Below are 178,548 nucleotides of genomic sequence, written 5' to 3' on the forward strand. Positions count from 1 at the left end.
GGTATCCCAAGATAATAGCAATAATGGAAGAAATAGCTGCTTTTTTCATTTATTCGTACTCCTTTGTTAACTTCCGATTTTGAGATTATTTCTTAAATAGCTCAGAATGTGAACCAAGGCGATAAAGCATCAAAACAAGAACACCTCCATTCAAGTATAGTATACTCAAATGCACGTCTAATGTCAACACACTGTCATTATATAAGATACATACCTAAAATGAAAAAGATGCAATTTCTGATTTTTATGGTATATTGGAAATAAAATGATGTGATCGTTTATGCATACACAAAACAGAAAGGAGTCCGCCATGGATATAACAGGAGTAGGAAACCTATCATGTTTATATAATTATGGAATTTCGGACAGCGATACCAGACATGTCACAGGAAAAGAAAACGGCATCGGAAGCGTAGATGAAAATGGAAAACAGAAGGAATGCCAGACCTGTAAAAACCGCAAATATGTCGACGGATCAGATGAAGCAAATGTATCGTTTAAGAGTGCCGCGCATGTTTCCTAAAAAGATTTAAAGGTAACCGATGGGATAAAGGCGCGGGAGGATCATGTGGATATGCAGGTGTAGGTGATGTATGTAGTTTACACTGACTAACGGGTATAACAGCTGTTGCCCTGTATGCACCAGTCAAAGTTGAAAATTGCATAAATGGCAGAAATATGTTACCATAAACATAGACTATTGACAGAAGGTATATGGAGTGGAAGCGATGGAAAAACAGGAATTTTGCATGGAAAAATCTCAGATATTTCAGGAGATGATCAGTCGTATTTCAAAATTATCTCAGGACAGTTATTTAATGGTTACTGATATGCAGCATAATTTAACATTTGTTCCAGAAAGTACTGCAGAATTTCTGGGGATTCCATCGGGATGGTGTGAAGACGGATATAAAATAGTGCTGGAAAAGAGCGTACACCCATATGACTGCCCGGAATATACGGAAGAGATGAAAAAACGTCTGCGGGGGATCAATCTGGAGAACGATCTGTACATCCGTATGGGAAAAGACAAAAAGTATGTGATGACGCAGATTATAACGGATATGATTTTAGAGCAGGGCAAGAACAGATATTTTATTGTTCTGCTTCGGAATCAGAATGTGATTCCGGAAATTGATCCGTTGACGGATCTTTATGGTCAGGTCAAATTTGAAAAAGATATTGTGGATTATATTCAGCAGGGACGAAAAGTAGCTGTTTTGGAAATTGAAATTGATCATATGAATGATATCAATATATTGTACGGAACAAATTACAGCGACCGGATTCAAAAGGTTCTTGCATACCGGTTTATTTACATGATGGATGCAGATAAAGCAGTTTATCGTATGGGAAATTCCAATTACGCATTTATTTTGAGGGATGCCAGCCGTGAAGAGGCTGCGGCATTTCTGGAGAAGATTCGTGCGCGGCTGGAGGAAAGTGTCGTCTTGGAAAACAACCATTTTGATTTGAAGATATATGCCAGCGGGATAATTCTTGATCATTATGAGGGAGAAATTTCCACGGTACAGAGTAAGCTGGAATATGTTTTAGGAAAAATGCGTACCAGACGGGATCACAAGTTAATGTTCTTTAATGATCTGGTACAGATCAATGGGGACGTGGATCTGGATCTGATGAAGATAATTCATCAGTCTGTGCTGAACCAATGTGATGGATTTTATGTGGAGTATCAGCCTGTCGTACATGCACAGACAGGAGAGATTGCCGGAGCGGAAGCACTGGTCCGCTGGAAAAAAGAGCCATATGGTATTGTGCCACCGGGAATGTTTATTGACTGGCTGGAAAGTAATCCATGTATGTATGATCTGGGAAATTTTGTTTTGAAACAGGCATTGACGGATGCTGTGGAGTTTCGAAAATCAAATCCGGATTTTTTTATTAATGTCAATATGTCCGCAAAACAGCTGGAAAGGAAAACGTTCTGTGGTGTTGTCATGGCATTGTTGAAAGAAACCGGTTTTCCGGCGGGGCAGTTGTGTCTGGAACTGACAGAGCGGTGTAGAAGCATGCCGGTCAGCGTTATGGAAGAAAAACTGTTGTACCTCAAACAACATGGAGTGAGACTTGCAATGGATGATTACGGTACGGGAAGTGCATCTTCAAGTATCCTGCTGCAGACCCCGATGGATGAGATAAAGATTGACATGAGTTTTATCCGTGGAATTACGGATAATCAGACCAAACAGGCACTGGTGCGCAGCATGGTTGATTTTGCAAATAAAGCGGATTTAAAGAGCTGCCTGGAAGGGGTAGAGGATGAAAAGCTGCAGAATTATCTGCGTTCCTTTGGAGCCACATGGTTTCAGGGGTATTATTATTCCAGACCGGTTCAGGCAGCTGCAATGCAAAAATTGTTAAACATGGAAAATTGATAATTAGTCGGTGATGAGCAGATCAACGCCGGCTTTTTCATAGATTTCTTTTGTATTTTCGGATAATCCGGAGTCGGTGATTACCAGATTCAGATCATCAATAGAGGCATAGCTGGAGATGGATGAGGTGTCAAATTTGGTGTGGTCAATCAATGCAATTGTTTTAGCAGAAGCCTTGATACACATGCGTTTTAAATCTGCTTCGTAGATACTGAAATCGGTAAGTCCGTTTTCAACGGAGAAGCCGCGTGCAGAGACAAATGCAATGTCCGTATGAATTTTCTGTAGCAGATCCACACCGAGGAGACCTTCAATGGAAGAAGAGGCAGAGGTAACGATTCCACCGGTCAGGATAACGGTGATCCCGGGGATATCCTTCAGAGCCAGTGCAAGGTCAATGCCGTTTGTGATAACGGTAAGTTCTGTAAAGCCGGTCAGTTTCATGCCAAGTGTATAGGCAGTGGAGCTGGCATCTAAAAAGATGCACATGTGATCTTTTACCATGTGGATGGCATTTGCAGCAATTGCCTCTTTTTCTTTTTTATTTTCCAGTGCACGTTCATGAAAGAAATAGGCTTTTCCGGTAAGTTCTTTATTGTCTGCGGAGTTATCGTGGTAGAGTGCGCCTCCATGTGTTTTGGTCAGAAGTTTTTCTTTATCCATCTGGTTTAAATCGGTACGGATGGTTGTGGTGGAAACTCCAAGCATTTCACTGAGTTCATTTGTGGTTGCTTTTCGGTTTTGTTTCAAATATTCCAATATAAGTTTCTGACGTTCTAATTGCAGCATGATGATTTTTTATACTCCTTTATATTTACGAAAACACAGATTTCGAAAGTTTATATATAGGATACTATACATCGGAATTGCATTTTTTGCCAGTGAAAAGTGAAAACAAAAAAATTGGCAAAGAAGTGGATGAAAATCAGCAGCTGTGGTATGATAAGAAAAAAGCATAAGGAGGGGTTTTTATGCTAAAAGAGTGGGAAAAATCCGAAAAACCATCGGAGGAGGAAATTAAGGCACGGCTGGAAGCGGTAAAAGAGAAACTGGCACGGCAGCAGCTTTTGATCAAAGAGAAGAAAGTACCGGTTCTTGTTGTGCTTGAAGGCTGGGGAACGGCCGGAAAAGGTTATGCAATCGGCCAGATCATCCAGAATATTGATCCGCGTTTCTTTAAGGTGGTATCGATGCAGAAAAAGACGGAGGATGACAAGAGAAAACCGTTTTTGTACCGGCATTTTGTCAAAATTCCGGAAGCCGGACAGTTTGTATTTCTGGATACGGCATGGATGGATGAGATTACGGAGGAGCGTCTGCACGGAACCATTTCCGAGGATGTATATGCCAACCGGATTGAAAGTGTCCGCCGGTTTGAACGGCAGCTTACAGACAATGGCTATCTGGTCATGAAATTCTTTCTGCATATTTCAAAAAAGGAACAGTCACGGCGTATTGCACAGCTGGAGCATCAGAAGGACACAACATGGCGTGTCAGCAAAAAAGATCTGTGGCAGAATGAACATTATGAGAAATGTATGGATGTATTTTCCGGATATCTGAAAAATACAAATATGCCATCCGCACCCTGGTATATCATTGATGCAAAGTCCAGAAAATGGACAGAAGTACAGATTCTTGAGACGCTTACCCAGGGGATTGAGATTGCTCTGAGCAATCACCAGATGGTGGTTCCGCTTCTGCAGAATGTATTTCCGTTGAAAAAAATGCCGCTTCTTTGTGACATTCCGTTGGACAAGTGTATGGAGGAGGATGTCTATAAAAAGGAATTAAAGCAGCTTCAGCAGAGACTTGGAGAACTGCACAATCGTCTGTATCGTAAGAAAGTGCCGGTCATCATTGCCTATGAAGGGTGGGATGCAGCCGGAAAAGGCGGAAATATCAAGCGGATTACGGGAGCACTTGATCCGCGTGGATATGAGGTTCATCCGATTGCAAGTCCCGAGCCGCATGAGAAAGCAAGACATTATCTGTGGCGTTTCTGGACAAGGCTTCCGCGTACCGGGCATATTGCAATCTTTGACCGAACGTGGTATGGGCGTGTGATGGTCGAACGTCTGGAAGGGTTTTGCAGCGAGAATGACTGGATGCGTGCGTACAATGAAATTAATGAGTTTGAGAAGGAACTGCACGACTGGGGAGCCGTGATCATCAAATTCTGGGTGCAGATCGACAAAGATACGCAGCTTGCCCGTTTTACCGATCGGCAGAATACGCCCGAAAAGCAATGGAAGATTACAGAGGAAGACTGGCGCAACCGTGATAAGTGGGATGCGTATGAGGGGGCAGTCAATGAGATGATTCAAAAGACGAGCACTACCTATGCACCGTGGCATATCTTAGAATCCGTAGATAAAAAATATGCACGGATCAAAGCATTAAGGATCGTGATTGCTGAACTGGAAAAAGTGTTAGACTGACTGGAAAAATAAAAAAGGAATACCCCGGCAAACGGAATTTCCGTTGCCGGGGTATTTTTGCGACTTATGATGAAACATCGCAGAATTATGAATTTGTTTTTTTCAGGTTTTTCTGTGCTGTAGAAAGCATCAGCTTGATACGGTTGAGCTGGTTAACTTCCGATGCACCCGGATCATAATCGATTGCAACGATATTTGCGCCCGGATATTCGTGACGAATTTCCTTAATGACACCTTTACCGACGATATGGTTTGGCAGGCAGGCAAATGGCTGCGCACAGACGATGTTGGTTGCTCCCTGTGCAATCAGTTCAAGCATTTCTCCAGTTAAGAACCAGCCTTCGCCGGTCTGGTTACCGCAGGAGACGATATGCTCTGCCTGTTTTGCCAGATCCTGAATATATGCAGTTGGCTCAAAATGTTTACTCTTTGCAAGTTCATCCCTTGCATCCTTGCGCAGCCACTCAAAGAAGCGGATGAGCATATTGTTGATGCGCTTGGATTTTGCGGTAGCTCCAAGATAATCCGCCTTGAAATTCTGATTGTAGCAGCAGTACAGTAAGAAATCGGTCAGATCCGGTACGACTGCCTCAGCGCCTTCGGATTCGAGCAGATCCACAATATAGTTGTTGGCAGCCGGAAGGAACTTGACAAGGATCTCTCCAACCACACCGACACGCGGCTTTTTCTCATCCGTCATTGGCAGATTGTCAAAGTCGCGGATGATCTGACGGCACATTTTGCGATATTTACGGTGGGACAGAATCTTGGTGTTGCCAACAAAGTCAATGACACGTTTTTTCCATTTTTCGTGTAATGCGTTGGCAGATCCCGGTACCTTTTCGTATGGGCGCACACGGTAGAGACAGCGCATGAAGATGTCTCCGAATTCCAGAGCGTACAGACCATGCTGGATCAGGCTTGGTGTGAGTTTAAATCCCGGATTTTTCTCCAGACCGACCATGTTGATGGAGATGACCGGAATATCCGGGTGGCCGGCTTTGGTCAGTGCGCGGCGGATAAATCCAATGTAGTTGGTCGCACGACAGCCACCACCGGTCTGTGAGATCAGGATTGCTGTTTTGCTCAGGTCATATTTGCCGGACATTACCGCACTCATAATCTGTCCGATGACAATCAGGGACGGATAACATGCATCGTTATTTACATACTTTAAACCGACATCGACACATTCTCTGGCCGGAATATCTGGGATGACCAGATTGTAGCCTGCGGCACGGAATGCCGGAACGAGAAGTTCAAAATGGATCGGTGACATCTGTGGACAGATGATGGTGTAATCTTTACGCATTTCCTCGGTAAAGATAACGCGCTCGTAATTTGCCGGCTTGATTTCGCGTTTTTCATGTTTTTTCTCTTTGACACGAATTGCAGCCAGAAGCGAACGGATACGGATACGGGCAGCACCGAGGTTGTTGACTTCATCAATCTTTAAGCATGTATAAATTTTTCCAGAATTGGTCAGAATATCGCTGACACAGTCGGTTGTTACGGCATCCAGTCCGCAGCCGAAGGAGTTCAGCTGGATGAGGTCCAGATCATCCCTGGTCTTAACGTAGTTTGCGGCGGAGTACAGCCGGCTGTGGTACATCCACTGATCCATGACAATAAGCGGGCGTTCCAGATTCCCCAGATGGGAAATGGAATCTTCTGTCAGTACACACATACCGTAGGAAGTAATCATTTCTGGAATACCGTGATTGATTTCCGGATCAACATGGTATGGACGACCGGCCAGCACGATACCGCGGCGATGGTGTTCTTCCATATATTTCAATACTTCTTCGCCCTTCTTCTGCATCTCCAGACGGGTCATGGCAAGTTCTTTCCAGCCTTCGGATACGGCATCACGTACTTCGGCTTCCGGAATATGGAATTCTTTCTTAAAACAGTCTACGAGCTGTTTGGAAAGGACTTCTTCGTTTGTAAACGCCATGAACGGGTTTAAGAACCGCATCTGTCCACTTGTAATTTCTTCAACATTGTTTTTAATGTTTTCGGAATAAGAAGTTACGATCGGGCAGTTGTAGTGGTTGTTTGCATCCGGAAACTCGTTGCGCTCGTAAGGAATCGCCGGATAGAAAATAAAATCTACATTCTGGTGGATCAGCCAGGAAATATGACCGTGCGCCAGTTTCGCCGGGTAGCATTCGGATTCGCTTGGAATAGAATCAATGCCGAGTTCGTAGATTTTTCGTGTGGACTGCGGAGAGAGAACCACACGGAAACCGAGCTTCTTAAAGAACGTTGCCCAGAACGGATAGTTTTCATACATGTTCAGTACACGCGGAAGTCCGACGGTCCCGCGGGTTGCTTCGGCTTCTGACAGAGGTTCATAAGCAAAAATACGTTTGTTCTTATATTCGAAGAGGTTTGGAATATTCTCTTTGTTTTTTTCTTTTCCAAGTCCGCGCTCACAGCGGTTTCCGGTAATATACTGACGGTTGTCTGAAAACTTATTGATCGTCAGCAGACAGTGGTTTGTACATCCCTGGCAGCGTGCAAGCTTGGTAGTGTAGGACAGTTTATTGATCTGTTCAATGGACAGCATCGTCGTCTGATAGCCGGCTTCGTGACGTTCGCGGGCAATCAGTGCGGCACCGAAAGCACCCATGATTCCGGCAATGTCCGGACGGGTTGCGTGGACACCGGCAATTTTTTCAAAACTGCGCAGAACGGCGTCATTGTAGAAAGTACCACCCTGAACAACAATATTTTCTCCCAGATCTTTGGCATCGGACAGTTTGATCACCTTAAATAATGCGTTTTTGATTACAGAGTAGGCAAGTCCGGCAGAGATATCGGCAACGGAGGCGCCTTCCTTTTGTGCCTGTTTTACCTTTGAGTTCATAAATACGGTACAGCGGGTACCAAGATCAATCGGATGCTTGGCAAACAGTGCTTCTTTGGCGAAATCCTGCACCGTGAAGTTTAAGGATTTTGCAAAAGTTTCAATGAAAGAACCGCAGCCGGAAGAACATGCTTCGTTTAACTGAACCGAATCTACGGTCTGGTTCTTGATCTTGATGCATTTCATGTCCTGACCGCCGATGTCTAAAATACAGTCAACTTTTGGATCAAAGAAAGCGGCGGCATAGTAATGGGCGACGGTTTCTACCTCGCCGTCATCAAGCATCAATGCAGCTTTCAAAAGAGCTTCCCCGTATCCGGTGGAGCAGGAGTGTACAATGTGCGCACTCTCCGGAAGCAGACGGTAAATTTCCTGAATGGAACGGATGGCAGTTGCAAGCGGGCTTCCGTTATTGTTGTCATAGAATGAATACAGAAGTTTTCCGTCCTCGCTGACAAGTGCGATCTTTGTTGTCGTGGAACCTGCGTCAATACCGAGATAGCAGTTTCCGGAATAGTTTTTCAGGTCACCGGTTTCTACATGATTGTTTCCGTGCCGGCTGGTAAAAGCATCGTAATCTTCCTGGCTGGCAAACAGCGGGTCCAGACGGGCAACTTCAAACTCCAGCTTAATGCCGGTGGAAAGACGCTGCTGCAGAGATCCTAAAGTGGTCTCTACGTCTTCTTTATAATTTAATGCGGAACCGATCGCTGCAAACAGATGCGAATTTTCCGGTGTAATTGCGTGCTCATCATCGAGATTTAACGTGCGGATAAACGCTGCTTTCAGTTCGGATAAAAAGTGCAGAGGACCACCGAGAAATGCCACATGTCCGCGGATCGGTTTACCACAGGCAAGTCCACTGATCGTCTGATTGACAACCGCCTGGAAAATAGAGGCAGACAGATCTTCGCGAGTTGCACCCTCATTGATGAGCGGCTGGATATCTGTCTTGGCAAATACACCACAGCGCGCTGCAATCGGATAGATTGCTTTATAATTTTTGGCATATTCATTTAATCCGGAAGCATCGGTCTGGATCAGGGATGCCATCTGATCAATGAATGAACCTGTACCGCCGGCACAGATACCGTTCATACGCTGTTCGACATTACCGCCTTCAAAATAGATGATCTTGGCATCTTCTCCGCCGAGCTCGATTGCAACATCGGTCTGTGGCGCATAATGAGTGAGAGCAGTGGATACTGCAATAACCTCCTGCGTAAACGGAACCTCCAGATGCTTTGCAAGGGTCAGTCCGCCTGATCCGGTAATAACAGGAGAAACAGAAAGATCCCCCAGTTCGTTGGATGCTTTGGCAATTAAGGACGCCAGTGTCTCCTGAATATTTGCAAAATGACGCTCGTAATCGGAAAACAGGATGTTGTCCTGTGAGTCGAGGATTGCAATTTTGACGGTGGTGGAACCGATATCAATTCCAAGTTTATGTAACTGCTTGTCACTCATAAATGTAACCTCCATGTGTAAGTAACTAAACTTATTATAAATAAGTATGATTTCAAAACAAAACCTAAAACATTATACGACAAGAATTGACAAAAGACAACGACTGAAAACATAAAGATTTTATAAAATGTTGGAAAGAACGTGCCGCTGCGTTGACAAGAGGGATTTGAAAACCGTATAATTGGTTGACAGAAAGGTCAGAAGTGACCGTAACCATACATACACTATTCTATGTAGACAGGAGACAGATTTATGAACTGGATGGATAAACTGGAACGCAAATGGGGACGACATGCGGTCGCCAATCTGAGCAGATATTTTGTACTTGCGCAGGTGATTGGATACGTGGTACAGCTGACGGCACCCGGACTCATGAGTTATATGAATTTTGATATGGGCAGTATTCTGCACGGACAGATCTGGAGAATTGTGACATGGATTTTTACACCGACGGCATCGCTGGATGTTTTTGGAATCTTATTTCTGTTCTGTGTGCTTATGTGGGGCAGTTCGCTGGAATCCATGCTTGGAACATTCCGCATGAATGTATTTTTGTGGGGAAGTGTGATTTTGTGTGACATTGTGGGCGCGATCGTATATGTTGTTACGCGGATTCTGCTGGGATATGGTTTTTCTCCGTATCTGTCCACGTATTATATTCTGATGTCCATGCTGCTGGCGCTGGCTATGTGCATGCCGGAGGGAGAGGTACGCCTGTATTTTGTCCTTCCGATCAGGATGAAATGGATGTTAATTTTTGAACTGGTATATCTGGGATATCAGGTGGTTCGTATATTCTCGATCGGAATTGCAAGTTATGGAACCGGAATGGGAATTCTCGTGGGGGTTTTAAACTGCGTACAGATTGTGGTTCCGGTACTCAATATGTTCTGGTTTTTCCATGCAATGAAGACCCGTTTGTCCGGAAAACAAAAGAAACGCCAGAAAGAATTCCGGGCACAGTTCAGTCAGCCTCGTCCGGGGTCCGGCATTGCACGTCACAAATGTGCCATCTGTGGTAGAACCGAGCTGACAAATCCGGAATTACAGTTCCGTTATTGCAGCAAATGCGTGGGAAATCGTGAATACTGTCAGGATCATCTGTTTACCCACCAGCATGTAAAATAAAATTTAGTGAGTGGAAAAGAAAAAAATCATGAAGAAAAAGTTTTTAAGTGTTTTGCTTATCGTTGCGGTTCTGATAGGAATGGCAGGTGTCAGCGGAACACAGACAGAATCAGGAGAACAGAAAGCAGACAAAGAACAAAAGCAGCAGGAAAACGAACAGACTGCGGAAACGAAAGTGGAAATTCCACTGGAAAATGAGGAAGAACAAAAGGGATGGATCGGTGTTATCTTAAACGGAGATGAGACAGAAGCCTATACACTGGCACATATTGACGGAATCCGGGCAGCAGCAGAAAATGTCAGTCTTCCGGAGCAGGATATCATCTGGAAAGAGCGTGTCGGTGCGAATGATGGCTGCAAAAGTGCAGTAAAGGATCTTATAAGACAGGGATGTGAGATTATTATTGCAAACAGCGCCATCTATGAAGAAGCAATAAAAAGTGAAGCAGAAAAGAATCCGGAAGTTGATTTTGTAGTTATCAACGATTCAAAGACACAGAGTACGGTAACGGAAGACGGAACAGAACTCACAAATCTTTACAATGTACATATGGATACCTACGAAGCTTCTTATGTGGCAGGAGTCACGGCCGGAATGAAAGTAGCAAAGCTGAAGGAAAAGAAAAAGATTCCCGCAAAGAGTTTTGACGAAAAGAAAAATGTAAAACTGGGATATGTGGCGGCAGAGGCAAACGATGATGCACATGCAGATATTAATGCCTATTACCTGGGAGTAAAGGCCGTCTGTAAAAAGGTTGTTTTACAGGTAGAATACATAGATGCCTGGAATAACAGTGATGCGGAGGCAACCGCAGCCGGAGATCTGATCCGGAGCGGGTGTGTGGTTCTTGCATCCAATACCGATCTGGATGCTGTTATGCAGATGGCTGAAAATGCAAAAGAAAGCGGAAAATGCGTATACGCGGTTGGAAGAAACTCTGATATGCGTCAGATGGCAGGAAAGGCCGCGCTGACTTCGGTTGTCAGTGTGTGGTCGGTTTATTATACAGAGCTGTTTGATGCAAAGCTGAATGGCCGCTATATGGAACAGAACTGGAATGGCGGATATGCACAGAGAGCGGTTACAATTTCTACACTGGGAAAAAGTGCATCATCCGGAACCGGTGACAGAGTGAAAAAAACGGAAGAAAAAATAAAAAACGGGAAGAAACAGATTGCATATTTTTCAACACGTGCGCTGGACGGAATTCTGGAATCCGAAAAAGGACAGGAGCAATAGCGTACACAGGTGCGTTTTGGTTGACAAATATCGGGAATATCCCTATAATTATTCTTATTTGAGGAGTGCTGGAGGAATAGATATATGGAAAATGAAGCGGTTTCCAAGAATTTTATTGAACAGATTATTGAAAAGGACCTGGCAGAGGGACATTGTGAAACGGTAAAAACCCGTTTTCCACCGGAGCCAAACGGATATCTGCATATCGGACATGCAAAGTCCATTCTTTTAAATTCAGGGTTAGCAAAAAAGTACGGAGGAGAATTCAATCTCCGCTTTGATGATACAAATCCGACAAAAGAGAAACTTGAGTTTGTAGAGTCTATTAAGGAAGACGTAAAATGGCTTGGAGCAGATTGGGGAGATCGTCTCTTCTTTGCATCAAATTACTTCGATCAGATGTATGAAGCAGCGATTAAACTGATTAAAAAGGGAAAAGCATATGTATCCGATCTGTCTGCAGACGAAATCCGTGAGTATCGCGGTACTCTGACAGAGCCGGGAAAAGAAGACCCATATGCCAAAAGAAGCGTAGAGGAAAATCTTGCGCTGTTTGAAGAAATGAAGGAAGGAAAATGTGAGGATGGAAGTCGTGTACTTCGTGCACGGATTGATATGACTTCTTCCAATATCAATATGAGAGATCCGATCCTTTATCGTGTGGCACATATGACACATCACAATACCGGGGACAAGTGGTGTATTTATCCGATGTACGATTTTGCACATCCGATTGAGGATGCAATCGAGGGAATAACCCATTCCATCTGTACTCTGGAGTTCGAGGATCACAGACCGTTGTATGACTGGGTTGTGACAGAACTTGGATATAAGACTAGTCCGGAAGGGACTCCGAAGCAGATCGAGTTTGCAAAACTGTATCTGACAAATGTTGTAACCGGAAAACGTTATATCAAGCGTCTGGTTGAGGAGAAGATTGTAGATGGATGGGATGATCCACGTCTGGTTTCCATTGCAGCGCTGCGCCGCAGAGGATATACACCGGAATCCATTCAGAAATTTATCGAACTTGGAGGTATTTCCAAGGCAAACAGTTCTACGGATTATGCAATGCTTGAGTACTGCATCCGTGAGGATCTGAAGATGAAACGTCCACGTATGATGGCAGTTTTAGATCCGGTAAAGGTTGTCATTGACAATTATCCGCAGGGCCAGACGGAGGAACTTCCGGTGGACAATAATCTGGAAAATCCGGAACTCGGAAAGAGAACCGTTCCGTTTACCAGGGAAATTTATATTGAACGGGATGATTTTATGGAAGAACCGCCGAAGAAATATTTCCGTATGTTCCCGGGAAATGAAGTACGTCTCATGAATGCATATTTCGTGAAATGTGTCGGATTTGAAAAGGATGAGAGCGGGAAAGTTACGGTTATCCACTGCACATATGACCCGGCATCAAAAGGCGGAAACAGCCCGGATGGAAGAAAAGTAAAGGGAACCATTCACTGGGTATCGGCAGAACACGGAAAGAAAGTAACGGTTCGCTTATATGAGAACCTCATTAATGAAGAACTTGGCGTATATAATGAAGACGGAAGTCTGAATCTGAATCCGAATTCCCTGACTGTCCTGACAGAGAGCATTGTAGAGCCGGCATTGTTAGAGGCAAAACCATATGAGAGTTTTCAGTTTGTAAGAGAAGGATTTTTCTGCGCAGATTATAAGGATTCAAAGCCGGGAGCGCCTGTATTTAACAGAATTGTTTCTTTGAAGAGTTCTTTTAAGCTGCCGAAAAAATAAAGAATAGACAAAAAGAGGCGTAGAATGAATTTATTATCGGGATTGGAAAAATTTGGTTTGGATCAGATGGATACAGACCACCTCTTTGAAGAGGAAAAAAGTGATACACCTGCACGGAAAGCACCGGAACCGGTGCCAAAAAAAGAACCGGTTCACAGCGAAACTGAGTTCTTACTGGATAAATCCATCCGTTGTCCGGTATGTGATAATGTTTTCCGTACAAGAATGGTAAAAACTGGACGGGTAAAGCGCATGGAACCGGATTTTGATCTGCGTCCGCGTTTTCAGTACATTGATACAAATAAATACGATGTATCGTCCTGCCCACAGTGCGGATATACGGCGATGAACCGCTATTTTACCCATTTGTCTACCGGTCAGGTCAAGATGATTGAAGAAGGGGTATGCCATAAGTTCAAAGGGCAGAAGCAGCCAAAAGAAGAACCGATGGAGCCGTATTCTTACGAAAAAGCCATTGAGCGGTATAAACTGGCTTTATATAATACACTGGTGAAAAAGGGAAAGAACAGTGAAAAGGCATATGAGTGCCTAAAGATATCCTGGCTGTACCGCGGCTGGATTGAGGAGCTTTCCAAGGCAAAAAAGAAAGATGAAAAAACACTTGCCGAATGCCGGAAAGAAGAAGCCACGTATTATGAACAGGCATATGAGGGATTTTTAAAAGCGATTGCATCCGAAAATTTCCCAATGTGCGGAATGGAAGAAAGTACCGTAAACCTGTTGATGGCGAATATAGCTTATAAACTTGGAAAGGTGGACATTGCATCCAGATTCATTTCCATGATTCTGACTTCACAGGCAGCTTCCCGAGTGGCAAAAGACCGAGCGATGCTTTTAAAAGAAGAGATTATTGCAAAACTGCACGGCAAAGGATAATCTATGGCTGGAAAATTTTATGCGGTAAAAAAGGGAAAAGTTCCGGGAATTTATACCTCATGGGATGCATGTAAAAGTATGGTGCATGGATTTCCGGGAGCTGTCTATAAAGGGTTTGCGACACGCGCAGAAGCGGAACAGTTTCTGGAAGGAAAAAAAGAGGAACAAAAGGAACCGGAAAATTATGCGTTTGTCGACGGTTCGTTTAACAGTGCTACTTCCGTCTATGGATATGGCGGATTTCTCGTGACAAAGGGAGAACGTCACGTGATCAGCGGAAGCGGCAATGATCCCCAGATGGCATCGATGCGCAATGTGGCAGGAGAGGTGTTAGGCAGCATGGCTGCAGTAAAAGAAGCTGTTGCCATGGGACTTACCGACTTAACCATTTATTATGACTATATGGGAATAGAGATGTGGGCAACCGGAGCCTGGAAGCGGAACAAACAGGGAACGATTGCCTATTATGATTTTATACAGTCCGTGAATGATAAAATTTCCCTTCATTTTGTGAAAGTGAAAGGACATTCCGGGGTAGAAGGAAATGAAGAGGCGGACCGGTTGGCAAGACTTGCTGCCGGGGTAGATTAGACAGACAGGGGTGACAAAGTGAGCGTATTTAATGTAGAACTGAAAAAAGTGGTGGATGACAGTTACGATATTGAGATGGGGTATCGTCTGGAGGATCAACTGGTAGAGGATTTAGAGACCGGTCTTCTGGGAAAAATCAGGAAGTTTGCCGTGATCACGGATTCCAATGTACTGGATCTGTATGCAAAACCAATCAGTGAAAAGCTGAGCAAGGCTGGATTTAAAGTGGAACTGTTCGTATTTCCCGCAGGAGAAAAAAGTAAGACCAGACAGACGAAGGCGAAGATTGAAGATGCCATGCTGGAAAAAGGGTTCCGCAGAGATTGTGCTGTGATTGCAATCGGCGGAGGTGTTGTTACGGATCTGGCAGGATTTCTGGCAGGAACATATGGCAGAGGCGTACCGTTTATCAATTATGCGACCACACTTCTGGCTGCTGCAGATGCATCCGTGGGCGGAAAGACTGCCGTTGATACACCGCTTGCAACGAATCTGATTGGACTTTTCAATCAGCCGCGCAAGGTCTACATTGATATTGCCGCATGGAAAACCCTTCCGAAACGTCAGATGGCAAGCGGCATGGCAGAGACCATCAAGCATGCATGTCTGGCGAGCCGTGAAATGTTTGAGTTTATCGAGGAAAACTTGGATGATATTATGAGTTTCCAGAAGTTTGCCTGCGAATATATCGCAGAGAACAACTGTAAGATCAAGTATGATGTTGTTATGAAAGACGAGAGAGAAAGCGGACTGCGCGAAGTCCTGAATTTAGGACACACGGTGGGACGCGCCATTGAAACTGTCAGTGACTACCGGCTTCTGCACGGCGAGGCACTTTCCATCGGAATGGCGGCTATGGTACTGCTTTCGGCACGCCTTGGCTATATGTCAGAGGAAGAGGCAGAGCGTGTGACTAAGCTGTATGCGCGTGTGGGACTTCCGACAAGAATTCCGGATTATATTGATCGTGAGGCTCTGGTTAAGAAGCTTTATACCGACAAAAAGGTGCGTGACGGAAAGTTACGCTTTGTGATCGAAAAAGGCATTGGAGATGTAGTGGAGTTTGCACCGAATGTGTATGCCAAGCCGATCGAGGAGAGTCTGGCAAGAGAGATTATTATGGAACTGTAAAGGTTATACGAGGACGATGGGCTGTCGGTATTCGTTTGGTAATTCGGTCTGTATCTGCATGGAAGATGTAGTGCGGTACAGATCAGCACAGGCTACATCGTGTAAAAAACGTTTGTATGCAATTCCATGAAGGATAGAAGAAGCATCTGCAACTTTGGTAATCAAAGGAACGGATGCTTCTTTTTTGATGGAGGAAAGAAGCACAGAGGAATCCCTGCGAAAACCAAGTACCCGCAGATACGGAATGCCATCCGGCTGCCAGAGCGCAGCATAATCGTCCTGCCGGATGTTAAGCAGGATGTGGAGCAGAGCGCGGCAGATGCGTGTGTATGTTGTATTTTTGCTTTTTAAGAGATCGGCAAACTGCGAAAAACTTAAAAAATGCTCTAGCTGCTGGACGATTCGATGGGACAGATCCTTGCCACAGTCTGCAAAGTCAGCATAGCCTCCATCGTACAGTGCCCATAACCGGGTGTAGAGAGCCTGAGAAAAAGCATCCGTGTCCAGAAGAAGGTTCTGCTGTGCCAAAGTGGCAAGGAGGGAGGCGGAAGTATCGGGAAGCATCTGCGAAAGTTCGAAATCAAAGCTGCCTGTACTTATGAACATGGAATGGTTGTGGTTACCATCATTTTCAGATGGCACAAGCAGTGCGTTTCTTATGGCAGTTGCAGAGGCGTAGGTTACGCCTGTTTTTGTGCTGTGATAGCCTTCCCCGATACGTTGGACCGGCATACTGGAAAAAGTTCTGTCATGTACGCTGTTTATGGAATTCCAGCGGGCGATTGCTTTTTCGTATTCTAAGGCCAGAATATTGTTCGGAGATGCCAGAAAAGAAGAAACCGCATCAGAAGAAAAGGAAGGCAGCAGGGAACACAGTGCGTGGCTTCGTGCGACAGGAAACGGATTTCCCTGCTTCATGTTATAAGAAACCAGCATCTGATAGTCCGAAGCATTTTTGGAAAGAACTTCGACAATTGCCTGCATAAGTTCTTTTTCCGGAGTTTCACAGCCATAGCAGAGCGTGTCAACGACGCCTGTTTTTCCGAGAAGCTGTACGCCTCCGGCAGCAAAATATTCCGCGGAAGCGGTCGCCCATACAGCCGGAAGTTCGAGTACCAGATCGGCACCGCCGAGAAGTGCCATGCGGGTGCGCGTGTATTTGTCGGCAATGGCAGGAACACCGCGCTGTAAGAAATCTCCGCTCATGGCAACGATCACAAAATCTGCTCCTGTAAGGTGGCGTACGGTTTCAATCTGATATTGGTGTCCGTTGTGAAACGGATTGTATTCGGCGATAATTCCTGCTGTTTTCACGTTTGCCTCCTGTTCGGTCGTTTCTTCTGTCTGTTTTTCTGTTAAAATATTAACACAGCTTTTCGAGGATTTCCACTTGTATAAGAAGGAAAATGTGTTTATAATGGAAAAAGATTGTGGATTTCCACAAAATGAATAAGGACAAGGGAGAATTCAAATGAACGTATTAGTAATCAACTGCGGAAGCTCTTCCCTGAAGTACCAGCTGATCAACTCTGATTCAGAAGAGGTACTTGCCAAGGGCTTATGCGAAAGAATCGGAATTGACGGAAGACTGGTATACCAGAAAGAGGGAATGGATAAGGAGATCACGGAAGCTCCGATGCCAACCCACAAAGAGGCCATTCAGATGGTTCTTGATGCACTGCATAATCCAAAGAGTGGAGCAGTAAAGGATCTGAGCGAAATCGACGCAGTTGGACATCGTGTTGTACACGGTGGAGAGAAGTTTGCAAAGTCGGTGGTACTGACAGAAGAAGTGCTTGCAAAGGTAGAAGAGTGTAATGAACTTGCACCGTTACATAACCCGGCAAACCTGATCGGTATCCGTGCGTGTCAGGATCTTATGCCAAATGTACCGATGGTTGGTGTATTTGATACGGCGTTCCATCAGACAATGCCAAGAAAGGCATTCCTGTACGGACTTCCATATGAATATTATGAGAAATATAAAGTAAGAAGATACGGATTCCACGGAACCAGCCACAGTTTTGTATCCAAAGCATGTGCAGAGTATCTGAAACTGGATCTGAAAAACAGCAAGATTATTGTAGCGCATCTTGGAAACGGAGCATCTGTCAGTGCTGTATTAAATGGAGAATGTGTGGATACTTCCATGGGTCTGACTCCACTGGAGGGACTGGTTATGGGAACCCGTTCCGGAGATATTGATCCGGCAATCATGGAATTTATCGCAAAGAAAGAGAACCTCGACATCGATGGTGTCATGAATGTGTTAAATAAAAAATCCGGTGTTGAAGGATTATCCGGTGTATCCAGTGATTTCCGTGATCTGGAAGCTGCTTATAATGAAGGAAATCCACGCGCCATTGATGCCTGTGAGGTATTTGCTTACCGTGTGGCAAAATACATCGGTGCATATGTTGCAGCAATGAATGGTGTGGATGCGATCGCATTTACTGCAGGTATCGGAGAGAATACTTCTTTCATTCGTGAAAAGATCGTTTCTTATCTGGGATATCTGGGAATCAAGCTTGATAAGAAGACAAACGATGTGCGTGGCGTGGAGGAAATTATTTCCACACCGGATTCAAAAGTTACCGTATGTGTCATTCCGACCAACGAGGAGCTTGCAATCTGTCGTGAGACCGTAGCACTGGTAAAATAAATGTTGATAAATTTGTTGATAATTTGTAAAAATTAGTTGACAAAGCAGGACACCCTATGTATAATTGTTTAGGTGTGAATAGGAGAATACTGTGAAAATTGATCTTTCAATCATTACAAAATCCATAAACAAGGAATTGACACAGGAGGCGGACATCTCGCTCACTTCCTTTCGTTCCCGCTTGGGAGATTTTCCTATTGTTCGCAAAGCGCCGGTGACATTGCAGATCCGTAATGAGGAGAATGCAGCGGTATTCGTTAAGGGTACGGTTGATATTGATGTGATGATTCCGTGTGCGCGGTGTCTTGAAGAAGTTCGGACGCCGATCCGTTTTGACATAGATAAGAAACTCACTGTTCGGGAAGAGGGACTTGTCGATGAAGAGATGGAGGAACCGGATTACCTGATTGGGTTTGAACTGGATGTAGATAAACTTGTCTACGCCGAGATTTTGGTGAACTGGCCAATGAGAGTTCTGTGCAAGGACGATTGCAAAGGAATTTGTAAAGTCTGCGGGATGAACTTGAATAAGGGAGCCTGCAGTTGCCAGAGAACAGAGCTTGATCCAAGAATGGCAGCAATCCAAGATATATTTAACAGGTTTAAGGAGGTGTAAACAAATGTCAATTTGTCCAAAGAATAAATCTTCTAAGGGAAGAAGAGATAAGAGAAGAGCAAACTGGAAAATGTCTGCTCCGACCTTAGTAAAGTGCAGCAAGTGCGGCGAATTAATGATGCCACACCGTGTATGCAAGAACTGCGGATCTTATAACAAAAAAGAGATTATCGCGCAGGACTAATAAGGATAGGTCTTTAAAAATCAAGAGTTGGCGGTTTTGCTGACTCTTGATTTTTTTGTGTCTGAAAGAGCCAATTTATCGTTGATTTATGGAATGATATATAGTATATTTTCTAGTAGATGCATAAGGAGGAACAGACCATGCAGACAATCACGAAAGTAGCTCTTGATGCAATGGGCGGTGATAATGCACCGGCAGAAATTGTCAAGGGAGCAGTTGATGCGGTCTCTTCCCGTGAAGATATCAAAGTTTTTCTGGTTGGACAGGAGGACGTGGTAAGGGAAGAATTGCAGAAGTATCCATATCCGCAGGAGCGTATTGAGGTTGTGGATGCGCCTGAAGTAATTGAGATGGCAGAGCCACCCGTTCAGGCAATTCGAAAGAAAAAACAGTCATCCCTCGTTGTAGGTATGAATATGGTAAAACAAAGAGAAGCGGATGCATTTGTTTCCGCAGGAAGTTCCGGAGCGGTTCTGGTTGGCGGACAGACGATTGTCGGACGCATCCGTGGAATCAAACGCCCACCGCTGGCACCGATCATTCCGACGGAGACCGGAATTTCACTGTTGATCGACTGTGGCGCAAATGTAGACGCACGGCCGGAACATTTATTACAGTTTGCAAAGATGGGTTCCGTTTATATGGAAAACGTTGTGGGGATTAAGAATCCGAGAGTGGCGATTGTAAATATTGGTGCGGAAGAGGAAAAGGGAAATGCTCTGGTAAAAGAAACATTTCCATTGTTAAAAGAATGTGAGGATATCAATTTTGTCGGAAGTATTGAGGCAAGAGAGATTCCACACGGTGGAGCAGATGTCATTGTGTGCGAGGCATTTGTCGGAAATGTCATTTTAAAATTATATGAAGGTCTCAGTTCAACATTGATCGGTGTGATCAAGGCGGGACTGATGAGCAATTTAAAGAGCAAGATCGGTGCGGCACTGGCATTGCCGTCACTGAAAAAAACACTGAAAGCATTTGATGCGAGCCAGTATGGCGGAGCACCGCTTCTGGGACTGAATGGCCTTGTGGTAAAGACCCATGGAAGTTCCAGGGCAAAGGAAATTACCAATTCCATTTACCAGTGTGTGACATTCCGTGAAGAGAATATTAACGAAATTATCAAAGAAAGAGTTGCAGATTCCAAAAATAATGAAGAAGAATAAGAAAGGAAATGAAGTATTATGGAGTTCGAAAAATTAAAGAAGATTATTGTGGACGTATTAAACGTGGACGAAAATGAGATTACGATGGATACCACATTCATCGATGATCTGGGAGCGGATTCCCTGGATGTATTCCAGATCATTATGGGACTTGAGGAAGAATTTGATATTGAGATTCCAAACGAGCAGGCAGAAAAGATTGTTACAGTAGGGGATGCGGTAGAACAGATCAAAGCTGCAATGAATGAAAACTAAACACAGATACGAAAGGAGTCCGGTGGCGGACTCCTTTATTTCAGAAAGGGGAAAGAAGTGACAGATATTAAAAAATTTCAGGAAGTGATCGGATATCACTTTCATGATGAAAAACTGCTTCGTCAGGCACTGACGCATAGTTCATTTGCCAATGAGAAGCACTTAAAGAAACATTCGGACAATGAGAGACTGGAGTTTTTGGGCGATGCTGTGCTTGAGATTATCTCCAGTGAATTTTTGTACAAAGAGTATCCGGACAAGCCGGAAGGAGAACTGACAAAACTGCGTGCAAGCATTGTCTGTGAACCGACACTGGCACTCTGTACCAAGGATATTGCTTTAGGAGAGTATCTTTTACTCGGAAAAGGAGAGGACCAGACCGGAGGAAGAGGCCGCAAATCTATTTTGTCTGATGCGCTTGAAGCTGTGATCGGGGCAATTTATTTGGATGGTGGTTTTGCTAATGCAAAAGAGTTTATTCATAAATATATTCTGACAGATATTGAACACAAACAGCTCTTTTATGATAGCAAGACTATCCTGCAGGAGGTTGTGCAGGGAGAACATGAGCAGCTTACTTATGTACTGACCGATGAGTCCGGTCCGGATCATAATAAGAGTTTTACTGTCCGTGCATGTATTGGAGAGCGTGTCATTGGCAGCGGAACCGGACATACAAAAAAAGCGGCGGAACAGGAGGCTGCATATCAGGCACTTCTGATGCTTAAAAATCAGCAAAGGGGATAATACATGTATTTAAAAAGTATTGAGGTGCAGGGATTTAAATCATTTGCAAACAAAATTGTATTTGAATTCCACCAGGGAATCACGGGCATTGTAGGACCGAACGGAAGTGGAAAAAGTAACGTTGCGGATGCGGTGCGCTGGGTACTTGGAGAGCAGTCGGTCAAGCAGCTGCGTGGGTCTTCCATGCAGGATGTTATTTTTGCGGGTACGGAGAACCGGAAACCGCTCAGCTATGCGTATGTAGCGATTACACTGGATAATTCCGACCATAAACTGGCAATCGACTATGAGGAAGTCACCGTTGCCAGACGTCTGTATCGTTCCGGAGAGAGTGAATATCTGATCAATGGCAGTCCGTGCCGACTGAAAGAAGTTTCAGAATTGTTTTATGATACCGGTATCGGAAAAGAAGGATATTCGATCATTGGACAGGGACAGATTGACCGGATCTTAAGCGGCAAACCGGAAGAACGGCGCGAACTTTTTGATGAGGCGGCAGGAATAGTAAAATTCAAAAAACGAAAAGCGACTGCACAAAAAAAGTTAGAGAATGAGAGAGACAATCTGGTCCGTGTAAACGATATTTTGTCGGAACTGGAACGCCAGGTGGAACCGTTACAGCTGCAGTCGGAAAAGGCAAAAACCTATTTAAAAAAGAAGAATGAGCTGAAAGATTATGATGTCAACATGTTTCTCATGGAAACAGAGAGAATCGCATCCGAGCAGCGTGAAGTAGAGGAAAAATTCAAAATTGCAGATGAACAGCTGAAAGAAAGCGCGGATGCAAGGGAAAAGATCCGCCAGGAATATGACCGTTTGGGCGAAAGCATCACGGAAATGGACGAAAAGATCAATGCAATCCGGGAAAATATCAGCAATACGTCTGTGATGAAGGAAAAACTCGAAAGCCAGATCCAGATACTGGCAGAGCAGATCCATACGGCAGAGATGACAGATGAACATCTGCAGAGCCGTCTGGATGCCATTGCGCGGGAACAGAAGGAAAAGGAGGAGGCAAAAGCTTCCTACGAGAAAGAAAAACATTCCGGTGATGAACAGCTTGCACAGGTACGGAAACGACAGGAAGAAGCAGCACAGACACTGGCAGAGATACAGAAACAGATTGCATCCTGTAATGAGGGAATGGAACAGGGGCAGAAAGAATTGTTTGCGCTGTTAAACCGCAGAGCAGATATTCAGGCCAAACAGCAGCGTTCCGATACCATGGTGGAGCAGATCAATATACGAAAAGCAGAGCTTGGAAAGCGTCTGCTGGACAGAAAAACGCAGGAAACGGATCTGGATTCGGTTCTTGCAGACTGCAAAAAAGATCTCGAAGAGGTCAGTGCGCATATCCGAAAACTTTCGGAGCAGGAAAAAGAATTAAGTGCAAAGGAAAAAGAATGGAGAACTAAGGCAAAGGAAAATGACCGTGCACTGGAAGAAAAGCAAAACGAATTTCACAGGCAGCAGTCTCGTCTGGAGTCGCTTAAAAATATTGCGGAGCGCTATGACGGATACGGAAACAGTATCCGCAAAGTGATGGAACAGAAAGAACATAATCCGGGATTACTCGGGGTTGTGTCAGATCTGATTCAGGTGGATAAGAAATATGAGATTGCGATTGAGACCGCTCTGGGTGGAAACATTCAGAATATTGTGACGGAAGATGAAGCAACGGCAAAGAAAATGATTGCATTTCTGAAGCAGAACCGTTTCGGACGTGCAACATTTCTTCCGCTGACCAGTGTAAGAGCAAGAAAAAATCCGAAGAATGAAGCGGCACTGAAGGAGCCCGGAGTCATTGGAATTGCCAGTCAGCTGGTAAAGTGTGAGCAAAAGTATGAGGAAGTGGCGGCGTATCTGCTGGGGCGTGTGCTTGTGGCAGATTCGATTGATCATGCGATTGCACTTGCAAAGAAGAATCATTACAGTTTACATATTGTAACTCTCGAGGGAGAATATTTAAGCCCCGGTGGTTCCATGACGGGTGGAGCATTTAAAAATTCATCCAATCTGCTGGCAAGACGCCGCGAAGTGGAGGAACTGGAAACGAAAACGAATCGTCTGCTTCAGGAGATTGCGCAGATAAAAAACCGCAGGGAGGATCTTCTTACGGCCATTGAGCTGAATGAGGAAGAGCTGGAACAGGTGAAAGAAACCCTGCAGAAAGAATTTATTCGTCAGAATACTGCAAAGATCAATGTGGATCGCGCAATGCAGCAGAAAAATGAGAGTGAAGAAGTATTTTCAAGTCTCATGAAGGAACGGCAGCAGATGGATCGGCAGGTAGAAGAAATCCGTGCAGATCAGACAGGCATTAAGGAGGAACTGGAACATTCCAGACAACGGGAAACGGAAATCCAGCATGCGAATGAAGCGTTTCAGAAGATGCTTGAAGAACAGAAAGAACTGGAAAATAAAGCGGAATCGGAACTTTCCGGAATTCAGCTTGAGGAAGCGAATATCCGGCAGAAAGTAGAATTTGCCCAGACAAACGTGGAACGTATCAATGGAGATCTGGAAAAATTTGAGACGGAAAAGACCGGGCTTCTGGAGAATGCGAAAAATTTCAAAGAAGATGTGGAAAAGAAACAGCACGATATTGCAGAAATCCAAAAGACGATCCTTGCTTCTTCGGATTCCCATGGGCAACTGGAACAGAAACTTCGTGAAAGCGTAGAACAAAAAGAACAGATGTCTGCGGAATACCGGGGATTTTTCCGGAAACAGGAGGAAATTTCCGAGCGGTGTAACGGATTGGATAAAGAAGTGTTCCGTCTGAACAACCAGCGGGAAAAGCTGAATGAATCTGCAGAACAACAGACAAATTATCTGTGGGAAGAATATGAACTGACACCGCATGCGGCAGCAGAATTAAGAAACAGTGAATACGAAGATCCGCTTGCTTTAAAGAAACTGATCGCAGCAGTAAAGGATGAGATCCGGAAGCTGGGAACAGTCAACGTCAATGCCATTGAAGAATACAAAGAAGTTTCGGAACGTTATACGTTCCTGAAAGGGCAGCATGATGATCTGGTTGAGGCAGAGCAGACGCTGCTCGGCATCATAGAAGATCTCGACAGCGGCATGAGAAAACAGTTTCTGGAAAAGTTTGCGGAAATCCAGAAAGAATTCAATGCATCATTCAAGCACCTGTTCGGTGGCGGACATGGAGCTTTGGAACTGGTGGAGGATGAGGATATTCTCGAATGTGGCATCCGCATCATCGCGCAGCCGCCGGGAAAGAAGCTGCAGAATATGATGCAGATGTCCGGTGGTGAGAAAGCACTGACGGCGATTGCACTGCTGTTTGCGATTCAGGCACTGAAACCTTCACCGTTTTGTCTTCTGGATGAGATTGAAGCAGCACTTGATGATTCTAACGTCTCAAGGTTTGCAAGTTACTTAAATAAGCTGACAAAAAACACACAGTTTATTGTAATTACGCACAGACGTGGTACAATGACAGCAGCGGACCGGTTGTATGGAATTACCATGCAGGAAAAAGGTGTATCGACACTTGTGTCGGTAGATCTGATTGAACATGATTTGAACTGATTGATTATGTAAAAAGAAAGAAGCGATAAGAAAGGAAACTGATATGGGAGAAAAGAAAGGTTTTTTCAGCCGGCTTGTCGAAGGATTGACCAAGACAAGAGATAATATTGTATCCGGAATTGATTCGGTATTTCACGGTTTTTCTAAAATTGATGATGAATTTTACGAGGAACTGGAAGAAATTCTGATTATGGGTGATCTGGGCGTTAAGGCTACCGAGTCGATTCTGGATGATCTGCGTGAAAAAGTAAAGGCAAACCATGTGAAAGAGCCTGCAGAATGCAAACAGCTTCTGATCGACAGCATCAAACAGCAGATGCAGGTCGGTGAGACGGCATACCGCTTTGAAGAAGAGACATCCGTTGTCCTTGTGATCGGAGTCAATGGTGTGGGAAAGACCACAACCGTCGGAAAACTTGCAGGTAAACTGAAGGAGCAGGGAAAAAAGGTTGTGATTGCCGGTGCGGATACTTTCCGTGCAGCAGCAGGAGATCAGCTCAAAGAGTGGGCGGACCGTTCGGGAGTTGACATGATTGGCGGAACGGAAGGCGCAGATCCGGGATCTGTGGTTTATGATGCAACGGCTGCAGCAAAGGCCAGAAATGCAGATGTGCTTCTGGTCGATACGGCAGGACGTCTGCACAACAAGAAAAATCTGATGAATGAGCTTGGAAAAATTAACAAGATTCTCGAAAAAGAGTATCCACAGGCGTATCGGGAGACGCTGGTTGTGCTGGATGCGACAACCGGACAGAATGCGCTGGTTCAGGCAAAGGAATTTTCCGATGTGGCAAAGATTTCCGGAATTGTGCTGACAAAGATGGATGGAACAGCCAAGGGAGGAATTGCGGTGGCAATTCAGGCGGAACTTGGAGTGCCGGTCAAATATATCGGCGTGGGAGAGACCATTGATGACCTCCAGAAATTTGACCCGGATGAATTTGTGAATGCATTGTTTGACGTAAAAAATAAGGAGGACAACGATGAAGATGCTGACGCTAGATAAATTTGAAGAAGCAAGTGAAAAAGTAAAAGAGGTTACTCTGGAGACAAAACTTGTATACAGTGATTACTTAAGTGACCAGACAGGCAATAAAGTATATTTAAAGCCGGAGAATATGCAGTTTACCGGGGCATACAAAGTAAGAGGTGCTTATTATAAAATCAGCACGCTCTCAAAGGAAGAACGTCAGAGAGGACTGATTACAGCATCTGCCGGAAACCATGCGCAGGGAGTGGCATATGCCGCAAAGTGCTACGGCTGTAAGGCGGTAATTGTAATGCCAACCACCACGCCGCTGATCAAGGTGAATCGTACCAAGAGTTACGGTGCGGAAGTTGTGTTGTACGGAGATGTATATGATGAGGCATGTGCACATGCACTGGAGCTGGCAGAAAAAAATGGATATACCTTTATTCATCCGTTCGATGATCTGGCAGTGGCAACCGGTCAGGGAACCATTGCAATGGAGATCTTTAAGGAACTTCCGCTGGTAGAGTACATTCTTGTTCCGATTGGGGGAGGCGGACTGGCAACCGGCGTATCCACACTTGCAAAGCTGCTTAATCCAAAGATTAAGGTGATCGGTGTGGAGCCGGCTGGTGCAAACTGTATGCAGGCTTCATTTGCAGCCGGAAAAGTGACAACGCTTCCGACAGTAAATACAATCGCCGACGGTACTGCCGTAAAGACACCGGGAAGCAAAATTTTCCCATATATCCAGAAAAATCTGGATGACATCATCACGGTAACGGATGATGAACTGATCGTAAGCTTTCTGGATATGGTGGAAAACCACAAGATGATTGTAGAAAATTCCGGACTGCTTACGGTAGCGGCATTAAAGCATTTGGATGTTAAGGACAAGCGGGTGGTATCCATCTTAAGCGGTGGAAACATGGATGTAATCACAATGTCTTCCGTGGTACAGCAGGGACTGATTTTCCGTGACCGTATCTTTACCGTTTCGGTATTGCTTCCGGATAAGCCGGGAGAACTGGCGAAAGTTTCCGAGACACTGGCAAAAGAGCAGGGAAATGTCATCAAACTCGAACACAATCAGTTTGTTTCCACGAACCGGAATGCCGCAGTTGAACTTCGGATTACATTGGAGTGTTTTGGTACCGATCACAAGAAGCAGATTATCAAGGCGCTGGAAAAGGCCGGATATAAGCCAAAGATCGTAAGAACCATGATTTAAAAATAAATTACAAGGTGTCAAGAAAAAATACTTGACACCTTGTTTTCTTTATGGTAAAGTATCCAAGGTGATTGATGTGGAAGAAAAGTTACAACAGGCTTATTTATATGATTTTTATGGCGAGTTACTGAATGAACATCAGCGCCGGATCTATGAGGACTTCGTGTTCAATGATCTTTCTCTCGGTGAGATTGCCGGGGAGGAGGGGATTACCAGACAGGGCGTGGCAGATATGATCAAACGCTGTGGAAAGAAGCTTTCGGATTATGAAAAGAAACTTCATCTGGTAGAGAAGTTCTTATCTGTGAAGCAGGATGTGGAGGAAATTCACAGACTGGCAGAACAGTTTCATCAAACAAAAGATGAACAGATCGTAGAACAGATCGCAACGATTTCAAATCAGATTTTGGAGGAGCTGTAGTATGGCATTTGACAGTCTTTCTGAAAAATTGCAGAATGTATTTAAGAATCTTCGCAGCAAGGGCAGACTGACAGAGGACGATGTCAAGACAGCACTGAAAGAAGTCAAGATGGCACTGCTTGAGGCAGATGTAAATTTCCGTGTGGTCAAGAAGTTTGTAAAAGATGTGCAGGAACGGGCAATCGGACAGGATGTGATGAGCGGTCTCAATCCGGGACAGATGGTCATCAAGATCGTAAACGAAGAGATGGTTAAGCTCATGGGCTCCGAGACAACCGAGATTGCGTTCCGGCCGGGAAAAGAACTGACCGTCATTATGATGGTAGGTCTGCAGGGTGCCGGTAAAACAACTACCACGGCAAAGATCGCAGGCAAATTAAAGACCAAAGGGAAAAAGACACTGCTGGCAGCCTGTGATGTGTATCGCCCGGCTGCAATCGAACAGTTGCAGATCAATGGAGAAAAGCAGGGCGTGGAAGTATTTGCCATGGGAAATAAAAACAAACCTGCGGATATCGCCAAAGCAGCCGTGGAACATGCAAAGAAAGAAGACTGCAATGTTCTGATCATTGATACGGCAGGTCGTCTGCATGTCGATGAAGAGATGATGGATGAGCTTGTGGAGATCAAAGAAGCGGTGGATGTATTCCAGACCATTCTCGTTGTTGATGCAATGACCGGTCAGGATGCGGTAAATGTTGCTTCGACATTTAATGACAAGATAGGAATCGATGGTGTTGTTCTGACAAAGCTCGATGGAGATACCCGGGGCGGTGCAGCTCTTTCCATCCGCGCAGTGACAGGAAAACCGATTCTGTACGCAGGTATGGGGGAGAAACTTTCGGATCTGGAACAGTTTTATCCGGATCGTATGGCATCCCGAATCCTTGGTATGGGCGATGTGCTTACCATGATTGAGAAAGCACAGGAGAATCTCGACGAGGAAAAAGCCAAAGAACTTGAGCAGAAGATGCGCAAGAATGAATTTGACTTTGAAATGTATTTAGAGTCCATGAGTCAGATGAAAAAGATGGGCGGTTTGTCCAGTCTGATGGGCATGATGCCGGGACTTGGACTCGGCGGTGGAAAGATGCCGGAGATTGATACGGACGAAGCGGAGAAAAACATGCGGAGAATAGAGGCAATTATTCATTCCATGACACCGCAGGAACGTAAAAATCCGAATCTGCTCAATCCAAGCAGAAAGAACCGCATTGCAAGAGGTGCGGGTGTACAGGTGGCAGAAGTCAACCGTCTGGTCAAGCAGTTTGAGCAGACAAAGAAAATGATGAAACAGATGCCCGGCATGATGGGCGGCAAACGTGGTAAAAGAGGAATGTTCAAAGGACTTCCCTTTTAAATAAAAACAAAACCTATGAGGAGGTGAAATCATGGCAGTAAAGATCAGATTAAGAAGAATGGGACAGAAGAAGGCTCCTTTCTATAGAATCGTAGTTGCAGATTCCCGCTCACCAAGAGACGGAAGATGCATCGAAGAGATCGGAACATATGATCCAACAAAGGATCCTAGCGAGTATCACGTAGATGCTGAGCTGGCTAAGAAGTGGTTATCTACAGGCGCACAGCCAACAGAGACCGTTAACAGAATCTTCAAGGCAGCTGGTATCGAGAAATAATTCCGAAGGGTGGATGTAATTAATGAAAGAATTAGTTGAAGTAATTGCAAAGTCACTCGTTGATTTCCCGGATGAAGTTGTTGTGACGGAGTCTGAGAATGAAAAAGGAACTCTGCTGGAACTTAGGGTTGCACAGTCCGATATGGGCAAAGTAATCGGAAAGCAGGGACGCATTGCGAAAGCAATCCGTGCGGTTGTGAAAGCAGCGGCATCCAAAGAAGACAAAAAAGTTATTGTGGAAATCATGCAATAACATAACGGTAGGATATACCGTAAATGAAAGCGGTACATCTCTGATGTACCACAGGCGATACATCGAAGATGTACCACAGGCGATACATCAGAGATGTACCGCATTAAGCACCCCGCAGCTGCGAGGTGCTTGTTTTTCTATGAAACAAATTCGTGAGAGAATCTGCACAATAGGAGATTTTATGGAAGATTTATTTCAGGTGGGAGTGATTACGGCTCCTCACGGGGTACGTGGAGAGGTGAAAGTGTTTCCTACCACGGATGATAATGCCCGGTTTAAAAATTTGAAAACAGTCCTCCTTGATCAGGGTCGGGGAACCAGAGAACTTGAAATCGAAGGTGTTAAGTTCTTTAAAAATATGGTGATCCTGAAATTCAAGGGGATAGATGATAGAAATGACGTGGAGAGAATGCGGCAGGCAAAGCTGCTTGTTACCAGGGAAAATGCAGTGGAATTAGGAAAAGACGAGTATTTTATTGCAGATCTGATCGGAATACAGGTAGTTTCGGATGAAGGAGAAGAACTTGGAACAATCTCCGATGTATTGCAGACCGGTGCCAATGATGTCTATGTTGTGAGTAAAGACGGCGCAAAAGATCTGCTCATTCCGGCAATCCATGCGTGTATCCAGAACGTGGATGTGGCTGCGGGACAGATGGAAGTACATCTGCTGCCGGGACTGCGTTAAACGGAGGGTGGACAATGAAGTTTCATGTTTTGACACTTTTTCCGGATATGGTGATGCAGGGGCTTATGACAAGCATCACAGGGAGAGCCGTACAACAGAAAAAAATAGATATTGATGCGGTGAATATTCGTGATTATACGCAGGATAAGCATGGCAGGGTGGATGATTATCCTTACGGCGGCGGTGCAGGGATGCTCATGCAGGCACAGCCGGTATATGATGCATGTCAGAGTGTTATGGAAAAGATACCGCAGAATAAGAAAAAGCGGGTGATTTATGTAACCCCGCAGGGAATTCCTTTTACACAGGCAAAAGCACGGGAACTGGCGGCACAGGATGAGCTGCTTTTGTTATGCGGGCATTACGAGGGCATTGATGAGCGCGTGCTTGAGGAAGTGGTCACAGATTACATTTCCATCGGTGATTATGTACTGACGGGCGGCGAGCTGGCAGCCATGGTGATTGTCGATGCAGTGGCACGCCTGGTTCCGGGAGTGCTTGGAAATGAACAGTCGGCTCTGACCGAATCTTTCCACGGAGAGCTTTTGGAACATCCGCAATATTCCAGACCGGATGTGTGGCACGGGAAAAAGGTGCCGGAGGTGCTGCTTTCCGGAAACCAGAAACACATAGATGCATGGAAAAAGGAACAGTCCATCCTGCGTACAAAGGAACGCAGACCGGATCTGTATGCCCGCTATGTGCGGCTGCAGGAATGCAGACAACTGCTTATGAAACAGAAACTGTTGCACATCGATATGATTGAACTGATCAATCGTGGACGCGCACAACTGTTGTATTTCGGGCAGGGACAGATATTGCTCAAAGATATGGAATACGAGATCTATTTTCATGCATGTGTGGATCCGTCAAGACTTCCGGATATCCGTACATGGACGCTTCCGGTTGAAAAAATACCGCTGGCGGTTTTGCATCAGGAGGAAATGATTCCTTATTTTCAAAAGAGATACGGACTTAATCAGGAGTGCGAATGTTATCAGGCTGTGTACACCAGACATGAAAAGCTTCCGGTGCGCGGTTTATACCGGCCGGATCTGACGCGTGAGGATGGATTGTCGATGCGCAGATTACAACGAGAAGATTTTCCACAGGTGATTTCCTTTTATCACGGCTGCTGTGATGAGGACTACCTGCGGTCGAGGATACAGGATGGTATGCTTGTGGGGGCTTTTTATGACGAAAAGCTTGCCGGATTTATCGGGCAGCATTGTGAGGGAAGTATCGGAATGCTTATGGTAGCACCAAAATTCCAGCGCAGACACATTGCCATGACGCTCGAAACGTATGCAGCAAACTGTATGCTCGAACAGGGAAAAATTCCGTTTGCACAGATTATCACGGACAACGAAAAATCCAAGAGATTGCAGGAAAAAGAGGGATTTTGCCTGTCGCGTGACAAAATTTTCTGGATGTGCGAAAAATGATGAAAAAGGACTTGATTTTTCGGAATGAGTATGCTAAAGTTTATAATTGTTGCGGTGTAATTATTCGGTAATATTACGGAACGGATAGTTACAAATGTGAATAGAAGTGACGGTCCTCTGGCACCGATAGATGGAGTTTAAGAACGTCAAAATAATCAGGAGGTCACAAAATGAACGCGAGTGAAATTATCAAGAACATTGAGGCAGAGCAGTTAAAGGCTGAAGCACCACAGTTTTCCGTAGGTGATACTGTAAAGGTATACGGAAAGATCAAAGAGGGAAACCGTGAGCGTATTCAGGTATTCGAAGGAACTGTTATTAAGAAGCAGGGTGGAAGCAACCGTACCACTTTCACTGTAAGAAAGATTTCAAACGGTGTAGGTGTTGAGAAGACATGGCCTTTACATTCTCCAAACGTTGAGAAGGTAGAGATCGTTCGTAAAGGTAAAGTACGTCGTGCAAAACTTTACTACTTAAGAGACCGTGTCGGCAAAGCTGCAAAGGTAAAAGAGTTAGTAAAATAATTTGCTTCATGGAAGGGATGCCACAGAATGCGGCATCCCTTTTTTCTAACTTGAATTAAAGAGGTGGAAAAGTGAAAAGAAGAAGCGGACTGAATTTCAGCAGAAGAAGAAAAAAGTTTAATGTGCCCCTGTTTAAAGAAATTATGACCTGGGTATTAGAATGTGCCATTGTAATTGCCATTGCATATGCACTGGTCAGTTCTTTTGGTTTTCGGACGACAGTTGTGGGAAATGCCATGCAGGATACCTTACAGAGCGAGGAACAGATTTTTGTCAATCGCTTTGTCTATATGGTACGCGCGCCAAAGCAGGGCGATGTCGTCGTTTTTTTGCCGAATGGAAATGAAAAATCCCATTATTATGTCCGGAGGGTCATTGCCTGTCCGGGGGATACGGTACAGATCAAAAATGGGAAAGTATATATTAATGGAGAACTTTACAAGGAAGATATTGTTTCTGCTTCCATCGAAGATCCCGGTGTGGCAGCAGATGAAGTGAAACTTGGGGATGACGAATATTTTGTTCTCGGGGATAATCGAAACAGCAGTGAGGACAGCCGTATGGCAAATATCGGAAATGTGAAAAAAGATTATATAATTGGAAAAGCGTGGTTCCATTTTAAGGGATTTGGAAAGATGGGACTGATCGATTAAGCGGGCTGATTTAGGAAATGAGGAAAAAGAGATGAATTTTCAATGGTATCCCGGTCATATGACCAAAGCAAAACGACAGATGCAGGAAGACATCAAACTGATAGATCTGGTGATCGAACTGGTAGATGCCCGGATCCCGCTCAGCAGCAGAAATCCGGATATTGATGAACTTGGGAAAAACAAATATCGTCTGATTTTAATGAATAAAGCGGACCTGGCGGACCGCAAGGCAACCGAGCAGTGGTCTGCTTTTTTCAAAAAGAAAGGATATTATGTGGTAAGCCTTGACGCGCGAAGCAAAAACGGAATGAAATCCATTGCCGATATTATTATGGAAGCCTGTAAGGAAAAAATGGAGAGGGACCGTAAGCGCGGAATCAAAAACCGGCCGGTCCGTGCCATGGTTGTTGGAATTCCAAATGTCGGAAAATCCACATTTATCAATTCGTATGCGGGAAAAGCGTGTGCAAAGACCGGAAACAAGCCGGGTGTAACGAAGGGAAAACAGTGGATACGTCTGAGCAAAAGTGTAGAGCTTTTGGATACTCCGGGAATTCTCTGGCCGAAATTTGAGGATCAGAAAGTTGGACTTCGTCTGGCGCTGATCGGTTCCATCCGGGATGAGATCTTAAATACGGATGAACTTGCGGTAGAGCTGATCCGTTTCCTGAAAACACAGTATCCGGGAATCCTGACAGAACGTTATGAAGTCGAAGAAACACAAAAGGAGACCGAACTTTTATGCGGGATTGCAGAAAACAGGAAATGTATCACGAAAGGCGGGGAACTCGATTACAGCAAAGCGGCAGCACTTCTGATTGATGAATTCCGGAGCGGAAAACTCGGAAAAGTTACGCTGGAGTGGCCAAAGGAGCAGGAAAATGGCTGAAAAAATTGATGCGATTAAAGAGGAACTGACAGCAACACCGACGGAAGCACTGGAGGCGTTTGTGGAAAAATATGCGTCGGATTCCCGCACCGGTGTGCAGAAACTGGTGGATACCGCAAAAAAACGCATGGATAAGCTACAGAAGGAAATGATCCGCACGGAAAATTTAAAGAAATATGAAAAAGAGTACGATACATATACATATATCTGTGGGATCGATGAGGTAGGACGGGGACCGCTTGCGGGACCGGTCGTGGCAGGAGCTGTGATTCTGCCGAAGGATTGTGATATATTATATATTAATGATTCCAAAAAACTTTCAGCGGCAAAAAGAGAAGAACTGTATGATATCATCATGGAGCAGGCAGTGGCAACCGGACTTGGCACGATCGGTCCGGACAGGATTGATGAGATCAATATTCTGCAGGCAACGTATGAGGCAATGCGGCAGGCGATTGCACAGTTATCTCCGCAGCCGGATCTGCTGCTTAATGATGCAGTGACGATTCCGAAAGTGACAATGCCGCAGGTACCGATTATCAAGGGAGATGCAAAGAGCATTTCCATCGGTGCGGCATCGATCATTGCCAAGGTGACCAGGGACCGGATGATGGTATACTATGATTCGATTTATCCGGAGTATGGTTTTGCTTCCAATAAAGGATATGGAAGCGCGGAACATATTGCAGCACTCAAAAAGTATGGACCGACACCGATTCACAGAAGAACCTTTATTAAGAATTTTGTATCATAAGATAATTATTCAAAAATCACAAAGGGGGCTGTTCGGATGCAGATTTCAGATTTGGTAAAACAGTATCATCAGGCGATCTCATCAGGTGCGGAGACGCTGACCGGGACGAAAGGTGTGGAAAATCTTGTGGCCTCTCTGCGGTCTCTGACAAAAGGAAATATTTTTGAGGGGACGGTCACTTCCGTTAAAAATGGCCGCGTGACGCTTTCTCTTTCCGGAGGGCAGCAGGTGATGGCACGGCTGGACGGAAAGATTTCCCTTATGGAAGGGGAATCCATGTTTTTCCAGGTAAAGTCCAACGATGGCACGCAGATTGCCATCCGGCCGTTTGCAATTGACGGGGCAGGCGCAAATTATACGCTGATGCAGGCGCTTTCCGCAGCGGGACTTTCCGCACAGCCGGAGTATTTGTCCATGGTTGACCGGATGATGGAAGAACAGATGCCGATTGACCGGGAGAGTCTGCAGCAGATGGCACGGCTGGTCAATGCAAATCCGCGGATTGATGTACAGACGCTGGTACAGATGCAAAAGCTTGGAATACCGATTACTGTAGAAAATGCCTCCCAGTTTGAAAATTATACGAATGACAGTCAGGCGATTACACGGGAACTGGATGCACTGATTGAGCAGTTTCCGCAGAGTCTGACCGGAACAGAAGGCACACCAGTAAAGACAGAGACCATGCGTCAGCTTGGAAATGAGTTGTTGCAGATTCTGACAGACGGGCTGGAAGAAGTACCGCAGCAGATACAAAGTCCGGAACCGGATATGGCATACAACCTGGATGGTCTGAATTATGAAAGCGTGCAGACAGATACCGCAGAAACGCAGATGCAGACGGAAGCTGCACCGGAGACTGCCACGGAAACCGTGCAGGAACATCCGGAAATTTTGTCGCAGCAGGAAGGTCAGGCTGCAGCGGAGGAGAAAGGCGTGGCCGGACAGCAGGAAGCCGAAACGATGGAAACTGTTTCCGGAAAAACAACTTATACCGGGCAGATGTCGCAGACTCCACATACACTGGGAGCTGTACTTTCACAGGAACAGCTGCAGCATTTAAACCGGATGATCGGAGATATTCTCGGAAAGCCGCAGAGTGCATATAACGCAAATAGCGGTACAGTAGAAGTGTTAAAGGATCTGCAGCAGCTGTGCAAAGATCCGTTGCCGTTGGAACGGGAACATCTCGGAAAGCTGTTTTCTTCCAGGGAATTCCAGGCACTTGTCCGGGATACGGCAGAACAGCAGTGGATGGCGAAACCAGGGGATCTCAAAGAGGGCGATTATGTCGGCAGACTGTATGAACGTCTGAACAGTCAGATGGAAAAAATTGAGTCAGCACTCAAAAATGCGGGACAGGAGCATACCGCTTTCTCACAGATGGCGGGAGAGATCCACAGCAATGTAGAATTTATGAATCAGGTGAACCAGATGTACACATACGCACAGATTCCACTCAAAATGTCGGGGCAGCATGCAAGCGGCGAACTGTTTGTGTATACCAACAAAAAGGCACTGGCGCAGGGAGAAAAGGATCTGACTGCTTTTTTGCATCTGGATCTGGATCATCTGGGAAGTACGGATGTTTCGGTCCGGATGAGAGGACGTGAAGTAAGTACACGTTTTTATCTGGACAATGACACTGCATATGCATTGCTGGAAAAAAATTATCCGGTGCTGGAAGCGAGGCTGGAAAAAAAGGGATATCACTGTAAGATCGACGTGGTAAATGAAGAAAAACATGTAAATTTTGTGGACGATTTTCTGAAGATGGATCAGCCGGCGGCGACACAGCTGCACCGGTATTCCTTTGATATGAGGGCATAAAATGGAAAATAATAATTTTAAACCCTTTCCTTTTGAGCAGTTAAAACAAAAGAAAGAACCGGAGAAAACGGCAGTGGCGATTGCCTATGAGCCGGGCGAAAAAGCACCAAAGATACTGGCAACCGGAAAGGGGCAGGTAGCCGAAAAAATTATTGAAAAAGCAAAAGAGAGTCAGGTTCCGACTTACAAAGACAATAAACTTGCGTCTACTCTTTCCAAATTGCAGATCGGGGACATGATTCCGCCGGAGCTGTATGAGGTGGTTGCGGAGATTCTTGTTTTTGTGGATGATATGGATCGTATGAAGGCAAAGATTGATCAGGCAGGGGTTAAATAAAATTTGAATAAACGTACAATTGGAACAGAATATGAGACCATGGCAGCCCGGTATTTGTGCACACATGATTACACAATTCTTGCACGCAATTACCGGACACCATTTGGAGAGGTGGATCTTATTGCACAAAAGGACGGGGTACTTGTATACGTTGAAGTAAAATACCGGAGCAGCAATGATTACGGAGATCCGTTAGAGGCGGTAGACCGGAGAAAGCAGCGCCAGATCTGTAAGGTTGCAAATTATCATTATGCAGGATATGCAGCAGGGCAGGAGATGGACTGCCGTTTTGATGTGATTGGAATTTATGGGGACGGAAGTATCCGGCACATCCCAAATGCATTTTATTTTCAGAGGTGACAGACATGGACAGAGAAGATTTTCAGTGGAAAAATAAAGAGCATATACTGGAACTGGAACAGTTTCAGGGCAAAAAGGGACAGGGGCTTCCGCTTTTGTATTTTCCCCTTCTTTTGGCACATACGGGCGTAAAGAACTGTTTTACCACCAGAGAGGGTGGATGCAGCACCGGAATGTTTCAGAGTCTGAATCTGAGTTTTACACGTGGAGATGATCCACAGGCAGTGACGGAAAACTACCGCAGAGTGGCAGAGGCAATGGGAGGAACGCTTTCGGATATTGTCTGTTCGGATCAGACCCATACGACAAATGTCCGGCGGGTGGATAGAAGCTGCGGGGGCTATGGTGTGACAAAGGAGCGGTCTTACACGGATGTGGACGGGCTGGTGACGGATGAACCGGGACTGATTCTGGCAACTTTTTACGCTGACTGTGTACCGCTTTATTTTGTAGATCCCATACACCATGCGATCGGACTTTCCCATTCCGGGTGGAGAGGAACGGTCGGACGCATGGGGCAGCATACCATCGAGGTGATGCGCAGGGAATTTCATAGTGACCCCGGAGAAATTCTTGCCGCCGTTGGACCGTCCATCTGTCAGGACTGTTATGAAGTAAGTGAAGATGTGGCATCTGCCTTTGCAAAAGAGTTTTCCGGTCATGAGTGTGAGATCCTGATCGAAAAGGGCGGTGGAAAATATCAGCTGGATCTGTGGAAGAGTAATGAGATTGTGCTGCGGGATGCAGGAATCCTTCCGGAACATCTGGCGGTAACGAATCTTTGTACCTGCTGTAATCCGAATCTGTTGTTTTCCCATAGGGCAAGCCATGGAAAACGCGGAAATCTGGGAGCATTTTTAAAACTTGTGTAACAAATTAAGAAATCCTTAAGAATGTATTTCAAAGATGTTAAATTACTCGGGGAAGATTTATGGTACACTGACTGTATTGAGGAAAGATAGGAGGATGCTCTTTGATGCAGCCAGATTGCAGAGATATCAAACCGGTCTATGAGCAGATCACGGACGGGATTCGAAAAATGATCATAACGCATGCGATACCGGAGGGAGAAAAACTTCCGTCAGTGAGGGAACTGGCTTCAAAATTTGCCATAAATCCCAATGCTGTAAGGAAAGCTTATCAGGAGCTGGAAGAGGAAGGGTATGTCTGTGACAGGGAAGGCGAACGGATGGCGGCATCGGAAAAGCAGATTGCGGAACTGATCCGCAAAGAGCTGCTGCAGGAGTTCGACACGGTGGTAATCAGACTGCAGAATATGTCGGTAGGGACAGAGGAATTGACAGGACGTATGTGGGAACTGGCAGGAGGAAGCAAAGACTTTGATTGAAGTAAATAATCTGATAAAGAAATTTGGGGATTTCCGTGCGCTCGACGGGGTAAATATGCATGTGGCGTCTGGAAACATATATGGGCTTGTGGGACCAAACGGTGCCGGGAAATCAACCCTGATCCGTCATCTGACAGGTGTATACCGGCAGGATGCCGGAGAAATTTTTATTGACGGGGCTCCGGTATATGAAAATAAACAGGTAAAGGCTCAAATGGCTTATATACCGGATGAGCCGTTTTATTTTTTACAGGCGGATACACTGGAAATGATGCGTTATTTCCGGGGAATGTACGAGTCCTTTGACGAAAAGATGTTTTATCGCCTGCAGGAGTTTTTCCCGGGAATTGATATGAAACGCAATATCCGCAGACTGTCCAAGGGAATGCAAAAACAGGTTGCATTCTGGCTGGCACTCTGCTGCAGACCGAAACTTCTGATTCTGGATGAACCGCTGGATGGCCTTGATCCGGTTATGCGGAAACAGATCTGGACGATCCTGATGTCCGAGGTTGCAGAGCGCAGGACGACCGTACTGGTTTCTTCCCATAATCTGCGCGAACTGGAGGATGTCTGTGATCATGTGGGCATTATGAATCACGGAAAGATTATAATTGAGCGTTCCCTGTTTGATTTACATGGAAACATCAGTAAAATCCAGGTGGCATGCCAGACCGGTATGCCGAAACTCCCAAAAGAATTTGAGGTATTGCATATGTCAAATTCCGGGCGTGTATATACAATGATTGTCAAGGGAAATCCCAGGGAGGTTGCGGCAGCCATCCAGACAGAGGGAGACCATCTGGCTATTGTGGACATTCTGCCGCTTACACTGGAAGAAATTTTTATTTATGAAATGGGAGGTTTGGGCTATGAAGTCAAAGACATCCTTTTTTAACCGTACGGTTTTTAAAAAAAATATGACCCTGTACTGGCCGATCTGGGTATGCTATCTGTTATATGGGATGGTAAAAGTGCCGGGGCAGCTGTGGTCGCGTCTGCAGCAACAGACGGACATGACTGCTTATGCCAGGGATTATGCATTGTACAACAGTCTGCGTCTGGAAGTGGATGTGGCCGCAATTGCAATTATGGCAGTCGTCTGTGGGATGGCGTTGTTTGGCTATCTGTTTACCCAGAAGAATGCGTATATGATCCATGCACTGCCGGTTACAAGGGGGGAACTGTATGTGACGAATATGATCAGTGGCCTTTGTTTTCTATTGATTCCGCAGGCACTGGTTTTTCTGGTAACGGTGGTTCTTTGTCTTTTGCAAGGCATTGCGAGTGTGCAGTTTCTGGGATTGTGGTTTTTAAGTGTTATGGGAATTGCTTTTTTCCTTTATGCAACGGTGTGTTTTTGTGTCATGTTTACCGGACAGCTGTTTGCACTTCCGGTGTACTTTCTGGCAGTTAATTATGTGGCATTTGCATTTTCCAGCGGTGCACGTTATGTCATCGGATATCTGGGATATGGACTTGGCATGAATACTGTGCCGGAATTTTTAATTTTGCGGATTCTCTCCCCGATGAATTATCTGTACAACAATGTGCGTTTTGTATTCCGGCAGTCCTATAACCAGGAAACAGACCTGATGTCGGGAGTGTTGTCCTACCGGGGACTGCGGGTACTTGCGGCCTATGTGGCTGCAGCAGTTGTCATTTATCTGATTGCTTATTACTGTTATAAAAAACGCAGGATTGAAAGTGCAGGGGATCTGATTTCTTTTAACTGGGTCAAACCATTGTTCCGCTGGGGCGTGGGAACCGGAGTCGGTTATTTTGCAGGCGTCTTTGCGGCAGAATTTTTAGATTCCGTGCATCTGCATGTAAAAAAACCAATGTTGCTTGTTCTTGTGGTGGCATTTGGTTTTGTCAGTTTTTTTATTGCACAGATGTTTGTGGAAAAAGGATTTCGCGTATTTTGCCGCAGGAGATTCTGTGAGAGCGGGTTATTTGTGCTGTTTGTGCTGGGCAGTTTCTGGGGATGCTCAAAAAATGCCACCTATCTGGAACAGTATGTCCCGGATGCAGATCAGGTAAGCCGGGTGGAAGTTTCTCTTGATTATCCGGTAGAATATAAAGGGGACAGCGTTCGTGTGGCACGTCAGGCACAGAAAGAAATTTTAAGTCATGCGGAAATTTACAGGGAAAATAAAACGGATGACAGTACACAGATCATTTTTTATTACTACCTGAAAAATGGAAAAACGCTCTCGCGTACATATGAGATTACAGAGGAAAATGAAAAGCTTTCAGAAGTATTATTTGGAGAAGAAAATAAAGCAGATCATTTTATGGAATATCTCTTTGGAACGGATTCTGACAAAATTTCAAAGTTTAATAACGGAACCCTGACATTAGACGAATCATCGGAAAATTATAAGGATTGTGACTTTGATGCGGATACTGCAAAAAAACTGTATCAGGCGATTTGTGAAGACGCCGCAGATCAGAAGCTGCAAAAGTACAATCTGACGAATGCACTGAAAGATCCGGAAGAAACAGGGGAGTACTCTTCTGCCAGTCTCAGCATGGATTTTTATCACGTATCTGCAGACTGGAAAAATGTATATGACCGGCTCGATGATTACTACACGAATATGGGCGAATCTGTGGAAACATCCAGACCATATGGCGGATCAGCATATGTCAGCTTCGGGAAAGACTGTACCAATATCATAAATACCCTGATAGAATGTGGGGTCATTGACGATGTTTCGGAAATTCATTTTTTAAGTTCCGGAGAGAAAACATCACAGAGATGAAATCAGCAGGACTTTACAACTTCCGCGGCTTATTGTAAAATAAAGATGGCGTTTTCGGACGCCATCCATTTTTTTGTTGGAGGTAAAAAATGAGCAGACCAGTCGTAGCCATTGTCGGGCGTCCGAATGTCGGAAAATCTACGCTTTTTAATACATTGGCAGGAGAGAGAATCTCCATTGTAAAAGACACTCCGGGTGTCACAAGAGACCGCATTTATGCGGATGTCACATGGCTGAACTATAATTTTACATTGATTGATACCGGTGGAATCGAACCGGACAGCGGGGATGTGATCCTTTCCCAGATGCGTGAACAGGCAGAGATTGCGATTGCCACGGCAGATGTGATCATGTTTATCACGGATGTGCGTCAGGGACTGCAGGATGCGGATGCAAAAGTAGCGGACATGCTGCGCAGATCCAAAAAGCCGGTGGTTCTGGTGGTAAATAAAGTGGACAGTTTTGAAAAATTTATGCCGGATGTGTATGAATTTTACAATCTCGGAATCGGAGAACCGTATCCGGTTTCCGCTTCTTCCATGCTCGGACTTGGAGATATGCTGGATGAAGTGGTGAAATATTTCCCGGAAGGATCGGAAAATCAGCCGGAGGATGAAAGACCGAAGGTAGCCATTATCGGAAAGCCGAATGTCGGGAAATCATCCCTGATCAACAAGCTGGCACAGGAAGACCGTGTAATCGTATCGGATATCGCGGGAACTACCAGAGATGCCATCGATACAGACATTAAATACAACGGAAAAGAATATGTATTTATTGATACGGCGGGGCTTCGCCGCAAAAACAAGATCAAAGAGGAGATTGAGCGCTACAGTATTATCCGTGCAGTTACCGCTGTGGAACGCGCGGATGTGGTGATCATCGTTATTGATGCCACCGAAGGAGTAACCGAGCAGGATGCCAAGATTGCCGGAATTGCACATGACAGGGGAAAAGGTATCATTATTGCGGTTAACAAATGGGATGCCATCGAAAAGGATAACAACACGGTGAAGAAACATACCGAGAAAATCCGTCAGATCTTAAGCTTTATGCCGTATGCAGAGATTTTGTTTATTTCTGCAAAGTCCGGTCAGCGTCTGAATAAGATTTTTGAAATGATCGATGTTGTCATTGAGAACAACAGTATGCGTGTTGCAACGGGTGTCTTAAACGAAATCGTGACGGAAGCAGTTGCCATGCAGCAGCCACCGACCGATAAAGGAAAAAGACTCAAGATTTATTATGTAACACAGGTTGCGGTCAAACCGCCGACATTTGTCGTATTTGTCAATGACAAAAATCTGATGCATTTTTCGTACACCAGATATCTGGAGAACCGTATTCGCGATACATTTGGATTCCGTGGCACGGCTCTTAAATTCATCACGAGGGAGCGAAAGGAAGACTAGTTATGATCGTCGCAAGAATCATTGCATTACTGATTGGATATGGATTCGGTCTGTTTCAGACGGGATATCTGTATGGGAAAAGCAAAGGGATTGATATCCGCAAGCAGGGAAGCGGAAATGCAGGTACGACAAATTCTCTGCGGGTACTTGGATGGAAAGCCGGTATTATTACATTTGCCGGAGATCTGCTCAAGGCCGTATTTGCCGTACTTCTTGTAAAACTGATTTTTCATGGAACTTATGGTGCGGATACCAAAGTGCTGGAACTGTATGCCGGTTTTGGAACGGTCTTAGGACATAATTTTCCGTGCTATCTACAGTTTCGCGGAGGGAAGGGGATTGCCTGCACGACAGGCGTCATCCTTGCCGTCTGCCCCCCGGCAGTGATCTGTTGTGCGGTAGGTTTTTTGATCATTGTGGGGATCACCCGGTATGTTTCGGTGGGATCGATATTTCTCGTATCGGCCTATCTGGTACAGGCGATTATTTTCGGACAGCTTGGCTGGTTAAAGATCAGCGGAGCCAGCCGGATCGAGTTTTACATATTGAGTGCATGTTTCACCGGCATGGCAATTTGGAGACACCGTGCGAATATTGTCCGTCTGATGAATGGAACAGAGAACAAATTCGGAACGAAAAAAGGAGATAAATGATATGGCAAAGGTAGGAGTGATCGGAGCTGGCAGCTGGGGCATTGCGCTGGCAAAGCTTCTTCGTACCAATGGAAATGAAGTAACGGTATGGTCGATCGTGGAAGAGGAAGTTGCCATGCTCCGCAGAGAGCATGAGCATATCGATAAACTTCCGGGAGTGAAGCTTCCGGAGGATGTCCTGTTTACAACAGATTTAAAAGAAGCAGTAACCGGAAAGGAATTTCTCGTTCTTGCGGTACCATCCGTGTTTACCAGAAGCACGGCCAAAAGCATGGCTGCGTATGTGACAGAGGGACAGATTATCGTCTGCGTGGCAAAGGGAATTGAGGAGGATACTCTGATGACGATTTCCGATGTGGTAGAACAGGAAATTCCTTGTGCAGATGTTGCAGTTATGTGTGGACCATCACATGCGGAGGAAGTTGGGGTCGGGCTTCCGACAACCGTTGTGGCAGGAGCAAAAACAGAAAGCACAGCAGAAAAAATCCAGGATTTGTTTATGAATGAAGTGTTCCGTGTCTATACAAGTCCGGACATGCTTGGCATGGAACTGGGCGGATCATTAAAAAATGTGATTGCACTTGCTGCAGGAATGGCGGACGGACTCGGATACGGGGATAACACCAAAGCGGCCCTGATTACCCGCGGCATTGCAGAGATTGCGGGACTTGCTGTAAAGATGGGGGCAAAAGTGGAGACACTCTGCGGACTGACCGGTATTGGAGACCTGATTGTCACCTGTGAGAGCCGTCACAGCAGAAACCGCAAGGCGGGTATGCTGATCGGACAGGGGTATACCATGAAGCAGGCTACCGACGAAGTGAAAATGGTCGTAGAGGGAATTTATTCGGCCAAGGCAGCACTTGCTCTGGCAAAAAAGTATGATGTGGAGCTTCCGATTATAGAAGAAGTGAATAAAGTACTGTTCGATGACAAACCGGCAAAGGAAGGTGTAAAGGATCTGATGGTCCGCGAAAAACGTGTGGAGCATCTGAATCTGAAGTGGGAAAACTGATATGCAGAAAATCAAGATTAAATATTTTACAGACAAAATCGAACCGCTGGATTACATTGAAGGAAAATCCGATTGGATTGATATGCGGGCTTCGGAAGAAGTAACTTTAAAAGCGGGAGAGTTTGCACTGATCCCGCTTGGCGTGGCAATGGAACTTCCAAAGGGATATGAGGCACATCTTGTGCCGCGCAGTTCCACATTTAAAAACTGGGGAATTATCCAGACAAACAGTGTCGGGATTGTAGATGGTTCCTATTGCGGGGACAACGATATGTGGCGGATGCCGGTTTATGCAACCAGGGATACCGTGATCCACGTAAATGACCGCATTGCACAGTTTCGAATCGTGGAAAATCAGCCGGAGATTGTATTCGAAAAGGTGGAACATCTGACGGGGAAAGATCGCGGTGGCTTTGGCAGTACCGGATTATCATAACAATAACAGCAACAGGAGAAGGAGGATTATACTATGGAAGATCGTATGATGAAATTTTATTCAAAAGAAAGCAACATGCTGGCGCTGCATGCCATGCACGGACATTTTGCAACGAGTCATTCCCACATTAATTATTATGTGGATGTGACAAGTATCAAGACACGTGTGGCGGAAGCAAAACAGGCGGCACATGTACTGTATTCGAGAATTCCAAAGACAAAATACGTGGATACGATTGTATGTATGGATGGAACAGAAGTTGTTGGTACGTTTTTGACAGAAGAAATCCAAAACGGTGGAATTATGGGAACGACCAACCAGCATGAGACGGTGTATGTAATTTCTCCGGAGATCAACAGCAACAACCAGATGCTGTTCCGTGACAATAACAAGGGTGCGATCAAAGGAAAGCATGTGGTGCTTCTTCTGGCAACTACGACAACCGGCGAGACCATCCGCAGAGCACTCGAGTGTATCCAGTATTACGGAGGAGAGATTGAGTGGGTCGCTTCGCTGTTTGGAACAATCAATTCAGTAGACGGCGTAGAGGTCGAGACACTTTTTGATGAAAGTGATGTCACTGGATATGCGGCATATCCGGTTGCAGACTGTCCGCTCTGCCGGCAGGGACAAAAGATTGAGGCGATGGTTAACGGTTTTGGATATTCAAAACTGTAATTTTTGGGGGCATTGTTTACAACAATGTCCCCTTTCGTTATTTCGCCAAGAAACCATGTAAATATTTGGACGGATTGACGGTGGTAATTTCGGGCAGATTCCGTTATCATACACTTGTCAGGAAGTTCAAAGAAACTTCACCAAAGAAAAATAACGAAAAGCAAAAATCAGGAGGTTTTTCAAATGGCAAGTTTATCATTAAAGAACGTTTGCAAAGTATATCCAAACGGATTTGAGGCAGTAAAAGATTTCAATCTGGATGTTGCAGATAAAGAGTTTATCATCTTCGTAGGACCATCTGGATGTGGTAAATCTACAACACTTCGTATGATCGCAGGTCTTGAGGAGATTTCTTCCGGTGATCTGATCATCGACGGAAAGGTAATGAACGATGTAGAGCCAAAGGATCGTGATATCGCAATGGTATTCCAGAACTATGCTCTGTATCCACATATGACAGTATTTGATAACATGGCATTCGGTCTTAAGTTAAGAAAAGTTCCGAAGGATGAGATCAAAGCAAAGGTTGAGGAAGCAGCAAGAATCCTTGATCTGGAGAAGTTACTGGATCGTAAGCCGAAGGCTCTTTCCGGTGGACAGAGACAGCGTGTTGCCATGGGTCGTGCAATCGTTCGTAATCCTAAGGTATTCCTTATGGATGAGCCTTTATCCAACCTGGATGCAAAACTTCGTGTACAGATGAGATCTGAGATCGCTTCTTTACATAACAGATTAGGTGCTACGATCATCTATGTAACACATGATCAGACAGAGGCTATGACACTTGGAACCAGAATCGTTGTATTAAAAGATGGTGTAATCATGCAGGTTGATTCTCCACAGAAATTATACAATGAGCCAAACAACTTATTCGTAGCCGGATTCATCGGATCTCCACAGATGAACTTCATCGATGCTAAGTGCACCATTCAGGGAGATAAAGCTACATTAACATTCGGTGATTACTCTGTAGTTCTTCCGGATTACAAGGCAAAGAAGCTCGAAGAGGGCGGATACAACGGAAAGACAGTTGTATTAGGTATCAGACCAGAGGATATTTCTGATGATCCTGAAATGATCCAGAAGAATGGTGACTGTGTCATCGAGTCTGATGTAACAGGATACGAGTTACTTGGTGCAGAAGTATTACTGTACTACTCCGTAGCCGGTGCAAACATGACAGCAAGAGTTGATTCTGATACACCTGCCCGTTATGGCGATCATATCAAGCTTGCATTTGATCCGCATAAGATTCATGTATTCGATAAGGAAACAGAATTGACAATTACCAACTAGTCCGTTAAAATTATATAGTTGTAAATCTTGAACCCGGGTGTTAGTATTTACACCCGGGTTCTTTCGAACGTAAATAATAGGAGAGTATATGCTTTCAAATCAGAAATTACAGAATTCATTAAACGAAATTAAAGAGATCAGCCACATGGATACGGCATTGTTTACTGCAAAGGGGAAGCTGGTAGCACATACGGAGGAGATGCCGTTGCCGGAGGCATTAGAACAGCAGGTGGTCGTTGATTTCGCAGAATCGCTTGCTGAAAAACAGACGTATCAGGATTATCATCTGTATAAAGTGATGGTAGAAGGTGAAACGGAATATATTTTAGTCTGTCTGGTGAAAGAAGAGTCATTTCTTGTATGCGCACAGATGGCAGTCTGCCAGATCCGGAATCTGGTTATGAGTTTTGCAGAGCAGTTCGACCGCAATAATTTTATGCAGAATATCATTCTTGGTAATATGCTGATTGTGGATATTTACGGAAAAGCAAAAAAGCACCACATTCAGGAAGTACCGCGGGTAGTTTTTGTGATTGATACCGGAAGTAAAAATAACGATATGGCGATGGAACTGGTAAAAAATCTTGCAGATATCCGTTCGAAGGACTTTGTGACCTGCGTGGATCAGCACAGTATCGTTCTGATCAAAGATGTTTCCCATATAAAAGAAGAGGAGATGGAGGAACGTCTGTCAAAAATTGCGGGAAGCCTTGCGGATAATTTACATATGGAGGCAATGATCCGTGTGCGTGTCGGCTATGGAAACGTTGTGACACAGCTTCCGGAAATTGCGGAATCTTACCAGGAAGCGCGCATGGCACTGGAAGTTGGACGTGTGTTTTATGCTAAATATGACACAATTTCTTACGGAAAACTTGGCATCGGGCGTCTGATTTACCAGCTTCCGATGAGTTTATGTAATATGTTTATCAAAGAGGTATTCGGTGAGAAAATTCCGGACATCTTAGATGATGAGGAAGCAATGTCTACTATCAATAAATTTTTTGAGAATAATCTGAATATATCAGAGACGGCAAGACAGCTGTATGTGCACCGCAATACTCTGGTATATCGTCTGGAACGTATCGAGAAAGCAATCGGACTGGATATCCGTACGTTTGACGATGCGATGACTTTTCGGATTGCAGTGATGGTGATTGCTCACATGAAAGATCAAATGTAATTTAGCAGGATAGTAAGGAGATAGAGGAACATGTCAGGATATGATGCAAGCAGTATATCGGTACTGGAGGGGCTTGAAGCGGTTCGGAAACGTCCGGGAATGTATATCGGAAGTACAACGACCAAAGGACTCAACCACCTGATTTATGAGATTGTCGACAATTCCGTGGATGAGCATCTGGCAGGTGCCTGTGATAAAATATGGGTGACCCTTGAGGCAGATGGCTCCTGTACGGTGGAAGATAACGGACGTGGTATTCCGGTCGGCATGCATGCAAAGGGAGTATCGGCTGCCCGCGTTGTATTTTCTACACTGCACGCAGGAGGAAAATTTGACAACAATGCGTACAAGACGAGTGGAGGACTGCATGGTGTCGGATCTTCGGTAGTCAATGCACTTTCCACCTATATGGATGTGGAAATCAGCCAGGGCGGATATGTGTATCATGACCGCTATGCACAGGGACATCCGGTGGTAGAACTTGAAGACGGACTTCTTCCAAAGATCGGGAAGACAAAGAAGACTGGAACGAAGATCAATTTTCTTCCAGATCCAGAAATTTTTGAGAAGACCAGATTCCGGGAAGATGATGTTAAGAGCCGGATGCATGAGACCGCTTATTTGAACCCGAAACTGACGATCATATATGAGGACCGGAGAAAGCCGGAAGCAGAGCACATTGAGTTTCATGAGCCGGATGGAATCATTGGGTTTGTCAAAGATCTGAACAATAATCTCGAAGTGCTGCATGATGTCATTTACTTCAAAGGGGAAAGTGAAGGCATTGAGGTGGAAGCAGCATTCCAGTATACCAGCGAGTTCCATGAGAATATCATGGGATTCTGTAATAATATTTATAATTCGGAAGGTGGTGCACACCTGACCGGATTTAAAACTGCGTTTACGACGATTATCAATTCCTATGCCAGAGAACTTGGCATTTTAAAAGAGAAGGATGCAAATTTCAACGGTACAGATGTGCGAAACGGAATGACAGCAGTGATTTCCATCAAGCATCCGGACCCGCGTTTTGAAGGACAGACGAAGACAAAACTCGATAATCAGGATGCAAACCGTGCAACTGCCAAAGTGACAAGTGATGAAGTTCCGCTGTTTTTTGATAAAAATTTAGAAACCTTAAAGATTGTGATTGGCTGTGCGGAAAAGGCTGCAAAAATCCGCAAGGCAGAGGAAAAAGCGAGAACCAATCTGCTGACCAAGCAGAAGTTTTCGTTTGATTCCAATGGAAAACTGTCCAACTGTGAGAGCCGGGATGCGTCAAAGTGTGAGATTTTTATCGTAGAGGGAGATTCTGCCGGTGGTTCCGCCAAAATGGCGCGAAACCGTATGTATCAGGCGATCATGCCGATCCGCGGAAAAATTCTGAATGTTGAAAAAGCCAGTATCGACAAGGTGCTTGCCAATGCAGAAATCAAGACAATGATCAACGCATTCGGCTGCGGTTTTTCGGAAGGGTACGGAAATGATTTTGATATCAGTAAGCTGCGCTATGACAAGATTATTATCATGGCAGATGCCGATGTCGACGGAGCCCATATTTCCACGCTGCTTCTGACACTGTTTTACCGGTTTATGCCGGAACTGATTTTTGAAGGACATGTTTATGTGGCGATGCCGCCATTGTACAAAGTGATTCCGTCAAAAGGGAAAGAAGAGTACCTTTATGATGATGCGGCACTGGAAAAATACCGGAAAACACATACCGGAAGTTTTACCCTGCAGCGATACAAAGGTCTCGGAGAGATGGATGCCGAGCAGTTATGGGAGACTACTTTAAATCCCCAGACGCGTGTCATGAAGCGCGTGGAGATTGAAGACGGTCGTATGGCGTCGGATGTAACCGCTATGCTGATGGGCACGGATGTGCCGCCGAGAAAGGCCTTTATTTATGAACATGCAAACGATGCGATCTTGGACGTATAGATCCTGTTAGGTTTTCTAGGAGTGAGGAAGAAATAAAATGGAACATAGTATCATTCGCACCGAGTATTCGGAGCTGATGCAAAAATCATATATTGACTATGCGATGAGCGTTATCATTGCCCGTGCGCTGCCGGATGTCCGTGATGGATTAAAACCGGTGCAGCGCCGTACACTTTATGATATGTATGAACTGGGAATCCGATATGACAAACCGTATCGTAAGAGTGCGCGTATTGTCGGAGATACCATGGGTAAATATCATCCGCATGGAGATTCTTCGATCTATGATGCCCTGGTTGTCATGGCACAGGATTTCAAAAAGGGACTGCCGCTTGTGGACGGGCATGGAAATTTTGGGTCCATTGAAGGCGATGGTGCCGCTGCCATGCGATATACGGAGGCACGTCTGCAGAAAGTAACGCAGGAAGCCTATCTGGCAGATCTGGATAAAAATGTTGTGGATTTCATGCCGAATTTTGATGAAACCGAAAAAGAGCCGGTTGTTTTGCCGGTAAAGGTGCCAAATCTTCTGGTCAACGGTGCGGAAGGTATCGCTGTCGGTATGGCAACTTCCATTCCGCCACATAATTTCGGAGAAGTGATAGACGGTGTGATTGCCTATATGAAAAATCCGGATATTACCACTGCGGAGATGATGCAGTATATTCCGGGACCGGATTTCCCGACAGGAGGAATCATTGCAAATAAAGATGATCTTCCGGCAATTTATGAGTCCGGGGTCGGCAAGATCAAAATACGTGGAAAAATCGAGATTGAAAAGGGCAAAGGCGGCAAAGACCGCATGGTAATCACGGAGATTCCGTATACCATGATCGGAGCCAATATCGGGAAGTTTTTAAATGATGTTTACGGTCTGGTAGAATCCAAGGCAACCAGTGACATTACCGATATTACCAATCAGTCATCCAAAGAGGGAATTCGTATTGTTCTGGAACTGAAAAAAGGAGCAGATATCGAGGCTCTGGAGAATCTGCTGTACAAGAAAACCAAGCTGGAAGACACCTTTGGTGTCAATATGCTTGCGGTAGCGGATGGCAGACCGGAGACGATGGGCGTCGTGCCGATCATCCGTCATCATGTGAAATTCCAGTATGAGATTGCAACCAGAAAGTACCAGACCCTTCTGGCGAAAGAACAGGACAAAAAAGAAATACAGGAAGGTCTGATCCGCGCCTGCAATGTCATTGATCTGATCATTGAGATTTTACGCGGCAGCCGCAGCATCAAAGATGCAAAAGCCTGTCTGACAGACGGAAATACGGATCATATTACCTTTAAGAATCTATCTTCAAAGATCATGGCACAGCAGTTAAATTTTACGGATCGTCAGGCACAGGCCATTCTGGAAATGCGTCTGTATAAATTGATTGGTCTGGAAATTGAAGCATTGATGAAAGAACATGATGAGACACTGGAAAATATTGCAAAATATGAGGATATTTTAGAGCATCGTTCTTCCATGGCAAAAGTAATCATCAAAGAACTGACCGCGTTTAAAAAAGCTTATGGCAAAGAGCGCAAAACCGTGATTGACAATCTGAAAGAAGCTGTAGTTGCAGCAAAGAAGATCGAGGAGCAGGATGTTGTCTTTCTGATGGACCGCTTCGGATATGCAAAGATTGTGGATACTTCTGTCTATGAGAGAAATAAAGAGGCGGCAAACGCGGAATACAGGCATATCTTTACGTGCAAAAATACGGATAAAATCTGTATCTTTACGGACAAGGGACAGATGCATCTGCTAAAAGTGCTTGATCTTCCATATGGAAAATTCCGGGATAAAGGAACACCGATTGACAACCTCTGCAATTATGACAGTAAAGAAGAGAATGTTGTATATCTGGCAGGTCTTGAACATGTCAGCTCGCACCGGATGTTATTTGGCACAAAGTATGCCATGATCAAAGTTGTGGACGGTATGGAATTTGTGGTCGCAAAAAAGACAACGGCGGCAACAAAGCTGGGAGAGGAAGATGAAGTACTAACGGTATGTCCGTTAGAAGAAAATGATACACTGGTGATGGCAACAAAGAAAGATATGTTTCTTCGGATTGACTGTGCACAAATTCCGCAGAAAAAGAAAGGTGCGGTGGGCGTGCGTGGCATGAAACTGGCTGCCGGGGATGAACTGAAAAGTATTCATGTGCTGCATGAAGGTGAGGAGAAAGAGGTCGAGGTGAAAGGAAAGCCGGTTGCCCTGCATCGTCTGCATGTGGGAAACCGTGATACCAAAGGAGTAAAGAAATAATGAACACCATTTTGTTTGATCTGGACGGAACGCTTATTGATTCTTCCGAGGGAATCATAAAATGTGTTTTATATACGCTTGATTTTTACGGAATTAAGGAGCCGGATACGGCAAAATTATACCGGTTTATCGGGCCGCCGCTTTCGGAGAGTTTTGAAAGATATTATGGATTTTCGCATGAAAAAGCGTATGAGGCTGTGCAGAAATACCGGGAACGGTACAATACGACGGGAATTTTTGAGTGTAAGTTATATCCGGGTGTGGAAAAGTGTATCCGTACATTAAAAGAACAGGGATACCGGATTGGCATGGCATCTTCCAAGCCGGAAGTATCCTGCAAACGGATTCTGGAGCATTTTGGAATTCTTCCGCTGTTTGATGATGTGGTAGGTGCAACATTTGATGGTACACGGGATAAAAAATCCGAGATTCTTAAGGAAGTCATGCACCGCTGGAGTCATATTCCAAAATCCGAGATGTGTCTGATCGGGGATACGATGTTTGATGTCAACGGGGCGAAAGAACTTGGAATTGCGTGTCTTGCGGTCAGCTTTGGTTTTGGAGATGTAAAGGAAATGAAAGAGGCAGGCGTGATCGGTGTGTGCGATTCTATGGAAGAACTGCCGGGCATGTTAAAGAAATAATAAAGAAAAACGGGAGGGTATATCATGGAAACTTTTAAGGAGACGCTGAGAAAGATCTGGTATATCTTATACCCGTTTCTTTTTTATTACGCGGTTATGCTGATTATTATGACAATTGCGCAGTGGGCATTTGGAGGAGATGCCACACATTATGTGTTCTGTCAGCTGATTGCCACTGTTTTTACAATTCCATCCATGCTTCCGTTTTATCGTCAGGGACAGGCACTGGCAGGGATTGCAAAGCAGCCGTTTGGAATCAGCCGGGAACGTATCTGTCATGCACTTTTTGCGGCCGGGATCATGGCATGCTTTGGAATTTCTTTGAACAATCTCATATCCATGACGAAACTGACGGCAATTTCGATGGGTTACCAGCAGGCAAATACCGATTTTTACGGAAGTACAATAGGAATGGAAATTCTTTGTCTGGCAGTATTTACCCCGATTCTGGAGGAGCTGGTATTCCGGGGGATTCTTTTTGGAAGATTAAAAGATATGCTGTCGAAACCGTTTGCGGTTGGAATTTCGGCATTGATTTTTGCGGCCGTGCATGTCAATATCGTGCAGTTCATTTACGCATTGATTCTTGGTGTGGTGCTGGCACTTCTGATGGATCGTGCGGGAAATGTCTATGCATCCATGATCGGACATATGACGGCAAATTTTATTGCAGTTGTGCGGACGGAAACGCACTGGCTGGATTTCAGCGTCAGGGGAGATGCGGTCTCATGGATATTTTCTCTGGTGGTACTGGGAGCCGGGATTGTGCTGATGTGGAGGTATTTGTCTGACAGAAAAAAGCAGGAAGATAAGGAGAAAGAATAAAATCGAGGTAATATAATTTGTAAAATAAACAGAGAGGCGTATACTATGCAGGACACGGAAGATATCAGGCGGCATATCAAAGCAGATTTCTGTGACTGGAAAGAAAACTGGGCAGATTCCTATAAATTCAGCAATTCTGTCTATAAAGAGCATTGGACTGTGTAAGCGGTGGCAGACGCAAGGCGCGTTTCGCAAACGTCTAATAAAAGACAATAGAAAAAAGGGAGTACAAAAGAAGATGAAATGTTTATGGAAAAAAGTAATTTGCGGGGCACTTGTGGCTGGAATGCTGGCACAGTGCCCACAGAGTATTTATGCAGAAGATGCCGCAAATACTGCCACGGTAACGGATACCGAGAGTAATCATGTAACACCGGATACTACGCAGCAGCCGGATGATACAAAACAGCCGGGAGATACGCAGCAGCCGGATGATACCCAACAGCCGGGAGATATCCAGCAGCCGGACGATATCCAACAGCCGGAAGAACTGCCACAGCCTTCTGCCGTGGAGGGACTGCATACAACAAAACAGGGAAAAACAAAGGTATATCTGGAATGGGAAGAAAGCAGCGATGCCACTTCCTATGTGATTTACCGGAAAACAGCCGGAGGGGAATACAAAAAACTTGCCGAGAGGAGCAAGCCATCCTATACCGATAAAAACGTATCATCCGGTAAGACATATACATATAAAATTGTTGCAAAAAACGAGCAGAAGGAAGCGGATGAGGCTGCAAAAGTCACGTTTTCCAATACAAAAGCCGTACAGATCCGGTCACAGAAGTATACTTACAGCCAGATGAAAAAAGACATGCAGGAACTGGAACAGAAGTACAGCAACTACTGTGAAATGACAAAAATCGGGACCTCTTTGCAGGGGCGTGCCATCTATGATTTTGCAATCGGAAATCCGGATGCAGAGGAATCATTACTGGTAGTCAGCACCCTGCATGCCAGAGAGTATATCTGTTCGGCCGTTCTGATGAAGGAACTGGAGTATTATCTGGAAAATTATAATGGGACGATTGGCGGGGTAAAACCGGCAAACACATTAAATAAAATACAGATCCATTATATTGTTATGGCAAATCCGGACGGGGTAACGGTTTCCCAGACCAGACATTCCACATGGAAGTCCAATGGACGCGGTGTGGATTTAAACCGGAATTTCCCGGCAAAACATTTTGTTTCCGGCGGAAAGAAAGGTGCACAGGGGTATTCCGGCAAAAAAGCACTGAGTGAGCCGGAATCTTATGCGGTAGCAACGCTGACACAGCAGCTGATCAAAAAACAAAATCTGCAGGGTGTGGTGAATTACCATGCCATGGGAAGAATTATTTACGGGGACTGTACGAAAGGAAGCCTGAAAAAAGATACCTATAAAATGTATGATATCGCAAAGAAAATTACCGGATACAGCAAAGCCCCGGATAGCGGCAGCGGAAGGTCCTGGGGAGGACAGTACCGGGAGTATGTGATGGATCTGCTTAATAAACCTTCCATTACCATTGAGATTGGAAGCTCAGTAGCACCGTGCCCGCACTGGCAGTATGAGATCGAATTCCAGAAAAACAGATATGTTGTTGTGCGGATTGCAAATGCATTGAAATAGAAAAAAATCAGGATACTTTGACGCATCTGCCGGATTATGCTAGTATAGGGGAAACAGCTGACAGATGAGGAGAGTAAAAATGGCATACATATTTTTTGATATAGACGGAACGCTGTGGGATGAAAAAATGCAGATTCCAGAAAGTACAATTCCAACCATCAAACAATTGCAGAAAAACGGACATAAGACATTTCTGTGCAGTGGAAGATCCCGTAGCAATATTAACGATAAGCGGCTGCTTGGGATCGGCTTTGACGGAATTGTTGCAGCATGCGGCAACCATGTGGAGATGGATGGAAAGGTTCTGTATGAAAATATCCTTTCCCCGGAACTGACAGAAAAAATTGTCCGGGTCATGGAAGAATGCCGGATGCCGATTGTGCTGGAAGGTCCGGACTGCCACTGGATAGATAAAGAAAATTTCAAGACAGATCCGTATGTGCTGTACCTTTTTGAGGCAATGGGAGCATCTGCCAAAATATTAAAAGGCTATTCACCGGACATCCGCATTAATAAAATGTCGGGGGATATCCTGCCAACAACCGATTATGCCAGAATCCGGGATGAACTGGGGGCTGATTTTGACTGTCTGGAGCATGAAGGACATGTTGTGGAATTTGTTCCGAAAGGAACATCGAAAGCGACCGGGATAGACTGGCTCTGCAGGCATATGGGTATTAAAAATGAGGATACCTATGCGATTGGTGACAGTGTCAATGATCTGGATATGCTTTCTTTTGTGGGACATGGAATTGCCATGGGGAATGGAACACCTCCGGCAAAAGAGGCGGCTGAATTTGTGACAACGGATATCTACGATGATGGAATAAAGCATGCAATGGAACACTATGGATTAATATAGAGTCTGAATCGAGGCAGAAATGAAAAAAAGAATTACAGAGTACCGGAAACGTGTGGACCGGCTTCTGGCAGACGAAGAAGAGAAAACATATGAGGAATGGGAATGTATTTTGGAAGAACATCTGGTTCAGATTGGATTTTTCCAGCACGAACGTCTGATTCATCTGATTGTAACGGTTACATTTGCTGTGATAACGGTACTGTCATTGTTTGCCCCGCTTTTGACGGGGATCATGACACTCTATGGTTTTACCATGCTGCTCCTTGTGCTTCTTGTGCCGTATATTTTTCATTATTATACACTTGAAAACGAAACACAAAAAATGTATGCACAGTACGATGAAATAATAAAGCATACAAAGAAAGTGAATTCCGGGAATCTAAAAAAAATATAAAAATTGAGTATCACTGTTGACAATGAAAAACAACAGTGATATTTTATTTACAGAAAGAGTTAGCACTCGAATAAAGTGAGTGCTAGTAAAGACGAAAAGGAGGCTATTTGTAATGAAATTAGTGCCATTAACAGACAGAGTAGTATTAAAACAGTTAGAAGCAGAAGAGACTACCGCATCCGGTATCGTATTACCGGGAGCAGCACAGGAGAAGCCACAGGAAGCGGAAGTAATCGCTGTAGGTCCTGGCGGAGTAGTCGACGGAAAAGAAATCGTTATGCAGGTAAAAGAAGGCCAGAAAGTAATCTATTCCAAATATGCAGGGACAGAAGTAAAACTTGATGGGGAAGAGTACATTATCGTAAGACAGAATGATATTCTTGCAATTGTTGAGTAGTTTTTATAAATTGGAAATTATAGGCTGAATTTTAAAGAAGAGAGGTTATTGTAGTCATGGCAAAAGAGATTAAATATGGTTCAGACGCCAGAGCAGCACTTGGTGCAGGTGTCGATAAATTAGCAAATACCGTTCGTGTAACATTAGGACCGAAAGGACGTAACGTTGTACTGGATAAATCCTTTGGTGCTCCACTGATCACAAACGATGGTGTAACAATCGCAAAAGAAGTGGAACTTGAGGATGCATTTGAGAACATGGGTGCACAGCTTGTAAAAGAAGTTGCAACCAAGACCAATGATGTAGCCGGTGATGGTACAACTACCGCTACTGTTTTAACACAGGCTATGGTTCAGGAAGGTATGAAGAACCTGGAAGCAGGAGCAAATCCGATCGTGTTAAGACGTGGTATGAAAAAGGCAACAGATGCCGCTGTTGAGGCATTAAAGGAAATGAGCCAGAAGGTTAAGGGCAAAGAGCAGATCGCAAAAGTTGCAGCAATTTCTGCCGGTGATGAAGAAGTTGGTAATCTGGTAGCAGACGCTATGGAGAAGGTTACAAACGATGGTGTCATCACAATCGAAGAGTCCAAAACCATGCAGACAGAGCTTGACCTGGTAGAAGGTATGCAGTTTGACAGAGGTTACTTATCTGCTTATATGTGCACAGATATGGATAAGATGGAAGCAAATCTCGATGATCCATACATCTTGATCACAGACAAGAAGATTTCCAATATCCAGGATATCCTGCCACTGCTTGAGCAGATCGTACAGTCCGGTGCAAGACTTCTGATCATCGCTGAGGATATCGAGGGAGAAGCACTCACCACATTGATCGTAAACAAACTGCGTGGTACATTCAACGTAGTAGCTGTCAAGGCTCCTGGATATGGTGACAGAAGAAAGGCCATGCTTGAGGATATAGCAATCCTTACCGGCGGTCAGGTGATCAGCTCCGATCTTGGATTAGAACTGAAAGATACCACCATGGATATGCTTGGACGTGCAAAATCCGTTAAGGTTCAGAAAGAGAACACCGTTATCGTGGATGGTGCCGGAGACAAGGATAAGATTCAGGGACGTATCAAACAGATCCGTGGACAGATCGAGGAGACCACTTCTGAATTTGATAAAGAAAAGTTACAGGAAAGACTTGCAAAGATGGCAGGCGGCGTAGCAGTCATCCGTGTCGGTGCTGCAACAGAGACCGAGATGAAGGAAGCAAAGCTTCGTATGGAAGATGCATTAAATGCTACCCGTGCAGCAGTCGAGGAAGGTATTATCGCAGGTGGTGGATCTGCATACATCCATGCATCCAAGAAGGTTGCAGAGCTTGCTGATTCCTTAGAGGGAGATGAAAAGACCGGTGCGAAGGTTATCTTAAAGGCACTGGAAGCTCCTTTGTATTACATCGCTGCAAACGCAGGTCTTGAAGGTGCTGTTATCATCAATAAGGTAAAGGAATCTGCACCGGGAACCGGTTTCAATGCAGCTACCGAAGAGTATGTTGACATGGTAGAATCCGGAATTCTTGATCCGGTTAAGGTTACAAGAAGTGCCCTGCAGAATGCAACATCCGTTGCTTCTACATTACTTACCACAGAGTCTGCTGTTGCAAACATTAAGGAAGATACTCCTGCAATGCCAGCTGGTGGTGCTCCGGGAATGGGCGGAATGATGTAATCGGACATAACCGTTGCGTTATAAAGTAAACATAGTATCAAAAACCATGTGAAATAGATATGAAAAGCCTTGAAAATCAAGGCTTTTCATTTTTTTTGTCCTATGATATGATAGTAAAAGCGTAACGGTTCAAAGACAAAGGAACCGTTTGGAAAAACAACGAAAATCAGGAGTGGAAAAAATGAGTCGAGTGATTGTTGTAACGGACAGTAACAGTGGTATTACACAAAGCGAGGCAAAAGAACTTGGCGTAGTGGTAATGCCGATGCCTTTTTATATTAACGGACAGATGTTTTATGAAGATATTGACCTGACACAGGAGCAGTTTTATCAGAAACTCAAAGAGGGCGGAGAGATCAAAACCTCCATGCCGCTGGTTGGAGATGTGACCGATAAATGGGATGAACTTTTGAAAGAATACGATGAAATTGTATACATACCGATGTCTTCGGGCTTAAGTAGTTCCTGTGAGACGGCATATATGCTTTCCCAGGACTATGACGGAAAAGTACAGGTAGTCAATAACCAGCGTATTTCCGTAACGATGCGGCAGTCCGTGCTCGATGCCAAAATGCTGGCAGAGCAGGGAAAAGGTGCAGAAGAAATCAAAGAGATTCTGGAAAAAGAAAAATTTGAATCCTCCATATACATTATGGTTGACACACTGGAGTATCTGAAAAAAGGCGGACGTATTACACCGGCAGCAGCAGCACTGGGAACCTTACTGAAACTGAAACCGGTATTGCAGATCCAGGGAGAAAAGCTGGATGCATTTGCAAAGGCACGTACGGTAAAACAGGCAAAAACAATCATGACCGAGGCTATGAAAAACGATTTTGAGAAGCGTTTTCACAGCCCGGATGGGGAGAAGATGAATCTGGAACTGGCCTATACATTTGACACTGCAGCCGCTGAGGCATTCAAAGAAGAAGTGCAGGCTGTCTTTCCGGACAATGAGATCGTCATGCAGCCACTGTCATTATCCATTGCCTGTCATATCGGACCGGGAGCACTTGCGATCGCATGTTCCAAAAAGATTGAAGCGTAGCAGGCAGCTTTTGGAAACTTTCATATGCTAACAAATTAAAGTTTATGACTTGTAATTTCAGTGGGAATCCTTTATAATCATAAAGTAAAAACGGATGGGTTTTTACACCTGTCCGTTTTCGTGCGTAAAAAAGTGCGCACGGAAAGTTAAAGCAGACATACAGGAGGAATAAAAGATGGTTAAAGCAGTTGTTGGCGCTAACTGGGGCGACGAAGGCAAAGGCAAGATTACGGACATGCTTGCAAAGCAGGCCGATATCATTGTACGTTTTCAGGGAGGTGCGAACGCAGGACACACAATCGTAAATGACTACGGAAAGTTTGCATTACATACACTTCCGTCCGGAGTATTTTACAGTCATACAACGAGTGTGATTGGAAATGGTGTGGCACTTGATATTCCACGTCTTTTCAAAGAGATTAAGTCCATCACAGACCGCAACGTTCCGATGCCAAAGATTCTTGTGTCCAACCGTGCACAGATTGTGATGCCGTATCACGTACTGTTTGATCAGTACGAGGAGGAACGTCTGGGAGGAAAATCTTTCGGATCGACAAAATCTGGTATTGCTCCGTTTTATTCAGATAAATACGCAAAGATCGGTTTTCAGGTAAGTGAGCTTTTCGACGATGAGCTGTTAAAGGAAAAGGTAGTCCGTGTTGCAGAGCAGAAGAATGTAATCTTAGAGCATCTGTATCACAAGCCACTGATTGATACTGATGAATTATTAAATACATTACATGAGTACCGCGATATGGTAGCTCCATATGTATGTGATGTTTCCTTATTCCTGGACAAGGCACTCAAAGAAGGAAAGACGGTTCTCTTAGAAGGACAGCTTGGAACATTAAAAGATCCGGATCACGGAATTTATCCAATGGTTACCTCATCTTCCACACTGGCTGCATACGGTGCAATCGGGGCAGGAGTTCCGCCATATGAGATCAAACAGATCATTACCGTATGTAAGGCATATTCTTCTGCTGTAGGTGCCGGTGCATTTGTAAGTGAGATTTTCGGAGATGAGGCAGATGAACTTCGCCGTCGTGGTGGAGATGGTGGAGAGTTCGGTGCAACCACCGGACGTCCGAGAAGAATGGGATGGTTCGACTGTGTAGCCAGCAAATATGGCTGTCGTCTGCAGGGAACAACCGATGTAGCATTTACTGTACTTGATGTATTAGGATATCTGGATGAGATTCCGGTATGTACCGGATACGAGATCAACGGAGAAGTGACAACCGAATTTCCGGTTACTAGTCTCTTGGAGAAGGCAAAGCCGGTACTCACAAAGCTTCCGGGATGGAAATGTGACATCCGCGGTATCAAGAAGTATGAAGAACTTCCGGAAAATTGCCGCAAGTACATTGAGTTTATCGAGGGACAGATTGGATATCCGATCACCATGGTTTCCAACGGACCGGGAAGAGATGATATCATTTACCGTGAGTCTTCTCTGAACAAGTAATCGAAACAAGTAACAGAGCCTGTAAAAAGCAGCGAATCGAATCTGATCCGGTTTGCTGCTTTTAGAGTATAAGAAAGCCTATGCAGATAGAAGTAATAATTGAAAAAAAATCACATAAACTTGATGCAGAAGAAGGAAAAACCATTTTAGAGACACTTCAGGAACATGGAATCCATGTGCTGACAGCGCCATGCGGCGGCAGGGGAAGATGCGGAAAGTGTACCGTAGAGGTGGAACATATGGGAGAAGTACTTGCCTGTATGACAAAAGTAACCGATGGTATGCGTATCACAATTCCGAAAGTGCAGCTTCGCGCACAGAAGTCTAAAATTGCAGAAAACGGAACGGTCACACATTATCCGGCGGATGACGGAGAAGGGCTGGATGCGGCATGCGATATCGGTACTACGACGGTGGTCTGCCATCTGATCGATGGAAAGACAGGAGAAAAGCTGGCAACGGTCAGTGAACCAAGCGCACAGAGAAGTTTTGGTGCAGATGTGCTTTCACGTATTCAGGCAGCCGAAGCAGGAAAACTGGAAATATTAAAAGAACAGATTATTTTTCAGATCGCACAGATGCTTCGGACACTGCAGAAAAAAACAGGGAGAGGGGAACAGATTCAGCGTCTTGCCGTGGTGGGAAATACGGTAATGTGTCATCTGTTTGCGGGAATTTCGCCTGTTTCCATCGGGGTGACGCCGTTTATGCCGCAGGAATTCTTTGGAAAAGAGTATACCGGAGAGCAGCTGGGACTTACGGATTGCAGATCGGTATACATAGCACCGGCGGTTGCAGGATTTGTCGGAGGAGATATTACTTCGGATCTTTTGGCAGTGATGCAGAAGAACCCCAAAGAGAAAGTGCTTCTTCTGGATATTGGAACGAACGGAGAGATGGCGGTCGGAAACGAAGATCAGATTTATTGCTGTGCCACGGCGGTCGGATCTGCATTTGAAGGTGCGGAGATGGCGATGGGAATGCCGGCAGCGGCCGGAGCGATATCCCATGTCTGGCTCGACCAGCGAAGAATCCGGGTGCAGGTAATCGGAGACGAGGAGGCGTGTGGTATTTGCGGTTCCGGTCTGATTGATGCACTTGCGGTAATTTTAGAGATGGGGCTTCTCGATCACACAGGATTGTTAAAGCAGAAACAGTCGGTTTCGGTTGCCTATCGGAAATACCTGGGAGAATATGCAGGGCAGCCATGTGTCTGGCTGGCGCATAAGGTATGTGTGACGCAGGAAGATATCCGGGGACTACAGCTTGCAAAGGCAGCATTTGCAGCCGGAATGCGGATTCTGCTACAGGACAGTCATACTTCTTATGAACAGCTGGATCATGTCATTCTCGCAGGTGGTTTTGGCAGCTATCTGAAAAAAGAATCGGCAGCGGCGATTGGACTGATCCCAAAGGAATTACTTCCGATTACGGATTCAGTTGGAAATGCAGCCGGAGAAGGCGCAGTATCAGCAGCTATTTCAAAAAAAGCAAGAGAGCAGCTTTCCATAATTCAGAAAAGTATGCATTATATAGAACTGTCTACCCATCCGGATTTTTCACAGGAATATATGAACCAGATGGATTTTGATGGAAGCGAGCGATAGAAAGGGAAAAAATGATAGAACTGATAGAGGTATTAAAAGCCGTATTATTTGGAATTGTGGAAGGCGTGACCGAGTGGCTTCCCATCAGCAGTACCGGGCATCTGATTCTGCTGAATGAAGTGGTCAAACTGAAAGTAAGTGATGAATTTTACAGCATGTTCGAGGTCGTGATCCAGCTGGGAGCGATTCTTGCGGTCGTTGTTCTGTTCTGGAGCCAGATCTGGCCGTTTGGAAGAAAAAACAATGTAGCACCTTTGACAAAACGGGGACCGGGCGCATGGATCAAAACAGATATTTTTAAATTGTGGTTTCATATTCTGGTTTCTACCATTCCGGCAGCGGTGATCGGTGTTCTTGCGGATGACTGGGTGGAGGAACATTTTTACAATTACCAGATGGTATCTGTCATGCTGATTCTGTTTGGTATTGCGTTTATTCTGATTGAGAATTCCCATAAAGGGAAAAATTCCAGAATCAATTCGCTTGCAGATATCGGTTACGACACGGCACTTTTTATCGGTCTGTTTCAGCTGATCGCTGCAATCTTTCCGGGAACCTCCCGGTCTGGTGCAACGATTGTCGGAGCACTTTTGATCGGAGTGTCCAGAACCGTTGCGGCAGAGTATACGTTTTTCCTTGCCATTCCGGTTATGTTTGGTGCCAGTATCTTAAAGATTGCGAAGTTTGGACTGGATTTTTCGACATCCGAGGTCGTTATCCTGTTTGTGGGATGTGTCATTGCATTTGCGGTTTCCCTGATTGTTATCCGTTTTCTGATGGGATATATTAAAAAACATGATTTCAAGGTGTTTGGATATTACCGGATCATTCTTGGCATTTTTGTGCTGGCGTGTGGATTTTTAGGAGCATTACATGCTTAAACTATATATCCGGCCGGTCTGTTTCCAGCGTCCGGAAGAAGAGGAGAATTCACTGTCTCTTCTTGTGGAGAGCCGCAGGGAGAAAGTAAGAACAATAAAAGGAAAAGAAAACCGCAGCAGATCCATTGCGGCGGGTCTTCTGCTCCGGCATATGCTGCTGGAAGAACAGATCCCTTATGCCGAAGAATCTTTTGGGCTGGAAGGACATGGAAAGCCGCGTCTGAAAAAAGATGGGGTTTTCTTTAATTTAAGCCATGCGGGAGCATATGCAGTGGGAGCACTGTCGGATGTCCCGGTAGGTGTGGATGTGGAACAGCAGAACCGTTTTTGGCAGGAAGCCCGCAATCAGAAGCTGGCAAAGCGGATATTAACGGAAGCGGAAAGGAACTGGTGGAAAGATGCCGGGGATGATCCGCAGGAACTGCTCCGGTTCTGGACAAGAAAAGAAAGCTATGTGAAAATGACCGGGGAAGGAATGACAAAGGCATTTCATACCGTGGATACCCTGCATGGGAAATACTATAAAGAAATTCCGCTGGGAACCATAAAAGACAGATATCTGATCAGTGTCTGTACGCAGGAAGATAGGACTTGCGATTTTGTATGTAAAATGTTAGATTAATATCTGGAGGCAGAATATGCATGATGAATTAACAAAAAAGGATATTGAAAAAATGGAGGCAGAGATTGAGCACCGGAAGCTGGTGGTTCGGAAGGAAGCCCTCGAAGATGTAAAAGAAGCACGTGCCCAGGGAGACCTGAGCGAAAATTTTGAATATAAGGCAGCCAAAAAGTTTAAAAACGAAAATGAAAGCCGTATCCGTTATCTGGAAAAAATGATCAAGACAGCAGTGATTGTTTCTGAAGATTCTCCGGAAGATGAAGTTGGAATGAACAATACCGTCGATATTTATTTTGAAGAGGACGATGTGACGGAAACATATAAACTGGTGACAACAGTCAGAAGTAATTCACTGAAAAATCTGATCAGCAGGGAATCACCGCTTGGCGCAGCTATTTTCGGGCATAAAGTCGGAGATCGCTGTGAAGTTCATGTAAATGATAATTATTCCTATTTTGTGCAGATTAAGCGTATTGTCAATACTATGGATGACGGCACAGATGAGCTTCGAAAATTTTAACAACAGGAGAAAAATATGAAAGTATCGGAAATTTTAAAGAAGAATGAGGTGACAATCTCATGTGAGATTTTCCCGCCAAAACAGGGAGCACAGCTGCAGAATTACAAGGCAATCGCAGCAGAAATCGCAAAGCTGAAACCGGCATATATCAGCTGTACATATGGAGCAACCGGCGGAACGAGTGATTATACCGTAGAGATCGCAGATGCGATCAACTCTTATGGGGTGCCGGCAATCGCACATCTGACCTGCGTCTCTTCCACAAGAGAAAAGGTACATACTGTAATCCATGAGCTGAAAGAGCGCGGAATCGAAAACATCCTTGCACTTCGCGGGGATATTCCGACAAACACGGATTTTCCGCTTCCGGATCAGTATCACCATGCGATTGAGCTGATTCGTGAGATCAAAGAGGCAGGAGACTTCTGTATCGGCGGTGCATGTTATCCGGAGGGACATCCGGAGGCTGCCAATATGAATGAAGATCTGGATCATCTGAAAGAAAAAGTGGATGCAGGCTGTGAATATCTGACCACACAGATGTTTTTCGACAATAACATTTATTATCGTTTCCTATATAAGGCACTTGCTAAAGGAATTGATGTTCCGGTGACTGCCGGAATCATGCCGGTTACCAATGCAGCACAGGTGAAGAGAACGATTTCCCTGACCGGAAATCTGGTTCCTGCCAAATTTTTAAGCATTGTGGATCGGTTTGGGGACAACCCTGCAGCCATGAAGCAGGCAGGAATTGCCTATGCAACCGAGCAGATCATTGATCTGATTGCCAATGGAGTCAACCACATTCATATTTATTCCATGAATAAACCGGATGTCGCAGCGGCGATCATGAATAATCTGTCACAGATTTATGTGAGAGAGCAGGCATAAGAATGAAGAAAAAGGAAGAACAGTTGGTCCGTAAAGTGACCGATATGATACAAAAAACGCGGGAAGGAAAACTGCACTGGGATATTCAGTGCCAGACTACCGAGTACAACGATCCGGCGAAGAAACCAGTGGAAACCGAAGAGGGAGAGACATGGGTGATTGATGAGTGTTTTGTTTCCTATCACTGTATGGATCAGGAAAAAGAATTTCTATTGGTTTCTTATGAGCAGATCTACACCTGCGGAGAGAAAAAGAAGTCCTGCAATTTGATTTTTCTGCCACCGCTTGGCATCCGCTTCTTCGATGTGGATGTTTTAGCTCCGTATGCAGTGGAGGCGGATCAGATGCTGATCTACGAAGTACATATGCTGTGGCTGACCGTGCTTGAGCAGTATAAAAAAGATCCACAGAGCATGGAGCTGGATGTGACAGGGCGCGAGCTGGTACTGCAGCAATAAACATGAATATACAATGTGTATAATAAGTTAAAAAAACCTCTGGAATTTTTAGACAAAATTTCCAGAGGTTTTTTGGCAGTTTTTCCAACTTTATTTCGTATACATTTTCAAGTATAATGAAAACCGAAAAAACCCGAAATATCATTCAAAAGGAGGAAAAAATGGGAGAGAGAAGGTTTTCAACAAAGAACCGTTTTGTAAGTTTTTTACTTGCAATTGCGATGGTTCTGACACTTTTGCCGATTGGGGCGGTACAGGCAAAAGCAGAAGGCAGCAGACAAATTATTATGCACTTCAAAAATTCTACAAATTGGGAGGCTGTTTATACGAAAATAGCCGAAGGAAAGAGCTGGACGGCTGTTGATGGTTATGGTTATGCAAATAGCTGGCCAGGAGCTGAAGTAGAAGAAGATTCAGAAAATGAAGGCTGGTATAGCTTTACAATTAGCACAAATTCAGATGAGGAATTCCATTGTATATTTAATAATAAAGGAAATGGAAAACAAACAGATAATATTGGATTTACGGAAAATGGTTCTAAAGTAGAAAAGTGGGTTACTGGCGAAAAAGGGGAAACGGTAATCAGTGAAAAGAAACCGGAAGGGTGGACGGAATCTACAAGCAGCGCACCAGTAAAACCGGTTATAAAAGTACAGAGTCCGGTTGTAAATGAGGACCGTACCGTTACATTTAATCTGGATGCAACAGGCGAATATAAAGATGCAGAAGATGTTCGGCTTATGGGAACTGTCGCAGGAACGAACTGGGATAATGGATTATCAATGGAAAAGGAAGGAGATAAATTCACAGTAACAGTTCAAAAACAAAATCCAGGAATATATGGGTATAAGTATAAAATTGGGACTAGCTGGATCACAGACCCTGCAAATGATGCCATGACAGATGGCAATAGTAGATTAGTAGTTCCGGGACTTGAATCAAAAAATATGGAAGCTTTGGCTGGTAAGGATCTCGAACTTCCGAAAACATTAAAGCTTTATGGCGATGATGGAACAAGCAGTGATGAAACAGTTTCATATACATTAAAAGACCCTTCTTTAAGTGATAAGGTTACATTGAAAGATGAAACAATCAATGTGAAAAAAGGCAGTGGAATAAAAACTGTTGAGTTAACCGCAACTGCTGGTAATGAAACGTCAGATGTTATTGTTAATGTTGTGGAAAAACAGTATAAAGTAACGATTTATATGTATTCTCCAGATTTTGAAATGAAAGCTGGTGTATCTGATGTATATATATATAATAAAAAGGGTGCTGAAAAGGAATTTGTTCCTTTAAATAATACGATAGAAGACACAGAAAATAATGTGACTTGGTTACAGGGAACAACTTATGTTTCGTTTAATTCGCTTGGAATTATTGGAAAACCAGTGGCGGGATCAACTTCATGGAATGGACAGGACGGAAATAGGTATTACGTTATTGACGAGAAAGAATCAGAGGTAACATTATGGTATGTGTTTGGAAAGACTCCAGTTACCGAAAAACCTACCATTACCAAAGAAGATCCAAGATATTTTTATCTGGAATATGAAAATGATACTTTAACAACCAATCCGGAGTTTTATTCGTGGACTACTGGTTTTGCGGCAGAATTGAAAAAATTTGAATCCGCAGGAGCTGGAAAATGGAAAATTAAGGTTCCGGTAAAATCAAGCTGCACAAAAGTTGATTTCGTTATTGCACTGGATTCTTCTGGTAAGGACTGGGTCAAGGATGGTGGAGATCATTCTATTGCATTTCCAGAGGATCAGAATGTTGTATGTGCGAACATGAAACAGGGCGAAGAACCTGTATTAGGTGCTCCATACAATAAGGGATATGAAGTCCTTCCAAAAGAAAATAAGATTGCATTTTATTATCGGGATGATAACGCCTTAATTGATGATAAGCTTGCAGATATGAAGGTATCTGTAGATATCAATGGTACGGAATATGAAATGACTTATAATGCTGGGAATAAGCGTTTTGAGTATAACTATAACAAACTAGAAAGCGGATGTACATATTATCGTTATAAAGTCGGGGATGAATATATTTTAGATAAATATAACGATAAGCAGGAACAAAAAGCGGGAAACGATTATTCTTATATTGAGTATTATAAACTGAATGCTTCTATTCAGGCAGAAGTAATGAACGCTTCATTTAATTATAACGAGAATAATGTTGTAAAATTCACGGTAAATCAGGACAAGAATGATACGAAGAAATTAGAAGTTGCATCTGCAAGCATTGATGTTTCTTCTTTAGGTGGAAGTAGTGCATTAGCAATTGTACCAGATTTACAGGCTGTAACAATTTCAGCTACAACTGATACAACATTAGGAAAAAAGACATTGCCAATTGTTGTAACAGATCAGTATGGAAATGAGTATACCACAAGTGTACAGGTGGAAGTTGCTGCACGTAACAAGAAGAATGCAGATGATTTTGACTGGGATGAATCAGTTATTTATTTTATGGTAACGGATCGTTTCTTTGATGGAAATGAATCAAACAATACAGCAAGCGGAGCAAAGACTTACGGAAAGGATAATGCAGGTCTGTATCATGGTGGTGATTTCGCAGGAATTACACAAAAGTTAGACTATTTAGAGGATTTGGGAATTAATACAATCTGGATTACTCCTATTGTAGAAAATATTCCGGGAGTTACGGTAACTGACACGGGAAAAGAAGATGTTCCGTACAATGCTGCATACCATGGATATTGGGCAAGCGATTTTACAAAGCTGAACCCAACGCTTGGAACAGAAGAAGAATTCCAGACATTGATCGATCAGGCACATAACCGCGGTATTCGTATTATGGTAGATATTGTGGTTAACCATGCAGGATATGATACGGATTTTGGTGATATGATCCGAAGCGGAGACGATATTGTATCCGGAAGTGACCAGAAAGATTCCTTAAGTAATTTACCAGATTTTAGAACAGAAGATCCTGCGGTCAGCGCACAGCTTGTCAAGTGGCAGACCCAGTGGGTGAAAGATTTTGGCATCGACTATTTCCGTGTTGATACAGTTAAACATGTGGAAAACGATACTTGGGCAGAATTAAAAAATGCTCTGACGGAAGTAGATTCAGATTTTAAGATGATTGGAGAGTATGCAGGAGGAGGCTATGCTTCTAATGGCAATACTTTAGGAACCGGAGAAATGGATTCGGATCTGGATTTTGATTTTAATGATCAGGCAACTAATTTTGTAAAGGGAAATATTTCTTCCGTAGAAAGTTTCCTGACATCCAGAAATAGTGGATTAAACAATACATATATGACAGGTCAGTTCCTTGGAAGTCATGACGAGGATGGATTTAAGAAGAAACTTTTGGATGGTGGAATGGCTGAAGATGCAGCAACTGCGGCATCCATGGTAGCCGCAAGCCTGCAGATTACTGCAAAAGGACAGCCGGTTATTTACTATGGGGAAGAGATCGGTCTGACGGGATTAAATAATTATCCATATCAGACAAACCGTTATGATTTTGACTGGACAATGGTAAACAGTGACAATAAGACCTATCAGCATTATAAGAAGATGCTTTCCATCCGTAATGCATATACAGATGTATTCGCAAGGGGTGACAGAAAAACAATTTTAGCATCTGATGAAAATGGTTATGATATTGTATCCAGAAGCTACAAAGGAACAAAATTATATGTTGGTTTAAATATCAAAGATGTTGCACAGACTGTAGAAATTCCGGTTAGTGAAAATAATGGAACTGTTTTGAAGAATCTGTATTCTGGAAAAACATATACGGTAAGTAACGGAAAGATTAAAGTGATCATTCCAGCGGCAACAGATGGTGGTACCGTTGTTCTGAAAAATAATTCAAGTATCAACGGCGGTTCTTCCAGCGGAAGCACAACAACCGAAACCAAGCCTTCTGAAGATACCAAAAAGGATACAACAACGACAGAGATTGTTATTCCTGCAGAAAAACTTCCGGAAGGAACGACTGCAACCGTAATAGTCACAAAGGATGCAAGCGGAAAAGTAACCGCAGAGGCAGCAGTAGCAGCAACTGGAAAGGCAAGCAAAACAGGCGTGAAAGCAACCGTAAATGCCGATGTGATCCAAGCTGTAACAGAAGCTGCCGGAACGAAAGACGTAACCATCACACAGGAAGTCAAGAAAGCAGATGGAACCACTGCATACACCGTACAGGTAAATGCAGCAGACGTCAAAGCAGGTGCAAAACTTGCAGTCATGAAGAAAGACGAAAAGACCGGAGAACTGGTTCTTGTGAATAAGAAATCGTATAAGGTTACAAAGGACGGTTCCGTATCACTGACTTTCAAAGACCGTGGCGTATACGTCTTAAAGACACAGGCAGAAGTTAAGGCAGCTGCAAAGCAGATTGCAAAGACTATCGCATCTGCAAAGAGCACAGTAAATATTGGTGTAAAAAAGACAACCGTATTCCAGTGGAGCAAGAAACTGAATATGGAAAATGTTGCAAAGATTACCTATAAGTCTTCCAAGAAGTCTGTGGTTTCCGTAAATAAAAACGGAAAGATTAAAGGAAAGAAGAAGGGAACCGGAAAAGTAACGGCAACCGTTACCTTAAAAGATGGAACAAAGAAAATCGTAACCATTAAGGTAACTGTAAAGTAAGAAAATATCAATAAATTACTCATTATCTGCTATCGGGGCTTATGGAGGGAGAACCTCTGTAAGCCCTGATTTTTATTGGACTTTCATGTGTCACTGTGCTATACTCGTGATACATTAAGGAGGAGGCAAAATGAAGAAATCATATGCAGTGATCACAGGGGCAAGCTCCGGAATCGGTATGGCGTTTGCACGGCAGCTTGCAGCAGAGGGGTATCGTCTGGTACTGGTTGCACGCAGAGAGGACCGGTTACAGGAACTGGCGCAGGAATTACAAAAGAAGGGAACCGAGAGCATCGTGATATCGGCGGATTTGTCACAAAAAGAAGCCTGTTATCACCTGATGCAGCAGATCGAGAAGCTGCCAGTCGGGATATTGATTAACGATGCGGGATTCGGTGACTGTGGCAGCTTTCTGGAGACGGACGCAGATAAGGAAATGCAGATGATTGATGTAAATGTTAAGGCTATGCATCTTCTTATGAAGCTGATGCTTCGCCGTATGGAGAAGCAGGAGGGCGGTTACATCTTAAATGTGGCTTCCTCGGCGGGACTTCTTCCGGCAGGGCCTTATATGGCCGCCTATTATGCGACCAAAGCTTATATAGCCAGCCTGACACGTGCCGTGGCACTCGAACTGAAACAGAGAGGCAGCCGCGTGTATGTGGGGGCATTATGTCCCGGACCGGTGAATACAGAATTTAATGCCGTTGCAAATGTAGAGTTTGCACTGGCAGGAATTACTCCGGAATATTGTGTTAGATATGCTTTAAAGCAGATGAAAAGGCGCAAAGTAGTGATTGTTCCTACGTTGACGCTAAAAGCCGTGACAACCTGTGGAAGATTTATACCACAAAAAGTGCTGATTGCAATTACCGCACATCAGCAGAAAAAAAAGCTCAGAGCAGAGGATATATCATAAGATGGAAGAAATTAAAATCGGTTCCCATGTGAGAATGGCAGGAAAAGAGATGTTTTTAGCGTCCGTAAAGGAGGCAGAAAGCTACGGAGCAAATGTGTTGATGCTCTATACGGGTGCACCACAGAATACCCGCAGAAAAGAAATCAAAGATCTGAATATTGAGGCAGGATGGGCCTATGCAAAACAGGCCGGAATCCGGGAGATTGTGGTTCATGCGCCTTATATCATCAATCTGGCAAATACCGTAAAGCCGGAGACATTTGAACTGGCTGTACAGTTTCTGGAAAAGGAGATCCGGCGCACGGCTGCTATGCGAAGTCATATCCTGGTGTTACATCCGGGGTCCGCGCTGGATGCGGGTGCAGAGGCCGGAATTGCACAGACTGTCCGCGGGCTGAATATGGTGCTGGATGAGAACGAGGATGAGGTATTTATTGCTCTGGAAACGATGGCAGGAAAGGGCAGTGAGATTGGAAGAACCTTTGAAGAAATTAAGGCAATCTATGATGGAGTGAACAAAAAGGAGCGGTTGAGAGTCTGTTTTGATACCTGTCATGTAAACGATGCCGGGTATGATCTGGTGCATGATTACGATGGTGTTTTTAAACATTTTGATCAGGTGATCGGACTCGACCAGATTGCGGTCTTTCATATCAATGACAGTTTAAATCCACTTGGGGCACACAAAGACCGTCATGCCAATATCGGGCAGGGAACCATTGGATTTGAGACGTTGCATCGTCTGGTTCATGATCCACGTTTTATGGAAATTCCAAAGATTTTGGAAACGCCATGGCTTTGTGCAGAGGGGGAGACAAAAAAGACGATTCCTCCATATAAAGAAGAAATTCAACAGCTTCTTGCAAAATAATGACAAAAAGGAGAATGGTTATGGAAACAAAACAACCGGGGATTTCCGGCTATTGGTTAAAGCTGATTGCTGTAATTTCCATGCTGATTGATCACACGTCAGCCGTTATTTTAGAACAGATTCCGGGACTGGAAGCCCCCGCATTTTTCATGCGCATTATTGGAAGAGCTGCGTTTCCGATTTACTGTTTTCTTCTGGTAGAGGGATTTTACCATACACGCAGCAGGGCAAAATATGCGGGAAGGCTTTTTTTGTTTGCACTGATTTCCGAGGTTCCGTTTGACCTGGCATTCAGCAGGAGAATGTGGGATTTTTCCAGCAACAATGTCTTTTTTACTTTGCTGTTCGGACTTTTGGTGATCTGGGGTGTTGAAGGGATAAAACAGAAGTTTGTGGCGGATGTTTACGGGGAAAAAGCAGCAGCCATCCGTGTGATTCTTATCATTGTGACAGTTGCGGCCGGGGGATTTCTGGCACTTCTTTTCCGTACAGATTACGATTTGTCGGGAATTGTGACAATTTTTGCAATTTACATGTTTTATCCGAAGAAAGTGAAGGGAATGGGGATCGGTGTTCTTGTTTTAACCCTGCTGGCAAGTATCATTGAAGCGGCAGCATTTTTAGATATGATACCGATTTATTTTTACGATGGAACCAGGGGAAAACAGATGAAGTATTTCTTTTATATATTCTATCCGGCACACCTGTTTCTTCTTGCCATGATCGCACGGGCAATGGGACTTTGGGCTTAATATTTTAAGAAGATGTTACGATTCTTATGAAATTCTTATCTTTTTCAGATACAGCTTGCGTTCCTGAAAAAGCGGGAGTACAATGCAGACGAAATGAAAGACAGATAGGAATGGAGGTCTTGGATGATGAGACAAAAATCTTGGAATCAGTTTAAAAAAACAATGGCTGCCTCGACACTGGCAGGAGCGATCACTTTTACAGGGTGTGCGGTGATGCCTTCGGTTACAGCTTTTGCAGATACAACGGAACAGACCGGTCAGGTATCGTATGATAATGAGGTGATGCCGATCCACACGGACGTGCAGACGGAGGCAAAACCGTTGATGAAGGGTACGTCATGTACGGTTTCGGATGGAAAGAACCTGTATTATGCGTTTGAAATGATGGGTGTGCGTATGGGAATTATGAAATACAACACCAAAACAGGCAAAAAGAGTGAGGTATATTCCTACAAAATAGGGAAAAACAAAAAGGGAAGCAATGGTTTTTCCCAGTTATCTGTGGATAAGAAATATATTTATGCAACCTGGGACCGTTACTATGGAACCGATGCAACGAAAGAATATATTTACCGGATCGCTAAAGACGGGAAATCCGCAAAGAAACTTGCGATCGGACGTGATCCACAGCTTGTAGATGGACGGATTTATTATCTGGCACTGAAAAGTAAAAGTGAAGATGGCATGAATTATTCGGAAGATACCGGAACCGTTATGAGCATGAAGACGGACGGAACGGATAAAAAGAAAGTTGCACAGATTGTAAACAGCGGAGATGCTTATCGGTATTCCCTGTTTCAGAGTGAGGGAAAGATTTACTATACCAAGGAAAACGAGAACAAGACATTTTATGATCTGGAGGGAAACAGTTATCAGAGAGAGGCCTTTGCGGTTAAGGATGAAAATTATCTGAGTGTTTCACTGGAAGCTGTCAATGATGGAACATATACCTATAGTACGACAGGAAAGGATCGGTACATGCAGACGAAACTCTACCGGACAGATAACAGGACGGGAAAGAAAAACCTTGTGGCATCCTTTAAACTTGGCATTGAAAAATACTCGGTTTGTGGAAATTATGTATTCGTGGAAGCAAATGTTCCGTACAAGGGAGCTGATGTGACTGAGAAACTTGCAGTTTACTGCTATAAGGCAGATGGCAGCAGCAAAGTAAAGCTTGCTTCCTGGTTTCCGGCAGAATAAAATCCGGGTAACAATCGAAAAAATAAAAGAAGCACCGCGACTGCGGTGCTTCTTTTATTCTGGGGATTTATTTATCCAGATCTTTTTTATCTACATTCTGCAGCATCATTGCACGAACTTTCAGAGGAAGTCCGAACAGTGTGATGAATCCGTCTGCATCGTGATGATCGTACTGATCACCGGTTGTGAAACTTGCCAGAGACTCACTGTAGAGAGAGTATGGAGAAGTTGTGCCGGCTTTGATGATGTTTCCTTTGTAGAGCTTGAATTTTACTTCACCGGTGACATACTTCTGGGTAGAAGTAACAAATGCCTGGATTGCTTCGCGAAGAGGAGTGAACCATTTTCCTTCGTATACAACATTGGCAAGACGGTTGCCCATCTCTTTCTTTGCAGATAAGGTATCGCGGTCGAGAACCAATTCTTCCAGCTGGTCATGTGCTTCCATAAGGATCGTTCCGCCAGGAGTCTCATATACACCACGGGATTTCATACCAACGACACGGTTTTCTACGATATCGATGATGCCGACACCGTGCTTTCCACCGAGACGGTTTAATTCACGGATGATATCGGAAACTTTCATTTCTTTTCCGTTTACAGTTTTTGGAACACCCTTTTCAAATGTCATGGTTACATATTCGCCTTCGTCCGGAGCTTTCTCAGGGGAAACACCAAGAACCAGAAGATGATCATAATTTGGCTCGTTTGCAGGATTCTCCAGCTCAAGTCCTTCATGGCTGATATGCCATAAGTTACGGTCACGGCTGTAACTCTGGTCTGTGCCGAATGGAAGATCGATTCCGTGTGCTTTGCAGTATGCGATCTCTGCCTCACGGGAATCCATCTGCCACTTGTCATCACGCCAAGGAGCAATGATTTTGATATCCGGAGCAAGTGCTTTGATACCAAGCTCGAAACGGATCTGGTCATTTCCTTTTCCGGTAGCACCGTGGCAGATTGCAACAGCGTTTTCTTTTCTGGCGATCTCTACCAGTTTCTTTGCGATACCAGGACGTGCCATGGCAGTACCTAATAAGTATTTGTGCTCATATACAGCACCAGCCTGTACACAAGGTACGATGTAATCGTCACAGAACTCATCTGTGATATCTTCGATATATAATTTAGAAGCGCCGGATAATTTGGCTCTTTCTTCCAGTCCGTCTAATTCTTCGCCCTGTCCGCAGTTGATACAGCAGCAGACAACCTCATAACCATAAGTCTCCTTTAACCAAGGGATAATAGCGGTAGTATCGAGTCCGCCGGAGTAAGCTAAAACAACTTTTTCTTTCATAAGATTGTATCCTTTCTTTCTATATGGAATTGTACGCTCTCGTACGACTAACCCTACTATACATCAATCCAAATGAAAACACAAGTGAAAAAATATACATAAAATTGCATAAATATACATAAATTTGTGAATATTTGCTATTTACGGATGGAAAAAGATGGACTATTATAGGATAGAATCATATTTTTAAAAGAAAGAAAAGGTAAGAAACATGGTAAAGGTAGGAATTATCGGAGCGACCGGTTATGCAGGAGCAGAACTGGTGCGTATTTTATTGAATCATAAAGAGGCACAGATCGAATGGTTTGGATCAAGAAGCTATATCGATGAAAATTATGCAGATATTTACAGAAACTTTTTTGAACTTATCGATGCAGACTGTCTGGGTGATAACATGGATGAGCTTGCTTCCCGCGTGGATGTGATTTTCACGGCAACACCACAGGGATTTCTGGCAGGTGTGCTGAATGAGGATATTTTAAATAAGGTAAAGATCATTGATCTGAGTGCGGATTTTCGAATCAAAGATGTTGCTACCTATGAAAAATGGTATAAGATTGAGCATAAAAGCCCACAGTTTATTAAGGAAGCCGTTTACGGACTCTGTGAGATTAACCGTGATAAGGTGACCACCCAGACCCGTCTGATTGCAAATCCGGGATGTTATACGACCTGTTCCATTCTGACAGCATATCCGCTGGTAAAAGAGGGACTGATTGATCCGGATACATTGATTATTGATGCAAAATCCGGTACTTCCGGAGCGGGACGTGGGGCAAAGACACCGAACCTGTTCTGCGAAGTGAACGAGAGCATGAAAGCATACGGTGTGACAACACACAGACATACACCGGAGATTGAGGAGCAGCTCGGCTATGCGGCAGGAAAAGAGATTACCGTGAATTTTACACCGCATCTGGTTCCGATGAACCGCGGAATTCTTGCGACAGAGTATGCAACCCTGATCAAAAAGCCGGATGGTACCTATCCTTCCTATGAGGAACTGAAGGCTGCTTACGATAAATATTATGCAAAGGAACGTTTCGTGCGTGTATTAAAGAAAGGTGTCTGCCCGGAGACCAAGTGGGTAGAGGGCAGCAATTACGTGGACGTAAACTTTGTCATTGATGAGCGTACCGGCAGAGTTGTGATGATGGGTGCACTGGACAATCTGGTCAAGGGTGCAGCCGGACAGGCCGTACAGAACATGAATCTGCTGTTCGGATTTGATGAGGCAGAAGGACTTTCCATGGTTCCGATGTTTCCATAATGAAAGGCATCTGTTTGATGCATTTCCTACGCTCATTGTTTCCGCGTAAGCGGAACTTTCATACAATGAGCTCTATAATGAGGTGAATAATGAGTAAAGAATATACAATCCGTGTGATGACGCTGGAAGATTATGATGAGGTGTATGCGTTGTGGATGGGCATCCACGGTTTTGGAATCCGTTCCATCGATGATTCCAAAGAAGGAGTGGAGCGGTTTTTAAAAAGAAATCCGACCACGAGTATGGTAGCGGTAGCAGATGGAAAGATCGTGGGAGCCATTCTCTGCGGACATGACGGGAGACGCGGATGTCTGTATCATGTCTGTGTGCATGAAGATTACCGGAAGAACGGAATCGGAAAAGCCATGGCAGTCGCATGTATGCGCGCCCTGCAGAAAGAAAAAATCAACAAGGTCAGCCTGATCGCATTTAAGAGCAATGAGCTGGGAAATCATTTCTGGAAAGATGCCGGCTGGTGTTTCCGGGAAGACTTAAACTATTACGATTTTACATTGAACGAAGCAAATATTACGAGATTTAATCAGTAAGGAGAATGTTATGAGTGAGAATTTAAACGCATTGGAAAAAGCACAGGTGCTGATTGAGGCATTGCCTTATATCCAGCGTTTTAACCGCAAGATTATCGTTGTAAAATACGGTGGATCAGCGATGGTAGATGAGAAACTGAAAAAACAGGTCATCCAGGATGTCACCCTGTTAAAGCTGGTTGGATTCAAACCGATCATTGTGCATGGCGGTGGCAAGGAGATCAGCAAATGGGTTGCCAAAGCAGGAATGGAACCGGAATTTATCAATGGACTGCGTAAGACGGATGCGCCTACCATGGAGATTGCAGAGATGGTGTTAAACCGTGTCAATAAATCACTTGTATCCATGGTGCAGGAACTTGGGGTGCAGGCGGTCGGCATCAGTGGAAAAGACGGTGGTCTGTTAAAGGTGGAAAAGAAATTGTCGGATGGTCAGGACATCGGATATGTAGGAGAAGTAAAGGAAGTGAATCCAAAGATTCTGTATGATCTGCTGGAGAAAGATTTCCTTCCGATTATCTGCCCGATCGGTCTTGATGACAATTATGATACATATAATATCAATGCGGATGATGCGGCATGTGCGATTGCCCGTGCGGTTTCCGCAGAGAAACTGGCATTCTTAACCAATATCGAGGGAGTATACAAAGATCCGGAAGATCCGTCCACTCTGATTTCCGAACTTACGGTTTCCGATGCAAGAAAACTGATTACAGACGGATATATCGGCGGCGGTATGCTTCCGAAGCTGAATAACTGCATTGACGCTATTGAAAACGGAGTATCCCGTGTGCATATTCTCGATGGAAGAATCGCACATTGTCTGCTTTTGGAAATCTTCACCAATCGCGGAATCGGTACTGCAATTTTGGGTGATGAAGAACATCATTTTTACAATGAATAAGAGATAAGAGGTGTGGATAAACAATGAATAAACAGGAATATATTGATACCGCGGAGCAGGAACTGCTGCATACCTACAATCGTTTTTCACTTGTACTTGATCATGGTGAGGGCGTATACCTTTACGATACAGACAAAAAAGCGTATCTGGATTTCGCAGCCGGAATCGCCGTATGTGCGCTGGGCTATAGCAATGAGGCGTATAAAAATGCGCTGAAGGATCAGGTGGATAAACTGCTGCATACGTCAAATCTTTATTACAATGTCCCGACCATTGAGGCGGCAAAGAAAGCACTAAAAGCCAGCGGAATGGATCGTATTTTCTTTACCAACAGCGGTACGGAGGCCATTGAGGGAGCCATCAAAGCTGCAAAAAAATATGCATATACCAGAGACGGACATGCCGGCCATGAAATCATTGCCATGAAACATTCTTTCCACGGAAGAAGTATCGGAGCACTTTCCGTAACCGGAAATGCCCATTATCAGGAACCGTTTGCTCCGCTCATGCCGGGTGTGAAATTTGCAGAGTATAACAATTTAGAAAGTGTAAAAGAACTGGTAACGGACAAGACCTGTGCGGTTATTATGGAGACGGTACAGGGAGAAGGCGGAATTTATCCGGCCGATCCTGCATTTATCGAGGGCGTGCGCAGGCTCTGTGATGAAAAGGATATTCTGTTAATCTTAGATGAGATCCAGTGTGGCATGGGACGTACCGGCGAGATGTTCGCATGGCAGAATTACGGAGTAAAACCGGATATCATGACCTGTGCAAAAGCACTCGGATGTGGAGTGCCGGTCGGTGCATTTTTCCTGACACAGCGTGTGGCAGACAAATCGCTGGCACCGGGAGACCACGGAACGACCTATGGTGGAAACCCATTTGTCGGAGCAGCCGTTTCGGCAGTATTTGATCAGTTTAAAGCCTGTGACATTTTAGGTCATGTAAAGGAAGTAGCGCCTTATCTGGAACAGAAACTGGATGAGCTGGTAGAAAAATATGACTTCCTTATAACACGCAGAGGCAAAGGTCTGATGCAGGGTGTGGTTTGCAAGCTTCCAGTTGGAAAAGTGGCAGCCGCAGCACTTGAGCAGGGACTGATCGTGATCACAGCGGGAGCGGATGTCCTTCGTTTTGTTCCACCGCTTGTCATCGAAAAACAGCATGTGGATGAAATGATTGAAAAGCTGGAAAAAGCATTACTTTCTGTGCAGGAATAACTTACACTTGTAAAAGTAACAAAAAATCGTTAAAATAGAAATGCATTGAGACTCGTTTCGCCCCGGAAAGGGAGAAATGAGATGAAAAAACATTGGATAAAAAAGTGCTGTATGATTCTGACATGCCTGTATCTGACGGGATGTGGCAGGGAGGAAGTGCCATATCTGGATACCACTCAGACACAGGAGCAGACGGTGGAAACGGAACGAACGGAACAAAAAGAAACATTAAAATCCGACCAGACGGTACAGGTATATGTATGCGGGGAGGTAGCAGCTCCCGGTGTCTATCAGCTGAAAGACGGTATGCGCATCTGCGATGCGGTGGAGGCGGCAGGAGGACTGACCAAAGCTGCCAGCCGCGAATACTGGAATCTTGCTGAGAAGCTTTCGGACGGACAGATGATTTATTTTCCCACAGAGGAAGAGGCAAGGGAGAGGAAAGCATCGGCAGAGGCAGCCGGTGCCACTGTGGAAGAATCGGATGGGCGGATTGATATCAATACGGCGGATGCCACGCAGCTTGTGACCATTCCGGGAATCGGAGAGACACGGGCGGCGGCAATTCTTGCATACCGGGAGAAAAACGGGCCGTTTGCGAAAGTCGAAGATATCATGCAGGTATCCGGAATCAAAAGCGCACTTTTTGAGAAAATGAAAGATTATATAACGATTCGTTGAGGTGTAATATGGCAAAGAAAGTTCTCGTAGTAGATGATGAGAAATTAATCGTAAAAGGAATCCGGTTCAGTCTTGAACAGGACGGGATGGAAGTGGATTGTGCATACGATGGAGAAGAAGCGCTGAATATGGCGAAAGCAAATGAGTATGATATGATCCTTTTGGACATCATGCTTCCGAAGATGGACGGATTCGAAGTATGTCAGGCGATTCGTGAATTTTCTGATATGCCGATTGTTATGCTGACAGCGAAGGGCGACGATATGGATAAGATTCTGGGACTTGATTATGGTGCCGATGACTATATCACAAAGCCGTTTAATATTCTTGAGGTGAAAGCGCGTATCAAAGCGATCATGCGTCGTACCGCAGGACCGAGAGAAAAGAAAGAAGTTTCTTCGATTGTGGAGAAAGGGGATCTGCGTCTGGACTGTGACAGCAGACGGCTGTTTATTTCAGGCAGGGAAGTAAACCTTACCGCAAAAGAATTTGATTTGCTGGAACTTCTTGTGAAAAATGAAAATAAAGTATACAGCAGGGAAAATCTGCTCGGACTGGTCTGGGGAAAAGATTATCCGGGAGACGTGCGTACAGTGGATGTGCATGTACGTCGTCTGCGTGAAAAGATCGAAACCAACCCAAGTGAACCGAAATACGTGCACACAAAATGGGGTGTGGGATATTATTATTACCAGAAATAGACGAGAAGGCAGAAAGGTTTTTCCATGCAGAAGAGTAAACAGTTTCTTCAGTTCTTAAAAAGTTTAAAATTTCGGTTGATTCTTTTGATCGTTGTGATTGCGGTCGTACCGAGTCTGATTCTTTCGGCAGCAGTTTTAAAATATTACGAAAAGCGTGCCGTTTCTATCCGGGAAAGTGAAATCTTAAGCCAGGCAAAAATTCTGGCAAATCAGATAGCGACAAGTGAATATATGAAGCTGGGGGCGGATGTATCGTCCAGCAATATTCAGACACAGATTGATATGCTCACGACCATCTATGATGGTCGTGTCATTGTTGTGGATGACAACTGCAAAGTTTATTATGACACGTATAATCTCGATGACCATAAGCTGATCATTGCAGAGGAGGTCATGCGCAGTTTCAAGGGCGAGGATATTGTGCATTATGATTCGGAGAACCATTACATTGAGATGACGATCCCGATCAGCGATCCTGATGATAAAAGTGAAACGGTGATCGGAGTTATGCTGATCAGTGTTTCTACGGACAATATTGTGATCAACCAGTCATATATGCGACAGGTGGCGGTGATCGTTATGGTCATGGTCGGAATTGCAATTGTGTTTTTTGCAATCCTTCTGCTTTTGTATTTCCTGAAGCCGTTGCAGAAGATCGAAGAGGGAATCGCTGCAATCAAAAACGGATACGGAGAGTACAATCTTCAGGTCAATGATTACACGGAGACGGCGGGAATCTGTGAGAAGATCAATCAGATGCTTGGCCGGATTAAAGTCATGGATGATTCCCGGCAGGAGTTTGTATCGAATGTGTCACATGAATTAAAGACACCGCTGACATCCATGAAGGTGCTGGCGGATTCGATCAATAGCATGCCGGATGCGCCGAAGGAACTGTATCAGGAATTTATGGAAGATATCACCAACGAGATTGAGCGTGAGACAAAGATCATCAACGATCTGCTTTCTCTGGTGAAGATGGATAAGTCTGCAGCAGGGCTGAATGTATCTTCCGTCAATATCAATGAACTTTTAGAGCAGATTTTAAAACGTCTGCAGCCGATTGCGGATAAGCAGAAAGTGGAACTTGTCCTTGAGAGTTTCCGCCCGGTTACCGCAGAAGTGGATGAGGTAAAAATCACGCTTGCGATCACAAATCTTGTGGAGAATGCAATCAAATATAACCGGAATGACGGAGAGGGCTGGGTACACGTATCGCTGAATGCGGATCACCAGTATTTCTACCTGAAAGTAGAAGATTCCGGAATCGGTATTCCGGAGGAGTCTCTGGATCATATTTACGAACGATTTTACCGGGTGGATAAATCCCATTCCCGTGAGATCGGAGGAACCGGACTGGGACTTGCGATTACAAGAAATTCCATACTGATGCATCGCGGCGCAATTAAAGTACATTCTGTGATGGGCGAGGGAACAACCTTTGATGTTCGTATTCCGCTCAACTATATTGCATAGGAGGAAAAAGATGAGAAAAAAAATAATTTCAATCATACTCCTTGTGGCAATGGTACTCACAATGGCTGCCGGATGTGGAAAAAAAGAAGATAAAAAAGACTATTTTGTATTTTATGTAAACAATGAGCTGACAAAGGTTGTTGCGAAAAAGATTACCCTGCAGCATACTTCATCCGGCAAAGCACAGGTGAAGGAACTGCTCAAAGATCTGCAGACACAGCCGGAGGATGCAACGCTTCGAAGAACCATTCCACGCAAAGTAAAAATCCAGAATATAGATCTGATCTCTTATCAGATTACGGTGGATTTCAGCAAGGAATATTACGATATGAAACCGACGGAAGAGATTCTGACCAGGGCTGCAATTGCAAAGACACTGTTGCAGCTGAGCCAGTATGTGACCTTTACTGTGGATGGAAAACCACTTGTGGATGCCTCGGGAGCAAATGTAGGTGCCATGAATCTGGACAGTTTTGTGGAAAATCCGGGAGAACAGATCAATTCCAGCCAGAAAGCAACACTGAAACTTTATTTTTCAAATAAGGCGGGTACCAGACTGGTTCCGGAAACCAGAGAGGTACATTACAGTTCCAACATTTCACTGGAAAAACTGGTGATGGAACAGCTGATTGAGGGACCAAGAAAAAGCGGACTCCTGGCAACGATTCCTTCGGAGACGAAACTGATTACGATCACAGTGGTGGATGGGGTCTGCTATGTCAATCTGGATGAAATGTTTTTGAATCAGAATCAGGAAATCTCAGAACCTGTTGTTTTATATTCTATCGTGGATTCCCTGACGGAACTGACGGGAATCGATAAAGTACAGATTTCCATCAACGGAGATACCAGTGGCAAATGCCGTTACACGTATAAACTATCAAAGATGTACAAGGCAGATGACCGTCTGGTCACAAAAGAAAGCGATGAGAAAGTAGAATCTACGGAATAGGAAAAGAAAGCGTGAGGAAAAGACCATTTCTTTTGCTTGCCACAGAGTTTCTGCTGGGGATTGTGTGTGTCAGAGAGCAGCTGCCGGCATGGGGTGTGCTGGCAGTTCTGTTACTGGTATATACCACTCCATGGAAGGAACGGGGGATGCGGAAAGTTCTGTTTGCGGCAGGACTTCCCGGTATGTTTCTTTTGGGGATGCTGCAGATGCAGCGACAGATCGATTTCAGGCAGCAGTACCTGCAGAAACTCACAGATGGCCAGGAGGTTCGCCTGGCGGGAAAGATTGATCGGATAGAACCGAAAACCAGATGCGTTTATTACTATTTAAAAGATTGCACGGTGGAAGCAGAATCGCAGACACTGCCATGCAATGATGTAATCGCATATGTTTCTTCTGCCAGCCATTCGGCTGGACAAATCCTGAATATTGAGGGTACAATTTCATTATTTACAGAAGCATCCAATGAAGGGATGTTTGATGCCCGGCAGTTTTACCAGAGTCAGAAAATTGATTTCGGCATATGGGTCACAAAGATCAGCCGGGTCTATGGAAAACCGGATCGTTACCGGTGCGCACTACAGAATATGAAAAAGCGTGCAAATGACGTGATCCGGTATTCTATCCGGGACGATGGCGTGCTTTCTGCGATGCTGTTAGGGGAAAAGGGGGATCTGGATGCAGAGATAAAATCTTTGTATCAGAGAGCGGGGATCGCCCATGTGCTTGCTATTTCCGGACTTCATATTTCCCTTCTGGGGATGGGACTGTACCGCCTGCTGCGGAAACGACTGCATACCCAGTATGTGACAGCAGCGCTGGCAACGACCGTTTTTTTGATTTCCTATGCGGTTTTAAGCGGAAACGGGGTATCTACACAGCGGGCGGTGGGCATGTGTCTGATTTATTTGTTTGCGGATGTGACAGGATATGCCTATGACATGTTAAATGCGCTTGGAATTGTTGTGCTCGTACTTTTGTGGGAAAATCCGTTTCTGCTATCGTATTCCGGATTTGTGTTTTCCGTGATGGCGGTGATTGCCATCGGAGTGGGAGCCAATGTACTGCTGGAATGGGAACATTCATGGAAACGCAGACAGCAGGCCGGAGAGGAAAACATCAAAAAAACATTTTTCTCAAGACAAAAAGAAGGAATTCTGGTAAGTTTTGCAATCCAGTTGTTTACCATCCCGCTGGTCGCATATTCTTATTATGAAATTCCCGTGTACGCGATGCTGATAAACCTGTTTGTACTTGCGGTGGTCAACGGATTACTGGGGCTTACTGTGCTTGGGGTGATTGTGGGGATGGTGTTTTTGCCTGCGGGGAGTGTTCTGTTTGCGCCCTGTGGCTGGATGCTCGACAGTTACCGGTTTCTGTGTGAGGTTTCCTTAAAGATTCCGGGTGCGCAGAGGATCACAGGGAAACCTGCGCATATGCGGATCTTTTGGTATTACCTGGGGCTTGGAGTGTTTCTTCTGGCGATCTATGCCTGTGCACGCAGAAATGAAAAGCACAAAGACGGCAGGGAAACGGCAGATCTGTGTGTAAGCCGAAGAAAGAAACGACTGCAGGGCATAGTTTTTTCCTGTTTTATTGCGTTTCTTCTGCTTTTTCTTCTTTTTCCACAGAAGAAATCGTTTGAGATTGATTTCCTTGATGTGGGACAGGGAGACGGTATTTATCTGTGCACGGGCGGCGGGACTTCCATGTTTATTGATGGTGGGAGCACCGATGTGAAACAGGTGGGAAAGTACCGGATTCTGCCGTTTTTAAAGGCAAAAGGAGTGTCAGAGATTTCTTACTGGTTTGTCAGTCATACGGATACCGATCATGTGTCCGGTCTTAAGGAGGTTCTTGTGTCCGGATACCGTGTGGAGTATCTGGTGTTTGCAAAAGCAGTGGAAAAAGAAGCAAAGACAAAAGAGCTGGCAGAACTGGCCCGCAGCCATGGAACGAAAGTGCTTTATATGCAGGCGGGGGATACGGTAAGAAGCAAACGTGCAGCCATGCGCTGTCTGTATCCCAAAGCTTCGGATAAAGCGGAGGATGTCAATGATCTGTGTCTGGTACTGCAATTTGAAGAGGGGGATATCCGCGCCCTGTTTGGTGGAGATATCTCCACAGATGTGGAAGAGCAGCTGAGCCGCCGCGAAAAATGGGATAAGGTTTTGGTTTTTAAGGCGGATCATCATGGATCGCGCTATGCGAACGCAGAAGCGTTATTGAAGTGTATCCGGCCGGAAATTACGGTTGCTTCAGCCGGAAAGGATAATCGTTACGGACATCCGAGCCCGGATGCCGTACAAAGGATCAAAGAGAGCGGCAGCAGATTTTTTTGCACCATCGAAGGCGGAAGGATACGGGTGCGCGTCATCGAAAATAAGCTGGTGTGTGAAACTTATGTGAAATAGAAAAAATTATTTTCCGGCACTGTACTGTACCAGAAACAGTTCAACAGCCATCTGGTCATTCATATGTCCGGTCTTTACTGAAGTTTCGTATTCCACACCATCGCGGATTGCCTGTTTGAGCTGATCCATGGAAAAGGCACGGCTCTGCGACTGGTATTTGCGGACCGCCCACTCCGGGCAGCCGGCTTTTGAAGCAATTTCTTTGTTGCCAAATCCCTGATTGGTCATGGATTTGACAATCATCAGACGCTGAAACTGGCTGGAAAGCAGAAAAAGAATACGCATTGGGGCTTCTTTGAGGGCAAGAAGATCATAATAAAGATCCAGTGCCTTTTTCTGCTGGTGCAGTGCCACTGCGTCAATCATGTCAAAGATTTTATTCTCAGTCTGTTCGGTGGTGATGGCGTTTACATCGGAGATATCGATGTAGTCCTTTTCCAGCGTGTAGCAGAGAAGTTTTTCCAGCTCTTTGTCGATATTTTCCATGTCATCACCGGTTTTACGGATAAAGAGCGCATAGGCATCTCTTGTAATATTTTTTCCGTTTCTGCGGATTCTTCCCTCGATCCAGCGGGAGAGAGTCGTCTCATTCTGACGCGGAAATTCCACGATGCTTCCGTTTTTTTTCACCTGCTTGTACATCTTTGTTTTCTTGTCTATTTCTTTTTCCGCAAAGACAAAATAAGTGGTTTCCGGAATGAAAGACATGTAATCGGCAAGTTCTTCGGCACTTTTTTTAAACAGACCGCTGTCTTCGATTAGAATGAGTCTGCGGTCGGCAAAAAAAGGCAGTGTCTCTGCCAGATCGATGATCTCTTTCTGGTTGATGTCGCTGCCGGAGAAAGCAGAAAAGTTCATGGTATCATCATCGGCTGCCAGTGCATGCTTTAATTTGTCCCGGTACTGGCGGATCAGATACTGTTCTTCTCCGTATAACAGATAAATCTGTTTGAATTGTCCTGTTTTGATGTCGTTATCAATCGTTTTCATGTCTACATTATATACATATTGGCAGGCTTTTACAACTTTTTTTCAATTACATCTTGACAGAAGGGACAGCTTGACATATTATATTCTAGTATGTTTGCGATGAAGCGTCCGTGTCTGTTTCACCGCAGGAAACAAATTACAGTTTGATATGGAGGTGTACAGATTGGCTAACATTAAATCTGCTAAGAAGAGAATTTTAGTTACAGAGACAAAGACTGCAAGAAATAAAGCAATCCGTTCTGAAGTTAAGACTTCAATCAAGAAGGTAGAGGCTGCTGTTGCTGCAAAGGATAAGGCTGCTGCAGAGGCTGCATATAAGGATGCTTCTTCAGTTATCGAGAGTGCCTGCTCTAAGGGTGTATATCACAAGAACAACGCAGCTCGTAAAGTTTCCCGTTTAGCAAAATTAGTAAACGGAATCGCTTAAGATCTGAATATTATAAAAGGAGAAGGACTGCCAGTACCGTCATGCTGGCAGTCTTTTTTGTTTACAAATACGTGGGAGAATGATACAATAAACAGAGGAACTGATACAGCGGAGGAAAAAATGTCTGGATTATTGTTGGAGCTGCGCAGACAGATTGCGCACAATCGTCGGAAAGCTGCATATGAAGAACGGATGCGTGCATCTGCTCAGGAAAAACCGCAGGAGGTTTTTTCGCAGAAGACAAAAGAGACAAAGCCGGACACGGAAATACAGCCCGAAGTACAGGAAAGGAAAGTTAATGTTGTGAGCAGGGAAGATTTCTTACTTAGCCAGATTGATGAATTCAGAGAACGCGCCAAGCAGTTACAGTCATTGCTTGATTCCAGAGAGACGGAGGCACAGGAACTGCAGACGTTAGTGGATGAACGTCAGGAGAAAGCAGATGCTCTGGGGCAGATTCTCGAGGAGCGTCAGAAAAAAGCAGATGGATTCACTGCGGAAGTGGAAAAGCAGATTGATCGTCTGATCGGCAAAGTGTCTGCCAAGATGGAAGAAATCGAAGTTTCCATGAAGGAAGATGTGGCAGACGGCAAACGCTTAAATGAAGAAAAAGCAAAGGAACTGAAAGATTCTCTTGCGCAGATCGAAGAACAGCTGACCACGGCAAAAACAGAAATCTCCGAGAAAGTACATACAGAAAATGTAAAATGCTACCGAAATATTTCGGATCTGTTCCGCAGCATGGATGAACGCCTGGACAAGCTTACCGTTATGGAAAGCAGAATGCATCCGGTCCGTATTTTTTCCCTGACGGGAATGATACTTGGAATCGTGAATCTGGTGGTGTTACTTTTGGTCCTGCTGGTTAGTGTGGGCGTGATTGCGTTTTAGAATAAGGATATGCAATTCTCAAAAGAATGAGGATTGCATTTTTTGTCTCAAAAAAGAGATAGAACAATTCGAAAAGAGAAATGTGAATAGGAGAATCTGATATGGCAAAAAAGAAAGTTTGGGTTGTAGGACATAAGCATCCGGATACAGATTCCATATGTGCAGCGATTTCTTATGCAAACCTGAAAAATGAAATAGAAAAAAAGAATCCCAAAACAGCTACGGGAATGACCTATATTGCAAAGAGAGCCGGATCTGTAAATGCGGAGACGGCGTATGTTCTGGAAAGGTTTCATGCAGAGGCCCCGGCAATGATTTCGGATGTCGGAACACAGATCAAGGATATTCAGATACGCCGTACAGAGGGAGTAAACAGTCATATCTCTATGAAAAAGGCATGGGAGATGATGAAGATCCTCGGGGTTGTTACGCTTCCGGTGGTGCGGGAAAATAAGCTGGAAGGACTGATTGTAACAGGAGATATTGCAAAATCCTACATGGATGTATATGATAATACCATCCTTTCTACCGCACGTACCCAGTACAAGAATATTGTAGAGACGCTGGACGGACAGCTGCTGACAGGAAATGAACATGCGTATTTTGTTCACGGCAAGGTGGTAATCGGAATCGGTACACCGGAAGGAGTGACTTCTGCCATAGACAAGGATGACTTGGTTATGATCGGGGACGGGGAAGAGTCGCAGATGCTTTCCATTGCATCAAACTGCAGCTGCATGATTGTCACTAACGGATATGAAATCAGTCAGGAAGTGATCGAGGCGGCAAAGGAACGCGAAGTCGTTCTGATCAGTACACCGTACGATACGTTTACCGCGGCCCGTCTGATCAACCAGAGTATGCCGATCAAGCATTTTATGACAAAAAATGGAATCATTCATTTTGATCTGGATGATTACGTGGATGAGGTAAGAGAGACCGTAGCCAATATACGGCATCGGGATTTCCCGGTTCTCGATGAAAACCAGAACTATGTGGGTATGTTTTCCCGCAGAAATTTGATGAAAGCAGAGAAAAAGAAACTGATCCTTGTGGACCACAATGAAAAATCACAGGCAGTATCCAATATCGATGAGGCGGAAATTTTAGAGATTATCGATCATCACCGGCTGGGCAGCCTTGAGACCATGTCTCCGGTGTATTTCCGCAATCAGCCGCTTGGATGTACATCCACCATCATTTATCAGATGTATCTGGAAAAGGGAATTACGATCACCTCGCAGATGGCAGGACTGATGTGTGCAGCCATTTTATCTGACACGCTGATGTTCCGCTCACCGACCTGTACACAGATAGACAGGGAAGCAGCACTCCGGCTGGCAGAGATTGCAGAGGTTAAGGTCGAGGAGCTTGCCTCAGCAATGTTTCAGGCGGGAAGCAATTTTGATAATAAAACAGAAGAAGAAATTTTAAATCAGGATTTTAAAATTTTCCATGCCGAGGATGTGAGTTTTGGCGTGGCGCAGATCAGCGCGATGGGACGCACCGAACTGGATAAGGTGCAGGAACGTATTGAGCCGAAACTGGAACAGATGATGGGAGAAAAACAGATCCAGATGATTTTTGTCATGCTGACGGATATCTTAAATGAGTCTACTTATCTGATTTATCGCGGTGCGGATGCATCGCAGCTGGTTGCGGCAGCTTATAATTGCGAGCCTTCCGATCAGGGGATTATGCTGGAAAATGTGGTATCCAGAAAGAAACAGCTGATTCCTGCGCTGATCAACACCCTTGCAGAGCGCAAAATGTAACAGGCAGACAGATCAATTGCGCTGTTCTCTGGGAGAACAGCCAAAATGTTTGCGGTATGCCCGGGAAAAGGTGGAATAATTGTGAAAACCACAGGCATAACATGCGGTGGTGATGGATTCCCCCTGGGCGATCTGATCTCTTGCCAGCAAAAGGCGCTTCGTGGTCAGATAGTTTCCGATCGTATAACCGGTTTCTTCCTTGAAGGCATGCATGAGATGATACCGGCTCAGATAGAAATGTTCGGCAAGAAAGTCGATGGTGATGTCATCTGTTAAATGTGCATTTAAATAATCTATCACATGGATCATTTTATGATTTGAGGCTGTGGTAGAAAGATATTCAATGCGGTTGGAGAGAGCTGCACGGTTTAACTGCACCATCAGCTCCAGAAAAAGAAGTTTATGATAAAGTTCGTTTGCGTATTCTCTGGAATCCAGAGATTGTTCCAGATCGTGGATAATTCTTGCAATCTGTGTTGTCTTCAGTGCCGGAATACGCAGTACATGCGATTTTTTCTGATGAGCTTCTTTTAAGCAGAGTGAGAGATCGTCGGAATCATGACAGGCATCCAGGTAGTGTCTGGAAATATAGATGATGATGCGCTCATAAATTTCAGAACTGTGCAGAACCGGACGGTGGACCGTACCTGCGGGAACGAATACGATATCCCCCGGTATCAGATCATAGGTACGTCCTTCCACATTGTAAGAAATATTTCCTTTGCGAAAGATCAGAATTTTATGAAAATCGTGGTAATGAAAGTCAATCGGGCGCATAGAGGTATCTTTTAAGTGAAAAATCTTAAAATCGTCATGAAGATATCCTGTTTTTTCATAATGTGAGAGTTCTGACATTGCATAAATCTCCTGTAAATATTAATTAGATTCAGTGTACTATGTTTCCACACAATTTGCAATATAAAAAGCACTGTAGTTGTTTTAGAAGACGGATCGTGCGGGTATACTTAGAATAGAAGCTCTGAATCGACAGGATGGAAAAGAAAAAAGGAGTGTAGAAATATGAAGTTTACAAAAATGCATGGGTGCGGAAATGATTATGTATATGTCAATTTGTTTGAGGAAAAGATAGCAGATCCTGCAAAGGTATCAATTGCAGTGAGTGACCGCCATTTTGGAATCGGATCGGATGGCCTGATCACTATTGGCCCATCGGATATCGCGGATTTCAGGATGCGGATTTACAATGCGGATGGCTCGGAGGCGGAGATGTGTGGAAACGGAATCCGCTGTGTCGCAAAATATGTATATGATCATAAAATGACGGATAAGAAAGAGATTACGATTGAAACCGGAGCCGGGGTAAAAACGTTGCAGCTGACGGTTGCGGATGGCAAGGTTTCGCTGGTTCGTGTGGATATGGGAGAACCAATATTAAAACCGGATTTAATTCCTGTAGATGCATCGGGAGAACAGGTGGTAGATGAGCCGATTGAAGTAGAGGGCAGAGAGTGGAAGATGACCTGCGTGTCGATGGGGAATCCACATGCGGTAATTTTTGTGGAGGACACCGAACATTTTGAACTGGAAAAATACGGTCCGGAGTTTGAACATCATCCACGGTTTCCAAAACGGACCAACACAGAGTTCGTACACGTTATTTCTCCGACGGAAGCATCCATGCGGGTGTGGGAACGCGGATCTGCGGAGACGCTTGCCTGTGGTACCGGAACCTGTGCCACGGTTATGGCATGTATCTTAAATCATAAGACAGAAAATAAAGTTCTGGTGCATCTGCGGGGCGGAGATCTGACCATCGAGTATGATCCGGATAACAATCATATTTATATGACCGGACCAGCGACAGAAGTGTTTCATGGAATTTGGGAGGAAAATTAAATGAAAATTAAAGAACTTATCAACGAAATGGAATATGAGATACTGGCGGGAAGCGAGGAGACAGAGATTACGACTCTGGTATATGATTCCCGCAAGGTTGAAAAAGGTTCTGTGTTTGTGTGCATCAGCGGAAGTGTGCGTGATGCACATGAGTTTATTCCGGATGTGGCAGCAAAGGGAGCAGCGGCCATTGTCGTAGAAAAGGATGTAACGCCGATCGATGGAATTACATATATCAAGGTAGAGGACAGCCGTCTGGCACTTGCCTGCATGTCTGCGGCGTATTTTGGGCATCCGGCAAAAAAATTAAAGACGATCGGTATTACCGGAACAAAAGGAAAAACAACGACAACCTATATGGTTCGTTCGATTCTAGAGTCTGCGGGGATCAAAACCGGACTGATCGGCACGATCGAATCGATTGTTGGTTCTGAGCGTATTCCTTCTGCAAATACGACACCGGAATCTTACCGGGTGCAGGAGCTTTTTGCAAAAATGGTAGATGCGGGACTCGATGCTGTTGTGATGGAAGTCTCTTCCCAGGCGCTGATGCTTCACCGCGTATCCGGATTTGTGTTTGATATCGGCGTGTTTACCAATCTTGAACCGGATCATATCGGAGAAAATGAGCACAAGGATTTTGCAGATTATATGCACTGCAAGAGTCTTTTGTTCCAGCAGTGCAGGCATGGAATTTTTAATGGGGACAGCGAGCATCTGCAGGGCATTTTACAGGGACATACCTGTACGGTTGAGACGTTTGGGTATGGAGCAGAAAATGATCTGATTGCGCAGAAGGTAGAGTTAAAAAAGGAGCATGGGGCACTTGGTGTAAAATATCATGTGGGAGGTTCCATGGATTTTGATGTGGAAGTCAATGTGCCGGGAAAATTTTCGGTGTATAATTCCCTGACCGCCATTGCAATCTGTCATCATTTTGGTGTCAGTGTTGAAGAAATCAAAAAGGCGATGCTTCATGTAAGTGTCAAGGGAAGAATTGAGATTGTACCGGTAACAAAGAGATATACGCTGATGATTGACTATGCACACAATGCCATGGCACTGGAGAGTCTGTTAACGACCTTGAAAGAGTATGAGCCGGGCAGACTGGTCTGCCTGTTCGGATGCGGAGGAAACCGTGCAAAATCCCGCCGTTATGAGATGGGAGAGGTATCTTCAAAACTGGCAGATCTGACGGTTGTCACATCGGATAATCCAAGAAATGAAGAACCAATGGATATCATCAACGATATTCTGGTCGGGGTACACAAAGCCGATGGCGCATATGTGACGATACCGGATCGGAAAGAAGCCATCAGGTATTGCATGGAACATGCCGAGGATGGCGATATCATCGTCCTTGCAGGAAAAGGGCACGAAGATTACCAGGAGATCAAGGGTGTGAAGCATCATATGGATGAGCGTGAACTGATCGCGGATATTATCCGGGAAAATACGGATCTGAAATTATAACAGGATTATAAATAACAGGAACAGGCAAAAGGAGTGGAAAAATGGGAAAACAGAGTTGGAAAGCGGGAAATATGTTAAATCCGGTGCCGGCTGTGATGGTCAGTGTGGCGGATCAGAATCATCGGCCAAACATTATTACCGTGGCATGGGCAGGAACCGTCTGCACCAATCCGCCGATGGTTTCCATTTCCGTCCGCCCATCCCGTTATTCTTATGAGATCATAGAGAAAACCGGAGAATTTGTGATTAATCTGACCAACGAAAAACTGGCAAAGGCCTGTGATTACTGTGGCGTGGTCAGCGGAAGAGATGTGGATAAATTTAAAAAAACAGGACTTACACCGGTTCCGGTGGAGCATGTGAAAGCTCCGGCAATTGCGGAAAGTCCTGTAAATATTGCCTGCAGGGTGGTGGAGAGCCATCCGCTTGGCAGTCATACGATGTTTGTGGCGGAAGTACTTGGCGTGACGGTGGATGATGCGTATCTGGATGAAACAGGAAAATTTGACATCAACGGAACCGGGCTTATCATGTATTCTCACGGAGAATATTTTGCTCTGGGGAAAAAACTCGGCAAATTTGGATACAGCGTACAGAAAAAGAAAAAATGACACGCGGCTTATTGCAGCAGCGTGTCCATCAGTACAGCATATACATCTTCACTTTTCTTTTTCCAGTTATTGCAGATGGCTTCTGCCTGTTCTTTTGTAGTTACGCAAAGCGTCAGGTCGATCAGAGGATTGCCGTCAGACCGTACCTGACAGCGTACTGCGTATTTCTGATTGGTTGTCTTATAGTAATCTGCCAGAATGGAATTTTCCTGTCGGAATTCTAATTTATTCTTTTCAAAAAATCCCTGAACATCATTTTCAATTCCATCATTTAATTTATCTTTGAAAAATCCAAGTGTTTCTTTTCCCGCAGAAGTCAGAGAGTACTGTGTGTTGCTGTGCGTGGACTCTGCGTGGATTAAATTGGCATCGACCAGATCCCCGATTACTTCCTGTACACGGAAATAGTCTGTGTATTCCTGTTCCAGAAAGAAATTGGAAATCTGGGTGTTGGAAAGCGGAAACCCTGCTTTGCTCAGCATATATAAGATCGTAAGTTTATAGATTGTAAATGGTTCAGCCATAAAAATGTTCTCCTTGTCTGGTATTGCGTTCTTTGAGACGGCGATGAATGGTGTTTAAAATGCGTTTTTTGTCTGTGCTCCAGGAAGGGGCGAGTAATAGACTGCGGGGACCATCTCCCGTCAGACGGTGAACGACCATGTCCGGGGGAAGAAGTTCCAGGCAGTCGATCACAAAATCGCTGTATTCATCAAGTTCCATCATGGGAAACGGATGAAGCTGATACTGTTCTGCCAGTGCAGTGCCACGCAGGACATGCAGAAGCTGCAGCTTGATTCCCGAAACCGGAAGTGCGGCGACATGCCGGACGGTATCTTTCATCATTTCTTTTGTTTCACCGGGAAATCCTAAAATAACATGTGCGATCACGGAGATTCCAAGGGCATGAAGTTTGGATACAGCGGCATCAAACTGTGCAACCGTGGTATGCGTGTTCATGGCAGACAGCGTCTTTGCATGGATGCTCTGCAGACCAAGCTCTATCCATATGGGTTTTTCCTGATTGAGATCGGAGAGGAGTTCTAAGGTTTCCGGAGGAAGGCAGTCACTTCTGGTTCCTATGGAAAGTGCAACGATTTCTTCCGGTGCCATTGCCTCGGAATAGAGCTGACGCAAAACGTCAACGGGGGCATAGGTGTTGGTAAATGACTGGAAATACGCAATGAATTTCTGGCAGTGTGTTTTGGCGGCGATTTTCTGTCTGGCCTGTATGAACTGTTCAGAAACCGGCAGAAATGCATCCGCGGCAAAATCACCGGAGCCTCCGGCACTGCAGAATGCACATCCTCCGTAAGAGAGTGTTCCGTCGCGGTTGGGACACGTCATCCCACCGCTTAGACTGAGACGGTACACTTTTTCCCCGAAGACCTCTTTACAGTAATCGTTCAGAGAATAGTAGCGATTAGCGGACATGAGACTTGACTGCTTCACTTACAACTTCTGCCACACGTGGATCAAATGCTTCCGGCATAATGAAATCTTCATTTAATTCCTCGTCAGAAACTAGGGCTGCAAGTGCTTCTGCTGCTGCAAGTTTCATTTCTTCTGTGATCTGGGTGGCATGTGCCTCCAATGCACCGCGGAAAATACCAGGGAAAGCGATCACGTTGTTTACCTGATTTGGGAAATCGCTCCGTCCGGTTCCGACAACTTTTGCTCCGGCAGCTTTGGCCACATCCGGCATGATCTCCGGCACCGGATTTGCCATGGCAAACAGGATGGCATCTTTGTTCATGGAAGAAACCATTTCCGGAGTGACAATGTTTGGCGCAGAGACACCGACAAAGATATCCGCACCGCGCAGTGCGTCTGCCAGCGTTCCGGAGGCATTTTCGAGATTGGTAACCTCTGTCATTTTTTTCTGCATCCAGTTTAAGTTCGGATAATCTTTTCCGATGATTCCTTCACGGTCACACATGGTCACGTGTTTGAAACCGTAAGTCAGAAGAAGTTTGGTGATTGCCACACCGGCAGATCCTGCACCGTTTACCACAACGCGGCAGTCTTCTTTTTTCTTGCCGGTCACACGCAGACCATTGATGATACCGGCCAAAACAACGATGGCGGTTCCGTGCTGGTCATCATGAAATACCGGGATATCAAGCATTTCTTTCAGACGTTCCTCGATTTCGAAACAACGCGGAGCGGAGATGTCTTCCAGATTGATACCGCCGAATCCGGGAGCTATATTTTTCACAGCCTGAATGATCTCTTCGGTGTCCTGGGTGTCCAGACAGATCGGTACAGCGTTAACATTTCCAAATTCTTTGAATAATACACATTTTCCTTCCATGACCGGCATAGCGGCATAAGGACCGATATTTCCAAGGCCGAGAACGGCGCTTCCGTCGGAAACAACGGCAACCGTGTTGGCTTTCCAGGTGTATGTGTAGGCAGCAGTTTTATCTTCCGCAATTACTTTGCATGGTTCTGCAACACCCGGAGTGTATGCAATCGCGAGATCCTCGCGGGTTTTTACTTTTGATTTTGCAACGGTTTCGAGTTTTCCGTTCCATTCTTTGTGGCATAAAAGTGCCTTTTCTTTATTATCCATAGTAATTTTCTCCTTTACATACTCATACTTATTCACAATACCATTCTTGCGCATGAAAAAAAAGACTTCCTATTTTACAGGAAATAGTGTATAATAGCTGCATTAGATAATATTTGAAATGATTCATAGTCGTTTCTGACTGATATCCCATGCAAATAAGTGTAATTTATGAAATGATTTACGGTACGAAACAAGTCTATATTTTTAAGAAGGAGCAGATGGAATGAGGGAAAAATATGAGAGTCTTTCTTTGGTTGTGTTAAAAGACCTGGCGAAGGCACGCGGACTCAAAGGAATCTCAACAATGAAAAAGGGAGAACTGATTGATCGGATGCTGCAGGAAGATGAGCGGGAAAAAGAGGCAGCGCCGAAGGCAAAGACGGTATATACAGCGCGGACAGCTTCCGGACAGGAAGGAAGAAAGCATACACCAAAACCGCGAAGAGAAGAGCATTCGTCCCATACGGAGGATCACAGCCATCCGGAGCATGGAGAAAGCATGCATGCAGAACATGGAGCACATGCATCACAGGAACAGATCTATAAGGCACAGGAGGATAATGACAGTGCTGCGATCAAAGAAGATATCGTCAGCCTCGACAGTGGAAATACAGCGAGCGGTATTCTGGAGGTTATGGCAGACGGATTCGGTTTTATCCGCTGTGAAAACTATCTGCCGGGGGAACATGACGTTTATGTGGCGCCGTCCCAGATCCGCAGATTTAATCTAAAGACAGGAGATATTGTCTGTGGAAATACCAAAGTGAAATCCGAGCGGGAGAAATTTTCCGCCCTTTTGTATGTGACTTCGGTAAACGGATATCATCCTTCGGAAGCACAGAAGCGGACAAACTTTGAGGATCTGACCCCGATTTTTCCGAATGTGCGTCTGCGCATGGAACGTCCCGGCGGTTCGGTTGCAATGCGTGTGATGGATATTGTTTCCCCGATCGGTAAAGGGCAGCGTGGTATGATTGTATCCCCACCGAAAGCAGGTAAGACAACGCTTTTAAAGGAAGTCGCAAAGTCGGTAAAGGAAAATAACCCGGAGATGCATCTGATCATTCTGCTGATTGACGAGCGGCCGGAGGAAGTAACCGATATTAAAGAGGCAATTGAGGGAGAAAATGTAGAGGTCATTTATTCCACTTTCGATGAGACCGCAGAACACCATAAGCGGGTATCGGAAATGGTAATCGAGCGTGCAAAACGTCTGGTGGAACATAAAAAGGATGTGATGATTCTCCTCGACAGTATCACACGTCTGGCACGTGCCTACAACCTGACCTGTACGCCGAGCGGCCGTACACTTTCCGGTGGTCTTGATCCGGCGGCACTGCACATGCCGAAACGATTTTTTGGTGCAGCCCGGAATATGAGAGAAGGCGGAAGCCTGACCATTCTTGCCACGGCACTGGTCGATACCGGAAGCAAGATGGATGACGTGGTATTTGAGGAATTTAAGGGAACCGGTAACATGGAACTTGTTCTTGACCGGAAACTTTCCGAAAAGAGAATTTTCCCGGCGGTGGATATTGTAAAGTCCGGCACGCGAAGAGACGATCTGCTGCTTGATCCGCAGGAGCGTGAGGGCGTGGAGAATATGCGCCGGGCATTAAACGGCATGCGGTCGGATGAGGCTGTGGAGAATATTTTAAATATGTTTGCACACACGCGTACAAATGCTGATTTTATCAATCTTGTAAGAAAAAACAGAATTCTTTAAATTTCTATTGCATTTGCATGGACGCTATGTTACAATAATTAAGCTGTTTATCGGGATGTAAACGGACGAAAGTGTCGCTCTTGTAACAAGTATCATATGCGGATCGGGCATACGGGTATAAAGAGTGTGACAGAAACCAGAATCAGCCGGAAGACTGATTACAGAAAACGATAAGAATATAAAGAGGTGAAAATCATGAGAGAAGGAATCCATCCAGATTATTATCAGGCAACCGTTACCTGCAACTGTGGAAACACATTCGTTACAGGTTCTACAAAGCCGGAGATCCACGTAGAAATCTGTTCTAAGTGTCATCCATTCTATACTGGACAGCAGAAGGCTAACCAGGCTCGTGGACGTATCGAACAGTTCAACAAGAAGTATGGCATGAAATAGAATTGATAAGTCACGTAAAAAGGTTGAGGCTGTGTATTGCCTCAACCTTTTTCTCTTACAGGGGGAAATATGAAATATTCAGGAGTTGGCGGGCAGGCAGTCATGGAAGGTGTCATGATGAAAAACGAAGACCGTTATGCGGTTGCCGTTCGCAAGCCGGATCACACCATTGATGTAAAAGTTTCTACATTTAAAGAAACGATTAAAAATAAAAAACTGCGGCGTCTGCCATTCATCCGTGGTGTCATTAATTTTATAGAATCACTGATCCTTGGCATGCAGACACTCATGTATTCGGCTTCCTTTTTTGAAGACGATGAGGATGAAAAAAAGAAAAAAGAAGCCATGACGCAGGAGGAACGAAAGGCGCAGGAAGAGAAAGAAAAAAAGCAGGAGAAGGCAATGATGGGCGGAACCGTTGCATTTTCCGTTGTTTTTGCGCTGGGACTTTTCTTTTTCCTGCCATATTTTCTGTCCGGGATCTTTCATAAAGTTATTGCATCGGATACGGTGATTGCGTTGCTGGAGGGACTGATCCGTCTGGCGATTTTTATCGGATATATTGCGCTGATTTCCCTGACACCTGATATTAAGAGAGTGTTTATGTACCACGGAGCGGAACATAAATGCATCAATTGCATCGAACACGGAATGGAACTGAATGTGGAAAATGTCCGGAAAAGTTCCCGGCAGCACAAGCGCTGCGGTACCAGTTTCCTGTTGATTGTAATGCTGATATCTATCGTGTTCTTTTTGTTTATCCGTGTGGATTCGCGTATTTTGCAGCTGGTGCTCAGACTTCTTCTTATTCCGGTGATCGCCGGAGTATCTTATGAGTTTATCCGTTTGGCGGGAAGATATGATAACTGGTTGGTGAATATACTGAGCAAACCGGGACTCTGGATGCAGAAGATGACAACAAAAGAGCCGGATGATGAGATGATCGAAGTGGGAATCGCTTCGGTGGAAGCTGTGTTTGACTGGAGAAAGTGGCAGAAGGAAGAGAATGTATGACCTATAGGGAAGCAATTGTTTCGGGAGAAAAAAGCCTGTGTGAGGCTGGCATTGCAGATGCCAGAAATGATGCATGGCTGCTTTTGACCATGGCATGTAAAATTGACCACACTTACTATTATATGCATATTGACGAAGAGATGCCGGAGGAACTGCAGCATGAATTTGAAGTGCTGATTAAAAAGAGGGCAGAGCGAGTGCCTCTTCAGTATATCACCGGGGAACAGGAATTCATGGGGATGACATTTCATGTGAATTCCAATGTGCTGATTCCGCGACAGGATACGGAAACCCTGGTGGAGGAAGCACTGAAGGTTGTAAAACCGGGGATGAAGGTGCTGGATATGTGTACAGGTTCCGGATGTGTGCTGATCAGTATTTTGAAAAATGTACACGGTACCGGGGGATATGGATATGATATTTCCAAACAGGCGATCAATGTTGCAAAGGAAAATGCAAAATTAAATGATGTTCCTGCCATTTTCGAGAGAAGCAATCTGTTTGAGGATGTTGCGGATGAAACGTTTGATGTGATTGTGTCAAATCCACCATACATCCGCAGCGATGAAATTCCGTTTCTGATGCCGGAGGTGTCGGAATTTGAACCGCATGAGGCACTGGACGGAAAAGAAGATGGTCTGTTCTTCTACCGGAAGATCATCCAGGAAAGCCCGGATTATCTGACCGATGGAGGGTATCTGCTGTTTGAGATCGGATATGACCAGGGATGGGCGGTATCATCTATGATGAAAGAGGCCGGATTTGAGGACGTCTGCGTGAAAAAAGATCTTGCGCGAAATGACCGTGTGGTCTGCGGACACAAACACCTATGTGAAAAGAGAGGATAGATTATGTTTGATAAATTAGAGGATTTACTTCATCATTATGAGGAGTTAATGAATACATTGAGCGAGCCGGATGTGGCAAACGATCCGAACCGCTTTCGTAAACTGATGAAAGAGCAGAGTGATCTGCAGCCAATCGTGGATGCCTACAAGGAATACAAGGCATGTAAGCAGACAATAGAGGATTCCCTTGCAATTCTTGATGAGGAATCCGATGAGGAAATGCGCGAACTGGCAAAGGAAGAATTAAATGAGGCAAAGAGCCGTTTGGGAGAGCTGGAACAGAAATTAAAGATTCTGCTTCTGCCAAAAGACCCGAACGACGACAAGAACGTTATTGTGGAGATTCGTGCAGGTGCCGGTGGAGAGGAAGCTGCGCTTTTTGCGGCTGAAATTTACCGTATGTATGTACACTACGCAGAGCGTCGTGGCTGGAAAGTGGAGACACTTGAGGCGGATGAAACTGGAATCGGAGGCATGAAATCGGTCAACTTTATGGTGACTGGAGCAGGCGCATATTCCGTACTGAAATACGAATCCGGTGTGCACCGTGTACAGCGTGTGCCGGAGACAGAATCCCAGGGACGTATTCAGACATCAACCTGCAGTGTTGCAGTTATGCCGGAGGCTGAGGATGTGGAAGTGCATATTGACGACAAAGACATCCGTATCGACGTTATGAGAGCGTCCGGAAATGGTGGACAGTGTGTCAATACGACGGACTCTGCTGTGCGTCTGACGCATTATCCGACCGGTATCGTGATTTACAGTCAGACCGAAAAATCACAGATCCAGAACAAGGAGAAAGCGTTTGCACTGCTGCGCACCAAGCTGTATGATCTCGAACTGCAGAAGAAGCAGGATGCAGAGTCTGAGGAACGACGCAGCCAGATCGGAACCGGAGACCGTTCGGAGAAGATCCGTACTTATAATTTCCCACAGGGACGTGTGACGGATCACCGCATCAACCTGACATTATACAAGCTGGACAAGATTCTTGACGGAGATATCCAGGAGATTATCGATGCATGTATCGCGGCGGACCAGGCGAAGAAACTTGCAAAAATGCAGGATGAAAACTGATCTGTCCGGTTTATGATGTTCGTTTTGCTATAGGTATTAGCAGATAAATGTAGTTGGTATTTTCCACCAGTTAGAGAATTATCAAAATAAATTGTAATATTGCTTGGAGTGGATCAGAGTCAGCTGAAAGGCTGGCTCTGATTTTTTGCTTTTTTTCGCAGTCTGGTGAATAATTGTATAGCCCATGAAATTTTTTGAGAAAATTAGTATAAGACAGCTTAAAGAAGAACAGACAACTCCATAATATTGATGAAATGGTTAGCGTTTTGTGATATAATTAACCTTAAGTTTTTATAACTAATATTAAGTACAAAATTTGAGAGAACATAGATGAAAGTACAGATTATTGGACACCTATTTTGAGATAATCAATAAGAACACAGCTAGAGAAAGTGTTCAGCAAGGAGTTGGCTGATATATGAATGCGATAAATTCCAATGAGCAGATGATACAGAAAATTAATGAAGTTCTCCAGAACAAGAAGGATGCAATAGTTAATATTATTAAAGTAATTGTAAATTTATAGTAACACAAATACTGGAATTAACGGATGATAACGGTACAGCGAGCAAAGCCGGTTATAAAAATATATGTGAAATAGGTAAAGAACGTATCCGTAGAGCAGGAGATAAAATCAGATCAGACCATCCAGATGCAGACATCGATATTGGATTTAAAGTATTTAGAACTGCCGATACCAATATAAAGTGGAATTCCATCATGGATATGGGACAGATCAATGTTAATCAGCTTGAGTATGCACCAGACCTTGTTGACTTCATGCCAGGTGCCAACGACATAGATATCGTATATGAATTGATGCTTCGTCAGCGTGATGTAGCACTTTCAGAAACATTAGAGCAGTTATCCGATATTGGGAGTCGTACATATCTCTATGCAAGCAGTTATTTGGTATGCTTGGAAATAACAATCACAGAGGATTTAGTTTCAAAACTTGCAAAGCTTGACCCATTGCCAATTAAATTTATTTTCAGAGATTCGACATTTAAAGATGATATTTCTTTAAAGGATGAGACATTCAGAAAACTGAAAGCTCTTATTGAAAAGAATGCAGGAGCTAGCAAACCTACATATACAGTGGAATTTATATAGAAAATATGGCAGAGATGTATAATCTGCCGTAAGGAGGCAGGCAGATGAATGAAGTTATGAATAGTGTAAATAATGTTATTATGGATAATTTTCATAAAACAGACAACATACTAAATGATGTTCAAACTATTATAGAAGTATCACAAAAAGAAGCTTATCGTTCAGTAAATACAATATTATCACAAAGAAATTGGTTGATTGGATATCGAATAGCAGTGGAAGAATTAGCTGGAGAAGAACGGGCTGAATATGGTGTAGAAATTATTAAAAATTTATCAAGGTACCTGACTCAAAAATATGGAAAGGGATATGACAGGAGTAATTTATATCACTGTTTAAGATTCTACAAGGCTTTTCCACAGATTGTCGACACAGCGTGTCGACAATCTGATATTAGACTCACATGGTCACATTATCGTACTCTTCTTCAAGTGCATGATGAAACAGCTCGCAAATGGTATGAGAAAGAAGCCTATGAGCAGACATGGAGTGTTCGTACTTTACAGAGAAATATTGATAGCCAATATTATTATCGTATGCTTCAATCACAGGATAAAAAGCTGTAGAAGCTGAAATGAGAGAAAAGACATCCTCATATCAAAATGATAAGCTTGAATTTATAAAAAATCCTGTAGTAGTGGAGTTTTTGGGATTAACGCCAGATGCATCTTTTAACGAGACAAAACTTGAGTCAAGTATTATAACAAATCTGCAGAAATTTCTGATGGAAATGGGAAAAGGATATGCGTTTGTTGCGAGACAGCAACACATCCACACTGAGAAACAAGATTATTATATTGATTTGGTGTTTTATAATTATATTTTGAAATGTTTTGTATTAATTGATTTGAAGACAGAGAGGATTACGCATCAAGATGTTGGGCAAATGGACATGTATATTCGTATGTATGATGAATTAAAAAAAGCGCCAGATGATAATCCAACACTTGGAATTGTATTATGTTCGGAAACGGATGAAGATATTGCAAGGTATTCTATATTACATGGAAATGAACAGCTATTTGCAAGTAAGTACAAATTGTATTTGCCGACAGAAGAAGAATTGCGTGAGGAAATAGAGACACAAAAGGCTATTTTTTATTTGCAACAAAAAGATGCAGAAGAGGAAGCAGGAGGAGAGCCAAATGCCTAAGCGTATTATATTTCAATTTGAGGATGATCTGGATTATCAGATACAGGCGATTCATTCTACAGTGGAATTGTTCAGAGGGTTATCAAGACATGTTGATGGAATTTACAGGCCGTCACGAACACGCAAATTTGGTGAGGGTGATCCTGTCAGAAACAATGACATTGTTGTTGGTAGCAGATTGTTGGAAAATTTGCGTAAGGTGCAGTTAGCAAATGGATTATTTGCTGATAATGTCCTTGCTGAAGGTAATAATGGGCTGACCTGACTGATGTGGAAAAAGCAAGATTCATTGCGGAGAACTTCATTTTAAAGCAGTATCCGATGATACGAAGTTTGATTGGGTAAATGGTTATGAGGATTTTGTAAATAAGTTTGGGGTTGCTGAGAGTGATTAAGGAGTGCATATGCTTGAAATACCAGATGACTTTGAAATAAATAGAAGTGTCATTAAGGAAAATAGTTCCTTCCAAGAGTTGAATACATTGCTAGAGGAAACAAGAAATTTCATGTATGAAATGAGTTTCTTAGCATATGGCAGAGATAACATAGTTTTACATAAAGTCGGAGTTATCAGTGGAAATCAGATTCTTGATTCTGTAAGTAGAACGGCAGAAAGTATTCGATATTGCTGCCTGAACGCTAATTTTGCAGATGCATATTCACTTTTGAGAAAATATAGGGATAATGTCTTTTATTATATTTATATGCTGACAGTTGGAGATAAGACAGATTTTATGAAGTATGTTGAATTAAAAGACCTAGGCAAAGATGAAAGTAATATTTATGATTGGATCAGAAATCAACAAAACTCATTGTTTTTATATGAATAACCCTAAGCATAACCCTAATATGAATTGTGGATGAAAAGATTAGTAATATAAGTGATGAAGAAAAGGAGCAACATTAAATGTAGGAACTATAATTTGACGCGTGACAATAAAGTTCATAAACCCTATCTTGCAAAATTTGACAAAAACGGTAATAAAGGAAGAAAACATGAGTAAGAAACACAAACATATTTCTGCAACGAAAACAACAGAACAAAAGGCAGTACAACAGTCACAGCAGCCACAGGAACTGACACCACAGAAGCTGAACCGGCTTTTGGAGAAAAATCCATTTGCACAGCTTCTGGGAATGGAACTGCTGGAAGTGCGGGAAGGCTATGCTTACGGAAGAATGCGCATGGATGAGCATTTTACGAATATTTACGGTGGAATGCATGGCGGATGTGCGTATGCGCTTGCTGATACGCTTGCTGGTTTGGCGGCATCCACCTATGGCAATTATGTTACAACGATTGACGGGAAAATGAATTATCTGGAGGCTGTGAAAGATACCGGCTATGTGTACGGTGAGGCAGAAGTACAAAGACAGGGAGGACGGATCGGCGTATATACCGTGAAACTTATGGATGAGAATCAAAGAGTTCTGGTTACTGCTGATTTTACCTATTACCGGACAGGACAGGCGATTGACCAGCAGGGATAGGGTGTTTTCAAGGTGTCTGATTTGGAAAAAATCAGATGCCTTTTTTCTTTTTACTTGTTTATCGCGTTAAAGTGCAGTAGTGTTAAAATATAAAAATACCAAGGAGGAAAAGTTATGGGAAAAGGTTTTGGACAGCATCGGAACATTGCAGCAGACGGTGAATGAATTTCAGATATAAATTGTTTGTAAAATAAAAACAACTTAATAAAAACAGAAAAAGCGGTCATATTTATGAAAAAATATTTCATGAATATGACCGCTTTATTGTTTGAAAAACGGTTAATATAAAAGAAAAAACAAGATATTATCTGACAATACTGCGATAGATAAATAATAGACAAATTATCAGACAATAGAACGAAAAAAATGATTTACAAGCGGCGATTATAGGAGTAAAATGAGAATCAGTTAAGAAAAAGCAACTCATGAATGATTTACAACGAAAGGATAGTTCTATGAAAGAGCAATGGAATGAGAGCACAGCAACCGCCAAAGGATTATATGATCCGAGTTTCGAACATGATAACTGCGGAATTGGTGCTGTGGTAAACATCAAAGGTATCAAGACCCACCAGACCGTGGAAAATGCCTTGAAAATTGTTGAGAACTTAAAGCATAGAGCCGGAAAAGATGCCGACGGAAAGACCGGAGATGGTGTTGGTATTCTTCTTCAGATTTCCCATAAGTTCTTTAAGAAAGCGACAGAGCCGCTTGGAATTAAGCTGGGAGAAGAGAGAGATTACGGCGTCGGAATGTTTTTCTTCCCACAGGATGAGTTAAAGACCAATCAGGCAAAGAAGATGTTTGAGGTAATTGTCGAGAAGGAAGGAATGGAATTCCTCGGATGGAGACAGGTACCGATTCATCCGGACAAGCTTTCCGACAAGGCCAGAGGATGTATGCCATGCATCATGCAGGCGTTCATCAAAAGACCGGAAGATGTGGAGAAGGGACTTGATTTTGACCGCAAGCTGTATGTGGCACGCCGTGTATTCGAGCAGTCCAACGATGACAGCTACGTTGCTTCTCTTTCGAGCAGAACGATCGTATATAAAGGAATGTTCCTTGTAGAGCAGCTGCGTCAGTTCTTCTCCGATTTGCAGGATAAGGATTATGAGTCTGCAATTGCAACCGTACATTCCCGTTTTTCTACCAACACAAATCCAAGCTGGGAGAGAGCACATCCAAACCGTTTTATTGTACATAACGGTGAGATCAACACCATCCGTGGTAATGCAGACAAGATGCTTGCCCGGGAAGAGACGATGGCATCCGGCAAGCTGCGCGGGGAATTCCAGAAGGTACTTCCGGTTGTCAACACCGAAGGATCTGACTCCGCAATGCTGGACAATACGTTGGAGTTTTTGGTGATGAGTGGCATGGATCTGCCACTGGCAGTCATGATCATGATTCCGGAGCCATGGGCAAACAACGCCGTGATGACACAGAAAAAGAAAGATTTCTATCAGTATTATGCAACTATGATGGAGCCTTGGGACGGGCCTGCATCCATCCTGTTCTCCGATGGAGATATGATGGGAGCGGTTCTTGACCGTAACGGTCTGCGTCCATCCCGTTATTACATTACAGACGATGATTATCTGATTCTTTCTTCCGAGGTCGGAGTTCTCGATATTGATCCGACCCATATCGTGACAAAAGACCGTCTGCGCCCTGGTAAAATGCTTCTTGTAGATACCGTGCAGGGCCGTGTGATCGATGACGATGAGTTAAAAGAAAGATATGCGGATAAGCGTCCGTATGGTGAGTGGCTTGACAGCAACATCGTCATGTTAAAGGATTTAAAAATCCCGAATGAGCGTGTGCCGGAATACACACAGGAAGAACGCCAGAGAATGCAAAGGGCATTCGGTTACACGTATGAGTCCTTAAAGGATTCCATCCTGCCGATGGCAAAGAACGGCATTGAGGGTACCGCAGCAATGGGTACGGATACACCGCTTGCGGCGCTGTCCGGAAACCGTGAGCCGCTGTTTAACTATTTTAAGCAGCTGTTTGCACAGGTAACCAACCCGCCAATTGATTCCATCCGTGAGGAGGTTGTTACTTCTACGACGGTGTATATCGGATCTGCCGGAAACCTCTTAGAGGAAAAGCCGGAGAACTGTAAAGTACTTCGGATCAACAATCCGATTCTGACCAACACAGACCTGATGAAAATCCGCAATATGAAAGTAGACGGATTTAAGGTAGAAACCATTCCGATTATTTATTATAAGAATACCAGTCTTGAGAAAGCCGTAGATCGTCTCTTTATTGAGGCGGACCGTGCATACAGAGACGGAGCCAATATCCTGATCCTTTCCGACAGAGGCGTGGATGATAACCATGTGGCAATTCCTTCCCTGCTTGCCGTATCTGCATTGCAGCAGTATCTGGTAAAGACAAAGAAACGTACTTCCCTTTCCCTGATTCTCGAATCCGGAGAGCCGCGTGAGGTACATCATTTTGCAACACTGCTTGGTTTTGGTGCGAGTGCAATTAACCCATACCTGGCACTGGATACCGTAAAACAGCTGATCGACGAGCACATGTTAGACAAAGATTATTATGCCGCAGTTGATGATTATAACCATGCAATTATCACCGGTATTGTAAAGATTGCAGCCAAGATGGGTATTTCTACGATCCAGTCGTATCAGGGTTCCAAGATTTTTGAGGCACTTGGTATTGATAAAGATGTCATTGACAAGTATTTCACCAATACGGTCAGCCGCATCGGCGGAATTTCCATCAAGGATATCGAGAATGATGTCAATACGCTTCATTCCGCAGCCTATGATCCGCTGGGACTTGAAACCGATGTAACCCTTGACAGCAAGGGGCGCCACAAGATGAGAAGCGGAGCCGATGCGCATCTGTACAATCCGGCTACCATCCATCTGCTGCAGCAGTCTACCAAACGTGGGGACTATGAGATGTTCAAGCAGTATACGAGTCTGGTAGATGAAGAAGAAAAGCATACGAACCTGCGTGGACTGATGGATTTTGAGTACCCGAAGAAGGGTGTGAAGCTTGAGGAAGTGGAAAGCGTAGATTCTATTGTGACACGTTTTAAGACCGGAGCGATGTCTTACGGTTCTATTTCGAAGGAAGCACATGAGACACTTGCCATTGCCATGAATCACTTACACGGTAAGTCAAACACCGGTGAAGGTGGTGAGGACAAGGATCGTCTGACCGTCGGACCGGACGGAAAGAACCGTTGTTCCGCAATCAAACAGGTTGCATCCGGACGTTTCGGTGTTACCAGCCGTTATCTGACCAGTGCGCAGGAGATCCAGATCAAAATGGCACAGGGAGCAAAGCCTGGTGAAGGTGGACATCTTCCGGGTAAGAAAGTATATCCATGGATTGCCAGGACAAGACTTTCCACACCGGGTGTATCTTTGATCTCCCCGCCACCACATCACGATATTTATTCCATCGAGGATCTTGAACAGCTGATCTTTGACTTAAAGAATGCAAACCGCGATGCAAGAATTTCCGTAAAACTGGTTTCCGAGGCAGGTGTCGGTACCGTAGCAGCCGGTGTTGCAAAAGCCGGTGCACAGGTTGTCCTGATCTCCGGATATGACGGTGGTACAGGTGCTGCGCCAAGCAGTTCCATCCACAACGCAGGTCTTCCGTGGGAACTTGGTCTGGCAGAGACGCATCAGACACTGATTATGAACGGACTGCGTAATAAAGTAAGAATTGAGACAGACGGAAAGCTGATGAGTGGTAAAGACGTGGCCATTGCTGCATGTCTTGGCGCGGAAGAGTTTGGTTTTGCAACCGCTCCGCTGGTAACCATGGGCTGTGTCATGATGCGTGTATGTAATCTGGATACCTGTCCGGCAGGTATTGCAACCCAGAATCCGGAGCTTCGTAAGCGTTTCGCAGGAAAACCGGAGTATGTTGAGAACTTCATGCGCTTTATCGCAGAAGAACTTCGGGAGTACATGGCAAAACTTGGTGTCCGCACAGTGGATGAACTCGTCGGACGAAGCGATTTCTTAAAGGTTCGCGGAGATCTGTCCGAGCGTGAAGCAAAGCTTGACCTGAGCAATATCTTAAATAATCCGTTTGCAGGAACAAAGCAGAAGGTTATTTTTGATCCGAAGCAGGTATATGATTTCGAACTGGATAAGACCAAAGATATCACGGAGTTCTTAAAACAGTTAAAGCCGGCACTTGATAAGAAGCAGAAGCGTATGATCGATACCGAAGTAACAAACGTAAACCGTTCGCTTGGAACAATCTTCGGATCAGAGATTACAAAGAAGTACGACGATACACTCGATGAGGATACTTTCATTATTAAATGCAGCGGAGCCGGCGGACAGAGTTTTGGTGCCTTTATTCCAAAGGGACTGACACTCGAACTGGTGGGAGATTCCAACGATTATTTCGGAAAGGGACTTTCCGGCGGAAAGCTGATCGTTTATCCACCGGCAGGAGTAAACTTCAAAAAGGATGAGAACATCATTATCGGTAACGTAGCACTGTACGGTGCGACAAGCGGTAAGGCATTCATCAATGGTGTGGCAGGAGAACGTTTCTGTGTCAGAAATTCCGGAGCTACTGCTGTTGTTGAGGGTGTCGGCGATCATGGATGTGAGTATATGACGGGCGGTCGTGTTGTTATCCTTGGTAAAACCGGAAAGAACTTTGCCGCAGGTATGAGCGGTGGTATCGCTTATGTACTGGATGAGGACAACGATCTGTACATGCGTACCAACAAGTCTATGGTATTCAGTGAGGAAGTCACCAATAAATATGACGTATTAGAGCTCAAAGAAATGATCAAAGAACATGTTACACTGACCAATTCGGAAAAAGGTAAGGAAATTCTCGATCACTTCAGTGAGTATCTGCCGAAGTTTAAGAAAGTCATCCCATATGATTATAACCGTATGCAGATGGCAATCGTTCAGATGGAAGAAAAAGGTCTGAATGCAGAGCAGGCACAGATTGAGGCATTTTATGCCAGCACGAGAGCATAAGGAGGGAAGAAACAATGGGAAAGCCAACAGGATTTATGGAATACGACAGATGTGAGGCGCGTTCGGTGGAACCAAAGGAACGAATCAAAAATTTTGATGAATTCCACATCTTCCTTTCCAAAGAAAAACAAAGAGAGCAGGCAGCACGCTGTATGGATTGCGGTGTCCCGTTCTGTCAGTCGGGTATGACTGTTGCCGGAATGACTTCCGGCTGCCCGCTACACAATCTGGTACCGGAGTGGAACGATCTGCTTTATACCGGAAACTATCAGCAGGCATATAACCGTCTGCACAAGACAAATAATTTCCCGGAGTTTACCTCCCGTGTATGTCCGGCTCTGTGTGAGAAGGCATGTACCTGTGGACACTGGGGAGATCCGGTATCTGTCCGGGACAATGAGCATGGAATCATTGAGACGGCATACAAAGAAGGTTATGCCGGACCACATATTCCAAAGGTTCGTACCGGAAAGAAAGTTGCCATCATCGGTTCCGGTCCTTCCGGACTGGCAGCAGCAGATCAGCTGAACCAGAGAGGACATGATGTTACGGTATATGAGAGAGATGACCGTGTCGGCGGACTTCTGATGTATGGTATTCCGAATATGAAGCTCGAAAAGCAGATCATTGACCGTAAGATCAATGTTATGAAAGAAGAGGGCGTGAAGTTTATCACAGGCTGTAATGTCGGTGTGGATGTCAAGAGTGCAGAGCTGTTAAAAGAGTATGACAGAGTCATCCTCTGCTGTGGAGCAAAGCATGCGCGTGATATCAAGGCAGCAGGTCGTGATGCAGAAGGAATCTATTTTGCAGTCGATTATCTGTCACGCAACACAAAGAGCCTTTTGGATTCCAATTTTAAGGACAACAAATTTATTTCCGCAAAGGGAAAAAATGTTGTGATCATCGGTGGCGGTGATACCGGAAATGACTGTGTGGGAACGGCTATCCGTCAGGGTGCAAAGTCTGTAACCCAGCTGGAGATGATGCCATGTCCACCGGCAGAGCGGGCAGCAAATAACCCATGGCCGGAGTGGCCGAAGGTGTTAAAGACCGACTATGGCCAGGAAGAAGCGATTGCATGTTTCGGTACAGATCCACGAATCTATCAGACAACCGTAAAGGAATTCCATAAGGATAAGAACGGCAAGTTGAATGGTCTGACAATCGTCAGACTTGAGAGCAAGGTGGATGAGAAGACCGGACGCAGAAATATGGTGGAGGTTTCCGGTTCCGAGAAGAAGATTCCGGCCGAACTGGTACTGATTGCTGCAGGATTCCTTGGAACAGAGGAATACATTGCAAAGGCATTCGGTGTAGAGCTGAACCAGAGAACAAATGTAGCTACAGAGCCTGGAACATATGCAACAAATGTAAAGAACGTATTTGTTGCGGGAGATATGCACAGAGGACAGTCACTGGTTGTCTGGGCAATTCGTGAGGGCCGCGAGGTGGCACATGACGTGGATACAAGTCTGATGGGATATTCTTATCTGTCCGTACAGTAAAATAGAGACTTATGGCTGGTGCATAGCCATATGATTTTTGGGAGTCATCTGAAACAGATGGCTCCTTTTTTACCTCTTGTGGGCTTCACGCAGTTATTCTTATTTTTATCGCAGTATATCTGGTGGCAAGCAAAATGCACATGATACTTTGAACACAGCAATGCAGGCGGACATGTGGAATGTAAAGGTCAGGGCAGCAGTGATCCGGATGCTCCGTGTGTGGAACTGCAGATCTCAAGCAGTTTTGGACAGACTTGTATAATTTTTGGATAATTCTGCTTGATATTATGTACATTTTGATGTAGAATTATAGACAAATAGTATACGATACATAGGAGGAAACGTATGCGTAAGAATTACTTTCAAAATGTGAAAATTGCGGATAAGCTGAAAATGGTTATGAAAGCAATTTTTGCAATTTTACTGGTGAACAATATTCTGTTTGCAATTTTAATGCTTGTATTTGGACATCCGGTATGGATTATCATTCCTGTCATTGCAGTAGTTGGTATGCCATTGCTTTCCAAAATGATCATTCAGGAACTGACAGAAAATATTCTTGAACCGTTAGACCAGATAGAAAAGGCCGCAGATGACATGGCACACGGAAATCTCGAAATTGATATTTCTTATCAGGGGGAAGATGAACTGGGAAAGCTTGCAGAAAGTTTCCGCAATACATCTTTTTATTTAAGGGGTGTTGTGGACGATATCAATCAGCTCCTTACAGAGTTTGCAAAAGGAAACTTTGATGCGAGATCCCATGATATTGAAGCCTATCAGGGAAATTTCGGTGAAATTTTAAAGAAACTGGAAGCGACAGAAAATAATCTGAGCCAGACGATCAAAAATGTACAGGAATCTTCCAATCAGGTATCCGCAGGAGCTGACCAGCTGGCACAGAGTGCGCAGGGACTGGCAGAGGGAGCTACCGATCAGGCAGCGGCAGTACAGCAGCTGACATCTTCGGTTGCCGAGGTTGCTACACATATCGAAGAAAATACAAAGTCTACAGACAGTGTACATGACCAGGCAAAGCGGGTTGCAATCAAGGCAGACAGCGGAAGTGCAAAGATGAAAGAACTGGTCGAAGCCATGCAGCATATTTCAGAGACCACCAATGATATCCAGGTTGTCATCGGAAAGATTGAAAGCATTGCCAGCCAGACAAACCTGTTGTCTTTAAATGCATCCATTGAGGCTGCGCGTGCCGGTGAAGCAGGAAAAGGATTTGCGGTTGTTGCAGAACAGATTAAAAACCTTGCGGAAGAGAGTGCTTCTTCGGCAGAAGAAACCCGTGTCATGCTGACAAACAGTCTGAATCAGGTGGGTGTCGGAAGCTCTGTTGCAGATGAGACTTCCCAGTTTATGTCGGAAATGATCGAACAGCTGGATGCGGTTGTTATGGAGGTGGCTAAGATCCGTCAGATTTCTGATCAGCAGGCAGAATCGGTAAAGCAGATTTCCGCTGCTGTTGAGCAGGTAAACGGGGTTGTGCAGTCTAATTCTGCTACTTCTGAAGAAGTATCTGCAACCAGTGAAGAACTTTCTGCATCTGCTGAAAGTCTGGATGAGATGGTATCTGATTTTGTTCTTCGTAAATAAGATACGAACAGATGACTGGCACATTGTACAGATGAGGTGATTTTATGCCGTCGATCATGGTGTATACGGAAGAAACATTTTATTATACAGACGGAATCCGTGTTGTTGCGCGGGAAGAATATATGCGGCCGGATGTTACGGAACTGAGTTTCTACCGGAAAGAAGGTTTCTGGTTTGGATTTGAAGCTCCGTATTCTATTTATACCATGCAGGGAATCCGGGCATTGATTGAGTTGAAACTCAGACAATACGATTGTACACCGGAATTTCGCTATACGCGTAAGAAAATTGAATATAGTTACAGTGAAAAAAAGATTCTCGATTCCGTGATTTTTTATATCACGAAATCCGATCAGCCGGGAGTTTTGTCTGTGATGGAGGAAATTAATCATTCCACTCATCTGTGTTTCTGGAACATGAAAGTGCCATACCATGATTTTGGGGAAATCCGTAAACATACCGATGCGGTATTTTACGGAATGTTTCAACAAAAAGCGCAATAGTTCTTGACTTTTTCGGCAAAAGTTCTATAATACATTCTCGGTAATAGAGGATGTGTCGAATGAATAAAGAGAGAGATTATTTTTTTGATAATTTGAAAGCGGTATTGATATTCTTGGTCGTGCTGGGACATTTTTTGCTCCCTATCCACGGAGAAAGTGTTCTTGTGGTGGTAAAGCGCCTGATCTATGTATTTCATATGCCGCTTTTTGTATTTGTGTCAGGTTATTTTGCAAAGAAAATATATAAAAACGGGCAGTATAATTTTAAAAAAATATTGTATCTGATCAAGGCGTACATCATATTTGTTATTGCAATTCAGATAGTATATGCACTGTGTGGATTCCGGGATTTCTCAGAGATTAATTTTTTCTCGCAGAGTGGGGCGCCGTGGTATCTGTTTGCCATGATTGTGTGGTATCTTACCATTCCTGTCATCCGGAAGTACAAAGAGATACCGGTATTAATCGTGACGGTTGCGCTGGCCCTGATCGCCGGATATTTCAAAAATATCGGCGATTTTTTGTGCATGTCCCGTATTCTGGTATTTGGTCCGTTCTTTTATCTGGGATATTATATGGAACAACCGGTGCTTGAACGGGCATTGCGACCGGTTTACCGGAGAGTTGTTGTACCGGCTGCTGTGGCAATCTGTGCGGGGATTCTGGCGTTTGGCTCAAAGTTAAAAGATGAGCTTGGCATGGTCTATGAAAACATTTCCTATTATGAACTGGATGATGTGTGGGAAGGACCGTTTGTCCGTCTGGCACTGATGATTGCCGCGTTTCTGATTTCGTGGGCGATTATGTTTTTTGTGCCGCGTGGGAAAACCTGTCTGTCAGTGATTGGACAGAATACGATGCCGGTATATATGCTGCACCGGATCCTGCGGGATATCCTGATGTTTGCGGGAATCTATGACTATCTCGGAGACTGGGGATGGTTTGCGCTGTTTGTTCTGATTTGTCTGAGTATCTGCGTGATTTACCTGCTTATTAATCCAAAGGTAGTAAATCAGGTAAATAAGATTCTGACACTGTATACCCCGCGGCTGTGGGGCAGAATACGCCGGAATCAGGAGATATAAAGGAATCGTAGATTGACGTTTCCTCCTATATTTTCTAAGCTTAGAACCAGAAAGATATAGGAGGAATTTTTTTATGGATGCAAAAAAGTTTGGAGTACTCTGGTATTATGGAGAAATGTCTGCACGGATACTTAATGGTGTAACGGCACAGCGTATGATAGAAGTAATTCGTATTTGACAATTCCAAAAAATGATTATATAGTGGCAGAAAAGAACTTTTGTTTTCACAGAGAAAATACACTGAGGGAGGAACGTAATAATGTACGAATTTACGCAGGATTGTCTGACGGGCATCGACCAGATCGATGAAGAGCACCGAAAACTGTTTTCGCTGATCAATGAAGCGGTTGAACTGCCGAAAGAAGCACGCACACCACAGACGGTAAAAAATATACTGGAACATTTAAGTGATTATGCCGTAAACCATTTTGCACACGAAGAAGCCTATATGGAGGCACAGAACGATCCGGAACTGCCGTTGCAGAAAAAAGAGCATCAGGCATTTGCCGATCACGTAAAACTTCTGGAAAAGCAGCCACTCACCGGGGAGAATGCATCGGCGATGCTCGATGAGATTCTGACCTATCTGGTACGCTGGCTGTACCGGCATATTTTAAGCAGTGACATGATGATCGGGAAAATGCAGAAAGAAGATCCGTTTGTGTTTACCGCGAAATATTATACGGGAATTGAACTGGTAGACAGGGAACACCGGAAGCTGTTTGAGATTATCGGAGAGGTAAATGCACTGATCCATAACGACCTGCTTCATGACAAATACGATGAAATTGTACGTCTGCTGGATGAACTCCGGGAATATACCAAGTTTCATTTTGAAGATGAAGAGGCCTATATGCAGAAAATCAACAGCCCGATGCTTGAAGCGCAAAAGAGGGCGCATCAGGCATTTGTGGACAAGCTGATGAGTATCGATCTGGATAAGCTGGAAGAAATTGATGACAACCAGCAGGAATATCTGCATGAGCTGATCGAGTTCCTCGGCGGATGGCTGATCAATCATATTTTAAAGATGGATACGCAGATTGAAAAGACAGAGCAGTAAGTATTATGTGCGGTGAAAGGATTATTTTCACCGCATTTTAATATGTCAATTTAATATGAAACTTATATAGAAAATACGTTATCCTTTTTAAAAATATTCTTTATAATAAAAGATAGCGAGATTGAGAAAAGGAAGTGTATTTTTATGGCAACAATTTTTCCAAGGGAACAGAAGGCAAAAATGCTTTTTGAAAAGATTAAAGAGAATCCGCAGGCATGTGAGCGCCTGATGGAAACGTTTTATGATGCGCTCGGAGTGGGCGATGATTATGAGGGCAACGGTCTTTCTGCGGAGCAGTTCGCAACCGCACTGTTTCGTTCTTATGAGGAAAAGGATCTGACGGCGTTTCTGATGGCAATCTGCCAGAACAGTATGTTTGATCTGCTGCGGAATTCGTTTCTGGCTCCGTTTCGTTTTAATGCCAATGGTCAGACAAATCCCTATATCCTGACGGATGAGGATGGAAAATTAATTCCGGATATCAAATTTCATGTCAGTGACAAAAATTATGAGCAGTTTTTTAAGGTATTTCAAAAGAGTGAACAGGTGAAGATGTATCTGGCATACGGATTCCGTAAACGGCATTGTTATGACAGAGATACCATGGAAGCACAGGAAATCCGTATGGGAGAGCATATCGGAGTGCTGCTTGTCTATGAAATGCCGGATACGGTAAAAATACAGGAGACAGAAGCGCAGGCATATGCGGCCATCTGGGATATCCTGATGGATCTGCAGAAATCCCTGCCACGTTCGGTCGTTTATTACGGACAGGATTCCATGGAAAATAAGGGAAACCGTTACGATGCACTTGGGGTGTTTTTGCCGATGTACCATTTTCGGAAGGCATTGGAGAAAAACATTGATATTGCAAACAAAATTGTATTGATGCATTAAGAAAGAGGATGATGATTCATGCAAACCACTGCAATACCTAAAAATCACATGGATATCCCATGGCATGAGTACAGCGGCCACGGAAATTGTCCGATTACAGAGGCAGACCTGACCGAAAAAGCTTCAATCGTCGGCCGTGTCGGCCTGATGCTGTTATCCTGTGGAACGGGAGCCTGGCGTGTCCGCAGTTCCATGAATACGATTTCACAAAATCTCGGAATTACATGTTCGACAGATATCGGTCTGATGTCGATTGAATATACCTGTTTTGATGGAACGAGTGGATTTTCCCAGTCTCTTTGCCTGACCAATACCGGAGTCAACACATCAAAACTGAACCGGCTGGAGCGTTTTATCGGTGAATTTTCAACCGTAGGGAAAACCATGACGGGCGAACAGCTCCATGATCATCTGGATGAGATCGACCGGATTCATGGACTCTATTCCCCGGTGGCTTTGGGATTTGCCGCGGCACTGGCATGCGGCGCATTCACATTTTTGCTTGGCGGAGGACCCGTGGAAATGCTGTTTGCTTTTTGCGGGGCAGGACTTGGAAACTTTGTCCGCTGCAAACTGACAAAGCATCATCTGACACTGTTTCTCGGGATTGTGGCATCCGTTGCCTCGGCGTGCGTTACCTATACCATTCTGCTTCGGATCGCAGAGCTGATTGCCGGGGTTTCCCTGCAGCATGAGGCGGGATATATCTGTTCCATGCTTTTTATCATTCCGGGCTTTCCGTTTATTACAAGCGGAATTGACCTTGCCAAGCTGGATATGCGTTCCGGGCTGGAGAGGCTGACCTATGCGATCATTATCATTGTTGTTGCGACCATTACGGCATGGCTGATGGCACTGCTTTTGCATCTGCATCCGGTGGATTTTCCGGCGCTTTCCATGTCCGTTCCCATGCATATCATACTGCGTCTGGTCTTCAGTTTCTGCGGCGTGTTCGGATTTTCGATTATGTTTAACAGTCCGTGGAAACTGGCGGCAACGGCAGCACTGATCGGAGCAGTGGCCAACACCCTCCGGCTGGAGCTGGTGGATCTTGCTTCATTTCCTCCGGCTGCGGCTGCTTTTGTGGGAGCACTTTTGGCAGGAATCCTTGCATCATTGATCAAAAACCAGGCGGGATATCCAAGGATTTCACTTACGGTTCCGTCGATTGTCATTATGGTACCGGGACTGTATCTGTACCGGGCAATTTACAATCTGGGGGCGATGTCTTTGAATACCTCTGCATCCTGGTTTGCTTCTGCAATTTTAATTATTGTGGCACTGCCGCTTGGTCTGATCTTTGCAAGAATTCTGACCGACCGGACATTCCGGTATTGTACATAGAAATACGTCTGTTTCCTTACGGCTCCACAAATCCCGGAAAGATACTGACACCTCTTTATTTTAGAAAAGACTTGCAAAAACAGACCAATTGAAGTAAGATAAGATACACAAAACAGGATGTCTGAAAAAGACTATAGATTTTACGGTTTCTGATTCAAACCGTCGGTCTATAGTCTTTTTTTGCGGAACATCCGGCAGAAAAGAGGAGTTTGTATGAATCAGGAGTACATGAAAACAAGAAAAATCCTGCCGCTGGTGCTTTCCATGTCACTTCCCATGGTCATATCCATGGCAGTGAATGCATTGTATAACATTGTGGACAGTTATTTTGTGGCAAAGATCAGTGAAGATGCGATGACGGCGCTTGCCCTTGTGTTTCCGATGCAAAATCTCGTCAATGCCATTGTTATCGGATTTGCGATCGGAATCAATGCAAGGGTAGCCTTTTATCTGGGAGCAAAAGAAGAGAAAATGGCGGATGAGTCGGCATCCGTGGGGCTTTTGTTAAATTTGATCCACGGTCTGGTGCTGGCACTGCTTTGTTCTGTCATTATGCCATCGTTTCTTCGGATGTTTACAGGCGATACACAGGTGATCGCACTGGCATGCACGTATTCCACGCGGGTATTTGCGTTTGCACCCGTGATCGGTCTGGGACTTGCATATGAAAAGATCTTTCAGGCAGTCGGGCGGATGAAGGTGTCGATGATCTGTATGATGCTCGGATGTGTAACCAATATTATTTTAGATCCGGTTATGATCTTTGGTCTGGGATCGGTACCGAAGCTTGGAATTGCGGGTGCGGCTTATGCCACGGGAATCGGTCAGTGTGTGACGCTGGCGGGGTATCTGCTGTTTTATTTTGCACGTCCGATGCATGTAAAGGTCAACGTCGCAAATATGAAGACAACCGGAAACGTAATGAAAAATATTTATACCATCGGAATTCCGGCAACTTTAAATCTTGCACTTCCTTCCATTCAGGTGTCCGCATTAAATGCAATCCTTGCGCCGTTTCCGGGAAGTTATATTCTGGTGCTCGGAGTTTATTATAAACTGCAGACATTTATTTATCTGACGGCAAACGGAATTGTGCAGGGAATCCGGCCGCTCGTTGGATATAATTATGGAGCGGGAGAATATGACAGGGTGAAAAAGATTACGCACACCTCCATGGGATTGATCGCACTGGTTATGGTTATGGGAATGGCAATTTCCTGTGCAATTCCGCAGCAGCTGATGGGATTGTTTACCACAAGCCGCGCAACAATGGAAATCGGAGGTGCGGCACTCAGAATCATCAGTTTTGGATTCGTGGTATCCTCGGTTTCCGTTACATTTTCCGGAGTCCTGGAGGGACTGGGAAAGGGCATGCCATCACTTTTGATTTCTCTTGCGCGCTATATCGTTGTGATGCTGCCGGTTTCTTTTGTGCTCAGCCGGTTGTTACAGGCATCGGGTGTGTGGTACGGATTTGCCGTTACCGAGTATATCGTAGCGGTTCTTTCCTATTATATATACAAATTCCATATGAGAGATATAAAAGGGTAACAAAATAAAAAAAGTGTGGTACAATAGTTAAAATATGGATAAGAGAAAAGGAATAAGGAGGAGTCGGTTATGCCATACTCAAACGCCACCAAACAGGCATTTGCAGATGCTCTTCGAAAACTGTTGGAACAGAAACCTTTTGCGAAGATCAGTGTATCACACATTTGCGAAGAATGCGGAATGAACCGCAAAAGTTTTTATTATCATTTTAAAGATAAATATGATCTGGTCAACTGGATTTTTGACACTGAAATTACAAAGATTTTTTCAGAAGAAGAATGGAAAAATGCCGGCTTTACATGGGATATACTGGAAAAAATCTGTGAGTATTTTTATAAACACCGGACATTCTATTCGAAAGTACTGCAGATTGAGGGGCAGAACTCTTTTACAGAACATTTCCGGGATATTTTAGTCCCTGTCAATCGTAAATTTCTTGCGATGGTAGAGGAAGAGGAAAAAGGAGAGCATGAGGAATTTTATATTCATTTCTTTTCGGATGCATTTCTGGCAGCACTGGTGAGATGGCTTGAGGACAGGGAATGTGTGTCCCCGCAGGAATTCAGTGCACTGTTGCGTTCGAGTGTGGAAATGATTGCAAAGTATGTGCTGCAGAGTCAGAAATAAGGGCAGAAGCATTCTGTAATCTGGCAAAATTCGACAAATTTTACCCACATTCGTGCATTTGTCCACTTGAATTTGAGAAGAGAAAAGATATAATACTTTTCAGATTACACAAAAACATTTCTGTCATGTTATGGCGACAGAATGAAAGGAAGTTGAGATTATGAATAAAATGTCATTACAGAAGAGTATTCAGAACTTTGGAATCAAGCAGGCCTTAAAGTATATGGAGAAAGATCCGGAGGAGAATATTCCGAAACTGATGGATATGGTTGACAAATTTGCACCGGACGGATGGTATGAGGCACAGAGAAATATGATCCGCAAGGTGATTCAGGAGAGGGGAAACTGGTACCAGCTGATTCTTCGCATTTATCAGCTGAATCCGGAAGTCCGTAAGGCATTCTTCCAGAATTTCATTTTCAATGCAAGCTTAAAAGGCAGCGCACTGCAGGAGCAGCTTGCTGAAGAAAACAACTGTAACATTCCGTGGGCAATTCTGTTAGACCCTACCTCTGCATGTAATTTACACTGTACCGGATGCTGGGCAGCAGAGTATGGCCATCAGCTGAATCTGGATTTGGATACGATTGATTCTATCGTACGTCAGGGTAAGGAGCTTGGTACCTATATGTATATTTATACAGGTGGAGAACCATTGGTACGTAAAAAAGACCTGATCAAGATCTGTGAGATGCATCCGGATTGTGAATTCCTTTCTTTCACAAACGGTACTTTGATTGATGAAGAGTTCTGCCAGGAAATGCTTCGTGTCAAGAACTTTGTTCCGGCGATCAGTCTGGAAGGATTCGAGACAGCCAACGATGGACGAAGAGGCGAAGGTGTATTTGATAAAGTACAGCATGCCATGAGCCTGTTAAAGAGCCATGGTTTACCATTTGGTATTTCCACCTGCTATACCAGAAAGAATTTAGATGATGTAACCAGCGAAAAATTCTTTGATATGCTGGTTGAGAGTGGTGCATTATTTGTATGGTTCTTCCACTATATGCCGGTTGGAAATGATGCAGCAGTGGAACTTCTGCCTACACCTGAGCAGCGTGAGGAAATTTTCCATCGTATCCGTAAGTTCCGTCAGACAAAGGCAATATTTAGCATGGATTTCCAGAATGACGCACAGTTTGTCGGCGGATGTATCGCCGGTGGACGAAGATATTTACATATCAATGCCAAGGGTGATGTGGAGCCATGCGTATTTATTCATTATTCCAATGCAAATATTCATGACTGCAGCCTGCTGGATGCTTTAAAGAGCCCATTATTCCAGGCATATCATGACAACCAGCCGTTTAATGACAATATGCTTCGTCCGTGTCCGATGCTTGAGAACCCGGATAAGCTTGGAGAGATGGTAAAAGAGTCAAAGGCAGTAAATACCGATTATCAGTCACCGGAGACACCGGAACATCTGAAAGAAAAGGCTGCTCCTTATGCCGAGAACTGGACACCTACCGCAGAAAAACTCTGGAACAAAGAAAAAGAAAAGATTGCAGCAGGAAAAGCCGGCGTGGAACAGTAATGATAAGTTTTCTCAATAAGTACAGCCGGATTGTTGTTGCATAAAGTGTGGGACTCCGCTATTTATCGGATGATAGATGGTGTGAGTCCTTTTTTTATACTCTTTTTTGCACGCCGTGGTGACTAAAAAAATACTTGCAAATTGGAAAAATGGGGCATAAAATACGTTTTTAAACAGGAAGACAAAATTATAAATCAGTTACTAAGGAGGAAACAATGATGTTAAAGTGTTTCAAAAATTTTGATGCAAAGAAAACCGGACTTTTTGCAGCAGGTGTACTGTTTGGTACCGCAGGAATCAAGATTCTTTCCAGCAAGGATGCAAAGAAACTTTATACAAATTGTACAGCAGCCGTACTCCGTGCAAAGGAAGTTGTTTTAAAGACCGCTACAAAGGTACAGGAGAATGCAGAGGATATCTATGCAGAGGCTAAGCAGATCAACGAAGACCGTGCAGCAAAAGAAGAGGAAGTATTTGACGGTGAGGAAGTAACCGAAGAGACAACTGCCGAAGAGACAGAAACTACCGAAGAGACAGCAGAGGCATAAAAACGCATGAAAGAGATGTTACGCAATAAGTAACATCTCTTTTATCGAAAGCAGGTTAAAGATATGAAATTTCAAATCAGACATGAGATAAGAGGAAGAATGAGAATTCACGTGATCCAGAGCCGTATGTCATTTGCACAGGCAGATACATTACAGTATTATCTGGAACAGTGTGAATCTGTGATTTCCGCAAAAATTCAAAATCGTACCGAAGATGTGACCATTTGTTATGAAGGAAGCAAAGATGCAATCCTTGAAGTGTTAAAGGCATTTTCGTATGAAAAGACGGATGTTCCGGATACCTATATTAAAAATTCCGGAAGAGAAATGAATCAGCATTACTGGGATCAGCTGGTGGAGCAGACGTTCTGGCATTTCGGTAACAAACTGTTTCTGCCGTTTTCCGTTCGTGCAGTAATCACAACGGTGAAATCCGTGAAGTATATCTGGAAAGGGCTTCAGACTCTGTTTCAGGGTAAGATCGAGGTTCCGGTACTGGATGCAACTGCCATTGGTGTTTCCATTATCCGTGGTGATTTTGCGACCGCAGGATCTGTGATGTATCTGCTTGGTATCGGAGAGACGCTGGAAGAATGGACACATAAGAAATCCGTGGGAGATCTGGCACGCAGTATGTCACTCAACATCAGCAAGGTATGGATGATGTGTGATGGACAGGAAATACTCGTTTCCGCAGACAACGTGCAGTCCGGAGATGAAGTGCGCATTCATATGGGAAATGTGATCCCGTTTGACGGAACGGTAACGGATGGAGAGGCAATGGTAAATCAGGCATCTTTAACCGGAGAATCGGTTCCGGTCCGCAAAGTACCTGATGGCGTGGTATATGCCGGAACGGTTGTCGAGGAAGGCGAGATTACGATCCGCGTCAGAGAAGTAAACGGATCAAGCAAGTATGAAAAGATCATGGCGATGATCGAGGAATCAGAGAAACTGAAATCCTCACTGGAAGGAAAAGCCGAACATTTAGCAGATAAACTGGTGCCATATACCTTCCTGGGAACAGGGCTTGTATGGCTGTTTACCAGAAATGTGACAAAGGCAGTTTCTGTACTTATGGTAGATTTCTCCTGTGCACTGAAACTTGCAATGCCATTGTCCGTGCTCTCTGCAATCCGGGAAGCAAGTACCTATAACATTACCGTAAAGGGAGGCAAGTATCTGGAAGCTATGGCGGAAGCGGATACCATCGTCTTTGATAAGACCGGTACACTGACCAAGGCACAGCCGACAGTGGCAAAGATTGTTTCCTTCAATGATCAGTCCGAGGATGAACTGCTTCGTATTGCTGCCTGTTTAGAGGAACATTTTCCACATTCCATGGCAAAGGCTGTGGTACGTGAGGCAGTAAACCGGAATCTGGTACATGAGGAACTTCACTCAAAGGTAGAGTACATTGTCGCACACGGTATTTCTTCCAAGATCGGGGAGAAACATATTGTGATCGGAAGCTATCATTTCGTATTTGAGGATGAGAATGCTACAATTCCGGAGGGAAAGAAAGAGATATTTGAGCAGCTTCCGGAGCAGTATTCACACCTGTATATGGCGATTGACGGAGTGCTTGTGGCAGTTATCTGCATCGAAGATCCACTTCGTCCGGAAGCGGTTGAGGTTATTGCAAAGTTAAAGAAACTCGGAATCTCCAAGGTTGTTATGATGACCGGAGACAGTGACCGCGTGGCATCTGCGATTGCGAAAAAAGTCGGTGTGGATGAGTATCATTCCGAGGTATTGCCGGAAGATAAAGCAAGCTTTGTTGAGGCAGAAAAGAATGCCGGAAGAAAGGTGATCATGGTCGGTGACGGTATCAATGATTCTCCGGCATTGTCTGCAGCGGATGTCGGCATTGCCATCAGTGATGGCGCAGAGATTGCACGCGAGATTGCAGATGTGACGGTGGGTGCAGATGATCTCCATGAGCTTGTTACTTTAAAGAAGATCAGTAATGGGCTGATGGAGCGGATTCACAGAAATTACCGTCTGATTGTAGGCATTAACACCTCATTGATCGTTCTTGGCGTGGCAGGGGCATTTCCACCAACCACATCGGCATTGCTTCACAACACGTCCACACTTCTGATCAGCTTAAAGAGCATGAACAATCTGCTCGATGAAAAGGAAGAAGTAACAGAAGAAAATGTAGCAGAAGCATTTGCATAATGGAAACAAAACTGTCTGATTCTCATAAAATAAAAAGAATGAGAATAAGGCAGGAACAAAATGAAAGAATTATATCCTGGGGATCAGGGAATCTGGGTACAATATCTGCAGCTGGCATTGCAGCGTGCAGGACAGCAGGTGATGCTGGATGGAATTTTTGGATCAAAGACCTGTGCAGCCGTGGAAAAAGTAATGGGCAGCAGCGGAAAGTGTGCGGTAAAAGAAGCACAGTGGAACCGTCTACTGCCCTTTTTACGTGGGTATATCACACACGAGGTAAAAGCAGGAGATACCTTTTTCTCCATTGCGAAAATGTATGATACAACGATGGAGCGAGTGATGCATGCAAATCCCGGAACGGATGCCGGAGCATTACAGATTGGAAGTACGGTTGTTGTACCACTTAATTTTCCGTTGGTTTCCGGAGAAGTTCCATACACTTCCCTGCTTACCGGGTGGATCATTGAGGGCTTGCAGGCACGTTATCCCTATCTGCAGGTGGGAACGATCGGAAGAAGTGTTATGGGAACACCCCTGTGGTCGTTGCAGTTGGGAAATGGTCCGGTAGAGGTGGGGTACAATGCTTCCTTTCATGCAAATGAGAGTATTACCACACCGGTACTTTTAAAGTTTGTGGAGCGGCTGCTGGAGGCATATGCAGACGAACATATGTATGAAGAACTGTACCCGGAGCGGCTGTTTGAAGAATATTCCCTGTATCTTGTACCATTGGTCAATCCGGATGGTGTGGATCTGGTAAATGGGCTTTTGACGGAAGGATTTTATTATCGCCGTGCGGTCCGCATTGCGTCCGGATTCCCGGATATTCCGTTTCCGGACGGATGGAAGGCAAATATCCAGGGAGTTGATCTGAATCTGCAGTTTCCGGCAGGATGGGATATGGCAAAGAAAATAAAATTTGAACAGGGGTATAACCGTCCGGCACCGAGGGATTACGTGGGACAGACACCGCTCAGCGTCCCGGAGAGTATTGCCATGTTTGATTTTACGAGAAACCATGATTTTTCCCTGATTCTTGCATATCACACACAGGGAGAAGTGATTTATTGGAAGTATCTGGATGAGGAACCGGAAGGCGCCCGCCGCATTGCGGAATATTTTGAAAAAGTGAGCGGTTACCGGATCGAGGAAACACCGGCGGCGTCCGGGTATGCCGGATACAAAGACTGGTTTATCAATTTTTATGACCGTCCGGGATATACCATCGAGGCGGGGCTGGGAGAAAATCCGCTGCCGATGGAGCAGTTTTCGAAAATTTATAAAGACAATGTGGGAATCCTGCTTGGAGGAATGACGGAACTTGAATAAAAAATGAGGATTACCTCTGGTAATCCTCGTAAATTTTTTTGATGTGATTGTAGATTTTACTTCCAATGGTAGTATCAAACGTTTTGACCAGTGCGTTGTTTAATGCAAGTTTATTCTCGGATTCCTCCACCGCTTTATAGATGGATGTGTATTTGCCGGCCGGAAGTTTTTCGTCTTTTAATTCCGTTCGTATTTTTTTGCGGATTGCTTCCGGAAGTTTTTTCTTTTCCGGCTTCTTTTTTTCCACAATTTCTTTTGTCTCTTTTACCTCTTTCGTCTCTTTTTTTGATTCTTTGGGAACGTGATCCGATTTTTTCTTCTTTTTCTTTGTGGAGGTTCCCTTTTTTAAAGAAACATCCTTTGGGGTGGAAGGGGAAGCAATGCTTGGCTGGCGGAAGGCTTCGATGTTTCTTCCGCGCCAGAAATCGACAATACTGTCAAACCCGGTATCCTGGCTGATGATGTAAACCGGACCTTTTTCCCCTTTCCCGATCAGGAATCCAAGATAGGTGGCCAGCTGGAAATCCAGATAATTTTTAGCTACCTTGTGTGTTTCAATATATTCGATCACCGCTTTGGACGCCATCATTTCTACATGTGTTTCAAAAGGGATGGACTTGATGCTGTCTCCGTAAAAAATGACAACACGGTCAGATGCAGAGAGTTTTTTGATGTCTGTTACACCATCGTTGTGTACATTTTCATAGTCTACAAGATAAATGCCCATAGGTATTGTTCCTCTTTTCCTTAAGATGTATCCATTATACGTCAAATGAAAAAGAATGGCAAGAGAAGGGAATACGGCAAAGAAATAGGGGGATTGTACGCAGGGAAAGTTGGAAACAGGAAGGGGGATTTTTTAAAAAGGGAAATATGGTTGACGGAAATGTGGTAAAAGATTATACTTAATAAATAACAAGTTTTGAATTTTTGAGCAAAATATATAAAACCGAACGGTTTTAAGGGAAGGAGAATAAAGTTATGAAGAACATGAAGGTAAGGACCAAGCTGAATCTGATTCTGGTTCTGGTCATTTTACTTGTGGCTCTCGGGGGTACTGTTTCCGTCAAAGACATGGAAGATGTGAAAGACAAAGCACTGGAAACGATGGAAGCATCGTCCCGCCAGAGTTATGATGATTCGATCAAAGAGCAGGTGGAGGTGGTTATTTCCCTGTTGTCGGAGATCAATGACGCATATAAAGCGGGAACTTATACGCTGGATGAAGCAAAAAAAATTGCAGCAGATGAAGTCCGGCAGATGCGTTACGGAGAGGCCGGTTACTTCTGGATTGACCAGTCAGATGGTACAAATGTGGTTCTGCTTGGCAGTGATACCGAGGGAACAAACCGTATGGAAACCAAGGATGCAAAAGGATACCAGATGGTGAAAGAAATCATACGTGTAGCAGTGGAAGACGGTGGAGGATACACAGATTTTGTATTCCCGAAACCAGGAGAGACAAAACCTTCCCCGAAGCGTTCCTACAGTGAGTACTTTGAACCGTTTGACTGGGTGGTCGGTACCGGAAATTATACGGATTATATTGATACTGCCATTGCAAAGCAGAACAAGGTATTTTCCAACTATGCAATGCAAAAGGCAATCGCCCTGATCGCGGTATGTATTGTGATGCTTGCGGTTGTTGCAGTACTTGTTTTTATGATCGCACAGGATATTACAAAGTCGTTAAAGAAAGTTGTCGCAGAGATTGAAGTGATTGCAGGCGGAAATTTTGCCCGAAAGATGCAGACGAATATGATGAAGCGGAAGGATGATTTCGGACAGCTGGCAGGAACACTCGAGACGATGCGGGAATCGGTATGCGGATTGCTTGCACAGGTAAAGAAGGAAGCTGCAAATATTGATAACGTTGTGGAATCAATGGATACCAATATATCAAATCTGAATGGGGAAATTGAGGATGTGTCTGCAACGACCGAGCAGCTTGCTGCAAGTACCGAGGAGACGGCGGCATCGGCAGAGCAGATCAACAGCATGACCCAGCAGATTGACGGAGCGGCAAAAGAGATTGCCGTACGTGCACAGGACGGAGCTACAGAAGCAGAAGAAATCCATAAGCGGGCAACGCAGACAAAAGAAACAACGGTAGAGAACCGGAAGAAAGTTCAGGAAATGCTTGGAGAAATCAGGGAAAGACTCGAAAAGGCACTCGAAGACGCAAAGGTTGTGGAACAGATCGGTGTGCTTGCAGATTCCATTCTCGCGATTACCGGACAGACCAATCTGCTTGCACTGAATGCATCCATTGAGGCAGCACGCGCGGGCGAGGCAGGAAAGGGATTTGCAGTTGTTGCAGAGGAAATCCGGGTACTGGCAGAACAGTCCAAAGATGCCGTGGCAAATATTCAGGCTGTGACGGAAAACGTGGATAATGCAGTAGGAAATCTGACCAAAGATTCCAACCGTCTGCTGAATTTTGTGGATACAGATATTGTGAAGAGTTTTGATGAATTTGAGAAGATGGCAGATGATTATAACATGGATGCCTCTAAAATCAACGATCTGGTGTCGGATTTCAGTGCAACTTCCGAAGAACTGGTAGCATCTATTTCCAATATTACAGAGGCGATTGACGGAATTACCTCGGCATCGAATGACAGTGCTGCTGGCACAACGAACATTGCACAGAAGACCGTTTCCATTGCAAACGGATCGGCAGAAGTCATGAAAGGCGCAAAGACAGCGGAAGCTTCTGCGGGAGAACTTCGCAGGAATGTAAGCAACTTTGTGATCGAAGAATAAGAAACATAAAAAGAATACTTCATAAAATACGGGGAAAGTGGTCCATGAACTGCTTCCCCGTATTTTTATCCGTTCACAAAATGAACACATAGTTTACATTTTTTACACACGTAAAAGCGATACACTGTTCTCATGAAGGGCATTTTGTTGTCCAAAAAGAAAAGGAGCGTTTCGCTGTGATTGAGATCAATAATCTTGTAAAAAAATACGGGGATCATACGGCTGTCGATCATCTGTCACTCGTTGTGGAACCGGGGAAAATTTATGGTTTTCTGGGTCCAAACGGTGCTGGCAAATCAACAACGATGAATATGATAACCGGATATCTCGGTGCGACAAGCGGAGAGATTAAAATTAACGGGCATGACATTTTAAAGGAGCCGGAGAAAGCAAAGAAATGTATCGGTTATCTGCCGGAACTTCCACCACTGTACATGGATATGACGGTAAAGGAGTACCTGTGTTTTGTGGCAGATTTAAAACAGCTGGAAAAAAGTCTGCGCAGACGGTATGTGGAAGAGGCAATGGAAACGACCGGTACGACAGAAGTGGCAGGGCGCATGATCCGCAATCTGTCCAAAGGATACCGGCAGCGTGTCGGGTTTGCACAGGCGATCCTAGGGTATCCGGAGATTATCATACTCGATGAGCCTACGGTCGGACTGGACCCGAAACAGATCATAGAGATCCGTGAACTGATCCGTCATCTGGGCGAAAAACATACGGTGATTTTAAGTTCCCATATTTTGCCGGAAATTTCTGCCGTGTGTGACCATGTGTTTATTATTTCCAAAGGAAAGCTTGTAGCGAGCGACTCTACGGAAAATCTGGTAAATCTGATGTCGGGTGCGCAAGAGATTGAACTGACGGTGCGGACCGGTGCCGGGGAAGCAGCCGGATACTTACAGGGAGAAGAAAACATTGCAAGGGTTGAGCAGGCGGATCATGATAAAATCCGTATTTATGCAAAGAAAGGTGCCGATGTGCGGGAAGAAGTCTTCCGGCAGATGGCAGAGCATAACATTCCGGTGCTGGAGATGAAGACCGTGACGAAATCTCTCGAAGATGTATTCCTTGAGATTACCCAGGAAGGAGGTGCACAGTAATGTTTGCCGTATTGAAAAGAGAATTCCGGTCATACTTCCAGAATGTGGTCGGCTGGCTGTTTGTGGCTGTCCTTATGGCTTTGTTCGGGTTGTATTTTTATGTATATAATTTAAGGCAGGGTTATCCGTATCTGTACTATACGTTAAGTGCCATTACGATTATTTTTATGATTGCGGTACCGATTCTTACCATGCGCAGTTTTGCAGAGGACCGGAAAAATAAAACGGATCAGCTGATGCTGACAGCACCGGTGCCGGTGGCAAAGATTGTACTCGGAAAATATCTGGCAATGCTTGCCGTGTTTACCGTGGATATTGCAGTTTTCTGTGTGATGCCACTTATTTTACGTGCGTTTGGAACCATTCCCATGGGCGAGAGCTATATTGCCATACTGGCGTTCTGGTTATATGGAGCAGCTTCCATTGCGGTAGGTATGTTTATTTCCGCATTGACGGAAAGCCAGGTGATTGCGGCAGTTCTGACGTTTGTGGTACTGTTTATCAGTTATATGATGCAGAGTCTGACAGGACTTATTTCATCGGATGGAAACTGGCTGACAAAGATTTTAAACTGTCTGGATCTGTATGCACCGTTTGAAAAATTCCAGGGGGGCTGTCTGGACATTACGGCAATCCTTTATTATGTAACGGTTATTGTATTATTTAATTTCTTTACCGTGCAGGCCATTCAGAAACGGCGTTGGAGCATCAGCAAAAAGACATTTTCGCTCAGCGTTTTTTCAAGCAGTTTTATTGTCGTAGTTTTCGCTCTTGCCGTGGTTGCCAACCTGGCAGTCGATGCGCTGCCGACGAGAATTACCTCGGTGGACTGTTCGTATTCTAAATTGTATTCCATTACAAAGGATACGAAAAAGAACATGAAAAAACTGAAAAGTGATGTGACCATCTATGTTCTGGCAGCGGAAAAAAGCAAGGACGCACAGATTGATTCCATGCTGGAGCGTTACAAAGATCTGTCCGGGCATATCAGGGTAAAATACGTCAATCCGAAGAGTAAACCTTATTTTTATAAGGACTATACGGACAATGCACCGACCAGCAACAGTCTGATCGTTGTCAGTGACAAGCGTTCGAAAGTGATAGATTATTATGATATCTATGATTATCAGTCAAACATGGATTATTCCACATATTCCTACAACAACGAACTGAAGGGATTCGATGCGGAAGGACAGATTACAAGTGCCATCCAGTATGTAACGATGGATGCAAACCAGCTCCCTGTCGTATACCAGATCACCGGACATGATGAGGCTACAATCGGAAGTGCATTTTCGGATGTCATCAGCAAATCCAATATGACATTGTCTTCCGTGGAACTGTTAAATGAAGAAAGTGTTCCGAAGGATGCGGCAGCGATTATTATCAATGCACCGCAGAAAGATTTTAATAAAAATGATGCACAGAAAGTAATTGATTATCTGCAAAAAGGCGGAAAAGCGATTATCGTGGGAATGCATTCCGAGACCGAGATGCCGAATTTTGCATCGATTCTGGATACTTACGGAGTAAGCCTTACCACAGGGCCGATCGCGGATAATGATGCACAGCATTATTACAATATGGGAGGTCCACTGTATCTGCTGCCAAATGTAAACAGCAGTTCGTATACCGGAAGTCTTTCCGGCGGATATGTATATCTTCCGATTTCTCTGGGAATCAATTATCCGCAGAACAGCACGACGGATGACACGGAGAGTACAGAGGAGAGTAAGACAACGTATACTTCTTTACTGGATACTTCCGATGATGCGGTTGCAAAGAACAATCCAAACAGTATGCAGGATTATGGATACGAAGATGGAGACGACAAGGGACCGTTTAGTGTCGGACTGGCGGTAGAAGATAAAGTAGATGATGATCACACGACGCAGCTTGTGGTATTCGCAAGCCCGTATGTATTCAGCGATGAGGCAAGTCAGATGACGACAAACAATGCATCACTGTTTTCCGATGTGATCGGAAATATGATCACGGATACCCAGTCGGCCGGCAGCGTAATTCCGGAAAAAGAGTACACGCTCAGTAATCTGACAGTAAATGCATTACATGCGGCACTTCTGGGACTGCTGGTTACCATTATTCTTCCAATCCTGTTACTGGCCGGAGGAATTGTAATCTTTATGGTAAGGAGAAAGAAATAAAGAATGAAAAAGCAGAAAATACAGATGCTTGTGGTGGTCATTCTTCTGGTGATCTGCGTTGTTGCTTATATTTTTATCAGCAAAAACGCAGGGAAACTGGATTCCACAGAGAATGACGGACCAAATGCATCCATGGGAAATGTGACAGAAAGTGTTTTGGAGACTGAGACTGAGACAGAATCTGTCTTAGCTACAGAAACAACAGAAAAATAATTATTTCTTGTGCGTAAGTTTGTATAGGAACGTATAAGCCCAGATCAGTACCGGGATCACGAAGGTGGCAAAGATAGAAGCTTTGAACATTTTCATGGTTCCGGTATTGTCTGTGATGGCGCATACCAGTGTACTTAGGTACAGAACAATCAGTAAAATGATGCCAATGATGGCAAGAATCTGTTTTCCTTTTTTCATATGAACAACCTCCTTGGCTAAATATGCTATTTGCAGGAAACCTGTAAACCGTAACTTTATGATACGGGAAATGGCAGGTTTCGTCAAGAAAGGGCTTGGAAAATGGCAGACATTTTGTTATAATAAACATACATGCATCAAGGCATGTAAATTCGTAAGTGATAAAGGTGGTATAAAAATGGCTATATTGCAGGATTGGCAGAAAATTGCCTACAATGAGAACGCAAGTCAGGGGGAACTTCAGAAATTCTGGCAGAGATATTTCCTGTTAGAGAAGGGTGTGTATGAGAAATTATTGACAAACCCGGATGAAAAAGTAGAAGGAACGGTAAAAGAACTTGCTGATAAGTATGGACTTACCATTCTGGAGATGGCTGGTTTCTTAGACGGAATCAATGACAGTCTGGTAAAAGACAATCCAATCGAAACAATGGATGAAAATACCAGGGTAAATCTCGTTTTCGATAAGGAAAAGCTGTACAAGAACATGGTAGATGCCAAGGCTGACTGGCTTTACAATCTTCCGATGTGGGATGATATTTTTGATAAAGAGACAAAGCACAGACTGTATATGGAACAGAAAAAATCCGGTACGGTTATCGTTGGCAAAAAGGTGGGACGTAATGATCCGTGTCCATGCGGCAGTGGAAAGAAATATAAATTCTGCTGTGGAAAGAATAAATAAATTTCAAATTTTGAAATACAAATTCCCGGTATCAGAAAAACTGATACCGGGCTTTTTTAAAAAGAAGAACCGGAACAGAATAAGACCATGTGGTTTGGTACATACTGATGTGGCAGCGATGATTTAACACAAGGAGGTATGTAAGATGACAAAACTGGATTGTAATGTGGTAAACTGTTCTTATAATGCAGACAACTGCTGCAGACGAACGGATATTCAGGTGGAAGGAACACAGGCAAAAACTTCTTCCGAAACCTGTTGTGGAAGTTTTGCACCGAAAGGAAGTGGATGTCAGTCCTGTCATACAACAGATGTCAAAAAAGATACAACCGTCAGCTGTGAAGCGTGTGAGTGCAAATTCAACGAGGATCATGCCTGTCATGCGGGACACATTGGTATTTCCGGCGGACATGCTGACAGCAGCAGGGAGACAGAGTGCGGCAGTTTTGTATGCAGCTGCTGACAGGGGCATATGGGCGGCAGACTGCCGCCCTGCCAGTGAAAGGAGAAAAGGAATGGAACAACTAACGGATTACAGTATTAATTTTCCGCATTTACATATTTATTTGCACCATGTCGGAAAAAATATCATGATCGGAAATTTTTCGGTGGCATATTATGGAATTGTGATTGCAATCGGAATGTTAGCAGGACTTGGAATCGCCTGTTGGATGGCAAAACGGACCGGCCAGAAAACGGATACTTATTTTGACCTGGCACTCGTTGCCATTATCTGTTCTGTCATTGGGGCGCGGGTTTATTATGTGATATTCCGTTGGGATCTATACAAGGACGATCTGCTGAGTGTGTTCAATCTGCGGCAGGGAGGTCTGGCGATTTACGGAGGCGTGATTGCGGCAATCATTACCGTGTTTGTGTTTTCACGGGTACGGAAACTGTCCATGGGTCTGCTTTGCGATACCGCGGGACTTGGTCTGGTCTTAGGACAGGTTATCGGCCGGTGGGGAAATTTTTTTAACAGGGAGGCATTTGGCGGTTATACGGACGGGTTGTTTGCCATGCAGCTGCCGCTTTCTGCTGTCCGATCCTCAGATGTGACGGACAGCCTGCTGCAGCACGTGGTGGAAGTAAATGGTATCTCTTATATCCAGGTACATCCCACGTTTCTCTATGAATCCTTGTGGAATCTGATTCTTTTGATCCTTCTGATCCTGTTTACCAGACACAAGCGGTTTGATGGGGAAGTCTTTTTGCTGTATCTGGCAGGGTATGGGATTGGCAGGTTCTGGATAGAATCCCTGCGGACGGATCAGCTGCTGCTGCCGGTCATCGGATATCCGGTGTCTATGGCACTTGCAGCACTTCTTGTGGTCGTATCGGTTTCCTGGATCATCATCTGGCATGTCCGCCAGCACAAAAAAACAGCATAATGTACATTTGGATGGGAAAATCCTCCACACGTTTCCACGTGTGGAGGATTTTTTTTGGAAAAAACGGTAGCTGTCGGCTCATTTTCAAGAAAGACCGGGAATAACCCTTGATTTCAGGGGGCTTTTAGGGTATTATGGATACATAGTGGTGGAAAGTGGAATAAAAAATCCACTTTGTGGTGTAAAGTGGTGAACAAACAGAAGTTCAGAAAATGAGGAAGGGGAGGTGAGTCTGCCATGTTTATGGGCGAATACAATCATTCGGTTGATGCAAAAGGCAGACTGATCGTACCTTCTAAATTCCGGGAACAGCTTGGCAATGAATTTGTTGTGACAAAGGGACTGGATGGATGCCTGTTTGTTTATTCCCAGGAAGAATGGAAACGGATTGAGGAGAGTCTTCGTGAAAAACCACTGACTTCAAAAGATGCAAGAAAGTTTATGCGATTCTTTTTTGCAGGAGCTGCAAACTGCGAAGTAGACAAGCAGGGAAGAATTTTACTTCCGGCGAATCTGAGGGAATACGCAGGAATTGATAAAGAAGTTGTTTCCGTCGGCGTATTCAGCCGTGTGGAGATCTGGAGCAAAGAACGGTATCTGGAAAACAACGATTTTGATGACATGGATGAGATCGCAGAGCATATGGCAGAGTTGGGAATTGGAATCTAAATATGGAGTTTAAACATTATTCCGTTCTTTTGAACGAGACAATTGAACAATTACATATTCGCCCGGATGGCATTTATGTGGATGGAACGCTTGGGGGAGGCGGACATTCACTGGAAATATGCAGACATCTGACAACCGGAAGACTCATCGGAATCGACCAGGATGCGGATGCCATTGCCGCTGCCACAGAGAGACTGAAAGATTATGCAGACAGGGTTACCATCGTAAGAAGCAATTATGCACAGATGGCGGACGTGTTGAAGAATCTCGGAATCGAAAAAGTGGATGGAATCATTCTCGATCTGGGAGTTTCTTCTTTCCAGCTGGATACACCGGAACGCGGTTTTACCTACCGGAGTGAGGATGCACCGCTGGATATGCGGATGGACAAGCGTCAGCGCCTGACCGCAAGGGACATTGTGAACGATTACAGTGAAGCGGAACTGTTCCGCATAATTCGTGATTATGGAGAGGATCGGTTCGCAAAGAATATTGCAAAGCATATTGTACAGGCGCGAAAAGAAAAACCGATTGAAACGACCGGGGAACTCAACGCAATCATCCGTGGAGCCATCCCGATGAAAGTACAGGTGACCGGAGGACATCCTTCCAAGCGGACGTATCAGGCAATCCGCATTGAGCTGAATCATGAACTTGATGTACTTCGCGATACGTTAGATACCATGATTGATTTGTTGAATGATGGGGGAAGAATCTGTATTATCACATTTCATTCACTGGAAGACCGTATTGTAAAATCCAACTTCAAAAAGAACGAAAATCCGTGTACATGCCCGAGCAATTTCCCGGTCTGTGTATGTGGAAAGAAATCCAAAGGACGTGTGGTGACAAGAAAGCCCGTTCTGCCTTCGGAGAAGGAACTCGAAGAGAACAGCAGATCAAAGAGTGCAAAATTACGCGTGTTTGAGCGTGTGGAAGATGGAATGGAAAGCAGGGAAGCGTTATGAGCAGTAAAAACTATTATGTAAACGGGAATACCGTGAGAGAACTGGATACACCGGTTCGACACAATCAGAGAACACGCAAAGAAATCGAAGAGGCAAGACGTCGCAAAAACCGTAGAAATGCAGCGAGAAGGAATCGCCAGAGAGCGATGGAGATGAGCCGTGGGTATGTGGTATTTCTCACAGTCTGTGTTGTGGTCAGTGCGCTGATTGCCGTTTTGTTTGTACAGATGCAGTCACAGATGACGACACGAATGAAAAATGTGGCAAATCTGGAGAGCCAGCTGGCAGATCTTCGCGCGGACAATGATGCACGTTATAAAAATCTTACAACTTCAACAGACCTTGAACATATCAAAAAAGTGGCAATGAAAAAGCTTGGCATGAAATATCCAACGGAAAAACAGGTGGTATATTATACCGTGGAAAACAGCAATTTCATGGATCAGTATGAGGATATTCCTTCCAAATAACAGGAGTCAGATGTGAGAAGAAAGAGAAGAAGACCGGCACAGAAATTTAACCGGAAGATGCGGACAAAACTGATGGTATTGTTTTCCCTTATTCTGGCTGTTTTGTGTGGACTGATCGGCAGATTGACTTATATTGAACACACGAAAGGGGAAACCTATCAGAAAAAAGTACTTTCCATGCAGTCTTATGACAGTAAAACGATTCCGTACCAGAGGGGAGAAATCATCGACCGTTCCGGTACGGTTCTTGCTACCAGTGTGGCAGTCTATAATGTGATTTTAGACTGTACCGTTGTCAATGATAAAGAAGAGTATGTTGATCCGACCGTGGAAGCACTGGTGAAATGTTTCCCGGAATTGGATGAAACGGAGATCCGCAGAATTATAAAAGAGAAAAAGGATAAACGCTATATTGTACTTGCCAAGAAAGTACCATATGACGAAGTACAGCCTTTTGTGGAATTGCAGGATGCCGTAGACAAAAAAGGAAACAAAGTAAATCCGGATATCAAGGGCGTCTGGTTTGAAAAAGAATATCAGAGAAATTATCCGTTTGGATCTTTAGCCTCTTCCGTGATTGGTTTTACTTCTTCCGGGAATGTCGGCACAACCGGACTGGAGAATTATTACAACAGTACATTAAACGGAATCAATGGGCGGGAGTACGGTTATCTGGACTCGGACAGCGATTTTGAAAAGACCGTCATTGATGCACAGGACGGGGATGCGCTGGTGACATCCATCGACGCAAATATCCAGTCCATCGTTGAAGAAAAAATCAAAGACTGGAATGAAAAATACCGGGATAACTATTATAAAGGAACCGGAAGTATCAATACGGCAGCGATTGTCATGAATCCAAACAACGGAGAAATCCTTGCCATGGCAGATTATCCAAACGTGGATCTGAACAATCCGAGAGATCTGAGTAAGTGGTACACCAAAAAACAGATCAAAAATATGTCCGAGGATGAAAAAATGGATGCGCTCAATGAGATATGGCAGAATTTTTGTGTATCCTCAACGTATGAGCCGGGATCTGTACAGAAACCTTTTACGGTTGCGTGTGGACTCGAAACCGGAACAATCAAAGATAAAATGACATTTGACTGTGATGGGTACGAGGATTTTAATGGACAGAAGGTGCGCTGCGTGGCGCGCTACGGACATGGAATAGAAACCGTCCGGAAGACACTTATGGATTCCTGTAATGATGCCATCATGCAGATGTCATACAAAATCGGAAAGAATCATTTTACAGAGTACCAGTCCATCTATGGATTTGGACAGAAAACGGGAATTGATCTGCCGGGAGAGGCAAATACCGCATCTTTGATGTATCAGGTGGAAGATATGAAACCGATCGATCTGGCAACCAATGCATTCGGACAGAACTATAACTGTACGATGGTCCAGATGGTGAGTGGATTTGCGTCACTGATCAATGGCGGAACTTATTATCAGCCGCATCTGGTAACCAAAATCACGGATTCGACAGGAAATACGATTTCCACGGTGGAACCGAAAGCTGTGAAACAGACCATTTCCCAGAGTACCAGCGATAAAATCCGGGATTATCTGCAGAGTGTCGTAAAGGAAGGTACGGGAAATACGGCAAAAGTGGATGGATATTCTATGGGCGGTAAAACAGGAACCGCACAGAAGTTTCCGCGTGGAAACGGAAAATATCTTGTTTCATTTATGGGATTTGCCCCATACGACAATCCGCAGGTACTGATCTATGTGGTTGTGAATGAACCAAATGTGGCAGACCAGCCGCACAGCGTATTTGCGCAGAACATTGCGCGTGAGATCTTAGAAGAAGTTCTTCCGTATATGAATATTTATCCGGATGAAAAGAAGACCGGTGTAAACAAGGGCTATGATGTTACCGGGTCAAAAGACAGTTCACAGTATACCGGAAAGCATAACGGAACCAAGTCCAGAAATGAAAAGAAAAAGAAGAACTAAAGACAGAGAGTTCTTAGAAAGGCTCTGCAGTGCATATGCTTTAAGAAAAGGATCGTGGTGCTTTTCATGGAGTGGAATAAAACCTATCACCGCAGAAAAATATGTATCATATTCTTTTCTGTTGTTCTGATGTCGATGGTTTTGTGCGGGCGTCTGGTCTATCTTATGCTTTTTGAGGGAAAATATTATGAGACGCAGGCAAAAGATCTGCAGCAGAGAGAAAGAAAAATAAAAGCCGCCAGAGGCAAAATTCTGGATCGAAATGGTGTAGTACTGGCAGATAACAAATCAGTCTGCACCATTTCTGTCATACATAACCAGATAAAGGAACCGGAAGCGGTCATTGCCATGCTCGTAAAGGAGCTTGGAATTCCGGAAGAAAAGGTCCGTAAGCGGGTAGAAAAATATTCGTCTCTCGAGAAGATCAAAAGTAATGTCGATAAGGAAACTGGAAATCGGATTCTTGCCTATGGCTATGCAGGGGTGAAAGTGGATGAGGATTATAAACGGAATTATCCATACGATACGCTTGCCTCAAAAGTGCTGGGGTTTACCGGCGGGGATAACCAGGGAATTATCGGATTGGAAAGTGTGTACGACAAATATCTGGAGGGAACCGATGGTCTGATTCTGACGACAACGGATGCCCGCGGTGTGGAAGTTGACAATATCGGAGAGGAACGCAAAGAACCTGTTGCCGGAAATAATCTGCGCACATCATTGGATGCAAATATTCAGATGTTTGCCATGCAGGCGGCAAATAAAGCATATATTCAGAAAGAAGCGGATTCTGTCAGTATTATTGTGATGAATCCTTCCGACGGAGCCGTCATGGCAATGGTGGATTATCCGGAATTTCATCTGAATGAGCCGTTTCAGCTGATTGAGGAGTATAAGGAGTATGAGGGTACCAAAAAGGAGCAGGAATACTGTAACCGGATGTGGCGAAACCAGTGTATCAATGATACCTATGAGCCCGGATCAACATTTAAGGTGATCACCGCGGCAGCGGCACTGGAAGAAGGTGTGGTTTCTTTGGAAGACCGGTTTCACTGTCCGGGATATATCGTGGTGGAGGACCGCAGGATTCGCTGTCACAAAACGACCGGGCATGGAGCAGAAAGCTTTGTGGAAGGAATCGAAAATTCCTGCAATCCCGTGTTTATCAATGTGGGACTTCGGATCGGTGCCGATCACTTTTATGACTATTTTGAGCAGTTCGGTCTGTTACATAAAACGGGGATTGACCTGCCGGGAGAGGCTTCGACCATCATGCACAAGCGGGAAAAGATCGGGCTTGTGGAACTGGCAACCATCTCATTCGGACAGTCATTTCAGATCACACCGATCCAGCTGGCAACCACCGTTTCTTCTATTATTAATGGAGGAAACCGCGTGACACCGCACGTCGGAATGCAGGTGGAGAATGGAGACAAAAAAGTAATAAAAACGTTTGATTTTCCGGCGCAGGAGGGAATCTGCAGGGAAGAAACGTCGGAAAAAATGCGGTTTTTGCTGGAAAAAGTGGTATCCGAGGGAGGCGGAAACAAAGCATATATTGAGGGGTATGAGATTGGCGGAAAAACAGCCACTTCACAGACCCTGCCCCGTTCCGCACATAAGTACATCTCCTCGTTTCTGGGGTTTGCACCGGCGGATGATCCGAAAGTTCTGGTACTTGTGATCATAAGGAACCCTTCCGGCATTTATTATGGCGGTACCATTGCGGCTCCTGTGGCAAAGGAAATTTTCGAAAACATACTGCCTTACCTTGAATTGGAGCAGTAAATACCTTATAATCGTAATTATACGCAAAGATGGAGGTTGATCGTAATGAAACTTGAAGGAAAAAAGGTTCTGGTTGTGGGAGCCGGAAAGAGCGGCATTGCTGCGTCAGAACTGTTATTGGATAAAAAAATTGAAACTGTTCTCTATGATGGAAACAAAGATCTGGATGTAGAAAAGTTATATGAAAAGGCACCGAAACTGAAAGGAATGCCGGTGCTTTTGGGGGAGCTGACGGATGAGCAGCTGCGCGCATTTGATGTAGCAGTCTTAAGTCCGGGCGTCCCAACGGATCTGCCGGTCGTAGAGCGGATGCGTGCACAGAACGTCTGCATCTGGGGCGAGATTGAACTTGCATATTCTTTCGCAAAAGGCAGACTGATTGCAATCACCGGAACAAACGGAAAGACCACTACGACAGCATTGACCGGAGAAATCATGAAAAATTATTTCAAGGATGTGCGCGTGGTTGGAAATATCGGAATTCCGTATACTTCCGAGGCTGCCACAATGACGGATGAAACCGTAACCGTCGCAGAGATCAGCAGTTTCCAGCTGGAAACCATTCATGAGTTCCATCCACAAATATCCGCAATCTTAAATATTACGCCGGATCATCTGAACCGTCATCACACCATGGATTGTTATATTAAGACCAAAGAGGCAATCACCACCAATCAGACAAAGGATGAGGTCTGTGTGCTTAATTATGAGGATGAGGTGCTTCGGGCATTCGGAGAGAGCGCACCGGTGCATGTGGTCTGGTTCAGCAGTGTAAGAAAACTTGCTGAAGGATTTTATCTCGACGGAGAGGAAATCTTTTATGCGCATGACGGAAACACCGAGAAGGTGATCAATGTCAATGATCTGAATCTGCTGGGACGACATAACTATGAAAATGTCATGGCCGCAACTGCCATGAGTGTGAATTTCGGAGTGCCGATGGAGAAAATCGTGGAGGTGCTGAAGCGTTTCCAGGCGGTAGAACACCGGATCGAGTATGTGACCGAAAAAAGAGGGGTCCGTTTTTACAACGATTCCAAGGGAACCAACCCGGATGCCGCTATTCAGGGAATCCGTGCGATGAACCGTCCAACGCTTCTGATCGGAGGCGGTTATGATAAGCAGTCCACATATGATGAGTGGATTGATGCATTTGACGGAAAAGTAAAAAAACTGGTGCTGATCGGACAGACAGCAGAAAAGATTGAAGTGTGTGCGCATAAGCATGGTTTTATGGATACCGTGCGCTGTGAGACCTTTGAGGAAGCGATCCGTTACTGCTATGACCATGCAGTATCCGGGGATGCGGTTCTGCTTTCACCGGCATGTGCCAGCTGGGGCATGTTCCCGAACTATGAGGAGCGTGGACGGATATTCAAAGAAATCGTTCGTGGATTAGAGGAGTAGTGAGTCGTGCCGAAACGGAGACGTGGGGAAAAGAAAACAACATATTTTGACTATAATCTGTTGTTTATCATTATTTTCCTATTATGTTTTGGACTGGTGATGCTTTACAGTTCCAGTTCGTATACATCAGCAAATAAATATGGGGACAGTGCACATTATCTGAAACTGCAGGCGCGAAATATTGCAATCGGTCTTGTTTTTATGTTCTATTTTGCAAAGAAGGATTATCATGTGTGGAGAAAATTCGGAAGGCTGGCATACTGGGGAGCCCTGGGGTTTTGTTTTGTCGTTCTGGCAAAGGTACCGGGGCTGACGCGAAGCTCCCACGGACAGTCCCGCTGGATTCAGGTCGGACCGATCGGCTTTCAGCCATCGGAGCTTGCAAAGATTGCCATCATTATTTATCTGGCGATGCTGATCGAGCGTATCCCCAAGCAGCTGGATAAGGTTTCAAGCATGGCAAAAGTAGGAATCCGTCTGGTGCCGCTTGTTTTGTTTGTCGCGGTAAACAACCTGAGTACGGCGATTATCATTCTTGGGATTGCTGTCTGTATGCTGTTTGTGGCAAGCCCGAAGTACAAAGAGTTTTTTGTGGTTGCCGTGCTGGGGGTGCTGTTTATTTTCGCATTTATCAATATCGCGTCTTACCGGAGTGACCGTGTGGAGGCATGGAAACATCCGGAGACAGCGGGAGATAAGGGATATCAGACCATGCAGGCACTCTATGCAATCGGATCCGGCAAGCTGTTTGGAAAAGGACTCGGACAGAGCCTGCAGAAGCTGGGCAATGTGCCGGAGGCACAGAATGATATGATTTTTTCCATTATCTGTGAGGAACTCGGCCTTTTCGGTGCCGTCTGTGTCATTCTTCTGTTTGTCCTGATGCTCTGGCGGATGATGGTCATTGCCAATAATGCAAAGGATCTGTACGGGGCACTTCTGGTGACGGGCATTATGTCACATATTGCGATTCAGGTAGTTTTAAATATTGCGGTTGTTACCAATACGATTCCGAATACCGGTGTCATTCTGCCGTTTATCAGTTACGGAGGTACCTCGCTTGTATTCCTTATGGCAGAGATGGGGCTTGCGCTGAGCGTGTCGAAGGGCATCCGTCTGGATACGATCGAGTAGGTTTGTCATGATTAAAGAAGAACGAAGAAAAAAGAAAAAAAGAAAAAACATTCTGCAGGTGATACTGGGAATCCTGATTGTGCTTGCGCTGGCAGTTCTGATCATTTTTACCGTTTTTAAAGTAAAAAATGTGGAGGTGGAGGGAAACAAACTCTACGATGCCAAAGTGATTGAAAAAGCAGTATTAAACGATGAGTATTCCTGGAATTCCCTGTATGTATTCCTGAAATATAAATTTGTCAATACCAGTGAAGTTCCGTTTGTGGACACGATGGAGATCAGCCTGAAAGATCCGCAGACGCTGCATATCAAAGTGTATGAGAAAGGAATCATGGGATATCTGTATCTCTCCTCGATCAATAAGAATGTCTATTTCGACAAAGACGGGATTGTGACAGAATTGTCTGACCGTGTGATTGAGGATACACCGCAGATCCTTGGGATTGACTGTAAAAAAGTAGTGCAGTATGAAAAGCTGCCGATCGGCTCGAAGCGGCTAAAGCAGCTTCTGACGCTGACGCAGTCTTTAAAACGCAATGACCTGATCCCGGATTCCATTACCTATGGTGTGGAAAATGAGCCGGTTCTGACATACGGGACGGTTAAAGTTTCCATGGGTTCCCTGGAATTTCTGACCCAGAAAGTGGAGCGGCTGGCAAAAATCAAGCCGCAGCTGCAGGGAATGGAAGGAACACTACATTTAGAAAACTGGACAGAAGAAACGACAAATATTGTGTTTGACAAAACGGAAAGTTCGAAAAAAGATAATAAAAAATCATAATTTTCGGTTGATTATTTGTATGAAAAATTATATTATAGTCTATATGAGTACGTATGAAACATTTTTATGTTTCACGGTGCCGCAGGGCTATAGGAAAGAGGAGGAAGAACCATGCTGGAGATTCGGACAACAGAGACAGATACGAGTGCCAAAATTATCGTGATTGGTGTAGGTGGTGCTGGTAATAACGCTGTGAACCGCATGATTGATGAGAATATAGGTGGAGTCGAATTTATCGGAGTAAATACAGATAAGCAGGCGTTGCAGCTTTGCAAGGCTCCTACATTGATACAGATTGGAGAAAAACTTACAAAAGGACTTGGTGCAGGCGCACAGCCGGAGATTGGCGAGAAAGCAGCAGAGGAAAGTGCAGAAGAATTATCCGCTGCAGTCAAGGGTGCAGATATGGTATTCGTTACCTGTGGTATGGGTGGCGGTACCGGTACCGGTGCAGCACCGGTCGTTGCAAAGATTGCCAAGGAGCAGGGAATCCTGACCGTTGGAGTTGTGACAAAGCCATTTAAGTTTGAGGCAAAGAAACGTATGATCAATGCCGTATCCGGTATTGAAAAACTCAAAGAGAGCGTGGATACTTTGATTGTGATTCCAAACGATAAACTTTTAGAGATCGTTGACAGACGTACTTCCATGCCGGATGCATTAAAGAAAGCAGACGAAGTATTACAGCAGGCAGTACAGGGAATCACAGATCTGATCAATCTGCCGGCACTTATCAATCTGGATTTTGCCGATGTGCAGACCGTTATGAAGGACAAGGGTATGGCACATATCGGTATCGGTAATGCCAAGGGCGATGAGAAAGCGATTGAGGCGGTGAAACTTGCCGTTGCATCTCCGCTTCTTGAGACAACCATCAATGGTGCAAGCCATGTAATCATCAATATTTCCGGTGATATTTCCCTGATGGATGCAAATGATGCAGCAAGCTATGTACAGGATCTGGCAGGAGAAGATGCAAATATCATCTTTGGTGCAAAGTATGATGAGACCATGACAGATGAAGCTACGATCACTGTAATTGCAACCGGACTGGAGAATCCATCCATGAAGATGAAGCCACAGCAGCAGGCGGGTGGAATCGGTGGCCGTATGGTATATCCGAATACAAACAATGTCCGTCCGACAGGTTCCGTTGGAATTGTCAGCCGTGCAGCAGCTGCTGGAAACAATAGTTTTCCTGGGGTAAATAACAGCAATTACACCAATGCAGGTACCGGTGTGGGAAGCAGACCGGTCAATCAGCCGCAGGCACAGGCACCGACTCCTTCCGCTTCGAACTATTCCGGGATTCAGCGTCCGAAGCCGGTAGAGAGTAATGTAAAGCCGGTAGAAATCAATATTCCGGATTTCCTGAAGAACCCTAGAAGATAAAACCGCACAATATGTCGATAATTTCCAAATAACAACCTCTTGTTTTTGCTAAATTATGAGGAATATTTTTCTTATAATAGGAGCAGAGACAGGAGGTGATTTTTTATATATGTATTCTATATTGATATCTTTCTGAAACAAAACTTTCTGATGAATTTTCTTGTATTATCCCTTACCTGTGTATTTTGCAAAAGTGCAGTCTGTCACCGGAATCTGCGCATGTTGGCTGCGGCGGTTTCCGGCACGGGACTTGAAGCGTTTGGACTGATGGTGCTGCCTTATGCAATTTCCGTCCTGTGTACTGCCATCGGCATCGTGCCGCTTATGGTTTTTCTTGCGTTTGGCAGGGAAAATAAAAAACAGAGGATGGTGAGGATTTTAAGCAGCTGGTTGTCCATTGTATTGTTAAACGGAGTGGCAACTGCAGTTTACAATCTGACGGGACTGGAAAATCTGTATCTGTATACCGCACTGGCAACGGCCGGAATCACTTACGTACTTGTCAAAAATCTTGTGGTGTCGGTGCAGAGGCAAAAGCGACAGATGTCTGTGGTTCTGTATAACAAAACGGTGTCGGTTCCATGTATCGGACTGCTGGATTCCGGCAATCTTTTAACCATGCCATTAAGTGGGAATCCGGTACATATTGCAGATGCAGCCCTGCTGCAGAAGCTTGTCGATGAAAAAACGGTACAAAAGGAGATTGAATACCGTGCACTCGGAAATCCGCATGGAAAATTGCAGGTGTACTGCATGGATGGGATGAAAGTGGAGACGGAGCCGGCAAAATTCTGTGACTGGAAACAGGTATGGGTTGGCTGCGCGGAAAATGGGGTGCTGTGCAATAAACCGTATCAGCTGATTCTGCATGCATCGGTGGCAGACCGCTGTGGCTGCACAAAAGATCCATCCCAAATGACAAAAAAACTGAGAAAGGAGAAACGTAATGTTTTCACTGTTTGAACTGGTGTGGAAGAGAATCCGCCTGTTTTTTACGGATGATGAGGTTTTTTACATAGGAGGGGCAGATGTACTGCCACCACCTTTGGAGCGGGAACAGGAGAACCGCTGTCTTATTGCTTTAAGCGGGCTGCATGGGGACAGTGAACCCATGACGCGCGAAGACGCAAGAAAGCAGCTGATCGAACACAATCTGCGTCTGGTGGTATATCTGGCACGGAAATTTGAAAATACCGGAATCTGTGTGGAGGATCTGATCTCCATCGGAACGATTGGGCTGATCAAGGGAATCAATACATTTAATCCGGAAAAGAAGATCAAACTGGCGACTTATGCGTCCCGGTGTATCGAAAATGAGATTCTTATGTATCTGCGCAGAAATAATAAAGTGAAGCTGGAGGTATCAATTGATGAGCCGTTGAATGTGGACTGGGATGGAAACGAACTTCTTCTTTCGGATATTCTTGGAACCGATGAAGATATCATTTACCGGGATATGGAGAATGAGGCGGAGATCATGCTTCTCCGCACTGCGGTTAATACGCTGACTCCGCGGGAAAAAGAAATTATCTGTCTGCGCTATGGAATCGGAAGAAAAGACGGCAGGGAAATGACCCAGAAAGAAGTGGCAGACCTGCTTGGAATTTCGCAATCCTATATTTCGAGATTGGAGAAGAAAATCATGGTGCGGCTGAAAAAATCAATTCAAAATAATGTGTAAGTGTGTTATACTAATTACATAAAATTTGCTCTGAAATAGTAAAATTTATATGCAAAATAGCAAGGACAGCAGGATGAAAGGGCGTGGTTTTTATGAAGATTGAATTTTTAGGGGCAGACCGTGAGGTGACGGGAAGCTGCCATTATGTGGCATTTGGGGAGACTCATTTTCTGGTGGACTGTGGTATGGAACAAGGGGCGGATCTGTATGTGAATCAGGAGATACCGGTTAACCCGGCAACGATTGATTATGTGTTTGTGACGCATGCCCATATTGATCATTCCGGACTTCTCCCACTTTTGTATAATCACGGGTTCCGGGGAAAGATTTTTGCAACAACGGCAACCTGTGAACTGTGTAATATCATGCTGAAGGATTCGGCACATATTCAGGAATTTGAGGCAGAATGGAAAAACCGCAAGGCGCGGCGTGCAGGAAGGCCGGAAGTGACACCGATGTATAACATGGAGGATGCGCAGGGGGTTTTAGAGCATTTCGTTCCGTGTACATACCATGAAACGGTGCAGATCTGCGAGGGACTGACCATAAGGTTTGTCGATGCGGGGCATCTGCTTGGCTCCTCTTCCATTGAAATATGGGTGACTGAGGATGGCGAGACAAGAAAACTTGTCTTTTCCGGGGATATTGGAAACTACAACCGTCCATTGATCCGTGATCCGGAATATCTTGAGGAAGCGGACTATGTGATCATGGAATCCACTTATGGAAACCGCAATCACAATACACCGCCGGATTATGCGGCAGAACTGGCAAAGGTGATGAATTCCACGTTTACCAAAGGCGGAAATCTGGTCATTCCGGCATTTTCTGTCGGCAGGACGCAGGAAATGCTTTACTATATGCGCCGGATTAAAACCGAGGGGCTGCTGCCGGAGTATCCGGGATTTGAAGTATATATCGACAGTCCGCTTGCCGTGGAGGCAACAAATATTTTCCATAAGAGTGTGGAAGAGTGCTTTGATGAGGAAGCAAGACAGCTGGTACAGTCGGGCATCAACCCGATCCAGTTTCCGGGACTGAAAGTGGCAGTTTCCAGTGAAGAATCCAAGATGATCAATTTCAACCAGAAATCCAAAGTGATTATCTCGGCTTCCGGCATGTGCGAAGCCGGCCGTATCCGGCATCATTTGAAACACAATCTGTGGCGGACGGATTCTACGATTCTGTTTGTCGGCTATCAGGTGCCTGGAACTCTGGGCTATTCTCTGTTAAACGGAGTAAAAAAGGTAAAGCTTTTCGGAGAGGAAATTGAGGTCAGAGCAAGCATTGTAAACCTTCCGGGTATCAGTGGTCATGCGGACCGGGATCATCTGACCGCATGGATTGCAAACTTTAAGAAGCCGCCGAAGAAAGTGTTTATTGTACATGGCGAGGAAACCACCGCGGTAGAGTTTGCGGAACATGTCAGAAACGATGTGGGATTTGATGCTTTAGCTCCCTACAGTGGGGATGCATATGATCTGCTTACCGGAGAACAGATCGCACAGGGCAGCAGACAGCTTGTGGAGAAAAAGACACAGGGTGTTTACCGTGCAAAATCCGGCGCGTTTGACCGCCTGATGATTGCGGGAGAACGTCTCATTGCCGTTATTAAAAAATGTCAGGGCATGGCGAATAAGGATCTTGGAAAGTTTGCGGATCAGATCAATTCGCTCTGCGATAAGTGGGACCGGTAAATTTGAGGGGAAAGCGGGACTTAAGTCCCGCTTTTTCCATGTCCGGAACAACCGGATGAAAATGAATAAAAAAACAGCACATGGGAATCCTTTATTATAAATCCAATTATAACGGAGGCATCCCATGTCAACATACAAAGTCGAAATCTGCGGGGTAAATACGGCCCAGCTGCCAATACTGAAAGAAGAAGAAAAAGATGAACTTTTCAAAAAGATAAAAGCCGGCGACAAGGCATCCAGAGAAACCTATATCAAAGGAAATCTCCGGCTGGTATTATCCGTGATCAAACGGTTTAATAATCATAATGAAAATGTGGACGATCTGTTCCAGATTGGCTGTATCGGACTGATGAAGGCAATAGATAATTTTGATACGAGTGTCGGGGTGAAATTTTCCACCTATGCGGTTCCGATGATTATTGGTGAAATCCGCCGGTATCTGCGGGATAACAGCAGTTACCGCATTCCGCGTTCGCTGCGTGATATTGCATATAAAGCCATGCAGGCAAAGGAACGGCTGGCAAAAAATGCACAAAAGGAACCGACTCTCGAAGAGATTGCAACTGAATGTGGGATTCCGGTGGAGGATGTGGTGTATGCCCTGGATGCCATCCAGACGCCCTTAAGTCTGTTTGATCCGGTCTATACGGATGGAGGGGACACCCTGTATGTGATGGATCAGATTTCGGACAAGAAAAACAAGGAAGAGCACTGGGTGGAGGATTTGTCACTTTCCGATGCCTTGTCACATCTGAATGAACGGGATGAGCATATCATCCGTCTGCGTTTTTTTGAGGGAAAGACACAGATTGAAGTCGCGGATGAAATTCATATTTCGCAGGCGCAGGTGTCGCGGCTGGAGAAAAATGCGTTAAAAAGTATGCAGGGATATCTGCGTACATGATAGCGGCCTGTTGTAAAATGGTTTTGTTATTGCTATAATGTGGAATATACAAAACGGAGAGGAAAAGAAATATCCGGCAGTAGAAAATTGTATTCTTGCTTTTTGCGGTGTACTGTGCTATACTGTCAACCGTTGCAGAGCCCATAAACAGGGGATTGCACGAAAAATTACCGAGTGTTCGAGACCTTCCACTCGTAAAACAAAACTAAAGGAGACAAATGGATATGAGAGACAAAAAGGTAACATTTATTGTTCAGGCTGCTGTGATTGCAGCACTTTATGTAGTGCTGACTTTTGTAGCCAACGCACTGGGACTTGCATCCCACACGATTCAGGTACGCTTTTCCGAAGCACTGTGTATCCTGCCTGTTTTTACGCCGGCAGCGATTCCGGGACTGTGGATTGGCTGTCTGCTTGCGAATCTGCTGACAGGTGCCGTGATTTATGATGTCATTTTCGGAAGCATTGCCACGCTGCTGGCAGCGGTATGTACCTATCTGCTGCGCAATCACAAGATTGCATGCACATTTCCACCGGTTATTTTTAATATGATTATTGTTCCGTTCGTGCTGGTCTATGCGTACGGTATTCCGGCGGTATATTTCCACGGTGTGAATGTAACCATCCCGTTTAATGCCATTACGGTCGGAATCGGAGAGGTGATTTCGGTATGCGTTCTTGGAAGCATTCTGATGCGTGTACTTGCAAAATACAGAAATGTCATGTTCCGTGCCACCGCACAATAAAAAATTATATCTGATAGAAGGTTCTGGAAGTCCCTGCGAGAGCAGGGGCTTTTTATTTTAAGAAATTCTGTAAATAAGCCAGACAATTTTAAGAAAACCTTAATGTCATTCCAAAATAACGTATGTTATCATAAATAACAGGAAATCGTAAAGAGCATTTATGGAAGGAGAAGGTTATGAAAATAAGAAAGAAAATCTGCAGTCTGCTTCTGGTATGTCTGGCATTTTTAGGCATATTTTGTGGCAGAGCAAATGTATATGCAGATCAGAAACAGGCATTGTCGGCAACGGTGACACTGCTGAAACAGGAAAAAGACTGTGTCGTGCAGGTGGAGGCCAAAAACAGTGGGGCGGATTTTTCCGGAAAGGTGCGGCTGGTGTTTTCCGGTACAGACAACTCCGGAGGCTGCGCATTTGAACAGTGCCTGACATTGCCACAGAACGGAAAAAAACAGTATACAATGACCATTCCGTATGCCGATGTCAGCCAGACGCGCGGAAACGGAATTGTGGCGTTTGTCGATGAAAAGGGAAACGTTGTGGCAAGTGAAGCATTTGCCAGTATTTTTGGCAAAGAAAAGCGCGGTATTGGTGTGGGAGTGCTTTCGGATCATTATGATGCGCTTGGCTGGATGAGCATGAGCGGCCAGACCTATTATCTTCACGGAAAAGACCAGAATGTATATCTGACACAGATGGACGCAGATACATTGCAGGCACAGCTGGATGAACTGTATTTTCTTGTGATTGATTCCTACGATGTGAGTTCACTTGGAAAAGAGAAGATCAAAGCAATCGAGAAATGGGTGAAAAACGGTGGATGGCTGCTGATTGGAACCGGAGAGCGCGGCAAAGATACACTGGGTGGTTTTGATTCCTCATTTATGGAGGTCAGCTGCAAAAGAGTCAGCAAAGTGGGAGAAGAAAATGATGCATCGAAAGAAATGCAGCAACTGGGAAGTTATTCCGGATTTACCGGGATTGATTTTTCACAGATGCCGGTTGCAAAGCTGCAGCGGAACAATATAAATGCAAGTAAAAGCGAAGCTTATCCGGGGTGGGTGTATGCCTGTGGGGATGGTGCCATCGGTGTATGTGCCATTTCTTTTGGCGAAAAACAGATGCAGAAGGCTTCCACGGATCTGTGTTACGGAATTTATGACCAGGTGGCAGGATATTCCATGAGCTATTCCCAGTATGTCAATGACGAGGAATGGGGATGGAGTGGGGAAAATGCATTCGGTGTCATTGACCACCTCAATACGGCACTGGATTTTTCCTGGCTGAAAGTTCTGATCGTGGTCTATGTGATCGTTGTTGGACCGGTGCTTTATCTTCTGCTTTGCAAGATGAAAAAAAGAGACTGGTACTGGCTGGGGGTACCGGCACTTGGCATAATCTTTATCGGTGTGGTATTTATCGGCGGACGGAATTTAAAGCTGCATGAGACACGGGTTTATTCGGTGACCGCACAGCAGGCGGATGGAAAAAGTACCACCGGTATCACCACCTATTACAATGCGTATCATTCCGGGGTAAAACCGTGGAAAGTACGGCTGAATGATAATTACGCATATGGCGGTTCAGGTCTCAGTGAATCATACAGCATGGCATCTTCCGGCAGGGTATATGCAGACCGTTATCACTATTTGGTGGAATATGACAGGGGTCTGTCCCTTGGGGTAAAACCGCAGAGCAATTTTGAAAATGCCTATCTCTTTGCGGCAGGAACTGCCAAAGGATGCGGAAGCATAGACACCAGTGGTCTGGTGCTCACGCAGCAGAAACAGGGGGGAAGCATAACAAACAACACGTCCTATGATTTCCCTTATCTTGTCTGCGTGTCGGATGATACGGTCATGGTATTTTCGGATGTAAAAGCAGGTGAGACCATAACGATAGACGGGAAAAGTAAAAAACCACTGCTGTCCCAGCAGATTTCTTATTTTGATGATGTCTACAGCGTGTTATCGCAAGACAACATGAATGGAAATACATATTCGTATAAGCATAAGGATATGGCAGCCGCACTGTATCTGGGACTGTGCCAGATCCGGCGGCAGAACGATGTGTCGGGTACTGTTGTAGTGGAAGGAGTAACCGCAGACTACGGAAAAACCATAGAGAGCAGGTGCTCGGAAATTTCGTTTGGCTGTCTGTATACGATTGCCGGTCAGGAGGTGTCTCATGCTTCAAATTAGTCATTTGTATAAAAACTACGGAAAATTTCAGGCGGTCAGGGATCTGAACCTGCATGTGCCCAAAGGGGATCTGTTTGGCTTTGTGGGACCAAACGGAGCCGGAAAGACAACAACAATCCGGATGGTATGCGGACTTATGCCGCCGACAGAAGGAACCATTACGATCCATGGCGTGGATGCCCTGCTGCATCCGAAGGAAATCAAAAAGCAGATCGGTTATGTGCCGGATTTCTTTGGTGTGTATGACAATTTAAAAGTCAGCGAATATATGGATTTTTACGGTTCCATGTACCGTATGACTTCCAGGGAGATCGCCGCGGTATCCAATGATCTGCTCGAGCTGGTCAATCTGTCAGACAAAAAAGAGGTTTATGTGGATACGCTTTCCCGCGGAATGAAGCAGCGGCTGTGTGTGGCACGGGCACTCATCCACAATCCTTCCCTTCTGGTGCTGGATGAACCGAATTCCGGTCTGGACCCGCGTGCGCGTGTGGAGATGAAAGAACTTTTGCAGAATCTGCGCAGCATGGGAAAAACCATTGTGATCAGTTCCCATATTTTGTCGGAGCTGGCAGAGATGTGCAACAGCATCGGTATTATGGATCACGGGAAACTCGTAGAAGCAGGAAACATCGAGGATGTCATGGAACATGTTTTCGGTGGAAACCGGATCGTGGTTTCGGTTCATGGGGAGATGGAGCCGGCAGTGCGCATGCTTAAGGAACACCCCCAGATCCGTGTGGAATCGGTGGGAGAAAAGGAAATCCATATCTCGCATGCCATGAAAGAGGAAGAAATCGCGCAGTTGATCGCACAGATGATACAGAATGGAATTATCGTGACAGGATTTTATAAAGAAGAGGGAAATCTCGAATCCCTGTTTATGCAGCTGACAGGAGGGCAGGAAGATGAGAATTAATCCAATGGTAAAAAAAGATATTAAAGTACAGGCGCGCAGTATGCGCTGCTGCTGGGAAATATTTGTTTATGAGGCGATTATGGCAGTTGTATTTTTCTTTGCCATGTTTTTGTTTTCCCAGCAGATGACCTATTCGTCTGCAAACATATACAGCAGCATTGTCTGGCTGTATCCGGCACTTGCGGTCACGCAGATTTTTATTCTGGGAGTGGTAGTCCCGGTGCGCACGGCTTCTGCAATTTCGGGTGAGAAAGAGCGGCAGACCTTTGATATTATGATGACAACCAGCATGACCGGATTTTCCATTATTATGGGAAAGGTGCTCACCGCGATGATCCAGAGCATGTTTTATGTGGTGGCAGGACTTCCGATCGTAGCACTGGCATTTGTCATCGGCGGACTCTCATGGGGCAATCTGTTCTGGTTTCTGGCAGTATCATTACTGGTTTCGTTCGTTTCTGCAAGTATTGGAATTTTGTGTTCTTCCATCTGTAAAAAAACGATCAGTGCCATAATTTTATCGTATGGTATCTATGCCCTGCTGTTTATCGGAAGTTTTCTTCCCTATCTGGTCACCACGGTTGTCCGCTTGTCAGGTGGTGTACCGGAAAAATCCTGCTGGGTGCTTCTGGTCAATCCGGGCATGTATCTGCTTGAATTTTTTACATGGAGTATGACCGGAACATCCGTGGCGGAAGAACTGATCACAAATTACGGGAAAACATTTTCTGTTTCGGGCGCTGCCGTACATTATGGATGGATGGCCGTTTCCACGCTTTTATTTGTGGCACTGGCATTTGTCTTTCTTCTGATTGCGATGCGGCGGATCAATCCGATGGCAGGATATGGAAGAAAACATGCAGGGGGAAAGCAGCATGGATGAAAAAGCATTTCTGTTGCAGGAAATCCGTTACAGCAAAAGAAAACAGAACGTAAAAAAGTTCCTGCGCTATGAAAGCACAGGAATTGCCGCAGGTGGAACCATCGCCATGGTGCTGGAAGGATGTGCGGTGTTTGTCCCTTTTTATACGGTGCATGTGTGGGCTGTTTTGGCAGTTTTATGTGGTGCGGCAGCTGGAGGCATTTATACGGTAATGAAGAGATGTACCATGGTACAGGCAGCACAGCAGATCGACCGTTTCGGGTTTCAGGAACGGATCGTGACGGCATATGGGCGTATTGGAAAAGAGGGTAGTATCGACCAGATGCAGCGCAGCGATGCCGTGCATATGTTACAGGAAGACCATGCATGGAAAAAGGCGCGTGTTTGTCCGGACCGAAGGAAACTTGTGGCACTTTTTCTTTCCCTTGGGCTGGCGCTTGTTCTTTCGTTTGTGCCGTCCCCCGCGCATAAACAGGCGCAGCAGCGGCATGCCATCCGGCAGGAAGCCCGGGAAAAGGAAAAAGAAATCCAAAAAGTGATGGATGCCTTAAAACAGACAGACACCTCTTCCATGACAAAAGAACAAAAGAAAGCCCTGCAGGAACTGATACAGTCACTGGCCTTATCGCAAAAAGAAATGCAGCAGGCAGATACGAAGCAGGCACTGGCATCTGCCGGGCAGAAACTTTCCTACAAGTATGGACAGGCGGCACAGATTTCCGGGGCGGATGCCCTGGCATCGGTACTTAAAAATATCCAGGTGAATACCAATACAGGAAACCAGCTGGCACAGGGGGATGTACAAAGCACTACACAAAACACTACACAAAGCGGTACGCAGCGTGGGGAATCCACGCAGTCTTCGGAAACCAGTTCCCAGGATTCCGGGGATGGGGAAGATTCGGGCAGTGGAAAGGACGGAAGTGGAAGTGGCAATGGAAGTGGAAACGGAACCGGCAAGGGGAAAGGAAGCGGAAACGGAAGTGGAACAGGAAACGGAACAGGCAGCGGACGCGGAACCGGATCCGGAGGGGGAACACATGATTATGTGAGTGTTCCGAATAAACTCGGAAACGACAGCAGTATCACAAAGGACAAGGGGGATTCGAAGAATTCCGATTATTACAAGGCGAAGAATGGTCTGGCATGGAAAGGCGAACACGTGGATTTAGATTCCGTGGTCGGCGATTACACGAAAGAGGCCTACGAAGGTATTGCCAATGGAAAATACCCGGCCGGCATGGAAGATGTCATCCGGAATTATTTTGAAAATCTGAACTGATGGAGAGGAGATCTTATGACAGAATATGAAGTATGCCAGCAGAACACCATGGCATGTGAACAGGAAATTGCAAAGGGAATTATCGGACAAAAAGACGTCATCCGCCAGGTCATGCTGGCACTTCTGGCGGGCGGAAATGTACTCTTAGAAGGTATGCCGGGACTGGGAAAGACCATGCTGGTGCGCACGATCAGCCAGGTGTGTGATCTGAGTTTTCAGAGAATCCAGTTTACCCCGGATCTGATGCCGAGTGACGTGACCGGTACCAACATCATCGTAAAAGAAGAGCAAAAAAGTGCATTCCGGTTTGAAAAAGGACCGATTTTTGCCAATCTGGTGCTGGCGGATGAGATCAACCGTGCCACGCCAAAGACACAGTCAGCTCTCTTAGAGGCCATGCAGGAACACACCGTGACGATCGGAACGACCAGCCATCCGCTGCCGGAGCCGTTTCTGGTGCTTGCCACACAAAATCCGATCGAAAACGAGGGAACTTATCCGCTGCCGGAAGCCCAGCTGGACCGTTTTTTGTTTAAAGTGCTGGTAAAATTTCCGGACCGGCAGGAACTGCGGGAAATCGTGGAACTGACGGAGGGAAACCATCCGCCAAAGATCGAAAAGGTCATGGACCGGGAAAGCCTGCTTGCAGCGCGCGCATGCGTTGCACAGATTCCGATTGCGGATGCCGTCATGGATTATATTCTGGATCTGGTTATGGCAACTCATGCAGACAATCCGTATATCCGGGAGGGGGCAAGCCCGCGTGCGGCACAGGCACTGATCCGCACAGCCAGGGCACGCGCGTTTATGGAAAACCGCCTGAATGTCTCGTTTGAGGACGTCAAATGTGTCGCACTTCCGGTATTGCGGCACAGGATTCTGCTCAGTTTCGATGCAGTATCGGAGGGGATTACGGAAGATGCGGTGATTGGGCAGATCTTAACAGAAAAGGAACAGGGACTGTATGCTTGATGCGGGAATTTATGAACAGCTGTCGCGGCTTGTGATCGCGATGAAACAGAAAAGCAGCCAGAATATGGCAGGAAACCGCAGATCCGTACAGAAAGGGACTTCTGCGGAATTTTCCGATTTCCGGGAGTATATGCCGGGAGATGATCTGCGCAGGCTGGACTGGAATGTCTATGCGCGGTCGGAGCGCATGTATATCCGGGAATATTTCGAAGAAAAGGAAGCAGTGGTATCGGTTATTCTAGATACCAGTGCATCAATGCACTATGGAAAAAAGAGCAAGGCAGAACTGGCACAGGATCTGTGCGCGGTGATTGCCTTTCTGACTTTGCACCATATGGACCGGCTGGTGCTGTATGACAGCAGCCAGATGGGAACTCCGCTTGTGGTTTCCGGGGGAAAGAATGCACTGCCAAAAGTACTTGGATGGCTGCAGGCACGCACATTTTCGGGGACAGAGACGGATTCTTTTTCCGCCGTGCGCCAGATGCAGAGGCGTGGGGCGGGAGTTACCGTGATCGTCAGTGATTTCCTGACCGAAGCAGCGACAGATCCCACGCAGGATTGTCTGGAAAAAACGATGCAGTATCTGGACTTTACGAAACAAAGACCCGTGTTGCTTCAGACACTGTGTGCGGAAGAACTGCGTGTGACAATGGACGGTACGCGCAATCTGATAGATATGGAGTCCAAAGAAAAACTGCGCGTGACGATGCGTGCGGATGTGATTGCGCGATATGAACAGGAACTGCAAAAGCTTTCTGTGCGGCTGAAAAAAAGTGCATCGGCTGCCGGAGGCACTTATATACTCTGTGATTCCGAAAAAGAGAGACGTGCGCTGATTTTAGAAGATTTAAGACCTTTGTTTGTCTGAGAAAAATTTGAGGATGGATTATGATATTTGAGAGTTTGTGGCCACTGGCATTTTTGCTGGCGGTTCCGGTTGTTGTGATTTTATATCTGCTTGTGCCAAAGGGGACAGACACACCAGTGTCTTCGAACCTGTTGTGGAAGAAGCTTTTTTATAATGAACAGTCTAAAACGTTCTGGGAAAAGTTTTTGCACAATCTGCTGATGTATCTGCAGATCGTGATCCTTTTGCTGCTTATTCTGGCACTGATGGCACCGTTTGTACAGCGTAAGGGTACAGGCAGTACGGACGTGGTGTATCTGATTGACACCAGCGGAAGCATGAAGCATCTCACCAAAGGGGGCAATACCCGCTTAGGGGAAGCCGTAAGTGAGATCAAAGAGCAGATTGCCGCTTCGGATGGGGCAAAAATATCCATTGTTACCTGTGACGGCACGGGAACCAATCTGCTTGCCGTCCATACTTCCGAAAAAAAAGCACTGTATCGGACGCTGGCAGACATCAAGGGCACGGACACAGCCGGATCGCTTTCTGATGCACTGGCAACCGTACAGACGGTGCAGAAAAAAGACAAAAAGAACGATCTGGCAGATGTCATCGTCTATACCGACGGCATAGGGGCAAAACAGACGAAAAATCTCAAAAGTCAGCTTCAGGCAACCATCCGCGTGGTGGGAAGTCCCGTTTCTAACGTGGCGAATACGTTTCTGTCCTGCACCAAAGACAGCAGCGGGGACACGTATACGGTTGCATCAGGCGTGACAAATTACAGCGATCATGCGGCAAATATGGAGATTACGCTGTATGAGGGAAAGAAAATTCTTGAAGTGCGTACACTTTTCCTTGCCGCAGACGAGACATATACCTGCCTGTTTAAACAGGTGAACTGGGGAAACCAGCCGCTGCATACCGAACTTTCCGCAGTGACATTTGCCGGCAGCAGCCAGAAGGATTCCTTACATGAGGATAACTGTGCCTATGCACTCAAAGACCAGGTTTCCACGAGCAAAGCCACACTGATCGGGGAAGGAAATACCTATATCGAAAAAGCGTATCTTGCCGTGACCGGAGAGAATCTTTCCAAGGCAAAAACAACGGATGCACTTGACCGTGACGATCCGGGGGTCTGTATTTTTGATGCGGATACGGCAGTGCAGGAATCTAATCAGCAGAAGGCGCAGATGATTTTTGCCAAAGAGGGAAAGAACGAGGAAAAAAATGTCAGCCTGTCCGCCGGCGATACCGAACTGACTTCCGGAATCCGGGACTTTGCGCTCGGGGTAAATCAGACGTATGTGTATGATCTGCCGGTCTGGGCCACGGGCTTTCTGTGGAACGGAAAGCAGTGCGCCGCATACTATGGGGAGCATGACGGAATCCGGGAGGTGGTACTTGGATTTGACCTGCGGGAATCGGATTTTGCCCTGCAGCCGGAGTTTCCGGTATTTATGAACCATGCGCTGCATTATCTTGAGGATAGTTCCCTTCTTTCCCAAAACGTCTATGATGCCGGAGATACCGTGCAGTTTCATGCATTAAACGGTGTGGACGTGCAGCAGATTGCAGCACCTACCGATCAGGCAGGACTGTTTACCGTAAAAGCGGGCGACAGAAAGGAATCCTATATTGTAAAATTTGCATGCAGCAGTCAGTCGGATGGACGGATCACGGCAGGCGATTCCGGAAGCCGCAACACGATGCAGCGGCAGCTTGTGCGAAAGCAGATGCGCAATGTCATCCTTATCCTTGTGCTTCTTCTTATGATACTGGAGTGGATCTGTTATGTCCGGCAGATGCGTTACCGTGGGCGGTTTTATCTTGCGGTGCGTCTGGTGGGGCTTGCCCTTTTGGTGCTGGCTGTCTGTGGAATTTCGGTGCCGCTTTCCCACGCGAAAGACACAACCGTTTTTCTGGTTGATCTGTCGGAGAGCAATGCCGCAAATCTCACGCAGATGGAGCAGTATATGAGCCGGCAGGTTAAAGACATGCCAAAGAACAATCAGTATGCCATCGTAACGTTTGGAGCCAATGCGGTTGTGGAACAGTTTCTGACCAGTGAGAAACACAGTTTTCAGATTCTCTCGGCACCGGAGGCGGATGCAACCAACCTTGAGGAAGCTGTTTCCACAGGACTTTCCATGATCCCGGACAATGCGGCAGGACGGCTTGTGGTGCTTACGGATGGAAAGCAGACAAAGGGAAACATCGAGCATACGGCATCGGCACTGACGGCAAAAAACGTGCAGCTGTATTCGGTTCTCTATGAAGATACAAAGCAGGGGAGCGATGCCTATATCGAAAACGTGGAAATGCCGGAGTATCTTTATCCGGGTGATTCCTATTCCATGACCGTAACTGTGGAAAGCAACTATGAGACCGATGCGAAGCTGCAGCTTTTGCAGGGAACGGAGATGGTCAGTCAGACAGGCGTGCATTTAAACAAAGGCAGCAACCGTTTTGTTTTGAAACAGAAGGTAGTCGGTACCGATGCGCAGCAGTATACCGTGCGCGTGAAGGCACCGAAGGACACCTGTGAAAAAAACAATGATTATGGTACGTATGCGACGGTGGATTCCCTGCCAAAGATTCTGCTTGTATCCGGAATGGGAGAGGACAGCACACCGTTTTTAGGACTTTTGGATGCTGCCGGATGCAATTACCGGCAGGTATCCGCAGTCAGTGCACCGGATACTTTAAAAGAGATGCTGCAGTACAAGAGCATCATTCTGGAAAATGTGTACCGGACAGATCTGCCGGAGGGCTTTCTAAAAAATCTGAAAACTTATGTGAAAGACTACGGATGCGGTCTGGTGGCATGCGGCGGTGAGGACAGTTTTGCACTGGGCGGATATCTGGATACGGAACTGGAGAAACTTCTTCCGGTCGATATGCAGCTGCGCGGGGTAAATGAGAAACAGAATCTGGCAATGGTCATGGTGATTGATCATTCGGGCAGTATGTCGGAACAGACCGAAGGAGGCACCAATCTGGATCTGGCGATCGCGGCTGCCAAAGCGGCTGTGGATCAGCTGGATACGAAAGATGAAGTCGGTGTGGTAACCTTTGATGATGGTTACACCTGGCAGGTGCCGCTGGAAAAAGTGAAGGATAAAGACAAGATCCATCAAAGCATCGAGACGATCAGCGAAGGCGGTGGAACGACCATCAAACCGGCCGTGCGTGCGGCACTAAATGAAATCAAGAAGAGCAAGGCGCAGCTAAAGCATATTGTCCTTCTGACGGATGGACAGGGGGAAACCGGAAATTTTGAAGATATCATCAAGGACTGCAAGGATGCCGATGTAACTCTTTCCACGGTAGCGGTTGGAGAGTCGTCTGACAGACAGCTTCTGGAACGACTGGCAACGCAGTGTAACGGCCGCTATTATTATTCCGATATCTCAACCGATATCCCGAAAATCTTTGCACAGGAAGTATTTTTAAATGGAGATACCTATTTGCAGAACGGACAGTTTTCACTGAAAGGAAACAGCAGCAATGCCATCACGAAAAATCTCTTTGCCGATGGCTGGCCGCAGATCAAAGGGTACGTGAGTGCCTCTCCGAAAACCGGAGCCAATGTGCTGCTGGCATCTGCCGAAAAGGATGACCCGATTTTGTCTGTCATGCAGTATGGACTGGGGCATACGGTTGCGTGGAATACCGATGTGACAAACCGCTGGACTGCCGGGCTGGCACAGCAGAATGATTACGTGCAGCTGTGGAAGCGGATCATCGATTACAGTGCAGGAAATACAGCACTCGGCGAAGACCGTGTGGATGTAACTACTGTAAACGGAACAACGAAAGTTACCTATTATGCCAAAGACTACGCAGAGCAGACACAGGTGGAGGCTGTGTACACGGATCCGGATGGAAAAACGCATCAGGCGAAACTGACCGCAAGTGCGCCGGGAACTTATGAGGCACAGCTGGATACGACAGTCTCCGGTGTCTACAATCTGAGCGTGCAGCGGAAAAACGGCAAAAAAATCGAAAATGCCCTGACCACCGCAGCCGTGGTACAGTATTCGCAGGAGTACAAATTTGCGCTGACAAACGACAGCTTTTGTGCGTTCATCAAACAGTATGGAAAGGTGCTTTCCCCAAAGAAGAATGTATGGAAGAAGTTAAAAGCTTCCGGGCGGGCACGGGTTTGTCTGACCAATCCGCTTTTAATCCTTTTGCTTTTCGTATTTCTTGCAGATATCGCCATGCGGCGGTTTGCCTATGTTCCGCCAATGCCACACTGGACGAGACCAGCAAAAAAAGCTATAATGACAAAAGAAAAAACAGCAGAAGACGGGCAGCCGGAGCCGGAAGCAGAAAAACCAAAGGAAAAGACAAAGAAAGCAAAACCGGAGGAAACGGCTTCCCAGGCACTCGATACTTCTGCGCTGTTAAAGAAAAAAGAAAAGCGGAATCATTCCGTTTAAAAGAAAACAGGAGTCATTATGCAATCAGACAGCAATTTACGAGAAACGTTACGGAGTATCGACCATAAAAGTTATCCGGCATACAAATCCCTGCGGGGAAGTTACCGGTTTGCAGACTATGTGTTATCCATCGATCATGTGCAGGGAGATCCTTTTGCGGCACCTTCCCATGTGCGCGTGACCGTGGATGCAAAGGCAGCGGCATTTCCGGAATATGCCATGAAAAATACACGGACGCGCACAGCATTGGCAGATGAACTGCTGCGCACGTTTGCCGCACAGATCAACCACTTTACATTTAAGGCGAAGGGATCGGGCAAGAGCGGCCTGATTTCGGTAACCCACTGCGGACAGGAGATTCTGACCCGGACAGCCTGTGAAGTGAATGAAAAAGAAATTACCGCGCGTTTTGCGGTAGGATTTCCGGCAAACGGACGGACGATCAATGCCAGGGAACTGGAGAAAATTCTGTTTACCTATCTGCCGGAATGTGTAAAGCATTCATTTTATTATAAGAATCTCGATGCCCGCAGAATCCGGGATGCCGTGGAACTGGCAGAAGACCAGCAGGCAGTCCGTGACCAGCTGAAAGAACAGGGGCTGGTTGCATTTGTTGCCGATGATGCGGTACTGCCGCGGGAGAGCGGGATTTCCTCCCGGCCGATGAAACAGTCTGTAGCCTTTACCTCTCCGGAATCCCTTAGGGTGACGATGCAGCTTCCGCACAGGGGTGCGGTCACCGGTATGGGAATCCCGAAAGGAATCACACTGATTGTCGGTGGCGGCTATCATGGAAAATCCACACTTCTGACTGCACTCGAACTGGGCGTTTATAACCATATCGCAGGGGACGGCAGAGAGTTTGTGATCACGGATGAGACCGCCTTAAAACTTCGTTCGGAGGACGGACGGTTTATCAAAGATGTCGATATTTCCATGTTTATCAATGACCTGCCAAACGGAAAAGATACCCATCATTTTTCGACGGAAGATGCCAGCGGAAGCACATCGCAGGCAGCCGGGATCGTGGAAGGCATGGAGGCGGGAAGCCGCCTGTTTCTGCTGGATGAGGATACGTCCGCGACGAACTTTATGGTAAGGGATGCATTTATGCAGAAAGTAGTCAGTCCGGACAAAGAGCCGATCACGCCGTTTCTTTCCCGTGCGCGGGAACTGTATGAGCAGGCAGGAATTTCTACCATCCTGGTAGCGGGCAGTTCCGGTGCCTTTTTCCATATTGCGGATACCGTGATCCAGATGGACCGTTACAAGCCGGTTGATATTACAAAAAAAGCAAAGGCATTGTGCAAAGAATTTCCGATTTCAGAGGAAAAGCCACTTCCGTTCGCCCTGCCACACAGTCACCGGATCATGGAAAAAGATAAAAACGGTGCCACAAAACGCAGGGATTACCGGAGCGGAGCCGTGCGCAAAAATGAGCCGGAGCGGTTAAAATTAAAAACCATGGGAACGGATGGATTTGCCATCGGAAAGCAGACCGTGGATCTGCGGTATTTAGAACAGCTGATCGACAGCGAACAGACCGCGTGCCTTGGCATGCTCTTAAAATATGCGGTTGAACACCTGGTGGACGGCAAACGGACAATTGCCGAAGTCGTTGTACAGTTACAGAAAGAACTCGAAACGTCCGGCATGCGTTTTCTGGCAGAAAACGGTATCGTTTCGGGCGGTTATGCCATGCCGCGGGTGCAGGAGATGTATTCCTGTTTTAACCGTTATCGTGTATAGAAAAAGGGAAGCACAGGAGAGACTATGAAAAGAATATTAGTTGTCGTTGACATGCAAAACGATTTTACGACCGGACCGCTGGGCAATGCAGAGTGTGCAGCAGTCATTCCGAAGGTCGCGGAAGTGATAAAAACAGGCGTGTATGACAGAATCATTTTCACCCAAGACACGCACCAGAGTAATTATCTGGATACGCAGGAAGGAAAGCGGCTGCCCGTCGTGCACTGCATCGAAGGAACCGAAGGCTGGGAGATTGCGCCTGTGATCCGTAAGGCAGCATCCTTTTATTCCAAAGAACAGATCGAGACGATCTGTAAGCCGGCATTTGGCAGTGTGCAGCTTGGTGAGTGCTTAAAGCAGTACTGCGGTGATGCAGAGGCACAGATTGATTTCTGTGGCGTGTGCACGGGTATCTGTGTCATCAGCAATGTCATGATTGCCAAAGCCTTTGTTCCGGAAGCGCGCGTGTGCGTGATTGAAAAAGCATGCGCCTGCGTGACACCGGAGTCGCACCGCACGGCGATCGAAGCGATGAAAACCTGTCAGGTGGATATACAGTAATTGTATCTTATTTAAGTAAGAAGAAAAGAGAAGAATTATGAAGTTAAATCAGATCATCACCAGTCTGCTGGAAACAGACATGTACAAATTCAGTATGGGAGAGGCCATCTATCACCAGTTCTCCGACTATAAAACCACATGGACATTCAAGTGCCGCAATACCGATGTGCACTTTACGGCAGAGATGGTGCAGGAGATCAAAGAGCAGATTAAGGCATACTGCAGTCTGCGTTTTACGGAACAAGAGCTGGACTATCTGAACCGCATTACATGGATCAAGGGAAGCTATATTGATTTCCTGCGCCTGTGGCAGCCGCGCTATGAGGATTTTAAGATTTCGGATGAGGCGGAATGCGGACTTTCCATCGAGACATTCGGTACCTGGCTGAATACGTCCTTGTATGAGATCCCGACACTGGCGATTGTCAACGAAGTGTATTTCCGTATGGCGTACGATTATGACAGGCTTTATGCCAGTTTCCGGGAACGTCTGGAGCAGAAGATCAAAGATGCCAGCGGCAGATACGAGATCGGTTCGTTCAGTGAATTCGGACTGCGCCGCCGTCTTTCCGCAGAGGCACAGGAGCTTGCTGTCCGCAAGCTGAAAGAAGCAGAGTTTCGCGGGTCAGAATTTGTCGGAACGTCCAACGTCTATCTGGCAAAGAAATACAATCTGACACCGGTCGGAACCATGGCACATGAGTGGATCATGTGTGTCGGACAGGGAAATCACAAACATAACCCGGCATACTCCAACTGGTACGCGCTTGATGCCTGGGTACGCGAGTATGGCGTGTTAAACGGTATTGCACTGACCGATGCGATTACGACCGATTGTTTCCTGCGGGATTTCCAGCTGACCTATGCAACGTTATTCTCCGGCGTGCGTCATGACAGCGGAGATCCGGTGGAGTGGGGCGAAAAAATGATCGCACACTACCAGAAACTGGGAATCGATCCGGCAAATAAAACTTTATTGTTCAGTGATTCTCTTGATTTTGCACGGGCACACGAACTGTATGAACATTTCCGGAACCGCACAAAGGTGGCTTTCGGAATCGGCACCTATATCTCGAATGATACGGAGGTACCGGCACTGAATATCGTCATGAAAACCACGCTGTGCAACGGTATGGATGTCGCAAAGATTTCCGATACTCCGGGCAAGGGAATGTGTAAGAACCCGGATTATGTGCACTATCTGAAACGATGCATCGACTGGCGTATGAATCATGACAGATAAAAGAATGTTTTTTTTGTAGATAATTATTAAGGAGAGAGCAGATGGGAAAAATTGAGGGTGTTCGAATCAAAAATTTTGGACCGTTGAAAGACATTGTGATGGGGAAGACGCTTTCTAATCAAAAGGGAATGGCTCTTGGAAATTTAACCGCCATTATAGGACCTAGCGGGAATGGGAAAAGTACTCTGGCAGATGCATTTGGCTTTTTGGCAGATTGTCTGGAAATAGGGGTTGAAGCTGCCTGTGATACAAAAAATAGAGGTGGTTTTCAACAAATTCGATCACAGGGAGTTGAAGAAGCAATAAAATTTGAATTATATTACCGGGAAACAAGTACGACACGCCCAATCACGTATGAATTGGAGATTGATGAAGATGGTATGGGAAGACCTTATGTGAAAGAAGAACGGCTTCGTCAACGTGTGGAAAAAAGAGGATGGCCATTATCCTTTTTGTTTTTGCAGAGTGGAAAAGGTTATGCTTATGAGGGAAAAGAAGGTGGAGCGGATGACAACGGGCGTAGTGTAAAAGGAGAAAAGGTAGATGTTGAATTAGCAGATATCCGAAAGCTTGGAATTGTGACCTTAGGAGCTATGAAACAGTATGAACGTATTGAAAAGTTCTTAAATTTCTTAAAGAGCTGGTATCTTTGTTATTTTTCTCCGGATGCAGCACGGTCTCTGCAGACAGCAGCCCCACAGCCATATCTGAATCGAACGGGTAGTAATATTAATAATGTTGCGCAGTATATGTATCGGGAAAATAAAAAAGAATTTACAAAAGTACTAAAAGAAATTCAGACGAAACTTCCGAATATAGAAAAAATTGAGCCTGTGAAATTTGATAACGGTCAGATGATGCTCAAGTTTTGGGAACATGGATTTGAAAAAGCATTTTATTCACCAAAGATGTCGGATGGTACTTTGAAGTTATTTGCATATTATTTGTTATTGCATGAAAAGAATCCACGGCAGCTGGTATTTATAGAAGAACCGGAAAATGGTTTATATCATCAGTATTTAAGCATGCTTGCAGAGGAAATGTTAAAAAGCGTTGGTACGGGATTTTCCAAGCAATTATTTGTTACTACACACAGTCCTTTTTTTGTCAATGCATTGTCGCCGGATCATGTATGGGTGCTGACAAAGGGAGAAAATGGTTTTTCAAGTATTAAACGTGCATCAGAATATGATTTTGTCAAAGAACTTTCCGAAGAGGGTGTTCCTTTGGGGGATATGTGGTACAGTCGCTATTTTGGATAATGTGGAGGGAGTATGTACTTTCAATTTTTAATAGAAGACCAGTCAACTGAAATATTAGTTGGACATGTAATGGGAAAATTAAAAGAGAAATACCCGGAGAAAGAGATCCTTTATGACAGTAAGCCATTTAAAGGAATTGGGCATTTACCAACAAAGGGAAATCTTATGGAGCGCAAGGGAGGCAATTTACTGAATAATCTTCATATATATTTGCGTGGATTTGATAAAAAACTGGCAGGCATGGAACATGCGACTATTGTTGTTGTGTTGGACAATGACAAACGTGACTATGATATTTTTCAGCAAAATCTCAACCAGGTAGCAAAGGATGTTGTGATGTTAACGGACTATGCCTTCTGTATTGCGGTAAAAGAGATGGAGGCGTGGTTATTAGGAGATGAAGATGCCATTTATAGTGCATATCCGGAAGCAAAGAAGAAATTTCTGAAAAATTATAAGCAGGACGAGATTGTTGACACATGGGAAGTGTTGGCAAATATGGTATATCCCGGAGGATTAGCAAAATTACATAAAGTGTCTAAAAATAGTTATAAGGAAACGGGAAAAGCAAAATGTGAGTGGGCTGATAAAATAGGTCAAAAACTTGTTTTAGAAAAGAATGTCTCTCCAAGTTTTCAAAAATTTTTATTTGAACTTTGTTCAAGGATTGAAGCAGCGTAAGAAGAGTGTTTTTGGAATGATTTAAAAACAAAGGAAGAAGGAACAGACCTATGAATTATACAGAGTGTATCGAACAGGCGAGAGGCCGCATCGGATCTTACTGTAAAGCGTGCAGTGAATGTAACGGCAGAGCCTGTAAAAACCAGATGCCGGGGCCGGGAGCCAAAGGCATCGGCGATACCGCCATCCGCAACTATGACAAATGGAAGGAAATCCGCGTCCAGATGGACACGCTGGTCGAAAACCGTCCATGTGATACGACACTGGAACTGTTTGGCAGAACGTTTCAGTATCCGTTTTTTGCCGGTCCGGTAGGTGCCGTGCAGCTGCACTACGGAGACTGCCTGAATGATATTTCCTACAACGATATTCTCGTTTCCGCCTGTGCAGCATCCGGCATCGCTGCTTTTACCGGAGACGGAACCGACAGCAATGTCATGGTCGCAGCGACAAAAGCAATCAAAAACGCCGGCGGACTGGGAATTCCGACCGTAAAGCCGTGGAATATCGAAGTGATCCGGGAGAAAATGGCGATGGTAAAGGATTCCGGTGCCTTTGCCGTGGCAATGGATATCGATGCGGCAGGACTGCCGTTTTTAAAGAATCTGACACCACCGGCCGGAAGCAAATCGGTGGAGGATCTGCGTGAAGTGAAACAGGCGGCAGGGCTGCCGTTTATCGTTAAAGGAATCATGACCGTCAAGGGTGCCATGAAGGCAAAAGAAGCCGGGGCCGATGCGATCGTTGTGTCAAACCACGGCGGGCGTGTTCTGGATCAGTGTCCTGCCACCGCAGAGGTGCTCGAAGAGATCGTAAATGCAGTCGATGGCTCCATGAAGATTTTTGTCGACGGAGGCATCCGTTCCGGTGTGGATGTGTTTAAGGCATTGGCACTGGGAGCCGATGCGGTGATCATTGCCCGTCCGTTTGTGACTGCCGTGTATGGCGGAGCGCAGGAAGGCGTCGAGGCTTATGTCAATAAGATCGGAAGTGAGCTGAAAGATACGATGGCAATGTGCGGTGTGGCTTCGCTGAAGGAGATCACACGGGATTGTGTCAGAGTGTGAGAATTACATATTGGGAAAGGATGAAACGCTTGTGTTCGTGGCGCGTGCCATGGATATGGGCGTTTTTTGTATGATTGAGGAAAAATTTGATTATTTTTTATGGAGAAAGGGCGAATAATGGAAAAATATGGTATAATAAAAAAATAATAAATAGTAAAAGAGGGATTATTTTAAAAATAAAAGATTTCTTTGTTTGCTATATAAAACATTATTATTGCATTTTGAATTTTGATATTAATAAAAAAGTGTTAAATGGAAATAAGAGGATAAAGAAGTTATATTATGAGCGATTTGATGGATATTATTGCAAAAGAAACTAATGGAAAGAGTTATAAAACTTATAAATATACATATGAGGGAGCAGATACTTTGTCGTTTGCATATGATGACCATCAGGAAATTACATGGGAGAGATATGGGGAAAATGTTCCACCAGAGAAATCTAAAAATATGGAGGTATACGCGAGAGAAATATGTGATCAGAAACCGCTTTTTTCATATTTTTTAGATGGATCACGCCATACATATAAAGTGGATGATATTGCATATAAGAATAAAGTGTTTCCAGTAATTGCAGGACAGGTTGGAGTTAGTTGTTGTAAACGAGTAGAAAAAGAAATGAAAAGTTATGATTTTGATCGCAGATTGGTTATTACTTTACCAAAAGTCGCAAGTCAAAGTGATTGGAATAAAGCAGTTTTTTTTAATAATTTATGTAAAAAGATAAATGAAGATTCATTTCTATATTCTACAGGAATTAAATTTACAGATATTATTCCGTATTCAACAAAGATAGATGAATTTGAGAGAATTGAAAATAAAGGTATAGCAGTTGTCCAAGATTTAATGATTCAAAGAGAAGTAGGTATGGTTAGTCGATTAGTAGCAGAGAATAAGATTAATTCGAATAATTATTTGATGAAAGATGGATCTTTGGAATATAGAGTTGATAATTTAAAGAATGATAGGGAAAAAAGAAGATTCCAAAATAATTTTAGTTATGTAGTTGGGGTTTCAAAATCATTTAATCCTGAAAATTGCAAAGATAAAAAAGGAAAAAATAATTCAAACATGATTGCTGATTTACCATTGTTTCATAGAACTCCGGTAAGTATGTATAGTTCTCCACGATTAGAAGGAATGAAATATGCGGTTTGGTATCTTAGAATTCGAGATAAAAAGTATACTGTAAATACATTTGATGGAATTTTAAAAATAGAAAAAATACTTGTAACAGATGAACAAGTTCATAAAGGATTAGATTCGGAAGAAGTAGATTTAATATCAGCAAATATCGTGAATGAAAGAAATCCTGTATGTTACGGTTCTGATTCAAGGTGGGCAAACCATTTATATCCGATTTATATAACAGAATGTTATGCAAAAAGTAAATATTTAAGTGATACTATGTTTTTAAATTTATTTTAGGAGGTACAATCATGGGAAAAGTAATAGGAAAAGTTATTGCTACAGAAAAAAATCCTTCAACAATAGATGATTTTTATTTCTGGACAAAACAGGATTTGATTTTAAACCCATTTGATGTAGTAAAGGTAGGACATATACAGCACAGTGTATCATATGGGGTTGTTCAAGAAATTTCTCATATTACGGATACGGCAAATTTTTTGTCTGATTATGTCTCAAACGATTTTGGAAATGTTGAAGCAACTGAAAATACAAGACGAATAGGGATGAATTACGTAAAAGCTCAAGTGATAGGTAATACAGAGAATATATATATCCCACTTATTAATAATCAGAAGGTTGAATTGGCAAATGAAAGTGAGGTTGCAGAAGCACTTGGACTTAATAATGTTAAGAATCCCGTAACTTGTGGATATTTACAAATGTATAGCGGAGAAAAAGATAGAATAACATTACCTGTGCAAATGGATTCAAGATTTTTAATTGGTCCAGAGGGTGCGCATTTAAATATTTCAGGTATTTCGGGATTGGCTGCAAAAACCTCATATGCAATGTTTTTGTTAAAAGCAATTCAAGATAAATGTTTAAAAAATAATGACGATGATGTTGCCTTTGTTTTATTTAATGTAAAGGGAAAAGATCTGTTGGCATTAGATGAACCAAACGAGTTTGAATCTGAAAAAGAAAAAAAAGAAACCTATGATTTATATAATCATTTGGGATTAAGTACAGAACCATTTAAAAAGGTACAATATTATTATCCATATGCTTCTAATAAAATAGGAAATACATATTTACATAAAGAAGCATATAATTATCAAAAAAGTCAGGGAAAGGCTCATTTGTATAAATATTCTTATGAGGAAGATAAAGATAATTTAGACCTAATGTTTGCAAGTATGGATGATCCACAACAGACAATGGATTCTATAATTAACTATATAATCAATAATCAAGGAACTTTCGGTGGTTTAGATGGATGGGATGATTTTCTTGATGAAGTTCAAAAGTATTGTAAAGCGGGATCGGGTGGAGATAAAGAAATAACAGTTAATAGTTGGAGAAAGTTTAACCGAATTGTTCGAAAATCAATATATCGTAATGAGATTTTTGATTCTGTTCGAGATAATGGGGAAGAGGTAAGAATAGGAGAAGCGTTAAAACACATTAAAAAGAATGAGGTACATGTTATAGACATTGCGAGATTAAATGAAGAAATGCAAGGATTTGTTTTTGGAGATGCAATTAGAACAATATATGATTTACAGTTGGGACAGTATACGGATGATAAAGATGTAAATCCACCCAAGAAAATTGTGATCTTTATAGATGAATTAAACAAATATGCATCTTCGGATACACCGAAAAGTTCGCCAATTTTGCGTCAAATATTAGATATTGCAGAAAGAGGAAGATCATTGGGAATAATATTATTTTCGGCAGAACAGTTTAGAAGTGCAATTCACAATAGGGTTACGGGAAATTGTTCAACACATGCTTATGGAAGAACCAATGCAATAGAAATTGCAAAATCAGATTATAAGTTTGTGCCATCAGTGTATAAAAATATGATGACGAGATTAAAACAAGGGGAATATATTGTACAAAATCCAGTTTTTACATCATTATTAAATATAAAGTTTCCAAAACCAATTTATAAACAATACAAACAGTAGGAGTGTTAAGTAATGGCTGTAGGAAAAAATTTTTTGGAAAATATAACAGTAGCAATGTATGAGAATAGTTTTACAATATATAGAGAATTTATTCAAAATGCAGCTGATTCGATAGATAAAGCAATTGCTAGAGGAATAATTGAAAAAGACGAGGCTTACATAGATATACATATTGAATATAACAAACGAAAAATAAGCGTATTTGATAATGCATGTGGAATCCCTATGCGAGAATTTAAAAAGAAAATGATGGATGTAGCAGATTCTGATAAAGATAGAGACAAAGAGAAGGGGTTTCGAGGTATTGGACGTTTGGCAGGGTTGGGATATTGTGATAAATTAATCTTTCACACGTCAGCAAGAGGTGAGGAAAAAGAATCTATAATAACATGGAATGGTATAAAATTGAGAGAAATAGTTAATGATCCAAGTCAGCATCCTTCATCTGAGCAACTTATTGATGAAATAACAAATGTAGAATATGTTGTTGCAGATAAGGAGGAACATTTTTTTGAAGTGATAATGGAGGATGTAAGTTTTGAAAGTGATGATTTGCTAGATGAACAACAGGTGATCAAATATCTGAGTGCAGTTGCGCCAGTCCCATATGCCAATTATTTTATCTTTTCATCTAAGATAAAAGAGTTTGCAAAAGAAAATAGTTTTAGAATTGATGAATATAATGTTTCCGTTAATGGAAATCAACTTTTTAAACCATATAGAACTATATTATATGAGGGACATAGTAATGATGATAAAAAAGAATATGATCAAATATATGATGTAGAATTTAAGATATTTAAAGATCCAATGGAAAAAGTGATTGCTTGGATGTGGTTTGGAATTGCAAAATTTGAAAAAGTAATTCCTACAGTCAACGAAATGCGTTGTATTCGTTTGCGTAAAGAAAATATACAAATTGGTGATGAGAATACGATGGGAAAGTTTTTTAAGCAGGAGAGGGGAAATAGTTATTATATAGGAGAGGTGTTTGCTGTAGATAATAATTTGATACCTAATGCTAGAAGAGATTATTTTAATCCTAATCCGTCTGCTAAAAAATTTGAGGAGTCTTTACATAACTTTTTTTATTTAGAATTATATAATTTGTATTATTATGCAAGTAAAGTACGAGGTGCCCAAAAGGCGGTTGTAAATTTTAAAAAGAAAGAAAGGGAATATAATAGCAAGTTACAAAATGCTGGTTTTATAGATACAGAGGAACAAAAAGCAGCTCAAAAAGAAATTGAGACGGAAAAATCAAAACTCGAAAAAGCAAAAAGGGAAATCGAAAATAGAAAAAAAGATGCCAATGCAAATGAAATGTACAATAGAGTATTTACAGAAATAGAAAAAACTTATAAAACTCAAAAAGAGGAACCGCATAATGTTAACATACTGCAAAATGATCAGTCAGATAAAGGTAAAAAATATTTAACCCAGTCATTGTCTAAGTATAGTAAAAGAGAACAGAAGTTAATAACCCGTATTTATAACATTATTAAAATGATGTTGCCCAAAGACATGGCTGATATGGTAATAAAAAAGATACAGGAAGAATTGAGTAAATAATGAGAAAAATTTTGCTTGTTGAGCCAAATTATAAAAATAAGTATCCACCCATGGGATTAATGAAACTTGCTACATATTATCGTCGATTAGGTGATGATGTAACTTTTTTTAAGGGGGATCTGAAAGATTTAGTTTTAAATAATACATATGATGCATTGCTAAAGCAATTATATGCAAATGATAATAAAATTTTTTGGGAACAATATAAGCCAGAGATATGTAAATATATCTCCAGAGGATCACAAGAAGCGTTGGAAAACATACCATTAATTCATGAAAATGCAATTATATTGGAATTGTTAAAATATTATAGAAAATATTTTAGAAAAAAAGAATATTTTAAACCTGAAAACAGAATATATGATAGAGTGGGAATAACAACTTTATTTACTTTTTATTGGGATATAACGATTAAGACTATTAATTTTGCTAAGCAACTTTGCAAAAGCCAAAAAGAGGTTATGGTTGGAGGGGTGATGGCCTCTATATTGCCAGATAAGATTGAAGAGGCAACAGGAATTAGACCATATGTTGGAACGTTGAGTACAGCAGGACAGCTAGATGAAGGTAATGATATGATAATTGATTTGCTACCACTAGATTATTCGATATTAGAAGAAATAGACTATGTATATCCGGAAAATGATGGATATTTAGCATATATGACTAGAGGTTGCATTAACAAATGTGCATTTTGTGCTGTTCCAAAGTTGGAACCAGAATATAAGGAATTTTTACCTATAATAGAACAGATTCGGTATACAAATGAACGGTTTGGTGGGAAAAAAAATTTGTTATTACTTGATAATAATGTATTAGCATCATGTCAATATAACCATATAATTGATGAAATAAAAGAAGCTGGATTTACAGTGGGGAGTATTTTTGTCGAGCCTAATAAATTTGAGATTGCTGTGAAAAATTTGAGAGAGGGATATAATGAAAAAGCATATATTAAAGCAATTGTTCGTCAATATAAGTTAATAATAGGTAAGTATGGAGAAAAAATACAAGATATATATGATTTGCTAGAAAAAAAATATTTGTTGAATGATTATACGGCCAAAAAAGAAACTATTTTATCAACGTATGAGATTGTAAAACCTGTATTTGAAGACTATTACAGAAAAAAAAGAGGGAAAAGAAGATGTGTGGATTTTAATCAGGGAATTGATTCACGATTAATTAATGATACAAACATGGAAAAAATGGCCGAAATACCAATAAGACCAGTTAGAATTGCCTTTGATCATTGGAATCTTCATAAAAAATATGAGAATGCAGTAAGAATTGCGGTAAAACATGGGCATACATGTTTGTCTAATTATGTATTATATAATTTTGAAGATGAACCATTAGAGTTATATTGGAGATTGAAATTAAATGTTGATTTATGTGAGGAATTAGATATAAATATTTATTCATTTCCGATGAAATATCATCCAATAGAAGATCCTAAATATTTTAGTAATCGAGATTATATAGGAAAGCATTGGAATCGAAAATTCATAAGAACGATACAGGCAATATTAAATTCTACAAAAGGAAAGGTTGGTAAGGGGAAAAAATTTTTTGAAAAGGCTTTTGGAAAAGATGAAGAAGAATTTAATAAATTATTGTATATGCCAGAAATTATGATTATTTATCGTGCTCATTTTGATGAGAACGGTTTATCAAATCAATGGTGGAAAGAATATTCAGCATTAACAGATGATCAAAAAAATGTGGTTAACCCTATCATATATAGTAATTCTTTTGATGATTATGAAAGTGATGTACATGATTTATCCTGCTTAAGAGTTTTATCATATTATAGAATTAAAAGCAAAGATGTTACAGAAGATAATATAGAAATTTTATGATAAAATAAGTAAGATAAAATACGCAAAAATAGGAAATAATGATTTTTTCAAACTTGTGTAGCCGATATTACTGGTGTTTGGATTGGATGAAGGGAAGAATTATTGGATAATAAATACGTAGAATTGAAAAATACACTTAATTATTATAATAATAACGCAACTTCTTTTGCATTGTCTACTGTAACTGTTGATTTTCAACATACACAAGACAGATTTCTAAGCTTTCTTCCAATTAATGCCTTCATCTTAGATTTTGGTTGTGGATCTGGTCGTGATACAAAGTATTTCATGGAACATGGATATAGAGTGGAAGCAACGGATGGTTCAGAAGAGTTGTGCAAATTAGCAAGCACATATACTGGAGTTTCGGTTAAATATATGCTATTTCAGGAGTTGGACGAGCAGAAAAAATATGATGGCATTTGGGCATGTTCCTCTATTTTGCATTTGTCAAAGGATGAACTTAAAAATGTTATGCAGCGAATGTTGTGTGCATTGAAGGATGATGGAGTGATTTATACATCGTTTAAATATGGAACATTTGAGGGCGAACGAAATGGAAGATATTTTACTGATTTTACAAAAAAAACATTTGATGGATTTTTAAGTGGTATAAGACATGTAAAGATAGAAGAACAATGGCTGACAGGAGATGTGAGACCAGGCCGTGAGTCGGAACAATGGCTGAATCTTATACTGAGGAAAGAGTGACGAATGGATAAAGTATTAAAGCTGGAAAACGGACAATATGATTTGATAGAAACAGTCTTATATCCAAATGGTGGTGCAAGCTATTTTTATGTAAGAGATCAGCAGGCTATTATTATTGATGATGGGATATGTAATTACAAAAAGGATGAGAAACCTTTTTCCTATTCTTTAATTACGGACAAGCAAAATACATATATGAATAAATATGCAAAAGTATATCGCTTTCTAAAAGAAGATATGGGAATAATCAATGAAGTGATTACATTGCCATGCAAAAAGGAAGAAATACCAATAAAGTATGTGGCAAATCGCGAAGATCATGCAGATGCCTCTCCATTGGAAATCGACTTTGAAAATAATTTTGCAAGTGTATATGGTCGTAATAGCTTGAAATATTTACAGAAAGAATATGGTATTTTGGACGAACAGGGGAATAATTATTTCCTGGATTATTTGTTAAGAACAAAGCATGGGGATTATGCAGTTGAAGAAAATGGGGTAACTTATCATCATCCGCAGCAGATCGGTTTGGAACGTTATCGCAGACAGCTGCAAAAACAAAATACATGTACGGAATGGGGAATTAAGTTATATCGTTTTTCTTCAGAAGATTGTAGATTTGAAAATCGAATTGAGGATGACATAAAAACTTTTTTCGGTGAAAATACCGATGAGTTTGAAGAAAATGGACTCCTTGCTGATCGTCCGGTAAAGTTATATGAGCATCAGGAAAATACGCTTGAGGAAATACAAAAACAGCGTGCTGCGGGAATAAATACATTTCTTGTGGTATTTCCAACGGCAAGTGGAAAATCCAGGATTGTGGAAGAAGATTTGCGTATTTTTTCCAGAAAAAATACAGAATTTCATGCGCTTATTATGGCTCCTAATACAAACATTATTGATGATTGGAGGCAGCGAGTGAAGAAATCTCTCCCAGATCTGCAGGAGCAAATTGAAATTTGTTCATTTGCTTATATGATGCGGAACTATCAGAAATATGCGCAGGAAAAATATAATTATATTGTAGTAGATGAAGCTCATCACGCAGTTTCCCCAGTTTTAAAACGAGTTATTCAGTATTTTACGCCTGATTTTTTGATTGGTCTTACAGCAACCGATCAACGACCAGACAAAAAGAAGTTGGAGACAATATTTGGTAATTATAAGACAGGCTTATCTTTGGTTGATGCGATGAAAAAGAAAATTGTTGCAGAGGCAAATGTATGTCGTATTGAAACCAATCTGGATTTGAGTCATATTCGATTCAATGGCAAAGATTATATTAATGCTGATTTGGAAAAGAGTATTCGTGTAAAGTCCAGAAATGAATTGATTGCAGATGTGTTATACAACTATTTTTCGGAAGGAAAAGCTGGACAGTTGCAGGGAGTCGTGTTTTGTGTAAATACAAATCATGCACAGGAGATGGAGCGTGTTTTAAATGCGAAAGGTCTTTTGGCAAAGGCATATACCAGAAAAACAAAAAATCCAGATGAAGTTATGCAGCAGTTTCGCGAGAAAAAAATACGTTTTTTGTGTGCTTGTGAAATGATTTCGGAGGGATGGGATTATCCGGAGCTTGGAATTCTGGTAATGGCGCGTCCAACACTTTCCAAGGTCCTTTATATGCAGCAAATTGGCAGAGGACTTCGACGAACAAATACAAAAACGAACGTGTTTGTTATTGATGTAGTAGATGAGTATGGTGCCATGGCAAAACCGTGTTCCATGCATTCTATTTTTTCTAATCCATTTTACACTGCATTTGGAAGTATTTTAAAAAGAGATTATTCCGTGGGAGATATGATAGAAGTAGATGGTCTACATGAAACAGTAGAGCGTATTGTGCAGGTGGACATTGAAACTTTCGAAGAAAAATATGGTGATTATTTAAATCAGGAACAGCTGGCGAGAGAATTTTATTTAAGTACGGGAACTATTACCAGCTGGGTTACCAAAGGTAAAATTTCTCCGGATGAAATGATTGCTTTTGGAAGTAGAAAAATTTATCTTTTTGCACCAAAACATGTGAAGCAGATTCGTGAGGAAAATAATATTCCAGAACATACAGAGGAAACGATCAAAACGGACTTCTTTGATTTTCTGGAAGAACGTGATTACAGTCTTTCTTACAAGATGCCGTTTCTTCTTTCATTCCTAAAAAATATGAACGAAATTGGAGATGCAAAAATTGATAATGTGCTCACAGATTATATTGCTTTTTACCAAAACAGGATTGATAAGGGACTACCGGTAGATCGGTCAAGTTGTCCATATAATACAGAACGATTGAAAGATCGGAAATATATTAAAAGCAATATGCTGACAAATCCTTTTGAAAAATTTGAGCGTAAACGGTTCCTGTATTATTCAAAAGATTTGAATGTGATTTCTATGAATCATGCGCTTTTTATTAAAATGAGTAAGCACGATTTTGAAAAAGTGAAGGTGCAGATGGAAGAGGATTTGGAGAAGTATTATGAAAGAGTTAAATAAAAGAGTGTGTGACAAAATTGCAGTAAAGAAACTATTTATATTGGGAAATAATTATGGCAATTAATTGACTACAAATATGCTTTAAAATAAAATAGATAAAAGAAAAAATATAGTTTGGAAAGAAAAGGGCAAATTTTTATGGATATAAATACAATTGTTTTAGTAATAACATGTGCATTTTCTGGTATTTCAATAATTGTATCAGTTTTAAGCCTAAGTAATACGAGAAAGATAGCAAATAAAAATGGATATATAAATACGTAACGGCATCAAGAGAACGGTGGGTGAGTAGTTTGCAAAGTAATGGTTCCTCCTATTTGGCCATTGTAGATTCAATATTTTTACAGAGAGAAAATAGAATACAATAGGTAATTGCGAAACTCGCGATGCTCGTTCGCAAACTTGAATCAAAATAGAAACAGAATTGAGCATAGCATGATTTTAA

At 44.1% G+C, this 178,548-nt stretch carries 156 protein-coding genes; 145 read left to right on the forward strand and 11 right to left on the reverse strand.

The annotated features are described in order from the left end of the window. The first annotated feature begins 310 nt into the window (after positions 1-310). Together M72_RS12445 and M72_RS12450 are read left to right on the forward strand one after the other, a co-directional pair. A complete protein-coding gene (locus M72_RS12445; protein ID WP_055068448.1) occupies positions 311-523 on the forward strand; it encodes a hypothetical protein in 213 nt (70 codons plus the stop codon). 205 nt (positions 524-728) lie between these two features. After that, positions 729-2,399: an EAL domain-containing protein gene (locus M72_RS12450; RefSeq protein ID WP_176694792.1), complete on the forward strand. Its 1,671-nt coding sequence runs from the start codon at positions 729-731 to the stop codon at positions 2,397-2,399. 3 nt (positions 2,400-2,402) lie between these two features. On the opposite strand, the gene M72_RS12455 is transcribed toward M72_RS12450, so the two are convergent. After that, positions 2,403-3,188, reverse strand: coding sequence for a DeoR/GlpR family DNA-binding transcription regulator (locus M72_RS12455; protein WP_055068449.1), 786 nt, complete (start codon positions 3,186-3,188; stop codon positions 2,403-2,405). A 182-nt stretch (positions 3,189-3,370) separates the two neighbouring features. Here M72_RS12455 and pap point away from each other — a divergent pair, with 182 nt between their 5' ends. Further along, on the forward strand, positions 3,371-4,840 hold the full coding sequence (pap, locus tag M72_RS12460) for a polyphosphate:AMP phosphotransferase (RefSeq protein ID WP_055068450.1): 1,470 nt from the start codon (positions 3,371-3,373) through the stop codon (positions 4,838-4,840). A gap of 85 nt (positions 4,841-4,925) precedes the next feature. On the opposite strand, the gene M72_RS12465 is transcribed toward pap, so the two are convergent. Beyond that, positions 4,926-9,179, reverse strand: coding sequence for a 2-hydroxyacyl-CoA dehydratase (locus M72_RS12465; RefSeq protein WP_055068451.1), 4,254 nt, complete (start codon positions 9,177-9,179; stop codon positions 4,926-4,928). Between the two features lie 252 nt (positions 9,180-9,431). On the opposite strand from M72_RS12465, the gene M72_RS12470 reads away from it, so the two are divergent. The 6 genes from M72_RS12470 to aroB all read left to right on the forward strand — a co-directional run bounded on the left by M72_RS12470 (position 9,432) and on the right by aroB (position 15,930). Next, a complete protein-coding gene (locus M72_RS12470) occupies positions 9,432-10,307 on the forward strand; it encodes a hypothetical protein (protein ID WP_055068452.1) in 876 nt (291 codons plus the stop codon). 28 nt (positions 10,308-10,335) lie between these two features. Then, a complete protein-coding gene (locus M72_RS12475; RefSeq protein ID WP_055068453.1) occupies positions 10,336-11,547 on the forward strand; it encodes a BMP family ABC transporter substrate-binding protein in 1,212 nt (403 codons plus the stop codon). Between the two features lie 84 nt (positions 11,548-11,631). Continuing rightward, positions 11,632-13,311 carry a glutamine--tRNA ligase/YqeY domain fusion protein gene (locus M72_RS12480; protein WP_022045079.1) on the forward strand — a complete coding sequence of 560 codons (1,680 nt, stop codon included), beginning with the start codon at positions 11,632-11,634 and terminating at the stop codon, positions 13,309-13,311. Positions 13,312-13,335: 24 nt separating this feature from the next. Further along, positions 13,336-14,208 (forward strand): DUF2225 domain-containing protein, encoded by an 873-nt coding sequence (locus M72_RS12485; RefSeq protein ID WP_055068454.1) that lies wholly within the window; start codon positions 13,336-13,338, stop codon positions 14,206-14,208. Positions 14,209-14,211: 3 nt separating this feature from the next. After that, a complete protein-coding gene (locus M72_RS12490) occupies positions 14,212-14,799 on the forward strand; it encodes a ribonuclease H1 domain-containing protein (RefSeq protein ID WP_055068455.1) in 588 nt (195 codons plus the stop codon). Between the two features lie 18 nt (positions 14,800-14,817). Then, positions 14,818-15,930, forward strand: coding sequence for a 3-dehydroquinate synthase (gene aroB / locus M72_RS12495; protein WP_055068456.1), 1,113 nt, complete (start codon positions 14,818-14,820; stop codon positions 15,928-15,930). Positions 15,931-15,933: 3 nt separating this feature from the next. Here the strand turns inward: aroB and M72_RS12500 are convergent, their stop codons facing one another. Next, positions 15,934-17,244, reverse strand: a complete 1,311-nt coding sequence (locus M72_RS12500; protein ID WP_055068457.1) for a tRNA(Met) cytidine acetate ligase — start codon at positions 17,242-17,244, stop codon at positions 15,934-15,936. Positions 17,245-17,401: 157 nt separating this feature from the next. Between M72_RS12500 and M72_RS12505 the strand changes: the two genes are divergently transcribed. From M72_RS12505 to M72_RS12775, 55 genes are all read left to right on the forward strand, one after another. Then, the gene (locus tag M72_RS12505) at positions 17,402-18,592 is read left to right on the forward strand and encodes an acetate kinase (RefSeq protein WP_055068458.1); all 1,191 of its coding nucleotides are present in this window, start codon (positions 17,402-17,404) and stop codon (positions 18,590-18,592) included. A 91-nt stretch (positions 18,593-18,683) separates the two neighbouring features. Continuing rightward, positions 18,684-19,208 (forward strand): YceD family protein, encoded by a 525-nt coding sequence (locus M72_RS12510; RefSeq protein ID WP_022045085.1) that lies wholly within the window; start codon positions 18,684-18,686, stop codon positions 19,206-19,208. A gap of 4 nt (positions 19,209-19,212) precedes the next feature. Beyond that, complete coding sequence (gene rpmF / locus M72_RS12515; RefSeq protein WP_022045086.1) at positions 19,213-19,392, forward strand: 50S ribosomal protein L32; 180 nt, start codon at positions 19,213-19,215, stop codon at positions 19,390-19,392. A 140-nt stretch (positions 19,393-19,532) separates the two neighbouring features. Continuing rightward, positions 19,533-20,558: a phosphate acyltransferase PlsX gene (plsX, locus tag M72_RS12520; RefSeq protein ID WP_022045087.1), complete on the forward strand. Its 1,026-nt coding sequence runs from the start codon at positions 19,533-19,535 to the stop codon at positions 20,556-20,558. An 18-nt stretch (positions 20,559-20,576) separates the two neighbouring features. Next, complete coding sequence (acpP, locus tag M72_RS12525) at positions 20,577-20,813, forward strand: acyl carrier protein (protein ID WP_022045088.1); 237 nt, start codon at positions 20,577-20,579, stop codon at positions 20,811-20,813. Between the two features lie 57 nt (positions 20,814-20,870). Beyond that, the gene (rnc, locus tag M72_RS12530; protein ID WP_055068459.1) at positions 20,871-21,560 is read left to right on the forward strand and encodes a ribonuclease III; all 690 of its coding nucleotides are present in this window, start codon (positions 20,871-20,873) and stop codon (positions 21,558-21,560) included. Positions 21,561-21,563: 3 nt separating this feature from the next. Continuing rightward, a complete protein-coding gene (smc, locus tag M72_RS12535) occupies positions 21,564-25,121 on the forward strand; it encodes a chromosome segregation protein SMC (RefSeq protein WP_055068460.1) in 3,558 nt (1,185 codons plus the stop codon). A 43-nt stretch (positions 25,122-25,164) separates the two neighbouring features. Continuing rightward, positions 25,165-26,127, forward strand: coding sequence for a signal recognition particle-docking protein FtsY (gene ftsY, locus M72_RS12540; protein ID WP_055068461.1), 963 nt, complete (start codon positions 25,165-25,167; stop codon positions 26,125-26,127). Then, on the forward strand, positions 26,111-27,322 hold the full coding sequence (gene ilvA, locus M72_RS12545; RefSeq protein WP_055068548.1) for a threonine ammonia-lyase: 1,212 nt from the start codon (positions 26,111-26,113) through the stop codon (positions 27,320-27,322). Before ftsY ends, ilvA begins: the two co-directional genes overlap by 17 nt. Positions 27,323-27,398: 76 nt before the next feature. After that, positions 27,399-27,743 carry a YlxM family DNA-binding protein gene (gene ylxM / locus M72_RS12550; protein ID WP_055068549.1) on the forward strand — a complete coding sequence of 115 codons (345 nt, stop codon included), beginning with the start codon at positions 27,399-27,401 and terminating at the stop codon, positions 27,741-27,743. A 1-nt stretch (position 27,744) separates the two neighbouring features. After that, complete coding sequence (gene ffh, locus M72_RS12555; RefSeq protein WP_055068462.1) at positions 27,745-29,103, forward strand: signal recognition particle protein; 1,359 nt, start codon at positions 27,745-27,747, stop codon at positions 29,101-29,103. 31 nt (positions 29,104-29,134) lie between these two features. Beyond that, positions 29,135-29,380: a 30S ribosomal protein S16 gene (gene rpsP, locus M72_RS12560; RefSeq protein WP_022045095.1), complete on the forward strand. Its 246-nt coding sequence runs from the start codon at positions 29,135-29,137 to the stop codon at positions 29,378-29,380. Between the two features lie 22 nt (positions 29,381-29,402). After that, on the forward strand, positions 29,403-29,633 hold the full coding sequence (locus M72_RS12565; RefSeq protein WP_022045096.1) for a KH domain-containing protein: 231 nt from the start codon (positions 29,403-29,405) through the stop codon (positions 29,631-29,633). A gap of 181 nt (positions 29,634-29,814) precedes the next feature. Then, a complete protein-coding gene (gene rimM, locus M72_RS12570; RefSeq protein ID WP_022045097.1) occupies positions 29,815-30,321 on the forward strand; it encodes a ribosome maturation factor RimM in 507 nt (168 codons plus the stop codon). 14 nt (positions 30,322-30,335) lie between these two features. Further along, complete coding sequence (gene trmD, locus M72_RS17975; RefSeq protein WP_055068463.1) at positions 30,336-31,766, forward strand: tRNA (guanosine(37)-N1)-methyltransferase TrmD; 1,431 nt, start codon at positions 30,336-30,338, stop codon at positions 31,764-31,766. Positions 31,767-31,936: 170 nt separating this feature from the next. After that, positions 31,937-32,290, forward strand: coding sequence for a 50S ribosomal protein L19 (rplS, locus tag M72_RS12580; RefSeq protein ID WP_022045099.1), 354 nt, complete (start codon positions 31,937-31,939; stop codon positions 32,288-32,290). A 143-nt stretch (positions 32,291-32,433) separates the two neighbouring features. Continuing rightward, the gene (lepB, locus tag M72_RS12585; protein WP_082413922.1) at positions 32,434-32,943 is read left to right on the forward strand and encodes a signal peptidase I; all 510 of its coding nucleotides are present in this window, start codon (positions 32,434-32,436) and stop codon (positions 32,941-32,943) included. 31 nt (positions 32,944-32,974) lie between these two features. Beyond that, complete coding sequence (gene ylqF / locus M72_RS12590; RefSeq protein ID WP_055068464.1) at positions 32,975-33,832, forward strand: ribosome biogenesis GTPase YlqF; 858 nt, start codon at positions 32,975-32,977, stop codon at positions 33,830-33,832. Beyond that, positions 33,825-34,586, forward strand: a complete 762-nt coding sequence (locus M72_RS12595; RefSeq protein WP_022045102.1) for a ribonuclease HII — start codon at positions 33,825-33,827, stop codon at positions 34,584-34,586. The genes ylqF and M72_RS12595 overlap by 8 nt, the downstream gene beginning before the upstream one ends. A gap of 36 nt (positions 34,587-34,622) precedes the next feature. Next, complete coding sequence (gene fliK, locus M72_RS12600; protein ID WP_055068465.1) at positions 34,623-36,416, forward strand: flagellar hook-length control protein FliK; 1,794 nt, start codon at positions 34,623-34,625, stop codon at positions 36,414-36,416. Position 36,417: 1 nt separating this feature from the next. Continuing rightward, entirely contained in the window at positions 36,418-36,753 is a 336-nt protein-coding gene (locus tag M72_RS12605) for an EscU/YscU/HrcU family type III secretion system export apparatus switch protein (protein WP_055068466.1), read from the forward strand. A gap of 3 nt (positions 36,754-36,756) precedes the next feature. Continuing rightward, the gene (locus tag M72_RS12610; RefSeq protein ID WP_022045105.1) at positions 36,757-37,113 is read left to right on the forward strand and encodes a YraN family protein; all 357 of its coding nucleotides are present in this window, start codon (positions 36,757-36,759) and stop codon (positions 37,111-37,113) included. A gap of 5 nt (positions 37,114-37,118) precedes the next feature. Continuing rightward, a complete protein-coding gene (pgeF, locus tag M72_RS12615; protein WP_055068467.1) occupies positions 37,119-37,985 on the forward strand; it encodes a peptidoglycan editing factor PgeF in 867 nt (288 codons plus the stop codon). Between the two features lie 104 nt (positions 37,986-38,089). Further along, positions 38,090-38,461 (forward strand): GntR family transcriptional regulator, encoded by a 372-nt coding sequence (locus tag M72_RS12620; RefSeq protein ID WP_055068468.1) that lies wholly within the window; start codon positions 38,090-38,092, stop codon positions 38,459-38,461. Then, positions 38,454-39,359 (forward strand): ABC transporter ATP-binding protein, encoded by a 906-nt coding sequence (locus M72_RS12625; RefSeq protein ID WP_055068469.1) that lies wholly within the window; start codon positions 38,454-38,456, stop codon positions 39,357-39,359. The genes M72_RS12620 and M72_RS12625 overlap by 8 nt, the downstream gene beginning before the upstream one ends. After that, positions 39,334-41,229 carry an ABC-2 transporter permease gene (locus M72_RS12630; protein ID WP_055068470.1) on the forward strand — a complete coding sequence of 632 codons (1,896 nt, stop codon included), beginning with the start codon at positions 39,334-39,336 and terminating at the stop codon, positions 41,227-41,229. Before M72_RS12625 ends, M72_RS12630 begins: the two co-directional genes overlap by 26 nt. An 89-nt stretch (positions 41,230-41,318) precedes the next feature. Next, positions 41,319-42,641, forward strand: a complete 1,323-nt coding sequence (gene der / locus M72_RS12635) for a ribosome biogenesis GTPase Der (protein ID WP_022045110.1) — start codon at positions 41,319-41,321, stop codon at positions 42,639-42,641. A 2-nt stretch (positions 42,642-42,643) separates the two neighbouring features. Beyond that, positions 42,644-43,294 carry a glycerol-3-phosphate 1-O-acyltransferase PlsY gene (gene plsY / locus M72_RS12640; protein ID WP_055068471.1) on the forward strand — a complete coding sequence of 217 codons (651 nt, stop codon included), beginning with the start codon at positions 42,644-42,646 and terminating at the stop codon, positions 43,292-43,294. A gap of 1 nt (position 43,295) precedes the next feature. Then, positions 43,296-44,309, forward strand: coding sequence for an NAD(P)H-dependent glycerol-3-phosphate dehydrogenase (locus M72_RS12645; protein WP_055068472.1), 1,014 nt, complete (start codon positions 43,296-43,298; stop codon positions 44,307-44,309). 1 nt (position 44,310) lies between these two features. Beyond that, the gene (locus M72_RS12650) at positions 44,311-44,745 is read left to right on the forward strand and encodes a dUTP diphosphatase (protein WP_022045113.1); all 435 of its coding nucleotides are present in this window, start codon (positions 44,311-44,313) and stop codon (positions 44,743-44,745) included. 33 nt (positions 44,746-44,778) lie between these two features. After that, complete coding sequence (locus tag M72_RS12655) at positions 44,779-45,423, forward strand: type I phosphoribosyltransferase (RefSeq protein ID WP_055068473.1); 645 nt, start codon at positions 44,779-44,781, stop codon at positions 45,421-45,423. A gap of 183 nt (positions 45,424-45,606) precedes the next feature. Then, positions 45,607-46,719: an ABC transporter ATP-binding protein gene (locus tag M72_RS12660; RefSeq protein WP_022045115.1), complete on the forward strand. Its 1,113-nt coding sequence runs from the start codon at positions 45,607-45,609 to the stop codon at positions 46,717-46,719. A gap of 88 nt (positions 46,720-46,807) precedes the next feature. Further along, positions 46,808-47,902 carry a PucR family transcriptional regulator gene (locus M72_RS12665; RefSeq protein WP_055068474.1) on the forward strand — a complete coding sequence of 365 codons (1,095 nt, stop codon included), beginning with the start codon at positions 46,808-46,810 and terminating at the stop codon, positions 47,900-47,902. A 30-nt stretch (positions 47,903-47,932) separates the two neighbouring features. Further along, positions 47,933-49,846: a DNA gyrase/topoisomerase IV subunit B gene (locus M72_RS12670; protein WP_055068475.1), complete on the forward strand. Its 1,914-nt coding sequence runs from the start codon at positions 47,933-47,935 to the stop codon at positions 49,844-49,846. 37 nt (positions 49,847-49,883) lie between these two features. Beyond that, positions 49,884-52,115, forward strand: coding sequence for a DNA gyrase/topoisomerase IV subunit A (locus tag M72_RS12675; RefSeq protein ID WP_055068476.1), 2,232 nt, complete (start codon positions 49,884-49,886; stop codon positions 52,113-52,115). Continuing rightward, on the forward strand, positions 52,115-52,759 hold the full coding sequence (locus tag M72_RS12680; protein WP_055068477.1) for an HAD hydrolase-like protein: 645 nt from the start codon (positions 52,115-52,117) through the stop codon (positions 52,757-52,759). Before M72_RS12675 ends, M72_RS12680 begins: the two co-directional genes overlap by 1 nt. 24 nt (positions 52,760-52,783) lie before the next feature. Next, positions 52,784-53,584, forward strand: a complete 801-nt coding sequence (locus M72_RS12685; RefSeq protein WP_055068478.1) for a CPBP family intramembrane glutamic endopeptidase — start codon at positions 52,784-52,786, stop codon at positions 53,582-53,584. A gap of 238 nt (positions 53,585-53,822) precedes the next feature. Then, the gene (locus tag M72_RS12690; RefSeq protein ID WP_055068479.1) at positions 53,823-55,199 is read left to right on the forward strand and encodes a M14 family zinc carboxypeptidase; all 1,377 of its coding nucleotides are present in this window, start codon (positions 53,823-53,825) and stop codon (positions 55,197-55,199) included. A 79-nt stretch (positions 55,200-55,278) separates the two neighbouring features. Further along, the gene (locus tag M72_RS12695; RefSeq protein WP_022045122.1) at positions 55,279-56,061 is read left to right on the forward strand and encodes a Cof-type HAD-IIB family hydrolase; all 783 of its coding nucleotides are present in this window, start codon (positions 55,279-55,281) and stop codon (positions 56,059-56,061) included. A 19-nt stretch (positions 56,062-56,080) separates the two neighbouring features. Further along, positions 56,081-56,455, forward strand: coding sequence for a hypothetical protein (locus tag M72_RS12700; RefSeq protein WP_022045123.1), 375 nt, complete (start codon positions 56,081-56,083; stop codon positions 56,453-56,455). Positions 56,456-56,567: 112 nt separating this feature from the next. Beyond that, on the forward strand, positions 56,568-56,852 hold the full coding sequence (groES, locus tag M72_RS12705; RefSeq protein ID WP_022045124.1) for a co-chaperone GroES: 285 nt from the start codon (positions 56,568-56,570) through the stop codon (positions 56,850-56,852). A 56-nt stretch (positions 56,853-56,908) separates the two neighbouring features. After that, a complete protein-coding gene (gene groL / locus M72_RS12710; RefSeq protein WP_022045125.1) occupies positions 56,909-58,537 on the forward strand; it encodes a chaperonin GroEL in 1,629 nt (542 codons plus the stop codon). Positions 58,538-58,718: 181 nt separating this feature from the next. Next, positions 58,719-59,585, forward strand: a complete 867-nt coding sequence (locus M72_RS12715) for a DegV family protein (RefSeq protein ID WP_022045126.1) — start codon at positions 58,719-58,721, stop codon at positions 59,583-59,585. A 175-nt stretch (positions 59,586-59,760) separates the two neighbouring features. Next, a complete protein-coding gene (locus tag M72_RS12720; protein ID WP_022045127.1) occupies positions 59,761-61,053 on the forward strand; it encodes an adenylosuccinate synthase in 1,293 nt (430 codons plus the stop codon). Between the two features lie 80 nt (positions 61,054-61,133). After that, the gene (locus tag M72_RS12725; RefSeq protein WP_055068481.1) at positions 61,134-62,660 is read left to right on the forward strand and encodes an ASKHA domain-containing protein; all 1,527 of its coding nucleotides are present in this window, start codon (positions 61,134-61,136) and stop codon (positions 62,658-62,660) included. Between the two features lie 14 nt (positions 62,661-62,674). Continuing rightward, positions 62,675-63,541 (forward strand): undecaprenyl-diphosphate phosphatase, encoded by an 867-nt coding sequence (locus M72_RS12730; protein ID WP_055068551.1) that lies wholly within the window; start codon positions 62,675-62,677, stop codon positions 63,539-63,541. Further along, entirely contained in the window at positions 63,534-64,163 is a 630-nt protein-coding gene (locus M72_RS12735; RefSeq protein ID WP_055068482.1) for a 4'-phosphopantetheinyl transferase family protein, read from the forward strand. The genes M72_RS12730 and M72_RS12735 overlap by 8 nt, the downstream gene beginning before the upstream one ends. Before the next feature lie 16 nt (positions 64,164-64,179). After that, positions 64,180-64,683: a GreA/GreB family elongation factor gene (locus tag M72_RS12740; RefSeq protein ID WP_022045131.1), complete on the forward strand. Its 504-nt coding sequence runs from the start codon at positions 64,180-64,182 to the stop codon at positions 64,681-64,683. A gap of 15 nt (positions 64,684-64,698) precedes the next feature. After that, the gene (metF, locus tag M72_RS12745) at positions 64,699-65,574 is read left to right on the forward strand and encodes a methylenetetrahydrofolate reductase [NAD(P)H] (RefSeq protein ID WP_022045132.1); all 876 of its coding nucleotides are present in this window, start codon (positions 64,699-64,701) and stop codon (positions 65,572-65,574) included. A 2-nt stretch (positions 65,575-65,576) separates the two neighbouring features. Further along, entirely contained in the window at positions 65,577-66,032 is a 456-nt protein-coding gene (locus M72_RS12750) for a hypothetical protein (RefSeq protein WP_055068483.1), read from the forward strand. A 161-nt stretch (positions 66,033-66,193) separates the two neighbouring features. Continuing rightward, positions 66,194-70,678, forward strand: coding sequence for an alpha-amylase family glycosyl hydrolase (locus M72_RS12755; protein ID WP_055068484.1), 4,485 nt, complete (start codon positions 66,194-66,196; stop codon positions 70,676-70,678). A gap of 130 nt (positions 70,679-70,808) precedes the next feature. Further along, positions 70,809-71,597 (forward strand): SDR family NAD(P)-dependent oxidoreductase, encoded by a 789-nt coding sequence (locus tag M72_RS12760; protein WP_055068485.1) that lies wholly within the window; start codon positions 70,809-70,811, stop codon positions 71,595-71,597. A gap of 1 nt (position 71,598) precedes the next feature. Further along, entirely contained in the window at positions 71,599-72,468 is an 870-nt protein-coding gene (locus M72_RS12765) for a deoxyribonuclease IV (protein ID WP_055068486.1), read from the forward strand. A 20-nt stretch (positions 72,469-72,488) separates the two neighbouring features. Next, complete coding sequence (locus M72_RS12770; RefSeq protein WP_055068487.1) at positions 72,489-73,220, forward strand: TraX family protein; 732 nt, start codon at positions 72,489-72,491, stop codon at positions 73,218-73,220. A 123-nt stretch (positions 73,221-73,343) separates the two neighbouring features. Next, the gene (locus tag M72_RS12775; RefSeq protein ID WP_022045732.1) at positions 73,344-74,423 is read left to right on the forward strand and encodes a hypothetical protein; all 1,080 of its coding nucleotides are present in this window, start codon (positions 73,344-73,346) and stop codon (positions 74,421-74,423) included. Positions 74,424-74,490: 67 nt separating this feature from the next. On the opposite strand, the gene M72_RS12780 is transcribed toward M72_RS12775, so the two are convergent. Continuing rightward, a complete protein-coding gene (locus M72_RS12780) occupies positions 74,491-75,720 on the reverse strand; it encodes an argininosuccinate synthase (RefSeq protein ID WP_022046408.1) in 1,230 nt (409 codons plus the stop codon). Between the two features lie 211 nt (positions 75,721-75,931). Between M72_RS12780 and argC the strand changes: the two genes are divergently transcribed. The 9 genes from argC to M72_RS12825 all read left to right on the forward strand — a co-directional run bounded on the left by argC (position 75,932) and on the right by M72_RS12825 (position 85,889). After that, positions 75,932-76,990: an N-acetyl-gamma-glutamyl-phosphate reductase gene (gene argC, locus M72_RS12785; protein ID WP_055068488.1), complete on the forward strand. Its 1,059-nt coding sequence runs from the start codon at positions 75,932-75,934 to the stop codon at positions 76,988-76,990. Positions 76,991-77,079: 89 nt separating this feature from the next. Continuing rightward, complete coding sequence (locus M72_RS12790; protein ID WP_055068489.1) at positions 77,080-77,538, forward strand: GNAT family N-acetyltransferase; 459 nt, start codon at positions 77,080-77,082, stop codon at positions 77,536-77,538. A gap of 10 nt (positions 77,539-77,548) precedes the next feature. Continuing rightward, a complete protein-coding gene (argB, locus tag M72_RS12795) occupies positions 77,549-78,442 on the forward strand; it encodes an acetylglutamate kinase (RefSeq protein ID WP_055068490.1) in 894 nt (297 codons plus the stop codon). 23 nt (positions 78,443-78,465) lie between these two features. Beyond that, entirely contained in the window at positions 78,466-79,665 is a 1,200-nt protein-coding gene (locus tag M72_RS12800; protein WP_055068491.1) for an aspartate aminotransferase family protein, read from the forward strand. 81 nt (positions 79,666-79,746) lie between these two features. Then, the gene (locus M72_RS12805) at positions 79,747-80,346 is read left to right on the forward strand and encodes a ComEA family DNA-binding protein (protein WP_055068492.1); all 600 of its coding nucleotides are present in this window, start codon (positions 79,747-79,749) and stop codon (positions 80,344-80,346) included. Positions 80,347-80,354: 8 nt separating this feature from the next. Continuing rightward, a complete protein-coding gene (locus tag M72_RS12810; RefSeq protein WP_022046414.1) occupies positions 80,355-81,047 on the forward strand; it encodes a response regulator transcription factor in 693 nt (230 codons plus the stop codon). 24 nt (positions 81,048-81,071) lie between these two features. Next, a complete protein-coding gene (locus tag M72_RS12815; RefSeq protein WP_022046415.1) occupies positions 81,072-82,523 on the forward strand; it encodes a sensor histidine kinase in 1,452 nt (483 codons plus the stop codon). A 10-nt stretch (positions 82,524-82,533) separates the two neighbouring features. After that, entirely contained in the window at positions 82,534-83,475 is a 942-nt protein-coding gene (locus M72_RS12820) for a GerMN domain-containing protein (RefSeq protein ID WP_022046416.1), read from the forward strand. An 11-nt stretch (positions 83,476-83,486) separates the two neighbouring features. Then, positions 83,487-85,889: a DNA internalization-related competence protein ComEC/Rec2 gene (locus M72_RS12825; RefSeq protein WP_055068493.1), complete on the forward strand. Its 2,403-nt coding sequence runs from the start codon at positions 83,487-83,489 to the stop codon at positions 85,887-85,889. A 6-nt stretch (positions 85,890-85,895) separates the two neighbouring features. Here M72_RS12825 and holA read toward each other — a convergent pair whose 3' ends face one another. After that, complete coding sequence (gene holA / locus M72_RS12830) at positions 85,896-86,879, reverse strand: DNA polymerase III subunit delta (protein ID WP_055068494.1); 984 nt, start codon at positions 86,877-86,879, stop codon at positions 85,896-85,898. Between the two features lie 163 nt (positions 86,880-87,042). On the opposite strand from holA, the gene rpsT reads away from it, so the two are divergent. From rpsT to M72_RS12845, 3 genes are all read left to right on the forward strand, one after another. After that, the gene (gene rpsT, locus M72_RS12835) at positions 87,043-87,306 is read left to right on the forward strand and encodes a 30S ribosomal protein S20 (RefSeq protein WP_022046419.1); all 264 of its coding nucleotides are present in this window, start codon (positions 87,043-87,045) and stop codon (positions 87,304-87,306) included. Positions 87,307-87,426: 120 nt separating this feature from the next. Further along, positions 87,427-88,197 carry a hypothetical protein gene (locus tag M72_RS12840; RefSeq protein ID WP_141652743.1) on the forward strand — a complete coding sequence of 257 codons (771 nt, stop codon included), beginning with the start codon at positions 87,427-87,429 and terminating at the stop codon, positions 88,195-88,197. Positions 88,198-88,298: 101 nt separating this feature from the next. Next, entirely contained in the window at positions 88,299-89,972 is a 1,674-nt protein-coding gene (locus M72_RS12845; RefSeq protein ID WP_055068496.1) for a putative manganese-dependent inorganic diphosphatase, read from the forward strand. 12 nt (positions 89,973-89,984) lie between these two features. Here the strand turns inward: M72_RS12845 and M72_RS12850 are convergent, their stop codons facing one another. After that, positions 89,985-90,827, reverse strand: a complete 843-nt coding sequence (locus M72_RS12850) for an AraC family transcriptional regulator (protein WP_055068497.1) — start codon at positions 90,825-90,827, stop codon at positions 89,985-89,987. A gap of 165 nt (positions 90,828-90,992) precedes the next feature. Here M72_RS12850 and dapF point away from each other — a divergent pair, with 165 nt between their 5' ends. Genes dapF through M72_RS12865 form a run of 3 tightly spaced genes read left to right on the forward strand, consistent with a single transcriptional unit; the run spans position 90,993 to position 93,913 of the window. Further along, positions 90,993-91,829, forward strand: coding sequence for a diaminopimelate epimerase (gene dapF / locus M72_RS12855; RefSeq protein ID WP_022046423.1), 837 nt, complete (start codon positions 90,993-90,995; stop codon positions 91,827-91,829). Continuing rightward, entirely contained in the window at positions 91,830-93,302 is a 1,473-nt protein-coding gene (locus M72_RS12860; RefSeq protein ID WP_055068498.1) for a UDP-N-acetylmuramoyl-L-alanyl-D-glutamate--2,6-diaminopimelate ligase, read from the forward strand. 41 nt (positions 93,303-93,343) lie between these two features. Continuing rightward, positions 93,344-93,913, forward strand: a complete 570-nt coding sequence (locus M72_RS12865) for a flavin reductase family protein (protein ID WP_055068499.1) — start codon at positions 93,344-93,346, stop codon at positions 93,911-93,913. An 8-nt stretch (positions 93,914-93,921) separates the two neighbouring features. Here M72_RS12865 and M72_RS12870 read toward each other — a convergent pair whose 3' ends face one another. Genes M72_RS12870 through M72_RS12880 form a run of 3 tightly spaced genes read right to left on the reverse strand, consistent with a single transcriptional unit; the run spans position 93,922 to position 96,488 of the window. Then, positions 93,922-94,437, reverse strand: a complete 516-nt coding sequence (locus M72_RS12870) for a DUF4364 family protein (RefSeq protein ID WP_022046426.1) — start codon at positions 94,435-94,437, stop codon at positions 93,922-93,924. After that, positions 94,430-95,347: a tRNA modification radical SAM protein MnmL/YtqA gene (mnmL, locus tag M72_RS12875; protein ID WP_055068500.1), complete on the reverse strand. Its 918-nt coding sequence runs from the start codon at positions 95,345-95,347 to the stop codon at positions 94,430-94,432. Before mnmL ends, M72_RS12870 begins: the two co-directional genes overlap by 8 nt. After that, positions 95,337-96,488 carry an NAD(P)-dependent malic enzyme gene (locus tag M72_RS12880; RefSeq protein WP_055068552.1) on the reverse strand — a complete coding sequence of 384 codons (1,152 nt, stop codon included), beginning with the start codon at positions 96,486-96,488 and terminating at the stop codon, positions 95,337-95,339. Before M72_RS12880 ends, mnmL begins: the two co-directional genes overlap by 11 nt. 223 nt (positions 96,489-96,711) lie before the next feature. Between M72_RS12880 and rho the strand changes: the two genes are divergently transcribed. The 25 genes from rho (at position 96,712) to M72_RS13000 (ending at position 126,099) form a co-directional block, all read left to right on the forward strand. Next, entirely contained in the window at positions 96,712-98,214 is a 1,503-nt protein-coding gene (gene rho, locus M72_RS12885; protein ID WP_022046429.1) for a transcription termination factor Rho, read from the forward strand. 195 nt (positions 98,215-98,409) lie between these two features. Continuing rightward, complete coding sequence (rpmE, locus tag M72_RS12890; protein WP_015516145.1) at positions 98,410-98,610, forward strand: 50S ribosomal protein L31; 201 nt, start codon at positions 98,410-98,412, stop codon at positions 98,608-98,610. A 69-nt stretch (positions 98,611-98,679) separates the two neighbouring features. Continuing rightward, positions 98,680-99,624: a DUF1385 domain-containing protein gene (locus M72_RS12895; RefSeq protein ID WP_055068501.1), complete on the forward strand. Its 945-nt coding sequence runs from the start codon at positions 98,680-98,682 to the stop codon at positions 99,622-99,624. After that, the gene (gene prmC / locus M72_RS12900) at positions 99,621-100,472 is read left to right on the forward strand and encodes a peptide chain release factor N(5)-glutamine methyltransferase (protein ID WP_055068502.1); all 852 of its coding nucleotides are present in this window, start codon (positions 99,621-99,623) and stop codon (positions 100,470-100,472) included. The genes M72_RS12895 and prmC overlap by 4 nt, the downstream gene beginning before the upstream one ends. A 3-nt stretch (positions 100,473-100,475) precedes the next feature. After that, a complete protein-coding gene (prfA, locus tag M72_RS12905) occupies positions 100,476-101,552 on the forward strand; it encodes a peptide chain release factor 1 (protein ID WP_055068503.1) in 1,077 nt (358 codons plus the stop codon). 720 nt (positions 101,553-102,272) lie between these two features. Beyond that, a complete protein-coding gene (locus tag M72_RS12910) occupies positions 102,273-102,665 on the forward strand; it encodes a hypothetical protein (RefSeq protein ID WP_055068504.1) in 393 nt (130 codons plus the stop codon). A gap of 44 nt (positions 102,666-102,709) precedes the next feature. Further along, positions 102,710-103,231: a DUF1016 N-terminal domain-containing protein gene (locus M72_RS17980; RefSeq protein WP_330378254.1), complete on the forward strand. Its 522-nt coding sequence runs from the start codon at positions 102,710-102,712 to the stop codon at positions 103,229-103,231. Between the two features lie 8 nt (positions 103,232-103,239). Next, positions 103,240-103,818, forward strand: coding sequence for a PDDEXK nuclease domain-containing protein (locus M72_RS17985; RefSeq protein ID WP_330378255.1), 579 nt, complete (start codon positions 103,240-103,242; stop codon positions 103,816-103,818). After that, positions 103,811-104,083 (forward strand): hypothetical protein, encoded by a 273-nt coding sequence (locus M72_RS12920; protein ID WP_055068505.1) that lies wholly within the window; start codon positions 103,811-103,813, stop codon positions 104,081-104,083. Before M72_RS17985 ends, M72_RS12920 begins: the two co-directional genes overlap by 8 nt. Before the next feature lie 139 nt (positions 104,084-104,222). Next, positions 104,223-104,648 (forward strand): hypothetical protein, encoded by a 426-nt coding sequence (locus M72_RS12925; RefSeq protein WP_055068506.1) that lies wholly within the window; start codon positions 104,223-104,225, stop codon positions 104,646-104,648. 166 nt (positions 104,649-104,814) lie between these two features. Next, positions 104,815-105,309 (forward strand): PaaI family thioesterase, encoded by a 495-nt coding sequence (locus M72_RS12930; RefSeq protein WP_082413919.1) that lies wholly within the window; start codon positions 104,815-104,817, stop codon positions 105,307-105,309. A gap of 455 nt (positions 105,310-105,764) precedes the next feature. Beyond that, positions 105,765-110,318, forward strand: a complete 4,554-nt coding sequence (gltB, locus tag M72_RS12935; protein ID WP_022045342.1) for a glutamate synthase large subunit — start codon at positions 105,765-105,767, stop codon at positions 110,316-110,318. A gap of 14 nt (positions 110,319-110,332) precedes the next feature. Further along, the gene (locus tag M72_RS12940) at positions 110,333-111,826 is read left to right on the forward strand and encodes a glutamate synthase subunit beta (RefSeq protein ID WP_055068507.1); all 1,494 of its coding nucleotides are present in this window, start codon (positions 110,333-110,335) and stop codon (positions 111,824-111,826) included. A gap of 345 nt (positions 111,827-112,171) precedes the next feature. Then, on the forward strand, positions 112,172-113,431 hold the full coding sequence (locus M72_RS12945; protein WP_055068508.1) for a methyl-accepting chemotaxis protein: 1,260 nt from the start codon (positions 112,172-112,174) through the stop codon (positions 113,429-113,431). 44 nt (positions 113,432-113,475) lie between these two features. Beyond that, entirely contained in the window at positions 113,476-113,934 is a 459-nt protein-coding gene (locus M72_RS12950; RefSeq protein WP_055068509.1) for a hypothetical protein, read from the forward strand. Positions 113,935-113,993: 59 nt separating this feature from the next. Next, positions 113,994-115,019, forward strand: a complete 1,026-nt coding sequence (locus tag M72_RS12955; protein WP_055068510.1) for an acyltransferase family protein — start codon at positions 113,994-113,996, stop codon at positions 115,017-115,019. A 259-nt stretch (positions 115,020-115,278) separates the two neighbouring features. Next, entirely contained in the window at positions 115,279-116,082 is an 804-nt protein-coding gene (locus M72_RS12960; RefSeq protein ID WP_055068511.1) for a bacteriohemerythrin, read from the forward strand. A gap of 144 nt (positions 116,083-116,226) precedes the next feature. Beyond that, complete coding sequence (locus M72_RS12965) at positions 116,227-116,979, forward strand: DUF4866 domain-containing protein (protein ID WP_055068512.1); 753 nt, start codon at positions 116,227-116,229, stop codon at positions 116,977-116,979. A gap of 18 nt (positions 116,980-116,997) precedes the next feature. Continuing rightward, the gene (locus tag M72_RS12970) at positions 116,998-118,323 is read left to right on the forward strand and encodes a threonine/serine exporter family protein (RefSeq protein ID WP_022045334.1); all 1,326 of its coding nucleotides are present in this window, start codon (positions 116,998-117,000) and stop codon (positions 118,321-118,323) included. A 213-nt stretch (positions 118,324-118,536) separates the two neighbouring features. Next, positions 118,537-119,874: an MATE family efflux transporter gene (locus M72_RS12975; protein WP_055068513.1), complete on the forward strand. Its 1,338-nt coding sequence runs from the start codon at positions 118,537-118,539 to the stop codon at positions 119,872-119,874. 69 nt (positions 119,875-119,943) lie between these two features. Then, positions 119,944-120,501 carry a TetR/AcrR family transcriptional regulator C-terminal domain-containing protein gene (locus M72_RS12980; protein ID WP_022045332.1) on the forward strand — a complete coding sequence of 186 codons (558 nt, stop codon included), beginning with the start codon at positions 119,944-119,946 and terminating at the stop codon, positions 120,499-120,501. Positions 120,502-120,670: 169 nt separating this feature from the next. Next, the gene (locus M72_RS12985; protein ID WP_055068554.1) at positions 120,671-122,038 is read left to right on the forward strand and encodes a radical SAM protein; all 1,368 of its coding nucleotides are present in this window, start codon (positions 120,671-120,673) and stop codon (positions 122,036-122,038) included. Positions 122,039-122,256: 218 nt separating this feature from the next. Beyond that, positions 122,257-122,586 carry a DUF6110 family protein gene (locus M72_RS12990; RefSeq protein WP_055068514.1) on the forward strand — a complete coding sequence of 110 codons (330 nt, stop codon included), beginning with the start codon at positions 122,257-122,259 and terminating at the stop codon, positions 122,584-122,586. A 63-nt stretch (positions 122,587-122,649) separates the two neighbouring features. Continuing rightward, on the forward strand, positions 122,650-124,770 hold the full coding sequence (locus M72_RS12995) for a heavy metal translocating P-type ATPase (protein WP_055068515.1): 2,121 nt from the start codon (positions 122,650-122,652) through the stop codon (positions 124,768-124,770). Between the two features lie 60 nt (positions 124,771-124,830). Further along, positions 124,831-126,099: a M14 family metallopeptidase gene (locus tag M72_RS13000; RefSeq protein ID WP_055068516.1), complete on the forward strand. Its 1,269-nt coding sequence runs from the start codon at positions 124,831-124,833 to the stop codon at positions 126,097-126,099. Positions 126,100-126,109: 10 nt separating this feature from the next. On the opposite strand, the gene M72_RS13005 is transcribed toward M72_RS13000, so the two are convergent. Then, positions 126,110-126,826, reverse strand: a complete 717-nt coding sequence (locus M72_RS13005; RefSeq protein ID WP_055068517.1) for a PIN domain-containing protein — start codon at positions 126,824-126,826, stop codon at positions 126,110-126,112. Between the two features lie 254 nt (positions 126,827-127,080). Between M72_RS13005 and M72_RS13010 the strand changes: the two genes are divergently transcribed. The 4 genes from M72_RS13010 to M72_RS13025 all read left to right on the forward strand — a co-directional run bounded on the left by M72_RS13010 (position 127,081) and on the right by M72_RS13025 (position 132,349). Next, complete coding sequence (locus tag M72_RS13010; protein WP_055068518.1) at positions 127,081-128,865, forward strand: methyl-accepting chemotaxis protein; 1,785 nt, start codon at positions 127,081-127,083, stop codon at positions 128,863-128,865. A gap of 176 nt (positions 128,866-129,041) precedes the next feature. Further along, positions 129,042-129,971, forward strand: coding sequence for an ABC transporter ATP-binding protein (locus M72_RS13015; RefSeq protein ID WP_055068519.1), 930 nt, complete (start codon positions 129,042-129,044; stop codon positions 129,969-129,971). Further along, positions 129,971-132,136 (forward strand): ABC transporter permease, encoded by a 2,166-nt coding sequence (locus M72_RS13020; protein WP_055068520.1) that lies wholly within the window; start codon positions 129,971-129,973, stop codon positions 132,134-132,136. The genes M72_RS13015 and M72_RS13020 overlap by 1 nt, the downstream gene beginning before the upstream one ends. 3 nt (positions 132,137-132,139) lie before the next feature. Continuing rightward, on the forward strand, positions 132,140-132,349 hold the full coding sequence (locus tag M72_RS13025) for a hypothetical protein (RefSeq protein WP_055068521.1): 210 nt from the start codon (positions 132,140-132,142) through the stop codon (positions 132,347-132,349). Here M72_RS13025 and M72_RS13030 read toward each other — a convergent pair whose 3' ends face one another. Continuing rightward, positions 132,350-132,547, reverse strand: a complete 198-nt coding sequence (locus tag M72_RS13030) for a hypothetical protein (RefSeq protein ID WP_022045322.1) — start codon at positions 132,545-132,547, stop codon at positions 132,350-132,352. A 178-nt stretch (positions 132,548-132,725) separates the two neighbouring features. On the opposite strand from M72_RS13030, the gene M72_RS13035 reads away from it, so the two are divergent. From M72_RS13035 to M72_RS13210, 37 genes are all read left to right on the forward strand, one after another. After that, entirely contained in the window at positions 132,726-133,232 is a 507-nt protein-coding gene (locus M72_RS13035; protein ID WP_022045321.1) for an SEC-C metal-binding domain-containing protein, read from the forward strand. Positions 133,233-133,377: 145 nt separating this feature from the next. Next, positions 133,378-133,695 (forward strand): DUF1540 domain-containing protein, encoded by a 318-nt coding sequence (locus tag M72_RS13040; protein WP_022045320.1) that lies wholly within the window; start codon positions 133,378-133,380, stop codon positions 133,693-133,695. 52 nt (positions 133,696-133,747) lie between these two features. After that, the gene (lgt, locus tag M72_RS13045; RefSeq protein ID WP_022045319.1) at positions 133,748-134,623 is read left to right on the forward strand and encodes a prolipoprotein diacylglyceryl transferase; all 876 of its coding nucleotides are present in this window, start codon (positions 133,748-133,750) and stop codon (positions 134,621-134,623) included. A gap of 237 nt (positions 134,624-134,860) precedes the next feature. Beyond that, positions 134,861-135,292: a division/cell wall cluster transcriptional repressor MraZ gene (gene mraZ / locus M72_RS13050; protein ID WP_022045318.1), complete on the forward strand. Its 432-nt coding sequence runs from the start codon at positions 134,861-134,863 to the stop codon at positions 135,290-135,292. A 2-nt stretch (positions 135,293-135,294) separates the two neighbouring features. Next, on the forward strand, positions 135,295-136,260 hold the full coding sequence (gene rsmH / locus M72_RS13055) for a 16S rRNA (cytosine(1402)-N(4))-methyltransferase RsmH (protein ID WP_022045317.1): 966 nt from the start codon (positions 135,295-135,297) through the stop codon (positions 136,258-136,260). Next, positions 136,257-136,730 carry a cell division protein FtsL gene (locus M72_RS13060; RefSeq protein ID WP_055068522.1) on the forward strand — a complete coding sequence of 158 codons (474 nt, stop codon included), beginning with the start codon at positions 136,257-136,259 and terminating at the stop codon, positions 136,728-136,730. Before rsmH ends, M72_RS13060 begins: the two co-directional genes overlap by 4 nt. Before the next feature lie 12 nt (positions 136,731-136,742). Next, entirely contained in the window at positions 136,743-138,701 is a 1,959-nt protein-coding gene (locus tag M72_RS13065) for a peptidoglycan D,D-transpeptidase FtsI family protein (protein WP_022045315.1), read from the forward strand. 66 nt (positions 138,702-138,767) lie between these two features. Next, positions 138,768-140,489 (forward strand): peptidoglycan D,D-transpeptidase FtsI family protein, encoded by a 1,722-nt coding sequence (locus tag M72_RS13070; protein WP_055068555.1) that lies wholly within the window; start codon positions 138,768-138,770, stop codon positions 140,487-140,489. Between the two features lie 45 nt (positions 140,490-140,534). Beyond that, positions 140,535-141,896, forward strand: a complete 1,362-nt coding sequence (gene murD, locus M72_RS13075; RefSeq protein ID WP_055068523.1) for a UDP-N-acetylmuramoyl-L-alanine--D-glutamate ligase — start codon at positions 140,535-140,537, stop codon at positions 141,894-141,896. A 6-nt stretch (positions 141,897-141,902) separates the two neighbouring features. Next, positions 141,903-143,030, forward strand: coding sequence for an FtsW/RodA/SpoVE family cell cycle protein (locus M72_RS13080; RefSeq protein ID WP_055068524.1), 1,128 nt, complete (start codon positions 141,903-141,905; stop codon positions 143,028-143,030). Positions 143,031-143,037: 7 nt separating this feature from the next. Further along, positions 143,038-143,811 (forward strand): cell division protein FtsQ/DivIB, encoded by a 774-nt coding sequence (locus M72_RS13085; RefSeq protein ID WP_055068525.1) that lies wholly within the window; start codon positions 143,038-143,040, stop codon positions 143,809-143,811. A 111-nt stretch (positions 143,812-143,922) separates the two neighbouring features. Continuing rightward, on the forward strand, positions 143,923-145,203 hold the full coding sequence (gene ftsZ / locus M72_RS13090) for a cell division protein FtsZ (protein WP_055068526.1): 1,281 nt from the start codon (positions 143,923-143,925) through the stop codon (positions 145,201-145,203). Between the two features lie 126 nt (positions 145,204-145,329). Next, positions 145,330-146,166 (forward strand): sigma-E processing peptidase SpoIIGA, encoded by an 837-nt coding sequence (locus tag M72_RS13095; RefSeq protein WP_261291834.1) that lies wholly within the window; start codon positions 145,330-145,332, stop codon positions 146,164-146,166. Then, entirely contained in the window at positions 146,150-146,884 is a 735-nt protein-coding gene (sigE, locus tag M72_RS13100) for an RNA polymerase sporulation sigma factor SigE (protein ID WP_022045308.1), read from the forward strand. Before M72_RS13095 ends, sigE begins: the two co-directional genes overlap by 17 nt. Positions 146,885-146,976: 92 nt before the next feature. Then, the gene (locus tag M72_RS13105) at positions 146,977-148,581 is read left to right on the forward strand and encodes an MBL fold metallo-hydrolase RNA specificity domain-containing protein (RefSeq protein ID WP_055068556.1); all 1,605 of its coding nucleotides are present in this window, start codon (positions 146,977-146,979) and stop codon (positions 148,579-148,581) included. Positions 148,582-148,705: 124 nt separating this feature from the next. Continuing rightward, the gene (gene sigG / locus M72_RS13110) at positions 148,706-149,485 is read left to right on the forward strand and encodes an RNA polymerase sporulation sigma factor SigG (RefSeq protein ID WP_055068528.1); all 780 of its coding nucleotides are present in this window, start codon (positions 148,706-148,708) and stop codon (positions 149,483-149,485) included. Between the two features lie 224 nt (positions 149,486-149,709). After that, on the forward strand, positions 149,710-150,231 hold the full coding sequence (locus M72_RS13115; RefSeq protein ID WP_055068529.1) for a QueT transporter family protein: 522 nt from the start codon (positions 149,710-149,712) through the stop codon (positions 150,229-150,231). Between the two features lie 176 nt (positions 150,232-150,407). Continuing rightward, positions 150,408-152,432 (forward strand): hypothetical protein, encoded by a 2,025-nt coding sequence (locus tag M72_RS13120; RefSeq protein WP_055068530.1) that lies wholly within the window; start codon positions 150,408-150,410, stop codon positions 152,430-152,432. Further along, the gene (locus M72_RS13125; RefSeq protein ID WP_055068531.1) at positions 152,419-153,351 is read left to right on the forward strand and encodes an ABC transporter ATP-binding protein; all 933 of its coding nucleotides are present in this window, start codon (positions 152,419-152,421) and stop codon (positions 153,349-153,351) included. The genes M72_RS13120 and M72_RS13125 overlap by 14 nt, the downstream gene beginning before the upstream one ends. Continuing rightward, entirely contained in the window at positions 153,341-154,234 is an 894-nt protein-coding gene (locus M72_RS13130; RefSeq protein ID WP_055068532.1) for an ABC transporter permease, read from the forward strand. Before M72_RS13125 ends, M72_RS13130 begins: the two co-directional genes overlap by 11 nt. Continuing rightward, positions 154,227-155,516 carry an OmpH/Skp family outer membrane protein gene (locus M72_RS13135; RefSeq protein ID WP_055068533.1) on the forward strand — a complete coding sequence of 430 codons (1,290 nt, stop codon included), beginning with the start codon at positions 154,227-154,229 and terminating at the stop codon, positions 155,514-155,516. Before M72_RS13130 ends, M72_RS13135 begins: the two co-directional genes overlap by 8 nt. A gap of 15 nt (positions 155,517-155,531) precedes the next feature. Continuing rightward, positions 155,532-156,488 carry an AAA family ATPase gene (locus tag M72_RS13140; protein WP_055068534.1) on the forward strand — a complete coding sequence of 319 codons (957 nt, stop codon included), beginning with the start codon at positions 155,532-155,534 and terminating at the stop codon, positions 156,486-156,488. Continuing rightward, positions 156,481-157,359 (forward strand): DUF58 domain-containing protein, encoded by an 879-nt coding sequence (locus tag M72_RS13145; protein WP_055068535.1) that lies wholly within the window; start codon positions 156,481-156,483, stop codon positions 157,357-157,359. Before M72_RS13140 ends, M72_RS13145 begins: the two co-directional genes overlap by 8 nt. Before the next feature lie 20 nt (positions 157,360-157,379). After that, positions 157,380-161,792, forward strand: a complete 4,413-nt coding sequence (locus M72_RS13150; protein WP_055068536.1) for a VWA domain-containing protein — start codon at positions 157,380-157,382, stop codon at positions 161,790-161,792. A gap of 18 nt (positions 161,793-161,810) precedes the next feature. Beyond that, positions 161,811-163,541, forward strand: a complete 1,731-nt coding sequence (locus tag M72_RS13155) for an ABC-ATPase domain-containing protein (protein WP_055068537.1) — start codon at positions 161,811-161,813, stop codon at positions 163,539-163,541. 24 nt (positions 163,542-163,565) lie between these two features. Then, entirely contained in the window at positions 163,566-164,102 is a 537-nt protein-coding gene (locus M72_RS13160) for a cysteine hydrolase family protein (RefSeq protein ID WP_022045296.1), read from the forward strand. A 37-nt stretch (positions 164,103-164,139) separates the two neighbouring features. Beyond that, complete coding sequence (pncB, locus tag M72_RS13165) at positions 164,140-165,345, forward strand: nicotinate phosphoribosyltransferase (RefSeq protein ID WP_055068538.1); 1,206 nt, start codon at positions 164,140-164,142, stop codon at positions 165,343-165,345. Positions 165,346-165,386: 41 nt separating this feature from the next. Next, complete coding sequence (locus M72_RS13170; protein ID WP_055068539.1) at positions 165,387-166,607, forward strand: AAA family ATPase; 1,221 nt, start codon at positions 165,387-165,389, stop codon at positions 166,605-166,607. A gap of 69 nt (positions 166,608-166,676) precedes the next feature. Then, the gene (locus M72_RS13175) at positions 166,677-167,288 is read left to right on the forward strand and encodes a DUF4276 family protein (protein WP_055068557.1); all 612 of its coding nucleotides are present in this window, start codon (positions 166,677-166,679) and stop codon (positions 167,286-167,288) included. 50 nt (positions 167,289-167,338) lie between these two features. After that, complete coding sequence (locus M72_RS13180; RefSeq protein WP_055068540.1) at positions 167,339-168,355, forward strand: alpha-hydroxy-acid oxidizing protein; 1,017 nt, start codon at positions 167,339-167,341, stop codon at positions 168,353-168,355. Next, positions 168,342-168,473 (forward strand): hypothetical protein, encoded by a 132-nt coding sequence (locus M72_RS17735; protein ID WP_261291833.1) that lies wholly within the window; start codon positions 168,342-168,344, stop codon positions 168,471-168,473. Before M72_RS13180 ends, M72_RS17735 begins: the two co-directional genes overlap by 14 nt. A gap of 164 nt (positions 168,474-168,637) precedes the next feature. Next, on the forward strand, positions 168,638-169,783 hold the full coding sequence (locus tag M72_RS13185) for a hypothetical protein (RefSeq protein WP_055068541.1): 1,146 nt from the start codon (positions 168,638-168,640) through the stop codon (positions 169,781-169,783). A gap of 11 nt (positions 169,784-169,794) precedes the next feature. Next, positions 169,795-171,459 (forward strand): ATP-binding protein, encoded by a 1,665-nt coding sequence (locus M72_RS13190; RefSeq protein WP_055068542.1) that lies wholly within the window; start codon positions 169,795-169,797, stop codon positions 171,457-171,459. Between the two features lie 12 nt (positions 171,460-171,471). Then, entirely contained in the window at positions 171,472-173,031 is a 1,560-nt protein-coding gene (locus M72_RS13195; RefSeq protein WP_055068543.1) for an ATP-binding protein, read from the forward strand. Next, the gene (locus M72_RS13200) at positions 173,031-174,893 is read left to right on the forward strand and encodes a radical SAM protein (RefSeq protein ID WP_141652745.1); all 1,863 of its coding nucleotides are present in this window, start codon (positions 173,031-173,033) and stop codon (positions 174,891-174,893) included. The genes M72_RS13195 and M72_RS13200 overlap by 1 nt, the downstream gene beginning before the upstream one ends. Positions 174,894-175,016: 123 nt before the next feature. Beyond that, positions 175,017-175,604: a class I SAM-dependent methyltransferase gene (locus M72_RS13205; protein WP_082413924.1), complete on the forward strand. Its 588-nt coding sequence runs from the start codon at positions 175,017-175,019 to the stop codon at positions 175,602-175,604. A gap of 3 nt (positions 175,605-175,607) precedes the next feature. After that, positions 175,608-178,103 (forward strand): DEAD/DEAH box helicase, encoded by a 2,496-nt coding sequence (locus M72_RS13210; RefSeq protein ID WP_055068546.1) that lies wholly within the window; start codon positions 175,608-175,610, stop codon positions 178,101-178,103. Positions 178,104-178,548 lie beyond the last annotated feature (445 nt).

Origin of the sequence: Roseburia faecis, from assembly GCF_001406815.1 — a bacterium.
GTDB lineage: Bacteria > Bacillota > Clostridia > Lachnospirales > Lachnospiraceae > Roseburia > Roseburia faecis.

What these genes read in the sequence shown, in the direction of transcription:
- M72_RS13020 (WP_055068520.1), top strand. Translation starts at nt 129,971, where the DNA reads ATGTTTGCCGTATTGAAAAGAGAATTCCGGTCATACTTCCAGAATGTG.
- der (WP_022045110.1), top strand. Translation starts at nt 41,319, where the DNA reads ATGAGCAGACCAGTCGTAGCCATTGTCGGGCGTCCGAATGTCGGAAAA.
- M72_RS12455 (WP_055068449.1), bottom strand. Translation starts at nt 3,188, where the DNA reads ATGCTGCAATTAGAACGTCAGAAACTTATATTGGAATATTTGAAACAA.
- M72_RS13180 (WP_055068540.1), top strand. Translation starts at nt 167,339, where the DNA reads ATGAATTATACAGAGTGTATCGAACAGGCGAGAGGCCGCATCGGATCT.
- M72_RS12945 (WP_055068508.1), top strand. Translation starts at nt 112,172, where the DNA reads ATGCGTAAGAATTACTTTCAAAATGTGAAAATTGCGGATAAGCTGAAA.
- groL (WP_022045125.1), top strand. Translation starts at nt 56,909, where the DNA reads ATGGCAAAAGAGATTAAATATGGTTCAGACGCCAGAGCAGCACTTGGT.
- fliK (WP_055068465.1), top strand. Translation starts at nt 34,623, where the DNA reads ATGCAGATTTCAGATTTGGTAAAACAGTATCATCAGGCGATCTCATCA.
- M72_RS12805 (WP_055068492.1), top strand. Translation starts at nt 79,747, where the DNA reads ATGAAAAAACATTGGATAAAAAAGTGCTGTATGATTCTGACATGCCTG.
- M72_RS12860 (WP_055068498.1), top strand. Translation starts at nt 91,830, where the DNA reads ATGAAAATTAAAGAACTTATCAACGAAATGGAATATGAGATACTGGCG.
- M72_RS12820 (WP_022046416.1), top strand. Translation starts at nt 82,534, where the DNA reads ATGAGAAAAAAAATAATTTCAATCATACTCCTTGTGGCAATGGTACTC.
- prmC (WP_055068502.1), top strand. Translation starts at nt 99,621, where the DNA reads ATGACCTATAGGGAAGCAATTGTTTCGGGAGAAAAAAGCCTGTGTGAG.
- M72_RS12720 (WP_022045127.1), top strand. Translation starts at nt 59,761, where the DNA reads ATGGTTAAAGCAGTTGTTGGCGCTAACTGGGGCGACGAAGGCAAAGGC.
- M72_RS13085 (WP_055068525.1), top strand. Translation starts at nt 143,038, where the DNA reads ATGATTAAAGAAGAACGAAGAAAAAAGAAAAAAAGAAAAAACATTCTG.
- M72_RS12910 (WP_055068504.1), top strand. Translation starts at nt 102,273, where the DNA reads ATGGATATGGGACAGATCAATGTTAATCAGCTTGAGTATGCACCAGAC.
- plsX (WP_022045087.1), top strand. Translation starts at nt 19,533, where the DNA reads ATGCAGACAATCACGAAAGTAGCTCTTGATGCAATGGGCGGTGATAAT.
- M72_RS13140 (WP_055068534.1), top strand. Translation starts at nt 155,532, where the DNA reads ATGACAGAATATGAAGTATGCCAGCAGAACACCATGGCATGTGAACAG.
- M72_RS12680 (WP_055068477.1), top strand. Translation starts at nt 52,115, where the DNA reads ATGAACACCATTTTGTTTGATCTGGACGGAACGCTTATTGATTCTTCC.
- M72_RS13040 (WP_022045320.1), top strand. Translation starts at nt 133,378, where the DNA reads ATGACAAAACTGGATTGTAATGTGGTAAACTGTTCTTATAATGCAGAC.
- M72_RS12685 (WP_055068478.1), top strand. Translation starts at nt 52,784, where the DNA reads ATGGAAACTTTTAAGGAGACGCTGAGAAAGATCTGGTATATCTTATAC.
- M72_RS12675 (WP_055068476.1), top strand. Translation starts at nt 49,884, where the DNA reads ATGGAACATAGTATCATTCGCACCGAGTATTCGGAGCTGATGCAAAAA.
- M72_RS12465 (WP_055068451.1), bottom strand. Translation starts at nt 9,179, where the DNA reads ATGAGTGACAAGCAGTTACATAAACTTGGAATTGATATCGGTTCCACC.
- M72_RS12770 (WP_055068487.1), top strand. Translation starts at nt 72,489, where the DNA reads ATGGAAACAAAACAACCGGGGATTTCCGGCTATTGGTTAAAGCTGATT.
- sigG (WP_055068528.1), top strand. Translation starts at nt 148,706, where the DNA reads ATGTCAACATACAAAGTCGAAATCTGCGGGGTAAATACGGCCCAGCTG.
- rpmE (WP_015516145.1), top strand. Translation starts at nt 98,410, where the DNA reads ATGAGAGAAGGAATCCATCCAGATTATTATCAGGCAACCGTTACCTGC.
- rsmH (WP_022045317.1), top strand. Translation starts at nt 135,295, where the DNA reads ATGGAGTTTAAACATTATTCCGTTCTTTTGAACGAGACAATTGAACAA.
- M72_RS12925 (WP_055068506.1), top strand. Translation starts at nt 104,223, where the DNA reads ATGCTTGAAATACCAGATGACTTTGAAATAAATAGAAGTGTCATTAAG.
- groES (WP_022045124.1), top strand. Translation starts at nt 56,568, where the DNA reads ATGAAATTAGTGCCATTAACAGACAGAGTAGTATTAAAACAGTTAGAA.
- M72_RS12475 (WP_055068453.1), top strand. Translation starts at nt 10,336, where the DNA reads ATGAAGAAAAAGTTTTTAAGTGTTTTGCTTATCGTTGCGGTTCTGATA.
- M72_RS12800 (WP_055068491.1), top strand. Translation starts at nt 78,466, where the DNA reads ATGAATAAACAGGAATATATTGATACCGCGGAGCAGGAACTGCTGCAT.
- M72_RS12670 (WP_055068475.1), top strand. Translation starts at nt 47,933, where the DNA reads ATGTCAGGATATGATGCAAGCAGTATATCGGTACTGGAGGGGCTTGAA.
- M72_RS13125 (WP_055068531.1), top strand. Translation starts at nt 152,419, where the DNA reads ATGCTTCAAATTAGTCATTTGTATAAAAACTACGGAAAATTTCAGGCG.
- prfA (WP_055068503.1), top strand. Translation starts at nt 100,476, where the DNA reads ATGTTTGATAAATTAGAGGATTTACTTCATCATTATGAGGAGTTAATG.
- rpsP (WP_022045095.1), top strand. Translation starts at nt 29,135, where the DNA reads ATGGCAGTAAAGATCAGATTAAGAAGAATGGGACAGAAGAAGGCTCCT.
- M72_RS13060 (WP_055068522.1), top strand. Translation starts at nt 136,257, where the DNA reads ATGAGCAGTAAAAACTATTATGTAAACGGGAATACCGTGAGAGAACTG.
- M72_RS12605 (WP_055068466.1), top strand. Translation starts at nt 36,418, where the DNA reads ATGGAAAATAATAATTTTAAACCCTTTCCTTTTGAGCAGTTAAAACAA.
- M72_RS12780 (WP_022046408.1), bottom strand. Translation starts at nt 75,720, where the DNA reads ATGAAAGAAAAAGTTGTTTTAGCTTACTCCGGCGGACTCGATACTACC.
- M72_RS12735 (WP_055068482.1), top strand. Translation starts at nt 63,534, where the DNA reads ATGCTTAAACTATATATCCGGCCGGTCTGTTTCCAGCGTCCGGAAGAA.
- M72_RS12975 (WP_055068513.1), top strand. Translation starts at nt 118,537, where the DNA reads ATGAATCAGGAGTACATGAAAACAAGAAAAATCCTGCCGCTGGTGCTT.
- M72_RS13105 (WP_055068556.1), top strand. Translation starts at nt 146,977, where the DNA reads ATGAAGATTGAATTTTTAGGGGCAGACCGTGAGGTGACGGGAAGCTGC.
- M72_RS12985 (WP_055068554.1), top strand. Translation starts at nt 120,671, where the DNA reads ATGTCATTACAGAAGAGTATTCAGAACTTTGGAATCAAGCAGGCCTTA.
- pncB (WP_055068538.1), top strand. Translation starts at nt 164,140, where the DNA reads ATGAAGTTAAATCAGATCATCACCAGTCTGCTGGAAACAGACATGTAC.
- argC (WP_055068488.1), top strand. Translation starts at nt 75,932, where the DNA reads ATGGTAAAGGTAGGAATTATCGGAGCGACCGGTTATGCAGGAGCAGAA.
- M72_RS13190 (WP_055068542.1), top strand. Translation starts at nt 169,795, where the DNA reads ATGGGAAAAGTAATAGGAAAAGTTATTGCTACAGAAAAAAATCCTTCA.
- M72_RS12990 (WP_055068514.1), top strand. Translation starts at nt 122,257, where the DNA reads ATGTTAAAGTGTTTCAAAAATTTTGATGCAAAGAAAACCGGACTTTTT.
- M72_RS12815 (WP_022046415.1), top strand. Translation starts at nt 81,072, where the DNA reads ATGCAGAAGAGTAAACAGTTTCTTCAGTTCTTAAAAAGTTTAAAATTT.
- M72_RS13010 (WP_055068518.1), top strand. Translation starts at nt 127,081, where the DNA reads ATGAAGAACATGAAGGTAAGGACCAAGCTGAATCTGATTCTGGTTCTG.
- M72_RS12650 (WP_022045113.1), top strand. Translation starts at nt 44,311, where the DNA reads ATGCAGAAAATCAAGATTAAATATTTTACAGACAAAATCGAACCGCTG.
- M72_RS13155 (WP_055068537.1), top strand. Translation starts at nt 161,811, where the DNA reads ATGCAATCAGACAGCAATTTACGAGAAACGTTACGGAGTATCGACCAT.
- M72_RS12940 (WP_055068507.1), top strand. Translation starts at nt 110,333, where the DNA reads ATGGGAAAGCCAACAGGATTTATGGAATACGACAGATGTGAGGCGCGT.
- M72_RS13025 (WP_055068521.1), top strand. Translation starts at nt 132,140, where the DNA reads ATGAAAAAGCAGAAAATACAGATGCTTGTGGTGGTCATTCTTCTGGTG.
- M72_RS12760 (WP_055068485.1), top strand. Translation starts at nt 70,809, where the DNA reads ATGAAGAAATCATATGCAGTGATCACAGGGGCAAGCTCCGGAATCGGT.
- M72_RS12955 (WP_055068510.1), top strand. Translation starts at nt 113,994, where the DNA reads ATGAATAAAGAGAGAGATTATTTTTTTGATAATTTGAAAGCGGTATTG.
- M72_RS12630 (WP_055068470.1), top strand. Translation starts at nt 39,334, where the DNA reads ATGAAGTCAAAGACATCCTTTTTTAACCGTACGGTTTTTAAAAAAAAT.
- smc (WP_055068460.1), top strand. Translation starts at nt 21,564, where the DNA reads ATGTATTTAAAAAGTATTGAGGTGCAGGGATTTAAATCATTTGCAAAC.
- M72_RS13195 (WP_055068543.1), top strand. Translation starts at nt 171,472, where the DNA reads ATGGCTGTAGGAAAAAATTTTTTGGAAAATATAACAGTAGCAATGTAT.
- M72_RS12660 (WP_022045115.1), top strand. Translation starts at nt 45,607, where the DNA reads ATGGCAAGTTTATCATTAAAGAACGTTTGCAAAGTATATCCAAACGGA.
- M72_RS12715 (WP_022045126.1), top strand. Translation starts at nt 58,719, where the DNA reads ATGAGTCGAGTGATTGTTGTAACGGACAGTAACAGTGGTATTACACAA.
- M72_RS13115 (WP_055068529.1), top strand. Translation starts at nt 149,710, where the DNA reads ATGAGAGACAAAAAGGTAACATTTATTGTTCAGGCTGCTGTGATTGCA.
- M72_RS12445 (WP_055068448.1), top strand. Translation starts at nt 311, where the DNA reads ATGGATATAACAGGAGTAGGAAACCTATCATGTTTATATAATTATGGA.
- M72_RS12450 (WP_176694792.1), top strand. Translation starts at nt 729, where the DNA reads ATGGAAAAACAGGAATTTTGCATGGAAAAATCTCAGATATTTCAGGAG.
- M72_RS12865 (WP_055068499.1), top strand. Translation starts at nt 93,344, where the DNA reads ATGGGAAAACAGAGTTGGAAAGCGGGAAATATGTTAAATCCGGTGCCG.
- M72_RS13160 (WP_022045296.1), top strand. Translation starts at nt 163,566, where the DNA reads ATGAAAAGAATATTAGTTGTCGTTGACATGCAAAACGATTTTACGACC.
- M72_RS17980 (WP_330378254.1), top strand. Translation starts at nt 102,710, where the DNA reads ATGAATGAAGTTATGAATAGTGTAAATAATGTTATTATGGATAATTTT.
- ilvA (WP_055068548.1), top strand. Translation starts at nt 26,111, where the DNA reads ATGCTGACGCTAGATAAATTTGAAGAAGCAAGTGAAAAAGTAAAAGAG.
- M72_RS12490 (WP_055068455.1), top strand. Translation starts at nt 14,212, where the DNA reads ATGGCTGGAAAATTTTATGCGGTAAAAAAGGGAAAAGTTCCGGGAATT.
- M72_RS13170 (WP_055068539.1), top strand. Translation starts at nt 165,387, where the DNA reads ATGGGAAAAATTGAGGGTGTTCGAATCAAAAATTTTGGACCGTTGAAA.
- M72_RS12920 (WP_055068505.1), top strand. Translation starts at nt 103,811, where the DNA reads ATGCCTAAGCGTATTATATTTCAATTTGAGGATGATCTGGATTATCAG.
- M72_RS13070 (WP_055068555.1), top strand. Translation starts at nt 138,768, where the DNA reads ATGGAGTGGAATAAAACCTATCACCGCAGAAAAATATGTATCATATTC.
- rho (WP_022046429.1), top strand. Translation starts at nt 96,712, where the DNA reads ATGAGGGAAAAATATGAGAGTCTTTCTTTGGTTGTGTTAAAAGACCTG.
- M72_RS13150 (WP_055068536.1), top strand. Translation starts at nt 157,380, where the DNA reads ATGATATTTGAGAGTTTGTGGCCACTGGCATTTTTGCTGGCGGTTCCG.
- acpP (WP_022045088.1), top strand. Translation starts at nt 20,577, where the DNA reads ATGGAGTTCGAAAAATTAAAGAAGATTATTGTGGACGTATTAAACGTG.
- M72_RS12595 (WP_022045102.1), top strand. Translation starts at nt 33,825, where the DNA reads ATGGCTGAAAAAATTGATGCGATTAAAGAGGAACTGACAGCAACACCG.
- rpmF (WP_022045086.1), top strand. Translation starts at nt 19,213, where the DNA reads ATGTCAATTTGTCCAAAGAATAAATCTTCTAAGGGAAGAAGAGATAAG.
- M72_RS12790 (WP_055068489.1), top strand. Translation starts at nt 77,080, where the DNA reads ATGAGTAAAGAATATACAATCCGTGTGATGACGCTGGAAGATTATGAT.
- M72_RS12485 (WP_055068454.1), top strand. Translation starts at nt 13,336, where the DNA reads ATGAATTTATTATCGGGATTGGAAAAATTTGGTTTGGATCAGATGGAT.
- M72_RS12470 (WP_055068452.1), top strand. Translation starts at nt 9,432, where the DNA reads ATGAACTGGATGGATAAACTGGAACGCAAATGGGGACGACATGCGGTC.
- argB (WP_055068490.1), top strand. Translation starts at nt 77,549, where the DNA reads ATGAGTGAGAATTTAAACGCATTGGAAAAAGCACAGGTGCTGATTGAG.
- pgeF (WP_055068467.1), top strand. Translation starts at nt 37,119, where the DNA reads ATGGACAGAGAAGATTTTCAGTGGAAAAATAAAGAGCATATACTGGAA.
- M72_RS12750 (WP_055068483.1), top strand. Translation starts at nt 65,577, where the DNA reads ATGAAGAAAAAGGAAGAACAGTTGGTCCGTAAAGTGACCGATATGATA.
- sigE (WP_022045308.1), top strand. Translation starts at nt 146,150, where the DNA reads ATGTTTTCACTGTTTGAACTGGTGTGGAAGAGAATCCGCCTGTTTTTT.
- pap (WP_055068450.1), top strand. Translation starts at nt 3,371, where the DNA reads ATGCTAAAAGAGTGGGAAAAATCCGAAAAACCATCGGAGGAGGAAATT.
- M72_RS12655 (WP_055068473.1), top strand. Translation starts at nt 44,779, where the DNA reads ATGGAAGATCGTATGATGAAATTTTATTCAAAAGAAAGCAACATGCTG.
- trmD (WP_055068463.1), top strand. Translation starts at nt 30,336, where the DNA reads ATGAAGTTTCATGTTTTGACACTTTTTCCGGATATGGTGATGCAGGGG.
- M72_RS13005 (WP_055068517.1), bottom strand. Translation starts at nt 126,826, where the DNA reads ATGGGCATTTATCTTGTAGACTATGAAAATGTACACAACGATGGTGTA.
- rplS (WP_022045099.1), top strand. Translation starts at nt 31,937, where the DNA reads ATGAACGCGAGTGAAATTATCAAGAACATTGAGGCAGAGCAGTTAAAG.
- M72_RS12840 (WP_141652743.1), top strand. Translation starts at nt 87,427, where the DNA reads ATGTCTGGATTATTGTTGGAGCTGCGCAGACAGATTGCGCACAATCGT.
- M72_RS12565 (WP_022045096.1), top strand. Translation starts at nt 29,403, where the DNA reads ATGAAAGAATTAGTTGAAGTAATTGCAAAGTCACTCGTTGATTTCCCG.
- M72_RS12695 (WP_022045122.1), top strand. Translation starts at nt 55,279, where the DNA reads ATGGCATACATATTTTTTGATATAGACGGAACGCTGTGGGATGAAAAA.
- M72_RS12725 (WP_055068481.1), top strand. Translation starts at nt 61,134, where the DNA reads ATGCAGATAGAAGTAATAATTGAAAAAAAATCACATAAACTTGATGCA.
- M72_RS12665 (WP_055068474.1), top strand. Translation starts at nt 46,808, where the DNA reads ATGCTTTCAAATCAGAAATTACAGAATTCATTAAACGAAATTAAAGAG.
- M72_RS17985 (WP_330378255.1), top strand. Translation starts at nt 103,240, where the DNA reads ATGAGAGAAAAGACATCCTCATATCAAAATGATAAGCTTGAATTTATA.
- M72_RS12995 (WP_055068515.1), top strand. Translation starts at nt 122,650, where the DNA reads ATGAAATTTCAAATCAGACATGAGATAAGAGGAAGAATGAGAATTCAC.
- M72_RS12970 (WP_022045334.1), top strand. Translation starts at nt 116,998, where the DNA reads ATGCAAACCACTGCAATACCTAAAAATCACATGGATATCCCATGGCAT.
- M72_RS13135 (WP_055068533.1), top strand. Translation starts at nt 154,227, where the DNA reads ATGGATGAAAAAGCATTTCTGTTGCAGGAAATCCGTTACAGCAAAAGA.
- ylqF (WP_055068464.1), top strand. Translation starts at nt 32,975, where the DNA reads ATGAATTTTCAATGGTATCCCGGTCATATGACCAAAGCAAAACGACAG.
- gltB (WP_022045342.1), top strand. Translation starts at nt 105,765, where the DNA reads ATGAAAGAGCAATGGAATGAGAGCACAGCAACCGCCAAAGGATTATAT.
- M72_RS12930 (WP_082413919.1), top strand. Translation starts at nt 104,815, where the DNA reads ATGAGTAAGAAACACAAACATATTTCTGCAACGAAAACAACAGAACAA.
- M72_RS13000 (WP_055068516.1), top strand. Translation starts at nt 124,831, where the DNA reads ATGAAAGAATTATATCCTGGGGATCAGGGAATCTGGGTACAATATCTG.
- ftsZ (WP_055068526.1), top strand. Translation starts at nt 143,923, where the DNA reads ATGCTGGAGATTCGGACAACAGAGACAGATACGAGTGCCAAAATTATC.
- M72_RS12765 (WP_055068486.1), top strand. Translation starts at nt 71,599, where the DNA reads ATGGAAGAAATTAAAATCGGTTCCCATGTGAGAATGGCAGGAAAAGAG.
- M72_RS12755 (WP_055068484.1), top strand. Translation starts at nt 66,194, where the DNA reads ATGGGAGAGAGAAGGTTTTCAACAAAGAACCGTTTTGTAAGTTTTTTA.
- M72_RS12880 (WP_055068552.1), bottom strand. Translation starts at nt 96,488, where the DNA reads ATGGATAATAAAGAAAAGGCACTTTTATGCCACAAAGAATGGAACGGA.
- M72_RS12950 (WP_055068509.1), top strand. Translation starts at nt 113,476, where the DNA reads ATGCCGTCGATCATGGTGTATACGGAAGAAACATTTTATTATACAGAC.
- dapF (WP_022046423.1), top strand. Translation starts at nt 90,993, where the DNA reads ATGAAGTTTACAAAAATGCATGGGTGCGGAAATGATTATGTATATGTC.
- M72_RS12775 (WP_022045732.1), top strand. Translation starts at nt 73,344, where the DNA reads ATGATGAGACAAAAATCTTGGAATCAGTTTAAAAAAACAATGGCTGCC.
- M72_RS12480 (WP_022045079.1), top strand. Translation starts at nt 11,632, where the DNA reads ATGGAAAATGAAGCGGTTTCCAAGAATTTTATTGAACAGATTATTGAA.
- M72_RS13200 (WP_141652745.1), top strand. Translation starts at nt 173,031, where the DNA reads ATGAGAAAAATTTTGCTTGTTGAGCCAAATTATAAAAATAAGTATCCA.
- M72_RS13120 (WP_055068530.1), top strand. Translation starts at nt 150,408, where the DNA reads ATGAAAATAAGAAAGAAAATCTGCAGTCTGCTTCTGGTATGTCTGGCA.
- M72_RS13130 (WP_055068532.1), top strand. Translation starts at nt 153,341, where the DNA reads ATGAGAATTAATCCAATGGTAAAAAAAGATATTAAAGTACAGGCGCGC.
- M72_RS12700 (WP_022045123.1), top strand. Translation starts at nt 56,081, where the DNA reads ATGAAAAAAAGAATTACAGAGTACCGGAAACGTGTGGACCGGCTTCTG.
- M72_RS12960 (WP_055068511.1), top strand. Translation starts at nt 115,279, where the DNA reads ATGTACGAATTTACGCAGGATTGTCTGACGGGCATCGACCAGATCGAT.
- M72_RS13035 (WP_022045321.1), top strand. Translation starts at nt 132,726, where the DNA reads ATGGCTATATTGCAGGATTGGCAGAAAATTGCCTACAATGAGAACGCA.
- M72_RS12645 (WP_055068472.1), top strand. Translation starts at nt 43,296, where the DNA reads ATGGCAAAGGTAGGAGTGATCGGAGCTGGCAGCTGGGGCATTGCGCTG.
- M72_RS12965 (WP_055068512.1), top strand. Translation starts at nt 116,227, where the DNA reads ATGGCAACAATTTTTCCAAGGGAACAGAAGGCAAAAATGCTTTTTGAA.
- M72_RS12850 (WP_055068497.1), bottom strand. Translation starts at nt 90,827, where the DNA reads ATGTCAGAACTCTCACATTATGAAAAAACAGGATATCTTCATGACGAT.
- M72_RS13210 (WP_055068546.1), top strand. Translation starts at nt 175,608, where the DNA reads ATGGATAAAGTATTAAAGCTGGAAAACGGACAATATGATTTGATAGAA.
- plsY (WP_055068471.1), top strand. Translation starts at nt 42,644, where the DNA reads ATGATCGTCGCAAGAATCATTGCATTACTGATTGGATATGGATTCGGT.
- ffh (WP_055068462.1), top strand. Translation starts at nt 27,745, where the DNA reads ATGGCATTTGACAGTCTTTCTGAAAAATTGCAGAATGTATTTAAGAAT.
- ftsY (WP_055068461.1), top strand. Translation starts at nt 25,165, where the DNA reads ATGGGAGAAAAGAAAGGTTTTTTCAGCCGGCTTGTCGAAGGATTGACC.
- M72_RS12740 (WP_022045131.1), top strand. Translation starts at nt 64,180, where the DNA reads ATGCATGATGAATTAACAAAAAAGGATATTGAAAAAATGGAGGCAGAG.
- M72_RS12505 (WP_055068458.1), top strand. Translation starts at nt 17,402, where the DNA reads ATGAACGTATTAGTAATCAACTGCGGAAGCTCTTCCCTGAAGTACCAG.
- M72_RS12895 (WP_055068501.1), top strand. Translation starts at nt 98,680, where the DNA reads ATGAAATATTCAGGAGTTGGCGGGCAGGCAGTCATGGAAGGTGTCATG.
- M72_RS12690 (WP_055068479.1), top strand. Translation starts at nt 53,823, where the DNA reads ATGAAATGTTTATGGAAAAAAGTAATTTGCGGGGCACTTGTGGCTGGA.
- M72_RS13185 (WP_055068541.1), top strand. Translation starts at nt 168,638, where the DNA reads ATGAGCGATTTGATGGATATTATTGCAAAAGAAACTAATGGAAAGAGT.
- M72_RS13175 (WP_055068557.1), top strand. Translation starts at nt 166,677, where the DNA reads ATGGGAAAATTAAAAGAGAAATACCCGGAGAAAGAGATCCTTTATGAC.
- M72_RS12845 (WP_055068496.1), top strand. Translation starts at nt 88,299, where the DNA reads ATGGCAAAAAAGAAAGTTTGGGTTGTAGGACATAAGCATCCGGATACA.
- M72_RS12620 (WP_055068468.1), top strand. Translation starts at nt 38,090, where the DNA reads ATGCAGCCAGATTGCAGAGATATCAAACCGGTCTATGAGCAGATCACG.
- M72_RS12870 (WP_022046426.1), bottom strand. Translation starts at nt 94,437, where the DNA reads ATGGCTGAACCATTTACAATCTATAAACTTACGATCTTATATATGCTG.
- M72_RS13145 (WP_055068535.1), top strand. Translation starts at nt 156,481, where the DNA reads ATGCTTGATGCGGGAATTTATGAACAGCTGTCGCGGCTTGTGATCGCG.
- mnmL (WP_055068500.1), bottom strand. Translation starts at nt 95,347, where the DNA reads ATGTCCGCTAATCGCTACTATTCTCTGAACGATTACTGTAAAGAGGTC.
- lgt (WP_022045319.1), top strand. Translation starts at nt 133,748, where the DNA reads ATGGAACAACTAACGGATTACAGTATTAATTTTCCGCATTTACATATT.
- lepB (WP_082413922.1), top strand. Translation starts at nt 32,434, where the DNA reads ATGACCTGGGTATTAGAATGTGCCATTGTAATTGCCATTGCATATGCA.
- M72_RS12980 (WP_022045332.1), top strand. Translation starts at nt 119,944, where the DNA reads ATGCCATACTCAAACGCCACCAAACAGGCATTTGCAGATGCTCTTCGA.
- holA (WP_055068494.1), bottom strand. Translation starts at nt 86,879, where the DNA reads ATGAAAACGATTGATAACGACATCAAAACAGGACAATTCAAACAGATT.
- M72_RS12810 (WP_022046414.1), top strand. Translation starts at nt 80,355, where the DNA reads ATGGCAAAGAAAGTTCTCGTAGTAGATGATGAGAAATTAATCGTAAAA.
- metF (WP_022045132.1), top strand. Translation starts at nt 64,699, where the DNA reads ATGAAAGTATCGGAAATTTTAAAGAAGAATGAGGTGACAATCTCATGT.
- M72_RS13030 (WP_022045322.1), bottom strand. Translation starts at nt 132,547, where the DNA reads ATGAAAAAAGGAAAACAGATTCTTGCCATCATTGGCATCATTTTACTG.
- rimM (WP_022045097.1), top strand. Translation starts at nt 29,815, where the DNA reads ATGGAAGATTTATTTCAGGTGGGAGTGATTACGGCTCCTCACGGGGTA.
- mraZ (WP_022045318.1), top strand. Translation starts at nt 134,861, where the DNA reads ATGTTTATGGGCGAATACAATCATTCGGTTGATGCAAAAGGCAGACTG.
- murD (WP_055068523.1), top strand. Translation starts at nt 140,535, where the DNA reads ATGAAACTTGAAGGAAAAAAGGTTCTGGTTGTGGGAGCCGGAAAGAGC.